This window comes from Acidimangrovimonas sediminis (assembly GCF_002871005.1).
Lineage (GTDB): Bacteria > Pseudomonadota > Alphaproteobacteria > Rhodobacterales > Rhodobacteraceae > Acidimangrovimonas > Acidimangrovimonas sediminis.
The window spans coordinates 167682-396215 of the sequence record NZ_PHSN01000005.1; the positions used below are offsets into that span (position 1 = coordinate 167682).

Sequence of the window (228534 nt, forward strand, 5' to 3'; positions counted from 1 at the left end):
CTGCTCTCAAATATCCCGGGGGGTGCAGGGGGCAGCGCCCCCGCCGGCCCGCCCTTTCCACGCCGACCGCCCCTCCGATCCGAGCCCCCGCCCCGCCACACCCGCCCCGCCACACCCTTCGCGCCACACCTGATCCACCGCACCCGCCTCTCTCCACCTGCCTCTTTCCGACATCCCCGCTCCGGTCTCCTTGCTCTGGCCAAGACATGCGTCCCGCCCTATGTGAGGTGCCACACGAAAGGGACGGTGCATGACCGATACGACAACGAAGGCCGACGCGAAGCACGACGCCGCGCGTGAACGCGCCAGCGGATTGCGCACGATCCGCCGGGTGATCCCCTACCTCTGGCCCGAGGGCGAGGCGTGGGTGAAACGCCGCGTCGTGATGGCGCTTGGCGCGCTGGTACTGGCGAAGCTGTTCTCGCTGATCATCCCGTGGTTCTACAAGGCCGCGGTCGATGCGCTGGCCCCCAGCCAGCCCAGCCCGGCCTGGACGCTGGGGGCGGGCGCCGTCGGCCTGACCGTGGCCTACGGCATAGCGCGGCTCGCCAACGTGGGGTTCGGCGAGCTGCGCGATGCGGTCTTCGTGCGGGTGGGGCAACGGGCATTGCGCAAGCTGGCGCTGGAAACCTTCACCCACATGCATCGGCTCTCGATGCGCTATCACATCACGCGCCGCACCGGTGGCCTGTCGCGCATCATCGAACGCGGGGTGAAGGGGGTCGACTTCCTGTTGCGCTTCACCCTGTTCTCGATCGGGCCGCTGCTTCTGGAACTGATCATGGTGACCGTGGTCTTCCTCGTCGTCTTTAACGTCTGGTACGCCGCGGTCGTGGTGGTGACGATCGTGCTCTACATCGCCTTTACCTTCAAGGTGACCGAGTGGCGGGTCCAGATCCGGCGCGAGATGAACGCGCAGGATACCGATGCCAACCAGAAGGCGATCGACAGCCTGCTGAACTTCGAGACCGTCAAGTATTTCGGCGCCGAGCTGCGCGAGGCAGAGCGCTACGACAGCGCGATGGCGGGGTATGAGCGCGCGGCGGTCAAGACCGGGCAGTCGCTGAGCCTGCTGAACTTCGGCCAGTCGCTGCTGATCACGACGGGCCTCGTCCTCGTCATGGTGATGGCGGCGGTGGGGGTGCAGCAGGGCAAGCTGACAGTGGGCGATTTCGTCATGGTCAACGCCTACATGATGCAGATCACCCAGCCGCTGGGCTTCCTCGGCACGGTCTACCGCGAGATCCGCCAGGCGTTGACCGACATGGCCGAGATGTTCGACCTGCTGGAGCAGCCGGCGGAAGTGAAGGACAAGCCCGGGGCGCCGGCGCTGAAGGTCTCGGGCGGCGAGGTCCGGTTCGAGGGGGTGAAGTTCGGCTACGACCCGGCGCGCCCGATCCTCAAGGGGCTGAGCCTGACCGTGGCGCCGGGGCAGAAGGTGGCGATCGTCGGGCCTTCGGGGGCGGGGAAATCCACCATCGGCCGGATCCTCTTCCGGTTCTACGACGTGACGGGCGGGGCGCTGAAGATCGACGGGCAGGACCTGCGCGACGTGACGCAGGACAGCCTGCACGCCCAGATCGGGGTGGTGCCGCAGGATACCGTGCTGTTCAACGACACGGTGCGCTACAACATCGCCTACGGCCGCCCCGACGCGACAGAGGAGGAAATCGTGGCGGCGGCGAAGTCGGCCCATATCCACGAGTTCATCCTGTCGCTGCCCGAGGGCTACGACACGGCTGTGGGCGAACGCGGGCTGAAGCTCTCGGGCGGAGAGAAGCAGCGCGTGGGGATCGCGCGCACGATCCTCAAGAACCCGCCGATCCTTCTGCTGGACGAGGCGACCTCGGCGCTCGACACCCAGACCGAGCGCGACATCCAGGACGCGCTGCACGAGGTGGGCGCGGGGCGCACGGTGCTGACCATCGCGCACCGCCTGTCCACGATCGCCGACAGCGACCGGATCGTGGTGCTGGAGAAGGGCGAGATCGTGGAGGAAGGCCGGCACGAGGATCTTCTCGCCCAGGGCGGGCGCTACGCCGCGATGTGGGCCCGGCAATCGGCCGAGGAAGAGGACGAGGCCGCCTGAGCTATCCCGGCCGGGGAACGATCCTTCGCCGAAGGATCGCGGCCCTGACCCCTGGGGTCTGGGCCCAAGGGGCGCGCGCATGTCTTCCGCGCCCCACGCCGCGCTCTATGTGTCGCCCCGCCCGATCCCGCGACGGAAGGGTGCAGCCCACCGACGCGGGCGAGGGCCCATGCAGGCGTACGGCCCACCTCGTATTCCACGCAAAGAAAAACGCCCCGGCGCGGCCGGGGCGTTTTCATCTTCCGACATCGGGCCGGTCAGGCGTAGTCGGCCGCTTGTGTCTCGTCCAGCGCTCGGTCGTTGGCGACCGCGTTCAGGATCAGGCTCAGGATCGCGGCCACGATCAGGTTGAGGATCAGCGTCGCGAAGGCGATGTAGCTGGGCACCTCGTAGCCGAACAGGTGGAAGGTCCAGAGCGAGCCGGCAAAGTGGTTCTCGGCCACCATCCAGGTCGCGGTGACGATCCCCACGGCCCAGCCGACAAGCAGCGCCCAGCCGTTGAAGAACCGGGTGAAGACCGACAGCGCCACCGAGGGGAAGATCTGGATCAGCCACATCCCGCCCAAGAGCTGCAGCTGGACGGCGTAGGTGTTGGGGATCACCACGATGAAGAAGATTGCGCCCGCGATCATGATCATCGCGAAGACCTTGGCCACCAGCGTTTCGGCCTTCGTCCCCGTGCCCGCGTTCTGCCCCTTCACGAAGGGTCCCCAGATGTCGCGGGTGAAGATGTTGGCCGCCGCGATCGCCATGATCGCTGCGGGCACCAGCGCGCCCACCGCGATCGCGCCAAAGGCCACGCCCGCGAACCACGACGGGAAGGCGTGCAGGAACAGCGCCGGCACGGCAAAGCTGGTGTGGTACTTGGCAAAGCCCGCTGCGAATTCCGGCATCTTCTGCAGGTCCATCGCATAGGCCATGAAGCCCAGAAGGGCGAGCAGCCCCAGCACGATCGTATAGGCCGGCAGGAGCGCCGCGTTGCGCTTGATGATCCGCGAGCCCGAGGACGACAGGATCGCCGTCGTGGTGTGCGGATAGAGGAACAGCGCCATGGCCGACCCCAGCGCCAGCGTGGCGTAGCCGGTGTAGGACCCGGTCGAACCCGCGGGCGGGGTGGGCAGGGTCAGCATCGCGGCCGGGATCTTGTCGAAGATCTGGCCGAAACCGCCAAGCTCGATCGGCACCACGATCACCGCCACGATGACGGTCAGATAGATCAGCAGATCCTTGACGATGGAGATCATCGCCGGCGCCCGCAGCCCCGATGTCCAGGTGAAGCAGGCCAGCACCACGACAGCCACGGTCAGCGGCATGTACCCCGGCAGCCCCAGCGCCCCGATCACCGTCTGCATGCCGACCAGTTGCAGCGCGATGTAGGGCATGGTGGCGACGATGCCGGTCACGCCGACCGCCAGCGCCAGCCAGCGGTTGCCATAGCGCCCACGCACGAATTCCGGCCCGGTGATGTAGCCGTGCTTCTGCGCGACCTTCCACAGCTTCGGGAAGACGATGAACAGGATCGGATAGCAGACCACGGTATAGGGCACGGCGAAGAAGCCGAGCGCCCCCTTGCCGAACATCAGCGCCGGGATCGCGATGAAGGTGTAGGCGGTATAGATGTCTCCGCCCAGCAGGAACCAGGTGATCACGGTGCCGAAGCGGCGCCCGCCCAGCCCCCATTCCTCGATATTGTCCAGATCCGCGCTCTTCCACCGGCCGGCGGCGAAGCCCATGACCAGCACCAGCGCGACCAGCACGATGAAGACGACGATGGCGACGGTGTTCATTGCTCGTCCTCCGAGGTGTCGAGGCGGAGGGCGATGTACAGGAGCAGCGCCGAGATCGGCACGGCGACCATCTGGTACCAGTAGAAGAAGGGGAACCCGAACAGGGTGGGTGTGGTGTGGTTGTAGAATGGTACCCACAGGTTGATCACGAAGATCAGTATCAAAAGCAACGTCTTCACGCGACTCTCCTCTCGTTTGCGCGCACTACCGGAGGGGATTTCGCGAAGAGACAACGGCAGGTTTCCGCCCGTCGCTGTTCACATGTGCACATATGATGCGCCGCAGGTGCGTAATTTATCGCTGCGGCGCGGCGTCGCCTTTGGGCGGGCGGCCATACGCCAGCGGCGATGTGCGACAATCGCGCGCGGGAACAAACGGTTGATCTGTCTTGATGCCGTGGGAAAGCACGGCCCGGCCATGCTGCGCCGCGGCAAAGTCAGGCAAAGGCAAACCCGCCGGCACCCTCTGCGGCGGCGCCGCCACGGCAGTCACGTTGTCGCGACCCGAGGGTGAAGCGCACCGCGCAGTCGGCTTGCGCCGCCTTGCGCGCAATCCGGCGGCGATGCCGTTGTCCACTTTCTGCTCGAAAATATCCCACGGGGGTGCGGGGGTGTGAAACCCCCGCGGATGGGGCGGGTGCGGGGGTGTGAAACCCCCGCGGATGCGGTGGGTGCAGGGGTGTGAAACGCCCGCAGATGCGGTGGGTGCGGGGGGGCGCCCCCACACAGATGTCTCGCTCTCAGGCAGCCTCAGATCAGAGATCCAGCTCCACCCAGACCGGCACGTGGTCCGACGGCTTGTCGCGGCCGCGCACGCCCTTGTCGATGCCCGCGCCGGTCATCAGGTCGGCGGCCTGTGGTGTCAGCAGCAGGTGATCGATCCGGATCCCGTTGTTCTTCTGCCAGGCCCCGGCCTGGTAATCCCAGAAGGAATAGAGCCCCGGCGCCGGGTCGCGGCTGCGGACCGCCTCGGTGAAGCCAAGGTTCAGTACCCGGCGGAACGCCTCGCGGCTTTCGAGGCGGAAGAGGGCGTCCTCACGCCAGTCGTCGGGGCGGGCGGCATCCTCGGCCTGCGGGATGATGTTGTAATCGCCCGCCATCAGCGCTGGCTCCTCGGCCGCCAGAAGCGCCTCGGCCCGGGCCTTCAGCCGCGCCATCCAGCCAAGCTTGTAGGCATATTTCCCGCCCTCGACCGGGGCGCCGCCAGCGTCGATCTCCACCGGGTTGCCGTTGGGAAGGTAGAGGCCGCAGAGGCGGATCGCCTGTTTCCCGACCACCGTCGCCTCGATCCAGCGGGCCTGGTCGTCGGCCTCGTCGCCCGGCAGGCCGCGCACCACGTCCTCGAGCGGCAGCTTCGACAGGATCGCCACGCCGTTGAACGACTTCTGGCCATGGGTCGCGACGTTGTAGCCGCGGTCCTCGAACGGCTCGAGGGGAAAGCCCTCGTCGACCGACTTGATCTCCTGCAGCAGCACGACGTCGGGGCTGGCCTCGTCGAGCCAGTCGAGGAGCGCCTGCGCCCGTGCCTTGATCCCGTTGATGTTGAAGGTGGCGATCTTCACCCGCGCCTCCCTGGCCCGTTGCTGCGCCACTGGTAGCGCGTCGCCGGGCAGGGGGCAAGCGGCGGGGTCGGGACGAACGGCCCGGGTCGGGCGCCGCGGGCCGGGCGCCGCGGGCCGGATCCCGTGATCACAGAATCGAGTAGAAAAATGAATCCAAATTGCTACCTTTGGTTGAGTTGGCAGTAGGCCGACCGATTCCATTTTCAGAAAGAAACAGGAGCCAGAGATATGGAAGATCGCATCATCAACACCTTCGCCGCCAAAGCTCATGCCTTCCCGGACGCGCGCGCCATCGCGCAGCCGGTCCCGAAGATGGCCCCGCAGCCGGGCGCCAGCCTGCTCTCGGGCGACGACACCGCAGTCTCGACCTCGTCCTTCGCATGCTCCGGGGGCAGCGTGCTCTCCGGCGCGGGTACGTCCTTCGCCACCTCGTCCTTCGTGACGGCCGAGACGGGGCTTTCGATGGGTGATGGGGCACACTTGGCAACCTCGTCGTTCGAGGCGGGCCGGACGGATGTGACGGGCGGTGCGGGCACCTCCTTTGCCACCTCGTCCTTCGTGACCGGCGAGACCGGGCTTTCCTCGGGCGACGGGTCACACCTGGCAACTTCGTCGTTCGAGGCGGGCAGAACCGATGTCGCGGGCGGCGAGGCGACGCAGCTTTCGACCTCGTCCTTCGCCCCCTGGGGAACCACCACGGCGGATGGCGCCGCGACCGAGCTTTCCACCTCGTCCTTCGACATGCGGGGTGGGCGCGGCGCGGCAGCCAGCATGTGCACCTGGGACGAGATCGACACCTTTGGAAACGCCTGAGGGAGGGAGGTCATGCTCCCCCTCCCGCTCTCGGGTGGTCCCGGCGTCCCGCTTCTCGCGGGGCGCCGGTCGACCGCCGGTCTTATGGCGGCCAGCGCTGGTGCGTTTCTCGACCACCGGCGGGGCCGTCACGACGTGATGTTCCTAAAGGAGAATGCCGAGCTTCTGAACATCGCCGAATGCACCGGGCTGGGCCGCGCCGCCGCGCTGGCCCGACCCTACCGCCGCCTGCTGGCGGACCTTCCGGGCTTCTTCGCCCTGTTCCCGCAATATTACCGGTTCCTGCTGTCGATCGCCTCGGATGCCGAGGCGATGGGCCTGCCGCCGGGGGCCGCCCGCGGGATCGCGGTCGAGGTAGCGCGCCGGGGCCTCGCCGAGGGCGAGATCTCGGACCTGCACCGGATGGAGGCGCGGCGTCTCTGCGCCCGCCACGAGGTGGAGGTCCTGGCGCAGGACACCACGCTGGAGGAACGGGTGCTGCGCTTCATGACCCGCCACGCCGCCTTCGCCGTTCCGAACCGCAAGGCGGCCTACGACCTCACGCATTTCGTCTTCTACTTCTCGGAATACGGGCGCCAGCCGCCGGACCTTCCGGCCGCGGTGGAGAAAAGCCTGCTCAACACCGGCCTGATCGCCTTCCTCGAGGAGGATGTCGACCTGATCTCGGAGGTCTGCATCGCGCTGCGCTACATGGGCTGTACGCCGCCGCCCGCGTGGGAGGATTTCGTGACCGCGGAGCTTGCCGATTTCACGATCACCACCGAGGAGGCGGACGAGACCGGCGCGCTGGGGGACGATTACCATCCCTGGCTGGTCGCCAACTGGCACCAGGCGGTCGCGGGGCGCCCGGCCTTCGCCGGCAGGGCCCGGCCCGGACGGCTGGTGTTTCGCAGGCGCGCGGCGCGGCGCGGCGCGCTGGTGGAACTGACCGAACTTCTGATGGCGATGTCGTGCGCCCGGCGGCTGAGCGTCGGCGCGCTGATGGAGGCGGCGCCGGCGCTGCTGACCGACCGGTCGCGCAACGTATTGGCGAGTGCGGCGCGCTCCACTCCACAATTCGATGAATTCATAACGGGTTTCTGCTATAGAGGCCAGGTACAGGAGGGCAAGGCATGACGGATGCGGACCGGCGGCAGATCCTGTGGGGGGTGGCGTTCGCGCTTCTCGCCGTGGGGTTGACCGCGACGACCGACCTGCTGGCCAAGCTGCTGGCGGCGGGCTTTCCGTTCCAGCAGGTGAATTTTCTCGCGGCGCTGGTGGGCATCGCGGGCTCTTGGGTGATGAGCCTGAAACGTGGTGGCGGGGCAGGGCTGCGCACCGCCTATCCCCGCGCGATGGCGCTCAGGGCATTCACCACGGTCGGGGCGGCGGTGGGCTTCTTCCTGGCCTACAAGCACCTCATGCTGACCGAGGTCTTCGTGCTTTCGGCGACGCTGCCGATCTTCGCGGGTCTCATGTCGGGCCCGATCCTGGGCGAACGGGTCGCGCTGCGGCACTGGCTGGCGCTGGCCGCCTCGTTTCTCGGCGTCGCGCTGGTGCTGCCGGCGCCGGGCGGCGGGCAGGCGCTGTGGTACGGGGTGGGTCTGGGGGCAAGCTTCCTCGGCGCGCTGTCGCTGACACTGGCGCGGCGCATCGGGCGGCATGAACGCAATGCCGCGGCGCTGGTCTTCTACCCGCAGATCGCGCTGGCGCTGAGCATGGCCTTCCTGCTGCCGGGACACATGCGGCCGATGTCTCCCGCGGATCTCGGGCTGACGCTGCTCTTCGGGCTGGGGTTCCTCTGGGGCAAGATGGCGCTGGCCGCGGCGTTTTCACGCGCGCCGGCGATGGTGGTGACCCCGGTGGTGAACCTGCAGTTCTTCGCGCTGCTCGGTCTCGGCTGGCTGGCCTTCGGCAATGTGCCGGGCCCGGCAATCTACCTCGGCGCGGCGATCGTCACCGCTGCGGGGCTGTACCTCGGGCTCGCCGCGCGCGCCCCGGCACAGGCCTCCGCCCGGCCCCTGCCGCTCTCCGCCGCCCGCAGATCGCGGAAACCGCGCACCGCGCTGATCCGGGGGCGCCGCAAGGCCGTCGCCTGAGGCGCCGCGCGCCCCGCCGCACCCTTCCGCCGCGCGGACCGCCGCCGCGCGCATGTCCTGCGGTGCCAGTTCTACCTCAGGCCCAAGGGGGGACGCCCCCCTGACCCTTTCATCGTTCTCAAAATACGCAAGCGACACAACCGCCCCCGCCAACGGCCGGGACAGTGCGCCCACCCGCCTTCCCCGCCGTTCTCACATTGGGGCTCACACGGAGGTCCTCCCATGGAGGTCCTCACATGGAGAAGGAGGTTCCGCAGCCGCAGGAGGAGGTGGCGTTCGGGTTCTCGACCACGAAGCGCGCGCCGATCAGGTCATCGGTATAGTCGATCACCGCATCCGACAGGAACGGCAGCGACACGCTGTCGACCAGCACCCGCGACCCGTCCTTCTCGAGCACGAGGTCATCCTCGGATGCCTCGTCAAGCTTGATGTCGTACTGAAAGCCGGAACAGCCGCCGCCTTCGACCGCGACGCGAAGCGCGTGCGGACCCTCCACTTCGGCGGTGATCTCGGCAAGCCGCGCAAAGGCGCGGTCGGTAACTCGGGGGGGCAGGGTAAGGCTCATATCAAGACCCGTATCATTCTGGTCATGCCTATCATATAGAGGCAGGGCATGGACCCGACAAGAACAGGCAGAAATATGCTCGCGCCCTATGCGTGCCTTCCAGAACAAAGCCGCGGCAGGCGGTATCCCGAAAAATATTCCACCTTCCGCTCCGCGTTCCAGCGTGACCGCGACCGGATCATCCATTCCTCGGCCTTCCGACGGCTGAAGCACAAGACCCAGGTCTTCGTCGAGCATGAGGGCGATTACTACCGCACCCGGCTGACCCACACGATCGAGGTGGCGCAGGTCGCGCGTACTATCGCCGGCACGCTTGGCCTCAACACCGATCTGGCCGAGGCGGTGGCGCTGGCGCATGACCTTGGCCACCCGCCCTTCGGCCACACGGGCGAGGATGCGCTGCACGTGCTGATGGCGCCCTACGGCGGGTTCGACCACAACGCCCAGGCGCTGCGCATCGTCACAAGGCTGGAAAAGCACTACGCCGATTTCGACGGGCTGAACCTGACGTGGGAAACGCTCGAGGGGATCGCCAAGCACAACGGCCCGGTCACGGGCCCGCATGCGCAGGGCTCGCATTCCGTGCCCGAGGGGGGCGAGCTGCCCTATGCCCTGGCCGATGTGCAGCGCGACATCGACCTGGAGCTGTCGACCCACGCCAGCGCCGAGGCGCAGGTGGCCGCCGTGGCCGACGACGTCGCCTACAATCACCACGACCTGCATGACGGTCTGCGCTCGGGCCTCTTTACCGAGGACGATCTGATGGAGCTGCCGGTGACGCGCCCCGCCTTCGAGGCGGTGGACGCGATGTACCCGGGGCTGGAGCCGATGCGGCGCCGGCATGAGGCGTTGCGGCGGGTGTTCGGGGTGATGGTCGAGGACGTGATCCAGGTGGCGCAGCAGCGGCTGGAGGCGGCGCAACCCCAGAGCGTGGACGAGATCCGCGACATGGGCACCACGATCATTCGCTTCTCGAAGCCGCTCTATCAGGACCTCAAGGCGGTGAAATCCTTCCTGTTCAAGCGGATGTACCGCGCGCCCACGGTGGTCGAGGAACGCCGCCGGGTGACGGCGGTGGTCAACGACTTGTTTCCGCTCTTCATGTCCGATCCCGCGCTCTTGCCCGCCGAATGGCGCGAGGACGTGGCCGGTGCCACGGACGAGACGCAGCTTGCGCGGATCGTCGTCGATTACGTCTCGGGCATGACCGACCGCTTCGCGCTGGCCGAACACGCCCGCCTCTGCGGGGGGGCGGGTTGAGCGCGGCCGAGACCGCGATGAGCGGGGCGGCCGGGATGGGCCCGGTGGCGGCTTTCGCGCTGGTGGGCGCGCTGGGTGTGGGGTCGCAATGGCTGGCCTGGCGCCTGCATATGCCGGCGATCGTGGTGATGCTGGTCGCGGGGGTTCTCATCGGCCCGGTCGCGGGCCTCTTCGACCCTGCCGCCGAGTTCGGCGACCTGATGGCGCCGATGATCCAGCTCGCCGTCGCGGTGATCCTGTTCGAGGGCGGGCTCTCGCTCGATTTCGCGAGGCTCGGGGATGCGCGGGCAGGCGTGCGGCGGCTGATCTGGATGGGCGCGCCGATCGGCTGGCTGCTGTCGGCACTCGCGCTGCACCTCGTGGCGGGGCTGAGCTGGCAATCCTCGGCCGTGTTCGGCGGCATCCTGATCGTCACCGGCCCCACCGTGATCGCCCCCCTCCTGCGGCAGGCCCGGCTGTCGCGCCGTCCCGCCGCGCTCCTGCAATGGGAGGCGATTGTCGGCGACCCGCTGGGGGCGCTGGCGGGGGTCCTGGCCTACGAGGGCGTGCTGGTCCTGACCACCGCCGCCTCGCCGCTGGGCGCGGTGGGGGAATTCGCGCTTGGCATCGTCTTTTCCGGCGCTCTGGGGGCGGTGTCGGGCCGGGGCCTCGTCTGGGCGTTCCGTGCAGGGCGGGTGCCGGAATACATGAAGGTGCCGGTGCTCTTTGCCACGCTTCTCGCAGTCTTCGCGCTGTCTGACGCGGTGCTGCATGAAAGCGGGCTCCTGACCGTGACCGTGATGGGGGTGGTGATCGCCAATGCCGATCTGCCCTCCTACGATGAGCTGCGCCGGTTCAAGGAGCACGCGACCGTGCTGCTGGTCTCGGGGGTGTTCATCCTGATGGCGGCCTCGCTCGACCTCGGACAGGTCCGGGCGCTGGACTGGCGGGCTTGGGTCTTCGTGGCGGCGGTGATCCTCGTGGTGCGGCCGCTGACCGTGGGGATCGCGCTGGCCGGCGCGCCGGTGCCCTGGCGCGAGCGGTTGCTGATCGGGATGACCGCGCCGCGCGGCATCGTGCTGGTGGCCGTCGCCGGGCTGTTCGGCACGCGGCTTGATCACCTCGGCGTGGCGGACGGGCACCTGCTGGGGCCGATGGCCTTCGTGCTGGTGGCGGTGACGGTGGTGCTGCACGGCTTCGGGTTGAAGCCCCTCGCGCGGGCCCTGGGGCTGGGCGGGGACGGCATGCCCGGGGTGATCGTGATCGGCGCGTCGCGCTGGGGCGTGGCGCTGGCCGAGACCTTGCACAAGCTCGAGGTGCCGGTGCTGGTGACCGACCCCAACCACCTGCGCCTGCGCCGCGCGCGCCGCGCTGGCCTGCCGGTCTTCATGGGCGACATCCTTTCCGAGGCGGCCGAGCACTCGGTGGAGCTGGTGGCATTCGGCACGGCTGTCGCCGCCACCGACAACGATGCCTACAACACGCTGGTCGCCACCGATCTGGGCCCCGAGTTCGGCCGCGACAACGTCTACCAGACCGCGCGCGAGAAAGAGGACAAGATCCGCCACGCGCTGCCCGCGACGCTGGGCGGCCGCGCCTTCGGCGATGGCGAAACCGCCGAGGCGCTGGAGCAGCGCATGATCGACGGCTGGACCCTGGGCACCACCCGGCTGACCGAGGAGTTCGGCTACGCCGACTGGCAGGAGAAGCGCCCGGGCGCGGTGCTGATCGGCTGGGTCGGCCCGGGCGGGCGGCTGCGCTTCGTTCCGGCCGACGCCGAGGTGAAATCGGCCCCCGGTACGCGCCTGATCGCCATGCTGCCGCCGGAGCCCGCGGAGGTGCGGCCGAAGATGGAAGGGGCAAGCGGCCTGCCGGGCTGACGCGACGCATGTCCTGCCTGCCCGGCCGTGGCGCGGGGGGCGGCGAAGGCTGCGTATTTGGGGAACAATGAAATGCAGGGAGGTCTCTCCTTTCATTGTTCTTCAAATACGCAAGGCCGTTTTCCACCCGGGGTGCGGCCGGGCAGGGGGGCGCCCTGCCATTGACGCGGACACGGCGCGTGGTAAACCCCGGGCCAACGAAGGATGGACCCGATGAACCTGTTTTCCCAGATCCGCGCGCAGGTGATTGCCGCGCTCGACGCGCTGGTGGCCGAGGGCGCGCTGCCCGCGGGCCTCGATACCGCCAACGTCACGGTCGAGCCGCCGCGCGATCCGGCGCATGGCGACATGGCGACCAATGCCGCGATGGTGTTGGCGAAACCCGCCGGCATGAAGCCGCGCGACATCGCCGAGGCGCTGGCCGTCCGGCTGACGGCCGATCCGCGGATCGCCTCGGCCGAGGTGGCGGGGCCGGGGTTCCTCAACATGCGGGTGGCGCCCGAGATCTGGCATGACCTGCTGCGCTCGGTCCTGACGCAGGGTACCGATTACGGCCGGTCCGTGCTGGGCGACGGTATCAAGGTGAACGTCGAGTTCGTTTCGGCCAACCCGACCGGCCCGATGCACGTGGGCCATACCCGCGGTGCGGTCTTCGGCGACGCGCTGGCCGCGCTTCTGGATTTCGCGGGCTATGACGTCACGCGGGAGTATTACATCAACGACGGCGGCGCGCAGGTCGACGTTCTCGCCCGGTCCGCGTTCGAGCGGTACCGCGAGGCTTGCGGCCTGTCGCCCGAGATCCGTGAGGGGCTTTATCCCGGCGATTACCTGATCCCCGTCGGTGCCGCCCTGAAGGAGAAATACGGCGAGAGCCTGCTCGACCAGCCGGAATCCGCCTGGCTGGAAGAGGTTCGGGAGTTCTCGACCGAGGCGATGATGGCAATGATCCGCGAGGATCTGGCGCTTCTGGGCGTGAAGATGGACGTCTACTTCTCGGAGAAGTCGCTTTACGGCACCGGCCGGATCGAGGAGGCTCTCAAGAGCCTAGAGGACCGCGGCCTGATCTATACCGGCGTGCTGGAGCCGCCGAAGGGCAAGACCCCCGAGGATTGGGAGCCGCGCGAGCAGACGCTGTTCCGCTCCACCGATTTCGGCGACGATGTCGACCGGCCGGTGAAGAAATCCGACGGGTCGTGGACCTATTTCGCCCCCGACATCGCCTATCACTATGACAAGGTGACCCGCGGCTACGATCAGCTGATCGACATCTTCGGGGCGGACCACGGCGGTTACGTCAAGCGGATGAAGGCGGTGGTGGCGGCGCTGGGGGGCAATTCCGTCTCGCTCGACATCAAGCTGATCCAGCTGGTGAAGCTCTTCAAGAACGGCGAGCCCTTCAAGATGTCGAAGCGCGCGGGCACCTTCGTCACGCTGCGCGACGTGGTCGAGCAGGCGGGCGCCGACGTGACCCGCTTCGTCATGCTGACCCGCAAGAACGACGCGCCCCTCGATTTCGATTTCGACAAGGTGCTGGAGCAGACCAAGGACAACCCGGTCTTCTACGTGCAATATGCGCATGCCCGGGTCTGTTCGGTGTTGCGCCGGGCGGAGGAGCTGGGCCTGGATACTTCGGACGCGGCGCTGTCCGGGGCAGCGCTGGAGCGTCTGGACCATCCGGCGGAGCTTGACCTAGCGCGCAAGGTGGCCGAATGGCCGCGCCTTGTCGAGATCGCGGCGCGGGGGCATGAGCCGCACCGGATCGCCTTCTACCTCTATGACCTCGCGTCGGATCTGCACGGACACTGGGCCAAGGGCAACGACGAGATGGGCCTGCGCTTCATCCAGGAAGACGATCTTGGCGCGACGCAGGCGAAAATCGCGCTGGCGCGGAGCGTCGCGGTTGTCATTTCCGCAGGCCTTGCTATCCTAGGGGTCACGCCGGTCGAGGAGATGCGCTGAAGAACAAGCGCCCCGCCGGAACGTGACGCAGGCAATGGGTCCTCCGGGGCCCCGAGGCAGAGCAGAGCATGGCGGGCATCGAATACGATCACCAGGACGCATCGCGTCCCGGCATCCAGCCGGGGGCGCTGCAGGGTTACATCAACATCGCCGGTGCGGTCACGTCTCTGGCGCTGATTATCGGCGTCGGCATATGGGGCTACAAGCTGGTCCGGCGCGACGCCGCCGGCGTGCCGGTGATCCAGGCGCTGAAGGGGCCGATGCGGATCGCGCCCGAGGATCCGGGCGGCCAGATCGCCCGGAACGAGGGCCTTGCCGTCAACGCCGTCGCCGCCGACCAGCCGCTGCCGCCCGCGCCGAACCGTGTTGTGCTGGCGCCGAAGCCGATCACCCTGTCAACGAACGACACCGCGCCGGTGGACACCAAGACCGACGGTGTTGCCGCCCAGGTGGCGGGGCAGGGTGCGGGGCAGACCGCCGGCCAGGTTGCCGACCAAAGTGCCAGCCAGTCGGCCGACGCGACTGCTTCCGATGGGGCGGACGGGTCTGACGCGGCCGGTGCCGCCGATCAGCAGGACGCGGCCCCCGCAAAGCCCACCGACCCGGTCGAGGCCGCGCTGATGGCCGCCCGCGCCGCGACCGAGCAGGTCACCGGCGAAGGGCCGGGCGCGGCCGACACCTCGGCACCGGTCACCGGGGGCACCGCGCAGGCGGTTCGTATGTCGCCGCGTCCGGCGCTGCGCCCCGCGCAGCTGCATGTCGCGATCGACAAGGTCGCGACCGAGGCGCCGGTGACCAAGATGATCGACCCCGCCACGCTGAAGCCGGGCACCCGCCTTGTGCAGCTTGGCGCCTATCCCGACACCGACACCGCCAAGGCCGCCTGGACCCGCATCGCCGAGCAGTTCGGCGCGCTGATCGACGGCCATGGCGAGGTGATCCAGCAGGCCCAGAGCGGCGGGCGCACCTTCTATCGCTTGCGCGCGGCCGGGTTCGAAAGCGACAGCGACGCGCGGGCCTTCTGCGCCGCTCTGACGGCCCAGAACGCCGGCTGCATTCCGGTGACGCTGCGCTGATGGCGGCCCATGGTGCCACGGTGCTGGGCTGCGAAGGCGCGGCCCTGACAGAGGCGGAGCGCGCCTTCTTTCGCGCGGCCGACCCCTGGGGTTTCATCCTGTTCAAGCGCAACATCGAGGATCCCGCGCAGCTGCGCCGGCTGACGTCGGACCTGCGCGAGGCGGTGGGGCGCGACGCGGTGGTGATGATCGACCAGGAGGGCGGCCGCGTCGCCCGCTTGCGCCCGCCGCACTGGCGCGCCTGGCCCGATCCGCGCGCCCAGATCGACGCGGTGGGGCCGGAGCGGGCGGCGCGGGCCATGTGGCTGCGCTACCGCCTGATGGCGCATGAGATGCGCGCTGTCGGCATCGACTGCGACTGCGCCCCGGTGGCCGATCTGCGCGGGCCCGACACCCATCCGTTCCTCGACTACCGCTGCTACGGCGACACGGTCGAGACGGTGGTCGAGATCGCCGGCGCGGTGGCGCAGGCGCTGCTGTCGGGCGGGGTGCTGCCGGTGATGAAGCATCTTCCCGGCCACGGCCGCGCCAATGCCGACACCCACCATGACCTGCCCGAGGTCACGGCGGCGCCCGAGGTGTTGGAGGCGACCGATTTCGCCACCTTCCGCGCCCTGAACACCCTGCCGATGGCGATGAGCGCCCATGTCATCTTTCCGGCATGGGATCAGACCCGCCCCGCCACCCAGTCACCCGAGATGATCCGGGTGATGCGCGAGGTGATCGGCTTCGGCGGCCTGCTGCTGACCGACGACCTGTCGATGGAGGCGCTGTCCGGAACCATCGCCGACCGTGCCCGGTTCGCGGTCGAGGCGGGCTGCGATATCGCGCTGCATTGCAACGGCGTGCTGGCCGAGATGGAGGCGGTGGCCGAGGTCTCGGGCCGGCTCTCGCCCCAGGGGGCCGTACGGGCCGAGGCGGCGCTGGCCGCGCGCCAGATCCCCGATCCGATTGACATCCGCGCCCTCGAGGCCGAACTTGAAGGCCTGATGACAGGGCCGGGGAATGTCTGACGACCGCTGGGACCAGACTGACACGGAAGAGGACAGCGTCGCCGCCCGGCTTGCCGCCGAGGCGCTGATCGTCGATGTCGACGGCTTCGAGGGGCCGCTGGACCTTCTGTTGACCCTGTCGCGCACCCAGAAGGTGGACCTGCGCAAGATCTCCGTCCTGCAACTGGCCGAGCAGTATCTGTCTTTCGTCAACAAGGCCAAGGCCTTGCGGATCGAACTTGCGGCGGATTACCTGGTGATGGCGGCCTGGCTCGCCTTCCTGAAATCGCGCCTTCTGCTGCCACCTGACCCCGAGGACGAGGGCCCGAGCGCCGAGGATCTGGCGGCCCACCTGGCCTTTCAGCTGGAACGTCTTCAGGCGATGCGCGAGGCTGCGGCACAGCTCATGGCGCGCGACCAGAAGGGGCGCGACTTCTTCGGCCGTGGCGTGACCGAAGACGTGCAGCGCATCCGGGTGGTGAAATACACGGCTTCGCTGCTGGACCTGATGCAGGGCTATGCGCGGATCCGTACCCGCGATGAATTCCGCCCCTTCGTGATGGACCGCGACCACGTCTTCACCATGGAGCAGGCGCTTGACCGGATGCGCGGGTTGATCGGCTATGCGGGCGAGTGGACCGACCTCGTCAGCTATCTGCCCGACGGCTGGCAGTTGGACCCCGGGCGCCGCCGCTCCGCCACGGCCGCGCATTTCGCGGCGATCCTCGAACTCGCCAAGCGGGGCCAGATCGAGGTAAGACAGGGCGAGACCTTCGCCCCCATCGAGATACGGAAGAAGACCGAGTGAGTGACGCCTCAGACAACGCAACCGGCCGGGGCGCGGAACGGGAGGAACCCCTCTTCGACGCCCCACCGATGGCCGAGCAGGAACGCATGGTCGAGGCGATCCTGTTCGCCTCGGCCGAGGCGGTGACCCTGCGCGAGCTGGAGGCGCGGCTGCCTCTGGGCGCCGACCCGGCCGAGGCGCTGGTCAGCCTGCGCACCCGCTACGAGACGCGGGGCGTGCGGCTGGTACGGGTGGGCGATGCCTGGGCCTTTCGCACGGCGCCCGACCTCGGCCACCTGATGCACAAGGAAACGGTCGAGACGCGCAAGCTCAGCCGTGCCGCGATCGAGACGCTGGCGATCATCGCCTATCACCAGCCCTGCACCCGCGCCGAGATCGAGGAGATCCGCGGCGTGGCCGTCAGCCGCGGGACGGTGGACCAGCTGATCGAGCTGGAATGGATCCGCTTCGGCCGCCGCAGGATGACCCCGGGGCGCCCGGTGACCTTCGTGGTGACGGAAAGCTTCCTCGATCACTTCGGTCTGGAAAGCGCCCGCGACCTGCCGGGCCTGAAGGAGCTGCGCGCTGCGGGCCTTCTCGACAACCGGCCGCTGCCCGTGGGCATGGGCGGACCGCAGGTCGAGGAGGAGGAAGAAGACGAGGGCGGCGGTCAGAGCGAGCTCTTCGAGGATTGACCGGCCCCGCCGCCCGCGCGCCTTGGTTTCGCCATCCGCGCGTGCGAGGGTACCCCGGCAAGGACATGGGAGACCCGCGATGGACCGGATCCTCAACATGGTCATGAAGATGGTGATGCGGCGGCTGATCAACACCGGCGTCAACAAGGGCATCGACATGGCTTCACGCCGGGGTTCCGGACCTGCCGGACCGAAGAAGGCCAACCGCGACATGACCCCGGAGGAACGCGCGAAGGCGCGGCAGACCGCCGAGACCACCAAGCGCGCCCGCCAGGCGATGCGGGTTGCGCGGCGGATTGGACGGTTCTGACCGGCGGGGCCGGGGACCCAAGAAAATTCGAATTTTCTTGCAAATTCCTTCGAAGGAATTTGGCCTGCGTGGGCGGGGCGTTCGGCAATCGGTCCTTTGCGGTGTGTGCAGAGCGTGCAAGGGTGCGGGGCCCCGGCCTGGTCGCGGGGCCCGTTCGACAGGCAGGGCCGCGCCCGTGACACCGCGTCTTTTCACTCGCTTTCAGAATTCCGCCCGACAGCGGGTGCGGATCGTCCTGCATCTCAAGGGGATCGACTACGCCTATGTCCCGGTCCTCGATGCGGCGGACCCGGCCTACCACGCGCTGAATCCCCAGGGCCTCATGCCCGCGCTCGAGATCGGGGGCCGGGTGGTCGCCCAGTCATCGGCGATCGTGGAACTGCTCGAGGATCTCTGGCCGGTGCCGAGCGTGTTGCCCGCCGATCCGTTCCTCAGGGCGGAGGTGCGGGCCTTCGCGCAGCACATCACGGCCGACCTTCACCCCGTCAACAACAACCGCGTGCGCCGCTATCTGCGCGATCCGCTGGGGGTCGGCGAGGCGGAGATCCTGGGCTGGTACAGGCATTGGGTCGCGGTGACCTTCGCAAGCCTCGAGGCGCAGCTGGCCCGGCACGGCAGGGACAGCACATATTGCTTCGGCGACCGGCCGGGCCTTGCCGAGGCCTGCCTGGTGCCGCAGATGGACAATGCGCGCCGGTTCGGCTGCGACCTCGGTGCCTATCCGCGGCTCCTGGCGGTCGATGCCGCCTGCCGCGGTCTCGACGCCTTCCGCCGCGCCGCGCCCGAGGCCCAGCCCGACTATCCGGGCGGCTGAGGCGTTACTTCGCCTTCGCGTCGAAGGTGGCGCCGAAGATCTGCCTCTGCACCGCCTCGATCGTCTTGGGCAGGTCGGCCATCTTGTAGGCGGCGATCCCCTCGGCATAGCCGGTATCCTGCGAGAAGTGCCATTCCACGGTGACGTAGGGCATCGCCAGCTTGGGCGCCTGGTCGAGGGTCAGCGCCTTCATCCGGTCGAGGATCGCGGCGTCGACCAGCTTGCTCTCGGCCTCCGTCGTGGCGTGGGTCGCGGTCTTGTAGCCGGCCTTTCCGTCGGTCTCGACCTCGGTCTTGCCCTCGGCGATCGACAGGTATTGCGATTGCGTCGGCGCGCCGTCCTCGCCGTGGGTCCAGAGGTAGATGCCCAGGGTCAGCACCCGCCCGGCCCGGGCCGCGGCGGGCAGGGCCAGGCCGACGGCGAGGGCGGCACAGAACAGGATGGCAGCGGGGGCGGACAGGCGGGTCTGGCGCATGGGTCTCTCCGGGTTCGGGCCGGCGGGTGGCTGAGTGCACCGCCGGGCGCGCGGGCGCTGGCCCCGAGGTCTACCGCGCGCGGAAATGTTTTGAAAGCTTCAGCCCCTGGCCCTGGTAGTTCGAAGCGATTCCCGCACCGTAAAGCGTGGCCGGGCGGGCGGCCATCCGCTCATAGACCAGCCGCCCGACGACCTGGCCGTGCTCCAGCACGAAGGGGGCCTCGTGGCAGCGCACTTCGAGCACTCCGCGCGAACCCGCGCCGCCGGCCTCGGCCCAGCCGAATCCCGGGTCGAAGAAGCCCGCGTAATGCACCCGGAACTCTCCCACCATGGCGAGGTAGGGGGCCATCTCGGCGGCGTGGTCTGGCGGGATCGTCACCGCCTCGCGGCTGACGAGAATGTAGAAGGCGCCGGGGTCGAGGATGATCCGCCCCTCCCGCGTGCGTACCTCTTCCCAGAAGTCGGCGGCGTCGTACTGGCCGATCCGGTCGAGGTCGATCACCCCGGTATGGGGCTTGGCGCGGTACCCCACGAGGTCGCCCTCGGCCGGTTGCAGGTCGACGGAGAAGCCCAGCCCGTCGGAGATCACCGCGCGGCCGGAGACAAGGCCCACGTCGGCGTGCAGGGCGGCAAGTTCGGTGTCGTCGAGCACCGCCTGGCCGCGGCGGAACCGGATCTGGTTCAGCCGCATGCCGGGGCGGACGAGGACGGAAAAGGAGCGCGGGCAGATCTCTGCCCAGAGCGGGCCATCGTAGCCCGGCGCGATACGGTCGAACTCGGTCCCGCCGTCGGTGATGGTGCGGGTCAGGAGGTCGAGGCGCCCGGTGGAGCTTTTCGCATTGGCGACGGCCTGGATCCCTTCGGGCAGTGCCAACCGCTCCATCAGCGGAACGAGGTAGACGCAGCCCTTTTCCAGCACGGCACCGGGACGCAGGTCGATCTCGTGCATGCCGAATTCGGCGATCCGGTCCGCCACGCTCCGCCCCTCGCCAGCGAGGAAGGAAGCGCGCACGCGGTAGGCGCGGGTGCCGAGCCGCAGATCGAGGCTGGCAGGCTGCACCTGCCCCTCGGTGAAGGGGGTGTCGGCCGAGATCGCGCCATCGGCGATCAGGGCCTTGAGGTCCTGCACGGGCAGCACGCCGGTCGTCATCTCGGTCCTCCGGTCATCGCTGGGTCCGGGTGGTGGTTTCGGCCGGCGTGGATGCCGGCGACGTCGGGGTGGCCTGCTGTGGACGCGGGGCCTGCGGCGGATACAAGAACGCCCGCACCCCGAAGGGTGCGGGCGGTTCCTTGTTGGTCGGGCCGGCGAGATTCGAACTCGCGACCTTCCGCCCCCCAGACGGACGCGCTAACCAGGCTGCGCCACGGCCCGACGGGGAGGACACATAACGGATTTGACGGCGGGAGCAAGGGCCAATCCGCACCTTTCCGACCGCTTATTTCTGGCTGCGCCGGGCGTGGCCGGCCATCTTGGACCGGAGCCCGCGCAGGCGGTCGGCAAGTGTCGCCAGATCATCCCGCACGGCCCCTGCCTGAGCAGGGTCGATCGCCCGCAGGCGCGTGGCGAGGGTCGGGTGGCCGTCCTTTTCCTCGTCCGCCTCAGGGGGCATGTCCGCCGGGGCGAGGGGATCCGATGTCGCTTCTGCCGCGGCCTCCGGCGTCGTGTCTGATGGCACGTCCGCCGTCATGTCCTCTGCCGTGTCAGCGGGAGATTCCGGCTCGGGAGATTCTGGCTCGGGAGATTCGGGGACGGGAGATTCGGGGGCAGAGGCGGGGGGCTGCTCTGGCTGGTCCGACCCGGCGCGGGACTCGTCCGCGGTGGCTTCGTCCCGGACTGCCGGCGCCGGCGTGTCATCCAGTGTGCCATCCAATCCCGGGGCGTCCGGAACGGATCCGGCTGCGTCGGACGGCATGGTCGAGGGCGAGTCGAACAGGAATTCGTGCTGCGTGACGGAAGGGCCGGCAGGGGCGCCGGTCAGATCCTGGGCCAGATCTGCGGCCAGATCCTCATCGCGCGCCTCGTCGATCGTCTCTGCGATCTCCTCGTCGGCCACGCCGGGCGCATCAGCCTCAACTTCTGCGGCCCCGGCCTCGGCGGTTACGGAGGTCGTGGGCATACCGGGCGGGGCGGCCCCCGTGTCGGGCTGTACCGCTTTGGTTTCCGCCGACGCATCTTCCTCCGGCTCCGCCTCAGGGGTCGGGCGGGGGCGCTTCATGGGCACCACGTTGTCGACGGGGACCGGTCGGGGAGTAGGGGCGGTCACGGCATCCGCAAGGATCACGTCGCCCGCGCCGTCCTCGGCGGGACTGGTGCCCAGTTCGGCGACGTGACGGATCCCCTTTTCGCGCAGGATCTTCTGCACGCCGCGGATCGTCATGCCCTCGTCATGCAGAAGCTGTTTGATGCCACCCAGCAGCGCAACATCGGCAGGGCGGTAATAGCGCCGCCCGCCGGCGCGCTTCACCGGCTTGATCTGGCTGAAACGGCTTTCCCAGAAGCGCAGCACATGGGGTGGCGTGTCCAGCCACTCGGCGACCTCGCTGATCGTGCGGAAGGCGTCGGGCGACTTCTTTTCCATACGCCTCGGCGCCTCAGCCCCTGTTGCCGGCGGCGACCCGGTCCTTCATCAGATGCGACGGGCGGAACGTCAGCACCCGGCGGGGATGGATCGGAACCTCTTCCCCGGTCTTGGGATTGCGGCCGACGCGGGCCGCCTTGTCGCGCACCGAGAATGTGCCGAAGGACGAGATCTTGACCGTCTCGCCCTGCGCCAGCGCATCCGACATGTACTGCAGCACGCTTTCCACGAGCTGTGCGGATTCATTCCGTGAGAGTCCCACCTCACGAAAGACCGCTTCGCTCAGGTCCATCCGCGTCAACGTCTTGTCGCTCATCCTGTCCCCCCGGGTGACGGGCGCCCTTCACCGTGGCGCGCCCTGCGTTTGGCCAAAGGATGGGCGAGAAGAATTTCCGAGTCAATGTCAATGGCTTGCAAGCGGTGCTTGATACGCGATTACCAGCGCAAAACCACCGAACCCCAGGCCAGGCCGCCACCGATCGCCTCGATCACGATCAGTTCCCCCGGCTTGATCTGACCGCGCGCGCGGCCGACCGAGAGGGCGAGGGGAATCGAGGCCGCCGAGGTGTTGCCATGGTCGGCCACGGTCTGCACCACGCGGTCCATCGGTACACCCATCTTGCGCGCGGTCGCGGTGATGATGCGGATGTTGGCCTGGTGCGGCACGATCCAGTCGATGTCGTCGCCGCTGAGCCCGAGGCTTTCCAGCGCGGCATGCGCGGTCTGGGCGAGCTTTTCCACCGCGTGGCGGAACACTTCCTTGCCGTGCATGCGCAGGTGACCGGCGGTGCCGGTCTTCGACACGCCGCCATCGACGAAGAGGATGTCGCGGAAGCGGCCGTCGGAATGCAGGTCGGTCGCGAGGATGCCGCGGTCGCTGGCATCGCCCTTGCCCTCGCCGGCCTCGAGGATCAGCGCACCCGCGCCGTCACCGAAGAGTACGCAGGTGGAGCGGTCGGTCCAGTCCATGATCCGGCTGAAGGTCTCGGCCCCGATCACCATGACGCGTTTTGCCTGCCCCGCCACGATCAGCGCGTTGGCATTGGCCAGCGCATAGACGAAACCCGCGCAGACCGCCTGGACGTCGAAGGCGAAGCCGTGGGTCATGCCCAGGCGTTCCTGCACCATGGTGGCGACGGAGGGAAAGGTCAGGTCCGGGGTGGAGGTGGCGACGATGATCGCGTCGAGGTCTTCCACCTCAAGGCCGGCGTCGGCCAGGGCCGCCCGCGCGGCATGCGCCGCGAGGTCCGAGGTGGTCTCATCCTCCGCCGCGAAATGGCGCCGCTCGATCCCCGATCTGGTGCGGATCCATTCGTCGGACGTGTCCAGCGTCTCTTCGAATTCGCTGTTCGGCACGATGCGCGCGGGAAGGTAATGCCCGACGCCCTTGACCACGGCGCGTGTTGTCATTCCGTCCCACTCTTGCTGCCGCCCATACCGGTTGACCCGGTGGCTGCGGCGCCCTCATCCTGCCCCTCAGGGGCGGCATCCTGCATCGGCCCGGCGGCGGATGCAACCCGCGCCGCCAGCCGGTCGCGGAAGTTCGACCGCGCCAGCTGCGAGGCCAGATCCAGTGCCGCGGCGATCCCGGTCGCGTCGGCCGAGCCGTGGGATTTCACCACCGTGCCATTGAGCCCGAGGAACACGCCGCCATTGACGCGCCGGGGGTCGATCCGGCGCTGGAACCGCCTGAGCGAGGTCAGCGCCAGAAGGGCCGCGATCCGGCTGAGCGGGGTCGCCCTGAAGGCGTCGCCCAGGAAATCGGCGATCAGCTTGGCCGTGCCCTCGCCGGTCTTGAGCGCGACGTTGCCGGTGAAGCCGTCGGTCACGATGACGTCGACCCGGTCCGAGGGCAGGTCGCCGCCCTCGACGAAACCTACGTAGTCGAAGCTGCCCGCCTCGGTCGCCGCCGAGATCAGCTCCTGCGCTTGCTTGAGCTCGGCGCGGCCCTTGTGTTCCTCGGTGCCGACGTTCAGCAGGCCGACGCGGGGGCGCGAGAGGCCCATCCCGTTGCGGGCGTAGGAGGCGCCCATCAGCGCGTATTGCAGGAGGTCTGGCGCATCGGCCTTGATGTCGGCGCCGACGTCGAGCATCAGGTTGAACCCCTGCGGGTTGCGCGACGGCCACATGCAGGCGATGGCAGGGCGGTTCACCCCCTCGAGCTTGCGCAGGCGGATCATCGACAGCGCCATCAGCGCGCCGGTATTGCCGCAGGACACCGCCGCACCAGCCTGGCCCTCGCGCACGCTTTCGAGCGTGCCGTACATCGAGGTGCCCTTGGCGTTGCGCACGACCTGGCTGGGCTTTTCGTCCATCGTCACGACGCCGGTGGCGGGGCAGATCGTGACCCGCCCCTCAAGGTGGCGCCGCTTGTGCAGCAGCCGCGTCAGCTCGGTCTCGTCGCCATGCAGAAGGATATGGACGTCGCTGGTGCGGGCCGCGAATTTCTCAATCCCGGCCACGACTGCGGCGGGGCCGCGGTCGCCGCCCATCGCGTCGACCGAGATCACGATCGGGTGTCCGGCCGTCTGGCTGGCCTGCCGAGACTCGGTTCCGGTCATGCCGGCCTCCCTACGGGCATGCGGTACGACCCGGGCCGCCGCGCGATGGCGGTGCCGGAGGGTCGAAAAAGGCCGACGGGCCCCGCGGGCCGGCCGGCCATCCATCGCGTGTCGGAGCGGGCGGGCTTACGCCGCGTCGTCGTCCAGGTCGGCTTCGTCCACCGACGCGATGACTTCGCGCGAATCGTAGTGGCCGCAGGACGGGCAGACGTGGTGCGGGCGCTTGAGCTCGCCGCACTCCGCGCATTCGTGCGGGTTCGCTGCGACCAGTGCATCATGGGCGCGGCGCATGTTGCGGCGGGATTTCGTAACGCGGTTCTGCGGGACAGCCATGTGTCAACCTCGGGTCTGTCGTGGGGGCGGGCCCCGGTGTCTTTTTGTGCGGAAATCAGGGTTGCGGCCGCTGCCGCGACATGCCGAGTCCCGCGATGTAAACGAGGCGCGGAACATACTGGGATTCTGATCCGGTGCAAGTCTTTTCTAACCCCTGTCCTTGCGGCCGCCTGGCCGCCGTCGCGCCGCCTGTCGTTCTGGCGGCTGCGCGACCTGGTCGTGCGGCCCCGTGATGCGGTTCCGTGATGCGGGCCTATGCGTTCCCCTCGCCGTCACCCTCCAGTTTCTTGCGCAATGCCGCAAGCCCTGCGAACGGCTTGACCGCGTCGTCGGTCAGCGGCGCCGTTCCCGGCGGGCCGTAGTCGGCGGTGTCCAGCGCGGCGTCGTCCGCGCGGGGGTAGAGGGGCATCGCCAGCGCCAGCGCCTCGATCATCACGGCGGCGGGGTCGATCACCTCGGGCAGCGGCTCGGCGCTGTCGTCCTCCGGCATCTCGACCTCGTCGCCCATATCCGAGGGGGCGGGCATGTCTGCGAGGTAGCGCCGGAACACCTCTTCCTCGATCCGGGTCGTGACCGGGGCGAGGGTGACGACGCAGGGCTGCACCACGGTCGCGCCCAGCCGCCCCTCGAGCACGAAGTCGTGACGGCCCTCGGCACGCAGCTCTCCGGTGAACGACAATTTGCGCACCGCGTCAGCCCCCACCAGCCGCGCGACAAGCTCGAGGTCGGCCCCCTCGGGGCGCAGGTCGAAACGCTTGGGTTTGCGTGCCGGCAGATCGGCCACGCGCAGCGGCAGCGATACGGGAAGCGGTTCTGTCATTGGCGTGTCCTTCCTTCGCGGTCGCCGCGCCGGCCCGCATCGACCCGCCGTCGCGCGCGTTCTGCGCGGCTGCGACGTGGCCGCGGGCGGCATGGGGGTATTCCCCCGGCGGCCGCTTTCCCCGGTGCGGAGCGGGTTTCTCCCGCCTCAATATAGGGCACGCGTTCCTTCCTTGAACCCGCGCCGTTCCTTCTGTAAGCCGGATAAAAGGCTTGAGGCGGCAAGGCAAGAGGTTGGGATGAGAGTGGCGCTTGACCGGATGCGCGGCGGCTTGGTGGGCGTTGCGCTCATCATGCTCGGGGCCTGTACCCCCATCTACACCAACCACGGCTATGCCCCCGACGCCCAGCAGCTTTCGGACATCAAGGTCGGCAAGGATACCCGCGATACGGTGCGCCAGAAGATCGGCGACCCCTCTACCGCCGGGCTGATGAAGCCGGCCGAATGGTTCTATGTCCAGAGCCGGTTCAAGACCGTGGGGGCCGGCGCGCGCAAGGAAATCGACCGCCAGGTCGTGGCGATCAGCTTCGACAAGGCCGGCCGGGTCGAGAACGTCGAGCGATTCGGCCTGGCGCAGGGCAATGTCGTGACGCTGAGCCGTCGCGTGACCACCCAGAACGTCAAGGGCACGACCTTCCTGCGGCAGCTGTTCGGCTCGATCGGCAACTTCTCGGCCCAGCAGTTCCTCGACCAGCAGAAGTGATCCGGTCCCGGGTCGCCGCCCCGCAGGGCGGCGCAGCCCGGCGCGCGGCCTCGGCCCGCACTGCGGGGCGTGGCCTTGTTGCCGGGCCCGGGCGCGTCGCCGGGTTCCTGCTGCCTGGATGCCACCGCCCCCCGACTTGCCACCGCCCCCCGACTTGCCACCGCCTTGCCGCGCCCCTGCCGCGGTGGCGTCTTCGCGACGTCATCATTGCCGTGCTAGACTGTGGCGGAGGGCAGAGGGCCGGGACGGGCCCGCGCCGGACGGGGCTCGCACGGGGAACGCGCCATGTTGCCACTTCGCAAGGGCCGGTTCGAGGCCCGCATCGCCGGGACGCCCGAGGATATCGGCGCGGCGCAGCGGCTGCGCTGGCTGGCCTTTCGCGGCACCGCCGCGGCGGGTGAGGCGGGGCTCGATGCCGACGCCTTCGATCCGCGCTGCACCCATGTGCTGATCGAGGAGCGCGGCACCGGCACGCTGGTGGCCTGTTTCCGCATCCTGCCGCTGGCCGGCGGGCGCGAGATCGGCCAGAGCTATTCGGCGCAGTATTACGAGCTGTCCGCGCTCGAGCGGTTCGAGGGAAAGATGGTGGAGATGGGGCGGTTCTGCCTGCATCCGGCGTGGCACGACCCCGATATCCTGCGCGTCGCCTGGGCGGCGATGACGCGTTACGTCGATCAGCAGGGGGTGGAGATGCTGTTCGGCTGCTCGTCCTTCCATGGCACCGAGGCGGAAGAATACCTGGACGCCTTTGCCATGCTGAAGGAAAGCCACCTTGCGCCGCGGCGCTGGCTGCCGCGGGTCCGCGCGCCCGAGGTGTTCCGCTTCGCGCGCGTACTGCGCCGGCGCAAGCCGGATGCGAAGCGCGCCATGCTGAAGATGCCACCGCTCCTGCGGACCTACCTCGTGATGGGCGGCTGGGTGTCGGATCATGCCGTGGTCGATCGCGACATGGGCACGCTGCACGTCTTCACCGGGCTGGAGATCCGGGCGATCCCGCCGGCGCGGGCGCGGCTCCTCCGGGCGGTCGCGGGCTGAGGCGGCGCGCCTTTTTTCGTCGAAAAAAGGCAGGTTCGGGGGCGCTGCCCCCATCGCCGGTGTCGCGTGCGACACCGGCGATCCCCCCGGGATATTTTCGCTCAGAAGAAGGGGCGGGTGCGCGGCCGGAAGACAGGAGCAGGGGGCCGGGCAAGCCCCTTACCAGATGTGTTGAAAAATGCTTCTGGTCGCCGCAGAACGGCCAATCCTTCCTTTGCAGGCTTGCGTGGCTTAAACTCGGAGTGGGGGGTGTCAGGTGACGCCAATCTCGCAAGAATCTGCGACAGTGGCTAACCTCAGGCTTCCGCAACCGCCTATGAAAGTGACGAGTATGAAAGTCCAGGTTCTTGGGTTGGCGATGATGATCCTGCTGCAAGGCATCGCTTCATCATGGGCCAGCCCTGCGGTCACCGACCAACTGTCCCCAGCAAAGACCGCCCCGGTCGCGCGCGATTCCTGCTGGACATTCGCTGAAACGAAGCAGTTCATCCATGCCAACATGGTCATGAAGCTCGAACGCACCGCTGTTCGGCTGCGCATTCCTCTGGTCGACATTGTGAACCCGTGGGACCGGCGCAACGGGGACTTCCAGGCCCTGTATTTCGAGATGGAATACGGTAGCTTCCGCCCCCTCACCGCGCCGGAAACTGCCGGCAAAGACACCATTGCCTTTCTCATCCACGACACGATTCCGCTGGAACAAACAGCGCAGGTCTTCCTTGAGGTGATGATGCGCCAGTCGTCGTTGCCGTTGTCCAGATACCCGACGCGTCTTGCCCAATTCGGCCTTACAGAGGTTGTCGCCGATCAAACCAAAGGGCTGAAGTGGGACCTCTTTCTGCAAAGGTCCGATGAGGGAACACTGGAGACATATGTCGGATGCAGTCGTCCCGATCCGCTCTGGGGACCATTCCCGCGGTGCCAGCAGTATTTCCGCGCGGCGGGGCTTGATGTCGAAGTTGGCTACGCGCGGGAGCATCTGGCCCAGTGGCGCGAGATGAAGGCCGCAGTGAGCCAGTTTCTGGCTTGCGCGAAATCCGGGGATCAAAGCGGGGAATGAGAAAGGCTCTGCCACCTCGCCGATGACGGGACAGCGCAGACCTGGGGAAAATCAAAACGAAAGCGCGCCGCCTCAGCGACGCGCAATCTGCAACACATCTGGTAAGGAGCAGGGGGCCGGGGAGGCGGTTATATTTCGTGGCGGATGCGGCCGGGGCGTTGACGGCGGCGGGGCGCGCGGTTAGCTCGCCCTCATGGCACGCGCACCTCTTCTTCAGCTCTCCTCGATCCAGCTCACCTTCGGCGGGGATCCGGTCTTCGATGGCATCGACCTTACGGTCCAGGCGGGCGACCGGCTGGCGCTGGTCGGGCGCAACGGTTCGGGCAAGTCGACCTTGATGAAGCTGATGGCCGGGCTGGTCGAGCCCGACGCAGGGGCGCGTGTCGTGCCCGCCGGCGTCTCGGTCGGCTACATGGAGCAAGATCCGGACCTCTCGGCCTTCGCGACGCTCGGCGATTATGCCACCCATGGGCTGGCCCCGGGGGAAGAGTACCGGGTCGCGATGGCGGCCGAGGGGTTGAAGTTCGACCCGGCCACCCCTGTCGAGGCGGCGAGCGGCGGGGAGCGGCGGCGCGCGGCGCTGGCGCGGCTGATGGCCGAGGCGCCGGAGCTCATGCTGCTGGACGAGCCGACCAACCATCTCGACATCGAGGCGATCGACTGGCTGGAGGAGCAACTGCGCGAGACCCGGGCGGCCTTCGTGCTGATCAGCCACGACCGCGCCTTCCTGCGCAATCTCACCCGCTCGACGCTCTGGCTTGACCGGGGCGGTCTGAGGCGGCGCGAGTTGGGGTTCGAAGGGTTCGAGGAGTGGCGCGACAAGGTCTGGGACGAGGAGGATCAGGCGCGCCACAAGCTTGACCGCAAGATCAAGGCCGAGGCCCGCTGGGCGGTGGAGGGCATCTCGGCCCGGCGCAAGCGCAACCAGGGCCGGGTGCGGGCGCTGGCGGCGCTGCGCGAGGAGCGGGCGGGCCAGATCCGGCGCCAGGGTGCTGCCGCGATGGCGCTGGAGGAGGGGCCGAAGTCGGGCAAGCTGGTGGTCGAGGCGGTGGATATCACCAAGGCCTTCGGTGCACGTGTGATCCTTCGCCCGTTCTCGCTCAAGGTGCAGCGCGGCGACCGGGTGGCCTTTGTCGGTCCGAACGGCGCCGGCAAGACCACGCTTCTGAAGATGCTGACTGGCGAGATGGCGCCCGACAGCGGGACGATCCGGCTGGGCACCAACCTGGAGATGGCGGTGTTCGACCAGACAAGGGCGCAGCTGGATCCCGACGCCAGTCTCTGGGACAACCTGACCGGCGATCCGACGATGCGGGTTTCCGGGCGGTCGGACCAGGTCATGGTGCGTGGCCAGCCGCGGCACGTCGTGGGTTACCTCAAGGATTTCCTCTTCGATGAGGCGCAGGCGCGGGCGCCGGTGCGGTCGCTTTCGGGCGGCGAGAAGGCGCGGCTTCTGCTGGCGCGACTGATGGCGCGGGAATCGAACCTGCTGGTGCTCGACGAACCGACGAACGATCTGGATGTCGAGACGCTGGATCTCTTGCAGGACCTGCTGGGGGATTACGACGGTACCGTGCTGCTGGTCAGCCACGACCGGGATTTCATCGACCGGGTGGCCAGCCTGACCATCGCGATGGAGGGGGACGGCCGCGCCACCGCCTATGCCGGCGGCTGGAGCGATTACCGTGCCCAGCGGGCGGGGGGCATGCAGGAGGCGCCGAATGCGGCACCGGGGCCGGGGACGAAGGCTGACGCCAAGGCCGGGGCGAAGCCGCGGGCCGGAGACGGGGGCCGGTCGGAGGCGGCGCAGAAGCCGGCCCCGAAGCCCGCCACGAAGGCGCCCGGCGGTCTCAGCTTCACCGAGAAGCACCGGCTGGAGGCGCTTCCCGGCGTGATCGAGCGGCTCGAGGCCGAAATCGCCAAGCTCGGGGAGTTGCTGGCCGATCCCGAGCTTTTCACCCGGGAGCCGGTGAAGTTCAGGAAGGCCACCGAGATGCTGACCGAGCGTCAGACGACGTTGGCGGCGGCCGAGGAGGAATGGATGACGCTGGAGGAGAAGGCCTCGGGCTGAGGCCCTTTCTCCGCCGGCGCGTTGGGAGGAGGCGCCATGGGCGGACCGCTGACGGGGATCCGGATCGTCGAGATCGCGGGGCTGGGGCCGACGCCCTTCGCCGCGATGACGCTGGCCGACATGGGGGCCGAGGTGATCCGCATCGCGCGGCCTGGGGCGCGGCACCTGCTGGGGCTGGACTATGACATCCTGAACCGGGGCAGGGGTTTCGTGACGCTCGACCTCAAGTCCGACCCGGGCAGGGCGGCCGCGCGGCGGTTGATCGCCGGGGCCGATGGCCTGATCGAGGGGATGCGGCCGGGGGTGATGGAGCGGCTCGGCCTCGGCCCGGACGATTTTCCCGACACCCCGCGGCTCGTCTATGGCCGGATGACCGGCTGGGGGCAGGCGGGGCCGCTGGCCTCCTCTGCCGGGCACGACATAAATTACATCGCCCTGACCGGCGCGCTGCACGCGATCGGCGGGGCCGAGGGGCCGGTGCCGCCCCTGAACCTGCTGGGCGATTTCGGCGGCGGGGGGATGTACCTGGCCTTCGGCATGGTGTGCGCGCTGTTGGAAGCGGCGCGGTCGGGTCGGGGGCAGGTGGTGGATGCGGCGATCACCGACGGCACGGCGCATCTGATGGCGATGATCGGCTCGATGGCGGCGGCCGGGCAGTGGCAGGACCGGCGCGCGGCCAATCTGCTGGACGGGGCCGCGCCCTATTACACCACCTATCGCTGTGCTTGTGGCGGCTTTGTCGCCGTGGGGGCGCTTGAGCCGCAGTTCTATGCCGAGCTGCTGCGGCTGACCGGGCTGGAGGACACGGAGCTGCCGGACCGCGCCGATCGCGGCAACTGGCCCGCGCTGCACGCCCTCTTTGCCGAGGTCTTCGCGACCCGGCCCCGTGACGACTGGGCGGCGGAGATGGAGGGAACGGACGCCTGTGTCGCCCCCGTCCTGACCCTCGCCGAGGCTCCCTCACACCCCCACAATCTGGCCCGTAGCACCCATGCCGAAATTGACGGGATCGTGCAGCCGATGCCCGCCCCGCGTCTCTCGCGCACACCGGGAGAGGTCGCGGCGGCGTCGCAGGCGGAACCGCTGGACCTTGAGGACTTGCTGGGCCGCTGGGGCGCGTGAACGACGCGGCGAAGGCGGCGCCTGACCCGCGTGGGCGCTTCTGCACATGCCTGGTCTGCACTTTATCCTGTCGCGCCCCTCCAGCGCGCCAACGCGCGATGAGCCCGCCATGGGTCCGCCCGTGGGGCGGCCGGGCGCGGCCTGGGCTGATCGCCGGGGCCAGGCATCATCGTTCGCGAAAGTGCTTACCGTTGTCCGCGCGCCATGAAGGCGAGGCGCTCGAACAGGTGCACGTCCTGCTCATTCTTCAGCAGCGCGCCGTGCAGCTTGGGCAGGGCGTTCTGGCCCTCGGCCTTGAGGTCGGCGGGATCCATGTCTTCGGCCAGAAGCAGTTTCAGCCAGTCCAGTACCTCGGAGGTGGACGGCTTCTTCTTCAGTCCCGGCGTCTCGCGGATCTCGTAGAACCGGGTCAGCGCGGCGGTCAGCAGGGCACCCTTGATGCCCGGATGATGCACCTCGACGATCTTTTTCAGCGTCTCGGGATCGGGGAAGCGGATGTAATGGAAGAAGCAGCGGCGCAGGAAGGCGTCGGGGAGCTCCTTCTCGTTGTTCGAGGTGATGATGACGATCGGCCTTTGCCGCGCCTGCACGGTCTGGCCGGTCTCGTAGACGTGGAACTCCATCCGGTCGAGTTCCTGCAAAAGGTCGTTCGGGAACTCGATGTCGGCCTTGTCGATCTCGTCGATCAGCAGGACCACGCGCTCCTCGGCCTCGAATGCCTGCCAGAGCTTGCCGCGGCGGATGTAGTTGGCCACGTCATGCACCCGCTCGTCGCCCAGCTGGCTGTCGCGCAGCCGGCTGACGGCGTCATATTCGTAAAGCCCCTGCTGGGCGCGGGTGGTCGACTTGATGTGCCATTCGATGATCGGCAGGCCGAGGCTGGTGGCGACCTGCCGGGCCAGTTCCGTCTTGCCGGTGCCGGGCTCGCCCTTCACCAGCAGCGGCCGTTCCAGCGTCACCGCAGCATCGACGGCAAGGCTCAGGTCCTCGGTCGCGACATAGCTTTCCGTCGAGGTGAATTTCATAGCGCTTCCCGGGACTTCTAGGCAGGACATTGCCTTGCTGTATCGCAGCGACCATAACACGCGGGGAATTTGCCGCAACCCGCCCCATGCCCTAGTGACATCGCTCCCCCGGGGCGATATAGGGACGCCCGAAGGGGTGCGTGATGCCGATGAACGACGATCCTGACACCGATCTCGCCGCCGGCGATCCCGTTGACATGGAGGGTAGCAAGATGAAGGCCGAGGCCTTTCTTCCCGAGGATTATCGTCCCGCCGAAGACGAGCCGTTCATGAACGACCGGCAGCTCGAGTACTTCCGCCGAAAGCTTACCGCGTGGAAGAACGAGATCATCGGCCTCAGCGCCGAAACCATCGAAGGGCTGCAGGACAGCGCCCGCAACGTTCCCGACATCGCCGACCGCGCGAGCGAGGAAACCGACCGCGCGCTGGAACTGCGCACCCGCGACCGCCAGCGCAAGCTGGTGTCGAAGATCGACGCGGCACTGCGGCGGATCGAGAACGGTGAATACGGCTATTGTGAAGTGACCGGCGAGCCGATCAGCCTCAAGCGCCTCGACGCCCGGCCGATCGCCACGATGACTCTTGAGGCGCAGGAAAAGCATGAGCGCCGTGAGAAGGTGCACCGCGACGACTGAACCGGCGTCCGGTCACTGTGTGAGGAGAGGGGGCGGGCCCGGCCGGGTGGCGCCCCTTTTTTGTTTCCGCCGGGACCGGGGCGTAGGTTGGGGTGCAGGTTGGGACCGGAGCTCCCGTAGGGTGCGTTCGAACGCCCCCGCCGATGCCTGACAACCGGAAGACCGCGTGAAACCTCTCCGGTGTGACCTTGATCCGGGTCAAGACCCGGGGCGCGCGGATGTGCGATGGTCTCGCGGCCGGCGGCGCTCCGGCCGCCGAACGCCGCAAGATCCCTCGAAAGGAGGACCCATGGCTCTCAACGGACGCAAGGTCACCATCGCCGGCGCGGGTGTCGCGGGGCTGTCGGCGGCGATCGCGCTGGCACGGCGCGGTGCCGAGGTCGAGGTGCTGGAGCAGTCCGACGCGATCCGCGAGGCGGGCGCCGGGCTGCAGATCAGCCCGAACGGCGCCGCGGTGTTGCGGGCGCTGGGGCTGAAGGAACGGCTGGCGGCGATCGGCGACCGCTCGTCGGGGGTGGTGCTGCGCAACGGCAACGATGGCGATAGGGTGCTGCGGCTGGATCTGCGCCGTCTTCGCCCCGACCAGCCCTATTACTTCATTCACCGCGCGGACCTGATCGACATGCTGGCCGGCGCCGCGCGGGCGGCGGGCGTGCATGTGACGCTCGGCGCCCGGATCGCGCAGGTCACGCTGGGCGATCACCTGCCGCGGCTCACGCTGGCCGATGGCCGCGGCATCGAGGCCGGCCTGCTGATCGGCGCCGACGGGATTCATTCGCTGGTGCACAGGGCGCTGAACGGCAAGGTGGTGCCGTTCTTCACCCATCAGGTCGCTTGGCGCGCCATCATTCCGGCGGAACCGCACGCCGAGCCGGTGGCGCAGGTCTTCATGGGGCCGGGGCGGCACCTTGTCAGCTATCCCATGCGCGGCGGCACCCTGCGCAACATCGTGGCGGTGGAAGAGCGTCACCGCTGGGCCGACGAGGGCTGGTCGCAGACCGACGACCCGATCGCACCGCGTATCGCCTTTCAGGACTTCATCCCCGAGGTGCGCGGCTGGCTGGACCAGGTCGAGGTGCCGCATCTCTGGGGGCTGTTCCGCCATCCGGTGGCCCTGCGCTGGCATGGCCACGGCGCGGCGATCCTCGGCGATGCGGCGCACCCGACGCTGCCCTTCCTCGCCCAGGGCGCCAACATGGCGCTGGAGGATGCCTGGGTGCTGGCCGATTGCCTTGACCGCGCGGGGGAGAGTGCGGTGGGCCTTGAGGCCGGCCTTGCGTCCTACCAGGAGGCCCGCCTCGGCCGCGTGTCCCGCGCGGTGGCCGCGGCGAACGGCAATGCGAAGGCCTATCACCTGGGTGGGCTGACCCGGGCGGCGGCGCATCTTGGGCTCAAGATCGGTGCCGCGCTTGCGCCCGAGGCACCGCTCAGGCGCTTCGACTGGCTCTACGGACATGACGTGAGCGGCGGGGCGACGGCCTGACGCCCGTGTGCCGCCGGCGTGGCGGTTGCGGCGCGGCGGGTGGCGGGGATCGGGGCAGGAAAGAGGCCGGGGCAGGGCGCGGGGGCCAGGGGTGCCCTGTGGCCCCGAGGGAGCAGGCAAGGAAGCAGGCACGGGACGGATCCGCAGTTCCTCTTTCCTTTCGGGCGATCCGCGCCTATAGCGGACCGCGCGGGACGACCCCGTGGCCACCCTTAGCCCGGACCAGGCATGAAGACGATCACAACCACCGAAGAGCTGGCGCGCTTTTGCGATGCCGCCAAGACCGCCCCTTACGTCACGATCGACACCGAGTTCCTGCGCGAACGCAGCTACTGGTCGAAGCTCTGCCTCGTGCAGATGGCGCTCCCAGAAGCGAAGGGGGGCGAAGCGGTGCTGGTGGATCCGCTGGTCGAGGGCATCTCGATGGAGCCGATCTACGATCTGTTCCGCCACGAGGCCACGGTGAAGGTGTTCCACGCCGCCCGGCAGGACCTTGAGATCTTCTTCGTCGAGGGCGGTGTCTTTCCGGTGCCGCTGTTCGACACGCAGGTGGCCGCGATGGTCTGCGGCTTCGGCGAGCAGGTGGGATACGAGACGCTGGTGCGGAAGATTGCGCGCCAGTCGCTCGACAAGACCTCGCGTTTCACCGACTGGTCGCGCCGTCCGCTGACCGATGCGCAGAAGACCTATGCCATCGCCGACGTGACGCACCTTCGGGTGATCTACGAACACCTCGCGGCGGAAATCGCGAAATCCGGGCGGGACAAGTGGGTGGCCGAGGAGCTGGGCGTGCTCACCGATCCCGACACCTACATCACCGATCCGGCAGAGGCCTGGAAACGGGTCAAGACGCGTACCCACAGCCCCAAGTTCCTGGCGCTGGTGAAGGAGCTGGCGCGGTTCCGCGAGGAATACGCCCAGGGCCGCAACGTGCCCCGTTCGCGCGTCTACAAGGACGACGCGCTGCTTGAGCTGGCCTCGACCAAGCCGCAGTCGATCGAGGATCTGGGCCGTTCGCGCCTGCTGCTGCGCGAGGCCCGCAAGGGCGAGATCGCCGAGGGCATCCTTGCCGCCGTCGCCGCGGGCCTTGCCATGCCGGCCGACCAGGCGCCGCGGGTCGAGAAGCATGACGTCCAGTTGCAGGTGAACCCGGCGCTGGCCGACCTGCTGCGGGTGCTTCTGAAGGCCAAGTCGGATTCGGCGGGGGTGGCGGCGAAGCTGATCGCCTCGGCCTCCGACCTGGACCAGATCGCCGCTGGCCAGCGTGACCTGCCGGCGCTCAGCGGTTGGCGCGCCGAGGTCTTCGGCGACGATGCGCTCCGGCTCTGCCAGGGCGAGATCGCGCTGGGGGCGAAAGGCAACCACGTGCGGGTGGTGAAGCTCTAGCAGCGCCCTGACCCGGCCCGATCATCGACCTTGTGCCCGCCCAGAGGCGGTTCCCGGAGTCGATTCCCTGCGGGCGACTCACCCATACGACGAATCTACCCAGGATATAGCTCCCTGATTGATTGCAATTTGGGGTTGTGATTGCGCACAGCAATTTCCGAATTTGGCCACATTTCAGACCCTCTTTGCGCACAGAAAAGTCAGAATCTCACTTGTTGAGACGTTTGCTCGATCGTATTTTGGTCGGGTTAGAACACAAAAACTTTTCGGGAAGCGCGTAACGGGGATTTATTCCCCGGTTCTTCTAGGGGGATTTATAATGAGACTTTCTACCACGCTTTTGAATGGCGTCGCAGGCGCCACCGTGGCTGTCGTTTTCGGTCTTGGCAGTGCCCCGGTCTGGGGCAAGGAAATCAATCTTTGCAAACTGGGCGGAGTCTCCGCCGGTGAGATTGCCCAGATCCGGGCCCGCAGCGATTTTCCGCAGTTGCTTCAGCAGGTCGCCGCGGTCTGTCCGGTCAGCATCGACCTTCTGACCGCGGGGGCGCCGGCGTCGATCGCGCCGGGCATCACTGGGGATGCCAAGGGCGAGCCGAGAGACCGCTCGCGGTCTTCGGGGCAGCAGACGGCGTCCAACTCGGGCACGCAGGCGGATACGCCCTCGTCCGACACGCCCTCGACCGATACCCCGTCGACGGATACGCCCACGGCCGACACGCCCGCGACCGATACCCCGTCGACGGAGACGCCCACGGCCGACACGCCCTCGACCGATACCCCGTCGACGGATACGCCCACGGCCGACACGCCGCAAAGCGATCCGCCGACCGCGGACGACCCGACCACCGACACGCCAACCACCGACACGCCCAGCGATCCGGGGACCGGGGGGGCGCCTGGTGGCGGGCATGGCGGCCATCGTGGTCACGGCGGGCATCATGCCGGCAAGGGCGGCGACCATGATCACGGCGGCTGGAACGGTGGCCGCGGCGGTCATGATCGCGGCGGACGGCACGGAGACCGCGACCATGGCGGGAAACACGGCGACCGCAGCCACGGTGGCTGGGACGGCGGCCGGGATCACCACGGTGGCAAGGGCGGCGACCGCGACCATGGCGGCTGGGACGGCGGCCGGGATCACCACGGTGGCAAGGGCGGCGACCGCGACCATGGCGGCTGGGACGGCGGTCGGGATCACCACGGCGGCAAGGGCGGTGATCACGACCATGGCGGCAAGCACGGTGACCGTGGCCACCGTGGTGGCTGGGATGGCGGCTGGGATGGCGATCGCCATCACGGCAACCGGGATGCGGGCCGCGGCCAGCGGGGCGACGGTCGTGGACAACACGCCGGGGGCGGTCAGCAGGGCCACCAGTCAGGGAACGGCGACCGGAGCAGTCGTGGCGGCTTTGGCGACAACCGTGGGGGCGGCCAGAACAACGGTGGCAACCAGGGGCAGGGCCAAGGTCAAGATCAGGGACATGGCCAGGGCGGCGGCCGCAACAGGTAGCGTTCTGCCTCTTTGAAAACGGCGCGCCCGGCTGACGGGCGCGTCGGACAGCCAGGCGCTCTGCACCCCGAGGTGGGACGCGCCGGTCTGCCCGAACCGTTACGGATCAGTTCGACGCGACCTGCATCGCCAGCATGCCGCCCTGCAGCAGCCGATCCCAATGGGCCGGTGTGGCAGGGTCCTGCATGGCAAGGAAGGTGTAGCCGGTCTGTGCCCAAGGCAGCAGCGTGTTGTCGAGGTTGTCGAGCACGTAATCGCCCTGCCGGGTGCGCAGCACGAGGACTGCGTGGTTCTCGCGCTGGCGGTCCAGAACCGTGGCAAGCAGCAGGGATTGGGGCGGCACGCCAAGCGCGACCAGTTCCTTCTTCTTCAGCATGGCGAGGTCTTCGCAATCCCCCCCGCGGGCGGTGGGCAGCGCCCAATGGTCGGCCACGCCATACTGCACCGCATCGTCGATCTGCGGGACGCCGCGGTTGACCCGAAGGTTGATGCGCTGCGCCAGCGCGAGGGTCCGGGTATCCGGCGCCGCCGGGCCACGCGTCACGGCGCAGAGCCATGGGTACTGCCCGCAGAGCCCGGCAAAGCCGCGCGGCGTGGGCGCCCGTTCGCGCAGGATCAGGTGACCCGGATCCACGGCATGGGCCGCATCGGGGGCAAGGATCGCGGCAGGGGCCGCAAGCACGAGCGCCAGGCAAAAACTCATCTTGCGCACCATCACAGACAGCCGCATTTCAATCGACGAGAGTCGTATTGCCTTCATCCTGCGAATCTCTCCATTGCGGGACCGGAAAGGCCGGCTGCCGCGACAAGACTTTCACGACAACAGAATTGTCTGTAGCCGCGTCGAATTGAGGGCGGAATAAGGCCGGAATTGTGGCCAACCGTCCGTATATCGTTTAGCCCGTCAATCGACGGGGCGGGTAAATATTGCCCGGCGCCTCGAATGAGGAAATACCACGCCGGTTAATATTCTAATAACGCCTGTCAATTCGGGGCTATTGAGTTCCGGATACCTTTTCCAATTGCCGGCCCGGCCGCCCCTTTTGTAATTGGCGCGATTGTACCCCGGGGGGGCGGGCCGGACAATGTCAAAGGATCGGGGTCGGCAAGGGCTCGCCGGTCAGCCAGGCCCAGCCGTTTGGCGGAAGCGTCAGCGACGTGCCGATCAGCGCGGCCTGCCCGGGGCCCGTCAGCGTGGCCGGACCGGAGAGTGTGACGCTCTGCGCCACGGGAGAGAGATTATAGAGGCACAGCAGCGGCGCGTCCTCCGGACCGGGCGCCGCCCGGACGAACCCCAGCAACGGCGCGGGAAGATCGAGGAAGGTGGTGGCCCCCTGCCGAAGCGTGGCCGACCCCCGCCGATGATCGAGGACCGCCCGGTAATGATCGAGGACCGACCCGGGCCCCTGCGCCGAGACGGCACGCGCGGCCTGTTCCGGCTTCACCGGCAGCCAGGGCGTCCCGGTCGAGAAGCCGGCGTTCGGCGCCTCGGCCTCCCACACCATCGGCGTGCGGCAGCCGTCGCGGCCCTTGTTGTCGGGCCAGAAGGTCAGGCCCACCACGTCGGTCAGTTCGTCATACGCGAGATCGGTCTCGGTCTGGCCCAGTTCCTCCCCCTGGTAGAGGCAGAGTGTGCCCTGGAACCCCGCCAGCAGCGCGATCGCCTGTCTTGCGATGGCGTCTGCGCTGCCGTGCTTCGGCGCCCAGCGGCTGACGTGCCGGTTCACGTCGTGGTTCGAGAACGCCCAGCAGGGCCAGCCGTCGGGCGCGGCCTCGAAGATGTCCTCGATCCGCTGGCGGAAATGTCTTGGTGTGTAGGCCGGCCCCAGCATGTCGAAGCTGTAGGCCATGTGCAGCCGCCCGCCCGAGGTGTATTCCGCCATCAGCCGCTCGGAATGCAGGGCGTCGCCGATCTCGCCCAGCAGGATCCGGTCCTCGTATTCGTCGGTCACCGCGCGCATCCGTTCGAGGAAGGCAAGGTTCTCGGGCCGGTTCTTGTCGTGCAGGTGGTCTTGCATGTTGTAGGGGTTGTCGGGCGGCCAGCCGCCGTCGGCCTCCGGGTCGTTCGGGGCGGGGGCGGGCGGGTTGTCGGTGAAGTCCGGGTCGTGGATGTAGTAGTTCACCGTGTCCAGCCGGAACCCGTCGACGCCCCGGTCCAGCCAGAACCGCATCACGTCCAGAAGCGCGTCCTGCACCTCGGGGTCGCGCACATTCAGGTCGGGCTGCGCGGCCAGGAAGTTGTGCAGGTAATACTGCCGCCGCCGCGGCTCCCACGTCCAGGAGGAGCCGCCGAAGACCGACAGCCAGCGGCTTGGCGGGGCGCCGTCGGGGCGCGGATCGGCCCAGACGTACCAGTCGGCGCGCGGGTTCGCCTTGTCAGCGCGGCTTTCGGCGAACCACGGGTGGACATCCGAGGAATGGTTGAACACGAGGTCGATGATCACCTTGACGTCCAGCTCATGCGCCCGCGCCACCAGCGCGTCGAAATCTGCGAGCGATCCGAACATCGGGTCGATACCGCAGTAATCGGCCACGTCATAGCCCATGTCGGCCATGGGCGAAGGGAAGATGGGCGACAGCCACACCGCCTCGGCCCCCAGGTCCGCCACGTGGTCGAGGCGGTCGAGGATGCCCCTCAGGTCGCCTACGCCGTCGCCGTCGCTGTCCTGGAAAGACCGCGGGTAGATCTGGTAGATCACCGCGCCGCGCCACCATTCGCTCATGCCGTTCTCCCGTCCTGCCGGTTGATCCCCCCGTGCAGGTCAGCCTAGCCGCGCCCATTCCCTGTGCAAGCCCGTCCGGCACTCAACTTCACGCGGGCAGGCGGTGCCTTGCCGGGCCGGCAAGCCGCCGCGGGCTGCCTTGGGCCTTGACGTGGGCGCGCGCTGTGGCGACGAAGAACGGGGGGAGATCAGGCCGGGGCAGACATGGATACGCGCGTGTTCGATGAAGAACTGACGAAGGAGGGCCTGCGCGAGCGCGTTCTCCAGCACCTCACCTACGGCATCGGCAAGGATGCGCCGCATGCCAGCCTGCACGACTGGCGCATGGCGCTCAGCCTGGCGATCCGCGACAAGGTGGTGAACGCCTGGTTCGCCTCGACCCGCCGGACGTGGGCCGAGGGGCGCAAGCGGGTCTATTACCTGTCGATGGAATACCTGATCGGCCGGATCCTCGAGGATGCGGCGATCAACCTCGGGCTCGAGGAGATGGCGCGCGGGGTGGTCGAGGATCTCGGCCTCGACTGGCGCCAGCTGGTGGAGGAGGAGCCGGATGCCGCGTTGGGGAACGGCGGGCTTGGTCGGCTTGCAGCTTGCTACATGGAATCCATGGCGACGCTGGGGTGCCCGGCCTATGGCTATGGCTTGCGCTATGAACACGGCCTCTTCCGCCAGCGGTTCGAGAACGGCCAGCAGGTCGAGACGCCGGAAGACTGGCTGACCTCGCTGAACCCGTGGGAATTCGACCGGCCCGAAAGCGCCTACACAGTGGGCTTCAAGGGGCATGTGGAGACCAAGGGTGGCCGCGACGTCTGGGTGCCGGGGGAGACGGTGATCGCCTCGGCCTTCGATACGCCGGTGGTGGGTTGGCAGGGGCGGTGGGCCAACACCCTGCGCCTCTGGGCCGCCAAGCCCACGACGCTGTTCGATCTGGAGCGTTTCAACCACGGCGATTACGCGGCCGCAGCTGAGCCCGAGGCGCTGGCGCGCACGCTTTGCCGCGTGCTTTACCCCGACGACACGACCTATCAGGGCAAGGAGTTGCGGCTGAAGCAGGAGTTCTTCCTGACCTCCGCCGCGCTGCAGGACATCCTGCGCCGCTATCTGACCGAGCATTCCGACCTGCGCCGCCTGCCCGAGAAGGTGGCGATCCAGATGAACGACACCCACCCGGCGGTGGCGGGGCCGGAACTGGTACGTCTGATGATGGATGACCACGGCGCCGATTTCGCCGACGCGATGGAGGTGGCGCAGAAGGTTCTGGGCTATACCAACCACACGCTCTTGCCCGAGGCGCTGGAACGCTGGTCGACCTACCTGTTCGGCAACGTCCTGCCGCGCCACATGCAGATCGTCGAGAAGATCGACAGCTGGCACCGCCATGCTCACCCCTCGCGCCCGCATTATGTTGGAATTGTGAAGCATCACGAGGTTCGTATGGGCGAATTGGCCTTCGTGATGTCGCATAAGGTCAATGGCGTTTCTGCGCTCCACAGTGATCTCGTGAAGGAGACATTGTTTCCTGAACTGAACGAATTGCATCCCGGGCGGATCGTCAACCAGACCAACGGCGTGACGCCCCGGCGCTGGCTGAACCTGTGCAACCGGCCACTGGCCACGCTGATCGACGCCACCATCGGCACCGGCTGGCAGGCCGATCTGGACCGTCTGGCCGAGCTGGAGCCGCATGTCGAGGATGCGGGGTTCCGCCAGGAATTCATGGCGGCCAAGCGGGCCAACAAGCTGGCGCTGGCGGGCTGGATCAAGGAGCGCTGCGGCGTGACGGTCAGCCCCGACGCCCTGTTCGACGTGCAGGTGAAGCGCATCCACGAATACAAGCGCCAGCACCTGAACATCCTGCAGACCATCGCGCATTGGCACGCGATCCGGCAGACCCCCGATGCCGAGTGGGTGCCGCGGGTCAAGATCTTCGGCGGCAAGTCCGCGCCGGGCTATTGGGTGGCCAAGGAAATCATACACCTTATCAACGACGTGGCGCAGGTTGTTAACAACGACCCGGTGGTCGGCGACCGGCTCAAGATCATCTACCCGGCGAATTACAACGTCTCGATGGCCGAACACCTGATCCCGGCGGCGGACCTCAGCGAACAGATCTCCACCGCGGGCAAGGAGGCCTCGGGCACCGGCAACATGAAGTTCATGCTGAACGGCGCGCCGACCATCGGCACACTCGACGGCGCCAATGTCGAGATCCGCGAGCAGGTGGGGGAGGAGAACTTCTTTCTCTTCGGCATGACCGCGCAGGAGGTGATGAATCGCCGCGAAGATCCCGACCACGCCCGCCACGCGATCGAGGCGAGCCAGCCCTTGCAGGACGTGCTTCAGATGATCGTCGAGGGGCGATTCTCGCCGGGTGATACGTCGCGCTACAACGGGTTTGTCGACCGGATGTGGAATTCCGACTACTTCCTCGCCGCCTCGGATTTCGCGGCCTATGATGCGGCGCAGGCACAGGTGGATGCGGCCTTTGCCGATCCCGACCGTTGGGCGCGAATGGCTGCGCTGAACACCGCGCGGGGCGGGTTCTTTTCCTCCGACAGGGCTATCCGGGGCTACATGAAGGACATATGGTACACCGAGTCCGCCTTGTAACCTGAGGTTTTTCAATGCCCAAGCGCGCGACATCCCAAGGGTCGGCCCCGATCGACCCGCAGGCCGCCCGCGCGATCCTGACCGGCGCCCATGCCGATCCCTTCGCGGTGCTGGGCCCGCATCGGCGGGGCGATGCGGTCGTCGTCACCGCCTTCGTGCCGGGCGCCGAGACGTTGCAGGTGGTGCAGGACGGCACGGCCACGCCGCTCGCTCCGGTCGGACGCGAGGGGCTGTTCGCGGGGCCGATCCCGCAGGATGCCGCCTATCGCCTGCGGGCCGAGGGGGGCGGCGAAAGCTGGGAGTTCGACGATCCTTACCGCTTCGGCCCGGTTCTGGGCGAGATCGACGAATACCTTCTGGGTGAGGGTACGCATCAGCGCCTCTGGCATGCACTTGGCGCGCATCTGATCACCCACGGCGGGGTCGAGGGTGTGCATTTCGCCGTCTGGGCGCCCAATGCCGAGCGTGTCTCGGTCGTGGGGCAGTTCAACTTCTGGGATGGGCGCCGCCACCCGATGCGCCTTCGCGGCGCCAGCGGCGTGTGGGAGATCTTCCTGCCCGGCGTCGAGGAGGGCGCACCCTACAAGTACGAGATCCGCGGCAAGGGCGGGGAGAAGCTGCCGCTCAAGGCCGACCCGGTGGGCTTCGGCGCCGAACACCCGCCCGCCACCGCCTCGGTCGTGCGCCGTATCGACCGGCCGCACTGGTCCGACACGGCGTGGATGGAGGCGCGCGCCGCCCGCAACCACGTCGACGCGCCGATCTCGATCTACGAGGTGCACCTGGGGTCCTGGCGCCGGGCCGATGATGGGCAAAGGCCGCTTTCCTACCACGAATTGGCGACGGAGCTGGTCGATTACGTGGCCGACATGGGCTTCACCCATATCGAATTGCTGCCGGTGACGGAGCATCCCTTTGACGGGTCCTGGGGCTACCAACCACTTGGGATGTTCGCACCCACCATCCGCCACGGCACGCCGGACGAGTTCCGCGCGCTGGTGAACGCGGTGCATGCGAAGGGGCTGGGCCTGATCCTCGACTGGGTGCCGGGGCATTTCCCGACCGATGCCCATGGCCTCGCTCGCTTCGACGGCACCGCGCTTTACGAACACCAGGACCCGCGCGAGGGCTTTCACCGCGACTGGAACACGCTGATCTACAACTATGGCCGTGCCGAGGTGGCCAACTACCTGATTTCAAACGCGCTCTACTGGCTGGAGGAATATCATGCCGACGGCCTGCGGGTCGATGCCGTGGCCTCGATGCTCTACCGCGATTATTCCCGGCCCGAGGGCGAATGGGTGCCGAACGAACATGGCGGGCGCGAGAATTACGAGGCGATCGCCCTGCTACGGCAGATGAACACCATGGCCTATGGCCAGCACCCGGGCATCATGACGGCGGCGGAGGAAAGCACCTCGTTCCCCGGGGTCACGCGGCCGGCGGATCAGGGGGGCCTCGGCTTCGGCTACAAGTGGAACATGGGCTGGATGAACGACACGCTGTCGTACATCCAGAAGGATCCGGTGCACCGCAAGTATCATCACCACCAGATGACCTTCGGCCTGCATTACGCCTTTTCCGAGAACTTCATCCTGCCGATCAGCCATGACGAGGTGGTGCATGGCAAGGGATCCATGATCCAGAAGATGCCGGGCGGCAATGACGGCGGGGTGATGCAGTTCGCCAACCTGCGCGCCTACTACGCCTTCATGTGGGCGCATCCGGGCAAGAAACTGCTCTTCATGGGCTGCGAATTCGCGCAGGGCGGCGAGTGGGCGCATGCGCGCGGCCTCGACTGGGATCTGCTGGACCGGCCGCAACATGCCGGGGTGCAGGCGCTGGTGCGCGACCTGAACCGTCTCTACCGCGAGATCCCGGCCCTGCACGTCAACGATTGCCGGCCCGAGGGATTCGCCTGGCTCGAGTCGAACGACGCCGAAGCCTCGGTCTACGCTTTTGTGCGAAAGGGCGGGCCGGAGGAGGAACCGGTCGCCGCGCTTTTCAATTTCACTCCGGTGGAGCGGGAATATCGCATCGGCCTGCCCAGGGCAGGGCGGTGGGAGGAGATCCTGAACACAGACGCTGCGGCCTACGGAGGGCAAAACCGGGGCAACATGGGCGGGGTGAAGGCCGATGGGCCGGCGCTGCACGGCCAGCCGCAATCGGCGCGGGTCGTGCTGCCGCCGCTATCGGCGGTCTGGCTGCGGCCGGTCCAGGCAATCGGTCTGAGTGGGCCGGTCTGAGCGGCAGGGTTCGGGGCAACGGGAGGAGGAGGAACGGAAGATGCCAAGAGGAGCAAGCGGCCAACGGCTGTCGAACCAGGCGATGGCCTTCGTCCTGGCCGGCGGACGCGGCAGCCGGCTGAAGGAGCTGACCGACCGGCGTGCCAAGCCCGCGGTCTATTTCGGCGGCAAGACCCGGATCATCGACTTCGCGCTGTCGAACGCGCTGAACTCGGGCATCCGCAAAATGGCGATCGCGACCCAGTACAAGGCGCATTCGCTGATCCGTCACCTGCAGCGCGGCTGGGGTTTCTTCCGGGCGGAGCGCAACGAATATCTCGATATCCTGCCCGCCTCGCAGCGGGTGTCGGAAAACAAGTGGTACATGGGCACCGCGGATGCCGTGACCCAGAACATCGACATCGTCGACGATTACGACGTGAAATACGTGGTGATCCTTGCGGGCGACCACGTCTACAAGATGGATTACGAGGTGATGCTGCGTCAGCACGTGGAAACCGGCGCCGACGTCACCATCGGCTGCCTCACCGTCCCGCGCGAGGAGGCCTCGGCCTTCGGCGTGATGGATGTGGATCCCACCGGGCGGATCACTGCCTTCCTCGAGAAGCCCAAGGACCCGCCGGGCATGCCGGGCGACCCCACGCATTCGCTGGCTTCGATGGGGATCTACGTCTTCGACTGGGCCTTCCTGCGCGACCTGCTGATCCGGGATGCGGAGGATCCGAACTCCAGCCACGATTTCGGGCACGACATCATCCCCGACATCGTCAAGAACGGGTCGGCCATCGCGCACCGCTTCTCGGAAAGCTGCATCATGACCGGGCTGGAGACGGAGCCCTACTGGCGCGACGTGGGCACGGTGGATGCCTTCTGGCAGGCCAACATCGACCTCACGGATTTCGTGCCGAAGCTGGATCTCTACGACAATGAATGGCCGATCTGGACCTATGCCGAGATCAAGCCGCCGGCGAAGTTCATCCATGACGAAGACGGCCGGCGCGGCAACGCGGTGTCGTCGCTGATCGCGGGCGACTGCATCGTCTCGGGGTCGGAGATACGCAACTCTCTGTTGTTCACGGGGTGCCGGACCCATTCCTTCTCGTCGATGGAATACGTGGTGGCGCTGCCCTACGTGCGGGTCAACCGCTCGGCACAGCTGAGCCGCTGTGTGATCGACCGCGGGGTGGAGATCCCCGAGGGCCTTGTCGTCGGAGAGGACCCTGAGGAAGATGCGCGCTGGTTCCGGCGGACCGACGACGGGGTGGTGCTGATTACGCAGGACATGCTGGACATGCGGGCGGCGAAGCTCGGCTAGGGCGGGAAGCGGGGGCCAGCCCCCGCGCCCCCGCCGGGGGGGGCAGCGCCCCCCCGGGACCCCCGCCATCTTTTCGAGTATTTGGGCCAAGATGAAGTTGGAAGGATCGAGGCGGGAATGAGCGTGGGGCTGGAATGAGCGTGGGGCGGGTGCTGTCGGTGGCGTCGGAATGCGTGCCGCTGATCAAGACGGGCGGGTTGGCCGACGTGGTCGGCGCCCTGCCGGGGGCGCTTGCGCCGCTGGGGTGGGAGATGCGCGTCCTTCTGCCGGCCTATCCGGGCTTGCTGGCGCGGCTGGGCGAGGGGGCGGCGGAAGTCTGGTCCGACGGCGATCTGTTCGGCGGGCCGGCGCGGGTTATGGCGGGCGAGGTGGCGGGGATCGCCGTCCTGATGCTTGACGCGCCGCATCTCTACGACCGGCCGGGCGGGCCCTATTCGGCCGGTGGTCTGGATCATCCCGACAATGCCGAGCGTTTCGCGGCCCTGGGCTGGGCGGCGGCGCGGATCGCGCTGGAGGGGCTGGCGGATGGCTGGCGTCCCGATGTCGTGCATGCCCATGATTGGCAGGCGGGGCTTGCACCCGCCTACCTGCGTTATGCCGGCGGCGGGGGGTGGGCCGGGGCGCCGCGCTCGGTCATGACGATCCACAACATCGCCTTCCAGGGCTGGGCCGAGGCTGCCAAGCTGGGGGCGTTGCGGTTGCCCTACGAACAGTTTCACAGCGACGGGCTGGAATATTACGGCGGGCTGTCGACGCTGAAGGCGGGGCTGGTGACGGCGGATGCGATCACCACGGTCAGCCCGACCTACGCCGAGGAGCTGATGCGGCCAGCCTTCGGCATGGGCCTGCAGGGCGTGATCGCCGCGCGGGCGGGGCAGATGCATGGCATCCTCAACGGCATCGACGACCAGGTCTGGGACCCCGCGAACGACCCCGCGATCGCCCCGTTCTCTGCCGGGGATCCTGCTGGCAAGATCCCGAACCGCCTTCGGCTGATGGAGGAATTCGCACTGCACGTGCCGGGGCCGCTTGCCATCGTGGTCAGCCGGCTGACCGACCAGAAGGGGATCGACCTGATCCCCGACGCGCTGGAGGATTTCATCGGTGCGGGGGGCGGCCTGGCGGTGCTGGGATCGGGCGATCCGGCGCTGGAGGGCGCGATGCGGGCGCTCGAGACGCGCTACCCGGGGCGGGTCGGCGTCCGGATCGGCTATGACGAGGGGCTGAGCCACCTGATGTTCGCGGGCGCCGACGCGGTGCTGGTGCCGTCGCGGTTCGAACCCTGCGGCCTGACCCAGATGTACGGGCTGCGCTATGGCGCCCTGCCGGTGGTGGCGGCCACCGGGGGCCTTGCCGACACCGTGGTGAACGCAAGCCCGGCCGCTCTCTGGCAGGGGGCGGCGACGGGGGTGGTGTTCCATCCCGCCGATGCGCTTGGCCTGCAGCAGGCGCTGCGCCGGCTGACGGTGCTGCACGCCGATCCCGAGGGGTGGAAGGCGATGGTGCGCCGGGCCATGGAACAACCTCTGGGATGGGGCGCGTCCTCGGCCGCCTATGCCGCGCTTTACGCCCAGTTGAAGGGGTGAGCGCGCGGCCGATCCTTGCGGGGCGAAGCTGGCCCCTGGGGGCGACGCCGGGACCGGAGGGCGTGAATTTCGCCGTCTTCTCCGCGGGGGCGGAAGCGGTGGAGCTTTGCCTTTTCGACCGCGGCGCCGAGACCCGGCTGGCGCTGCCCGAGCGGACCGGGGATGTCTGGCACGGCCTTGTCCCCGGACTTGGGCCGGGGCAGGCCTATGGCTACCGGGTGCACGGCCCGTGGCGGCCCGAGGAGGGGCTGCGCTTCAACCCAGCCAAGCTGCTCATGGACCCTTACGCGAGGGCGCTGGACGGCGACCTGTCCTGGCACGACGCGGTGATGGGCCATGTGGTGCCCGAGCGTCCCGGCGCGAAGGGCGCCGACCTTGCGCGGGACGATCGCGACTCCGCCCCCCATGTGCCGAAATGCCTGGTGGTGGATGACGGCTTCGACTGGCAGGGCGACAGCCCGCCCGACCGGCCGATGGACGAGACGGTGATCTACGAGGCCCATGCCAAGGGCCTGACCATGCGCCACCCTGAGGTGCCGGAGGCGGAGCGCGGCACCTACCTCGGCGTCGCGTCCGAGGCGATGATCGCGCATTACCGCGCGCTGGGGGTGACGGCGGTGGAGCTGTTGCCGATCCATGCCTTCCACGACGACCGCTTCCTCGTGAAGAAGGGGCTGCGCAACTACTGGGGATACCAGACCATCGGCTTCTTCGCCCCGGCCCGGCGCTACGCGCGGCCCGGCCCCGGCGCGGACCCCCGCGCCGAGGTGAAGGAGATGGTCCGCCGCCTGCACGCCGCGGGGATCGAGGTGATCCTCGACGTCGTCTACAACCACTCGGGCGAGGCCGACGAGCTTGGCCCGACGTTGAGCTTTCGCGGCCTCGACAATTGCAGCTACTACCGGCTGGAGGGGGCGGGGCGGCACTACGTCAACGACACCGGCACAGGCAACATGCTGGATCTGACCCATCCCGCGGTCCTGCGCATGGTGATGGACAGCCTGCGCCACTGGGTCGAGGTCTTCCATGTCGACGGCTTCCGCTTCGACCTTGCCACCGTGCTGGCACGCGAAGCGGGCGGGTTCGACCCGCGCGGCGGCTTTCTCGACGCGCTGCGGCAGGACCCGGTGCTGGCGCGGGTCAAGCTGATCGCCGAACCCTGGGACCTCGGCCCCGGCGGCTACCAGCTGGGCGCCTGGCCTCATCCCTTCGCCGAGTGGAACGACCGCTTCCGCGACGGGGTGCGCCGCTTCTGGCGCCGTGACGCAGGCATGGTACCCGACCTTGCCAAGCGGCTTCTGGGGTCCGCCGAACGTTTCGATCACGGCGGGCGGGCGGCGACCTCCTCGGTCAACTTCCTGACCGCGCATGACGGCTACACGCTCGAGGATGTGGTGAGCTACCTGCACCGCCACAACGAGGCCAACGGCGAAGGCAACCGCGACGGCCATGGCGAGAACCATTCCGACAATTTCGGGATCGAGGGGTCGACCGATGACCCGTCGGTGCGCGCGGCGCGCGACGCGCGCAAGCGGGCGCTTCTGGCGACGCTGTTCCTGAGCCAGGGCACGCCCATGCTGCTGGCCGGCGACGAGGTGGGCAACGGGCAGGGCGGCAACAACAACGCCTATGCCCAGGACAACCCGACCGGCTGGGTCGACTGGACCGGAGACCCGGGGCTGACCCGCTGGGTGACGCGGCTGTCTGCCTTTCGCCGGGATCACCCGGTCCTGCGCCAGCGCAGCTTCCTGCATTCCCGCCCGAGGCCCGAGGACGGCAAGCCCGACCTTTCGTGGTATCGCGCCGAGGGGCGTGCCCCCGATGCGGGATTCTGGAACGATCCGTCGAGCGATTGCCTGTGCGTGCTGATCCGCCCGGCGGCGGATGCCCGCGCCCCGTTGCCCCCGGATGCCATCTTTGCCATCTTCAACGCGGGTCCTGCGCGGCCCGTCGCGCTGCCGGCGCCACCGGGTGAGGGCCGCTGGCGCCGCGCGCTCGACAGTGCCGATCCAAGGGCCCCCGAGGCGCCGGTGACCGGCCGCAGGATCGAATGTGCCGTGGGCGCCGTGATGGCGTTCGTGTGCGAACCGAAGGATTGAAGGAGGACGACCGAGCATGGCCGTTGTGACCCACCCGACGCAACCGATCGAGGGCCAGAAGCCCGGCACCTCAGGCCTGCGCAAGAAGACCCCGGTCTTCATGCACCGCCACTATCTGCAGAACTTCGTCCAGTCGATCTTCGACGCGATCGGCGGGGCATCGGGCAAGACCTTCGTGCTTGGCGGCGACGGGCGCTATTTCAACGACAAGGCGGCGCAGGTCATCCTGAAGATGGCCGCGGCGGGGGGCGCCGCGCGGGTCATCGTGGGGCAGGGGGCGATCCTGTCGACCCCCGCCGCCTCGCACCTGATCCGCAAGCGCAAGGCGGATGGCGGCATCATCCTGTCGGCCAGCCACAACCCCGGCGGCCCGAACGCGGATTTCGGGGTGAAGTACAACATCGCCAACGGCGGCCCGGCCCCCGAAGGCGTGACCGAGGCGATCTTTGCCCGCACGCAGGAGATCGCGGAATACCACATCTCCGACGGCCCGCATGTCGACCTTTCCACCCCTGGCGAGACCACGCTGGAAAAGATGGTGGTCGAGGTGGTTGACCCGGTCGCCGATTATGCCACGCTGATGGAGGAGCTGTTCGACTTCGGAGCGATCCGGGCGATGGTGCAGGGCGGCTTCCGCATGCGCTTCGACGCGATGAACGCGGTCACCGGGCCCTATGCGTCCGAGATCCTCGAGGGGCGGCTGGGCATGGCGAAGGGCACCGTCGTCCATGGCGTGCCGGAGCCCGATTTCGGCGGCATGCACCCGGACCCGAACCCCACCTGGGCCAGCGCCCTGATGGAGGAGATGATGGGCGAGGCCGCCCCCGACCTTGGCGCCGCCTCCGACGGCGACGGCGACCGCAACATGATCGTCGGGCGCGGCATCTACGTCTCGCCCTCCGACAGCCTCGCGGTGCTGGCGGCCAACGCCCATCTCGCACCGGGCTACAAGGCCGGGCTGAAGGGGGTCGCGCGGTCGATGCCCACCTCGACCGCTGCCGACCGGGTGGCGAAGGAGCTGGGCATCGGCGCCTACGAGACGCCGACGGGGTGGAAGTTCTTCGGCAACCTGCTGGACGCCGGCCGCGCCACGATCTGCGGCGAGGAAAGCTTTGGCACCGGCTCCGACCACGTGCGCGAGAAGGACGGGCTCTGGGCCGTTCTCCTGTGGCTCAACATCCTCGCGGCCCGCGGCGAGGGGGTGGAGGCGATCCTCCGGGCGCATTGGGCGAAGTACGGCCGCAACTACTATTCCCGCCACGATTTCGAGGCGCTGCCGGTGGACGACGCGAACAAGATGATGAGCGAACTCAAGGCGGACCTGCCGACGCTTCCCGGTACCGAGATCGAGGGCCTGCTGATCCGGGCCGCCGAGGATTTCGCCTATAACGACCCGGTCGACGGCTCGGTCAGCCGGGGGCAGGGCGTGCGGATCCTATTCGAGGACGGATCGCGCATCGTTCTGCGCCTATCGGGCACCGGGACGGAGGGAGCGACCCTGCGGCTCTACCTGGAACGCTACGAGCCGGACAGCACCAGGCACGACCTCGATCCGCAGGAGGCGCTGGCCCCGGTGATCCGCGCGGCGCACGAACTGGCCGCCATCCGCCACCACATCGGGCGCGACCAGCCGAACGTCATCACCTGAGGGGCGGGGCGTTTGAGAGGGCGCGACCCGGGGCGCGCCGCCGCAGGGCGGCGCGATGGCCGGGCGCGCGCCCGGTCACCGTCTTCCGGTCACCGTCTTCCGGGCCACCGTCTTCCCGGCCGCCGTGTCTTCCGGGCCCCGGGAAGCCCCTCAGCCCTGGGAGGCCAGATAGGCGGCGCAGCCCGTCAGCGCGGCGTAATCGTCCTCGATCACCTGGACCGGAAACCCCTTGAGGAACTCCGAGAACCGGCCCTTGTCGGTGAAGGCCTTGAGGAAGCCCAGCGGTTCGAGATGCGGTGCGAAGGCCCGCGCCATGCCGCCGCAGAGCGCGATGCCGCCGAAGGGCAGGTGCTGCAGCGCAAGATCGCCCGCCACCGCGCCGAACAGGCGCACGATCGTCGTCGCGGTCTCGAGCGCGGCGGGGTCCGACCCGTCCTCGAGCGCTTCCATGATCTGGTCCGAGGTCTTGCGCTGCCCGCCCGAGGTGAAGGCGTAGACCGCCTCGACCCCGCGGCCCGAGAGGGCATCCTCGACGCTGGCGAAGCCATGCCTGGCGCCAAGCGCCTCGGCCAGGGCGAGGTCGGCCGCGCTGCGCACCGGAAGGGTGATGTGCCCGGCCTCGGCCGGCGGCACGATCCGCGTGACCGGGGTCACGTGCACCGGCGCCGCGTTGAACCCGGTGCCGACCCCCACGACCAGCCGCGCCGCGTCGGGTTTTGCGGGGGCGCCGGGCAGGATGGTGCGCAGCGCGCCGGGGCCCAGCTGCCCCAGCGCATGGCCCTGCGCCTGCAGGTCGTTCAGGATCGCCACCCGCTCGGCCCTTGTCGCCCGCGCCAGCAGCGCGCCGTCCATCGACCAGTCGAGGTTGGTCAGGCTGGCCGCGCCGTCGCGCACCGGCCCGGCCACCGCGATGCAGGCGCCCGCGCAATCGACGGCGCCCCCACCGGAGCCTCCTCCGGAGCCCGCATCGGCGAGGTAGGTCGTCAGCACCTCTTCCAGCCCGGAATGATCGGCGTTGCGGAAGCGGCGGATCGTCTCCTTGAGGATCGACACCCCCTCGGCCAGGGCGACGCGGGTATTGGTGCCGCCGATGTCGGCGACCAGGACATAGCGGTCGGGCGCGAGGTCGGGCATGCGGGCTCCTCCGGCGGTTTTACCGGGTGATAGGCGGGTTCAGGGAGGAGAGCAAGGCGGGGCCCGGGGTGCCCTTGCCGGGCGTCCGGGGGGTGACTTGCGTCGTGACGCGCGTATTTGGGGAACAATGAAGACAGGGAGGGGGCACCTTGGGCGCTTTCCGGGGTCTCTGTCGGGGCGTTTCCGGGGGCCTGTGGCGGTTGCGTGCGGGGCGGGGGCGGCGTATGGGGGCGCGTTGCCTGCCGGAGGGGTTCATGGACGCGATACAGCCTGCCTTCATCCTCGTGCGCCCGCAGATGGGCGAGAACATCGGCGCCGCGGCGCGCGCGATGCTGAATTTCGGCCAGAACCGGATGCGGATCGTGGCGCCGCGCGACGGCTGGCCGAACCCCAAGGCATCGGCGATGGCCTCGGGTGCGGGGCGGGTTCTGGACGCGGCGGGGCTTTACGACGACGTGCAGGGCGCGATCGGCGATTGCCACTATGTCTTTGCCACCACGGCGCGGGTGCGGGGGCTGACGAAGCCCGTGCTGAGCCCAGAGGAGGCCATGGCCGAGGCCCGCGCCATGATGGCCGAGGGCAAGCGCGTGGGCCTGATGTTCGGCCCCGAGCGCGCCGGGCTGGAGAACGAGGACGTGGCGCTGGCCAACGCGATCATCACGGTGCCCGTGAACCCGGAGTTCCCCTCGCTCAACCTCGGGCAATGCGTGCTGCTGGTGGCCTATGAGCTGGCGCGGCAGGGCATGGCGCCGGACGCGGGGCGCGGGCTGGAGGGCACCGATTTCGCCGAGGCGATCGAGATCGAGAAACTGGGCGACCGCTACGAGGCGGCGCTGGATGACGCGGGGTTCTTCTTCCCCGAGGCCAAGGCCGCCAACATGCGGATGAACCTGCGCAACATGTGGTCGCGGCTGGATCTGACCCGCGCCGATGTGCAGATGCTTCACGGAATGTTGCGCCAGATCCTGCGTCGGGGCCCGGGCGCGGGCGGCTGAGCGGCCGGCCTGCGGCGCCTCGCGCCCTTGCGGACGGGGCGGCGGCGCCCTAGTGTCCGCGCGCCCGTGGAGATGGCCCGTTATGATGGGCCCGTGATCATGGCCCGTGACGGTGGGCCCGTGACGGTGTGTCGACTGGCCCCGACGGGCCGAGAAGGAGGGCTCTGATGGCCGGAAACCGCAGCATCTTCGAGGAGGTCACCACCGAGGGCGCGCCGAAAGCCGCGCCGAAGGGCGGGATGATCGAGGCGGGCCGCCCCAAGGGCGCGCGCCGGGCGATCCGGATCTGGCTGATGGTGATCTTCGCCATGGTGATGGCGATGGTCGCGGTGGGCGGCCTCACCCGGTTGACAGATTCCGGGCTCTCGATCACCCAATGGAACCCGATCATGGGGGCGCTGCCGCCGCTGAACGCGGCCGACTGGCAGCACCAGTTCGACCTGTACAAGCAGTCGCCGCAATATCTGATCCAGAACAAGGGCATGACCCTTGGCCAGTTCAAGTTCATCTACTGGTGGGAATGGTCGCATCGCAACCTCGGCCGTACCATCGGCATGGTCTGGGGCCTTGGCTTCCTGTTCTTCTGGCTGACCCGGCGCATCCCCGCGGGCTATACAAGGCGCCTGTTGTGGCTGGGCGTCCTTGGCGGCCTGCAGGGCGCGATCGGCTGGTGGATGGTGTCCTCGGGCCTGCACGGGCGGATGATCGCCGTGGCCTCCTATCGCCTTGCCACCCACCTTGGCATCGCCTTCATCATCCTGGGCTTCACGGCCTGGTACATCCTGCTTCTGGGCCGCAAGGAGGCCGAGCTGATCCAGGCCCGCCGTGCGCGCTCCGAGACGATGATGACGCTGGGCACGATCCTGATGATCCTCGTCTTCATCCAGCTCATGCTGGGTGCGCTGACCGCGGGGATCGATGCCGGGCGCTACTTCCCCACCTGGCCCGACATGAACGGGCGGTTCTTCCCCGCCGATGCCTTCCAGGTCGCCAACGGCCGCTGGTTCTTTGCCTTCTTCGAGAACGCGGGGCTGGTGCAGTTCAACCACCGCATGATGGGCTACATCCTGGTGATCTTCCTGTGGATCTGCGCCTACGTGGCGCGGAAGTCGCCCCATGCCTCGGTGCGTAGGGCCTTTCTGGTCGCGGCCTGCTGGGGGCTGGTGCAGATGACCCTGGGGATCTTTACCGCGCTCTATGCCGCGCCCCTGCACATCGCCATCGTCCACCAGTTCGGGGCGATCATCCTCTGGGCGCTGGCGATCCGCGCCCGCAACCTTGCACAATACCCCCGGCTGGGGTCGATCCGGAAAGGAACCGCCTGATGTCTGACGCCACCACCGGAAAGAACTCCGCCTCGAATTCGGCGATGAATTCGCTCATGGCCTACCAGCGCGACACCGAGGCCCTGGGCCAGATCGCCGGGCGCCTCGAGTGGGACCAGGAAACCATGATGCCGCGCGGCGCCGCCGAACAGCGGGGCGAGGAGATCGGCGCGCTGGAAGGCGTGCTGCATGCCCGCCGCACCGATCCCCGGATCGGCGACTGGCTGGAGGAGGCGACCCCCTCGGACGAGGAAGAAACCGCCTACCTGCGCCACATCCGCCGCACCTACGAGCGCCAGACCCGGGTGCCCGCCAAGCTTGCGATCGAGCTTGCGCGCACCACCTCGGTCGCGCAGGGCCGCTGGGCCGAGGCGCGGTCGGCCAACGATGTCGCGATGTTCCTGCCGACGCTCCGCCGGGTGGTGGAGCTGCGCCGCGAACAGGCCGCCGCCCTGGCAGATGGCGACGGGCCCGAGGCGCTTTACGATGCGCTGATCGACGATTACGAGGAGGGGGCGAGTGCCGCCTCTCTCGGCGCGATGTTCGACCGGATGCGCCCTCGCCTCGTCGCGCTGCGCGAGGCGGTGATGGGGGCAGATCACCAGCCCCGGGATCTCTCGGGCCACTTCCCGGCGGACGGGCAGATGCGCGTGGCGCGCAAGCTGGCCTCGGCCTTCGGCTACGACTGGAACTGCGGCCGGATGGACCTTTCGGTGCACCCGTTCTCCTCGGGGTCGGGCACCGATACGCGGATCACCACCCGGGTGGTGGAGGCCGAGCCCTTCAACTGTCTCTACGCTGCGATCCACGAGACCGGCCACGCTTGCTATGAACAGGGGGTCGACCCCGACTACCTGCTGACCCCGCTGGGGGCCGGCGTCTCCATGGGGGTGCACGAAAGCCAGAGCCGGATCTACGAGAACCAGCTCGGCCGCTCGCGGCCCTTCACCGGCTGGCTCTACGACCAGATGACCGAGACGTTCGGGCCGCTGTCGGTCGGCGATGCGGATGCCTTCCACGGTGCGGTGAACCGCGTGAACTCGGGCTTCATCCGGACCGAGGCGGACGAGGTACACTACAACCTGCACATCATGCTCCGCTTCGGGCTGGAGCGCGAGATGATCGCGGGCACGCTGGCGGTGGACGACCTCGAGGAAGCCTGGAACACCCGGTTCGAGCGCGATTTCGGCGTCAAGGTCGACCAGCCGGCGCATGGCATGCTGCAGGATGTGCACTGGTCGCTGGGGCTGTTCGGCTACTTCCCGACCTATGCGCTCGGCAATGTCTACGCCGGCTGCCTGAACCGCGCGCTGCGCGAAGAGGTGGAAGGCGTCGACGAGGCGCTGGCACGGGGCGAGGCGACCCACGCAACGGAATGGCTGCGCGAGAACCTGCAGCGCCACGGCGGCCTCTACACGCCCCGCGACACGATCCGCCGCGCCTGCGGCTTCGAGCCGGACGAGGGCCCGCTGCTCGACTACCTCGAGATCAAGTTCGCCGAGATCTACAAGCTGTAGGTGCGTCTGCCCGGCGGCGCCGCGGTTCGGCGCCGTCGGCTGCGTATTTGGAGAACAATGAAAGGGGCAGTGCGCCTCGGCTGACGTGTCGCATGTCGCGGTTGGGGGCGCGATCGGGTAGGGCGCTCAGATCGAGGGTGGGACGGTGGCCAGCAGGTCGCGGATCTTGACCGGCACTTCCGCCGGCTTCTTCAGCCCGCATTCCCGCGCCGCCGCCACGCAGGCGCCCATGTCGCGCGGCAGCCGTTCCAGCACTGCGAAGGTCAGCCGCCGCATCCCCTGGATCCGCCGCCGCGTCAGGAACGAGATCCCGCCAAGGTAATCCGGCAGCCCCCCCAACGCATATTCGAAGAACCCGATCGACACCATCCGTGCCCCGCGCGTGGCGCAATAGAGCGACACGCCGTCGTCGTGCTGAAGGAACACGCCGTGATAGATCGACTGGTGCGGCGAGGGCAGGGCGGCGCGGCTCTGCATCGGGTTCGGCGGTTCGTACCCCTTGAACAGCGTGATCCCCCCCACCGTGTAGATCCGGCACATGTCGGCGATCACCCGGTCGGGGAAATTGTAGGAATTGCGCCAGAACCGGTAGAGCCCGTCCGGCAGCCGCGTCGTGTCGACCCGGAAGTCGTGCGCATCCAGCACCAGCGACCCCAGAGCCCCGCCCAGCAAGGCGCCCGGCCCGGGGCTCTGGTCTTCCAGCGGCTCCAGCAGGATGCGGGCATCGACGCCGAAGTAGCTGCAGATCCGGTGCAGCACGTCGGGGCGGGGGAAGGTCTCGCCCGAAAGGTAGCGGTTGAACTGGGTGCGGTTGATCTCCAGCCGCTGGCACAGCGCGCTCACCGACTCGGCCCGCGCAGCCAGCTGGCGCAGGTTCTGGCCGAAGATCGCCCTTAGCTCAGCCGGGCGCGATTCCAGGGTGGCGCCACCTTCGGCGGTGCCTGTGATGCGCCGATCTCCGCCAGGTTGCACGCTCATCCTCCCGTGACGCTGATTGGCGTCAGTGTGACGCTGTTTGGTGCGAAAATCGAGGGGGAGCGACACAAAAATCCTGCCCGTTAGGGCAAGCTTCCACTTCGGTCCTCTCGCCCCGCGACGTTAGATTCAGAGGGGGCGGGGTTGAGAGGTTACCATGATCGGAATTGTGATCTGGAGATGCGCTGAAAGCCGCAGGCTCCTGCTCTGGTGCGACGACAATGGGCCGCTTGCCTTCACGCGCGGTGGCGAGGACATCGTGATGCCCTCCGGCACCTTTCCCGACGTCGGCGACCTGGTCGCCTTCGCGGTGGGCCACGAGGTGGCGACCTTCGCGGGCGAGGAGGATGCCCCGGCGCGGATCGCCCATACCGTGCGGCTGATCGAGAGGGGCCGCTTCCCCGGTGCCGGTCGTGCCCTGCACGAGGCGGCAGCGGCGGGCGGCGCAGGCGGCGTCGATGCCAGGGCGGCGGTTCCGCCGCCCCGCGTGTCGCTTGGTGCCTTGCCGCCGTCAGGGGGGGCGCGGCAGGGGCCGGGGCTTGGTCAGGGGCGGGCGCCCTATCTCAGGCTGGCCGCAGGAGGCTGACGCACCAAGGTCGGTGCGAGAGGGCGCTGCGGCAGGCCAGGATTTGGCGGGCGGCGGGCGCCCCCGTCATCCGCCGTGCTCAGGCGGCCTGCCTCAGCCTTTCAGCTTCTCGCTGCAGCTGTGCCAGTACTTGGGCCAGGTTTCGCCTGCCTTGATCTTGCCGGCCGCCTTGTCCTTCTGCCACATCGCGCCGCATTCCTTGATGCGCTTGCGGGCGGCGAGCTGCGCAGCCGTCGGCGCCTTCTTCTCGCCCGAAGCTTTCTTCTGGGCGGCTTTTTCGGCTTTCGAGCCCGGTTCCGGCGGGGTGGCGCTTTCGGCCTTCTTCATCGACTTGGCGCAGGAGGAATAATAGCTCTTCCAGGTCTCGCCGGCCTTCAGCTTGCCGGCGGCCTTGTCCGCCTTGTACTGGGTGGAGCATTCCTGCATCACGGTGTTCGCAGCCGCGGCGGGCAGGGCCATCAGGCCAAGACCCAGCGCCGCGCTGGCGCACAGAACGACCTTCGGGAAAACGTTCCGCATTCCGATTACCTTTCATTGGGCGGCGCCGCCCGCGCCGCGGGCCACCGCCAGAAGCCCGCCGCGCCCCGGAAAGTCAGGAATGGAACCGGCGTGATCCAGCGATAGCCGGAAAGCGGGAAATGTCAAAAGCTCCCGCGCCCGCCGTCACACCTATTTGACACGAGGCAACAATTCCCATGGGCATGCCGCGCCTGCCGCTGCCGCTGCCGCTGCCGCTTTTGCTGCCGGCGACTGCGGTGCGGTTCCGCCCCTGGGGCGCGACGCTCAGGCCCCGCGCGCCAGCGCCGCCACCCCGGTCCGCGCCATCTCGCGCAGACCCAGCGGCCGCATCAGGTCGGCGAAGGCATCAATCTTCTCGGCCGTCCCGGTGATCTCGAAGACGAAGCTTTCCAGCGTCGTGTCCACCACGCTGGCACGGAAGATATCCGCCAGCCGCAGCGCCTCGACCCGCGCGTCGCCCTGTCCGGTGACCTTGAAGAGCGCCAGCTCGCGCTGTACCGCCGGTCCCTCGGCGGTCAGGTCGTGCACCTCGTGCACCGGCACCATGCGGCCCAGCTGCGCCTTGATCTGGTCGATCACCTGCGGCGTGCCGGAGGTCACCACGGTGATCCGGCTCAGATGCCCCTCGTGATCGACTTCGGCGACGGTCAGGCTCTCGATGTTGTACCCGCGCCCGGAAAACAACCCGATCACGCGGGCAAGCACGCCCGCCTCGTTGTCCACCAGCACGGCCAGCGTGTGGGTCTCGATCACCTCGGAATAGGAGGCCCGAAGGTCATAGGCCGAATGCGAGGTCGCGCCCTTCTTGATGTTCAGTGCAGACATGATCCGTCTTTCATCTTGGCTGAAATACTCCACGGGGGTGCGGGGGTGTGAAACCCCCGCGGATACGGCGGGTGCGGGGGTGTGAAACCCCCGCGTCCGACCGCTCAGACCAGCGCGCCGCCCTCTCCGGTGATCGCGCCTTCGGTGCTGTCCTCGCCCATCAGCATCTCGTTGTGCGGCTTGCCCGAGGGGATCATCGGGAAGCAGTTCTCGTGCTTCTCGACCAGCACGTCCATCACCACCGGCCCGTCATGGGCGATCATCTCGCGGATCGCATCGTCCAGATCGGCAGGGTCCGACACCTGAATGCCCTTGGCGCCGAAGGCCTCGGCCAGCTTGACGAAATCGGGCAGGCTTTCCGACCAGGATTGCGAATAGCGTCCGCCATGCAGCAGGTCCTGCCATTGCCGGACCATGCCGAGACGCTCGTTGTTGAGGATGAACTGCTTGACCGGGGTGCGGAACTGCATCGCGGTGCCCAGCTCCTGCATGTTCATCAGCCACGAGGCCTCGCCCGCGACGTTGATCACCAGCGCCTCCGGGTGGGCGACCTGCACCCCGATAGAGGCCGGGAAACCGTAGCCCATGGTGCCAAGCCCGCCCGAGGTCATCCAGCGGTTGGGTTCCTCGAAGCCGAGGAACTGTGCCGCCCACATCTGGTGCTGGCCGACTTCGGTGGTGATGTAGCGGTCCATGCCTTCGGTCAGCGCCTGCAGGCGCTGCAGGGCGTACTGCGGCTTGATCACCTTGTCCGAGTTCCGGTAGGCGAGGCAGTTGACCCGCCGCCAGTCCTCGATCTGCGCCCACCAGCGGCGGACGGCCTCGGCGTTGATCCTGGAACCGCGCGCGCGCCACAGCGCCAGCGCCTCCTCCAGCACATGGGCGACGTCGCCGATGACCGGCAGCTCGACATGGATGATCTTGTTGACCGAGGAGGGGTCGATGTCGATATGCGCCTTGCGCGAGCCGGGGCTGAAATCGGCGACCCGTCCGGTGATCCGGTCGTCGAACCGCGCGCCGATGTTGATCATCACGTCGCAGCCGTGCATCGCAAGGTTGGCCTCGTAAAGGCCGTGCATGCCAAGCATCCCGAGCCAGTTCTTGCCGGAGGCCGGGTAGGCGCCCAGCCCCATCAGGGTGGAGGTGATCGGAAAACCGGTGACCTCCACCAGCTCGCGCAGCAGGCGCGTCGCCTCCGGGCCCGAGTTGATCACGCCGCCACCGGTATAGAGCACCGGCCGCTCGGCGGTTTCGATCATCTCGACCAGCGCCTCGACGGCCGTGGGGTCGGCCTTCACGCGGGGGCGGTAATTGTCGGTCCTGGCCTGGCCGGGCGGCATGTAGGGGCCGGTCGCGAATTGCACGTCCTTCGGGATGTCGACCAGCACGGGGCCCGGTCGCCCGGCCGTGGCGACGTGAAAGGCCTGGTGGATGGTTTCGCTCAGCCGAGAGGTGTCCTTCACCAGCCAGTTGTGCTTGGTGCAGGGGCGGGTGATGCCGATGGTGTCGGCCTCCTGAAAGCCGTCGGTACCGATCAGGAATGTGGGCACCTGGCCCGAGATCACGACCAGCGGGATCGAATCCATCAGCGCGTCGGTGATGCCGGTGACCGCGTTGGTCGCTCCGGGGCCGGAGGTCACCAGAACGACGCCGGGTTTGCCGGTCGACCGGGCGTAGCCTTCGGCCATGTGGACCGCGGCCTGCTCGTGCCGGACGAGGATGTGGCGGATGTCGTTCTGCTGGAAGATCTCGTCGTAGATCGGCAGCACCGTGCCGCCCGGATAGCCGAACACCACCTCGACCCCCTGGTCGCGCAGCGCCTGAAGCACCATCTTCGCGCCGCTCATCATGCGCGGCCCGCCCGCCTTGGCCCCTGCCTTGGCTGCCGTCTTCGCGCCTGCCGGCATCGCGCCCGTCATCGCCTTCGTCATCTTTCCATCCTCCGCCGCCCGCGCGGCCGCCTCGTCTCGCTTTCACCGCGTCACGCAAGGGACCCCTGCGCAACAAAAAGCCCCCGAGTTTTGGTCGGGGGCGCATGGGGGTAGATCTGGGGTTCCGTTACCGGCCCATGCACCATGTCCCCAAAATTACCACAAGCTTCGCCACGGATCGGCCCCTTCGCTGTACGGCGGCGACACTAGGCGCGCCCGCCGGATGCGTCAAGCGCAAAACGCGGCGGAAAATGTCGTGAGAAAGTCTATGTCTTACGATTTCTTGCGTCGGCGTGAGGTTTCATGAAATTAACGGAAATATATTCTCCGCCTCGGGATCGTTCGAGGGCGGTTTCGCCCGGACCGAGGCGAAATGGAGGGGCAGTCGGTGACGGGGGCGGTGACGGACGCGACGACAGGGACGGCGACAGGGGCGGCGACGAGGGCGCGGTGGAGGCGCGCGCGCCGTCCCGGAGGCGTTGCGCGTGGCTTGGGCATCTGCTTCAATTTCCGGCGCCAACACATTGCGGTGTTAAGGTTTTGCAACCCTTCCACAGTGACGATTGCGTGATGCTGGACAGGTGAAGATTGGTGTGCAAAAAGCGCCCATGGCCCAGATGTCGGGGAGAACACCCGCACATGGCTTGAGATACATTGTGTATGGGAGGAACCCTATGGATCGTCGTTCATTTCTGACCAAGGCCGCGATCGGTGGCGTGGCATCTGCCGGTGCCACCGCGCTCGCAGCCCCGGCCATCGCGCAGGAAGCACCCAAGCTGAACTGGCGCGTGACCTCGTCGTTTCCGAAATCGCTCGACACGATTTACGGCGGCGCGGAATACATGGCCGAGCAGGTCAGCGCGCTGACCGACGGCAAGTTCAAGATCCAGGTCTTCGCCGCGGGCGAGATCGTCCCGGGCCTTCAGGCGCTGGACGCGACCCAGGCCGGCACGGTCGAGGGCTGCCATACCTGCGCCTATTACTACTGGGGCAAGGATGCCGCCTGGGCGCTGCCGACGGCCGTGCCGTTCGGCCCGAACTTCCGCCAGATGAACGCCTGGTACTACCAGGGCGACGGGCTGAAGCTGACCAACGCCTTCTACAACAAGAACAAGATCCAGGGCTATCCCTGCGGCAACACTGGCGCCCAGATGGGCGGCTGGTTCCGCAAGGAAGTGAACACCCCCGACGACATGAAGGGCCTGAAGTTCCGCATCGCCGGCCTCGCGGGCAAGGTGATGGCCGGTCTCGGCGCCGTGCCGCAGCAGGTCGCCGGTGGCGACATCTACCCTGCGCTGGAAAAGGGCACGATCGACGCGGCGGAATTCGTCGGCCCCTACGATGACGAGAAGCTCGGCTTCTACAAGGTCGCGCCCTACTACTACTACCCGGGCTTCTGGGAAGGCGGTCCGACCGTCTCGTCGATGTTCAACCTCGACAAGTTCAACGCGCTGCCGAAGCAGTACCAGGAAGTGCTCGAGATCGCGAGCGCGGCGGCGAACCAGAACATGATGGCCGCCTACGACATGAAGAACCCGGCGGCACTGAAGCGTCTCGTGGCGCAGGGCACCAAGCTGCGCCCGTTCTCGACCGAGATCATGCAGGCGGCCTTCGAGGTGGCGAACAAGATGTACGCCGACCTGTCGTCGCAGAACGCCGACTTCAAGACGATGTTCGACAGCCAGCGCGCCTTCATGCGCGAGTCGTTCCTCTGGACCCAGCTGTCGGAATACAACTTCGACACGTTCATGATGCAGATGGACAACGCCGGCAAACTCTGAGCCTGTACGGCTGCGGAATGACGAAGGCCCCGGGAAACCCCCGGGGCCTTTGCACATGCCGGGGGCCCGGCGGTGCCGCGGGGAGGGGCCGCGGGAAGGGGCTGCCCCGCGTCGCTCCGGTTGACATGGGGCGCGGCGGGCGATACGCAATCGGGGTCGGGACATCCGGCCGTAAGCGTCTAACGTCAAGCAACGCACCAACGATCCGCTGGGTCGAGGTGCGTTTTTTCGTTCCTTGTGCCGGCGGGAAGAACCGGAGTTCCGAATGCGATCCCGTCCGTTCCGAGACCCTGCCGAGGCGCGCCTGCTGCTTCTGGTCTCGATCCTCTTCCTCTCATACCTCTGTGTCGCGATGGCGCTGTCGACCGTCCCGGTCTTCGTCGCGCAGAGCCTTGGCCTGAACAACGTGCTGGCCGGGCTGGCCGTCGGCGTCGCCTTCCTGTCCACCATCCTCAGCCGCGGGCCGGCCGGAACGCTGGCCGACCGGCGCGGTGCCAAGGCCGCGGTCGTCCGCGGGCTCGTGCTCTATCTGGCGGGCGCGCTGGCGTCGCTTGCGGCCGGGCTGAACCTTGCCGGGACCTGGGGCGCCTTCTCGGCGCTGCTGGCGGGGCGGCTGCTGATCGGGCTGGGCGAGAGCCTCGTCGCGGTCGGCGTGATCGGCTGGGGCCTTGGTCTCGTCGGGCCGCAACGGTCGGGCAGGGTGCTGGCGCTGGTCGGTGCGTCGATCTACGGCGCGCTTGCGGTGGGCGCGCCGCTTGGCCTTGCCGTCATGGCGCGGATCGGCTTCGGCGGGCTGATGGCCGTCGCTGCCGCCCTTCCGGCGCTGGGGCTGCTGGCGATCTGGCCGCTGACCGGCGTGGCGCCGCATCCCGATGCCGAGCGCCCGCCGTTCCGCCGCGTGCTGGGCCGGATCTGGCGCCACGGGCTGGTGATCTGCCTTCAGGGCATCGGCTTCGCAGCGATCGGCGCCTTCTTCACGCTGGCATTCCTGGCCCGCGACTGGCCGCATGCGGGCCTCGGGCTCAGCGCCTTCGGTGGCGGCTTCGTGCTGGTCCGGCTGCTGTTCGGGCACCTGCCGGACCGCATCGGTGGCCTGAAGGTTGCGATCGTCTCGCTGGCAGTCGAAACCGTCGGGCAGGTGCTTGTCTGGGGCGCGGGGGATCCGACGGTGGCGTTGGTCGGGGCCTTCCTCACCGGCACCGGCTGCTCGATGATCTACCCGGCCATGGGGCGCGAGGTGGTGCAGCTGGTGCCCGGGCACCTGCGGGCCACGGCGATCGGCGCCTTTGCCGCATTCCAGGATCTGGCGTATGGCCTGACCGGGCCGCTGGCCGGGGTGCTGGCCGATCGCGCCGGCTATCCCAGCGTCTTCCTGGCCGGGGCGATCGCCGCCGGAGCGGGGTTCGTGGTCGCGCTGCGACTGTGGGCACACCAGGCCGCGCGCGCGGCCTGAGGGAGGCGCCCCATGCGACCGGGGAGGCGCGCGGTCTCCCCCGCCGCGCGACGCAAAACTCTTCGAAAGAGTTTTGCAAATTCCTTCTCAAGGAATTTGACCCGGCCCCGACCGCGCGCTTTCGCAGCCGGGCATGAAAAAGCCCCCACGCGGGGGGCTTTCACGGTATCGGACAGGGTGCGACGGTCAGCGCGGGCCGATCATCATCACCATCTGCCGGCCTTCCAGCTTCGGCATGTTCTCGACCTTGCCGACTTCGGCGACGTCGCTTGCGACGCGGTTGAGCAGATCCATCCCCAGCTCCTGGTGCGCCATCTCGCGACCGCGGAACCGCAGCGTGATCTTCACCTTGTCGCCTTCTTCCAGGAACTTCAGCACCGAGCGCATCTTGACGTCGTAATCGTGGGTATCGGTCCCGGGGCGGAACTTGATCTCCTTGATCTCGATCGTCTTCTGCTTCCTGCGGGCCTCGGCCTCACGCTTCTGCTGCTCGTACTTGAACTTGCCGAAGTCCATGATCTTGCAGACCGGCGGCGTCGCGTTCGGAGAGATCTCGACGAGATCGAGGCCGGCTTCCTCGGCCAGGGCCATGCCGCGCGAGGGGGGCACCACACCGACGTTCTCGCCGTCCGCGCCGATCAGGCGAATCTCCTGAGCGCGGATACGGTCGTTGACGCGCGGTCCGGTGTCGCGGGTCGGCGGGGCGTTGTGCGGTCTGCGGGCTATGGTGGTGCTCCTTTCGGGATATTGCGGTGCGCGAGAAAATAGTCCTGTGACGCGCGGGTTTCAACTGGTTTCGGGCGCAAGCGCTTCGCCATCGCGCGCACGGACATGTCATTGCCTGCGCGGGGGCGTGTTCTTCCCGGTGCCGACCGCGCTGCCTAGATTGCTTGCGCAACCTGGAACGGCGCGGGCCGCCAACGGAGTCGAGCGATGAACCGGAACATCCTTCCCGCCGCGGCGGCGCTTGCCCTGATTCTGGGTCTCGCCGCCTGGCAGGCGTTGCAACCCGCGCCGATCCGCTTTCCGCCCCACGAGACCGCGGCCGACCGGACCGGCCCGTCCGATACCCGCCCGAGCCCGCTCGAATCGGCGGGCGAGGCGGCCGAGCGGGCCGCGGCCGCCGCACGCCGGGCCGCCGGGGCCGCGGCGCAGGCCGCCGCTGAAGCCGCACAGGCGGGGCAGGAGGACAGTGACGGTTCCGGTGGCGGGACTGGCGCGGGCAGCCAAGACGCGGCGCGCAGGGCGACCAGCGCGGCGGACGACGCGGCGCAGGCCGCGACCGGGGCGGCCAAGGCGGCTTCGCAGGCCGCTGCGGGGGCAACCGGCGCCGGAACTGCCGCGGCGCGGGCGGTCGCCGCTGCGGCCAGGACCGCGGCGGATGCCGCCGCGACGGCGGCCCGGGACTCTGCCCTTGCCGCCCGCGCGGCGGCGGCTGCGGTCGTCGCCGCGGCGCAGCCGAAGGCCGCAGCAGCCGCATCATCGCAGGTGGCATCCGCGCCAAAGGCCGCCTCCGGTTCGAAAACTTCGACTGCGGGCACCGACGGCGCCCGGGCAAGGGCCAGCGACGGCACCGGGCAGGGTGGGTCGCGCGCCGCAGGAGCATCGCAATCCACCGATGCCAGTTCCAGTTCGGGAGCCGGTGCCGCAGCCGCATCGGCCCGGGCTGCGGCCGATGCGGCCGATAGCGCGGCACAGGATGCCTCGGCCGCGGCAAAGGATGCCGCGGTGGCCGCAGGCGCGGGGACGGTCCTCGGCGCGGCCGGCAGGACGGCGGAGGGAACGGCGACGGCAGCGGGCGGACTTGCCGGCGATGCCGCCGCCCTTGCCGGTGCCGCGGCCCGGGCCCTGACCGGTGACGCGGACGCGGCTGTTGCCAGCGCGGCCGCCGCCGCGTCGCAGGTCGCGGGCGCAGGGCAGGCGGCCCCGTCGACGGGGGCCGGAAGCAACGCAAGCCCCTGACCTCCTCCCCTGACGCTTCCCCGTGCAGGCCCTCCCGACGGCGGCCCCTCAGGCGCTCTTGTCGTAGCCCACCTTCAGCGCCTCGAGCCCGTGGAAGTGGTAGAGGTTGGCATAGCGCGGGGTGCCCCGCAGGTGCAGCCCCTTCAGCCGCGCGAACAGGATCGGCAGGGCGATGCGCAGCTCAAGCCGGGCAAGCGGCGCGCCAAGGCAGAAGTGCAACCCCGCGCCAAAGCTCAGGTGCGGCCTGACCGGGCGGGACGGGTCGAAGCGGGCGGGGTCTTCCCACGGTCCGGGATCGCGGTTCCCGGCGGCCAGAAGGCAGGCGACGCGCGCGCCGCGCGGCACGGTCCGGCCCATCACCTCGATGTCGTCATAGGCGTAGCGCGTGAAGAGATGCAGCGCCGGGTCGTGGCGCAGGATTTCCTCGACCGTGCCGTCGACGCGGTCGGGGGAAAGCGCGGCCTGCGTGCCGGTCTCCACAAGCGCCTTCACCCCGTTGCCCAGCGTGTGCACCGTGGCCTCGTGCCCGGCGTTCAGCAACAGCACGCAGGTGGCTATCTTCTCGGCCCGCGTCAGCTGCTCCCCCGCGTCGCGTGCCGCGTTGAGATGCGAGATAAGGTCGTCCCGGGGCGCCGCGTGGCGCGCCTCGATCACCGCGTCGATAAAGGAAGCGAACTCCGCCGCGGCGCTTGCGGCGGCATCCTCGAGCGCCCGGTCGCGTCTGGCCTGGTACATCGCGACCATGGCGTTCGACCAGCGCAGCAGGTCGCCCGCGCGCTCCTCCGGCACGCCCAGAAGCCGGGCGATAACGATCACCGGCAATCTTTGCGCGAAGGCGGGGATCAGGTCGCAGCCGCCTTCGGGCAGGGCTTCGATCAGCTGGTGCGACAGCGCCGCGATCTCTGGCTCCAGCGCCGCGATCCGCGCCGTGGTGAAAGCCCGCAGCACCAGCTTGCGTAGCCGGGTGTGCGCCGGCGGCTCCAGCTCCAGAAGCGAGAGGTCATCGAGGGCGTGAAAGGCCGCCAGGTGCGCCGGCGCCGGTACGCGCTCGGGCGGCGGGCGGCCGAAGCGGCGGTCGCGCAGGATCGCGTTCACCGCCGCATGTCCCACCGCACAGGGCATGTCGTACTCGTCCCACCAGACCAGCTTTCCCAGCGCTCGGGCACGGTCGTAGAAAACATAGGGGTCCTGCACGAAGTCAGGCGCCACCGGCGATTGCGAGATGCGGGGAAGCTGGTCCTTCATGGCGGGCATGAAGCCCCGGGGCCGGAGCGGATGCAATCCTTTTCATCTTGGCGAAAATACTCCGGGCGAAGACGCGCCCCCGGCGCGGCGGGGGGGGGAGCGCCCCCCTTTTCGTCCCGCCAGGAACCAGCCCCCGTCCCAGACTTGGTGCGCCACAAAAAAACCGGCGACCCGAAGGCCGCCGGTTCCCATGATCTCCCGCAAGGCTCAGTTCCCGCTTCCGGGCGCCTTGTTCAGGATCCCGAAGTTCGGCGTTCCCACCCCGCCGGATCCGGGCGATCCCGGGGCGCCCAGGCCGCCAAGGCCCGGCATCTTCGGGATCTCGATCTTCACGTCCTTCAGGTCGATCGGCTTTCCCTTGTAATGGGTGACGATGTAGGGGAACGCGATCACGATCGCGACCATCAGAACCTGGATCCCCACGAAGGGCACCGCGCCCCAGTAGATCTGCGAGGTCTTCACCCCGTCCATCCACTGGCCCGTCACGCGGTCCTGGTACTTGCCCCTGGGCGCCACAGACCGCAGGTAGAACAGCGCGAAGCCGAAGGGCGGGTGCATGAACGAGGTCTGCATGTTCACACCCAGGATCACGCCGAACCAGATCAGGTCGATCCCCAGCTTCTCGGCCGCGGGGGCGAGAAGCGGGATGATGATGAAGGCCAGCTCGAAGAAGTCGAGGAAGAAGGCCAGCACGAACACCAGGAGCGACACCACGATCAGGAAGCCCAGCTGTCCGCCCGGAAGCGAGGTCAGCAGATGCTCCACCCAGACCTGCCCGTTCACCCCGTAGAAGGTGAGCGAGAATACCCGCGCGCCGATCAGGATGAACATCACGAAGGCCGAGAGCCGCGTGGTCGAGGCCAGCGCCTGCCGCACCACCGTCAGGTTCAGTCGCCCCTTGGCCGCGGCCAGCGCGAGCGAGCCGACAGCCCCCATCGCGCCGCCCTCGGTCGGCGTCGCCACGCCGAGGAAGATCGTGCCCAGCACCAGGAAGATCAGCGCAAGCGGCGGGATCAGCACCATGATCACCTCCTGCGCGAGGTGGCTCATCAGGTTGATCTTCAGCCTGCGGTCGGCGAGCGCCGCCACGTAGATCACCAGCACCGCGGCACCCGCGCCCAGGATGTCGGCATTGTCGCCATGGGTTGGGGTGAGCCAGTGGATGAAGCCCCAGGCCATCGCCACCGTCAGCACCACCGCCACCAGCAGCGAGGTCACGCCGGATCCCAGCGTACGCGCCTCCTTGGGCAGGGCGGGCACCCACGAGGGTTTCACGATCGACACGACCAGCACGTAGAGCAGGTAGATCCCCGACAGGATCAGCCCCGGGATCAGCGCGCCCTTGTACATGTCGCCGACCGACCGGCCCAGCTGGTCGGCCAGCACGATCAGCACCAGCGACGGCGGGATGATCTGCGCCAGCGTGCCCGAGGCCGCGATCACGCCCGTGGCGACCCGGCGGTCATAACCGTAGCGCATCATGATCGGCAGTGAGATCAGCCCCATCGCGATGACCGAAGCGGCGACGACGCCGGTGGTGGCCGCCAGAAGCGCGCCGACCACGATCACCGCATAGGCAAGACCGCCGCGGATCGGGCCGAACAGCTGGCCGATCGTGTCCAGAAGATCCTCGGCCATGCCCGATCGTTCCAGCACGATCCCCATGAAGGTAAAGAAGGGAATGGCGAGCAATGTCTCGTTCTGCATCACCCCCCAGAAGCGGTAGGGCAGCGAGGCCAGAAGCGGCCAGTCCAGCGTGATGGTCCCCGCCGACATCGGCGCGAGCCAGACACCCAGGGCGAAGAACAGCAGGCCGTTCGCCGCCAGCGAGAACGCCACCGGATAGCCGAACAGCAGAAACAGCACGAGCGAGGCGAACATGATCGGCGCCATGTTCGAGGCGATCAGCTCCATCATTTGCGGATCTCCTCTTGCTGGGCTTCGATGTCGTGGCCCTCAAGGTACGCGGCGCCCTCCATCTCGGCCGCGTCGTGGGACGAGACGAAGGGGGAGGGATCCTCGATCAGGCCGCGCATCACGGCGACCTTCTTGATGATCTCCGAGATCGCCTGAAAGAACAGCTGGACGAAACCGATCAGCAGGAACGACTTGGCCGGCCACAGGATAAGCCCGCCGGCATTGGTCGACATCTCGCCCGACCGCAGGGACAGCATGACCCAGGGCGTGAGGTAGACGATCATCAGCACGGTGAAGGGCAGCAGGAACAGGACGTGGCCGATCAGGTCGATCCAGTGCTGCCGACGGCGCTTCCACAGGCCGTAGACGATGTCGATGCGGATGTGTTCGTTCTGTTGCAGCGTATAGGCCGCGGCGCCCATGAAGGCGGCGCCGAACAGGTACCATTGCAGTTCAAGCCAGGCGTTGGACGAAACGTCGAAGACCTTGCGGACGGTGGCGTTGACGGCGCTGACAAGGATCGCGAGCAGGATCAGCCAGCCCACGAACTTGCCGATCGCCGCGTTCACGCGGTCGATGCCGCGTGAAAACGCGAGGAGTCCCCCCATTGTATTCCCCTTTATTATACTTCTCTTCTCCCCCCGGATGCGCGTGGGTTGGCGCACGCTCCGGGCGGATCACCTATGTCGAAAAGGGGATAATGCGTCAACTCTGCTGGCCACGGCCCCGGGGAACCGGACGCTGCGTCGCGGGTGCAGTGGCAAAAACGCCTGCACCCAAAGGGGGTTCGTGGTCGGAAAACGGGCAGATGCCGCGCCCTTGAGCGGCGCCTTCCGTGGGTCTTCCGGGGGGGGCGTCGGGTGGTCTTGTCTCGCAACGTCCGGGGCTGTCCCGCAGGGCCCGCGCGGCGCGTGGTGAAGGGGGTCAGCCGCGCCGCGGCAGGCTGTCTGGCAGCGAGATCCGCGCCACCTGTTCGGCGATCGGGTCGACCGACAGCGGGTGGAGTTCGGAGGAATGGCTCTCGGGGTCGCCGATCGGCTGCCAGCGGTGATCCTTATAGATCTCCAGCGCCGAGAAGTTCGCCTTGTAGCCCATCTTGCGGCTGCCCGGCACCCAGTAGCCGAGGTAGACGTAGGGCAGCCCCGCCTCGCGCGCCAGCGCCACGTGGTCGAGGATCACGTAGGTGCCGAGGCTGCGCTTTTCCTGTTCCGGGTCGTAGAAGGAATAGACCATGCTCAGCCCGTCATCGAGGACGTCTGTCAGGCAGACCGCAGTCAGCTTGCGCCTGCGCCCACCGTCCTCGGGCGGGGCGCTGTATTCCACCACACGCGACCGCACCGGCGTTTCCTCGATCATCGCGGCGAATTCGAAGATGTCCATGTCGGCCATTCCGCCGTCGGCATGCCGGCTGTCGAGGTAGCGGCGGAACAGCGCGAACTGGTCTTCGGTCGCCCAGGGGCTGGTCGCCTCGCGCCGGAGCGTCCTGTTGCGCTTCAGCGTGCGGGTCTGGCTGCGCGATGGCTCGAAATCCGCGACCCGGATCCGCGCCGAGAGGCAGGCCGAGCATTCCGCGCAGGACGGCCGGTAAAGCACGTTCTGCGAGCGCCGGAAGCCCTGCTTCGACAGTGCGTCGTTCAGCACCTCGGCCCGGTCGCCCTGCAGCGCGGTGAATAGCTTCCGCTCCATCCGCCCGTCGAGATAGGGGCAGGGCTGCGGGGCCGTCACGTAGAACTGGGGCGCAAGGGGCAGGGTATGGCGCATGGCATGGACTGCGAAAAGGGAAATGGGCGCGTCGTGCGAGGGTAACAAGCGCCGGACGTCCCGCCAAGCCCCGAACTGAGCGCACGCGACGTCAGATCCGCCCGCCCGGGCCTCCGGAGGCACCCCGCGACGCCGGGCAATTGTTCCCGGGCCATGAACGCCCCCTCCCTCCGCCGCCCGGATCCGGCCCCACCGCTCCGGCAGCCGATCGCCGGCCCGGCGGTGGCGTGGCTTTGCCGCGGGACTTTCGTTGCGCGCACGTCCATGGTGCGGTCACAAATCATGATTCTCTCAATGGTTGCGTCCGGTCGTTCCGGTGGCCCCCTGCGTCATGCGGCGTACGTGCCGGCGTCTTGGCGGGGGAGAGTTGACGTATGGTCACTTGCCAAAGTCGCGCCAAATGGCCGGCGGAACGGGGATTTTATGTCACAACCTAGGCGGTTACGGGGCGGAATTGAGGTGGATTGTTGCCAGATGGTCAACGGATGTCTACCGTCCATCGCGTTGTTGCTTTCAAAGTGTCGCCGCTTGTGAGTGACGCGGGCAGGGCCCGCAATGTTGTCGGCCAGAAGGGCACGACCTTCCCGCCAGAAGGGCCATCGTTCAGGGGTACGGGTTCCGACCGGGGCTTGTTCCGCATCTGGCCAGTACTGTTTGCGAACCGAAATGGAGGGACTTGTGGGGGTCCTTGAGAACCTGAAACCGACGAAGGGAAGCAGCGTCTTCCCGCAACTCGAGCCGCAACAGGACATCATCGCCGCACACACGTCGCGTGTGAGCGGCGCGTTCGGGGCACCGTCCCGGTCCGGAAACGCGGTGACGCGCCGGATGTCGCGGCTGACCGGTACCGTTGCGCGCGGGCGCGACGCCCGGCCGGACCCGCACGTCAACCGCACCGTGCTGTCGTTCTCGAACATGCACGAGAAGGGTGACCTCTTCATCAACTACCTGCGCGCCCGCAAGGAGGTCTTTATCGACCACAAGGGCTGGCACCTGCCGGAAGAGAACGGCATGGAGTTCGACCAGTACGACACGCCCAAGGCGCGCTGGATCGTTCTGCACGAATACGGCGAGATCCTCGCAGGTGTCCGGATCGCGCCGACCACTGCGCAATGCGGCGCGCACAGCTACATGATCCGCGACGCCCAGCTTGGCCTGCTCGACGGGCTGCCCTATGACGTGCTGTTTTTCGACGCCCCGCAGGACGACAAGATCTGGGAGGCCACGCGTCTCTTCGTCGTGCCCTCGGTGCCGGCGGATCGGCGGATGCGGATCAACGCGCTGCTGCTGCACGCCATGGCGGACGGCGCCCGGGCCGAGGGCGCCGACCACGTGATCGGGATCGTCCCGGCCGTCTTTCGCCGCTGGATGTCGCGGCTGGGGATGAGCGCGACGCCGGTCGGCCCGCCTATGATCATCGACGGCGACAAGGTGCAGGCCGCGCTGATGAAGACCACCTACGAGATGCCGGTGGAAGACCTGCGCGTCGCCTGAGGGCAGGTGTCGCCGGGGTGACAGACGCTGTTCCCTCCGGGGCGATCCGGCCGGTCCCCTGGTTCAGGCCATGCCCCCAAACAGCGCCCCGACCGCCGCGAGCGGCGCGCTCCAGTCGCGGGGCCGTGCCTGGCGGTGAAGGGTGAGGTTGCCGTACCACGGATCGCGGGCGCCCGTGCGGCCCCAATACCACATGCATTCGGCCCCCGCCGGCAACAGGACGTGGGTGTCGCGATGCCCCAATGCGCCCGCGGCATGGGCGGTGGTGTTGTCGATCGTCACGATCCGGTCGAGCGCCGCGATCTGCGTGAGGAACCCGGCGAGATCGGCCATCTGGTCGATGGCTCCGTCCTGCAAGAAGGTGAGGTCGGGGCGCAGGGCCGTCGCAGCGGCGATCTCCTCCGCGCAATCGCCGTATTGCAGGTTGACCACCAGCGCGCCGCGCGGAAGCCGGGCGGTAAGCTCGGGCAGCGGCAGGCTGCGGTGCCAGCCGGTCAGCCGGTCGCCCGAGCGCCAGGCAAGCCCCACCACCGGCGCACCGAGCGCCCGGTCGAGGTAGGATCGCCTGAGCCGCGCCACCCGCGCGGCATCCACCGAAAGATAGCCGCCCAGCGGGGGCGCCGGCGCCTCGGCCGGCAGGTAACGCACGAGGTCGCCGACGAAAAGCGTGGTTCCGCGCGCGCGAACCTCCGGGGCGAAGGCGTCTTCGGGCAGGAAGTCCAGCCCCAGCCGGTTGCCGGCCAGTGCCGGCCCCATCCGCGGATCGCCGACGAAGGTCACTCGGGCGCCCGGGGCCACCGGTGCCCGGGCGATCAGCGGCAGCAGCGCGAACTGATCGCCGATCCCCTGTTCCTGCATCACGAAAAGCTGCCCGGTGGTCGCCAGCGCCTCGGGGGAGGAGGCCCCGTAGGGGATCTTGGCGCGGTTCTCCTCGGGCTGGCGGCGGGCGTAGAAGGCGACGGCCTCGGCATGGCGGCCCTCGGCCAGCAGGAAGGTACCGTAGGCGCGCCCGGACCACATCGCCTCGGCATCGGTCAGGGCGTCGGCGGCGCGGAAGGCATGCCCCGCCGCGCGGCGGTCGCCAAGGTCGAGATGCACATGCGCCGCCACGCCGAGGGCGCGCTTGTAGTAAAGCGGGCTCTGGTACTGCGCGTCGAGCATCGCCAGCGCTTCGGCGTTGCGCCCGAGGTTGCGCAGCGCGGTCATCCGCAGGCTGTGCAACTCGTCCATGTCGGGGCTTTCGGCCCCGAGTTCCGCAGTCAGCGTCTCGGCCCGGGCGAAGTCGTGACGGTAGAGCGCCGCCTTGACCTGCCCGATGCGGGCGTCGGCAGAGCCGGGGTCAAGTGTGAATTCCGCGTCGTAAGCCGCGATTGCCGCAGGAAAATCCTCAATCGCCAGATAGACCTCGGCAAGCATGTGGTAAAGCGCGCCGTCCTGCATCCTCTGCGCCACCGCCTCCAGGGTCGCTGCGGCCTCGGGCAGGCGGTGCATCTCGGCCATCAGGTCCTTGTAGAGGCGGATCATCGGGCGGTCGGTACTGCCATGTTGCAGCGCATCGGTGAACAGCCCGATCGCGCCGAAGGGATCGGCCAGCAGCACTCGCGCCTTGCCGAGCCCCGCCAGCACCTGGGGATCCTTCGGAGCGAAGCGCGCCGCCTCGGTCAGGAAGCGTTCCGCTTTGTCCCCCTCGTGCCGGTCCAGCGCGACGAGACCCAAGAGGACCCAGGCATGGTGGCAATCGGGGTGGCTGCGCGCCACCTCGGCGGCGTGGCGCGTGGCGGTGGCGCCATCGCGGCGGCGCAGCGCAAGATAGGCCGCGTGCAGCGAGAGGGCGGTGGGGCCGTCGATACCGTAGATCCGCGCCGCCTCGGCCGCGAGGTCGGCGGCGGGAAGATCGGGGGCGCGGTGGTCCGAGCCTTGCCCGGCGGTTCCGGAACCGGCACGGTGGGCCGCTTGCATCGTCATGCGGGTTCCTCCGCGCGCAGGGTGTGGGGCGGCCTCGGGCCCTCGAAATCCTCGGGCACGGCAAAGTAATCCATGGTGTGGACGTAGGGCATGCTGTCGGCCAGTCGGTAGCCATTGGCCCGGCACCAGCCCTGGGCGAAGGCCAGGATGTTGGCGCGCTGCACCTCGACCCAGATCACCGGGCGGTCGCGCGCGATCAGGCCCGCCGCACCCTCGAGCACCTCGAGCTCCATCCCCTCGGCGTCGATCTTGAGGAAGTCGACGCGCAGGCCGCCTAGCAGCGTGTCGAGCGTGGCGACATGCAGGTCGCCCCGCGCATCGGGCACCAGCCGCGTGGCGCCCAGGTTGTCGCGGTCGTCGGTCACCGCGCGGAACCGCCCCTCGGCCCGGCCCGCGCCCAGCCCGATCCCGCGCCGGTCGATCACGTGCGCGATGCCGTTGCGGGCGATGTTGGCCTCCAGCAGGTCGATCGCGGCGGGGTTCGGCTCCACCGGCAGAACGGCACGGGGGGCAAGGTGCTGCGCGTACCAGACCACGTGGTTGCCGATATTGGCGCCCACGTCGACCAGCACGCCGCCGGGCCGGATCAGCCCCTTCAGCCGGCGCAGGGACACCGCCTCGAAGAATTGCCCGGCAAGGTGGCGGCGCTGGATCAGGTCCTGAGGATTGGTGACGCGCATCTCGGCGGTCACGCCGTCGTCGCTGATGCGGGCCCAGAGCGGGTGTGCGACCACCGCCTCGGCCCACAGCCGCCCGACCGCCTTGGTCCAGTCCTTCCCCGTCGCGCTCCGCGGGCCCGTGGAATGGGCGCCGCGTCGCACGAGGTAAAGGATCTCGGGCCGCTTCACGCAGCTGAAATCGCGCCAGAGCCGGGTGTAGTAAAAATAATCCTCGCCGGTATCCATCGTCTCGTCGAACGGGATCGCGGCGGCCACCTCGCAGCGCACGAAATGGCCCATCACCACGGCAAGAAACGGGTCGACCGAGAGGAATTCGTCGTAACTGTCGATGGTTGCGGGCTGATCCTCGCGCAGTTCCGGCTCTCCCTCCGGTCCCAGCGTGCAGATCAGGCCGAAGACCGCATCAAGCGCCGGGTTGCCTGCCAGCACCCGCCCGAAGGCCGCGAAGGCGGTGGGCGGCAACACGTCGTCGGCATCGAGGAAGAAGATCCAGTCGATGCCCTGCGCCCGCGCGTCACGGACCGCGGCGTTGCGCCGGTTGGAGCGGCCGTGGCGCCCCTCCGTGTCGTCCATCGGGAACAGGACCACCTCGTCGAAAGGCCCGAGGTCGTGGGCCGCGGCGCGCTGGACCGACGGCAGGCAGCTTTCGGTGAAAAGCGCGCCATGGCCGGGGCCGATCGGGGTGACGATGCCAAGCTTCATGCGCGTCTCACCTTGTCGGCCTCACTTGTCGAGCGTCGCGAAGATCGCGTCGCGCAGGGATTTCCGCGGATGGTCGGTGCCGCTGAATGCGGGCGAGAGCCCGACCTGAAGCGCCAGCAGTAGCGCCGCGGCCAGCGCGCCGCCGCCCAGCCCCCCGCGCAGGATCCGCCGGCGGAGGTTGCGCGGGGCCAGGTTGCGGGGCTGTTGTGCTGCCGGGACAGCAGGCCGTTCGGTCCGTCCGGGCGCGAGGCCCACGAAGAGATGCGCGCCCGAGGCCGTCAGCCGCACCTGCTGCGGCGCCCGCGACAGGGCGGCGACCAGCGCGGCCGGCAGCAGTTCTTCCGCGAGACTGAGCCGGGCGGGCAGAGGCCCCTCCGCCGCAATCACCGCGGTCGGGATGGCAAAGCTTTGCAGGTCGGCCCGGAAATAGACCTCGGTCACCTGCAGCGCCGGGGCGCCGGGGTGGGGTGCGCCGATCGTCAGCCAGACCTCGCCCGAACGACCAAGCGACAACAGCGCATCGGCAAAGATGGAGGCACGCCGCGCCGCGGGGGCGAGCGGGTGGAACCCGGGCGGAAGATCGGCAGGCAGCGGGGCGAGGGCCGGCGCAGGCCGGGGGGCGGGGGCTGGATCCGGGGCGGAGATCGTGGTGAACCGCGGCGGCGCCTCCGGCTCCGGCCGGATCGGGCGGGCCATTGCCGTCATCGCGGGAGAAGAGGCCGGGGCAACGGGCACAGGACGGGCAGGGCCTGCGCGCCGGGCGCGCCCCGCAACGACCGCCTCGACATCCAGCCCCTCCTCGGTCGCGAAGGCATAGTTCAGCGCGTAATCCGCCGCACTCTCGCGCAGCTCAGCGCTTTCGGCGACAAGGCTCATCAGCTTGCGTTCCTCGGAAAACAGCATCCGCCGCGTCGGCAGGCCGGCGCGCGCCGGGACCACGGCAAAGCCGCCCACCGGCCGGTTCAGCGCCTCGCCCACCCGGGCAAGCACGCGGCTGTCCTCGTCGCGGTGGTGCACCAGAAAGGCGCAGCCGCCATCGTCGTCAAGGCAGACCGCCAGGCGAAACCCCTCGGGCCAGCCGTCGAGCATCTGCCCGAGTTCCTCTTCGTCGAGGAATATGGCGACGGCATCGGCGCGGTGGGTCATCGAAAGCGTCCCGTGGAATCGGCCCCTCATGAACCGTCCTGCAACCCTAGAATTACAAGAATTGTCTGTCAACAATCCTTGAAAACCTTCCGTAGATCAATGGATCTTAACGTAACTTAAGAATTGGGACCGGAAATCTTGACTTGGCGGCGCCCAGTTCGGAAGGATTGCACGAAGGTCCCGTCCGCCGGGGCGTGTTGGGAAAGGTGCATGCGATGACGATCCTGATCGGTCTGGTTCTCGTGGGGGGGCTCGTCTTCGGCGGCTTCGTGATGTCGGGCGGCAAGTTCGATGTTCTGATCCATGCGCTGCCCTTCGAAGGCATGATGATCGGCGGCGCCGCGCTGGGATCGTTCATCATCGCCAACTCCTTCGGGCTGATCAAACGTTCGGGCGGGGCGTTCCTCAAGGTCTTCAAGGGCAACAAGTGGAAGACCAAGGATTATTCCGACGTCCTCGCCCTGATGTTCGAACTGAGCCGGCTCTACCGCACCCGGGGGATCCTTGCCCTCGACAGCCATGTCGAAAGCCCCAAGGAGAGCGAGATCTTTCAGCGCTACCCGAAGCTGATGAAGGACCACTTCACGATCGAGCTGATCACCGACAGCTTCCGCATGCTTGCGATGCAGTTCGACGACGCCTACCAGACCGAGGATGTGATCAACCGCAAGCTCAAGAAGCATCATCACGAGGTGCTGGCGCCCGCGAACGCGATCCAGACCGTGGCCGACGCGCTGCCCGCGATCGGGATCATCGTGGCGGTGCTGGGCGTGATCAAGACCATGGGGGCGATCAACGAAAGCCCCGCAGTGCTGGGCGCGATGATCGGCGGCGCGCTGGTCGGCACCTTCCTCGGCGTCTTCGCGGCCTATTGCTTCGTCTCGCCGATCTCGCAGCGCCTCAAGCAGATCGAGGACGAGGATGCCTCGCTCTACGCCGTGATCCGCGACATCTTCGTCGCCATGGTCGCGGGCCACCCGCCGAACATCTGCATCGAGATCGGCCGCGGGTCGATCCCGACCGCGATGCAGCCGAATTTCTACGAGGTCGAGCAGGCCCAGAAGGACCTGACGGCCAAGGCGGCCTGAGCCGGGCGGGGCGGCAGATGGCGGGACGGATCCGGACGCTGGAACTGGTGGCCGACCTGCGCCGCCGCGCGATGGAGGCGCAGGCCGAGACGCTGTCGCGCCTGCGGGCGCGGATCGCGGAACTCGATGCCCGGCGTGCGGCCCTGCTCGCGGCCCTGCGCGGGGGGAGCGGCGCCAGCCTCGAGGCGGCGCCCTATCTTCCCTCCTATCTGCGCGCCATGCGGGCCGAGGAGGCGGCCCTCCTGGAGGAACGCGCGCGGCTGGTGACGGCGCTGGCCGAGGTGGAGGCCGCCCTGCGCCAACGCTTTCGCGAGACCCGTGCGAGCGAGCAGGCCCTCGGGACGGCGCGGCACGCCGAGGTGGCGCGCCTTGCCCGGGCCGAGCGCAAGGAGATGGAAGAGATCGCCCTGCGTCCCTGGACACTTCCGGGCCACGCCTGACCCCTGGTCCTGGCGTCTTCGGTCAAGACCCAGGGGAGGGCGCAAGGCGTCGCCCGGATCAGTCTGCCGCGTGGGAGAGGTCGGTCAGGCTGACCATGGAGTAGGTGCGTTGCAGTGCGCTCTGCTGCGGGGCAGGCGGGGCAGCAAGGCCGAGGTCCGCGGTGCGGCCAGGCGGCGTTGCGGGACGTGCCGCCGGGGAAGGGTGTGCGCCGGCGGTTGCAGCGGCTGCGGGGCGCGGTGAACCGGCCGGTGCGGCGCCAGTGTTCTGCGTGGCAGAGGCCTGCGTGCCTGGGACCAGATCGGCGGGGAGGCTGGACCCGGGCTGATAGCGCAGAAGCACGGTGATCCGGCGGTTGCGCGGGTCGCGCGGGTTGTCGGCGACCAGCGGTTCGGTATCCGCAAGGCCCGAGATGCGCGAGACCCGCGACGGCTCCACGCCCGCCGAAAGGAACACCCGCCGGGTCGCGTTGGCACGTTCCGACGACAGTTCCCAATTGTCGCTGCCGGACCCCGCGGCGTAGGGCACCGCGTCGGTATGGCCCGAGATCCGAAGCTTGTTCGGCAGCCCCGAGATCGCCTTGCCCAGCCGTTCCATCAGCTTCAGCGTCGGCCCGTCGACCGCCGCGCTGCCCGAGGCAAACATCGCGCGCCCCTTCTGGTCGACGATCTGGATCTCAAGCCCGTCGGGCGTCTTGCGGAACATCACGTTGTCGAGGAGCGGTGCCAGGTCGGGTGAGGATTTCATCGCCTGCGTGATCTCCTGCTGCACCGCGTGGAAATGCGCGTCGTCGGCGGCGTGGGGATCGACCTCCTTGATCACCGTGCGCACCGGGCTGTCGGCCCCAGTGGCCTTGGTGGCCGAAGGACCCGCCGCACCAGCCATCTTGTCGGCGCCGGGCGTCACCGTCGGCGCCCTGGCGGGCGAGGCGGAGGCCGCCCTGGTCTCGGCCTCCGTCATCTGCGGCACCGGCTGGTTGTCGGCCACGGCGGACACCGGCACGTCGCGGGTCATGCCGCGGCGCGCGGCGGTGCCGTTCGACTGGCTCAGCACACCCTTCGGCCCGATCGTCGTACCGCCGAGGGCGCCCATCCCGCCCTTGGCCGTCATCGAGACATGCGCCGGGGTGAAATAGTCAGAGATCCCGTTCAGCTGGTCCTTGGTCGCGCTGGAGACGATCCACATCAGCAGGAAAAAGGCCATCATCGCGGTCATGAAATCGGCATAGGCCACCTTCCAGGCGCCGCCGTGATGGCCGTGGTCGTGATCTGCCTCGACCCTGCGGATGATGATCGGCCGGGAGTTGGGACGCGCTGTTGCCATGAGGGCCTCCTTTCCCGCATCGCGGGAGGCTGTCTTCATTCGCGCGAGAGACACCCGATTCTTCGGACAGGACGCCGCACCCGGTCAGCTTCCATGCAAAAGGCGCCCGAAAAGGGGCGCCTCAGGGTCATCTTTGGGGAAATGTGGCGCGGGCCCGCCGGTCAGGCGTCTTCGCGGCTGTATTTGCCGAGGCCCATCTTCTTGGCGTAATCGGCCTTGCGCGCGCTGTAGCTGGGCGCCACCAGCGGCATGTCGGCCGGAAGGTTGTAGAGCGCGCGATACTCGTCCTCGGTCAGGCCATGCTCGGCGCCGAGATGGCGCTTGAGCATCTTGAAACCCTTGCCGCAGCACAGGCAGTAGACCTTGTCCTCGGTCACCGCCTGCTCCGGCGGCATCGCCGGCAGGGCCGAACCTGCACCGGGGGCGCCGGGCGCCCCGGGCGCCATGTTGCCGGTCACGGCAGAGACGCCGCGCGTGGTCTCCAGCTGCCGCGTCAACCGGGCCACCAGCTCGACGATATCGTCGATCGTGGTGTCGGGGCGCGAGGCGAAGGCGGCGGCAATGCTCGCGACCATCTCCGAGCTTTCATTGCTTTTCTGATTGGGCATCGGATCCTTGTCTCCTGCACACTCGCAATGCTTGTGACTTAAGTAATGATCATTACGGACTGTGTCATTTTTCGTCAAGAAACTTGCTCTTTCCTTGATGGATTGCGCGGGAATCCGCGAAGCGCCGCCGCACCTTGAGCCGAACCGAGAGCCGCAAGCGGGCGGGGGCCGCCTCAGCCAAGGGGGATCTCGCCGCTCTCGTCGGGGCCGAGGCCGGCGGCGCCGCGGCCGCGCGCACGGGCCCGGGCACGGGCGTAATCCGGGGCGACCAGCGGGTAATCCGGCGGCAGGTCCCATTTGCGGCGGTATTCTTCGGGGGTCAGCCCAAGCTTCTGCTTCAGATGACGGCCGAGCAGGATCACCTTTGCGCCGGTCTCGAGGCAGACGAGGTGGTCGGGGCGGATGCTGTCCTCGACCGGGACGGAGGGGCGGGGAAGCGGATCCGCCGCCGGGCCCAGCACCGTCGCCTGCAGGCGCAGCGCCAGCCTGATCGCCGCCCCGGCGGCCAGCCCGCCGCGCGCCATCTGCCCTTCGACGAGGGCCGCGATCTCTTCGATCAGGGCGCCGTCGGCGGGCGCCTCCGCGGGCGTCGCCGGGGTCATCCCGCAGCCGTTGCTGATGTTCACCGCTCGTCCTCGTCTCTGCGCGCCGGTCTTCTGCCCGGCAAGACAAGAAATGGATGGAAACGTTAACAAGAGGTCAAAGAAATGAAGAAAACTCTCGTCTTGGATTAATCTTGTTCCCGCCGCGCAGCGCCGGGGCCACCGCAATCTTGCGCGAACGGGGGGCATTTGCTACGCAAGGCGTCTGAGGCGCGAAGGCGGGGGGAGCAGATCGCGCTCCGGGTGTGGTAAGCGGCGTGTCTGCCGCCGGATGTTCATGGTTTTCCCATCAGGTCAACGTTCTCTGTGGGTTGGGGACCCATGCATTCAGAAACTGATTTGGGGCTACGGGGGAGGGACGTGCGGGCTGAGTGCGCGGCACGGCGGGCGATCCTGCACGTCACCGACCCCGAGCTTGGGCGCGACCTCGGCATCTTCCTGCGGCGCAACTGCGGCTTCGACGTGCTGCCCAGCGACGCCGAGACGAGCGCCCCCCCGGTCCGGGGCTTCGCTCCGGGCCTCGTGGTGGTCGAGGGCGGCAGCGCACCGGCCCCCGCGCTCCTGCTGCTGCAGCGCCTGCGGACGGGGTTCCCCGATGCCTTCCTGATGTACATCGCGACCTCCGGCGGGCGCGAGGAGGGCGGCGACGCCTTCGCTGCCGGGGCCGACGACGTGATCCGCGCGCCCTTCACGCTCCGCGAATTCGGGTTGCGGCTGCGGGCACGGCTGGGCAGCGCTCTGGCCGACCCGAACGGGCGCGGCGATGCCGAGGTGCCGCAGGTCCTCCTCGACGGCGACAACCGGCTCTACGCCTCGGGAGAGCGGCAGCCGGTGCACCTTACCCGGGCCGAGGCGGAGGTGATGGCCGTGCTGATCCGGTCCGGCGGCCGGATCGTCAGCCGCAGCGACCTTGCCCGCGAGATCGACGATGCCGAGTGGGAATACGGCGACCGCCGCTTCGACGTCCACGTCGCCAACATCCGCAAGAAGCTGCGCAAGGCCTTCGGTCAGCGCTACGCCGTGCGGTCGATCCGCAACGAAGGCTACGCCTTCCGCGAGGAACGCCAGCCCTGATCCTTCCCCGGGGCGGAATCGGCGCATCGGGCGGCCCGCTCGCAACTCCGGATTGATCGAGAATCCCCCCGGCCCAGGCGCCGGACGCTACGTCAACCCGGTCGAATGTAAAGATCCGGCTGCTGAAGCAAGGCTGTATCTAGGGGCGGCCTTTACAGTTTTCCACAAGGGGAAGTAGTCGAACGCCAGATCGTGACGGCGGAGGCGCCCAAGCAATACAGCCGCTTTCGCCTGACGCGGATGGGGTGCCGGTCACGCTGGCGTGATGCAGCGCCGGGGCCGTTGCCGGTTTGCGGGGGACACAAGAATTAACAAACACAAACTTACCTGTGAACCGCCCCGCGACTAGAGTTCACGCAATGGGGAAGTCTGGGGGTCAAGGGTGACATGACGAAGAAGCTGCTGCTCGAACAGATATGGAATGGATCGGTGAGCGCGTGGCCGACCGGCGAAAAAGGGGACATCGCGAGGGGCATCGCGGCCTTGTTGCCGGTTCAGACGGTCTGTGTCGACAACGCCGCGCCGCATGGCGTGCCGCGGGTTCTACCCGAGGCGACGGAGCTGCTTCCCGGTCTGACGTTGGGGGACGTCCTGGCCGAGGAACTGGGGATAGAGGTGCCCTTTGGGGCCCTCGTGGTGTTCGAGACCGTGGTCAATGCTGCGGTGATCGGGTCAAGCGAGCACGACATCGGGTGTACGTCGGACGAGGTTCTCCGACATATTGTGTCGGGTCTGGACGGCAGGGCCAGCTTGGCCCCCGCGGCGGCACGGTCCGAGGCCAAGCAGCGCAACCTCGGGTTTCGTGACGACGGGCTGAACGCGCGGTTCTTCGGCGCAGGCCGCCGCGCGTCGCCGATGGCCGAGGCGGTGCCCTCCGGTGCCCGCCGACTTGCCCGCGACGACCGAACGGTGTCCTGACGGTCCCGGGCCGCTCTGCACCACTGCGCCGCGATCGCCAGGCGGTCGGACCCGAAGCGGGTTCGGCCGCCTTGTCGTTTGCGAGGGGTGGAATGGCGGCGTCTGCTGGCCGGGGTGTGATCCCGAACTTTCCTTGTTTAATCCTTTCTTAATCAGTTAGTTCTTTGTTATCTGGTTCCCGTTGCTTACTATCCTGCCAAAGGCAAGGATAGGTGTCGGTTTCATGGGGCTGAGTTACAGGGAGGCGGTCGAAGCGCCCCTCCTGAGCGTCGAGGAGGAGCGGGCCGCGCTGCACGACTGGCAGGAACGCGGCGACCAGCGCGCACTGGAGCTTCTTCTGCGCAGCCATGCCCGGCTGGTCCATGCCCAGGCGCAGCGCTGGAGCAAGAACCCGACCGAGCTGGAGGACCTCGTTGCCGAGGGGATGATCGGGCTGATGCGGGCCGCGGATCTCTTCGATCTGGAGCAGCAGGTGCGGTTCTCGACCTATGCGCAATGGTGGGTGAAGACCTGCGTCTCGACGGCGCTGGCGCGGATGAAGTCGATCGTCAACATGCCGTCGCGGGTGTTCATTGACGCGCGGATGGGGCGGCTCGACGGGTCGGACACCGCGGCGCTGCAGGCGGCGCAGGCGCACCTTAGCATCAATGCGGGGATCGGCGAGGCGGGGGGGCTGGGCCTCAACGATCTCCCGGCGACCGGCCTCACCCCCGAGGAACATGCCGAGGCGCAATCGAGCGCGGCCCGGCTGCGCGTGGTTCTGACCGAGGCGCTGATGCAGCTCGACCCGACCGACCGCGAGATCCTGGAGCGGCGCAAGCTGGCACCCGAGCCCGAAAGCGCGGACGACACCGCCATGTGGCTGGGGGTCAGCCCCGACCGGGTGCCGCTGTTCGAGCGGCGGGCCCTGTCGCGGCTGCGTCTGCGGCTGGAACGGATGGGCTGCACGCCCGCGATGCTGGGGTAGGCGATGAACGTGACGACACCCATCGGGACAATCGCGGCGCCGGGAACAGGCGGCGCGGCGGCGCGCGCCGCGAGCGGCGGCGGAGAGGGTTTTGCAGCACTTCTGGGCAGGCCGGGCGCTCGGCAGACAAGCCCCGAGACGGCTTCGGCGGCATCCCCGACCCCCCCTGCGGCGGGAGAGGCGGAGCCGGACGGGGCCGCGCAGGCCCCCCTGGCCGCCCAGGCTGGGCTGTCGCAGGTGGGAGCGAGCGGTGCCGAGCTGCTGACCACGAAGGTGCAGCTGGCGCAGGGCCTCAGGACCTTCGAGGCCGAAACACTGCAGGCCATGCGCAGTGCCGAGGCCGAGGGGGGCGACGCCGCGGCGCATAAGGTGCTGACCGGCGCGGCCCAGGCGCTGGGGGCCTTGCTTGGCGGCGCGGATGCCGCACTGGGAACCGACACCGCCGCGCTGCTGACGACGCTCGCCCAACGGATGGCCGGGGGCGATCAGGGGGCGGCAGGGGCAGGCGGCCCGGGCACGAAGGCCGGTTCGGGGCGCGAAGGCTCCGATACGGACGCGCCGCTTGTCGCCGCGCAGCAGATGTTTTTGCTGGTGGCGCAGGCGCTTGGCCTTGTCGCCCAACCGGCGCAGGGGGCGGTTGGGCCATCGCTTGCCTCGTCGCCTGCCTCGTCGCTTGCCCCCTCGATTTCCTGGGCCTCCGGATCGGATCCGGGCGGCGCGGGGCGGCTGGCCATGCTGGCAGGCGGCACGTCGTCTGACCCGCGCCTTCAGGCGCTGACCGAAGCGGTGGCCGGATCTGCTCAGGCCGCGTTGTCCGATGGCAAGGTCGGCGCCGGCCTCGCCCGGCAGGGGGCGCCTCACGACGGCGCGGCGGGACGGGATGGCGCCGCCGGGCTGACGGCAGCCCTGCCGTCAGACCCGATCGCGCAGCTTCTTTCAGCCGGCGCGGCGCAGGCGCAGACGCCAGTCGCCACCGGCGGAGCAGCGACCGCCGCGCAGGTGCACGTCGGGTCTTCGCCGGGGGCGCAGGCCCCGGCGCCGGCGGCGGCGTTCGCGGGGATGATCGGCCTGCAACTGCGCGCGGCGCAGCCCGACGAGGGGGTGACCCGGATCGCGCTCAGCCCCCGGGGGCTGGGCGAGATCGAGATCGACATGAAGCGCGACGCGGCGGGCAAGCTCAACGTCGTGGTGCGGGCCGAGAACCCGATGGTGCTGACGGCGCTGCGCAACGATCAGGCCCGGCTGGGAGAGATCCTCGGCGGTACCGGGGCGGGCGCGGCACCAACCCTCGATTTCGAATCCTTCGGGCGCGGTGGCGGCAACGCCGGGCGCGATGAGCGTGGCTGCAGCACCCCCGCATCCGCGCTCGAGGCAAGCGACGAGGGCGACGACGTGCCGGTCTGGCAGGACCGGATCGGCCGGGACGCGCTGGATATCAGGACATGAGGCGGCGATGACGACGACAGGTACGACCCCAGCCACGGCGACAGGCACCGCGGCAGCCGCGGCGGCGGCCTCCACGACCGGCAGCGCGGCGAGTTCGGCAGCCGATCAGCTGGGGGTCGATTACAACAATTTCCTGCAGCTCCTGACGGCGCAGATCCAGAACCAGGATCCGCTGCAACCGATGGATTCGACGCAATTCGTCTCGCAGCTGGCGCAGCTTAGCCAGGTGGAGCAATCGGTGCAGACCAACCAGAACCTCGAGACGCTGAACACCACGGTTGGCGGCATCGCCGGGCAATCGTCGATCGGGCTGCTCGGACGCTCGGTCAGCCTTGCCTCGGACCGGCTCGAACTGTCGGGCGGGGTGGCGGCGACGACCTACGAGCTGGCCTCCGCCGCAGCCTCGGTCAGCGCGACGATCACCGACGACAGCGGCAACGTGGTGCGCTCTCTCACCGGGTTGTCGACCGCGGGGGGGAGCAAGGTGGCGCTGGGCTGGGACGGCAAGAACAATTCCGGCGTGACCCAGGCCGACGGCATCTACCACGTGACGATCAACGCGGTGGACGCGTCGGGCGACACGATTTCCTACGACACCTATCCCACGACGACCGTCGAACAGGTGCTGTTCGGCACCGACGGCCAGACCTTGAAACTCCGCAACGGGCAGGAGGTCACCTCGGGCGACATCCTGTCGGCGGGATAGCGCGGCGGGGGGGAGCGCATCCTAAGCGGTGTATGGGGTGCCGTGGGTCACCCACCGGGCGCTTCAATGCGCGGTCGAAGACGCCCCTTGGCCCCTCACTTCCGGGGCGCGGTGGTGCGCACGGCATAGCGGACCTCGACCCCCCTGAGCCCCGGCACGGCCGGGCCGAGGCCCGAGGCCAGCGTGTCTGCGATCGTCGTGGCAAGGGCTGCCGGGGTATCTTCCGCGGCGTCCTGCGGCGTGTGGAAGGCCGGGGTCTCGGCCGCATCGAACAGCACCTGGTAGGCGCGGTCGCGCAGCCGGGCATGGGCGAGGGCCGTCCCCGCCGCTGCCGCGCCGGGGGCGGGAAGGTTCACCGAGACCTCTGTCACCAGCGTGTCGATCCGGCGGGGGCGGTAGACCTGCACCGCGAACTGGCCCGCATCGATGCGGGTTTCGCCCGGCGGTTCGGTCTTCGCCCCCGCCGCCGCCGACAGCGACGACGTCGCCGGGGCGGGCGCGGGGCGTAGCACCCGCCCCCCGGCATAGCCGGCGATCCCGGCCAGCAGGGGCACCAGCACGAGAATGAGGATAGGGACCAGCCGCGCCTTCACCGCGCCACCTCAGTAGGGCAGCACGACGTTCAGGAAATCGTCGCCGTAGCGCGGCTGCTGCACCGAAGAGAGCTGCCCCTTGCCGCCATAGGTGATGCGCGCCTCGGCCATCTTCTCGTAGGGGATGGTGTTGTCCATGCGGATGTCCTGCGGCCGGATGATCCCCGCCACACGCAATTCGCGCAGTTCGTGGTTCACCTTCACCTCCTGCCGGCCGGCCACCACCATCTCGCCGTTGGGCAGCTTCTTGAGGACCATCGCCGCGACCTTGAGGCTGATCGACTCGTTGCGGTCGATCGAGCCCGAGCCGTTCGACGACGACGACGACGACAGATCCGCGATGTTGTCGCCCGTGGGCATGTCGGACTTGTTGACACCTGGCAACACGCTGTGCAGCCGCTTCTCGTAGCCCAGGAACGTTGGGTTGCCGACCGTCTGGCTGCCGTCGCGCGAGCGCTTGGAGGCGTTCGACAGCTTGGCGTTGTCGTCGATGTTGATGTCGACGGTCAGGATGTCGCCCACCTTGGTCGCGCGCTGGTCGCCGAAGAACCCGGTCGACCCGGTGCGCCAGAGCGAGGCCGCCTCGGCCCGCATCGGGGCTGGCTTCACCTCGGGCGGCGGCATCGGCACCTGGATCGAGGCGACCTCGGGCATCGTCTTCGCGCTCAGGTCGATGTCCGAGACCTTGGGGTCGCGGGCGTCCCTGTACTGCTGGCATCCCGCCAGCAGCGCCGTGGCGAGGAGGATGGGAACGGGACGGATGCTCACTTGCTGACCTCCACGATGCCGGCGGCCCTGGCGATGCCGGTGACGGTGCGGTTGGAGACGAGGTTGATCACGCGGACCTCCTGGTCGGCCTCGGCCGAGGTGATGGCGCGGCCCGGGGCCGAGAGCTGCATGTTGCCCTTGCGGTACTCGAGCGAGACCTTGTCGCCCTTGCCGATGACGATGGGTGGGGTCACCGACTGCACCATCACCGGGCGTCCGGCGGCAAGGACCCGGCGCACCTGCATGCCCTGCAACCGGTCGAGGCTGGTGACGGCAAAGCTGCCGAGCTGCCGGTAGGGCAGGGCGACCATCGTGAAATCGGCCTTGGTCAGCAACTCGTCGGGCAGGATCCGGCGCACCGGAACGGGCACCGGGACGGTCAGCGTGGCAAGGCCGGTGACCCGCCAGGTCTCGCCCGCGCCGGTCACCACGTTGGCCGCGAACTGGCCGGTGGAGCGGTCGATCACGAAGGCCGACACGAGCGTTGCCTCGGCCACGTCGCCGGGGGTCAGGGTCACGTCGTAGCGCCCGGCGGGCGGCATCGCCCCGCCGGTGTCGGCCGCGGCCTTCTCGGCGATCAGCTGGGTCACCTGCGCCGCCCGCGCGGGCAGGGCCGCGGGGGCGGCGGCGAGGGCGATCAGGGCGAGGAGAAGGACGCGGCGCATGTCACTTGATCTGGCTGGTGGAGGACATCATCTGATCCGCCGTCTCGATCGCCTTGGAGTTCATCTCGTAGGCGCGCTGGGCGGCGATCAGGTCGGTGATCTGCTGGATGATGTTGACGTTGGAGCTTTCGATATAGCCCTGCCGCAGCACCCCGATGCCGGGATCGCCCGGGTTCGCCGTCACCGCGTCGCCCGAGGCCGTGGTGGCCTTCAGAAGGTTGTTGCCAATCGGCTTCATCCCCGCCTCGTTGATGAAGGTGGCCATGGTCAGCTGGCCCAGCTGCGTGGGAGTGGTGGAGTTGCCCACATAGGCCTGCACGATGCCCTGCTGGCTTATCTCCACCTTCGTGGTGTTGGCGGGGATGGTGATGCCCGGCACCACCTCGTACCCCTCCAGCGTGACGATCTGGCCGGTCGAGGAGACCTGGAAGTTCCCCGCCCGGGTATAGGCGAGAGAGCCGTCGGGCATGGTGATGCCGAAATACCCCTCGCCGTCGATCGCCATGTCCAGCTGATTGTCGGTCTTGGTGAGGCCCCCTTGGGTGTTCAGCCGCACCACGCCCGCGCTTTCGACGCCAAGGCCGATGTCGGTGCCCACGGGGCGCGCCGTCCCGGTGTCCGATGTCAGCGCGCCCTCGCGCCGCTCGGACTGGTAGACGAGGTCCTGGAACGCGGCGCGCGAGGACTTGAACCCCGCCGTGTTCGCGTTCGCTATGTTGTTCGAGATGACGTCGACGTTGGTCTGCTGCGCCATCATGCCGGTCGCGGCGATCCCCAGTGCTCTCATGTGTCCGTCTCCCTGTCGTCTTGGCGGGTCGTCAGCCGATCTGGCCGAGCTGGCTCAGCACCTGCTTGCGCAGGCTGTCCTGGTCATCCATCAGTTTCATCGACCGGTCGTAGGCGCGCTGGATCTCCATCATCCGCGTCATCTCCAGCACCGGCTCGACGTTCGATCCCTCGAGGTAGCCCTGCGCCACCTTCACCCCGTCGTCCTCGGGCGTGGCGGGGGTTGCGCCGGCGGCCGCGCCCTCGGGCGGGATCAGCATGCCGCCGTCCGCGCGCTGGAAGCCCGCGATGTCAGGCACCGTGAAGACGCCGATCCGGCCCAGCGTGGCGCCGGTGCGGTCGGTGATCGTGCCGTCCGCGCCGACCTGAAGCGTGCCGGCCGAGCCCTGCGGAACCGCGATGGCGTTGCCGCTCTGGTCGAGGATCTGCGCGCCGGTCACGGTCACCAGGTTGCCCTGCGCATCGACCGACAGCCGCCCGTCGCGGCCATAGGCCGTGGCGCCCGCCGCGGTGCGGTAGGAAAACCACCCGTCGCCCGAAAGCGCCAGGTCCAGCGGGTTTCCGGTCTTTTGCAAGGGCCCGGGCGTCGGGTCGAGATGCGCCGAGGATTGGTTCACGAAGGAGATGTCGCCGCCTGTCTGCCCATCGGTGCCGCCGCCCGTCTTCTGCACGAGTGAGGCGAAATCGGCCCGCCCGGCCTTGAAGCCCGCGGTGTTGGCGTTGGCGATGTTGTTGGCCGTCACGTCCATCGACCGCTCGAGCGAGAGCGCCAGCGAGAGGGAGACATAGATCGAATTGTCCATCTGGCGCCTCGCGTCCCTCGTCCGGTTTCGCCTGCCTGCCCGCCCGTTCCGCTCACGGATGGACTTGCTTTATTTGCATCTATCCTTATTATTCTTGTTATTCATGATTTGGCAAGAGAATTCATGCGGATCTTGTGGCGGGGTTCAAGGATAGCTGGGGCAATGAGCGGGGGGGCTGCCCCTGCGCTCGTCGCCGTTCTGGCGTCTTTTCCGGCCCCGGCGGCGCCGCCCGGTGCCGCTCCCGCCCCGACCACTTCCACGATCCGTGCGGAGGTGACTGCCCCGGCCTCAGGTGCCAGGCTTGCCCCCTTTGCCTTCGCCCGCCACACCGATGCGCGCTTTCTGGATGAGCGGCGGGCGGGGCAGGAGGCGTTGATCGCCGCCCATACCCCCGAGGGGTTGCAGGAGGCGCGGATGCAGCTGGGGGCGCTCTACCTTGCCCACCTGATGCTGCCCGAGGCGCGCGGGCTGCTGGATGCTGTCGACGCGGGGGCGCTGGATGCCGCGGGGCGGGCGCGGCTTGGGGCGCTGAAGGCCGGGGTCACGATCATGGCGGGGCAGCCGCTTCCTGCGGCGTTCGACCAGAGCCCGCTGGCGCCGGGCAACCTTGGCTGGCCGGATTACCCGTTCTGGGCCGCGCTGAACGCGATCCGCGCGAAGGATGCCGTCACCAGCCGCAACGACCTGGCACAGGCGCTGGCGCGGCTGCCGGCCTACCCGCCGGTCTATGCCCGCGCGTGCCTGCCGCTCTTCTTTTCGGCGGCGCTGGATCTTGGCGACTGGGCGCTTGCGCAGCGCGTTGCCGAGGCCTTCGACGCCCACCCCGGGCTGAAGGAAGACCCGGCCTATTCCTACCTGCTGGGCCGGGCCGCGCTGGGGGTGAATCGCCCCGACCGTGCCGCCGAAGCCTTCGCCCGGGCGGCGGCGGGCCGGGGTCCCTATGCGCGGCGCGCGGTGCTGGCGGCGGTGGACCTCGGGCTTGCGGACAAGAGCTTGAAGCCCCGCGCCGCGCAGGCGCTGCTGCACGACACCCTGGCGCGGTGGCAGGGGGGAGAGATCGGCCTCGGCACCCTCCGTCGGCTGGTGGCGGTCGACCGCAGGCTGGGCGACTGGCCCGACATGCTGCTGACGCTGGGCAGGCTATTGCGCGACCACCCGCAGTCCGAGGATGCGGCCTTGGCGGGCAAGCAGGCGGAGGGGCTGATCGGCGCTTATTACAAGTTTGCCTTGCAGGGAAAGGTGCCGCTGGAGACGCTGTTGTCGCTGCACCGCAGGCTGATCCCGCTCTACCGTTTCGATCCGGCCTTCGAGACGGCGTCCGAGACGCTGGCCGATCACCTGCTGCGCCTTGGGGCGACGGCGATGGCCGCGGATGAATACGGGCGGATCTATGACACGCTGCGGCTGGGCGCCGAGGGAGGGCGCTGGCCGCAGGATCCGGCGCGGCTGGCAGGTCTGAAGCTGGGCGAGGCCGAGGCGCAGGCGGCGGGCGGGCGCTGGGATGCGGCGTCGGCGACGCTTGCGGCGGCGGGGCGGATGCCGGCGCCGCTGGCCGGGCGCGCGGCACTGCTCGGTGCGCGCATCCAGACGGCACTTGGGCAGCCGGGCGCGGCGGCGCACGTCGGGGTAGAGGTCTCCACGCCTGACGACCTGCGGATGCTGGGCCGGGCGGCGATCGACGCGGGCGACTGGTCCGGCGCGGCCCGCCGCTTCGGCGCCCTGCGCCGGGACCATCCCAAGGATTTCACCGAGGCCGACGCGATCAACCTTCTGCTCGCCTCCTGGCGCGACGGCGACCGCGCTACGGCGCGCGACCTGGCGCGGGCCTATCCCGATCTCGGCGGATCGGCGCATTGGGGCCAGATCGCCGCGACCCTGCTGGCCGAGCCGGAGGGACCCGCGCCGCTGCGGCGCGCGCGGGCGCGGGCACAGCTTGACGGCGCGCAGAAGATGATAGACCGCCTGATGCGCGCCGGCGACGGGCCGGACGAGTCCGCCACCGCATCTTCACCGCCGGCGGGCAAGAACAAAACCGGCGGCTGACCGGATAAATCGGCCTTTTCGCCACCCGCGTCCTTGGGATTGGGGCGAAAGCCCGGGAAAAACGTCGCCCGACAAGGATTGGCCGGATTCTTTAACCCTGTCTAAACATCCGCGACACATGTGCTGTCCACGGGCGATCCTGCCCGGTGGGAAAGGAGTTCTTTGATGAGCATCTCGAGCGCGATGGACACCGGGGTCAGCGGCCTCTTGGCGAACTCCACGGCGATCGGGCGGATCTCAGAGAACATCGCCAATGCCAACACCACGGGCTACAAGCGGCGGTTCGACCAGATGGTCACCACCACGTCGAGCGCGACCGCCCCCTCGGGCGTCGCGGCGGTCGAGGACAGCACGGTGGCCGTCGGCGGTGCGCTGACATCGACCAGCTCGGCGACCGACCTCGCGATCACCGGCAACGGCTTCTTCGTCGTCTCGACTTCGCCCAACGATCCGGTGCAATCGCATTACCTGCTGACCCGGGCGGGCAGCTTCACCCCGGATGCCGATGGCAACCTGGTGAACGCGGCTGGCTACTACCTTGCGGGCTATGCCTATGGCGACAGCGGGTCGCTGACCCAGGTCGACCGCAATTCCTTTTCCGGCATGCAGACGGTGAACGTCACCAGCGCCACGATCGCGCCCTCGGCCACCACCGCGATCGGGATCCAGGGCAACCTTCCGTCGCAGGAGAGCGGGGTGGCGACGCCGGGGTCGCCCTTCACCTCGTCGACCGAATATTACGACGCGCTGGGCAACACCGGGCGGATCCTGCTGTCGTGGCAGCCTACGTCGACGCCGAACGAATGGACGGTGTCCATGTCGGACGACACGGGCGCGGATTACGGCTCCGTCACCATGGACTTCTCGGACAGCGGCAGCACGGCGGGCCTGCCCTCGGCCTATTCCAACGCCACCTCGACCGCGGCCTCGCCCTCGGGGTTCGCGTTCGATACGGCAACCGGCACGGCCACGCTGACCATTGCCAACGGCGCCACGCCGCAGACCATCCAGGTCGCCCTCGGCACGCCCGGGCAGTCGGACGGGATGACCCAGTTCTCGGGCGATTTCACCCCGCAGACCTTCGGCAAGGACGGCTCGGCCGCCGGCAAGCTGTCGAGCGTGGAGATCGACAGCAGCGGCAACCTCGTCGGTGTCTTCGACAACGGCACGCGCAAGTCGCTCTACCAGATCCCGCTGGGGCAGGTGACGAACCCCAACGGCCTGACCGCCGTCGACGGCAACGCCTACAGGCTTTCGACCTCGGCGGGGACCTATTCCAATTCGCCCATGGGGTCTGGCGGGACCGGCACGATCAGCGGCAACACGCTGGAATCCTCGAACGTCGATATCGCCGAGGAGCTGAGCGACCTGATCCGCATCCAGCGCGCCTATTCGACCAACGCCAAGATCATCACCACGATGGACGACATGTTGCAGGAAACCACGCAGCTGAAGCGCTGATTTCCCCCGCGCCCTTCCCGCGCCTCCGGAACCGAGAGCCTGAATGAGCAGCCTGAACTCCGCCCTTCTGGTCAGCCGCAGCGGCCTCGACGCGACATCGGTCTGGTCCGACGCCACCTCGCGCAACATCGCCAACGCGAATACCGCGGGCTATGTACGCAAGGACGTCTCCTTCACCTCGCTGTCGCCCTCCTCGGGCGGCGCGGTGACGACCGAGATCCAGCGCGAGGTCGACAGCTCTCTCGACCGGATCTACCGGACCGAGACGGCCAAGATGTCGACCCAGCAGCAGATCTACGAGGGGGTGCAGGCCTATACCGCGATCCTCGGCCAGCCGGACGACGACGCCTCGCCGGTGGCGAAGCTGACGGCGCTTCAGACCAGCTTCGACATGCTGGTGAACGACCCGGGCGACGCATCGGCGCAGCAGGGCGTGCTGGATGCGGCCAGTGCCATGGCGCAATCGCTGAACGACACCTCGGACGCGCTGGCGCAGGTGAAGGGCGAGGTCGAGACCGAGATCAAGTACAACGTCTCGGACCTGAACACCGCGCTTCTGAAGATCGCCGACTTGAACAAGCAGCTCACGGCGACGACCTCGGGCAGCATGGACAGCGCCGAGATGCAGGATGCGATGGGCCGGCAGGTCGAGGCGATCTCGGCCATCATGAACGTGCAGGTGCGCACCGATTCCTCGGGCCGGGTCAGCCTTTACACCGCGGGCGGTACCCAGCTCGTCGACGGGTCGAGCGTGAATGACCTGCGCTACGACCAGTCCGGCGGAAAGCTTTATGCCGGTACGGCCGAGATCACCCCGGGCGCCAGCGGCGTGCGCGGCTTCGACGCGGGCAGCCTGGCCGGGCTCTTCACGCTCAAGGACGACACTTTCCCGACCTTCCAAAGCCAGCTCGACACCATGGCGGCCGCGCTGGTGAACGGGTTCCAGGGCGCGGATACCTCGCTTTCGTCAGGGCAGGCAGGGCTTTTCACCGATGCGGGCGCGGCCTACGACCCGGCCAGTCTTCCGGGGCTGGCGGGGCGGATCTCGGTCAACGCGGCGGTCGATCCGTCGCAGGGCGGCACGCTCAGCCGGATCCGCGACGGGGTGGGGGCCACGAGTGCCGGCGCCGCCTCGGACGCGACGCAGGTACAGGCGTTCCAGGGCGTGTTCTCGCAATCCGTCGCGGTGACTCCGGCCACCGCCCTAGCCGCCGGGATGACGCTTGGGGATTACGCCGCGAACATGGTCAGCTACCAGCAGGCCCAGGGCACGCAGGCGCAGGCGACCTATACCGCGCTCGCCACCTCGGCCCAGACCATCGACGCCTCGCGCCAGAGCATCCAGGGCGTGAACATCGACGATGAGATGCAGAAGCTGATCGTGATCCAGCACAGCTACGCCGCCAATTCCAAGATGATGAGCGCGATCGCCCAGATGATGGACGACCTCATCCAGGCGGTCTGAGGAGAGACAGATGACCAGCATCCTCGCGCCCCTCTCGACGCTGTCGGCCAGCCTCCTGGGCCGCGCCAACGTGGCCCGCACCTCGGCCGCCCTGCAACAGGCGCAAGAGGAGGTCTCGACCGGCCTCAAGGCCGATGTCTACGCCGACCTCGGCCAGACCGCGGCGATCCCGCTGGCGCTTCGGGCGCAGATGGCGCGGACCGAAGGCTTCGTCACCTCGAACGCGCTTCTGGGCAACAGGATGGACGTGATGGCGACATCGCTGACCACGGTGCACGACAGCGCGCAATCGGTGCTTGCCCAGGCGGTGGCGAACCTCACCCAGCCGGGCGCCGACTCGGCGACGCTGCAACAGGCGGCGCAGGCGGCGCTCGACCAGGTCACCACCGCCCTGAACGCGACCTACGCCGGCAGCTACCTGTTCTCGGGGACCGCCAGCGATCAGGCCCCGCTGCAGGCGCAGGAGACGGCGAACCCCGCAACCGGGTTCTCGCCCGACGACGTGGTCACAGGCATCGTGGGGGCGGGCCCGACCGACGCGGCCTCGGCCGCGGTGATGGCGCAACAGCTCGACGCCATCTTCGGCTCCGCCACCGGAACCGGGCAGGATTTCGAGGCCACGTTCTACAATGGCACCCCCGCCACGGACGCGAGCGGCACCCCCGGCGCCCGCGTCACCGGCCAGATCTCCGAGACCAAGACCATCAGCTACGGGGTGCAGGCAAACGACCCGGCGATCCGCAGCCTGTTCAAGGGGCTGACCATGCTCGCCGCGACCGATCCGTCAAAGATCACCGACACCGGCGCCTACCAGAGCTGGATGCAATCCGCGGTCTCGGCGCTTTCCGACGGTGTCGACGGCGTCACCTCGGCTCAGGCGACACTGGGCAGCCAGCAGGCGCTGGTGTCCGACACGGCGACCCGGCAGGGCGATCTCAAGACCGTCTACACCAGCCGCATCGCCAGCTTCGAAGCGGTCGATCCCTACGAGGCCGCAAGCCGCCTGACCGCGCTCCAGACCCAGCTGCAGGCGACCTATGCCGCCACCGCCACGATCGGCAAGCTCTCGATCCTCGACTACCTCTGACGCGCAGGTGTCCGGCTGCGCCGGAGCCTCCGGCGGGGATATTTCACCTCAGAAGAAACGAGGGCGCGCGCTCTTCTTCTGAGCGAAAATATCCTCGGGGGGGCAGGGGGGCAGAAGGCCCCCCGCCTGCGACCGGCCGGGCTTATTCCGCCGCGATGGGTTCGGGCGCCTTCACCTCGGCGGCGCTGAACTTGTAGCCGCGGCCATAGACCGTCTCGATATACTGGTGGCCGCTTGCAGCGGCGGTCGAGATCTTCTTGCGCAGTTTGCAGATGTAGACGTCGATCACCTTGTCGAAGGGCTGGTCGTCGTCCATGCCGTAGACCGCGTCGTAGATCGCCGCGCGGCTGACCACGCGGTTCGCGCTGAGCACGAGGTGCTGGAAGATGGCGTGCTCGCGCCGCGAGAGTTTCACCCGTTCGCCCGAGACCTCGGGGTCGCGGCCGTCGAAGAAGGCGCGCACCTCGCCCACGGTCACGCTCTCGGCGCTGTGGCCATGGGCGCGGCGGTTGATGGCATTGATCCGGCTGACCACCTCGACCCCCTTGATCGGCGCGATCATCACGTCGTCCGCGCCTGCATCGAGCACCTGCGCCGCGTCGCGCGCGTTCTTGAAATCGCGCAGGAGGATCACCGGGTTGCGGCAGCCCTGGGCCCGGATCGCGCGCAGGAAGTCGATGCCGCGCCCTTCGGAGCCGATCAGGATCGCCCGGGTGTCGGCGCCCTTGCGGTTGAGCTGGGTCAGGTCCGAGGTGAAGAATCGTTCCTCCACCGGGATCGGCTGAAGCCGGGCGGCGCGAAGCTCTTCCATGAGCGCGCCGCGGCGGCCCTCGCGGGCCTCGTAGACATAGACATACATGTCTCGCGGGCCTCCCTGCTGCCTGCAACGGTTGAGAGAGACCTTATGAAAGGCAAGAACAGTGGTCAATGATAAAACGCCAATACATGATGGACACAAAGAATAGATATTAGTAATACTTGCTTGAACCGCTGTCCGTTTCTTGCGGACGGCCCCCATGCCGGAGGCTTGCCATGGCGCCCAGTTCCGCCGCCCTGCCGCGTCGTGCCCTGGTGGCGCTTACGCTGGGCCTTGCGCTCATGGTCCCGGGAACGGCGGGGGCCGATGTGCGGATCAAGGATATCGCGCAGTTCGAGGGGGTGCGGGAGAACCAGCTGGTGGGCTATGGCCTCGTGGTCGGCCTCGACGGGACCGGTGACACGCTGCGCAACTCTCCCTTCACCCGCAAGTCGATCGAGGGGATGCTGGAGCGGCTAGGCGTCGGCAACCTCAGCCAGGACGATCTGAAGACGCGCAACACCGCGGCGGTGATGGTGACGGCCAAGCTGCCGGCGTTCTCGCGCCGGGGGTCGACCATCGACGTCACCGTGTCGTCGCTGGGCGATGCCACCAGCCTGCGCGGGGGCACGCTGATCGTGACGCCGCTGACCGGTGCGGACGGCGAGATCTATGCGGTCGGGCAGGGGCCTGTCGCGGTTGCGGGCTACAAGGCGCAGGGCAATGCGGCCAGCGTGACCGAGGGGGTGCCCACCGTCGCGCGCGTGCCGAACGGGGCGATCGTGGAGCGCGAGGTGAAATTCGCGCTCTCGTCGCTGAATTCGGTGCGGCTTGCGCTGCGCACGCCCGATTTCACCACAGCCGAGCGGGTGCGCGACGTGATCGACGACAAGTTGGGCGGCGGCACGGCGCGGGTTCTGGACAGCGGCACGGTCGAGGTCCTGCGTCGCGGCAAGGAGGACGTGCCCGGCATGCTTGCCGCGATCGAGAACCTCAAGGTCAAGTCGGACAGTCCCGCCAAGGTGGTGATCGACGAGAAGACCGGAACCATCGTCATCGGCGAGAATGTCAGGATCGACCGGGTGGCGATCTCGGAAGGGGGGCTCACCGTGAAGGTGAAGGAACATTACAAGGTCAGCCAGCCGGAACCGCTGTCGATCGGCAACACCGTGGTGGTGCCCGAGACCAGCCTGAAGGTCGAGGAGAAGGACACCAAGTTCACCGTGCTGGACGGCGATGTCAGCCTTCAGGACCTTGTCGACGGGCTCAACGCCATCGGGGTGACGGCGCGGCAGACGATTTCCATTTTGCAGGCGATCAAGGCGGCCGGGGCGCTGCATGCGGAGCTGGAGGTGATCTGATGGCGGGGATGTCACCGGGCCCGGTGGGCCCCCGGGCTGCCGCCGCTCAGGTGGGCGGGGCGGCCGATGCCAAAGCTGATGCGAAGGCGGTTTCGGCGGCGCGGGATTTCGAAAGCGTGTTCCTGACCCAGATGGTGGAGCAGATGATGAAGACGGTGAAGCTTGGCAACATGGACGGCGGGCATGCGCAGGAGATCTGGCGCTCCTTCCTGTCGAAGGCGATCGCTGACCAGATTGCCGACACGGGCACCACCGGCATCGCGCAAAGCGTGAACGGCGCGATGCAGGCCTATGACGCGGCCCGGAAGGGCGCGACGGCGGAGGGTGGGGCATGACGCCCGTACCGGGGCGCCTGTCGCGCCGCATCGCCGCCCGCCGCGCGGGGGGCGGGGAGGCCGGCCCCGACGCGCTGATGACCGATGAGGATGCGGCGAACCTCGCCCGGTTCGAGGAGGACATGGAGGCGGTGACCGCCGTCCTTTCCACCGAGATCGCGGCGATCGAGGCCGGACGGATCGAGGAGGTGACGGCGCTCTATCCCGAGAAGGCCGCGCTTCTGAAGCGGATCGAGGTGCTGATGCCGGTGGTAGAGCCCTTCCTGCGCGCCCGGATCGAGACCGACCCGGGGCTGCGCGCGCGGCTTGTCGCGCTCAAGCAGGCGGTGGGGCAGGACGGCGCGCTGCTTGCACGGATGTCCGAGGCGACCAGCCAGATCGTGCGCGAGATCGACAAGATCCGCGATCGCCACAGTCTCAACGGCCTTTACGGCAAGCGCGGGGAACGCCGCGGCGATCCGGCGCGCCCGGCCGCCGGCATCGACAAGACGCTGTAATCGACAAGACGCAGTAATCGGCAAGATTCTGTGACCGCCAACACGCCGTGATCAGGCCCGTGCGCGGAGCCAAGGCCCCTGTCTCGACACGTTCCCGGGGGCTTGCCGAGGGAACTGTGACCCGTTCGACACGCGAACGTTAATCCCGGCTTAATCATCGGAGCAACGTTGTTCTGCATGGCAAAAGCCGGTTCCCGACAGAAGGCGGGAGTATGCGTTCAAGAAATCAAACGGAGAGCAGAAGATGTCTTCGATTCTGACCAACACTTCCGCGATGACCGCGCTTCAGACCCTGAAGCAGGTCAACCAGGGCCTGAACCAGACCCAGGATCGCATCTCGACCGGTCTCAAGATCCAGTCGGCCAAGGACAACGCCTCGTACTTCTCCATCTCGCAGCAGATGAAGGGCGACAGCGGGATGTACAAGTCGATCAACGAGTCGCTGACGATGACCGCCAACTCGGTCTCGACGGCGTCGCTCGGAGCGTCGACCGTTAACGATCTTGCCCAGCAATTCGTTGAGCAGATGTCGTTTGCGCAAGGTACCGCGGTGGACAAATCCAAGATCCAGGACACGCTCGACAGCCTCGTCTCGCAGATGAAGACCACCATCAGCCAGGCGACGTTCAACGGCAACAACCTGGTGAACGGGACCTCGGCGGTGACCGTCGTGACGGGGATCTCGCGGTCGAGCGGCACGTTCTCGACCACGACCATGTCCTTCAACAAGGTCGACCTGTCGGCCATTGCCTCGGCGCTGGGCCAGATCAACATCGCGACGTCGACCGCCACCTCTTCGGTGCTGGCGGCCGGCCTTGCGACGGCGCAGAGCCAGCTGACGGCTGCGATCAACGCGGCGACCACGATGGGCGTTGCGGAAACGTCGCTGTCGACGCAGCAGGACTTCCTGTCGAACCTCACGGACAAGCTCGACACCGGCGTGGGCGACATGGTCGACGCCAACATGGAAGAGGAAGCGGCCAAGCTGCAATCCTACCAGGTGCAGCAGCAGCTGGCGACGCAATCGCTGTCGATTGCCAACCAGCAGCCGCAGAACATCCTGTCGCTGTTCCGCTGACGCGACCCGGACGGGAAACGGACGGGGCGGGGCCTTCGGGCCCCGTCCCACCGGGCCCAGAACGGACCCGGCCGGCCCCCCGCCCGGATCGTGCCGACAGAAGTCCACGTATCCCGTCGCAGATCCCGGAGCATCCTGAATGAGCTACGCCGCCGCCTACCAGCGTACCGTCGCCGATACCGAAACCCCGCGCCAGATCGAACGCCGCCTGATGTCGCGGGTCACCGGCGCCCTCGAACATTTCCAGCCGCGCTTTGACGCCACCGGCGATGCCAACCTCCGCCTTGCCGTGCTGGCCGACGGGCTGGGTGATGCCGTGTGGGAGAACCAGCGGCTTTGGCAGAATTTCCTGGCCGACCTGTCCGATCCCGCGAACGCGCTGCCCGCTCCGCTGCGCGCGGGGCTGATCTCGATCGGGCTGTGGGTCGAGCGGCACTCGCAGCAGGTGCTGCGCGGCAAGGCGGGGGTCGCGGCCCTTGTCGAGGTCAACAACAACATCATCCGCGGGCTCTCGGGGCAGGGGGCGCAGCCCGCGCCCACTGCCGCGGCCGCCGCACCGCGTCTGGCCGAGGGGGTCTGACGATGGCGCTGAAGATCACGCTCAAGGCGAACGAGAGGATGGTGGTCAACGGTTGCGTCATCCGCAACACCGACCGCCGCCACGTGCTGATCATCGAGAACCGCGCCGATGTCGTGCGCGGCGAGGACCTGCTGGAGGAGACGACCGAGGCGACGCCGGTCAGGCAGGCCTATTTCCTGATCCAGACCGCGCTGATCCAGCCTGACCTGCGCGACCGCCTGATCCCGGCGATCCAGGAAAAGCTGGTGGATATCGCGATGATCTACACCGTCCGGCTGGCCGATGGCGTGTTCGAGGCCGCCAACCATGTCGCGGTGCGCGATTTCTACAAGGCGATGGCCGCGCTGCGCCCGCTGCTCAAGCACGAGCGCGAGGTGCTTGACTACATGGCCGATCAGCAGAGGCTGGGCGCGCGCGTTGCCGCCGAAGACGCGGCCGCGGCGATCGAGGCCGCGGCTTCCGTCCCCGCTGTTGCGGAGGGCGATTCCCCCACCGACGCCCCCGCCTTCACCTCCGCCTTCACCCCCGCGCCGCGCGCGGCGGAATAGGCCGCGAGGAGGGGCGCGCGCCATGACCCTCTCGATTACGGGGATGAGCAGCCTGCTTGCGCTCAAGTTGCTCGATTCCACCGAAAGCACCGAAAAGACGCTGATCCGGAGCACGCCCTCGACCGCCAAGGCGATCGAGAAGTTCAAGGACGCGGCCTCGTCGATCACCTCGGCCAAGGATTTCGTCTCGAACTACGATGTCTACAGCTTCGTCATGCAGGCCTTCGACCTGAAGGATCAGATGTTCGGCAAGGCGATGGTGCAGAAGATCCTTGAAAGCGACAGCTCGCAATCCGGCGCGCTGGTGAACCAGATGACCGACCCGCGCTTCACCGAGCTCTACAAGTCGCTGGGCTTTACCGATGGCGGCACGGCGAACACCACCTTCTCAAACAGCGACTGGCAGGACCAGATCGTCCAGCGATTCGTCGATCAGAGCTACATCAACGACGAGGCGGACCAGAATGCCACCGTCGGCGCGGCGCTGGAATTCCGCCAGAAGGCGCCGGAAGTCTCGTCGTGGTACGACATCCTGAAGGATGCGGACATGGGAAAGTTCATGCGTACCGTGCTGAACATCCCCGACGGCGTGGTGAACCAGGACCTCGACAGCCAGGTCGCGCTGTTCGAGAAGAAGTACGATATCACGAAGCTGCAAGACCCTGCCGAAGTCGAGAAACTGGTGCAGAAATACGTCATCATTTCCGATGCACAGGACAGTTCGACCACGCTGGCCAACAATGCGGCGGTGACCCTCATGACGGGGGTTGTGAACGGCTCGTCGGGCAGCTACGTCCCTGCGACACTCGACATCACGTCGATCGACATGAGCGCATTTTCAGCGAGCAGGATATACGGGTAGGGCCCTCTGCCCCGCCCGTCCCGTGGCCATCTGCCAGTGGCCCGGTTCGCGCCCGTCCTCCCCTCGGGGGCGGGCGCGGTCTTTTTCGGGGTGCCGTCAGGCGTCGGCGCTCCCGGGGCTCACCGTGCGGAAGCTGCAGGCAAGGCGCGCGCCCCAGGTCCTTGCCAGCGCCTCCGCCTGGGCCCGGATCAGCCGGGCGATCCCGGGGGAGAGCGGGGCGTCGGAGGTGACCAGCAAGGTGATCACCCCATGCGCGCGCCGCGCATCCAGCCGCAGCTTTCCCCCATCCGGCAACCGCCCGCTCAGCCGGGCGACCTGATCGGCGCCGCCTTCCTTCGGCGGGCAGTCTTCGGTCACGGCGGGCAGCGCCGATGGCACATCTTCCGTGGTGCCGGGTGCGGTATCGGCGGCCTGACCGGCGGCTGAAGAATCGCTCTCTTCAGACGTCTCGACCGGCGCCCATTCGACCACGTCGAGCGGGTCGCGGCGGGCCGGCTCCGGAGGATCGGGTGCGGCGGGAGGGGGCGCGGCCTCGGCATCCTCCGCGAATGCCTCCCACCAGGCCGGGGCGGCGTCGCGTCGTGTCCGCCCGGTCTCCCGGCGCGCGCGCTGGTCGGGTGGAAAGAGCGCGGCAATGAGCCCGTAGAGAGGTGAGCCGGGCGGAGGCAGCGCCGCCCCGAGGGCCCCTGCCGCACCGCCCGGAACCGGCGCGAGGCCGGCGAAGGCCACGGAATTCAGATGTGGGCCCTGTGCCTCCTCGCTGGCGGCGAGCAGCAGGGCGGCCATCGGTGTCGGGGGCAATGGAGTCGAGCTTGCCGCACTCGGGCTCCCAGCGCTTTGAGCTCCTGCAGTTTGAGCCCCCGCAATCGGGGCCGGAGCGGCGGTGCCGGGCTGGCCGAAACCGGATCCGCCCGCGGGCGCCGCGGTGCCGGGGCGCAGTGCTTCGGCCTCGACCTGCCCGGTCTGGGGGTTCATCCGCAGGCGCACCCGGTCGCCCGGCATCAGCCCGGCGCCGGCTTCGGGCGCCACGATCAGGCCCAGCACGGTGGCGATCCGCGCCCCGCCGCCCGGGAGAAGCTGCGAGATCCGCCCCTCGACCCAGCCCGCCTGCGCCAGTTGCCGGAGCGCCGCCGCGCCCGCCCCGGGCAATGGCGGCAGGGCGCCGCCGCCGCCGGTGCCCGTGGGTCCGCCCAGGCTCATGTCGCGCCGCCCGTCATTCGATCAGCTGATCCTCCTCGTCGTCCACCGGCAGGCGGATCGCCTCTTCCGAGGCCAGCCCAAGCGCGCCGTCGATGAGCTGGGCCTGAGCCGCCTGAACGTCGCGCGCACGCACCGGGCCCATGGCATTCATCTCCTCGATCAGCATGTCGCGAGAGCGTTGCGGCAGGGCGGCAAGGAAGTAGTCGCGCACCTCCTTCTTGGCGCCGCGCAGCGCCAGCGGCAGGGTCTGGCCATCGACCGTGCGCATCACTTTCGCCAGACTGCCGGGGTCGAGCCGCATGAGATCCTCGAAGGTGAACATCTTTGCCTTGATCGCGCCGAACGCCTCGGGCTGGCGACGGTCGAGCTCGTGGCTCAGCTCCTCGAACAGGGTGGCGTCGAGCTTGTTGAACAGGTCCGCCATGCGCTGTTGGCTGGAGGTCACGGTGCTGCGGGTGGCGGAGACGAGGAATTCTTGGCTCAGCGTCTCCTCGATCTGGGCCATCGCGTGGCGCGGCACCTGGTCGATCGCGATCATCCGCTCCGTCACCTCGACCATCCGGTCCTGGCCCAGCAGCGGCAGCACCTTGGCGGCGGTGTCGGGTTTCACCTTGGTCAGGATCGCGGCGACGGTCTGGTCATGTTCGCCCTTGATGTAGCCCGCGATCACCTGCGGATCGAGCGCCGAGAAATGCTCCCAGATCGAGCGGCCCATGAGCGGGCCCTGGATTTCCCCCATGATCTCGCCCACCCGGCCCTCGGGCAGGAACGACCGCAGCATCTGTTCGGCCATGTCCATGGAGCCGACCACGGTGGAGCCGGAGGAGGCCGAGGAGAGGAATTCGTTGATCACCTCCTCGACCTGGCCCTGCGGGATGGTGCCAAGGCCGGAAATGGCGCGGGTGATCGCGTGGATGTCGAACTCGTCAAGCCGCTTCATCAGTTCCGAGCCGTGCTCCTCCCCGAGGCAGAGGAACAGGATCGCGGCCTTCTCGGCGCCCGAAAGCTTGCGCGGGCGGCCGGTGTCGGCGCGGTTCAGCGTGGCGACGGCGTTCATCTTCATCTCGTTCACCGGTCTCTTTTCGGGGTCTGTCAGCCCCCGCCGGAATAGGCGAGGTAGGAATGCATCAGGCTGCCCGCCAGCATGTACCAGCCGTCGATCAGCACGAAGAAGATCACCTTGAAGGGTAGCGAAATCATGACCGGCGGCAGCATCATCATGCCCGCGCTCATCAGCACCGAGGCGACGATCAGGTCGATCGCGATGAAGGGCAGATAGATCAGGAAGCCGATGGTGAAGGCGCGGCGCAATTCCGAGATCATGAAGGCGGGCACGAGGACACGCCAGCTGGCCTGATCCGGCGTCGCGGGTGGAGGCGGGGCGGGCTGGGCCTCTGCGCTGCCGGCGGGCTGCGGACGGGTCAGGTCCTCGAACAGCGCGATGTCCTTGGGCCGGGTGTTGACGAACATGAAGGCCTTGAACGGCGCGCCGATCAGGGGAAATGCCTGTTCCTCGGTGATCCGGTTCTGCATCAGGGGCTGGACGCCCCTCGTCCAGGAATCGTTGAACACCGGCTGCATGACGAAGAAGGTCATGAAGAGGGCCATCGCCGACAGCACCATGTTCGGTGGCGTCTGGTTCAGCCCGAGGGCCGAGCGCAGCATGGAAAACACGATGACGAAGCGGGTGAAGGAGGTCATCACGACCAAAAGACCCGGCGCGATGGAAAGCACCGTCATCAGCGCGACGAGCTGAAGGATCCGCCCCGAAAGCGAGGCGGTGGAGGCCGGGTCCGCCTGCGTGCCCCCCAGCGATTGCGACAGCCCGTTCAGAAGCTGCCCGGCGCCGGCGGCGAAACTCCCGTCCGGGCCCGCCGCCGCGGCCTGTGCCCATGCGGCCCCGGCCGCCAGCGAAAGCGGCAGGGCAAGGGAAAGCAGAAGAAGGGGGCGGGCGGGGCGCATGTCAGCCGGCGCGGTTCGAGACGTAATCCTTGACGATCTCGGTCAGGGTCACGCCGATCCGGTTCTCGCCCACCTTCACCAGATCGCCACGCGCGACGAGACGGTCGTTGATCATCACGTCCACTGGCTGGCCGATCTTCTTGTCGAGCTCGATCACCGAGCCGCGCGACAAGGACAGGAGCTGCGAGATCGGCATCCGGGCATGGCCCAGCACGATCTGGACATTCAGCCCCACGTTCAGCATGGCATTGATGTTGTGCCCGCCGTCCTCGGCCGCCTGCGCGCCGACCATCGACTCGATCACCGTGCCGGGAACAGTGTCGGCCACTGTTCCAGCCACTGTGCCGGGTTGGGGGGCGGCCGGCACCTCGAGCGGGGCTGCGGCTTCGGTCTGCTGGGCTGTCTCGGGGGTGTCGGACATCACCTTGTCCTCCTGGTCGACGCGTCGGTGGGTTCGGGCGTTGCGGGGGCGGTCGCGTCGGCGGTCGCCTGCTTCAGCGCGGCGAGGATCGCGTCGCAGACATCGGCATAGCTGTATTCGGCATAGCCGTCGTCCCAGGCGACATGCGCCGCACCGGGGGCGAGCGAGGCGTCGGCGACCACCTCGACCTGCTGGGTGCCCAGCCGTTCGGCGGTCATCGCCTTCAGCTCCGGTTCCATCAGGTCGCGGGTCGTGGGCGCAAGGCGGACGCGCAGGCGCGGGCTGCCCAGCGTGAGCTTCATCAGCCGGCGCACCTCGTCCGCCGCGGCCTCGGCCGAGCGGCGGGCGACGAAATCAGGCAGCACCTTCTCGGCGACCGAGAGCACGAAATCCACCAGCTGCGCCTCGAGCGCGGCGCGGTGGGTCAGGCGCTCGGCCAGGAGCCGGTCGATCCGGGGAGCGAGGGCCTCGTAGGCGTCGGCCCGCCGCGCCTCGATCCGGGCCATGGCGGCGGCCTCGCCTTCGGCGCGCCCGGTCTCCAGCCCCCGTTCATGCGCCAGCTTCGCCGCGGCCTCGGCGGCGGCCGACAGATCTTCGGGGGTGTAGATCGCGGCGCGGACGCGGGCGGCCTCGCGCGCCTCGGCCTCGATCTCGGCGTCGAAATCGCGGTGGAACACGGATGTCATTTCGCCGGAGCCTCCTCTGCCAGCCAGCTGCGCAGGATCTTCATCGCCTCGTTCGGGTCGTCGTCGACGAAGCGGCGGATCGCGTCGACGCGGCGCTTGAGCTTGCCGCCGTGGATCGTCAGGGCGCCCATGAACTCGTCTTCCTCGGGGTCGTAGGCATCCAGTGCGGGCGGTGCGGGCGCGGGCCGGGTGCGGGCCGCAGCCACCGTCGCCGAGGGTTGCACGGGCTCGGGCCGGGGCGCGGCGGGCAGGCCGCCGGGCCGGGCCGGAGCAGCCGGCAATTGCGCGGGAGGCGCACCCGGTTCCAGCGTGGCGGGCGCCTCCTCGGCCGCGGCCTCCTCGGCCTTGCCCAGCCGCGCCAGCATCGGTCGCACGCCGAAGATCAGCGCCAGCGCCACCACCGCCAGCCCCACCAGCCAGCGCAGGATCGCCACCGCGTTGTTCGACAGCCGCTGCATCAGTGTGGGGCCCACGGGTTCGCCCACGTCCATCGAGTAATCCATGAACCTCAGACTATCCACCGACACCGTATCGCCCCGCTTGGCGTCATAGCCGATCGCCGATTCCACAAGGCTTTGCAGGCGCTTGACCTCTTCGGGCGGGCGTTCCTTGTAGGTCACGGCGCCGTCCTTGCCGACGTCGTAGATGCCGTTCACCAGCACCGCGACCGAGATCCGCTTGATCGCGCCCGCCTCGGTCGTGGTCTGGGACCGGGTCGAGCCGATCTCGTAGGTGGTTTGCTCGTTGGTCTTCGACGAGGCGTTCGAATTCGCCGGTTGCTGCCCCTGCGGGCCCTGCAGGGCGGGGGGCAGGTTGGCGCCGACGCCGACTTGCCCGTCGGCCTTGCTGTCCTGCGCCTTCGACTGGCTGGTCGAGGTCGAGCGCACCACCTGCTGGTCGGGGTTGTAGCTTTGGCTCACCGTCACGTTGCGCGAATGGTCGAGGCTGACGGAGACCTGCACCCGCGCATTCCCTGCGCCGACCCGGGCCGAGAGGATCTGTTCGATGTTGCGCGCCATCCGGTCTTCGAGCGCGGATTTCGACCCGTCGAGCGATACGCCATCCTCGCCCGTGCCGTCCTCGGCCAGGATCGTGTCGCCGCGGGCCGAAAGCACCGTGACCCGCCCGGGCGACATGTTCGCCACCGCCGTGGCGATCAGGTTGCGGATCGCCAGCGCCTGCCGACGGCTGACCGTGTGGTTCGCCGCCGCCCGCACGATAACCGAGGCCGACGGGTCCGGCGCGCTGCGCGAGAAGGCCTCGCGCTCGGGCAGGACAAGGTGCACCCGCGCGCTCTGGATGCCATCCAGCGTCTGGATGGAGCGCGACAGTTCCCCCTCCATCGCGCGCAGCCGGTTGATATGCTGCATGAAGGAATTCATGCCGAGGCCGGTGGAATTGTCGAACAGCTCCCACCCCGGTTCGCCGTCCGAGGGCAGGCCCTTCTCGGCCAGCGCCATGCGCGCGCGGGCGACATCGGGGCGCGGCACGGAAACGCTGGCGCCGTCGGTGCTCACCTTGCTTTCGATCCCCGCCTTGTCGAGGGCGTCGACCATCGAGGCCGCCGAGGCGGGCGAGAGCTGGGAATAGAGCACGGTGTAATCGGGCGCGGTCAGAAGCGACAGGCCGAAGACCAGCGCCGCGACGATGCCGAGGCCCGCGCCGCCCAACATCGCAAGCCGTCGTGTGCCCAGGGACCGGAGATTGTCGAGGATCTGATTCACGTTGCCGCTTCCGTCGGGGCCCGGCACCGGCGCGGGCTGCATGGATTTAGGCTAATCTATTCTTGTTTAGAAAGTAAAGATTAAGTTTATACTTGATTTACGGCGCGATTCCAGCGAGATGTGTCCAAGAACAGAAAGGATCCGGGGCTATCATGCCGCTTGCCGCGACAGACGAGGAGTTCCAGCCGCCGCAGCGGGGCGGGCTGCTTGGCGGCCGGCGCGGCATGATGCTGGCGGCGATCGGCGCCGGCGCGATCGCGCTGGGTCTGGGCGGCTGGCTCGGGTTCGCGGGGCGCGGCGGCGCGGGCGCTTCGGGGGATGTGGCCAGCGCCCAGACGGCGGCGCAACATGGCACGGCCACGGCACCCGCGGCGGGTGATCCGCTGATGCTGGCTTTCGACGACATCGTCGTGAACGTCGCGGGGGAGACGGCGCGGGGCCAGCAGACCCAGCGCATCCTGAAGATCGGTTTCGACCTCGTCTATGGTGGCACCGCGCCCGAGGCGATGGCGGTGAACCAGCGCAAGGCCTTCCTGCGTGATGCCTTCATCTCGTACCTGCGCCAGCTGCACGAGTCCGACCTGCGCGGCTCGGATGGGCTGTTCCTGCTCAAGGCCGAGCTTCTCAAGCGTGCCCGGGCCGTGGTCGGCAACGACGCGCCGAAGGAGCTGCTGATCACCGACCTGGTGATGCAATGAGCGGGGTGACGGAAAGCCATGTGGCGGGGAGCGGGGAGGGCGCTGCGGCGGCGCCGCTGGAAGAGGAGATTATCCGGCGCGCCACCCTGAACTATGAGCCGATGCCCATGCTCGAGGTCATCGCGGGGCGCCTTGCGCTGTCCCTCGCGGGATCTCTGAAGACGCTGACGGCGGCCTTGGCAGAAGCGAAACTGGAACGGTTCCAGTATCTTGCATACCGCGATGCGATGGCGGCGCTTCCCGGGCACGGGCTGATCGCGGTCTGTCACGCCACGCCATGGGACGACAGCCTGCTGATCTCGATGGATGCGGGTTTCCTGTTCACTGCGCTGGAACTGATGCTGGGCGGACGCGCCGACCGGGTCACGCCGCGGCCCGCGGGCAGCGGTTTTACCTCGATCGAGCGACGGATGGGGCAGCGGCTGGCGGAGTTGGTGTTGAAAGACCTTGCCGAGGGGATCCGGCAGGTGTCGGAGGTCGCGCTCTCGGTCGAGCGGATGGAGGCGAACCCCGCCTTCGCCATGGTCGCCCAACCGGGCAGCCCGGCGGTGCTGATCAGCCTCGACATCGGGTTCGAGGGCAGCCGCGGGCGCATCGACATTGTCATCCCCTACGACACGATCGACCCGATCCGCCCGCTGCTGACCAAGGTGTTTTACGGTGAGCGGCTGGGCGGCGACGACGCCTGGCGCCGGCACCTGTCGGACCGGATCGAGGATTCGACGGTGACGCTGACCGCGCTGTTGCACGAGCGCGCCTTTCCGATGGCCGATGTGCTGGGCTGGCGCGTCGGCGACACGGTCGACCTTCTCTTGTCCGATGATCAGCCCGTGACGATGCTCTGCGCCGGGCAGCCGATGTTCCTCGGGGCGATGGGCAAGCGGCAGAACGGATCGGCGGCGGTACGGGTGACTGAAGACCTGAACGGACGTAAAGGATTGAAGAATGATCTCGACGGTGATTAACCTGCTGATCCTTGTTTTGCTTGTGGGCGTGATGGGGTATGCGGTGCTTCTGTCGCGCCGCGTGTCGCGCCTGATGGCTGCGCTCGACGCGCTGGGGCCGATGGTGTCTGCCTTCTCGGATGCGGTCGACAAGTCGGAGCGGTCGGTCGCCGACCTGCGTGGCGCCGCCGACGAGGCGACGGCGCGTGCGGCGGGCGAGGGGGGCCATCCGGCGGCGGACCAGGCGGCGGCGCGTGATCTTGCGGCGCGGGCCGCGGTCGAGGCGACCGCCCTGCAGGAGGCAGCCGCGCCGGTCTCGTTCCATTCGGTCCGCCGGCGCCCGGTCGCGGGGATGACCCGGCTGGGCGGCAAGTCCGAGCTGGTGAAAAGCTTCTTCGACCGTGGCCGCGGCCTGGACCGCGCGCCCGACCGTGCGCCCGACCGCGCTCTGGACCGAGGGGAGGAGCGCCGCAGGGACCGCGCCCCCGACTGGGCCCCCGACTGGCCCTCCGACTGGGCGGCCGAACGCCGACCGGCCGGCGCGGTCTGATAAGGGGGGCTGGGTCTTACGATGCTGCGCCTCACGCCGTTGAAGCTGATGATCGGGCTCCTTGCCGCCGCAGGCGCCGCCAAGGCGGCGACCAGCTTGCCCTTGCCCGCCGTCGGACAGGGACCGGAGCGGCTGTTCCTCGCCTCGGCCGCGGCCCCGGCGGAGGCAGCGCCCGCAGGCGCCCCGAATGGCCAGGCGGCGGCCAGTGCCGCGGCCCCCGCCGATCCCGCGACCTGCGCCACGCCGGAGGCGCTGTTGCAGTCGATCCGGCAGGAGCGGGCGCTGATCGCCAGGCAGAAGGCCGCGCTCGACGATCGCGAATCCAAGCTTGCGCTGGCCCGGCAGGGGATCTCGGCCGAGACGGCGCGGCTCACCCGGCTCAAGACCCAGGTCGAGGGCCTTCTGAAGAAGGTGACCGACGCCCATGATGCCGACCTCGACCGGCTGGTGAAGCTCTACCAGGCGATGAAGCCGCAGCAGGCGGCGCAGATCCTCAACACCATGGATCTGGAGGTGACGGTGATGGTGCTGTCGACCATGAACGAGCGTGCGGCGGCCCCGATCATGGCGCAGATGACGCCGGATCGGGTGCAGGCCGTGTCGAAGATCATCCTCGAGCGATCCAAGCTGCCCGGCGACCAGAACGTGGTGCGCGTCAAGCTGGGGAACTGAGCGGCGCCCCGCCGCGGCGCCAGCCGGAGGGGGCTTGCCACCCCCCGCCATGTGGGGGAGAACTTGCCCAGTCGCCGCGCGTCCGCCCGCGGGCCGGCGCGTCGGAGGAGGAAGTTCACGTGGCTCGGGCGCTGCCGGGGCCTCAGACCCTGAGGAGGGAGAGGATGGCGAACGAGTTCAAGGCACTGGTGGTCCGCAAGGATGACGAGGGAAAGACCCGCGCAGGCGTCGAGACCATCACCGAGGATCAGCTGCCCGAGGGCGACGTGCTTGTCCAGGTCGGCTATTCGACGCTGAACTACAAGGACGGCCTTTGCATTGGCCCCGGCGGCGGCCTTGTCCGGACCTATCCGCATGTTCCCGGCATTGATTTCGCGGGCACGGTCGAGGCTTCGACCGACGACCGCTACAAGCCCGGCGACGCGGTGGTGCTGACCGGCTGGCGCGTGGGCGAGAACCGCTGGGGCGGGTATGCGCAGAAGGCGCGGGTGCCCGCCGACATGCTGGTGCCGCTGCCGGACGGGCTTACGACGCGCGATGCGATGGCGGTGGGCACCGCCGGCCTGACGGCGATGCTGGCTGTCATGGCGCTCGAGGATCACGGGCTTACCCCCGAGAAGGGCACGGTGCTGGTGACCGGCGCCGCTGGGGGCGTCGGCTCGGTCGCGGTGGCAATCCTTGCCCGGCTCGGCTACCAGGTTGCCGCGGTCACCGGACGGCCCGAGCAGGCGGATTACCTCAAGGGGCTTGGCGCGGCGGAGATCGTGCCGCGCGACGAACTGACCGAGGTGACCCGCAAGCCGCTGGAAGGCGAACGCTGGGCCGGGTGCATCGACGCGGTGGCGGGCGCCATGCTTGGCCGGGTGCTCAAGCAGATCAGCTATGGCGGGTCGGTCGCTGCGATCGGCCTTGCCGGGGGGGCTGCGATCGAGGGCGCGCTGATCACGCCCTTCATCCTGCGCGGGGTGAACCTTCTGGGCATCGACAGCGTGATGCAGCCCTACGACGCCCGTGTCCGCGCCTGGGGCCGTATCGCCGCCGACCTGCCGATGGACAAGCTGCACGAGATGATCCAGCCGGCCACCCTGGCCGATCTGCCCGACCTCGGCGCCGCCATCCTCAAGGGGCAGGTCAAGGGCCGGGTCGTCGTCGACGTCAACGCCTGACCGCCCTTCGCACTGGGGCGGCCGCCGCGGCAGATGCGGTGGCCGCCCGACGAGTTTCTCAGACCAGCCGGAACCCCTCATGTCCCTTGATATCGACCACGTCCGCAGCCTCTTCCCGGCCTTCGAGGAACCTCTCCTCCAGGACCAGGCATTCTTTGAAAATGCCGGTGGTTCCTATACTTGCGCGCCGGTCCTGAACCGGCTCTTCCGGTTTTACCACGAACGCAAGGTGCAACCCTATGCGCCCTACGCGGCGTCCCAGCTCGGCGGTGCCGAAATGGACGAGGCGCGCGCCCGTCTTGCCGCCCTCATGGGGGTCGAGACCGACGAGGTAAGCTTTGGCCCCTCGACCTCGGCCAACACCTTCACGCTGGCGCAGGCGGTGCGCAAATGGCTTCCCGCTGATGCCGCGATCGTCGTCACCAACCAGGACCACGAGGCGAATTCCGGCCCCTGGCGCCGGCTGGCCGAGGACGGCGTCGAGATCCGCGAATGGCGCATGGATCCCGAGACCGGGCACCTCGACCCGGCTGCGCTGCGGGCGCTCTTGTCCGACGGCAAGGTGAAGCTGGTCTGCTTCCCCCATTGCTCGAACGTGGTGGGAGAGATCAACCCGGTGGCCGAGATCGTGGCGATCGCCCATGACGCCGGCGCCTATACCTGCGTCGACGGCGTCAGCTATGCGCCGCACGGCCTGCCGAACGTGGCGGAGCTGGGCGCCGACATCTACCTGTTCTCGGCCTACAAGGTGTACGGGCCGCACCAGGGCATCGCCGTGATCCGCCGCAAGATCGGCTTCGATCTGCCGAACCAGGCGCATTATTTCAACGGCGACGTGCTTTACAAGCGGTTCACGCCCGCCGGCCCGGACCATGCCCAGGTCGCGGCCTGCGCAGGGATCGCGGATTACATCGACGGCCTGGCCGCCCATCATGGCGCGGGGCACGAGGCGCCGGCCGCGCGGGCGCGCATCGCCCACGACCTGATGCGCGGCCACGAGGTGGCATTGCTCCAGCCCTTGCTCGACTATCTCGCCGCGCGCAACGATGTCCGCCTGCTGGGGCCGCGCAAGGCGGCAGACCGGGCGCCGACCGTCGCGATCGCATGTCAGCGGCCGGGGGCGGCGCTTGCGGCCGACCTTGCGCCGCATGGCATCATGGCGGGCGGTGGCGATTTCTATGCCGTGCGCGCGCTCGAAGGCCTTGCGATTGAACCGGCCCACGGTGTGCTGCGTTTATCATTCGTGCACTACACGAGCGCGGCCGAGGTGGATAAGCTTATTGCGGCGCTTGACGAGGTTCTTTGAAAGGAAACCATGTCCGCCCCGATCCTGTGCTGGTTGCGCCGCGACTTGCGGCTTCATGACCACCCGATGTTGAGGCAGGCCGCCGACAGCGGTCGCCCGGTGATACCGGTCTTCATCCTCGACCCCGAGACCGAGGCGATCGGCGCCGCCGCGAAGTGGCGCCTGGGTGAGGGCGTCGCCTCTTTCGCCAACACCCTTGACGGGATCGGAAGCCGGCTGATCCTGCGGCGCGGCAAGGCGCTGGATGTCCTTCGCGATCTCGTGCAGGAGACCGGCACCGACACCGTATGGTGGGGGCGACTTTACGATCCGGACGCGATCGTGCGCGACACCGCGGTGAAGGAGGGGCTGCGCGCCGACGGCTGCGAGGCCAGGAGTTTCCCCGGACATGTGTTGTTCGAGCCCTGGACGGTCGAGACGACGACGGGCGGGCCCTACCGCGTCTATTCGCCGTTCTGGCGCTCGGTGCGCAACCGCGAGGTGGGCGAGGCCTGCGCCGGCCTGCGCAAGCTGTCCACGCCGGCCAACTGGCCCGGCAGCGACGCGCTGGACGACTGGGCGCTTGGCGCCGCGATGAACCGCGGCGCGGCCGTGGTCGCGAAATACGCCTGCATCGGCGAGGCCGCGGCGCGCCGGAGGCTCGACGATTTCCTCGACGGTCCGGTCGACGATTATGCCGAGGACCGCAACCTGCCGGGGATAGAGGCGACCTCGCGCCTGTCCGAGAACCTGACCTACGGCGAGATCTCGCCGCGTGCCGTCTGGCTCGCCGCGATGGCGCAGCGCGCCGAGGGGCGGGGGGGCAAGGCGCGCGACAAGGGCCTGGAAACCTTCCTGAAGGAGGTGGTCTGGCGCGAGTTCGCCTATCACCTGATCTTCCACTTCCCGCATATCGTGACCGGCAACTGGCGCGAGGAATGGGACGACTTCCCCTGGCGGGGCGACAGCGGCGATGCAGAGGCCTGGCGCCGCGGCCTGACCGGAGAACCCTTCGTCGACGCCGCCATGCGCGAGATGTTCGTCACCGGGACGATGCACAACCGCGCGCGGATGATCGCGGCCTCCTACCTGACGAAGCACCTGATGACGCATTGGCAGGTGGGGATGGCGTGGTTCGCCGACTGCCTGACCGACTGGGACCCGGCGTCGAACGCCATGGGCTGGCAATGGGTTGCCGGTTCGGGGCCGGATGCGGCGCCCTATTTTCGTGTCTTCAACCCCGAGACGCAGGCGGAAAAGTTCGACCGCAAAGGCACTTACCGCCGGACCTTCCTGTACGAGGGGCAGGACGAACCGCCCGAACAGGCGCTGGATTACCTCGCCGCCGCGCCACGATCCTGGCGGCTCGGGCGCGACGACCGCCGGCCGGAAAAGCTCATCGACCTGTCGGAGGGGCGCAGTCGGGCACTTGAGGCCTACGAGTCACGCAAGGGATAGTTCGCGCGCCGCCCCCTTGCGCCGGCGCGGCACGGCGCCAAGACTGCGCGGCGTCACCCTGTCCGGACCTGTGCCATGCCCACCGCCGCCAAGCTTGTCTCTGCCGTGCTGTTCGCCCTGATCGGCTATGGTGCGGCGCGTCAGGTCGAGATCCTGACAGCCGCCGGGGCGTTCGAGCCGATCCTCCCGCACGAGACGCTGTTCGGCAGCTTCGCGCTGATCGTGTCGGCGATCGGCCTCGTCTCCGGCTGGTTGGTGATGGGTGACCTGGTGGGCAAGGGGATGGGCGTCGCCCTCGGTTCGGGGATCCAGACGGTGGTCACGCTGGTTTTCTTCGCGATCGTGCTGTTCTCGATCCGCGAGATGATCCTCCGGGCGATGAAGATGCGCTATCACGGGACGTTCGAGGCGATCCAGGGGATGTTGGGCCTCTCCTATGATTACGCGCATGTCCTGTTGAACCCCGCCGTGTCGGGGCTCCTTGTCGTTGCGGGGGCGGTGGCGGGCCTCGTGGTCGAAGCCACCGCGCGGCGGTGGCGCTGATGGCCGATTACTTCTTCTACGGCACTCTGTGCCATGGCCCGCTCCTTGCCGCGGTGGCCGGGCGCCCCATCGCGACGGAGCCCGCGACACTGGCCGATCACGCCGTCTACTGGGCCGAGGGGCAGAGCTTTCCGGTGATCGTGCCGGAGGCTGGGGGGCGGGCGCAGGGCCGCCTTGCACTGGGGCTGACAGAGGCGGAGGCGGCGCGCCTCGACTATTACGAGGGCGGCTTTGCCTATGCCCACCGGGAGGTGACGCTTGCGACCGGCGCGGGCGCGGAAGAGGGGCGGACGAGGGCCAGGGTCTACCTGCCCGAACCGGGCCGCTGGGCCCCCGGTGCGCCCTGGTCGCTTGACGATTGGGCGGCGCAATGGGGGGCGCTGGTAACTGGTGCCGCATCGGAATTCCTTGCCGGCATGGGGCATCTGCCGGCCGAGCGGATGATGGCGCGCTACGGCAAGCTGATGTCGCGCGCCGCCGACCGTCAACGCGCCGAAGCCGCGCCCAGGCCTGCCGCGCTGCGCCGTCTTCCGGTGCCGGAGGATGTGCAGATCTCGGCCGTCGACAGGCCCTGGGCGGGGTTCTTCGCGGTCGAGGCCTGGCGGTTGCGCCATCGCCGCTTCGACGGCGGGCTGACGCCCGAGATCGAGCGCGAGGTTTTCATCTCGCCCGACGCCGTGACGGTGCTGCCCTACGATCCGGTCCGCGACCGGGTGATGCTCGTCGAACAGTTCCGGGCCGGTCCGATCGCCCGCGGCGATCCCGCGGCCTGGCAGATCGAGGCGATCGCCGGGCTGATCGACCCGGGCGAAACCCCCGAACAGGCAGCCCGGCGCGAGGCCGCGGAGGAGGCCGGGATCGCGCTGCAGGAGTTGCTCCACGCCGCGGGCTATTACTCCGCGACCGGGGCGCGAACGGAATTCGTGCATTCCTACATCGCCATTGCCGACCTGCCGGAGGATGCGGCGGGCCTTGGCGGTCTGGCCTCGGAGGTGGAGGATATCCGCAGCCACGTGGTGTCCTTCGCCATGCTGATGGACCTTGTCGCCAGCGGCGAGGCCGGCAACGCGCCGCTTCTGGTCTCGGCGCTCTGGCTCGCCCGGGAACGCGACCGGCTGCGCGCCGTCTGATCCCGGCCTTTCCGGGGCCACGGGCCAAATTCCTTCGAAGGGATTTGTCTGGTCTCCGGCTGAGCGCGTCGCCCTTACCTCGCGAGGGTGCCGTCCCGATCTGCCGAGCACGGACCACCGGGCATGGGGCTGGTGTGCCCCGCCGGCCCGGTGCGCGGCTTGTTTACCGCGGGCGGCTGGTCATCGCCGCCGCAAGCTGGCATTGAAAGCGCAATCCGCCGCGCCATTTCCTCCGGCGGACCCATTCCGGGACGCATTCATGCCGACAGCCGCCTTTCGCGCCCTGCTGCGGTCGCGGGCCATGCCCCTGATCGTCGCCGTGGCGCTGTTCATGGAGAATCTCGACGCCAGCGTCATCTCCACCTCGCTGCCCGAGATCGCCCGCGATTTCGGCACCAGCCCGATCCACTTGAAGCTTGCGCTGACCTCCTACCTGCTGGCGCTCGCCATCTTCATCCCGGCCTCGGGCTGGATGGCGGATCACTTCGGCGCGCGCCGGGTGTTCCGCTGGGCGATCGTGGTCTTTGCCGCGGGATCCATCGGCTGCGGCGCGTCGAATTCGATGGCCACGCTGATCGCGGCGCGGATCCTGCAGGGGATCGGTGGGTCGATGATGGTGCCGGTGGGGCGGCTGATCGTGCTGCGCACCTTGCCGAAATCGGAACTGGTCACCGGTCTGGCCTGGCTGACCGTGCCGGCACTGGTCGGCCCGGTGATCGGGCCGCTGGTGGGCGGGGCGATCACGACCTGGTGGACCTGGCGCTGGATCTTCTGGATCAACATCCCGATCGCCGCCGTGGGCCTCGTGCTGGTTACCCTGTTCATTCCGCAGATCCGCACCGACCAGGTCCGGGCCTTCGACTTCAAGGGGTTCGTGTTGCTGGGGCCGGGGCTTGCGGCGTTCCTCACCGGGGTGACGCTGGCCGGGCTGCATCTGTCGTCGCCGCTGTGGATGGCGGGGTTCACCCTGGGCGGCCTTGCGCTGGTCTGGGCCTATGCCGGCCACGCGCGGCGCGTGGAGGCGCCGCTTGTCGACCTGCGCCTTCTGCAGATCCCTACCTTCCGGCTGGCCGCGGTGGGGGGCACCTTCTTCCGGGTCGGCGGCGGGGCGCTGCCGTTCCTCCTGCCGCTGATGTTCCAGCTGGGGTTCGGCCTGTCGCCGTTCCAGTCCGGGGCGCTGACCTTCGCCACCGGGGCAGGGGCGATCTTCATGAAGTTCCTCGCCAAGCCGATCCTTGATCGCTGGGGGTTCCGCCGGGTGCTGATCGCCAATGCGCTGCTTTCCTCGGTGGTGCTGATGCTGCCCGGCACCTTCACGCCGGTCACGCCCTGGCTCTGGATGGTGGCGATCCTGTTCCTCGGCGGGATCGGGCGGTCGCTGCAATTCACCTCGATCAACGCGATGGCCTATTCCGAGGTGCCCGATCAGCGGATGTCGTCGGCGACCTCGTTCAACTCGGTGCTGCAGCAGCTGTCGCGGTCGGTGGGGATCACGGTGGCGGCGTTCTCGATCACCGGGGTGCAGGCGGCGCAGGGCGGGCAGATCACCGCCGCCACCTTCCCGCCGGTCTTCGTCATCGTCGGCGGGGTGTCGATGATCTCGGTCCTGTTCTTCCTGCGGCTCGCGCGGGACGCGGGCGGCGCATTGCTGGCGAAATAACCGGGCTGGCGAGACAGCCGGGCGGCACGATCGGCGCGCTCGCCCGGCGCCCTGGCCGACCGGGAAGAGAGCGCGCAGGGGCCTGATGACACAGCCTGTGACCCGTCGGTGCCCCGCCCGAGAGCAAGGCACTTCCTGCCTCCTCGGTGCATTGTCCCGCCCGTCGTGCCTCGCCCCGGCGCTGGCACCGCTGGAACCCCTGCCCAGGGGAGGGGTTGTCAGGGCATCCGGCAACGAGATATGCACACAAGCGCATATAAGGAGGATTTCATGGAGGTTACCGCGACACCCGCCGCGACACCCGTCGTCAAGGGGTTCTGGGACGAGGCGACCGGCAGTTGGCAATACGTGTTCCACGACCCGGCCACGATGAGGGGGGCCATCGTCGACCCGGTCCTCGATTTCGACCCGGCGGCCGCGGCCATCGCGACCACCAATGCCGAGGCGCTGCTGGACTATGTCCGGACGCAGGGCATCACCCTCGACTGGATCCTCGACACGCACCCCCATGCCGATCACTTCTCGGCCGCGGTGTGGCTCTCGGAGCAGACCGGCGCGCCGCGCGCGATCGGCGAGAAGGTGGTGGGGGTCCAGAAGCTCTGGAAGAAGATCTACCACCTTGCCGACGACTTCCCCACCGACGGAAGCCAGTGGGACCGGCTGTTGGCCGATGGCGACAGCTTCATGGTGGGCAATGTGCCGGTCAGCGTGATCTTCTCGCCCGGGCATACGCTTGCCTCGATCACCTATGTCGCGGGGGATGCGGCTTTCGTGCACGATACGCTGATGATGCCCGACAGCGGCACCAGCCGGGCGGATTTTCCGGGCGGATCCTCGGCGGATCTTTACGAGACATTGCAGAAGATCCTGGCGCTGCCCGACAGCACGCGGATCTTCGTCGGCCACGATTACGGCAAGGACGGCCGCACCGCGGCGGGCGAGACGACGGTCGCCGAGACGAAGGCGGAGAACATCCACCTCGGTGACGCACCGGACGAGGCCACCTACCGCAAGCGCCGCGACGACCGCGACGCGACCCTGCCGCTGCCCAAGCTGATGCTCTACGCGCTGCAGGTGAACATCCGCGGCGGGCGGCTGCCCGCGCCGGAGGAGGACGGCCGGTCCTACCTGAAGATCCCGGTGGGGTATTTCACGCCGCCGGCCGGGTAGGGGGCGGTCGGGGCGCCGCCGTGATCCTGCCGTGATCCCGCCGCGCTCTGCGCCGCCACGCACATATTGCCTGCGTGGCGCCCTCCTGACGCGGGGGCGGGGGGGCGCTATCCTGCCCGCGACCCCGAACAGGAGAGCGCCATGAGCTGGAACCCCGCCCTCGATCCCGACATTCCCCTCGGCGATGCCGTCGATGCGATCGAGACCGTCATCGTCCCCCGGGCCCGCGACCTCGGTGGGTTCGAGGTGATGCGCGCGCTGCCCTCGGCGCAGCGCCAGATGGTCGGCCCCTTCATCTTCTTCGATCAGGTGGGCCCGGCCGAGTTTCTCACCGGGCAGGGCATCGACGTCCGCCCGCACCCGCATATCGGCCTCGGCACCGTCACCTACCTTTACCAGGGGCGGCTGCATCATCGCGATTCGCTGGGCACCGACCAGTGGATCGAGCCCGGCGCCGTGAACTGGATGGTCGCCGGCCACGGCATCACCCATTCCGAACGTACCGACGAGGGAGAGCGCGACCACGCCCGTCAGATGATGGGCGTGCAGACCTGGCTGGCGCTACCGGAATCGCAGGAAGAGGGGGCGGCGGGCTTCTTTCACGTGCCCCGGGCCGATCTTCCCATGCTGGAGGCCGAGGGCAAGACGCTGCGGCTCATCCTCGGCACCGGCTGGGGCGAACGCGCGCCGATCGAGATGCCTTCGGAAACCTTCTACGCCGATGCGGAACTGGCACCGGGGGCCGCGCTGCCCTTGCCCGACGATCACGAGGATCGCGGCGTCTACGTGCTGCAAGGCTTGGTTTCCGTGGGCGGCGAAAGCTATGAAAAGGGCCGCATGCTGGTGTTTCGCCCCGGCGACCGGATCGCGGTGAAGGCCGGCGCTCAGGGCGCGCGGATCCTGCTTCTGGGCGGCGCCACGATGGGCGGGCACCGGTACATCTGGTGGAATTTCGTGGCCTCGTCGAAGGAAAAGATCGAGGCGGCCAAGGAGGCCTGGCGTGCCGGCGACTGGGCGCACGGCCGCTTTCGTCTGCCGCCCGGGGACGATGCCGAATTCATCCCCGCGCCGGACCGCTAGGGGGCGCGCGGTGCCGCGGGCGGAGCGCGCGGGGGTCTGCGCGCGGGCCCGCGGGCCGCACCGGAGACGGATCGTGCAGGCAGGTGCGATTTTCCCCGGATCGGTGCTTGACGGCGCCTTCGGCCATGCGTAATACCCCCCTCACGCTTGGACGATCCGGGCGGGGCGAGCGGTTGTAGCTCAGTTGGTTAGAGTACCGGCCTGTCACGCCGGGGGTCGCGGGTTCGAGCCCCGTCAACCGCGCCACCGCCCCGGATCGTCCGCGTGTTTTGCCTGAAAAGGCCCTGCGCGGTTGTAGCTCAGTTGGTTAGAGTACCGGCCTGTCACGCCGGGGGTCGCGGGTTCGAGCCCCGTCAACCGCGCCACCGCCCCGGATCGTCCGAGTGTTTTGCCTGAAAAGGCCCTGCGCGGTTGTAGCTCAGTTGGTTAGAGTACCGGCCTGTCACGCCGGGGGTCGCGGGTTCGAGCCCCGTCAACCGCGCCACGTCTTCCCCTTCTTCACTCCGGTCCGGAGCCGGGCATCCGCAGCGATGGATGGCCTGATGTATCTGGGCCAGGCGCCTCTTTTGCCATGGGCTGGACGTTCCGGCCACTGTGGATGGGGCGCACCGCGAAAGGAGGAGGATGTGAAGATTGCCTCCCGCGGATCTCCTTCGATTATCCGAACCGCGAACTCGACCGAGCGCGCCAAGCTGACGCCTGAAATTTCGTGAGCGTCAGTGCTCCACACCGCGGCTGGAGAAGGAGGCGTACAGTTGTCGCATCGCGCACTCTTCTCTTCGCATTTCACAAGTTCAGGTCTTGTGGGAAATGGTCCGGAATTTATCTTTTGAAATCAAAGGCGAAAAGGGTGTATGGTAGGCCCGGAGGGACTTGAACCCCCAACCAAGGCGTTATGAGCGCCCTGCTCTGACCAATTGAGCTACAGGCCCGGCACAGGTTCTGTGTCAGACGGGCGCGTCAGGGTCAAGCGCCGCCGCGCCGGAGGGGGCACGGCCGTCACTTTCCTGCCCCGTGCCGCCCTCGGCCCGGCGCAGGCGGACCGCGGCCGGGAGGCCGTCGTGGGGGCCGAGATCGCGCGCCGGCGCGTCCTCCCACCAATCGGGGCGGAGCGGCCGGCGCTCGGGGTTCAGCGGGTAGAGGATCCGCGCCCCGGGGACCTCCCGTTCGCCCACCACCAGCAGGCGCACCTCGTCGTCGGTGTCGTTGATGAAGCAATGCGAGAGGCCCGTGCCCGGCGCGAACCCCACGGCATCGCCCGGGGCCAGCCTGTGCAGATGCCCGTCGAGCCAGACATCGGGGGTGCCCTCCAGCACGTAGACGAACTCCTCCTCCGCGCTTTCGGCATGGGGGTAGGATGTTCGCCGTCCGGGGGCGAGGCGCACGTGGTGGATGCCCAGCCTTTCCAAGCCGAGACGCGGGGAATAGGCCGCGTCGAGCTCCATCGCCTCGTCGTCGTTGGAATAGTGGCGGGGCTCCGATGTCTCGATCTCGGACCAGTGGAGGATGCAGTCGGGCCGGTGGGTCATGGCGGGTCTCCCTTTCGGGGGCAGAGTGCGTGGCCGGGCCGGGCGTGGCAAGGGAGGGTGGCGCCGCTGGTCATGGGACCCGGAGGGTGCCCCGTCGGCGGCGCGCACGCGCGTCGTTCTGCACGGCCCGCGTTGCGCGGCGGGCGGCGATCGTCTATGCGGACGTCACTTCGGCGCGAAACCATTGCGAGGCGGCCATGACGGACGAGCAAAAGGGCATCACCTACGCACAGGCGGGGGTGGACATCGACGCAGGGAACGCACTGGTCGAGCGGATCAAGCCCGCCGCCAAGCGCACGGCGCGGCCGGGCACGATGGCGGGGCTGGGCGGCTTCGGCGCGCTCTTCGACCTGAAGGCCGCGGGCTATGCCGATCCGGTGCTGGTGGCCGCGACCGACGGCGTGGGCACCAAGCTGCGCATCGCGATCGACACCGGCCATGTCGGGCAGGTGGGGATCGACCTTGTCGCGATGTGCGTGAATGACCTGATCTGCCAGGGCGCGGAGCCGTTGTTCTTCCTCGATTACTTCGCCACCGGCAAGCTGCAGGTCGAAGAGGCCGCGCAGGTGATCGAGGGGATCGCCGAAGGCTGCGCCACCTCGGGCTGTGCACTGATCGGCGGCGAGACGGCCGAGATGCCGGGCATGTACCATTCGGGCGATTTCGACCTTGCGGGCTTTGCGGTCGGCGCGATGGAGCGCGGCGGCGACCTGCCCGCAGGGGTGGAGGAGGGAGACGTTCTCCTCGGCCTCGCCTCTTCGGGGGTGCATTCCAACGGTTTCTCGCTGGTGCGCAAGGTGGTGGAGCGTGCTGGCCTCGGCTGGGCCGATCCGGCGCCCTTTGCGCAGGGGTCGCTGGGCGAGGTTCTGCTGACGCCGACCAGGCTTTACGTCACCTCCGTCCTTGGCGCGCTGCGGGCCGGCGGGGTGCATGCGCTGGCCCATATCACCGGAGGCGGGCTGACCGAGAACCTGCCGCGGGTGCTGCCCGAGGGGCTGGGTGCAGCGGTCGACCTCGGCGCCTGGGATCTGCCGCCGGTCTTCCGCTGGCTGGCCGAGGGCGCGTCGCTGGACGAGGCCGAACTTCTCAAGACCTTCAACGCGGGGATCGGCATGGTCGTCGTGGTGGCCGAGGACCGGGCCGAGACGATCGCCGCGCATCTTCAGGCAGAAGGTGAGACGGTGCACCGGCTGGGCCGGATCGAGAAGGGGCAGGGGGTGCGCTACAGCGGGTCGCTGCTGTGAAACGCGTCGCCATCCTGGTTTCGGGCGGCGGGTCCAACATGCTGGCGCTGGTCCGCTCGATGACCGGCGATCATCCGGCGCGGGCCGTGCTTGTCGCCTCGAACGACCCGGCCGCAGCGGGGCTTGCGAAAGCGCGCGACATGGGGGTTGCGACGGCGGCGGTCGATCACCGCCCCTTCGGGCGCGACCGTGCCGCCTTCGAGGCCGAGCTGATCAAGCCGATCCTCGCGGCGGAACCCGATATCCTGTGCCTTGCGGGCTTCATGCGGGTGCTGACGCCCGGCTTCGTCGAGCGGTTCGAGGGCCGGATGCTGAACATCCATCCATCGCTTCTGCCGAAATATCCGGGTCTGCACACCCACGAACGGGCGCTGAAGGCAGGCGAGAGCGAGGCCGGCTGCACCGTGCATGAGGTGATCCCCGAGCTTGATGCCGGTCCGATCCTGGGCCAGGCCCGGGTGCCGGTCGAACGCGGCGACACGCCCGAGGCGCTTGCCGCACGGGTGCTGGTGCAGGAGCACCGGCTCTATCCCGCGGTCCTGCGCCGTTTTGCCGGGGGCGACCGCTCCCCGCTCTACCTGGACTGAGGCGCCGCCCGGCGCGGTCTCCGGTGCTTCTGGCGCGCTCCCTGGGCGCAGTTCATCCGTTTCCACCGCTGTCCCCCCTGGCGAGGCCCCGCGCCACGACCCGACGTCGGTGTCGCGGGGGCCTCTCCGGTGCCGCCATGGGACCGGATCGCGGGGCTGCGTCTCAGCCGCGGGCGCTGTCGACGGCCCGTTGCAGGGCCTCGGCATCCATCAGCCCTGGGTAGATCACCGTTCCGATGGCGAAGGCGGGGGTGCCGTTGAACCCGAAGGCCCGCGCCTGGGCGGCGTTCCGTACGAGGAGGGCATCCCACTTCGCCCGTGTCCTGCGGTAGGCGGCGTCGGCCTTGTCGACGTCGATCCCGGCGCCGCGCAGCACACGCGCGACGTCGGTTTCGTTGAGCGCGCCGCGGATCCGCATCAGGGCGTCGAAGGCGGTTTCGTACTGCCCCAGTTCCCGCGCGCCGAAGACGAGGTGGCTGGCCCGGACCGAGGGCGGGCCGAAGATCGGCCAGTCCTTCATCACCAGCCGCACCCCGCCATCGGCTTTCACGAAGCGCGAAACGACCGGGTAGTCCTTCTTGCAGAACGGGCATTGGTAGTCGAAGAACTCGGCGATGGTGACGTCGCCCCGCGCATTGCCCAGCACCGGCGCGTCGGGGTCGCGGTAGACATCCTCCGGCGTCAGCCCGTCGGCCCGCGCTGCCCCCGGCAACACCAGAAGGGCGCCCGCACCAAGGCCCATCCCCAGACCTGCGCCCCCCAGGCCTGCGCTTCCCAGATTTGCGGCCCCCAGACCCGCGGCCCCGAGGAAGCTGCGGCGCGTCATGTCGTTCGGGCGCATCAGTAGAGGTCTCCCCTGGCAGTGATCTGCATCGCGCCGTGCTGCGAAGGCAGCGGGTGGCCGGGCGGAACCGTGCCCTCGCCACTCTGCGCCTGGGTCAGCACGACCACCCGCGTTCCGCTTCGAACCTTCTTCGCGAGGTTGATGACGTCCTGGTTGAAGAGCCGGATGCACCCGGCCGATGTGGCCTCGCCGATCGACCAGGGCTCCATCGTGCCGTGGATGCGGTAGAAGGTGTCGCGGTTGCCCTTGTGAAGGTAGAGCGCGCGGGCCCCCAAGGGGTTGTCGAGCCCGCCGCCGAGGCCGTCCTTGTAGGGGCCGTACAGCTTCGGGTCGTCCTCGATCATGCTCTGGGTGGGTTTCCAGCTGGGCCAGTCGCGCTGATAGGGGATATGGGCGGTGCCGTGGAACGCCTTGCCGGCGCGTCCGACGGCCACGGTGTATTGCATCGCCTTGTTGTCCTTCATGACGTAGTAGAGCTTGCGCGCCCAGGGATCGACGATGATCGTGCCCGGCGGCTCCTTCGTCCAGTAATCGACGATGTGGCGCGCCTTCTCGTCCGACAGGTATGCCGGGTCGATCGCCGGGACGTCGTGACCGTCGTCCTCGGTCGCGCCATACATCGACAGGGTCCTGGTGCTCAGCATCGCCTGCGAGGGGGCGATCGGACGGCCATCGGGCGTCATGTCCGAGCGGGTGACCTGCGGTGCGCAGGCGCCGAGGGCGCCGGCGAGTGCGAGCGCCAGCAGCGGGGTGCGGGTGGGGATCATGTCCTGCCTCCTTGTTCATGTCGCATCGGGCGGCCCCGGCGTCCGGTGCGTGGTCTCTGTCGGTCCAGCGGTCGGGATCTTGGCGGTGCACTCACGCGCCGTCCCCGGGGGCGGGGGCCTGAGCGGGGGCCCGAGTGGGGGTCCGAGCGGGGATCGGCGGCGTGGGGGCGAGGCGGCGGGCGGCCAACATAGGGGCTGCCAGAGTCGCGGCGGCAAGGATCTTGGCGGCCAGAATCTGGGCGGGCAGGCGCCGGAGCGGGCGAAGGGAAAGCGGGGACAGCGGGCACGACGTCATCATGCTTGCGCTTTCGCCCGCGATTCTTAAGTCAGTCTTAAGCTTGGCCGGCAAGTTGGAGGCCGACCGGCAAGCAGCCAGCCCGTGAAGCAGCCATCACGGCAACCATCACGCCAAGGGGGGAGAATGCGCATTCTGGTGGTCGAGGACGACGCGGTGCTGGCCGACGGCCTGCGCGTCGGGCTGCGCCTTGCGGGGTTCACGCCCGACCACGTGGCCACGCTGGCCGATGCTCGGGCCGCGCTCGACACCACGCCGTTCGCGGCCCTCGTCCTCGATCTCATGCTGCCGGACGGCTGGGGCCTCGACCTCCTGCGCGAGATCCGCGCAAGGGGGCGCGACCTGCCGGTCCTCGTGCTGACCGCGCGCGACCGCACGCGCGAGCGGATCGACGGGTTGGACGCCGGGGCCGACGATTACCTCGGCAAGCCCTTCGACCTTGACGAGCTGGCCGCCCGGTTGCGCGCGCTGATCCGCCGCGGGGCGGGGCGCAGCGCCGGCTGGATCGAGCATGGCGCGCTTCGCCTCGATCCGGTGGCACGGCAGGCGATCCATGCGGGCACCGCGCTGAAGCTGTCGCGGCGCGAGTTCGCGGTGCTTCAGGCGCTGGTCGAACGCCCCGGGCGGATCCTGTCGAAACGCGATCTCGAGGACCGGCTCTACGGTTGGGACGACGAGATCGAATCGAACGCGGTCGAGGTGCACATCCACCACCTGCGGGCCAAGCTGGGCCGCGGCTTCATCGAGACCCTGCGCGGCATCGGCTACCGCGCGGCCGAACCGGAGGGGCCGCCATCGCCTTCCCGTCCCCGCGCCTGATCCGCGGGCCGGTGTCGATCCGGCTGCGCCTTTTCCTTGTCCTGGTGGCCGCGACCGCGGCGGTCTGGGTCTCGGCTGTGGTCTGGATCGACCGCTCCTCGCGCACCGAGGTCGAGCGGGTGCTCGACGCGCGCCTGGTCGAGGCGGCCCGGATGGTGTCGTCGCTGCTTTCGGATCACCGGGTCGCCCTTGCGGCCTCGGGGCAGCCGGTCACGGTTGCGGTGCCGCCGACTGCCAGCTATCGGCACGAGTTGTCATGCCAGATCTGGACACTGGACGGCACGCTTGTCGGCCGGTCGCAGGGCGCGCCCGACACCGCCATGGCCGAGCCGCGCCAGACCGGGTTTTCCGACGCGGTGATCAAGGGCGAGCACTGGCGCGTCTACACCGCGGTGAACGCCGCGCTGGGGGTGCGGGTCAGCGTCGGTGATTCCGTGGCGGTGCGCGACAATCTGGTGGGCGGGGTGATCCGGGCGGTGCTGTTGCCGGCGGCGGTGGTGCTGCCGGTGCTGGCGCTGCTGATCTGGTTCGCGGCGGCCGGCGGGCTGGCGCCGCTCGACCGGCTTGCCGCGCAGCTCAGCGCGCGCGGCCCCGCCGACCTCAGCCCTCTGCCCGAGGGCGAGACACCCCCCGAGATCCGCCCCGTGCGCGGGGCGCTCGACGCGCTGCTGGCCCGGGTCCGGGCACACCGCGATCACGAGCGCGACTTCATCGCCTACGCGGCGCACGAGCTGAAGACACCGCTGGCGGGGTTGAAGATGCAGGCCCAGATCGCGCTGCGGGCCGAGGATGCGCAGACCCGGCGCCACGCGCTGGAGACCCTGGACCGATCGGTGACGCGGACCGACCGGCTGGTGCGGCAACTGCTTGACCTCGCCCGGGTCGAGCAATCCGAGGAGGAGGCACACCCGGCCGAGGCGGTGGAGGTCGCGCGCTCCGTCCTCGCCGAACTGCATCCCTTCGCCGCCCGTCGGGGCGTCGCGCTGGAACTGGCCGGAGAGACGGGCGAGGAACGGGCCGGGCACAGGGCCGGTGGGCCGGGCGAGGATCCGCGCGGCGGGGTGGGGCTGCGCGTGGCCGATGGGGGGCTGTTGGCGGTGATCCTGCGCAACCTCGTCGAGAACGCGCTGCAGGCGACGCCCGGGGGTGGACGGGTGGTGGTAACGCCCCGGCCCTGGGGCCTCGACATCCGCGACGGCGGGTCGGGCATCCCCGAGGCCCTTAGCGCACGGGTGTTCGACAGATTCGTGAAGGGCCCGCAGGCCGATGCCGGGGAAGCTGCGGACGCGTCGGGGGGCAGCGGGTTGGGCCTGGCCATCGTCCGGCAGGCGCTTGACCGGTTGGGCGGCCGGCTGGAATTCGTCCGGGAAGAGGACGGCCACCACGCCCGGCTCGTGCTGGACGCGGTGGCCTGAGGGACCGCCCGGCCTCCGGCAGCGGGGGCCGCGGAGCGCGGGGCGGAAAGGGCGGCCCGCTGCCTGGGGGACGAACGGCCTTGCCCGGTGAGGGCCTTGACCGGCCCTTCTGCTGTGTCTTTCCGGCGCCTCCGGCGCTGGACGTGGGCGCCTGCGGCGCCGTCAGTGCGCGGGCGCGCTGCCGCCGCCGCCGGGTTTCTTGAGGAACAGCATGCACAATGCCCCGGCCCCGATCGCCACGCCAAGCACGCCGAAGGCATCGCCATAGCCCATGATGACGGCCTGCTTCTTGATCGTCATCCCGAGCATCGCCTGCGCCTTGGACATCGCGACCGACGGATCGCTGATGCCGTTCGCCATCAGGTTATGCTGCAGGTCCTGCAACCGCTCGCGCGCCAGCGGGTTCAGCTGGCTGACGTTGGAGTTGACGACGAAGGAGTGGAACTGCTCGCGCTTGGAATAGAAGGTCTCGATCATCGCGACGCCGATCGCGCCGCCGAGGTTGCGCAGCATGTTGAACATCCCCGAGGCGTCGCCCGCCTGCTGCGGCGACAGGCTGGCGGTCGCGACCACCATCATCGGGGTCATCGCCAGCGCCTGGCCCACGGCGCGGATCACGTCGGGCCAGAAGAACTGCGGTCCGGCGAAGTTCGGATCGAGGTACATGTTCATGAAGCAGCTCAGCGCGAACAGCCCGAGGCCCAGGCCGACCAGCACCCGCGGGTCGAACTTTTTCATCAGGAGCGGCGAGAACGGGATGATCAGGAGCTGCGGCAGCCCGGTCCAGGCCATCACCTTGCCGCTCTGCTCGGCGTTCAGGCCCTGGCCGACGGCAAGGTATTGTGGCAGCAGGTAGGACGCGCCGTAGAGGGTGAACCCCAGCGCCACGTTGGCCAGCGTCCCCAGCCCGAAGTTGCGATCCAGCAAAAGCCCCAGCGGCAGCAGCGGCTTTTCCACTGTCAGCTCGACCCAGAGGAAGGCATAGAGCGACACCACCGACACCACCGCCAGCGTGATGATCCAGGTCGAGCCGAACCAGTCATAGGTGTTGCCGTCGTTGAGCATGGTCTGGAACGCGGCAAGGCCCACGGCGATCAGGAAGATCCCCAGCCAGTCGCCCTCGGCCAGCAGCTTGTAGTTCGGCTTGGAGGCGGGCAGGGCATAGACCAGCGCGGCCAGCATCACCGCCCCGGGCACGAGGTTCATGTAGAAGATCGTGGGCCAGCCGTAATGGTCGGTCAGCCAGCCGCCGATCGTCGGCCCGATCGAGGGCGCGAAGGTCGCTGTCACCGCGAAGGCGGCGAAGCCCACCGGGCGCTTGGCCGGCGGCAGCATCATCACCACGATGGTGAAGGCCAGCGGGATCAGCACGCCGCCGGTGAACCCCTGGATCGCCCGCAGCATCACCATCTCGCCCAGGCTGGTGGCCTGGCCACAGGCGGCCGAGAAGATCAGAAACAGCACCGTGTTGGCGATCAGGTAGCGGCGCAGGCTGAACACCCGGCTGAGGAAGCCGGTCAGCGGGATCACGATGATCTCGCCGATCAGGTAGGCGGTGGAGATCCACGCGCCGTTGACGCCGCCGGTGCCGATGCCGCCCTCGATATCGGGGAGGGAGGAGTTCGTGACCTGGATGTTGAGCACCGCCATGAAGGCGCCGATCATGGCGCCGCCGACGGCGATCCAGGTCTTCAGCGGCACATGGTCGGGCGCCTGGGCCGGCGCGGCGGGAGCGGTGGCCATGGCTCAGCCCTTCCCGCCCGCAGTGTCCGCGTTGCCTCCGGTGCGGGTGTCGATCACCGGCTCGACCGACATGCCGGGGCGAAGCTTGCCCGCCAGCGGGTCGTTCTGGTCGATCTCGATCCTGACGGGAATGCGCTGCACCACCTTGGTGAAGTTGCCCGTGGCGTTGTCGGCCGGCAGCAGCGAGAATTTCTGCCCGCTCGCCGGAGAGATGCTTTCCACCGTGCCGCGGACGCTCTGGCCCGGGAAGGTGTCGACCGAGATCTTCACCGATTGCCCGGGGTGCACGTCGCCCAGCTGCGTCTCCTTGTAGTTCGCGGTCACGTAGGTGCGCGACATCGGCACCAGCACGAGGATCGGCGTGCTGGAGGTCACGTTCTGGCCGACGCGCCCGGTCAGGTTGCCGACCGTCCCGTCGAACGGCGCCCGGATCGTCGCGTAGCCGAGGTTGAGCCGCGCCTGATCCGCGTCCGAGGCAAGCTGGGTGACCTGCGCCTTCTCGGCGGCAAGCTGGCTTTGCAGGATCGCCACCTGCTGCTTGGCCGCCTCGACCGCAGCGGTGTCGTGGTCGAGCGTCGCCTGCTTGGCGGCAAGGTCGGTGCGCGCCTGCTGCGCGTTCTGGATGGAGCCCGCGCCCTTCTGCGACAGCTGGTCATAGCGCCGGTTCTCGAGTTTGGCATAGTCGAGCTGGGCGCGGTCGACGCTCACCGTCGCCTGCGCCTCGGTGACCGAGGTCTTCTGCTGGGCGATCTGGGCGACCAGTGCCGAAGCGTCGGCGCGGGCCGCCGCCAGCTTGGCCTGGGCCGAGGCGAGGGCGTTCTTCAGGTCGCTGTCGTCGATCCGGGCCAGTATCTGGCCCTTGGTCACGGACTGGTTGTTGCGCACCGCGATCTGTTCGATCTGTCCGCCGACCCGGGGGCTGACCATGACGCTGTCGGCATCGACATAGGCGTCGTCGGTCGAGACCATGAAACGGCCCACGGTCCAGTAATTGTAGCCGTAGACCGCGGCGCCCACGACAAGGACGATCCCGATCCCGCCAAGCACCAGCTTGCGCCCGCGCCCCTTGCGGGCGGGCGGCGTGTCGGCCTCTGCGCCGGGTTGGCTGCCCGCGGCTGCGGGGCGGGCATCGGACGGGGCGTCCGAGGGGGCGGCGGGCGACTTCGCCGGAGCCCTGTCCGGTGCGGTTCCGGGCTTGCCGTCGGGGCCGCGGGCATCCGCGCTCTCCGCCCGGTCTTCGGCCGCGTCCGCCGCCTCGGTTTCCGGGGCGCGGTCGTCCGCGAAGGAGGAGTTCATCTTGTTCATCGCGTCGTTTCCCGATCCGGCGGGGCCTTCGGGACCCCGCTCACGTTTTCTGGCGGCTGTACCGCTTCGTACAGCGGCTCATGTACTGCGAAGTACGAAAGAGTCAAGGCCGGGAACCGCCGCAAGGCGTGTCAAGTGCCGCGGGCGGTCGGAAGTTGTGGGATTTGAGCGGCGGCGTGGCGCCGACAGGGGCGGGAAATTGTCGCGGGCGCATGTCAGCGGCGCTTGATGCACCTATATCTGTACCGTAATGTACAGCGTGCCTTCTGGCAGCAGGCAGGAGCAGACCATGACCGAAGCGAACGAAATTGTCGAAGCGCAGGAAGATGTTGCGCGAAGTCCGCGGCTTGAGCAGCGGCGCAGTGCCTTTCTCGGCGCAGCGGCCGACGTCTTTCTGAAGAAGGGGTTCGCCCGGGCGACGCTGGACGACATCATTCGCCAGTCGGGCGGCTCACGCCAGACGCTTTACGAGTTGTTCGGTGGCAAACAAGGGTTGTTCGAGGCGCTTCTCGAGGAACGCTCCTGCTCGGTCTTCAAGTCGTTTCTCTTCCGCGATCGGATGGACGACCCGCCCGAGGCGTTTCTGGCAAGCCTCGGCGAGACGCTGATCGAGATGCTGACGATGCCTCAGGCGCTTGCGATGTTCCGGCTGATGGTCTCGGAAAGCATGGATGACGACCGGCTGGCGCAGCAATTCTGGGAATCCGGCCCGGGCCGGTCGCGCGAGGCGCTGGCGATCTACCTGCGGCGGCAGCACGACAAGGGCGCGCTCCGGGTCGACGATCCGCAGGCGGCGGCGCAGCAGTTCCTCGGCTCGGTGGTCGCCCACTTCCAGCTTCTGTGCCTTCTGCGGATCCAGGATCCGCCGACCCCCGAACAGCGCCGCGTCTATGTGGCGGGCGCTGTGTCGCGTTTCCTCGACGGCTGCCGCGCGCAGTAGCGGGGCAGGGGCCGCGACCGGCCCCCGCCCAAGGATGGCAAGGGCGTCAGTACTCGACGACCGCGCGGATCGACTTGCCCGCGTGCATCAGCTCGAACCCCTCGTTGATGTCGTCGAGCGCCAGCTTGTGCGTGATCATCGGGTCGATCTCGATCTTGCCGCTCATGTACCAGTCGACGAATTTCGGCACGTCGGTGCGGCCCTTGGCGCCTCCGAAGGCCGTGCCCTTCCACACCCGGCCGGTGACCAACTGGAATGGACGGGTCGAGATCTCGGCCCCCGCCGGCGCCACGCCGATGATCACTGACACGCCCCAGCCGCGGTGCGAACATTCCAGCGCGTCGCGCATCACCTTGACGTTGCCGGTCGCGTCGAAGGAGTAATCCACCCCGCCGATCTGGTCGTCGCCCTTCTTGGTCAGGTTGACGATCTCCTGCACGACCGAGCCCTCGATCTTCGACGGATTGACGAAGTGGGTCATGCCGAATTTCCTGGCCATCTCGGCCTTGTCGTCGTTCAGGTCGACGCCGATGATCATGTCGGCGCCCGCCATCCGCAGGCCCTGGATCACGTTCAGGCCGATCCCGCCGAGACCGAAGACGGCGGCGGTCGAGCCGATCTCGACCCCCGCGGTGTTGATCACCGCGCCGATGCCGGTGGTGACGCCGCAGCCGATGTAGCAAATCTTGTCGAAGGGCGCGTCCTCGCGCACCTTGGCCAGCGCGATCTCGGGCATCACCGTGTGGTTGGCGAAGGTCGAGCAGCCCATGTAGTGGTAGATCGGCGTACCATCGAGCATCGAGAACCGCGTCGTGCCGTCGGGCATCAGGCCCTGGCCCTGCGTGTTGCGGATCGCGGTGCAGAGGTTGGTCTTGCCCGACCGGCACGAGGCGCATTCGCGGCATTCCGGCGTGTAGAGCGGGATCACGTGATCGCCGGGCTTCAGCGTGGTCACGCCTTCGCCCACCTCGATCACGACGCCCGCGCCCTCATGCCCCAGGATGCAGGGAAAGAGCCCCTCGGGGTCTGCGCCGGAGCGGGTGAATTCGTCGGTGTGGCAGATACCGGTTGCCTTGATCTCGATCAGCACCTCGCCCGCCTTCGGGCCGTCGAGGTTCACTTCCATGATTTCCAAGGGTTTTCCGGCCTCAACGGCGACGGCGGCACGGGTGCGCATGTCAGTCTCCCTGATTTGGTCGGGGCGCAGTATCGGGGGGATCGTCGGCAGGGGCAAGGCGGAGGCACGGCACATCGGAACGCATTCGCGACCGGCGCGTCTTTGTCGCGGGGGCGGATGGCCACCAATGCCGCCGGCCGGGGGGGGGGGGCGTACTGGTCGCGTACGGGGAGCGCGTAGCGGGCCACCAGGGAATGCCCGTTTTTTCGGCAAAGGCCCGCGAATTTGTTTGCACACTGCCGGTTCTCCCCTTGACCCGGGACCACAATAGTCTGACCATTCGATCAACTTGCCGTGGAGCAAGGGACTGGAGCCGGGCTTCGAAGGAAGAAAACCGATCTCCGGCAACAGGTTGGGAAGTAAAGTTAATACGAGTTCTCAGGTCCGCGAAAGAGGGCCGCGCAGTGGGGCAGCGATGTCCTGCCGGTGACGGCCCGCAGGCCGGTCGCCCCATCATTCTGCGTAAAGAGACCGCAACAGAGAGGAAGAAGATGAACGCCTTCACACGTTACATGTCCACCGCCGCGATCGGCCTTGCGCTGGCGCTGCCGGGGGCGGCGACCTATGCCAAGACGCCCGCGAACATGCTGGTCATCGCGCAGCGCATCGACGACATGATCACCCTCGATCCGGCCGAAAGCTACGAGCTCTCGTCGGGCGACCTGACGCGCAACGTCTATGACAAGCTGGTGGCCTTCGATCCGGCCGACCTCAAGGCCGGCTACAAGCCCTCGCTCGCGACCAAGTGGGACGTGTCGAAGGACGGCAAGACCATCACCTTCACCATCCGCAAGGACGTGAAATTCCATTCCGGCAACGCGGTGACCCCCGAGGCGGTGGCGTGGTCGTTGCAGCGCGCGGTGATCCTGAACAAGACGCCGTCCTTCATCCTGACGCAGTTCGGCTTCACCAAGGACAACGTGAAGGACATGATCAAGGTGGTCGGCGACGACCAGGTCTCGATCACGACCGACAAGCAATACGCCACCTCGTTCGTCCTCAACTGCCTGACCGCCACCGTCGCCTCGATCGTCGACGAGAAGCTGCTCATGAGCCACGACAAGGACGGCGACATGGGCAACGCCTGGCTCAAGACCAACGACGCGGGGTCGGGGCCTTACAAGCTGGTGACGTGGAAGCCGAACGACAGCTACGTGCTGCAGGCGGCCGATGGCTACTGGGGCAAGGCGCCGGCGATGAAGCGCGTGGTCGTGCGCCATGTGCAGGAAAGCTCCACCCAGCGGCTGATGCTGGAAAAGGGTGACATCGACATCGCGCGCAACCTCAACCCCGAGGATGTGGCGGGCATCAAGGACGACAAGGGCCTGAAGGTGCATACCGAGCTCAAGGGCACGCTGATGTACCTGTCCTTCGGTCAGCAGAACGAGACGCTGGCCAAGCCGGGCGTCACCGAGGCGCTGAAATACCTCGTCGATTACAAGGGAATGGTGAACAGCTTCCTGAAAGGGCAGTGGCAGATCCACCAATCGTTCCTGCCGGCGACCTTCCTTGGCGCGATCGACGACAACCCCTATCACCTGGACGAGGCCAAGGCGAAGAAGATGCTGGCCGACGCGGGCGTCAAGGACGTGACCCTGCATATCGGCGTGCGCGACCAACAGGACCGGCTGGAGATCGCCCAGTCGCTGCAGAACACCTTCGGCAAGGCCGGGATCACGGTGAAGCTGGACGTGGGCACCGGCAAGCAGGTGCTGACCAAGTACCGCGCGCGGTCGCTCGACATGTATCTGGGCACCTGGGGGCCGGACTATCCCGACCCGCAGACCAACGCCGGCACCTATGCCTGGAACCCGACCAACACGATGGAGGCCAAGCTGACCGGGTCGCTTGCGTGGCGCAACTCGTGGGATGCCGGCAAGTTCAACAAGATGGTGGACGAGGCCGTGGTGGAGCCCGACCGCGCCAAGCGCGCCAAGATGTACGAGGACATGCAGCGGGAATGGATGAAGGTCGCCCCCTTCGCCATCCTTTTCCAGAAGATCGAACAGGACGGTGTGGCCAAGGACGTGCAGCATTTCAACGTCGGCGGCGCGATCACCGCGGCCTCCTACTACCAAGTCACCAAGTAAATGACCTCTGTTCCCGACACCAAGGGCCCGGGCCGGCAAACGCCGGCCCTGGTCGCTTTTCTGAAGAAAATGGCGTTCTCGCTGGGGTCGATCCTGGTGACGATGCTGGGCCTTCTGTTCGTGACCTTCGTCATCGGCCGGGTCATGCCCCTCGACCCGGTGTTGGCGGTCATCGGCGAGCAGGCCAGCAAGGCCACCTATGACGCGACCTACCACGCGATGGGTCTCGACAAGCCGATCCTCGTGCAGTTCCTCTATTACCTGAACGACGTGATCCACGGCAATTTCGGGGTTTCCACGCTGACCTCGCATCCGGTGATCGACGACATCCGCCGGGTGTTTCCCGCGACGCTGGAGCTTGCGACGCTGGGCACGATCATCGGCATCGTCGTGGGCGTGCCGCTCGGCGTTCTGGCCGCGGTGAAGCGCGGCAGCTGGATCGACCAGCTGGCCCGCGTCGTGGCACTTGTGGGCTATTCGATGCCGATCTTCTGGCTGGGCCTCGTGGGGCTTCTGGTCTTCTACGGCATCCTCGGCTGGGTCGGCGGCCCGGGGCGCGTCAGCGTGTTCTACGACGGCATGGTGCCGAACGTGACCGGGATGATCCTGATCGACGCAAGCCTTGCGGGCGACTGGGACGTATTCTGGGACGCGATGAGCCACATCATCCTGCCGGCCTCGATCCTGGGCTATTACTCGCTGGCCTATATAAGCCGCATGACCCGCAGCTTCATGCTCGAACAGCTGAGCGCGGAATACATCACCACCGCGCGGGTCAAGGGCATGTCGGAACGCGCCGTCATCTGGCGCCATGCCTTTGGCAACATCGGTGTGCAACTGATTACCGTCATTGCACTTTCCTACGCAAACCTCCTGGAGGGATCGGTTCTGACCGAGATCATCTTTTCCTGGCCGGGGATCGGGCAGTACATCACCAACGCGCTGCTCAGCGCCGACATGAACGCGGTGATGGGGGGCACGATCGTCGTTGGCCTCGTCTTCGTGCTGCTCAATGTCTTCTCCGACCTTCTCTACCGCTTCCTGGATCCGAGGGCGTCATGAGCGTGACCGGAGAAACCCCGCAAATGTCGTGGCGCGACTGGCTTCTGACCGACACGCCCGCGTCGCGCCGCCATGCGCGCGCGGCCTCGTTCTACAAGGGCTGGCTGAGGTTCCGCACCAACAGCCTTGCGATGGTGGGGCTGGGCATCCTCGTCCTGCTTTTGCTGATCGCGGCCTTCGCGCCGTGGCTGGCGCCGCATGACCCGATCGCGCAGGACCTTGGCAAGCGGCTGCTGCCGCTGGGCACCCCCGGGCACCTGCTGGGAACCGACAGCCTTGGGCGCGATATCCTTTCGCGCCTTATCTTCGGGGCGCGCGTGACGCTTTACATCGTCGTGCTCGTGGCCCTCGTGGCGCCCATCGTGGGCCTTCTGATGGGGACGATCGCCGGTTATGCGGGCGGCTGGACCGATACCGTGCTGATGCGGATCACGGACATCTTCCTCGCCTTCCCGCGGCTTGTGCTGGCGCTGGCCTTCGTGGCGGCGCTGGGGGCGGGGATCGAGAACGCGGTGCTCGCGATCTCTCTTACCGCCTGGCCGCCCTATGCGCGGATCGCCCGGGCCGAGACTCTGACCATCCGCAACTCCGACTACATCAGCGCGGTGCGCCTGCAGGGCGCGCGCCCGATGCGGATCATCACGCGGCACATCTGGCCGCTCTGCATCTCGTCGCTGATCGTGCGGGTCACGCTGGACATGGCGGGGATCATCCTCGCCGCCGCGGGGCTTGGCTTCCTCGGCCTCGGCGCGCAGCCGCCGATGCCGGAATGGGGCGCGATGATCTCCGACGGGCGGCGCTTCATTCTCGATCACTGGTGGGTCGCCACCATGCCGGGCCTGGCGATCTTCGTCGTCTCGCTCGGCTTCAACCTGCTGGGCGACGGCTTGCGCGACGTCCTTGATCCGAAGGCCGAGAAATGACCGAACTGCTCGACGTCCAGAACCTTCGGGTGACATTCCCGACCAACCAGGGCCTGTTCGAGGCGGTGCGCGGTGTGTCGTTTAAGCTCGGCCGCGAACGCCTTGGAATCGTGGGTGAAAGTGGCTCCGGCAAGTCGATGACCGGGCGCGCCATCCTGCGGCTGATCCGCAAGCCCGGCGCGGTCGCGGCCGATCACATCAAGCTCGACGGCGAAGACCTTCTTCCCATGACGGAAAAACAGATGCGGGCCGTGCGGGGCAAGCGCATTTCCATGGTGATGCAGGACCCCAAGTTCAGCCTCAACCCGGTGATGCGCGTGGGCGAGCAGATCATGGAGGCCTATCGCCTGCATTCCCGCGCCACGAAATCCGAGGCGCGACGCCGCGCGCTGGAGATGCTGGAGGCCGTCTCGATCCGCGATCCGGAACGGGTGTTCCGCGCCTATCCGCACGAATTGTCGGGTGGCATGGGGCAGCGTATCATGATCGCCATGATGCTGATCCCGAACCCCGAGCTTCTGATCGCGGATGAGCCGACTTCGGCCCTCGACGTGTCGGTGCAGGGGCAGGTGCTGAACATCATGGACAAGCTGGTGCGAGAGCGCGGGATGGGCCTCATCTTCATCTCGCATGACCTTAATCTCGTTGCGCAATTCTGCGATCGGGTGCTGATCATGTATGCCGGTCGCGTGGTCGAGACCTGCGAGGCCGGTCGCCTGCACGAAGCCAGGCACCCCTATACGCGGGGCCTTCTGAACTCCATGCCCCGGATCGACACGCCGAAGGACCGGCTCGAGGTGCTCAAGCGCGATCCGGCCTGGCGCGAGGCGCCCAGCGTCGGCCCCGACGAGAGCCGGGAGGTGACCGCATGAGTGCTGCACTTTCCTTCCGCGACCTCAAGGTCTGGTTCGGCGAGGGGCGCGACCACGTGATGGCCGTCAAGGGCGCGACCTTCGAGGTGGCGCGGGGCGAGAGCTTCGGCCTTGTAGGCGAGAGCGGCTCCGGCAAGTCCACGATCATGCGGGCGCTGACGGGACTTGCGCCGGACTGGTCGGGCGAGATGGCGGTGGACAGCCGGCCCGTACCGCAGGGGCCAAAGCGTGACGCGGCCTTCTACAAGAAGGTGCAGATGGTGTTCCAGGACCCCTACGCCTCGCTTCACCCGCGCCATTCCATCGACCAGGTACTGAGCGAGACGCTGAAGCTGCACGGCTATACCGATATCGAGCGGCGGATCGAAAAGCTTTTGTCCGACGTGGGCCTCGGCCCGGCGTTCCGCTTTCGCTATCCGCACCAGCTTTCCGGCGGCCAACGCCAGCGCGTGGCGATCGCACGGGCACTGGCGCCCGAGCCGGAGATCCTGTTGCTGGACGAGCCGACGTCGGCGCTCGACGTTTCGGTTCAGGCGGAAATTCTCAACCTTCTCAGTGATCTGCGGTCCGAACATGACCTGACTTTCCTGATGGTCAGCCACAACCTGTCGGTTGTGGCCCACATGTGCAGCCAGAGCGCGGTGATGCAGCAGGGCGAGATCGTCGAACTGCTGACGACCGAGGATCTGCGCCGCCATGCCGCGCGCCATCCCTACACCCAGCGCCTGTTGCGCGCGGCCGAGGGCTACGTGCGCGACGAGGATGCCGCGGGAGGCGCGGAGGCGGTGGCATGAGCGCACCCGCACTTCTTGTCGCCCACGGCTCGCCGTCGGATCCCGCGCCACAAGAGGCGGCGATGGCCGCGCTTGCGGCCCGGGTTGCGGCGCTGTCGCCGGGCCGGGTGGTGCGAGCCGCAACGCTTGCCGCGCCGGGGGCGCTGGAGCAGGCGCTGGAGGGGCTGGAGGCGCCGCTGGTCTATCCGTTCTTCATGGCCGAGGGCTGGTTCACCCGGACCGAGCTTCCCCGCCGCCTTGCCGCCGCGGGGGCGGAAGGGGCGACCTGCCTCGCACCCTTCGGCGCGGATCCGGGGTTGCCCGATCTTGTCCTGCATGCGGCGGAGGAGGGGGCAGGCGCCGCCGGTCTCGATCCTGCCGGAACGATCGTCCTGCTGGCGGCGCACGGCTCGGGCCGCACCGGCCCCGGCGCCCGCGCCTCGGCCGAGGGCGCGCGGGCCATGGCCCGAAGGCTGGCGGCGGGACCGTTCGAGGGGATCGAGGTCGGCCTGATCGAGGAGCCGCCCTTCGTGGGCGAAGCCGCCCGCCGGGCCGGGGCCGAGGGCAGGGCGCTTTGCCTGCCGCTCTTCGCGCTGGCGGCGGGGCATGTCACGGGCGACCTTCCGGCGGCCCTCGCCGAGGCCGGTTTTCCCGGCCCGCTGCTCGCCCCGATCGGCGCGCATTGGGCCGTTCCGGGTCTTATCGCGGCTGCCCTGAAGCGCGCCGGATGAAATGCGCCCCGCCGTGACTTTTTGCGCTTGACGCCCCGCCGGGCCTTAAGTATCTCCGCGCCAGTCCGGTGGCGGAGTAGCTCAGTTGGTTAGAGCAGCGGAATCATAATCCGCGTGTCGGGGGTTCAAGTCCCTCCTCCGCTACCAAATTTCCCACGTACTTAGATGACCTTGCGCCGGACACGTTTCAGCGGTCGGGCGAGTGGTCGGGACGTCGTGCTTCCGTTTTATGTGTTTCGAGCTTGCGGATGGCAGATACGCCCAAGGCGGAATCGCGACTGAGATAGTTTGCCTCGAGGATCTACGGGACCTGCAGCCAACTGTGGCCCGAAATGGCGACGATCTCCGGTACGAGCAACCTGCGATCACGAGGCGTGTCACCGCTGTTCCCCGCAGGTCGTGGCAGGTCAGACAGCCTGCGCCACGTCTGGGATCTGATCGCGGCCTGGCGCGTCGACTACAACCATCACCGCCCCTTGACGAGCCTCGACGTGCTCACCCAGTGGAAATATCACCAACGGTCAGGGGAGGATCGAGACCTGAACAGGGCGAACGAACCTGGACTCCATTGGGGCAGGTCAATCTTCCGGTCGGGGTCGGCTGCGCCCCTGCAGGAGGGATGACAGGCCGAGGTGCCGTCAGGTCAGTTGGAAGGGTGGGAGAGGGTGGCGATCCCCGCGCCCCGGAAAGTCATGCCCCGGTGGCCTGACCCGCCAGGTGAGCGGGTCAGGAGGCAGGATCAGGGATGGATCGGCGGCACGTAGGTGAAGGTCTGCATCAGCACCGCGCCGAGGATCATCATGATCGGCAGGTGCACGAAGAACTGCACCGAGGTATAGCCGATCAGGTCGCGCGACTTCAGCCCGAGCAGCCCCAGAAGCGGCAGCATCCAGAACGGGTTGATGAAGTTCGGCAGCGATTCCGCGATGTTGTAGACCATTACGGTCCAACCCAGGTGGGCATGTACCTCGTTCGCGGCGTGCATGACATAGGGGGCCTCGATCACCCATTTGCCACCGGCAGAAGGGATGAAGAACCCCATGAAAGCGGAATAGAGGCTGACCACGAAGGAAAAGCTGGTCTGGCCGATCGACAGGCCCACGAACCAGTGCGAGATCCGGTCGGCCAGCGTCGCGCCATGGCCGTTGGTGACGGTGGTCAGGATCTGCGCGATCCCGGCGTAGAACGGGAATTGCAGCAGCACGCCGGCGGCACTCGGCATGGCGCGGGCGAAGGTGTCGATCAGGTTTCGCGGCCGCCAGTGCAGCAGGATCCCCAGCATGAGGAAGACGAAGTTGTAGGTGTTCAGCCCCGACATGACGATCAGCGGGTTGCCTGAGGAAAAGGTCTCGATGGCCCACCCCGAGGCAAGGACGACGATCAGGATCGTCAGGATCGGGCTGTATTCGAGGAACTCGCCCGGCCGGGTCGGCTTGCGGCTGACCGGCTCGTCCATCTCCAGCGAGACGCCGAGGTCCTCAGCGGTCCGCACGCCCGCGCCCTCGGGAGTGGAGAAATAGCACACCAGCGCCGAGATCAGGGTGATGACCAGGACGATCACCAGGTTCTGCCAGGTCAGGATGGTCTGGCCGAAACCGATCACGCCGGTAATCGGCAGCAGGCTGGAGGGGATGCTGGTGGCGTTGGCCTGAAGCTGTGCGGCCGAGGAGGAGATCCCCAGCGTGAAGCCGCAGCCAAGGCACAGGTAGGCCGCCGCGCCCGCCGCGCGGTAATCGAGGCGGATGTCACTGCGACGGGCGATCTGCTTCACCAGGAGGCCGCAGAAGATCATGGCGATACCCCAGTTGATCAGCGACAGCCCGATGCTGAGAAGGCCGATCATCACCACCGCGCCGCGACCGGTGCGCGGCCAGGTCGCGACCTTGCGCATTACCGTCGCCACAGGGGGCGACATCGCCACGACGTAGCCGCCGATCGCCACCAGCGCCATCTGCAGGGTGAAGGGGATCAGCTTCCAGAAGCCTTCGCCGAAGGCCATCGAGACCTGCGCGGGCGTGCCGCCGTGCAGCACCGCGCCGGCGGCGACGATCACCACGGCCAGCAGCACGAAGACATAGGCGTCAGGGAACCATTTCTCGGCGAAGGCCACCATGAAGGTGGAGAACCGGGTCAGTATGTTGCGCTGGGGCTCATGGTCGGTCCGGCCGGGGCCGTCTTTCGGCAGCGTTCGGCCCGGTTCGGCCAGGGGCGGGGGGGACATTTTCGACATTTCGCGTTCCTCGCTGTTGGGTTTTGTTTTTGAAGTCAGATCGCCAGGGTCACGTCGCTCAGCGGCACGGCCTGACAGGTGACGCACAGGTCTTCGCCCATGTCGTTCGGGGTAAGATGCGCGACCCGGCCCGCAAGGATCCGGCAGACGCAGCTTTCGCATTGGCCCACCCGGCAGCCGGCGGGCAGGGCGACGCCCTGTGCCCGCGCCGCGTCGAGGAGCGAACCCATCTCCGGGCTCCAGTCGAAACTTGCGTCGCTGCCCGCGATCCGCACCGTCTGCGGCGCCAGCGTGGCGGGCACTTCGGGGGGCGAGACGAAGGCTTCGGAAAGGATGTCGAAGGCGGGGACGCCCTGCGCGCGCATGGCGGCGCGGGCATCCTCGGTAAAGCCGGGCCCGCCGCAGATGTAGACCAGCGGGTGCCGATCATGGAGATGCGCCACGGCGGCAATGTCGATCCGGCCCGGCAGGTCGAAGTCGCGGCCCGCGCGGTCGGTCGCAAGCGGGGCGGAGTAATGCGTGATCCGGGTCAGACCGGGCAGGGCGGCGCCAAGTTCGGCCAGGCGCGCGGCAAAGGGATGTTCCGCCCCGCTGCGGCAGCCGTGCAGCAAGAGCACCTCCGTATCGCGCGCCTCCGCGGCCATCCGCTCCAGCACCCCCAGGAAGGGCGTGATGCCGATGCCGGCGGCCAGGAAAACCAGCGGCCGGGGGCTGTCGGCGGGTGGCGTGAAATGCCCCGCGGGGGCCTCCAGCCGCAAAAGATCGCCCGCTGCCATGCGGTGGATCGCGGCCGAGAGCGAGCGTCCGGCCCGGGCGTCTTCCTCGGTGCCCTGCCGCCGTACCGCGATCGACAGGTGGGGCGCGGGCATGCCCGGACCGGTCAGCGAATAGGATCGGGCGGGGCCGCCCTCAGCCGCCGTGACCGTGACGTGCTGTCCGGGCAGGAACTCGGGCAGCGGCCCGCCGTCCATGGGGACGAGATCCAGCGCGACGGTCTCGGCGGTCTCGGCGCGCATCGCTGCGATTCGGAAGTCGCGGGTGCCGGCCCATCGCCCGATATTTGCCGTCGGATGCGGCCGCAGTTCGCACATCACGGCGCGGAGCGGGACCGAGCCGCTGACCGGGTCGCGGCTGGCGTCCGAAAGGATCGCGTTGACATTGGCGGTGCCGGGGCCCGCCACCGGTGTCGCCGCACGGTTGAGCTGCACCGACCCCTGCCACCAGCCGAATTCCGCGACGGCGATCCGCGGGTCGAGCGCTTCGTTCAGCCGGACCCGCAGCGTGGCCTCGCCGCCAGGAGTTGCCACCACCGCCCAGTCGCCGTCGCGCAGGCCACGCACGCGGGCCAGCGCGGAACAGATCTCGACCGCCGGATCGGGGGACTTGCGGCGCAGAGACCCCACCTGCCGGTGCGAGCTGTGGACGTACCAGCCGGACTTCGCGGTGGTCAGCACCAGCGGAAACGCGCGGGACGCGTTCCCGTTCGTGCCCCGGTTCGAGGCCGCATCCGTGCCCCCGTGCGGGCCATCCTCTCCGCTCCGATACGGGCTCTGCTCGGGTTCGACATGCTCGGGCAAAGGGGGCTGTCCGATCGCGTGAAGCTGTTCGGAATAGATCTCGACCAGTCCCGAGCCGGTCGGGAACCCGCGCAAGCGCCCGTCCTCGGTCGGCGCAAGGTACTTGCGGTGCGAGAAGGGCTGACGCAGGCGCAGCCCCTCGGGGTGGGTCCGCAGGTCGTCCACGGTCAGGCCCAGGGGGGCAAGCTGCCAGTTCCAGCCGTCGTGCAGGCTGCCGTCGAAGAACTGCGCGCCATGGCCCAGCCGCCGGGCCAGGTCAAAGGCGATCCGGTAGTCGGGGCGCGCCCCGGGCGGGCCGTCGATCATCTGCGGGCGATAGTGCAGGGTCTCCGCGGCGGCCTGGTCGATCTCGAACCCGATCTTCAGCGCCTCGCGCTCGGGCGGCATGTTCACCGGCAGGACGATGTCGGCGCAATCTGCTGTGGGGTTCAGCACCATGTCGGCATGGACGTGGAAGTCCAGCGCCCGGAGCGCGGCGAGGGTGCGCGCGCCGTCCGCCTGCGACGCCACCATATTGGTGCCGAAGCTCACCAGCGCCCGCACCGGGTAGGGCTGGCCCTCGGTCACCGCGCGGGCGAAGTCGCGCAGCGTGATCCACCCGCGCGCTGGCGGGCCAAGGGGCAGAGTGTCGAGGCCGAGCGCCTTCTCGCGCTGCCCTTCGGGCAGAAGCGAGAGCGCATTCACCGCCCGGGTCGGCGGTGGCACCGGCCAGACATTGCCGCCGGGCGCATCGCAGGCCCCGGTCAGCGCGTAGAGCGTGGCGATGGCGCGTTCGATCGCGGTCGCGTTGGTATGTTGCCCGACTCCGGTCCAGGAATGGTAGGCCAGCCGCGGCGCGTCCTCGAGGAGCGTATAGAAGGCGCGAAGCTCCGGCGCGGGGATCCAGCTCAGCTCGGCCACGTGCTCCGGCGTGTAGGCCGCGCTTGACTTGCGCAAGAGGTGCAGCACGGTCGCCACAGCGATCGGCCCGCGCGGGGTGGCGATCTCGGCGGTGGCGTCGATCTGCCAGCCTGCGGCGGCACGGGCCGTTTCGGTCGCAGGATCGCGGGGATCCACAGCTACGGGCCGGCCGTCGGCGTCAAGCGCAACCAGCGATCCGGCAGATCCTCCGGGCGCCGCAAGGCCCGCGTCGGTCGCGGTCAGCAACCGGCCCGTGGCGATGTCGACCAGCAGCGGCGCATTGGTCCAGCGCCGCACGAAGCCCGCATCATAGGTGCCGGTCTCGATCAGGTGTCGGATCGCGCCCATGGCGACCGCGCCGTCGGCCCCGGGACGCACCCGCAGCCAGTGGTCGGCCTGCTGGCCCGACCCGTCGGGCTTGGGGTCTATCACCACGACCTTCGCGCCACGCGCCCGGGCCTCGGCGATCCTGCTTGCCTGTGCCAGCCAGGTGCGGGCCGGGTTGTGTCCCCAGAGCACGATCACCTCGGCCCGGGCATAATCCGGGAAGCCCACGCCACGGCCGAAGGTCAGCTCGTGCGCGTAATCCTTGTGCCAGCCGCAGACCTCGACCGCGTAGATCAGGTTGGGCGAGCCGAAGCAGCGCACCAGACGCTCTACCCATTCCGAGCTGTCGACCATCGGCGTCCCGCTGGGGGTGGTCATCGCGAAGGCCACCGCCTCGGCGCCGTCGGCCTCGCGGATCGCGCCCAGCCGTGCGGCGATCTCGTCCAGCGCTGCGTCCCAGTGGATCGGCTCCCACTCCACCGGTGTCACGCCCTTGGGCGATCGCCGCCGCAGCGGCGTGGTCAGCCGTCCGGGGGCATGGATCATCTCGGGCAGCGCCCGCCCCTTGGCGCAGAGCGCGCCGCCGGTGGGGTGGCCGGGCAGCGGCTGTACCGCGACGACGCGATTGCCCGCGACCTCCGTGATCGCACCGCAGCGCGACCGGCAGAGCGTGCAGTATCCCGCGATGCGGCGTGTCTCGGTCATGGGTCTGCCTATCTGAATGCGCCTAGGTAACGCACTACATAAATGCGCTACTGTAGTGCGGTGTTCTGCGTGGCCCTGTCAACGGCTTTGTAGTAGGCTCCGGGTGAGCGGTTAAAAATTGAGCAGATACCCATGACGGAAAGCTTGCGCGAACGCGTGCTGAAGCAGCTGAGGGCCGAGATCATCGCGGGGGAATGTCCGCCGGGCATGATCTATTCGGTGCCCAGCCTTGCGGCGGAGCTGGAGATCTCGACGACACCGGTGCGTGAAGCGCTGCTGGAGTTGTCGAATTCGGGGCTGGTGGAGCCGGTCCGTAACAAGGGCTTCCGGGTGACGCGCCCGACGCTGCAGGACCTGCGCGACATCTTCCACCTGCGCGATCTGCTGGAGATCGATGCCGCGCGCCTGATGTTGGCGACGGGGCAGGCGGATCTTGAGCTGCTGCATCACCATGCCGAGGAGATCGAGCGCGCGGTGGAGGCGGGCGACGTCAATGCCTACCTGCTGCACGACCGGGCATTTCATGGCGCGATGTTCACGGCGTCGGGCAATGCCCTGATGGCGCAGATGGCGATGTCGCTGCGCGACCGGATGCGGCTGTTCGGGATCCGCTCGGCCAGCGGGTTGCAGCGGCAGCGCGACTCGGTGCCGGAGCATTACCGGCTGGTCGAGCTGATCGCGGCTGGGGATGCCGAAGCGCTGGTGGTTCTCCTGCGGCACCATATCCTCAGCTGGGAGCCGGTGTTCACCGAGGCCTGGGTCGAGGAAAGCCCGCGCCGCAAGCGGCTGCACGCGGAGAGCGACGCCTCCTGAGCGCGAATTTCAAGGCGCGGCTCGGCGGGCCTGGGCTTATGAGCCAGCGCTTTCTGGCCGCGACCTGCTGACAACGGCGATGTACCGGGGCCTTCTGACCACGGTGTCGCGTTGGGCGGAGGTTCAGCGGGAAAGGGGATCTGTCGGCGCGGGCCCGTTACATGGGGCCCGTTACATGGGGCAGGTGGTCTGGGTAGGTGGGTGCCGCCCGCCCCCGATGGGGCAGGCGGCAAGATCAGAAAGCTCAGAACCGGATGCTGAACAGCGCCGAGACGCTCTGGCTGCGGGCACCCTCGGCGAAGGCGCCGTTGTAGGCGATGCCGATCCGGGCCCGGTCCGAGAGGGCGCTGGACAGGCCCAGCTCCACCAGGGCGGAGTTCCGGGCGATCGGTGCCCCCGTGATCGAGAAGGCCGAGGAGCCGGCGAGGCTGTAGCCGATCTGCGGATCGGTGTCTCCGAAGGCGTGGCGCCAGCCCAGCGACATCGTCGCCGTCATCGCCGCTCCGTCCAGCCGCAGCCCCCGCGCGGTGCTGACGCCGAGCGTGGTGAAGGTCACGTTGCTTTTGCCGCCCTGCGTGGTCAGCGCCGCGGCGCCGCCGGTCTCGGTGAAGGCATCGCCGCGCAGCGCGACATGGGCCAGATCCGCGAAGGGCGTGATCGACGTGCCGTTGCCGGTGTCGATGCGATAGCTCGCATTGCCGAATACCTGCAACGTCCGCGTCGCGTAATGCGCGGTCAGGTTGTCGCTGAAGGTTGGTAGCGACACGTCGCGACGGCTGTCTACCGAGCTGCGAGTGAAGGCCGCGCCCACCCGGATCCCCAGCGGGCCCTGCTGCGTGCCGGCATAGGCCGCGATCGTGCTGTCATCCGAGGTCGCACGCGAGTTGCGACCTTCGAGCGTGTAGGTGCCGTGGCCGTAGCCCGCCATGACCCCCGCGTGCCAATCGTCGCCCAGCCGGGTATCGGCGCCGAGGAACATCCCGCCGGTGCCGTTGGTCAGCCGCGCTGTGCCAGACTTGCCGTTGGTCGTCGTCCAGCCGCCATAGGCGGTGCCCCAGGCGGCGCCGCCGTCGCAGCTGAGCGTCTTGCCGACGCTGACGGTTGTGCCGATGCAGCTGCTGTGATCCAGCCCGCCGCCGGTCGGGCCTGCCCCGCCGGTCAGCACCTCGTTCAGCCGCCGGTTCACCGCGGTCCGGGTGTACTGGCTGTTGTCGATCAGCGCGGTCTCGACCGAGGCCCCGATCTCGCCCGAGAGCTGGTCATAGGCGGTCCGGGTCTCGGCGGTGGTCAGCCCCAGGATCGCGGTGGTCAGTGTCCCCGATCCGATCGTGCCAAGCGCCGTGGCCACGCTTTTCTGGTTTTGTGTGATGGCGACATCGGTCAGCGTGGTGGTGTTGCGGGTGAAGGTCAGGGTGACGTCGTTGCCGGTGCCGCCGGTGTAGCTCACGGCCGCGTTGTAGAAGGCCAGTTCGTTGTCGACCGTGCCGAAGGTGCCCTGCACCGCGCTGGTGCCCTGGTTGTCGATGATCACGCTGGCGGTGCCCGCGTTGGCTATGGTGATCGAATTGTCCGGCAGGCCGGTGATCAGCAGCTCCGAGGCGCTCCCCAGTGTCACCGTGCCGGTGACGGCAAGCTGGTCGGTCGCGCCGGTGGCATCGACCTCGATCGCCAGCGTGCCCTGCTGATCATAGTTGCCGTTCACCGTCAGCGTGCCGATCGAGTTGCCGGGCGAGGCGGTGCCACCGGCATTGACCAGAACGTTGCCGACGATCGTGCCGTAGCCGCCAAGCGTGCCGCCCGACTGCACCGTTACCGGACCGGTGATCACGGTGTCCTTGTGATCGGCATCGCCGACGATCAGCTTGCCGCCGCCGACCAGCCAGTTCTCGGGCGTGGTGTCGATCCCGCTCAGGACCCATTTGCCGGTGCCGACCTTGGAGATCGTGGTGAAGCCGTAGTATTCCACCGACCCGGTGTAGCTGGTGGGCTCAACCGCGACGATCTGCGAGAGGTCGAAGTCGCCGTTCAGGCTGCCGCCGATGACCAGCGTGTCGCCGCCGTTGGTGGTGCCGCTTGTCGAGACGACGTTGCCCGTGAAGCTGTAGCCTGCCTCCAGCACCAGTGTGTTGCCGCCACCCGAGAAGTCGACCGCATCGGCCTGCACGCCGCCGCCGGTTCCGTCGCTGCTGGCGCCCGAGACGCCGCCCGCGATCAGCCCGGCGTTGACCAGCGTGGTGTTGCCGGTGGCGATCACGCCGACGCCGCCGGCGCCGCCCGTGGCAGAGGTGGTGCCAGTACCGGCATCGCCGCCGTTGCCGCCCTGGATGGTGCCGGTGTTGACGATCTGCATCGCCTGGCCGGTGATGCCGGCGCCACCGGCGCCGCCGCTGCCAGCGGTCACGGTGCTCGAAGAGCTGTAAGCGAATTCGACCCCGCCGGCGGCGCCCGCGCCGCCGGTCACGGTGCCGCTGTTGGTCAGGGTCAGGCCGTTCGCCGTGATCCCGGCACCGCCTGCACCGCCCGATACACCCACGTCGGCAAGGCTGCTGTAGAAGAGGCCCGTGCAATCGGCGTCACAGACCGTGCCGCCGGCGCCGCCGGAGATGGTGCCGCTGTTGACCACCGTGAGGCCGGTGCTGGAGATGCCAGTGCCGCCCGCACCGCCGGTTCCGACACCCGCGGCGGTGCGGTAGGCGCGGGAGACGCCCGAGGCGCCGCCGGTTCCGCCGAGGATCTCGCCGCTGTTGTAGACCGTCCCGTCGCTGCCGCTGACCCCGGCACCGCCGGTGCCCGAGGTGCCGATGTAAAAGCTGCCCTCGGTGGCCGCGCCGCCGGTGCCGCCCTGGACGGTGCCTGCGTTGGTCAGCACGAAGCCCGTGCCACTGACACCCGCGCCGCCGGTGCCGCCGGCCCCGCCATGGCCCGACAGGCCGCCAAGGCCGCCGGCGCCACCGGTCACGGTACCGGTGTTGGTCAGGCTCGATCCGGTCAGATAGGCGCCTTCGCCGCCCGCGCCGCCGTCGCCGGCCTGGTTGCCGATGATGTGGTGCGCGAAGCCACCGGTGCCGCCCGCGCCGCCGGTGATGCTGCCGCCGTTGCTGAAGGTCGTGCCGGAAAGGACAAGGCCCTGACCGCCTGCACCGCCTGCACCGCCGGGGACTCCGGTGCCGCCGGTGCCGCCCGCGCCGCCGGTAAGGCTGCCCTGGTTGCTGCTTGCGTAGGCGCCATTCATCTCGACGGCAGTTCCGCCGTCCGCACCGCTGGTGCCGGTGTGGTAGCCGCTGTAAGCGCCGCTGCTGCCTGCGCTGCCGGTGACCGAGCTGCCGGTCGCGACGCTCAGCACGGTTCCGGTCGCGGCGTAGATCGCGGCATCGCTGAGGCCCAGGACACCCTCGGTCGAACCGACAATGGTTGCCGTCGCCGCGTCGGTGCCGACCTGCAGCCCGCCACCGACGACGACCCAGCTGGTGGCCGCGTCGCTCGCGCCGGTCAGCGTCAGGGTTCCCGGCCCGAAGGCGACATAGCCGTTGAAGCCGCTGAATTCTGTGGTGCCGTCATAGGTGGTGGGGGCGGTGGCCACGATGGCGGAAAGATCGAAGCTCTGGTCCGTGTCGCCGCCGAGGGCGAGGATATCGCCGCCATCGGTGGTGCCGCTGGTCGAGACGACGTTGCCCACTAAGCTGTAGCCCGCTTCGAGCGCGAGCACGTTGCCGCCGCCCGAGAGGTCGACCGCATCGGCCTGCACGCCGCCGCCGCTGCCATCGCCATAGCTGCCCGAGACACCGCCCGCGATCAGGCCCGAGGTGAAGATGACAGAGCCGCCGTTCGACACGACGCCGACGCCACCGGCGCCACCAACGGACTGATCGGTATGTCCGCCGGCTGCGCCGCCGTTACCGCCGGTTACCGAACCGGTATTTTTGAGGTAGAAGCCGCTGCCCGAGATGCCGGCACCGCCGGCACCGCCATTGCCGCCAAGCGGGTTGGCAGGCGATCCGCCCGCGAGATAGGGGAAACCCTGGGCCGTGCTGCCCAGTCCGCCAGCGCCACCTGCGACGCTGCCCGCGTTGATGATCGTGCTGGAGCCCGTAGCCAGGATGCCCGCGCCGCCCGCACCGCCCGCGCCGGTGCCGCTTGAATTGGTGGAGTAGGTCGCAATGGACAGCCCGCCGCTGCCGCCGGCAATGTGGCCAGAGGCGGCGTTGTCGATCTTCAGGTCGGCCCCGGCGATACCCGCACCACCGGCGCCGCCATTGCCCGAATCCCTGTAAAAGCCATAGCCGCCGGCGCCTCCGATCCCGCCAGTGATCGCGCCGGTGTTGTCCACCGTGGTGCCAAGGCCATAGACGCCCGCTCCGGCCGCGCCGCCTGCGCCTCCGGAATAGGCGGTCCCGCCTTCGCCGCCGGAGCCGCCGGAGATCGTCCCGGCGTTGGTAACGAGTGCCACGCCGGCCGAGATCCCCGCGCCGCCGCTGCCGCCGTTGCCACCGATTGCGTTGGGGTCTTGATAGGTCGCGCCCGCGCCCCGGCGGCCCGCGGCGCCCGTGACACTGCCCGTGGCGCTGATCGTGCCCCCGGTCCCGTCAGCCAGCGTCAGGCCCACACCGCCCAGGGTCGATGCCGTGAGTTGCACCGTCGCCGTGCCGTCGCCCAGAACCACAGTGCCGCCGTTCACCAGCAGCCCATCCTGCAGGACCGTGCCGTCGCCCGCCAGCACCAGCGAGCCGGTGGCGTCAAGCACCAGCGTTCCCGTGGCGTCGAGCGGGGCCGCGATCGTGACCGTGGCCTGGGTCTGGAGTTCGGTGTACTGGGTGAGCGAGGGCAGCGTCGCGGTCGAGGTGATGGTGCTGCCATCGGGGACGGCAAACTGGATCGTCGAATTCGGTGCCTGGTTCGCCTGGTCGATCGCCCAGCTGAGCGAGCCGACCTCGTTGACGTCGCCGGTATCGACCGTTGAGGTGACGGGCAGCACGGTTCCGGGCACCGGGGCCGCGACGGCCGTGGTCACGGCCACTGTCGCGCCCATCAGCGCACCCGCCGCACAGGCGCGCATCAGGCGCCCGCGTGTCGAACCCTGCGGCGTGCTCCGGGGCAGGGGGAGAAGCGGGGTCATTTCATCTTCACGCATGAGAAACCTGTATGTGTTTTTGTTTGTGGACTGCGCGACGCGCGTGCGGATCAGATGACCGCCACGCGGTGGGGATTGAGATCGGGGTTGCGCCAGAAGGCATCGTTCTCGAACCGCTGGAAGACGTCGGGCGGCAGGACGGTGCGGCGCGGCTCTGCCGCGACCTTGCGGCGGACGTGATGCAGGCCCGGGGTGCCCAGCTTGCGGTCGAATTCGTCGGCGTCGTAGCTGACGTTGTCGAAATCGTGGGTGAAGGGCTCCGTCCCGGTAAAATCGTAGATCGCCTGCAGGACCCGCGCCGGATCGGTGACCAGCGTCTCGTATTGGACCAGCATGAGCTTGTGCGCGAAGGGGCCGAAGAACGCCTCCTTCAGGGCATTGTAGCCAAAGCCCACCATGCCCTCGCCCTTGGCGATGGCCTCGGCACGGCTGTAGACGGTGCCGGTGGTGGTGTAGCCGAAGATCCCCGAGGGCTGGAACACGTTGCGCAGGACCAGCCGCTCGACGCTGTCGATCACCCAGGGCATGTGGCGCACGCAGGCGATCACCTTTGCCTCGGGGAACAGGGCGTCGATCAGGTTCATCCGCGCGCACCAGGCCCGGCTGGTGTCGAAGATCACCGAGGCCTCGCAATCCGCGTAGTAATTCGTGAAGATTCCCTTGAGGATCTTCTGGCGCCGCGCATCGTCAAGAAACACCGAATGCTCGCGGCTGCCTCCCATTTCCGTCAGAAGGCTGCCGATCAGGGCGGCGACCGGGCTGCTCATACCGGCCTCGGTCTTGCTGTTCTGGCGTAGCAGGGCGGCCAGCAAGGTGGAGCCCGATCGTGGAAGACCGGAGATAAAATGTACTCGCTGCATCACATTCGTTTCATAAGACCGTTGCGACGAGTGATAGCCGGGTGTCTTGGCGTCTGTCTATTGACGGTGTGCAACACTTCTTCGGAAGTGGCTGAAACGCTTCACGATATGGTGTTTAGGAGTGAGTGGTCGCCGATGGGCCGGCTGTATGGCACTGCTTCTCAGCGGATCATCGGGGGAACAGGGCGCGACGCCGTCACCTTCACGCCGCGCCGGAGGCCGCGACGCGGAAGCCTTTGACCTGCCCCCCTTGGGTCCCTCGTTCATAACGAGAGTCTGCGGGTTTGAGATTGGTAGGAGTTGGAGCATCCAGCAAGCCTGACCCGGTTCAGCAGGCCTTGTCTTTGTCGATCATCCTTAGAGCTTTGGGGGTTCTCATCTCAGTCTATCTTGCAGCCCCGATCGAGCCGAGATTGGCAGGTGCCAGAGCCGGTGCGTCGTCTGCTTGGGTGCTCTCCAGGATGCTGTGGAGCGTTCCCATCAGGTGCTCCAGGTCGCTTCGTCCCAGTTCCTGCTCGAGATGAGACTGCAACTCTGTCTCGATGGATGAGAGGCTCTTGAAGACCTGGGCGCCTTTCTGTGCCTTGTAGATGAGCACCTTCCTGCGGTCGGTGCTGTCTGGCGCCCGATAGACCAGGGATGAGGTAACCATTCGGTCGACGATCTTGGTCATGGTCGGGGAGTCGACGAACACGGTGGTTGCAAGACTGCTCATCGAGCGCCCGTCGCTGTCGTGCAGCGCCGCGAGGATGCGGTATTGTTCGACCGAAAGGCCGGAGGCCTTCACGCGCTGCGCGATAAAGTCCTCGACGCAGCGATGGGCGCCGCGGATCAGATTCGAAAGGTGCATCACTGGCCTCCAATCACATCGCTTTTCTTTTCAATAATTGAAATATCGACAATTGCCAATTGGCGCTGGAACAAGCGAAGCTGCTCAATAAGTGAGCAACTGGGGCGGGGATCGCGTCCTGCATGCACTCCGGCTCAGTTGGGCTTTCCTTTTCCAGCGCGCCTCGCTGACCTTTACGTAAGTGGTGTCGCGCGCAGGAGATGCCTGCCTTCCATGGCCCACCTCGGAGCTGGATGCCGGGGAAAGCATGAGGATGAGGGGGGAGAAGCTTGAACACGGTGCAGATCGGCCTTCTTATCCAGCAAACCGGGCCGGCCGGCATCTGGTCGCCATCTGCGGAAGCCTGCGCGCGCTTGGCCGTGAGCGAGATCAATCGCCAGAGCGGTATCCTCAAACAGCATGTCGAACTGGTGGTCGAGGATGCGGGCAGGACCGTGGCCGATGCCCGTGCAGCGGCCCGGCGCGTCGTTCGAAGCGGGGCGCAGGGAATCGTGGGCATGCTGCCAAGCTATGCCCGCCGCGCGATCGCCGACTCCACCTTCAATTTGGTCCCCTTCATCTACACGCCTCAGTATGAGGGAATTGCCCCGGAAGCGCAGACGATAACCACCGGGGAAACCGCCGCCGAACTGCTGGCGCCGGGGCTGCGCTGGCTTGCGGACCATCGCGATGCCCGCCGCTATTTCCTGTGCGGCAGCGATTACATCTGGCCTCGGTCCAGCCTTTCACTCGCGCGTTCGATGATCCCGCGGGTCGGCGGCGAGGTCGTGGGCGAGGCCTACATGCCCGTCGATGCCGACAATTACGATTCCCTGATCGAGCGGATCAAACGGGCCAGGCCCGATGTCGTCCTGCCCTACTTTCTGGGCGGGGACGGGATCGCCTTCAACCGTGCCTTCCACGAGGCCGGGCTTTGCCCACATGTTCTGCGCTTCACCTCGGCGATCGACGAGACGATTGTCTACGGCCTGCCGCCCGAGGCGACCGAGAACCTCTTCGTCAGCTCAGGCTATTTCGCCTCGGTGCGGTCACACAACAACGGCGCATTCCTCGAACGCTACCACACCGCCTACGGAGAGGCGCCGCCGCCGGTCAATTCCTTCGGCCAGTCCTGCTATGAGGGGATCTACTGCCTGGCATCGCTCGTCGAGCATGCCGAGGTCTTTGATACGCGGGCGATTCACCGACTCGCCGGACACACCCCGCAGTTGCGTACAGCCCGGGGTTCAAGGGAGTCGGCGGTAGTCGGTGGGCGCCACCCGATCTTTCTGGCGGAGCTGGATGGCTATGATTTCAACATGTTGGCCACCTGATATAGAATTATTGACAATTCAATAATTGCGTATTCAAGTATTGCGGAACCCTCTTGCAGGAGACCATGCAATGAACTTGTCCCGCCGTCGTTTCATCACCCGTTCCACGATCCTTTCCGCCACGGCGCTGGCCGCGCCCGTCGTGTTCCGGCAATCGGCTTTCGCCTCTGACAAGCCCATCCTGCTTGGCAGCCTGCTGGACCTGTCGGGCGGGCTCGCGGCATCCGGTGTGCCGATGAAGTACGCCCTCGAGCTGGCGGTGTCCGAAATCAACGACGCCGGCGGCCTGCTGGGCCGGCCGGTCAAGATCGTGGGCTACGATACCCAGTCCAACATCCAGCTCTATTCGCAATACGCCCAGCAGCTGGCGCTGAAGGACCGCGTCGACGTCGTCCACGGCGGCATCACCTCTGCCTCGCGCGAGGCAATCCGCCCGACCTTCGACCGCTACCGCGTGCTCTATTTCTACAACGTGCTTTACGAGGGCGGCGTCTGCGACCGGAACACCTTCTGCACCGGCACCACCCCGGCCCAGACCGTGCAGAAGCTGGTGCCCTATGCGATGGACCACGCCAAGGGAAAGACGGCCTACATCATCGCTGCCGACTACAACTATGGCCAGATCACCGCAAAGTGGATGACCAAGTACGTACAGGACAACGGCGGCAAGGTGCTGGAGACCGACTTCTTCCCGCTGGACGTGACGAACTTCGGCTCGGCGATCTCCAAGATCCAGGCGGCGAAGCCCGACCTTCTGCTTTCGGCGCTGGTCGGCGGCAACCACACGGCGTTCTACCGCCAGTGGGAATCCGCGGGCATGAAGGGACAGATCCCGATCGCCTCGACCACATTCGGCCTGGTGAATGAGCCCGAGACGCTGGCGCCCGCGGTCAGCAACGACATCGTCGGCGCTTACGGCTACTTCCAGGAACTCGATACGCCGGCAAGCAAGAAGTTCGTTGCGGCGATCAAGAAGGCGCATCCCGACAGCCCCTACATCTCGGAGATGGCCTCGGCGACCTACGAGGGCGTCCATCTCTGGGCCGAAGGCGTGAAGAAGGCCGGCGCCATCGACCGCATCAAGGTGATCGAGGCGCTGGAATCGGGGATTTCCTTCGAAGGGCCGAGCGGCACCGTCACGCTGAACCAGGCGACGCATCATACGACCCGCAATGCGTATCTCGCCAAGGTCGAGGACAAGAAGTGGGATGTCCTGCAAACCTACAAGGACGTCGAACCGTCGGATACCGCGAGCGTGTGCAACCTCGTCAAGAACCCCAAGGACAACAAGCAATACGTCATCAAGCTCTGACGGGCTGATGGCCCCGGCGGACCTGCGCCGGCGGGGCCGCCGCTTTCTTTCGGTCTGAAGTGCGCGAACAAGGGGCATTCCGCGATGGACATCTACCTCATACTGGGTCTCAACGTCCTCAACGGCGTGGCCTCTCTCTTCCTGCTCTGCGTCGGGCTGGCGATCATTTTCGGGATGATGAAGATCGTCAATCTCGCGCATGGCGAGTTCATCATGCTGGGCGCCTACGCCACCGTGGTCGCCACAAATGCCGGCGTGAATATCTGGATCTCGATGCTGGTGATCTCGCCGCTTTTCGTGGGCTTGGTCGGCCTGGTGATCGAACGCTTCCTGATCCGGTATCTCTATGGCCGGCTTGTCGATTCCATGCTGGCGACCTGGGGGCTGAGCTTGCTGATCACCGGGATCGTCACGACGATCTTCGGCAACACGATCAAGGGCGTGCAGACGCCGCTGGGCGGGTTCCAGGTCGGCGGCTACAGCTCCAGCTACTACAACCTCTTCATCTTCGCGATGGCGCTGGTGGTGATCGCAATCGTCCTGGTGGTGATGCGCTACACGCGGCTCGGCCTGATCGCCCGTGCGACGATGCAGAACCCGGGCATGTCGGCGGCCCTGGGGATCAACCCCGACCGGGTGTACATGCTGACCTTCGCCGCGGGCGCCGCGCTGACCGGGCTTGCGGGTGGGCTTATCGCGCCGGTCTCGGGGATCACCCCGGGCATGGGCGCGGCCTATGTCGCCAAGGCCTTCATCACCGTGGTGGGCGGTGGCACGGCGATCCTCTCGGGCTCGCTCGCGGCCTCGTCGCTGTTCGGCTCCATCGACCAGATCGGTTCCTACCTGACGACGCCGGTCTATGGGCAGGTCATCGTATTCACGACGGCGATCATCCTCATTCGACTGTTGCCCCAAGGCATTTCGGGCCGCTTTTTCAAGGGGCAACTCTGATGACCAAGAACACCGCCCTTCTGGCGCAACTGGCCGCTCTGGTGGTCGTGATCGTCCTGATCGCCCTGGTGCCCGGCTATTTCGAGATCTTCACCGTCATGCAGCTCACGCTTTTCGCGTCGATGGCGGTGCTGGCGCTGTCGCTGGCGTTCATCTGGGGCTTCGGCGGGATCCTGTCTTTCGGTCAGACGGCGTTTTTCGGCCTCGGCGCCTATGCCTATGCGGTCGCCGCGATCAACTTCCAGGATTCGACCCCGGCCATCGCCTGCGCGATCCTCGTGCCCGCGCTCTTTGCCGTGGCACTGGGGTATTTCACCTTCTACGGAAGAATCTCGGACGTCTACTTCGGCGTGATCACCCTGACCGTGACGCTGATCCTCTTCAACGTCGCGAACTCCACCTCGGGGCAGGAATACCACATCGGCGACGCGCAGCTGGGCGGTTTCAACGGCATGCCCGCCGTGCCCACCTTCAACGCGCCCTTCGACCCTTCCACGCCGCTCTATCCCGAGCAGGGCTGGTACGTCACCGCGGGTGCCCTCGTCGCGGTCTACATCCTGCTCCGGGTGCTGCTGGCCGGGCGCTTCGGGCGGATTGTCGTCGCCGTGAAGGAGAACGAGACGCGGGCCTCGCTGCTGGGCTACGACCCGCGGCTGATCAAGCTGGTGGCCTTCACCATCGGCGGCGCCATCGCGGGCCTCGCCGGTGCTCTTTACGTCAACTGGGGTGCCTTCATCAGCCCGAACGCCTTCAGCCTGTCGCTGTCGGCCGAGATCATCATCTGGGTCACGGTGGGCGGTCTCGGCACCCTCATCGGGCCGGTGATCGGGGCGGTGCTGATCGAATACATCGTGTCCTCCATCGGCTCGCAGCAGGTGGTGAACGCGAACCTCGTGCTGGGCGCCGTGCTTCTGTTCTTCGTGCTGCTGCTGCGCCGGGGGCTGGTGCCGAGCCTGCAGCTGGTGGTGGTCGAGCTCTGGCATCGCGCCCGCCGCGCGCCGCGCCCGAAGGCAGAGCCCTCCGCCGCCGCAACCCCCGCAGGGAGCAAGTGAGATGAACGAGACGATCCCCCTGATCCGGACCGAGAACCTGACGATGCGCTTTGGCGGCGTGGTCGCGAACGACAACATCACCTTCAGCCTGCGCGAGATGGAGCTGCGCTGCCTGATCGGGCCGAACGGCGCGGGCAAGAGCACCTTCTTCAAGTCGCTTACCGGGCAGCAGATCCCGACCTCCGGCTCGATCTCATTCCGCGGTCAACCGATCGCGGGAAAGCTGCCGCACCAGATCGCGCGGATGGGCATCGGCATCAAGACGCAGGTGCCCAACGTCTTCAACGGTCTCAGCGTCCGCGAACATTTCTGGCTTGCCGCCCGGCGCAAGTCGATGCCGAAGGAGCTGATCCGCACGGTGGACGAGATCCTCGACCTCACCCGCCTGGGCGACGTGGCCGACCGGATCGTCGGCACCCTCTCGCACGGGCAGCGTCAATGGGTGGAGATCGGAACGGTGCTGGCCGCCAAGCCCGAGCTGATCCTCCTGGACGAGCCCGCGGCCGGCATGACCGACGAGGAGACGTTCCGGACCGCCGACATCATCCGCGACATCAACCGCACCCGGGCAATCGTGGTGGTCGAACACGACATGGCCTTCATCCGGCAGATCGCCAAGACCGTCACCGTTTTCCATCAAGGCCGCGTCCTGATGGAGGACACGGTCGACGCCGTCCTGGCCGACCAGCGGGTGCGCGACATCTACCTCGGCAAGAAGGTGGCGGCATGAGCATGCTTCTCGAGGTTTCCGACCTGCGCGCGGGATACGGCCGGATCCCGATCCTCGCGGGCGTCACCATGGCGATGGAGACCGGCGAATACCTCGGCATCCTCGGCCACAACGGCATGGGCAAGACCACGCTATTGCGCAGCTTGATGGGCCAGCTGCCGGCGACCGGCGGCAAGGTCACCTTCGCCGGTACGGACCTCACCAGACGGCGCACCCATGAACGGTCGCGCCTCGGCCTCGGCCTCGTGCCGCAGGGGCGTGAGATCTTTCCCGAGTTGTCGGTGATGGACAACCTGCGCATGGGCCTCGCCGCGGCGCCGAAGGAGGACGCCGCGATGATCGACACGGTGCTGCAGGACTTTCCCCGTCTCAAACCGCTGCTTGAGCGTCGCGGCGGCGCGCTGTCGGGGGGCGAGCAACAGCTTCTGGCGCTGGCGCGCTGCCTTTGCACGAAACCGAAGCTGATCCTGCTCGACGAGCCGACCGAGGGGATCCAGCCCTCGATCATCGAAGAGATGATCGACACCCTGCTCGCGTTGAAGGCCCGCTGGGCTTTGTCGCTGGTCGTGGTCGAGCAGAACCTCGAGTTTCTGACCTCGCTTTCGGACAGGATCCTGAAGATCCAGAAGGGGCGGATCACCGGCGAGACGAGCCGGGAAGAGATCCTTTCCGGGAAGGTCAGCATGGACGCGATCTGAGCCAGGGGCCCGCGCGGCCCCGCCACCAACAGAACATTTCGAACCGAACGCAATCTTGGCTTTTCAGGAAAGGATATCCTATGGCCGTCACTCGCCCCACCGTCGACGATATCGTGGAACTCGCGAAATCGCTTCACATGACCATGTCGCCCGAGCAGGCCGCCGAGTACCAGGCGCTCATGGGCGGCATGTTCGACATGTACGACGTGATCGACGCATTGCCGAACCCGACACCCCCCGTTGCCTATCCCCGCACCCCGGGGGCGAAACCCGCCCCGGCAGACAACAAGTACAATGCCTGGGCCTGCAAGAGCGAGGTCGCGGGCGCGGCGGACGGCAAGCTCAAGGGCAAGACCGTGGTGCTGAAGGACAACGTTGCACTGGCGGGCGTGCCGATGATGAACGGCTCGTCCACGCTCGAGGGGTTCGTGCCGACGGCGGATGCGACCATCGTGACCCGCATGCTGGACGCCGGTGCCACCATCCTCGGCAAGGCGACATGCGAGCATTTCTGCCTGTCGGGCGGCAGCCATACGTCGGACCCCGCGCCGGTGCACAACCCGCGCAAGATGGGTTATTCGGCGGGCGGCTCGTCCTCCGGCAGCGCCGCGCTGGTCGCGGCTGGCGAGGCCGACATGGCGATCGGCGGCGATCAGGGCGGATCTATCCGCATCCCTGCGTCCTATTGCGGGATCTACGGGATGAAGCCGACGCATGGCCTTGTGCCCTACACCGGTGTCATGCCGATCGAGAACACCATCGACCATACCGGCCCGATGACCGCGACCGTGGCCGATAATGCGCTGCTGCTCGAGGTGATCGCGGGCGCCGACGGCCTTGACCCCCGGCAGTACGCGCCCAAGACCGCCGCCTATACCGAGGCGCTCGACAAGGGTGTGAAGGGCTTGAAGATCGGCCTTCTGAAGGAGGGTTTCGAGCTTCCGAACATGCAGCCCGCGGTGGCCGAGAAGGTCAGGGCAGGGGCGGAGAAGTTGGCCGCCCTCGGTGCCGATGTCTCCGATGTCTCGTTGCCCGAGCATTTGACCGCGATCGCCGCGTGGAATCCGGTCACGCTCGAGGGGTTCACCGCGCAGATGATGCACGGCAACGGCATGGGCTTCAACTGGAAGGGGCAGTACGACGTGGGCCTGCTGGACGCTCATGCCACCTGGCGCCAGAAGGCCGACGACCTGTCGGAAACGCTGAAAATCTGCATGTTGGTGGGCGAATGGGGCCTCAGCCATTACCGCGGCCGCTACTATGCCAAGGCGCGCAACGTGGCGATCCAGGTCAAGGCCGCCTATGATGCGCTGTTCGGCGCGTATGACCTCCTGCTGATGCCGACCCTGCCTTGCGTCGCGACCCCGCTGCCCGGCCCCGACGCGCCGCTGGCCGAAATCGTTGGCCGTGCTTTCGAGATGACGAATGCCACCAGCCCGTTCGACGTGACCGGACACCCGGCGATGTCGATCCCCTGCGGTCTGGCTGAGGGCCTTCCGGTGGGCCTGATGCTGGTCGCCCAGGACTATGGCGAGGCCACGATCTATCAGGCCGCGAGCGCCTTCGAGAAGCTCGGCGACTGGACGACCTTCTAGGGTGCTACCCGGCAGGCGGCCCGGCCATTGCGCCGGGCTGCCACCGTTCTGAACTGGCACCGTTTCGATCTGACAGCACAGGAGCGATTGATGCTGACGATAACCGCGGTGATCCGTGCCAAGCCCGGGGCCGAGCAGACCATGCGCGACGCGCTGCTGGAGGTCGCCGACCACGTCCGCGTGAATGAGCCCGACACAATCGGTTTCCACGTTTCGCAAGATCTGGCAGACCCCTGCACCTTCACGACCTACGAGCGGTTCGCGGATGAGGCGGCAATGAACCTGCACAATTCCTCAGATGTCGTGGCCCGCTTCTTCAAGATCGCCCAGCCGATCCTGGATGGCGAGGTCGTGCTTGTGACGAGTTTCGAGATCTCAGCCAAGGATTGAGCGGAAGCGCAACCGCCAGCCCCCCTTTGATAGCCGAGTTTCCGCCGTCGCGCAGATGCACCCGCTGAACGGCACCTACAACGCCATCTTTTCGAAAACGACGCCGCGATCGAAACCGCACGCGACATCGACCGGCGCCGCGCAGCGGGCGCGCCGGTTGGGCCGCTCGCCGGGGTGCCGGTGGTGATCAAGGATCCGATGGATATGAAGGGGTGCCCCACGACGGCGGGCTGGCGCCCGCTCTCCTCGGGGGCCGGAGGCGTCGACCTGATGCCAACGATGACGAGCAAGACCCATTTCGGCGGCAAGCGAAAGGTCTGCCGCGCTGAGAGGCGTGACTTGTCCGAAATCAAGGGGGGATGGCGCGCGCTCGGCTAGGATTCAGAAACGGGAGCAGGCAAGCGACTGGAGCTGGGGTGAAGCGCGAGCGTTCAGATGCCCATCCGTACCATGCACGAACCGTGGGGGAGAGCCTCGACGGATTGCGGGTGCAGCGCGACCGCGGCCTGTCGGAGACGGAGGCCACGACGCGGTGTGAGGAATTCGGGCCGAACGTCATCGCCGCGCGCGAGAGGGCCGGGCTTGTCCGGCTGGTCGTCAACCAGCTCATGAGCCCCGTCGTCGCGCTGCTGGCGGGGGCGGCGGTGCTGGCCGGGTGGTTTGGCGAGTACGAGCAGGCCATCGCGATCGGCATCGTGCTCCTGCTGAATACGCTGATCGGCTTCTTCACCGAATACCGCGCTGTCCGGTCGATCGAGGCCCTCAGGGCGCTGGAGACGCCGATGGCGCGGGTCCGCCGCGAAGGGCACGAGCGCAAGATCCCCGCCGAGCGGCTGGTGCCGGGCGATATCGTGCTGCTCGACGCGGGGGATGCGGTGCCTGCGGACCTTCGGATCGTGGAATGCGCGAACCTGCGGGCCGACGAATCCGTCCTGACCGGGGAGTCGGTCCCGGCCGGAAAGACGGTCGAGCCCGTGTCCGCGCAGGCGCGCCTTGGCGACCGGCGATCCATGCTGTTCAAAGGGACCGCCCTGGTCGCCGGATCGGCGACAGGCGTCGTCGTGCGGACCGGAACCGAGACCGAGCTTGGCCAGATCTCCCGCCTCGTGGCGGAGGCAGGAACCGGCACCTCGCCGATCGAGAAGAAGCTCACGCGGCTTTCTGCCCAGCTGATCTGGGCCACGCTCGCGCTGGCTGCCGGGATCGTTGGCCTCGGGCTGCTGACCGGCAAGGACCCGGTTCTGATGGTGGAATCGGGGATCGCCCTCGCGGTCGCGACCATTCCCGAGGGGCTGCCGATCGTCGCGACCCTTGCGCTGGCGCGCGGCATGGCGCGGATGGCGCGCCAGAATGCGCTGGTCGAGCGGCTCTCGGCGGTGGAGACGCTGGGCGCGACAACGATCATCCTGACCGACAAGACCGGGACGCTGACCGAGAACAGGATGGCCGTTCGCCGGGTCTGGCTGCCGTCGGGCGAGGTCGACTTCGGCCCCGAGGCACCCGCCCCGTTGCCCCCGGGCGACACGCAGCTCTCCGCGCTGATGGAGGTCGCGGTCCTGTGCAACGACGCGGCGCTCGACACGGCGCTCGACACGGCAGGCGGGCAGGGCGTCGGCGACCCGATGGAGATCGCGCTTCTGCGCGCGGGGCTCCGGGCGGGATACGCCCGGGAAGACCTTCTGTCGGCAAGCCCGCTGGTGCTGAAGCACGCGTTTGACGGCCATGCCCGGATGATGGCAACGGTGCACGATCACGCGCCGGGATACCTGTTCGCGGTCAAGGGTGCGCCGGAAATGGTTCTTCCCTGCTGCGATGCCATCTCCCCCGATGGCGCGCCGCGCCCGATGATGGGCAGGGACCGGCAGGCGTGGCTTGATCGCGTGACGGAGCTTGCCCATCACGGGCTCAGGGTGCTGGCCTGTGCGGCGAAGACGGAGGCCACGCCGGACGCCGCCCCCTATGAGAACCTGACCTTCCTGGGGCTGATCGCGCTGGAGGATCCGGCCCGGCTGGACGTGCCCGAGGCCATCGCCGCCTGCCAGGAGGCCGGCATCCGGGTGGTGATGGTCACTGGCGACCACGCGGTGACTGCCCGCAGCATCGGCCGGGCGGTGGGTCTTCGCCACGCGGCGGGGGAGATAGCCGAGGGCGCGGAGGTTGCGGCCCTTTCGGCAGACGGCAGCTTTGATCGCATCGGCATCTTTGCCCGCGTCAGCCCCAAGGACAAGCAGGACCTCGTGCGTGCCTATCAGGCCGCCGGCGAGGTCGTGGCGATGACAGGCGACGGCGTGAACGACGCGCCGGCGCTGCGGCAGGCCGACATCGGCGTGGCGATGGGGATGCGCGGCACAGACGTGGCACGCGAGGCTGCGGCGATCGTCCTGCTTGACGACGCATTCCCCACCATCGTCGCGGCGATCCGCGAGGGGCGGATCATCTTCGGCAACATCCGCCGCTTCGCCTCCTACCTGCTCGCCTGCAACCTGGCCGAGGTGCTCGTGATCGGGCTTGCGGTGCTGTCGTCGTTGCCGCTGCCACTCCTGCCGCTGCAGATCCTCTACCTCAATCTTGTGACCGACGTGTTTCCGGCCTTTGCCCTCGCGCTCGGCGAGGGGGAGGGCGACGTGCTGAAGCGGCCGCCGCGCGATCCTCGGCAGCCCATCCTCGGCCGGCCGCAATGGACACGGATCACGGTGCAAAGCCTGCTTATGACCGGCGGCACCTTCGGCGCGCTCTACCTCGCCGAGACGTGGCTTGGCCTTGAGGCCGGCGCCACGGTTACCGTGACATTCCTGACGCTGGCCTTCGCCCAGCTCTGGCAGGTGTTCAACATGCGCGCCGACCGGTCGGGCGCCCTGGTGAACGAGGTCACCCGAAACCCTTGGATCTGGGCGTCGCTCGCGCTTTGCGCGGCGCTTCTGGCCGTGCCGCCCTACGTCCCGCCGCTGGCGGGGGTTCTGGGGCTCACGCCGCCCGACCCGGCGATGTGGACCACCGTTCTGGGCCTCAGCGCCGCGCCGGCCGCGATCTGGCAGCTTGTGGCGCTGCTGCGCCGCAACCCGGGGGGCTGAGCGATGCAACCCCTCGTTCTTCCCTGGCTCGAACTCGGCCTTTGCGGGGCGGTCATCGCGATCGCGGGCTCGGTGCTGGTGCGCCATGGCGAGATGCTGGCGCAGCTGACCGGACTGTCACGGTCGTGGATCGGTCTGATCCTGCTGGCGACCGCCACCTCCCTGCCGGAACTTTTCACGGGGGTCAGCGCCGTCACCCTTGCCGACGTCCCGAACCTTGCCGTGGGCGACGCGCTTGGAAGCTGCGTCTTCAACCTGCTGCTGCTGGTGCTGCTGGACGAACTCAGCCGCTCCGAGCCGATGTATCGGCGCGTCGATCAGGGCCACGTCCTGACGGCGGGTTTCGGCGTCATCATGATCGGTGCGGTGGGCGCGCTGATCCTGCTGAGTCGCGAGCAGCTGGATCTGAGGCTTTTCCACATCAGCGCCTACACGCCGCTTATCATCGTCGTCTACCTCGTCGCGATGCGCGCCGCCTTCGATTACGAACGGCGGAGCAGGGGCCCCGTGGCGCAGCCCCGGGCCGAAGAGCGGCCGACGGTGCGGACCGCCGTCCTGCGTTACCTGACGGCGGCCGTCTTCGTCGTCGCGGCCGGAACGTGGCTGCCCTTCATCGGCCGTGACATCGCCGACGCGATGGGCTGGAGACCAACCTTCGTCGGCACGCTGCTGGTCGCTGGCGCGACCTCGCTGCCGGAACTGGCCGTCACCATCTCGGCGCTGAGGATCGGGGCGGTGGACATGGCGATCGGCAACCTGCTGGGCAGCAACCTCTTCGACATTCTGATCATCGCCCTCGACGATGTCGCCTATGCGAAGGGGCCGCTGCTGTCGGCCGTCTCGCCCGCCCATGCCATCACGGCCTTCGCCGCGGTGATCATGTCGGGGATCTTCATCGTGGCGATGCTGTTCAAGCCGAAGACCCGCCTGCGCGGCACCGTCGGTTGGGTCAGCCTGGCGATGCTGGTGGTCTACCTGTTCACTTCCTACGCCGTCTATCTGCACGATCTCTGACGCCGTTGCCGAGGAAGAGCGCGGCCAGGCAGCAGGTTCTTGCACGCGAAGCAATGGCCGCAGTTTCTTGCCTTCTGAAGAAGGCATTTGTCGAGCCGACGCATGCCGTGCTCCCGCGTCCGAACACCCATCACTCAGGCAGAGCGCCGAGGTGTCGGCAACTGAAGAAACGGAGGCCGGCTATCCTGGTCCAGGATGGGGCAGGGCGCGCAGCCCGGGGGCATCAAGGCGCAGAAGACCTGACACCCTCGGGGGCAACCTATTCAGGAAGCTCTCCCCCTTCATAAAGCCATCGCACCGCGTCCGCGTCAGGACAGATCCGGCTGCCAACCTCCCGCAGATGTTGCGAAATTTCATCCGTCATCCCGTCGACCTTTGCCTTCCCGATCTCGCCCTGCCGCATCATCGCCCCGGATTTGAGGATCGGAACCTTGCCGGCGGTATTCGCCTCGAACTTGCTCTCGTTCTGCTTCATCCACCGGAACGAGGTGTATTCAAGGATGTCCGCCCACTGATCGTCTGTCGGGTTTTCGCCAAGGAACTCGGCTATCTTGCGGACCGATCCTTCGTGGTCTTTCTTCATGTCTGCGTAGTGAAGGAAGATGACGTTCCGTTCATGGCGGAGCGGCCACCACGCGGCCAGAAAGCCGAAGACCGCCCCCTGCATGCCATTCCTGTCTATGACCTCGTGATAGAAGGACGGGAAGTCCGGGCGGCACATGGCCTCGCGCGGGATGCCCCACAGGCGGAACCACTCGTCCGAATGCTTGTCGAGGAATGGCCGGAAGGACACGAACGCTTCTTCCGGGTTGCGGAACACGACGACATACTTCACGTCCGTGCCCGACCCGACCGCCTGAAACGGCACGGCGGGAGGTGGCGAATGCGTCTTGAAGGCGCGGCGCGCATCGGCAGGCATGGCGCCCACGCGGTCGACGACGTCCTGATGCGATTGTCCGGGGAAGCCCAGAAACTCGATCCAAGGGACTTCCTCGTAGATATCGCGAAAGCCGGGCGTCCCGCCGGTCATCACCTGGTGGACGATATTCATCGTCCAGGTCGTGCCGCTCTTCAGGGGGACCGACACCACGACGTCGCCATCGCGCCAGGCGATCTTGTGCTGGATCTCGGGCTGGATCCACGGAGGGCCCCCGGGCGGTGCGTCGCTTTCAACGGAAACTTCCATCTTCTCCTCCCTGCTGCTGAAATTCGGCATTGATGCCTGATCGTTCAAATGTCGGCCGCGCCCTGCGGCTGGTGCCCAATGGCCTGGCCATGCGCCATTATGCGCTTTGCAGAACGGGAATCTCGTTCAAAAGCACGCCTGGAGGTCGGCTTTTGCCCTTCGGCGCAGGCCGCTGGCATTTGCAGAGAAGGCCGTCTCCCCGCCCGCCCTGGCTCTGCTGGCCGTATCGAACCGCAGCTTTCCGCGGCTGCGCCCGAGGGGCCGGACGCCGGTTTTGGGGCCTCTTTCTGCCCGGGTAGATCGTGGCTTCCATTGGATCATCGGCTTCGGGGCTGACAGGTGGCGCAGGTCATCGCCCGTGATCAAGGCGGGGCTTCCTGTGAGCGTGTCAGCAAACGCTTGATTTCGGGAGCGCTCCGCACAATCCTGTCCGTAGCGAACTCTCAGGCGGCAAGCGCCGAGACGGTTGCCAATCTGCGCGACACCCGTCTTCGACAAGCCGCTCTTCAGGCCCGCTCCTGGCATACCCTGGTCTTGCGATCCATCAGACGGAAGTGACAGGCGATGTTGAAGACGGACACGATGTTCTCGGGCTCGATCCCGGAAACCTACGACCGCCACATGGTGCCGCTGATCTTCGCGCCATACGCCGAAGATATCGCGGCGCGGGTGGCGGCCCTATCGCCCGGCGCCGTGCTGGAAATCGCGGCGGGCACCGGTGTTGTCACCCGCGCCTTGGCGCCGAGGCTGCCACCGGATGCGAGCTATGTCGTGACGGACCTCAACCCGTCGATGCTCGACTACGCCGCCGCGCGGCAGGGCCCTGACACCCGCATCACCTGGCGCCAGGCGGACGCCATGGCGCTCCCATTCGAGGATGAGAGTTTCGACGTCGTAAGTTGCCAGTTCGGCGCGATGTTCTTTCCCGACCGCCCGTCCGCCTACCGGGAGGCCAGGCGCGTGCTGAAGCCCGGAGGACATTTTCTTTTCAGCACCTGGGATCGGATCGAGGACAACGATTTCGCGCACGATGTGACGAATGCGCTTGCCGGGATGTTTCCGAACGATCCTCCGCGGTTCATGGCGCGGATACCCCATGGCTACCACGATACGGCGGCGATCCGATACGACCTTGAGGCTGCAGGTTTCGCACGCGTCGAGATCGAGACAATCCCGGCGCTGAGCCGGGCGGCATCGGCCCGTATGGCGGCGGTCGCCTATTGCCAGGGTACGCCTCTGCGCACCGAGATCGAGGCCAGAGACGCGACGAGGCTGGAAGAAGCGACCGGCCTGGCGGAAGCCGCAATTGCCGGACGACATGGCCGCGGCGAGATCGCCGGCAAGATCCAGGCGCATGTCATCCTGGCGATTGCCTAGGTGGCATTCGTCGGGGCGGTGCCGAGGTTTGGAGTCGCACGAACGATCACAGTCCGCGGGGGCAACGACTTTCTATAATCTGCGCAGACGCGGCTGCGAACATGCGCTTGCGAGCTGTGCCAGTCCATGAGAGCCGCCATTCGGTTTCCGTAACGCCTGCCACGAACCGTGAGCAAGCGGCATGGGGGCGCTATGTTGCCCCATGCGCAGGTCGCGGCGAAGGGCAAATGCCAGGCCCGAGCCGCCGATCCCGAGAGGCGCGGCGATGGGACGTTGCGCCCACGAAAAGGGAGCGCGGGTTTTCAGAGAGAGGGCGTTCGGCGGGGCTGTCTTCGTCGTTGTCGGGCTGCACCTCCTCGGTCACCGGCCTTCAGGCCGCGAGCTGCTCCTCCAACCGCGGGCCGGGGCAGTCGATGAAGCCCGACCCCTCGGCCGAGATGACGGTGCCCTCGGTCACGATCACACCGGCCCAGGTACGCCGGGGTGTAATAACGCGTGGTCTCGGCCGTCGGCACGTTGCGGGCGCTGCGCGCGCGGGTCATCGGGGCCATCGCGGCATGGTTTTTGAGACTGAGCCCGCCAAGGTGCACCGTGTCGAACAGGTCTGTGAAGGGAAACCTCAGCTATAGGCGCCGGCCGAATAGGTCAGTTCGTAGCTATGGGAATAAAGCTCGAAGACGATGCCGAAGGGGTCCTCGACGTAGACCATGCGGTAGGGCTTCTCGCTGGGGAAATATTCGCGCACCGGCATCCGCTGCTTGCCGCCGGCGGCGACGATCCTCTCCAGCAACCCCTCGAGATCGGGATCCTGGATCGCGAAGTGGAACAGGCCCACCTGGCGGTAGGGCAGATTGTTCCCGGGTCTGTAGTTCTCGGGAAATTCGAACAGCTCGAAACCGATACGGTCGGCCGAGGACAGGTGGGCGATGCGGAACTTGCCCCAGCCGGGGCCGAAGACGTCGTCGCACATCACGCCGATATCGCTGTCGTCCTGGGCAATCCCGGTCGGTTCCATGATGACGTAAAAGCCCATGACATCGCGGTAGAAGGCGACAGCGGCGTCGAGGTCGGGCACCGAAAGCCCGATGTGCGAGAAGGTGCGCGGGGTGGTCATGGTCATGGAAGTCTCCTGTGGCGTTGCCGTCGGGCGGGGGCATCCACCCCATCAATTATCATTCGCGCTCATGATGATAACGAAATGAGCGACGAGATGCTGAATGCGACCTGGCTCGAAACCTTTGCCACGCTCTGCGATGTCGGGCATTTCACCCGCGCCGCCGCTGCGCTGAACATGACCCAGCCCGGCGTCAGCCAGCATGTGAAGAAGCTCGAGGCACAGTTGGGGCAACCCCTTCTGTCGCGCGACGGCAAGAGCTTCATCCTGACTCCGGCGGGCGAGGCGGTCTTGGCCATCGCCCGGCGGCGACGGGCGGAAGAAGGCACCCTGCAAGGCGAGTTGCAGCATGACGATCCGGACCGGGGGCAGGTTTCGATCGCATGCTCGGGTTCGCTTGCGCTGCTACTCTATCCGCGCTTCATGGATCTGATTTCAAAGGCCCCCCGACCTGTCCATCCTTCTCTAAGCGATGCCGCAGCCGCGCGTTCTGGAAGAGGTCGTAGCGGGGCGTTTCGATCTTGGGATCGCCGACCATTCGCCCTCGCACCCCCGACTTGAGGGGGAGCGTGTGGGTCAGGATGAGCTCTGCCTTCTCCTGCCTCCGGATAGCGCGGCACCTCAAAGTTTTGCGGCACTTGACGCGCTCGGCTTCATCGCTCATCCCGATGGGTTCGCCCATGCCGACGAACTGCTCGGAGCGAATTTTCCCGAAGCGCATCCCGGAGCGGACCGCCTCCGGCAGCGCAGCTTCGTAAACCAGATCGGCCAGATCCCCGAGCCGGTGCTGCGCGGCATAGGCTATACCATCCTGCCCCGCAGCGGCGTCGATGCCCACCCCGGGCGTAGCCGCCTGCAGGTCATGCCCCTGCCGGTATCGGTCAGGCACGAGCTCTGGTTGATCCAGCGGCGCAACCGCAGCCTCCCGGCGCGAACCCGTCGGATCCGGGCCGAGATCGCAGAGGTGCTTGCCGCATTGCGACGTGGACAAAGAGGACCGGCGCCTTCAGCCTTTCGCCGCCCGAGCGGTTGCGGGAAGCCCAAGATGCGGAAAGAGAAGCTGTCGCCAAGCGCGGGCTCGGGGGCCTGACCGTCATGGATCTCCACGTTTCCCGCGCTCGGATAACAGCCCGGCCAGCGCATCAGGATCGCGAGAATGGGCCAGATGCCGGCGCTGCTCTCCGCGTCCCCGCCATCCGTTCATGCAGGTCGTCATACCGCGCTTGGCGCCACCAAAGGGCGGCAAGCTGTCATTTCTGCACACCGGATAATCTCGGGGCCGGGGCTGGAATACGTAACCTCAAGATCGCGACAACGCCGACCGAAGGGCGTCAGTCGCGCAGCGCTGCGACAGCGCGAATTTCGATCTTGAGTTCGGGCCTGCTCAGCCCGGATATCCCGATGATCGACCAGGCCGGGAACGGCTTCTTTATGAACTTGTGCTTGGCCTCCATGAATTCCGGAAGCGTCGTCTCGATGTCAACGTGGTAGCTGGTGACCTCAACCAGGTCCTGGAGGTCAAGGCCCGCGATCCTCAGAAGCTCCTCGATACGCTTCAGGGACCACTCGGTCTGATCCGCAACACTTTCGGGGGCGCTTCCATCCGGGCGGGCACCCACCTGGCCGGAGATGAAGAGGAAGCCCTTCGATTTCACAGCCGGCGAGAAACCGTAGCGCTCAAACGCCGCGCGGTAGCCCTCAAACATCTCGTTCCCGGGCGGTATCTCAAGCACTTCTGTCGTCATGCACGTCTCCTCGCGTCTGAACCTGATCCGCTAGGCCGAAGCGCAGGCGACGCCGGGAAGCTATCGTTCGGCGGACCATTGGGCAACCAATCCCGTCTGCGGCAACCGGCGGCCCCGGGCAGCATGCGGATCACCTCTACCGGGCCGGATCGGCACCGTGTCACCATCGGTCCCATTCCGGCCCCTGACCAGTCTTTTGCGTAGACGAAGCAATCCCGCAATTCGTCTGAAACATTCGGATGCCTGAGATACCTGCGCAGCATACCTTGCCGTGTCATGCCTGACGTTTCCATCAATCGAAAGCCAACAAGGGCTGCGCCTGCCGATGGGCATGGCAGGCGCAGGTGGGCCCTTCATGCAGCCCGGCGGTGACGTACGGCCTCGGCCAGTCGTTCAAGCTCGGTCAGCGAACCGGGCCAGTCGAGGCAGCCGTCGGTAATGCTCTGGCCATAGACCAGGGGCGCGCCGGGCTTTGCCGATTGCTTGCCGGCCCGCAGATTGCTTTCGATCATGATCCCCTGGATTCGCCGGTCACCCGCCGCGAGCTGGGCGCAGACATCGGCCACGACCTCTGGCTGACGGGCAGGGTCCTTGCGGCTGTTCGCGTGGCTCGCGTCGATCACGATCCGCTGCGGAAGGCCCCGCGCCTCTGCCGCCCGTGCCGTTGCCTCGACATCGGCCGCCGAATGGTTCGGCTCACGCCCGCCGCGCAGGATGACATGGCAGTCGGCGTTCCCCTGCGTCGTGGCGATCGCCGCAAGGCCCTGCTTCGTCACCGCCGGGAAGCGATGCGGCTGCGCGGCCGACAGCATGGCGTCGAGCGCGATGTCGATATTGCCATCCGTCCCGTTCTTGAACCCGACCGGGCAGGAGAGGCCGGAAGCGAGCTGGCGGTGGATCTGGCTTTCCGTCGTGCGCGCGCCGATCGCGCCCCAGCTTACCAGATCGGTCAGGTACTGGGGCGTGATCGGATCAAGGAATTCGCAGCCGGCCGGCAGATGCATCGCATTGATGTCCAGAAGCAGGCGGCGCGCGAGGCGCAACCCTTCCTCGATCCGGCAACTTCCGTCGAGGCGGGGATCGTTGATCAGCCCTTTCCAGCCGACGGTGGTGCGCGGCTTCTCGAAATAGACCCGCATGACGATTTCGAGGTCCCTCGCGTGGCGCTGCCGCGCCTCGGCAAGCCGGGTGGCATAGTCACGCGCCGCGGCGGGATCGTGGATCGAGCAGGGGCCGATCACGACGAGGAGGCGGTCGTCCTCGCCCTGCAGGATGTCGCGCACCGCCTGGCGGCCCTGCATGACTGTGGCGGTCGCGGCGGCTTCGCGCGGCAATTCGGCAAGAATGGCAGCGGGCGAGGTAAGAGGGGTGATCTCGGCAATGCGGAGATCGTCGGTAGTGGTCAGCACGGCTTTCTTCTCCTTCGGGGTCCAGCCGCGCAAATGAAAACGCCGCTGGATGGACCAGCGGCTTTCGGGGTTTTCAGTCGTTTCGGAAAGTCGACTAGGCAGCACCCGGCATCCGCTGGAGACAGCGGAACCAATAAAACGATGCGGCATAGGCGTTCAGGTACGACATGGGCGGAACATAGGCGCGCATGCGCCGGCTGTCACGCGAAATCCGCGCGGCTGGTCAATAGTGCCCGGGTTGTATCCTGCGGGCGAAATGGGACGGGCGCGACCAGACGGGCGGGGCGCGCGGCCATCGACCTGCGTGGCGTGGCGGTACGATTGCGGTGCACGGCCGCTTCTACAAGTCATGCCGCAATCACCGAAGCCGGCAAAACCCGTGACGAGCTTCACTCACGGACCACATAGGTGAACAGGCGCACCCGGCCGTCCTCGCCGGTTTCCCTGTAGACGCCCTGTATTTCGTTCTCGAAGCCCGGGAAAAGGTTCGCGGCCTCTTCGAACATCTTGAGGTAGTCGATCATCGGCTGACTGCGGCGCCCGTAACGTTCCCCCGGAACAACCACCCCGATCCCCGGCGGGTAGACGAGCGAGAGGGTGGCTGCGACGCGCCCCTCCACCTGCGAAATGGGAAGATAGTCGACATCGTTGCGGGTGAGGTGCTGGTTGGCGTCCCGTGGGCTCATCACGATTTCGGGCAGATGCTCCGGCCGGAACTGGGCCCGTTGAAGGCGCGACGTGTCCTTCGCGCGGTAGTACGCGTGCATCTCGCCGCAGAGATCGCGCAAGCGGGTGCCGCAATAGCGCGCGGCGCGGCCTCTGGTGAACGCGGGAAGCACATCTTCCAGCGGGGCATTGGCGTCGTGCAGCCGCTTGAAGGCCACCAGCGCCGAGAGCAGCGTCCCCGCCTTGCTGGCCTCCAGCCCGGGCGTCAGCAGGAAGAGGATCGAATTGAGATCGTTCTTCTCCGGCACGATCCGGTTCTCGCGCAGGAATTGCGCCAGAACGGGTGCGGGCACTCCGTGGTCGGCATAGGCCCCGGCATCGCGGTCGAACCCGGGGGTCAGCAGCGTAAGCTTGTTGGGATCCGTGATCGCGTAGCCGGGCGCGATGTCGGGAAAGCCATGCCACGCGGCGCCGGGCGTCAGTTGCCAGAATTCCTGTCTGCTTGCCAGAAGGTCGGTCGGCACATCCTCCCATCTTGTTTCCTCGGACACGCCGGACCCCTCGTCCAGCCTCACGACATCGGGTACGAAAGGATCGAAGAACCATTGGTCTTCGGGACGCTCCGCCTTTGCCTCGAACTCCCGGGAAAGCTGGCGGATCCGCTTTCGTAGCTCGATCCCCATTCGCACGGTATCGTCCCAGAGGACCTGCCCCGAGCGGCCCTTCATCATCTGTGCCCCCACGTCGAGCGAGGCGAACAGGGGATAGAAGGGGGAGGTGGAGGCGTGCAGCATGAAGGCTTCGTTGAAGCGGCGGTGTTCGACCCTCTGGGGCCGGCCGGCGATATGGGCATCCTTCACATGGACCTGCGAGGCCTGGGAGAACCCGGCAAGCTGCTTGTGCGTGGACTGGGTGGCGATGATGCCCGGGTCATCCTCGGATAGCCCCTCCAGTCCCATCGCATAGTGGCCGCGAAACAGCGGATGGAACTTCATGAAACCGGCCCAGGCCTCATCGAAGAGGATGTATTCGCAAAGCGGGCGCAGCTTCTCCAGCATCATTTCCGCATTGTAGATTGATCCGTCATAGCTGCACTGCTCGATGATCGCGATCCGGAACGGACGCTTGCGGTCCGCCACGCCGGGGTCGGTCACGAGGGGGTGCGCACGGATGGCATCCCGGATGCCGGCTTCGTCCAGCGCGGTCCAGTCGATCGGGCCGATCAGCCCGTGCAGGTTGCGGTTGGTCGGCAGATAGACCGGGATGCCCCCGGCCAGGACCAGCGCGCCGTGATGTGCCGACTTGTGGTTGTTGCGATCGAAAAGCACGAGATCATCCTGGCTGACCAGGGCCCCCAGCGTCAGCTTGTTGGAGGTGGAGGTGCCGTTGAGGACGAAGTAGGTGCGGTCAGCGCCGAAGATCCTGGCGGCCTCTTGCTGGGCCTTGAGTGCCGGCCCCTCGTGAGTCAGCAGATCCCCCATCTCGACCACCGAATTGTCGATGTCGTCGCGAAAGACCGCTTCGCCCAGATGCTCGACGAACAGGCGCCCCACCGGACTTTTCCAATAGAAGATGCCGCCGTTGTGGCCCGGGCAGGTCCAGAGCTGATTGCCGGCATCGGCATAATCGACCATCGCTCCGAAGAACGGGGTCTTCAGCGTGGCAGCGTATTGCTTGAGGTGACTGATCAGGTTCTTGGCGATGAAATCGGGCATGTCTTCCGCCACGAAGAGATAGCCGGTGACCAGTTCCACGGTCTCGGCCGACATGTCCTCGAGATGTTCGTGGTGACCCTGCACGAACAACGGCATGTCGAGCCCGCGCGCGCGGATTGTGCGCAGCAGCGCCCGCGCACCCTCGCGCCAGGTATCGTCTCCCCATTCAAGAATGACACAGCCGATCGTGGCATCGCCGCGCACGGCCGTCTCGGCATCCTCGAGCGTCGTCGTCTCGATGACGTCGAACCCTTCTTCCTCGATGGCGCGAAGGGTGTCGCGCAGATGCTTTCCACCGGTTGTATCGGTCCGCAACAGGCGGCTGCAGACGAGAATCTGGAACAGTTTTTCGAACGCCATGAAGGAGCCTCGATTGCGGCAGGGAGAAAAGAATGTCGGCGCCCCCCCAGGGGGGCGCTCTGCAAGGTCAACTCGCGCTCACGATGCCCATCGCGAAGAGGACGATGGCAAGGACCGCCACCAGAACCAGCACGACGCTTGCCACGGCCTCGGCCCCGGTGAAGGCCGTCTTGCGGCCTTGGGGATTGGAGTGTTCGGCGTACCAGTAGACCGGCAGGCCGATCGCGAACATGATCACTGAAAGCAGGATGAATTCCGGGCCCGCCGCGTACAGCATCCAGACGGCGTAGACCGAGCCGAGGATGCCCGTCCAGATCATGGCCGCGCGCCCCTCGCTGCCCGAGCCGGCGTTCGGATGACCTGCGCCGTATTTCCACAGGTAGGCAGTGCTGGCGAGATAGGCGGGCAGGATCATCACACCGGTCACGCCCACGAGGAAGAGCCATGCGTCATGCGCGTAGAGAACCACGAACATGGTCGCCTGCATCACGATCGTTGACAGCCACAGCGCGGGCGCCGGGGCGTGGTTGGCGTTCTCGTGCGACAGGAAGCGCGGGAAGACACCGTCCTTGGCCGCCTCGAACGGAAGCTCGGCCACCAGGATCGTCCAGGCGAGCCAGCAGCTGAGGATCGAGACGAGCACGGCAAGCATCACCACCGTCGCGCCCCACGATCCGACCAGCGCCTCTATCACGTAGGCCAGCGACGGCCCCTTGAGGCCCGCAAGCTGCTGCTGGGTCATCACGCCGAACGGCAGGATCGACAGGAGCACATAGGCGACAAGGCAGATCGCGAGTCCGATGAAGGTGGCCGCGCCCACGGCCTTCGCGCTTGACGCCCGGCCCGAGACGACGACGGCTCCCTCGATCCCGATGAAGACCCACAGCGTCACGAGCATCGTGCTTTTGACCTGCGAGAGAACGCTGCCCAGATGTGCCTTGGCCCCCCAGATGTCGGCGGTGAAGGGCCCGGCCTTGAAAAGCGCCAGAAGCACCACGATCGCGGCGGCAAGTGCCGCGAGCTTGGTGACCGTCGCAAGCGCGTTGAGCAGGGCCGCGCGTTTCACCCCGGACAAGACCATGAAATGCATCGCCCAGATCAGGACGGACCCGCCGATCAGCGACGCCCAGTTCTGGCCGTTGCCGAGGACGGGAAAGAAATAGCTGAGCGTCTGCATGATGAGCACGGCGAAGGCGACGTTGCCGAAGGCGGAGCTGAGCCAGTAGCCCCAGGCCATCTGGAACCCGGTCAGCCGGCCGAAGCCCTCGCGGGCATAGGAATAGATGCCCGCGTCCAGATCGGGGCGCTTGTCGGCCAGTGTGCGGAATGTGTTGGCCAGAAAGAACATGCCGACGCCGGTGATGATCCAGGCGATCACCTCGGCGCCGAGTGCGGCGCCCTGCGCCATGTTCGAGGGCAGGTTGAAGGCCCCGCCACCCACCATCGAGCCGACCACCATCCCGACCAGCGCGAACAGGCCAAGGCGCCGGGTGACCGGCTGGGATGAGGTAGTGCCGGATGCGGCCCCCGATGTCGGGGAAAAGGTATTGTCGGTCATCTGCGGTTCTCCCTGGGGGCGATCGGTTTTGATGCCGTGACCCTGTCCAGCAGCCGGTTTCCTTTCCTTGACCTTGCTCAAGTTTGCCCGGGCGGTTCGGGCCTTCGGACCGTGGAATACCGGCGCCGAAGACGTGGTCCCGTTGGCCGTTATCTATCATGGAAATTCCGTTGTTATTTGTTTCCAAAAGGCTTTTCGCCTCGCGACCCCGACGCGTGCCAACGTTCGGAAGGCACGCCTCCTGCGCCATCACAACTATTCGTGAGAGCTGATGCCATTCGCGTGAAGCGCCGCGGTGACTTGATCCGGGTCAAGGTTTGTTCGCGCCGGACTGACAGATTGGCCGGGCTCTTCGACGAAACGGAAGGAGGACCGAGTGTCTGACGGATCAGAACGCCCGCTGCGTGTGTTGCTTGCAGACGACGAGGTGGGGCAGCCGACTGCCGCGGGCCGCGCGTTGGCGCAACTCGTGACCGAGCTTCGGGCGCAGGATGTCGAGGTGGTCGCCTCCGCCTCGCGTGAGGATGCCTGCGCCATCGTCGCCTCGGATGCGGCCATCCAATGCGCCATCGTCGATTGGGACCTGGGTCGCAACGATCATGCCGAAGCAGAGGAGATCCTGTCCCGGATCCGTGACCGCAACTTGCACCTTCCCGTCTTCCTGCTGGCCGATCGCAGCAGCCTGTCCACGCTGCCTACCGTCGTCATGCAGCAGACCGATGATTTCATCTGGCTGCTGGAGGACACCGCGGAATTCATCACGGGCCGGATCGTGGCCGCTGCGAAACGCTACCAGACCGAGATCCTTCCGCCGATGTTCGGCGCGCTGATGACCTTTTCGGACGTGCATGAATATTCGTGGCACACCCCCGGTCACACCGGCGGCACGGCCTTTCTGAAATCGCCGGTCGGGCGTGCGTTCCATTCTTATTTCGGCGAACACATGCTGCGCTCCGATCTTTCGATCTCGGTCGGGGAACTGGGGTCGCTCCTCGACCATTCCGGCCCGATCGGCGCGGGCGAGCGCAATGCCGCGCGGGTGTTCGGGGCGGATCGCACCTATTACGTGACCAACGGAACCTCGACCTCGAACCGTGTCGTCGTGATGGCGAGCGTGACGCGCGGCGATATCGCGCTTTGCGACCGCAATTGTCACAAGTCGATCGAGCATGCCATGACCATGGCCGGGGCCGTGCCGACGTATCTTGTGCCCAGCCGCAATCACCTTGGCATCATCGGCCCGGTCCGGCCCGATCGGCTGAGTGCCGAGGGCATTGCCGGTGCGATCGCCGCGAACCCGCTGGTGGACCATGGCACGACGTCGGCACCCCGCCTCAGCATCCTCACGAACTCCACCTATGACGGGCTGTGTTACAACATCGCCCGGGTCGAGGAGCTTCTCGGCCAATCTGTCGACAGGATGCTGTTCGACGAGGCCTGGTACGGCTACGCGCGCTTCAATCCGCTCTACGCCCACCGCTTCGCGATGCATGAGAAAACGTCTGCCGAGCAGGCCGGGGGTCCGACCGTGTTCGCGACGCAATCGACGCACAAGCTGCTGGCGGCACTGTCGCAGGCGTCGATGATCCACGTTCGGGACGGCAAGCGCCCGATCCCGCACAACCGATTCAACGAAGCGTTCATGATGCACGCCTCGACCTCGCCGCAATACGCGATCATCGCCTCCAACGACGTGAGCGCGGCGATGATGGATGGTCCCGGCGGCACGGCCCTGACCACCGAGTCGATCCGCGAGGCCGTGGGGTTCCGCCAGATGATCGCGCGGATACGGGACGAGTTCGCGGAACGGGGTGACTGGTTCTTCGACCTCTGGCAGCCCGCAATGGTGCCGGACGGGGCAGGGGGGCGTGTCGCCTTCCACGCTGCCGACCCCGAGCACCTTGTGGCCGAATCCGCCTGCTGGGAGCTGGCCCCGGGTGCCGATTGGCATGGGTTCGGCGATCTGGAAGCCGGGTACTGCATGCTCGACCCGATCAAGGTGACGGTCGTCACCCCCGGCGCTACGGCGCAGAAAGGGCCCGCGGCGCCGGCCATTCCCGCGCCCGTCCTGTCGGCCTATCTCGATGATCGGGGGATCGTGCCCGAGAAGACGGGAAGCCATACCGTCCTCTTTCTTTTCTCGCTGGGGATCACGCGCGGCAAATGGGGCACGCTCGTCAACGCGCTGCTCGAGTTCAAGCGCGATTACGATGCCAATCTTCCGCTGTCCCGCGCACTGCCCGCGCTGGTGGCGGCGCATCCCGATCGCTACGCGGAAATGGGCCTGCGCGACCTGTGCGCGCAGATGCATGGCACCATGGATGAACTGGCGATGGCAGAGTGCCTGGAGAAGGCCTTTTCAACCCTGCCCGAACCCGCCTGCACCCCGGTCGAGGCCTACGAGCATCTCGTCCGCGACGAGATCGAGCAGGTCGCCCTGTCCGACCTGGCGGATCGCGTCGTCGCGACGGGCATCGTGCCCTATCCGCCGGGCATCCCGCTTCTCATGCCGGGCGAGCGTACCGGTGGGGCTGGTGGACCCGCGCTGGCCTATCTCGCGACACTCGAGGCCTTCGACGGCCGCTTTCCGGGCTTCGAGCATGACACCCACGGAATCGAGGTGATCGAGGGCCGGTACCACGCGCTGTGCCTTCGCACGGACACGGCCGCTGCATCGGCACGAAAAGAGGGAGAGCCCCTATGACCGCGTCTGCCTCCGCATCCAGAGTGCTTGGCGTGCATTCCGAAGTGGGGCGCCTGCACGAGGTCATGGTGCACCGCCCCGACCTCAGCCTGCGGCGGCTGACGCCTGCCAATTGCCATGACCTGCTGTTCGACGACGTGCTCTGGGTCAAGAAGGCGCGCGAAGAACATGACGCCTTCGTCGACACCCTGCGGGATCGCGGCGCCATCGTGCATGTCTTCAGCGCGCTTCTTGCCGACACCCTGGCGCAGGCCGAGGCACGGGACTGGCTGCTCGACCAACGCCTTGCGCCTGCCTTCGTCGCATCGGATCTGGCAGATGAACTGCGCGGCTGGTTGAATGAACTGCCCTCTGACGAGCTTGCGGGCAAGCTCACCGGGGGTGTTGCCCGCGCCGAATTGCCGTTCACTTCGCGCAGCCTGGCCGCGCAGGCGATGCTGCCGGGCGATTTCGTGCTGCCGCCTTTGCCCAATCAGCTCTTTACCCGAGACAGTTCGGCCTGGATCTACGGGACGGCCAACGTGAGTAGCATGTTCTGGCCCGCGCGACGTCCGGAGACAGCGAATATCGAGGCTGTCTATCGCTTTCACCCCCGCTTCATTGGGGCGGGCTTTCCACTGCTGACCGAGGCCGGCGCCGGCACGCTGGAGGGGGGCGACATCATGCCGATCGGGCAGGGCACCGTGCTGGTCGGGATGGGGGAGCGGACCACACCGCAGGCGGTCAGTGACCTTGCGCGCCAGCTTTTCTCCACCGGAACGGCCGAGCGGGTCATCGCCGCACTGATGCCGCGCGACCGCAGCTTCATGCATCTCGATACCGTCTTCACCTTCTGCGACCATGATCTGGTCACGCTCTTTCCGCCGGTGGTGGATCGCATCCGCTCCTTCTCGCTCCGGCCGGGCGATGTCGATGGCCGGCTTCACGTCACTGAGGAGACGCGGCCCTTCACGCAGGTGGTCGCGGAGGCGCTCGGCCTCGATCACCTTCGGCAGGTGGTGACGGGCGGCGACAATTACGAGGCCGAGCGGGAGCAATGGGACGACGGGAACAATGTCGTCGCGGTCGAGCCCGGCGTCGTCATCGCCTATGACCGCAACACCTACACCAACACCCAGCTTCGCCGCGCGGGGATCGAGGTCATCACCATCGAGGGCGCCGAACTCAGCCGCGGACGCGGCGGGGGGCATTGCATGACCTGCCCGCTGGTTCGCGACCCAATCCAAATCTGAGGAGACTACCGATGCCGCTCAATCTGCACGGCCGTTCCGTCCTGGCGCTGGACGATTTCAGCCCCGACGAAATCCGCTACCTTCTCCGCCTCGGTGCCGAGCTCAAGGCCGCCAAGGTGGGGGGGTATGAACGCCAGCGCCTGCGGGGCAAGAACATCGCCCTGATATTCGAGAAGGAATCGACCCGCACCCGTACCGGTTTCGAGGTCGCCGCCTACGATCAGGGCGCGCATGTCACCTTTCTGGGGCCGACCGGCAGCCACATCGGCCACAAGGAGTCGATGAAGGATACCGCGCGGGTGCTGGGCCGGATGTACGACGGGATTGAATACCGCGGCTTCGGCCAGGGCCAGGCCGAGGTGCTGGCCTCTCATGCCGGCGTGCCGGTCTACAACGGCCTGACGGATCAGTCGCACCCGACCCAGATCCTCGCCGATTTCATGACGATGCGGGAATACACCCACAAGCATTTCTCGGACATGACCGTGGCCTTCCTCGGCGAAGGCCGAGACAACGTCGCCCTGTCGCTGGCGCAGGGGGCGATGCTGCTGGGGATGGACATGCGTATCGCGTCGCCTCGCGCCCTCTGGCCGGAGGACGGCTTCGTGGCGCATCTGCACAGCATCGGTGCCCGGACCGGTGGGAAGCTGACCATCACGGAGACGGTGGACGCCGCGGTGAAGGGGGCAGATTTCATCTATACCGACGTCTGGGTGTCGATGGGCGAGAGCGAGGAAGTCTGGGCCCAACGGATCGAGCTTCTGACACCCTATCGCGTCACCGCCGCGACGATGGAGGCGGCGCAGAACCCTTTCGTCAAGTTCATGCACTGCCTTCCCGCGTTCCACAACACCGAGACCACGGTGGGTGCCGACATCGCGAAACGCTTTGGAATCGACTGCATGGAGGTGACCGAGGAGGTCTTCGAATCCGAGGCTTCGATCGTCTTCGACGAAGCCGAGAACCGCATGCATTCCATCAAGGCGATCCTGGTCGCGACGCTGGGGGGCTGAGCATGCGCATCCTGGTCGCTCTCGGCGGCAACGCCCTGCTGAAGCGGGGCGAGCCCATGACGCATGCCCGTCAGCGTGCCAACGTAGCAAAGGCGGCGGCGGTCATGGCGCGTGTCATCGAAGCCGGGCACGACCTGGTCATCACCCACGGCAACGGGCCGCAGGTCGGCCTTTTGGCGCTGCAATCCGCGGCAGGTCCGAAGGCAAGCGCGCAGCCCCTCGACGTCCTGGATGCCGAGAGCGAGGGGATGATCGGTTACCTGATCGAGAGGGAGCTGCGCAGCCGCCTGCCGGGGCGCGAGATCGCGACCTTGCTGACCCAGGTTCGCGTCGATGGCGCAGATCCCTCCTTCGCCGCGCCGACCAAGCCGATCGGTCCGACATATTCGGAAAGCGCCGCGCGCGAACTGGCAGCGGCAAACGACTGGACCATCGCACCGGACGGACATGGCTGGCGCCGCGTGGTTGCCTCGCCCGAACCTGTCGAGGTGCTGGAGGCACGTGCGATCGGGCTTCTCCTCGCCGAGGGCGTCATCGCGATCTGCGCCGGCGGTGGCGGCATCCCGGTCGTCCGGCAGGTGAACGGCTGGTTGACCGGCATCGAGGGCGTGATCGACAAGGACGCGTCGAGCGCGCTTCTGGCGCAGCACGTCGGGGCGGATCTGCTGATCCTCGCGACCGATGTGGAGGGCCTGTTCGAGGCATTCGGCACGCCCCGGCAGCGCCTGATCCCGACGGTCAGGGCGCATGACCTGACCCTCGACGACCTTCCCGCCGGGTCGATGCGACCGAAGGCGAAGGCGGCGGCGGATTTCGTTCGCGCGACGGGACGGTCCGCCGTGATCGGAGCGCTGGACGATGTCGAGGCGCTTGCCGAGGGGGCCCGGGGCACCAGGTTCCTGCCGTGACGGCCGGGCAAACGCCTTGCAAGCATGCGGAGGAGCCGTGCGTCACGCCATCGGCCGCGCCCGAAAGGCCGGAAACGCGCGTGTTCCCGACCTGAAGGGGTATGATTAGGAAACCTGGCAACCCAGCGGAGCACACCGATGAAGCCGTTACACCTCTCGCGCGCCTTCACGCTGATCGAACCCGGGCCGGTGGTCCTGGTGACGACCCATGACGGTAGCAGACCCAACATCATGACCATCACATGGACGATGGTTCGCGGCTTCGACGCCGAGTTCGCCCTTACCACCGGGCCATGGAACCACTCCTGGGAGGCGCTGAGGGGCACGCGCGAGTGCGTTCTCGCCATCCCGACCGCCGACATGATCGACACTGTCGTCGGAATAGGGATGTGTTCGGGCGCCGACACCGACAAGTTTGCGCGGTTCGGCCTCACGCCACTGGCAGCAAGTCACGTCAGGGCACCGTTGATCAAGGAATGCCTGGCGAATATCGAATGCCGCGTCGAGGAGATCGTCGAACGGTTGAACCTCCTGATCCTGAAGGGGGTTGCCGCGCATATGGATGGTCACCGGGCGGATCAGAGGCTGATTCACGCCGTCGGCGATGGAACGTTCACCGCCGATGGCGAGCGCTTCGACCGAAGCGAAGCGATGCGCGCCAAGCTGCCCGTTGGGCTTTAGGGGAGGTCGGGCCCGGCGGCATCTTTCGGCGGTGTCCCGCCCCGAGGCGGGTGGATCGCGCCAGGAGAGAAAAGTGGCCCGTTGCCGCGTTTGTCCTCCAGTGTGGCGCATTTTCGGTGCCGGCCCTTCCTGGCGGTCTCCGCGGACCACATTGAAAGGCGTTATGGGCACCGCTCTGCAGGGGCCGAGCAACCGGACTGAAGGCGTCCACCGGCCGGTCGCGCCCGGTGTGGCGAACAAGGGGGGGCGCGAAACGGTCAGCCATGCGCCGCGCAGCAGGGGGCCGCGTTGTCGAGGAGAGGGACCGAACCGGACCTTCGCCAACCTTGTCACGAATGGTTGCTGTCCGATGCCGCAGACGCTCGGCACCGCGACCGACGTCCGGGTCCAGGCTGCTGCGATGGCGGGAGAAATGGCGTCACCTGCCCCTCCGCTCCGTCCTGAACCGCACGAGCCGCAGCGCGTTCATCGTGACCAGCACGGTCGCGCCGGTGTCGGCCATGACTGCGATCCAGAGGCCCGTGAGACCGATCAGGGTGGTCACGAGGAACACCCCCTTGAGCCCCAGCGCGATCGCCACGTTCTGGCGGATGTTGGCCATCGTCGCCCTCGCAAGCCGGATCTGGCCGGCAACATCCATGACCCGGTCGCGCAGCAAGGCGCCATCCGCAGTCTCCAGCGCGACATGGGTGCCCGATCCCATGGCGATGCCCAGATGCGCGGTGGCCAGCGCCGGGGCGTCGTTGATGCCGTCACCCACCATCATGACATGAGCTTCTCGGGCAAGCGCGCGCACTTCCGCCACCTTGTCTTCGGGCGGCAGGCCCGCGCGGGCTTCGATGCCCAGACCCTCGGCGATCGCATGGGCCGTGACCGGGTTGTCACCCGTCAGCATCACCGAGGTGATCCCCATGCGTTTCAACGCCGCGACTGCCTCGGCGGCATCCGCGCGCGGCTCGTCGCGCAGTGCGATGAGGCCCAGCAGGCGATCCGCCGTGAAGGTGGCGACGACGGTCTTGCCCGTAGTCTCCAGTGCCCCGACGGTCGCACGGTCCACCTCGCCCAGCACACCGGCCTCCGCGGCCATGTGCGGGGCGCCGACGTGCCAGGTTTCCCCTGCGATGTCGGCCCGCGCACCCCGGCCCGGGATCGCTGTGGCCGTGGTGGCCTGCGGAACCGTGACGCCCTCTGCTTCGGCCCGCGCAAGGATCGCCTGCGCCAGCGGGTGGCTGCTTCCGATCTCAACTGCCGCGGCGGTGGCGAGGAGCGTGGCGGCGTCGCCGTGGAGCGGCACGATATCGGTGATCTGTGGCCGCCCCTCGGTCAGCGTGCCGGTCTTGTCGAAGGCGACGAGGGTGGTCTTCGCGGCACTCTCCATCGCCGCACCCCCCCTTCATCAGCAGCCCGTGCCGCGCACCGGAAGACAGCCCGGCGGCGACCGCTGCGGGGACCGAGATCACCAGCGCGCAAGGGCAGCCGATCAGCAGGAGCGCGAGGCCGCGGTAGATCCACGTCTCCCATGCCGCGCCGAAGAGGAGCGGCGGGACGATGGCGGCGAGCAGCGCCACGCCCCCCACCGCCGGCATGTAGGCCCGGCTGAACCGGTCGATGAAGCGCTCGACCGGGGCACGGGCGCTCTCGGCCTCTTCCACGAGCTGAAGGATGCGAGAGATCGTGTTGTCCTCGGCGGTCTTGCCGACGCGGATGCGCAGCTCACCCTCGGTGTTGATCGTGCCGGCGAAGACCTCGTCTCCCGGCTCCTTCAGCACCGGCACGCTTTCCCCCGTGACCGGGCTCTCGTCGATACCCGAGGTGCCGCTGACGATAGTGCCGTCCGCAGGGATGCGGTCCCCGGGGCGGGCCTGCACTATCTGCCCGATGGCAAGGCCTTCGGCCGGAACCTCGCGGATGCGCTCGCCGATGACAAGCCGCGCGGTCCCGGGCACCAGATCGGCCAGCGCCCGGATCGAACCCCGCGCGCGAGACGCCGCAAGGCCTTCCAGCATCTCGCCGACGGCGAAGAGGAAGACGACGAGCGCGGCCTCTTCCGCCGCCCCCACGAAGAGGGCGCCGGTGGCGGCGATGCTCATCAGCATCTCGATGGTGAACGGCATCCGCGCCATGGCCATCAGGGCGGCCCGCTTCGCCACGGGGGCGACGGCGATCAGGGTGGCCAGCACGAAGACCCAATGCGCGACGGGGCCGCCAATGAGCAGCCTGACGATCCAGGCCAGGACGAGCAGTGCCCCGGTGCCGATCAGGTAGCGCCCCTTGGGCGTCGCATACCAGGCCGGATCGGGATCCGGGGCGGCACTGGACCGAGGAGGGACATCAGCCTCTTCCACGGGCGCGCCCGCTCCGGGAAAGGCGCCGTCCGGCAGCACGAAACCGCCCTTGGGCCTTTCCGGAGCGGCGCCGATGGCCGACATGCCGTAGCCAAGGCGCCGCACGGTCTTTTCCACGGCCTCGCGTGATGTCTTGCCGGTGTCCAGCTGCAGCCGCAGCCGCTCGTTCATTAGCGTCACCTCGACCGCGTTGACCCCCGGCAGCACCTCGACGGCGCCGCGCACCTTCGCCGCGCAGGCACCGCAATCCATGCCGGTCACCCGCCATTCCTGAAGCTCCGCCACATCCGTCATCCGCTGCCTTCCATCTCTTCCGTTTCTCGACAGCATACAGGATAGGAGCTGCAGCCAGTGTAGCTTGAAGGGGTGAATTAGGCGGAAGGAAGCGCGCCATGCACACGATCGGAACCCTGGCCCGTGGCACCGGCACCAAGGTGCAGACCATCCGATATTACGAACAGATCGGCCTGATGCCCGAACCCGGGCGCACCGAGGGTGGCCAGCGGCGCTATGGCGATGCCTATCTCGACCGGCTTGCCTTCATTCGCCATTCGCGCCAGCTCGGTTTCAGGAGATCGGCCCCGAACATGATGAAGTCGGTCGCCGTGAGCATTCGCCAGTCACGCTTCGCGATGTCGAAGCGCTTGAGCATCTTGAGTGTCTGGAGTTTGGTTTGTCCGGACGTCTTGTGCAGGCGCTCAAGGTAGGCGTCGATGATGCTCTCGCCGGTTGCGGATTGTGCCGCATCGCTCTTGCGGCGCAGCGAGAAGGCCAAGGCGCCACCAGCTTCGTCCACGAGGATTTCCTGCCGCCTCAACCAGGCGACGGCGAAGCGGCACTGGGCGAAGGTCTTGGCTTCGTTGACGACAATTGCGCCCTGGTGCTTCATCCGGATCTGGGCTGTGTAGCGCTTGCCCCCGGTCTTGCTTTTGCGTTCGGTGATCGTGCCCATCTGGGGTCCTTTCTGTGATCTCTATTCGAGTTGCGTGGTTCTGATCGTTCGCCGCCGGTTTGCCCCGGGTAGACGACGCGATCGGTCGAACGGGAAGAGACAGGAGGGCCGCGAGCCCGTGCAGGAGGATCAAGCCAGAAAGATCGTGTCTGGCCTTGGCGTGCTGGCGCTGGGGGTGCTACACGAGCCGTTTGAGTGCTACACCGTGTAGCACTTTTCGTCGAAATCGCGCCGAACGGGGCCAAATCGGGAAAAATCGGGAAGATGGCCGAATCGAAAATGCCCGAAAAACAAGGGGTTTCGGCTCTCCACGACGCCGCCCGCCTCAGCGTTGCACCGATGATGGATTGGACCGACCGGCATTGCCGGGTGTTTCATCGTATGCTGTCGCGTCAAGCGTTGCTCTATACCGAGATGGTCACGGCGCCTGCGGTTATCCATGGGGATCGCGACCGACTGCTGGGATATGACGCGCTCGAACATCCGGTTGCGCTGCAGCTCGGGGGATCGGATCCGGCGGAGCTGGCGCAGGCGACGCGGATCGCGGCGGCCTATGGCTATGACGAGATCAACCTCAATGTCGGCTGTCCCTCGGATCGCGTGCAGTCGGGATGTTTCGGCGCCGTGCTGATGCAGCGGCCGCAGTTGGTGGCCGAGTGTGTCGCCGCCATGATCGCCGAGAGCCCGGTCGAAGTGACCGTCAAGTGCCGGATCGGCGTCGACGAGCAGGTGCCGGAGGAGGTGCTTCCGGCGTTTCTCGAGACCGTGCGTGCGGCCGGCGTGACGCGCTTCACCATCCATGCGCGCAAGGCCTGGCTGCAGGGGCTCAGCCCCAAGGAGAACCGCGATATTCCGCCGCTGGATTACGATCTCGTGCTGCAGATGAAGCAGGCGTTCCCCGACCTGAACCTCTCGATCAACGGCGGCATTACCTCGCTCGACGCGGTGGAGGGCTTTCTTGAGCAGGGGATGGACGGGGTGATGCTGGGGCGCGCGGCCTACCATGATCCGGGATCGGTGCTGATCGGTGCCGACCGGCGGATCTGGGGGGACGCGCGCGAGGTGTCGCGCGGCGAGGCGGTCGGGCTGATGCGGCCCTACATCGCGGATCATGTCGGCGGCGGCGGGCGGCTGCACCAGGTCACGCGGCATATGCTGGGGCTGTTCCATGGCCAGCCCGGGGCGCGTGGCTGGCGCCGGGTGCTGTCGGAGCGGGCACACGGGATCGCGGCGGGCGATGTGGCTGGCGCGCTCGGGGTGCTCGACGCGGCGCTGGGGCAGGTGGCCGGGGCCCCGGCGCAGGCCGCAGGATGAGGCCGCCCGGCGGGGCGGGTCTGCAGGGCGTGGAGAGGCCTCAGGCCCCCGTCGCGGCCGCCGGGCGCAGCACCGCCGCCGACAGGGTCAGCGCGATCAGGCCGCATAGTGCGATCGCCGCGACCATCGGCAGGGCGGTGGAATCGAAGAATGGCCCCGTTGCTGCGATCATCACGCCGCCGGCCAGCATCTGAAGCGTGCCCCCCAGCGACGAGGCGAGGCCCGCAATGTCGCCATGTTCGTCGAGCGCCATCACCATCGTCGTCGGGATCACGAGGCCGAGGCAGGCGTTGGCGCAGAAGAGGCCGGCCATGATCACGGGCAGGGCGCCTCCGCCCATCGCCACCACGACGAGCAGGCCGATGGTGAAGGTCGCGAACCCCAGCGTCGCACGGCGGATCACGGTGGGGGCGCCGTAACGCTCGCCCAGGCGGGCGGCGAATTGCGACGAGGTGAAGAAGCCGATCGCGTTCAGCGCGAAGGCCAGAGAGAAGCCGGTGGGCGAGAGGCCGAAGCTTTCGGTGTAGACGAAGGAAGCCGAGGCGAGGAAGACGAAGAAGCTTGCCATGCCGAAACCGCCCAGCAGGGTGAGGCCCATGAACGTCCGGTCCATCAGAAGGCGCGCGGTGCCGCGGGTCAGCGCACCGAGGTCGACCGGGCGGCGTTCGGCATGCGAAAGGGTCTCGGGCAGGGCGAAACCGGTGATCGCAAGGCTGACGATGCCCACCGCCACCAGCGCCCAGAAGATTTCGCGCCAGCCGAACAGGGCCATGAGGCCGGACCCGGCCAGCGGCGCCAGCATCGGCGAGACCGAGATCACCAGCATCACGGTGGCCATCAGCCGGGTCGCGGCGGGGCCGGTGTGCATGTCACGGATGATTGCGCGCGGGATCACCATCACCGCGGCGCCGCCCAGCCCCTGGACGAAGCGGCCGATCACCAGCGCGCCGATGTCGGGGGCCATCGCGCAGGCCGCGGAACCGGCGAGGAACACGGCAAGCCCTAGGTAGAGCGGCGCCTTGCGCCCGACGCTGTCGGACCAGGGGCCATAGACCAGCTGCGCCACCCCGAAGGCGATGAAATAGGCGGTCACCGTCATCTGGGTCTCGGCCACGCCGGCCCCCAGCGCGTGGCCAATCAGCGGCATCGCAGGCAGGTAGAGGTCGATCGAGAACGGGCCCACGCAGGACAGTAGCCCGAGGATCAACGCGGCGCGCAGGGTGCCGGTGGCCATGGTCGTCTCCAACTCGCAGGAATGGGCGTCATCGCTGTGACGTGGCGCGGTAAGTGGGGCGGTGACGTCGGGGCCGCGCGTCGCGCCGCCCGTCGGGCGCGATGGTAGCCCGGATCGGCGAAGGCTGCCATGCGAAAGTCGCATAGCCGATACCAGTTTCGCCGCGCTGCGGCATAAGACCACTGGTCCCGGCGCCGCTGTCGGGCTAAGCGTCGGCAAACTTTGGCTGAGTCGGAGAGACACTTGCCCGATACGATGCAACTTGTCGAGATGGCGATCCTGCTCCTCGTGCTGGGCGCCTTTGCCGGGCTGATGGCTGGACTGCTGGGCGTGGGAGGGGGCATCATCCTCGTCCCGGGATATTACTATGCCTTCAGCTATCTCGGCTACGGCGGCGCGGATCTCATGCAGATCTGCCTTGCGACGTCACTGGCCACGATCATCGTGACCTCGATACGTTCGCTCATGGCGCACAACCGCAAGGGGGCGGTGGACTGGACGATCCTGCGGGGCTGGGCGCCGGGGATCGTGGCGGGGGCGATCGTCGGCGTGCTGGTCGTCGACCACCTCCAGACCTGGACGCTGCAGCTCATCTTCGGTGTCGTGGCGCTGGTGGTGTCGGCCTATCTCGGGCTGGGGCGAGACGATTGGCGGCTGGGCGAAGAGATGCCGGGCCGCCGCCCGCGCAACGCATTCGCCACGCTGGTGGGCTTTCTGTCGGTGCTGATGGGGATCGGCGGCGGCAGCTTCGGCGTACCTCTGATGACGCTTTATGGCACGCCGATCCACCGCGCGGTGGCGACGGCGGCGGGCTTTGGCGTGACCATCGCGGTGCCGGCGGTGCTGGGCTTTCTGCTGACGCAGGTGCAGGGCGCGCCGCCCTGGACGATCGGGGCGCTGAACGTGCCGGCCTTCGTGGTGACCATCGCGATGACGCTGCTGACCGCACCCGTGGGGGCACGGATCGCCCATGGCATGGACCCCAAGCCGCTGAAGCGGGTCTTCGCGGTGTTCCTGTGCATCGTCGCGCTGAACATGCTGCGCAAGGTGCTTCTGGGCTAGGAAGCTTCTGGGCGAGGCTGCGCGGGATATGAAAAGGGCCCGCCTGTAAGGGCGGGCCCAACCCGTGCGCAAGCGGTGCGGCGCGTCGCGCGCGGGGTCGTCCTGATCTTCGCCGCGCGCCTCAGTGGCTGTTGAGCAGCACGCTCAGCAGGCCGACCGTCGCCACGATCGCCAGGGTGTCGTTGTTCACGCGCACCACGTGGTTGTTGTACAGCGCGTAGCGCTGGCCGCGGGGCGGCGGCGGCAGGTGGTAGCGGTGGTAATCGCTGATGTAACGGTAATCCCGGTGGCGATGGTGACGCTCGCGGTGGGCATCGCGGCGCGGCGCGTAGCAGCGCCCGTGCGAGGCGATCAGTCCGGGCGGGCAACCGCGGTGATGCCCGTGCCAGCTGTCATGCCGGGGGTTGTCGAAGTGCTTGTCGCCGCGCTCGGCCTGCGCGGGGGCCGCCAGCGTGACGGCCACCAGCGCAGCCGCTGCGCCCGAGGCGAGCATGCTGAATGTCTTGTTCATGCGTTTCATCTCATATTCCTCCGTGGAAGCGTCGGTCGATCGCGCCGGACGGCGGCAAAACGTGACCTAGCCAATGATTGCGCTGATATCGCCAACCGAGGCGACGACCACCCAATCGCGGGCATTCACCGTCAGGATCTGGCGTCCGAGCGCCACATAAACCTGACCCTGCGGCAGGCTGGGAAGGTCGTAGCGCTTCCAAGCTGTCAGCAGGCGAAAGTTATACTGCCCGATCTTGTCACCCGTGCGCCATACCCTCTCGTAGCGCTTGGCACCCCAGGGGTTGAGAACCGGCATTTTCTCGCTGTCGGTCGTGAGGGTTGCTGGCTGCGCCACGGGTTGACTGTCTTGCCCGGCCGCGGGCCGAAGCTCGGGGCGAGGCGTGTTGTCGGGGGCTCCCGCCATGGCGAGCGACCCCAGCGACAGGCACAGCGCGACTGTCACCGGCAGCAAGGTCGGGCGTTTCATCGTATCCTCCAGGTGATGTGGCTGAAGAACCCGCGACCAAGGTCCCGGGTTCCCGCTGTTTTCACGCCGAGGATCGGGAACCACCCCTGTGTGTGACATTTGCCACGTCGGGGGGATTCTGGAAGATCTTTGTTTTACAGTATGTTGAAGGGCGTTCTTTGGGTGGTCAGCCGCGGTGCCGCTTTTCGAACCGTGGCAGCATGGCGGAAAAGTCCATCCCGTGGCCGTCCTCCCGTTCGACGAATTGCTCGTAGAGCGCGGCGGCAAGCTGGCCCATCGGCGTGTCCGCATCGGCCGTTTCGGCGGCCTGCTGGGAAAGCCGCAGATCCTTGAGCATGAGATCGGCGGAGAACCCGGGCTTGTAGCCATTGTCGGCAGGGCTTTGCGGTCCGACACCCGGCGCCGGGCAATAGGCGTTCATCGACCAGCTGTAGCCCGAGGACGTCGAGACCACGTCGAACATTCGCGCGCGGTCGAGGCCCAGCTTGTCGGCCAGTGCGAAGGCCTCGCAGGTGGCGATCATGGTGACCCCGAGGATCATGTTGTTGCAGATCTTGGCCGATTGCCCGGCGCCCGCGCCGCCGCAATGGACCGCCTTCTGACCCATGATGTCGAAGAGCGGCTTGACCGTGGCAAAGGCCGCGTCGCCGCCGCCCACCATGAAGGTCAGCGTGCCGCCCGCCGCGCCGCCGATCCCGCCCGAGACCGGCGCGTCCAGCACGCCCAGGCCGGCCGCCTCGGCCTCGGCAGCGACTGCGCGGGCGCTGTCGACGTCGACGGTGGAACAGTCGCAGAGCACCGCGCCCTTCGCCATCGCCGGAATCACCTCGGCCGCGACCGCACGCAGGATCTGACCGTTCGGCAGCATGGTGATGACCACCTCGGCGCCGTCGCAGGCGGCGGCCGCGCTTGCCGCGGCAGTCACGCCTTCGGGGCAGGGGGCGGCGGTGTCGAACCCCGTTACCTGATGCCCGGCGGCCGCCAGGTTGGCGGCCATCGGCGCGCCCATGTTGCCAAGTCCGATGAACCCGATCCTCATCTCGTCTCCTCCTCGAAAGTCAGCTCGTCCTCCCCCAGCGGGGCGAGGATCGCATCGACCTCCTCCGCCGGCACGTCGTAACCGGTATGCCGCCAGTGCGGCGTTCGGTCCTTGTCGATGATCTGGGCGCGGATCCCCTCGAGGAAATCGCCCTGCGCCATCGCCCGCGCCGTGAAGCGGTATTCCGCAGCCAGCGCCTCGCGCAGCGCGGGCTTGCGCCGCAGCCGGCCGAGAAGCTCCAGCGTTGCCGTCATCGACAGCGGCGAGCCCCGCTTCAGCGTCTCCAGCGTGGCGGTGCCGAAGGCGCCGTCGATCGTGGCAAGCGCCGCAGCGATCTGGGGCAGGGTGCCCGCGCCGAACGCCACGTCGATCTCCATCCGCGCGGGTTCCAGCGCGCCCTCGGGCGGCGGCGTCATGTCGTAGATGATCGCGCCGGGATCGCCGCTCTCGACCAGCCGGGCGCGCAGCTGCGCCCACCGGTCGCCGGGCACGAAGCTGTCGGCAAAGCCCGCGGCGATGGCATCGGCGGGCCCCATGCGCGCCCCGGTCAGCCCGAGGTATTCCCCCAGTCGCCCAGGCGCCAGCGCCAGCAGAAAGGTTCCGCCCACGTCGGGCACCAGCCCGATGCCACATTCGGGCATCGCGATGCGGGTGTCCTCGCGCACCAGCCTGTGCGACCCGTGGCACCCCACGCCGACCCCGCCGCCCATGACGAAGCCGTTGAGAAAGCTGATGATCGGCTTGGGATATTCGAAGATCCGCGCGTTCATGCGGTATTCATCGCGCCAGAAGCGGCGCGCGTAATCATGATCGCCGGCGATGCCGCGGCGATACATCGCCGCGATGTCCCCCCCGGCCGAGAAGGCGCGGTCGCCCTCGGCCTCCAGCAGCACCAGCGCGATGGCGGGATCGTCGCGCCAGCGGATCAGCGCGGCGTCGATTTCAAGGCACATGTCGTAGTTCAGCGCGTTCAGCGCCCCGGGCCGGTTCAGCCGGATCACCCCGGCGCGCCCCTCGGTGCCGATGATGACATCGGGCCCGGTCTTGCCGGATGTTTCTGTCCGTCCCTTGCCGTCATCCGCCATCAGCCGCGCTCCGCCAGAAGGGCGCGGCTGACGATCAGCCGCATTATCTCGTTCGTGCCCTCGAGGATCTGGTGCACGCGCAGGTCGCGCACGATCTTCTCGATTCCGTAATCGGCAAGGTAGCCATAGCCGCCATGCAATTGAAGGCACTGGTTGGCCACGTCGAAGGCCGCGTCGGTGACGTACATCTTGGCCATGGCGCAGAACTTGGTCGCGTCCGGCGCGCCCTGGTCCAGCTTCCACGCCGCCTGGCGCAGGAAGATCCGCGCCGATTGCAGCTTCACCTCCAGCTCGGCCAGCCGGAATTGCAGCGCCTGGAACTGGTCGAGCGTGCGGCCGAAGGCCTGCCGTTCCCCCATGTAGCCCAGCGTGGCGTCCAGTGCGGCCTGCGCGCCCCCAAGCGCCGAGGCCGCGATGTTGAGCCGCCCGCCGTCGAGCCCCGCCATGGCGTAGGAAAACCCGCGCCCTTCCTCGCCGATCAGGTTGGAGGCGGGGATGGGGCAGGCGTCGAACTGCAGTTGCGCGGTGGGTTGCGCCCGCCAGCCCATCTTGTCCTCCAGCCCGCCGAAGCTCAGGCCCCGCGTCCCGTCCTCCACGATCAGCGCGGAAACGCCCTTCGGCCCGTCCTCGCCCGTGCGGCACATCACGACGTAGACGTCGGAATAGCCGCCGCCCGAGATGAAGGCCTTTGTCCCGGTGAGGACATAGCCCTCGTTCGTCTTCTCGGCCCGGCTGCGGAGTGCCGCGGCGTCGGAGCCCGACCCCGGCTCGGTCAGGGCGTAGGAGAAGACCTTGGTCATGCTGCACAGATCCGGCAGCCAGGCGGCCTTGACCTCGGGCGAGGCGAACTTGTCGATCATCCCGCCGCACATGTTGTGGATCGACAGGAAGGCGCCGACCGCGGGGCAGGCCATCGCCAGCGCCTCGAACACCAGCGTCGCGTCAAGCCGCCCCAGGCCCGACCCGCCGTGCGCCTCGTCGACGTAGATCCCGCCAAGCCCCAGCGCCGCGACCTTGGGCCAAAGCTCTCTCGGGATCGTGCCCTGCCGCTCCCATGCCCGCGCGTTGGGGGCGATTTCGGCCTGGCCGAAGTCCCGTGCCATGTCAAAGATGGCCTGCTGTTCCTCGCTCAGTTCGAAATCCATCGTCTCCTCCGGTCGGCTGGATCGCTCGCTTTAATTGAACATGTGTTTAATTCGGGCCCCCGGGTCAATACCCAAGGGAAAGGGTGAGCCATGACGTTTGTGAAGGCAAGGGGCGTCCCCGCTGCCGCGCGGCGCCGGCAGGCCCTGTGCCGCGGCCCCGCTCGGCCCGATCCCGCCGCGTGCAAGACCCCTTCCGCGGCGCGCGGCGCGGGTGTATGAGGGCCGGGCGCAACACCGTCGGTCCCGTAGCCGCCGGTCGGCGCCGGGACCCTTTCGAAATTGACCTCCTCCGCCCTCGATTGCCTTTCGTGCGGTGCCTGCTGCTTCGGCGGCCACGACCGCTATATCCAGCTTTTCGCCGAAGACGAGGCCCGCGCCCTCCCGGCCGACGCCGTGGCCGAGATCGACGGCCGGCGCTATATGCGCATGGCCGGCGGCCATTGCGCGCAGCTCACGCCCTGCGCCGCCGGCCTCGCCTGTGGTGTCTACGAGATGCGCCCGACCGCCTGCCGGGCCTTCCGCGCGGGCAGCTTCGAATGCCTGAAGTCGCGCCAGCATCGTGGCGCCGATGCCGCCCGGCTGCTCATGCTGGCCGGGGTGGGGGGGCCCGACCCCTCCGGTCCGGTGCCGCCGCAACGCCCGCCACGGCCGCGCGCGGCCTGATCCCCGCCCGACCCCCTGTCTGATCGTCCGACCTGACACCGACCTGTCCCGCGCCAGACCTGCGCCTACCCTGCGCTGGCCATCAGCGCGGCGATGCTGTCCTCGGGCTGGCCCAGCAGGTGCAGCGCCTCGGCCTCGGAATGCACGGCACGCACGATGACACCGTCCAGCCCCTCCCACGAGCGGCGGGCCATCTCGGCCATGGCATAGGTGGCGGGGGTCGGGGCGCAATAGACCAGCAGAACTTCTGTCGCCCCGCGCAGGAAGACATCGGCCTTCTGCGCCTGGATCTTGAGAAGCTCGGCATAATCCGGGTCGAACCCGGTGACGCCCGACAGATCCACCAGCTGCCGCTGCCCGGGGCGCCAGTCGGGATGGCGGGCATATTCGGCGAACACGGCGCCTGTTTCTTGCAGCTTCACCTGCCCCTCGTATCGGACGTAGACGAGTCCCCGCCGGGGGAAGATGGTGAAACTGACGGACATGCGTACTCCCTCGAAACTGTCGACCGCTTAAATGCAAGAGGGCGCCGGAAACATCCCGGCGCCCCCGCAGTATCGGAACCGAAGCGGTGTCAGTCCATCTCTTTGAAGTGGAACTCGCCGCCTTCCTTGATGCCCGAGAACCAGCGCTGGGTGACGGTCTTGGTCCGGGTGTAGAACTTGAACGCGTCCGGGCCGTACTGGTTGAGGTCGCCGAAGGCCGACTTCTTCCAGCCGCCGAAGGTGTGGTAGCTCAGCGGCACGGGCACCGGGAAGTTGACGCCGACCATGCCGACGTTGACCTTGGTGGCAAAGTCGCGCGCGGTGTCGCCGTCCGCGGTGTAGATCGCCGTGCCGTTGCCATAGGGGTTGTCCTTCACCAGCTTCAGCGCGTCGTCATAGGTCTTGGCGCGCACCTGGCTCAGCACCGGGCCGAAGATCTCTTCCTTGTAGATGTCCATCTCGGCGGTGACGTTGTCGAAAAGCGAGGGCCCCACGAAGAACCCGTCCTCGTAACCCTGGAGCGAGAAGTCGCGCCCGTCGACCACCAGCGTGGCCCCCTGCTCGACGCCCGAGGAGACGAGGCCGTTGATCCGCGCCTTGGCCTGGGCGGTGATGACCGGGCCGTAATCCACGTCGTTGCCGGCGGTATAGGGGCCGACCTTCAGCTTCTCGATCCGCGGCACGAGGCGCTCGATCAGCGCATCGGCGGTCTTGTCGCCCACCGGCACCGCCACCGAGATCGCCATGCAGCGTTCGCCCGCCGCGCCGAAGCCCGCACCCACCAGCGCGTCCGCCGCCTTGTCGAGATCGGCATCGGGCATGATGATCATGTGGTTCTTGGCGCCGCCGAAGCACTGGGCGCGCTTGCCGTTGGTGGCGGCGCGGCCGTAGATGTACTGCGCGATCGGGGTGGAGCCGACGAAGCCCACGGCCTGGACCGTCTCGTTGTCGAGGATGCCGTCGACCACTTCCTTGTCGCCGTTCACCACCTGCAGCACGCCGTCAGGCAGGCCCGCCTCCTGCAGCAGTTCCGCCAGGCGGAGCGAGGTCATCGGGCAGCGCTCGGACGGCTTGAGGATCATCGCGTTGCCGCAGGCCAGCGCCGGGCCCATCTTCCACAGAGGGATCATGGCGGGGAAGTTGAACGGCGTGATGCCGGCCACCACACCCAGCGGCTGGCGCATCGAATAGAGGTCGATCCCGGGGCCGCCGTCGGTGGTGAATTCACCCTTCAGAAGATGCGGCGCGCCCATGCAGACCTCGATCACCTCGAGGCCGCGCTGCACGTCGCCGCGCCCGTCGGGCAGGGTCTTGCCATGCTCGCGGCTGACGATTTCGGCCAGCTCGTCCATGTGCTTGTTGATCAGGTCACCGAAGGCCATCATCACGCGCGCCCGGCGCTGCGGATTGGTCGCGGCCCAGCCTTCCTGCGCTTTCGCGGCGCTGGCGATCGCGGCCTCGAGCTCGGCCACGGTGGCCAGAGGCACCCGGCCCTGAACCTCGCCGGTCGCGGGATTCATGACATCGGTGAAGCGCCCGGACGTGCCCTTGACGTGCTTGCCGTCGATCCAGTGGGAAAGTTCCTGCATCTTCTCCTCCTCGGAAAGGTCGTTTCAGATTGCGGGCACCATAGGCTTGCGTTTTTGCCGGATAAAGCGCCAAGTTCTCAAAAAGGGTTTTGCAAAAATGCAGGGAGCGACGGCGACGAGGGCCGGGCCGGCGGGGGCGCTGCCCCCTGCACCCCCGGATATTTTCGAGCAGAAAGGGAAGAGAGGCTGTCTTCTTCTGAGCGGAAATATCCCACGGGGGGGCGGGGGTGTGAAACCCCCGCGAATGCGGTGGGTGCGGGGGTGTGAACCCCCCGCGGCGCGACCTCGGTGCCGCGCAAGGTTTGGTGAGGGAGGGCGTATGGCCGACTGGGACGATCTGAAGGTGTTCCTTGCAGTGGCCCGCGCGGAAAGTCTGAGCCGCGCGGGCAAGGCGTTGCGCATCGATCCGGCGACTGCGGGGCGACGGGTGGCGCGGCTTGAGGAGGCGCTCGGGGCGCGGCTGTTCGTGAAATCGCCGCAGGGCTATGCGCTGTCGCCCGCGGGGGAACAGTTGCTGGAGCACGCGATACGGACCGAGCAGGCGGTGCAGGGGGCGGTCGGTGCGTTGCAGGGCGATGCCGGGCGGTTGACGGGGCAGATACGGATCGGCGCACCAGATGGCTGCGCCGCCTACATCCTGCCGCAGGTGGTGGCGCGGATCGCGGCCCAGCATCCCGGGCTTGAGGTGCAGATCGTGGCGCTGCCGCGGGTCTTCAGCCTGTCGAAGCGCGAGGCGGATCTTGCGATCGGGGTCAGCCCGCCGGCGGCGGGACGGCTGAGCGTGCAGAAGATCACCGAGTATCACCTGCATCTCGCTGCCAGCCGCGACTATCTTGCCGCGCATCCGCCGATCCGTTCGCGGGCCGATCTCGGGGCGCACCGCTTCGTCGGCTACATCCCCGACATGATCTTCGACAAGGAACTCGACTATTTCGAGGAGGCGGGCGGCGGGCAGCTGGCGATGGCGTCGAACTCGATCTCGGTGCAGCTGGCCTGGGCGCGGCAGGGGGTGGGCGTGGCGGTGATCCACGACTTCATGCTGCCCGGCGCGCCGGAGCTGATGAAGGTGCTGCCGCGCGAGGTGGGGCTGACGCGCGCCTACTGGCTGATCCGCCATCCCGGCGACCAGCGGGTCGAGCGTCTGAACCGCTTTGCCGAGCTGGTCGTGCAGGGGGTGCGCCGCGAGGTGGCGCGGCTCGAGACATTGGGCGACGGCACAGCGGGCGACGGCACAGCGGGGGACGAAGCAGCGGGGGCGGCACGATTCTAGACGGTGCGGCGGATGGACCTCAGCGGGCGGTGCAACCGGGGTAGGGCGGGCCCTCGCCGGGCGTGATGTCGCAGATCCGCACACCGGAGGCGAGCGTCGCCAGCCGTTCCGCCCAGAGCGCGCGGTCGAAGGGCGGCGGCGCGTCGGAGGGGGCGCCGCGCGCGGCCCATTGCAGCGTGTAGATGTCGCGCGTGCCGATCATCACCACGAAAGTCATCTGTTCCGAGAGGTCCGGCCGTCCTGCGGTGCCGCAGGCCAGCCACCCGGCGAAGACCGCGCGCGCGCCGGAAACCGTGGGCGGTGCCAGCCGCGCGCCGGCAAAGCTGGCCGGGCAGGCGCGCCAGTATCCGTCGCCGATCTGCGCCGCGAAGCGCGCGGCGAGGTCGTCGGGCGTACCGTTTGCGGCCGCGTTGGCGGTGCCGGTCAGGGTGATCATCTGCGACCAGTGCTCGACGTCCTGGTCGCCGGGCACCAGTTCGTGGATGTAGTTCGCGCCCTGCGTCGCCTCGTAGGCCGAGGCGAAGCCCTCTGGTGCCGGGATGGCGACGATCTGCGAGAAGACGGGCTGGACGAGGGTGGCCCCCGTCATCTCTCCGGCCAGGGCGGGGGCCGCAGGGGCGCCGAAGAGGAGCGCGAGAAGCGCCACCATCGCGGCCCGTGCCCCGTGTCGATCCGTGCGGCGGGCGCTGGCACGGGGAGTCGCGCCGGGGGTGGCTGAGCGGGGGAGGGAAGGCCCGCCGGAGGGCGCCGGAACCCGGACGGCGGCGGTGCGGACAGGCGGACGGGCGGGCCGTTCCGCGTGTCTTGCCGGGCGCTGGGGAATCGCGGGCATGGCCCCTCCTTTCGCGGACATTTCGACGCGATCCTGCGCCGGAAGTGGCCCCTCTGCCAGCGTTTTCCTTGACAGGTCGGCGGCCCGGGACGATCTTTTCAGGACTGCAGTTCGGGGTGCGCAGAGGTGACCCAGCCGAAGGAGAAGGCGATGCAAGTCCAGCACATGCTTCAGAACAAGGGCAACGCGCCGGTCGAGACGGTGCCCCCCGATTGCACGGTGGCCAGGGCCGCCGAGATCCTCTCGGCGCGGCGGATCGGGGCGCTTGTGGTCTCGACCGACGGCAAGCACGTGCTGGGCATCCTGTCCGAGCGCGACGTCGTGCGCGAGTTGGGGCGCCGTGGTCCTGCGTGCCTGTCGGACCGGGTCGACCAGCTCATGACCGCCAAGATCATCAGCTGCTCGCGCGATCAGACGGCGCGGGCGGTGCTCGAGGTGATGACTGAAAAGCGGTTCCGCCACATGCCGGTGATGGAGGGCGACGAGATGATCGGCCTCGTGTCGATCGGCGACGCCGTCAAGGCGCGGCTGGAGGAGCTGGCGATGGAGAACGAGGCGCTTGAAGGCATGATCAAGGGCTTCTGAGGCCGGGTGCCCGGTTACGGCCCGGTTGCGGCCGCTCCCCCCGTTCTGATCGACGCAGGTCCGCGGGCCGCGACGCTGCGGTGCGCGGTCTTCGTGCCGCGCCGCAGCGTAAATCGCGTGTTCGGGGCGATCTGCCCTTGCAAAGCCGGGGGCAATATTGTTGCGTGCGGCGTGTGAGCAAGGGGAGGCACACCATGCGTATCGGCCTGTATCCGGGGACTTTCGACCCGATCCACATGGGGCATCTGGATATCATCAAGCGGGCGGCGAAGCTGGTCGACCGGCTGGTGATCGGGGTGGCGATCAACCGCGACAAGGGGCCGATGTTCACGCTCGAGGAGCGGGTCGCGATGGTCGAGGCCGAATGCGCCTCTCTCGGCGCCGTGGATTGCGAATTCGTGGTCCATCCCTTCGAGAATCTGCTGATCGACTGCGCCCGTGACGTCGGCGCTGCGGTCATCGTGCGCGGGCTGCGGGCGGTCGCCGATTTCGAATACGAATTCCAGATGGTGGGGATGAACCGCGCGCTCGACGATCGGGTCGAGACGGTCTTCCTCATGGCCGATGCGCGCAGCCAGGCGATCGCGTCGAAGCTGGTGAAGGAAATCGCGCGGCTGCGCGGCGACGTCTCGAAATTCGTTCCCGCCCGGGTCAACGACGCGCTGTGCGAAAAGCTGCACCCCGGCGGATAAGCGGGAGGCTGGCGCAGGGGGCGTTTCCACGCGCCCCGCAAGCCGCGAATGGAAACGGGCGCCCGAGGGCGCCCGCTTGCGTTTCACGATCTGCGATCGGTTCAGATCAGCTTGCCCATGGCCACGGCGGTATCGCTCATCCGGTTGGAGAAGCCCCACTCATTGTCGTACCAGGTCAGGATCCGCACCATGTTGCCTTCCATGACCTTGGTCTGGTCCATGTGGAAGGTCGAGGAATGCGGGTCGTGGTTGAAGTCGATCGAGACGTTCGGCTCGTCGGTATAGCCCAGGATCCCCTTCAGCGGGCCGTCGGCGGCGGCGCGGATCGCGCTGTTCACCTCGTCCACCGTGGTCGGGCGCGTGCTTTCGAACACCAGATCCACGACCGAGACGTTCGGCGTCGGCACCCGGATCGACACGCCGTCGAGCTTGCCGTTGAGTTCCGGCAGCACGAGGCCCACGGCCTTGGCGGCCCCGGTCGAGGTCGGGATCATCGACATCGCCGCGGCGCGGGCGCGATACAGGTCCTTATGCATCGTGTCCAGCGTCGGCTGGTCGCCGGTGTAGCTGTGGATCGTGGTCATGAAGCCCTTGGCGATGCCGATCGAGTCGTTCAGCACCTTCGCCACCGGCGACAGGCAGTTCGTCGTGCAGGACGCGTTCGACACGACCAGGTCGTCCTTGGTCAGCGTCTCGTGGTTCACGCCGAAGACGATGGTCTTGTCGGCGCCGGCGCCGGGGGCCGAGATCAGGACGCGCTTCGAGCCGTTCTCGAGGTGCACCGCGGCCTTGTCGCGCGCGGTGAAGAGACCGGTGCATTCCAGCGCGATGTCGACGTCGCCCCAGGGCAGTTCCTTCGGGTCGCGGATCGCGGTGACCTTGATCGGCCCGCGGCCGACGTCGATCGTGTCGCCGTCCACCGTGACGGTACCCGGGAACTTGCCGTGCACGCTGTCGTAGCGGATGAGGTGGGCGTTGGTCTCGACCGGGCCGAGATCGTTGATCGCGATCACCTCGATGTCGGTGCGACCCGATTCCACGATGGCCCGCAGCACGTTGCGGCCGATCCGCCCAAAGCCGTTGATGGCAACCTTAACTGTCATTCCTGTCCTCCCTTCGGGGATAGCGGCGATGATGTCGCGCCCCGCCGGGTCGCGGGTCAGATCGCGGGATCCATGCGGGCGCACACCCGCCGTGACCCAGGTGGTTCGGACGGGCTCGTCCCGCACAGGCCAGATTTTCGCGCAAAGATCAACCGGGGGATCAGGCTGTTAGCGCCAGAACTCGAGATAATCGACAAGCTCGGTCAACTTCCTGGCAAGGAACAACGTGGCGTCGCCATGGTTGAAGAGAAAGTCTGCACCGAACATCAGAACCAGGAGAAGGCCGAGAATGAGGGCGAGGCGGTCAGTCATGTCAGGTCCGATGGGCAGCTCGGCGCGCGGTGCGCGTCTTGAACGGGCGCTCCCGCCGGTCGGCGGGCGCGGGCCAGACTAGCCGCGCGGTGCGGCGAAAAGAAGCCATCGTCATGTCGCCGCGTGCGGATCACGCCGGGGTGTGGCACGACGGTGTCCGACCGCGGGCCGGGCGGCCCGATCCGGGACCCCGCCCGCCGCGGGGATAAGCCGGCAGGCAACGGCTATGGCAGGCGGGTGAAAAGGGCAGGGCATGAGCGGACTTCTGGCACTTCTGGACGACGTGGCGGCGATCGCCAAGCTGACGGCGACATCGCTTGATGATGTCGCGGGGCAGGCGGCCAAGGCCGGATCCAAGGCGGCGGGCGCGGTGATCGACGACGCGGCAATGACGCCGCGCTTCGTCGACGGCATCCCGGCTGCGCGCGAATTGCCGATGGTGGCCAAGATCGCCGGCGGGTCGATATTCAACAAGCTGGTGATCCTGTTGCCGGTCGCCCTCATCCTGTCGAGCTTCGCGCCCTGGGCGATCCAGCCGCTTCTGACGCTCGGTGGCCTGTACCTGGGGTACGAGGGGGCCGAGAAGGTGATGCACTGGATCCGCCCGGGACATGGCGAAGAGGCCGCCCCCCGCGCCCGCGACGCGGCAGAGCTGGAGGAACGCCGGGTCTCGGGGGCGATCAAGACCGATTTCATCCTCTCGGCCGAGATCATGACGATCATCCTGTCGGCGCTGACGATTTCCGAGATCTGGATGAAAGGCGCGGCGCTGGGGCTGGCCGGGGTCGGGATCACGCTGGTGGTCTACGGCGGCGTCGCGTTGATCGTGAAGGCCGACGATGTCGGGCTGCACCTGGCGCGGGTCGGGCGGCTGGGCATCACGCGGGCCGCGGGCCGCGCGCTGGTGCGGGGGATGCCGGGGTTCCTGACGCTTCTTGCGACGGTGGGGACGCTGGCGATGCTGTGGGTCGGCGGGTCGATCATCACCCACGGTCTGCACAGCTTTGGCCTGGACCAGCCGGGGCAGTCGATCGAGGCGCTGGCCGAAACGGCTGCCCATGCGGTGCCCGGGGCGGTTCAGGGCGCGGTCAAATGGCTGGTGACGGCGCTCTGCGACGGCGTGTTCGGGTTGGCCGTGGGCTTCGTCGTGCTGGGCGTGGTGACGGGCGTGATGCGGCTTTTCGGCAAGGGCGGTCACTGAGGGCGGCGCCCCACCCTTGGTGGGCGCTGGTGCCGTCGTCGAGGTCCTTGCTTCATCGTGCCACACCCCTCCGACGACTGAGCGTGCGGTGACGATGCAACGCGCCCTCTCATGAGGAGGGGCGGGCGCCGCCCGGACTGGTCGCCTGAGTGCCGCGGGTCTTGGTTGCAGGCTGGCATCGCGCGGGAGAGACGACTTTCACGCAGCCCCCGATGGGGCGGTGTAGCCCACGCAGTGGCTTCCGGGCAGGGTGGGCGCGCTTGCTCGGCGAGCCGATCAAAAGAAAACCGCCCGAGGCTTGCGCCCGGGCGGTTTCCATCAGTCACGTGATCCAGGCCTCAGAGGCCCAGCAGTTCCTTGACCTTGGCGACGGTCGCCTCGGCGGTGATGCCGAAGTGTTCGTACAGCTCGGGTGCCGGGGCCGAGGCGCCGAAGCCCTCCATCCCGATGAAGGCGGCCTTCTGCTCGCGCCCGCGTTCGCCGAGAAGCCAGCGGTCCCAGCCGATGCGTCCCGCGGCCTCGATCGCCACGCGCACGGGGCCCGCGGGCAGCACGCGCTTGCGGTAGGCCTCGTCCTGCTCGGCGAACAGCTCCATTGACGGCATCGACACCACGCGGGTGCCGATGCCGGCCTCTTCCAGCTTCGCCTTGGCGGCCATCGCGATCTCGACCTCGGAGCCGGTTGCCATCAGGATCGCCTGACGCTTGCCGGTCGCCTCGGCCAGGACATAGGCGCCCTGGGCCGTGAGGTTCTTGGTCGTGTGCTTCTCGCGCTGAAGCGGCAGGTTCTGGCGGCTGAGCGCCATGACCGACGGCCGGGTCTTCTCGGTCAGCGCGATCTCCCAGGCCTCGGCGGTCTCGACCGTGTCGGCGGGGCGGAAGACCAGCGTGTTCGGCGTTGCGCGGCTGATCGCGAGGTGTTCCACCGGCTGGTGCGTCGGGCCGTCCTCGCCCAGGCCGATCGAGTCATGCGTCATGACATAGACCACCGGCACGCCCATCAGCGCCGACAGGCGCATCGCGCCGCGGGCATAGTCGGTGAAGCACATGAAGGTGCCGCCGTAGGGACGCACGCCGCCATGCAGCACGAGGCCGTTCATCGCCGCCGCCATGCCGTGCTCACGGATGCCGTAATGCACGTAGCGGCCCTTGCGGTCCTCGGGGCCGAAGATGCCCAGATCGGCCGTCAGCGTGTTGTTCGAGCCGGTCAGGTCGGCCGAGCCGCCGATCGTTTCGGGCATCGCCGGGTTCACGACCTCAAGCACCATCTCGGACGACTTGCGCGTCGCGACCTTGGGCTTGGCCTCGCTCACCTGCTTCTTCAGCGCGCGGATCGTGGCGGCCAGTTTCTTCGGCGCGTCCAGCGCGAAGACGCGGGCGAATTCCGCCTGACGGCTGTCCGACAGCTCTGCCAGACGGCCTTCCCACGCGGTGCGCGCCTCGGCGCCCTGCGACCCGATCTTTTCCCAGGCGGACTTGATGTCGGCCGGGATCTCGAAGGCGGGGGCGGTCCAGCCGTAGATCTCGCGCACCTTGGCGATCTCGTCGGGGCCCAGAGGCGAGCCATGCGCGCCCTTGGTGTCCTGCTTGGCGGGGCTGCCGAAACCGATGTGGGTCTTGCAGTCGATCATCACCGGGCGGTCGGATTTCTTCGCCTCGGTCAGCGCGCGGTCGATGTCCTCGGGGTCGTGGCCGTCACAGGCCAGAACCTTCCAGCCCGCGGCTTCGAACCGGCCGTGCTGATCGGTGATGTCCGAGAGCGAGACCTTACCGTCGATCGAGATGCCGTTGTTGTCCCACATCACGATCAGCTTCGACAGCTTCTGCATGCCGGCAAGGCCGATGGCCTCCTGACTGATGCCTTCCATCAGGCAGCCGTCGCCCGCGATGACGTAGGTGTGATGGTCCTGCACCTTCTTGCCGAAGCGCGCGCGCAGCGATTCCTCGGCCATGGCGAAGCCGACCGAGGTGGCGATGCCTTGGCCCAGCGGGCCGGTCGTCGTCTCGATTCCCTTGGCGTGGCCGTATTCCGGGTGGCCCGCGGTCTTGGCGCCCCACTGGCGGAAATTCTTGATCTCGTCGATCGTCATCCCCTCATACCCGGTCAGGTAGAGCAGGCCGTAGAGCAGCATCGAGCCATGGCCCGCGGACAGGATGAACCGGTCGCGGTCGGCCCAATCCGGGGCGGATGCGTCGAATTTCAGGTGTTTTTCGAACAGCACGGTCGCGACGTCGGCCATGCCCATCGGCATGCCGGGGTGACCGGAATTGGCGGCTTGCACCGCATCCATCGCCAGCACGCGGAGAGCCGCGGCTTTCATCCAGTGGTCGGGGTGCGTCTTGCGCAGCGTCTCGATATCCAAGGGGCTCCTCCACAGCGTTTCGCGCAACTTTCGCGCCTGAAAGGGCGGTGATACCAGTCTTTCGGCACGATTCAAGCGCAGCCGGTGCCGCAGGGCGGGGTTTTCCGCGGGATCGGGGCGTCGGGGCGGGGCATTCCGCATGCCTGCTCGGCGGTCTCTCGCGTCGCGGGCGGGGCAGGGCGAAGGTTGGGGGGCGCATTCGCCGGGCGCTTTGGTCTATCATCGGGCAAGCCCCGGAGAAGGCAGCGATTCGCCCCTTTCGGCCGGGCCCCGCGCGGCCCGGCCCAAGGCAAGGAGAGAGACGAGATGAACGAGATCGCCGAGCTGGAGCGCCGCATCGCCGCCGCGCTGGACCGCATCGGCCGGGGCCTCGAGCAGGGATCCGCGGCTGCCGCGGCGCCCGCGCCCGGCACCGCCATTCCCAACCCCGAGGCCGAGGCGGAGCGCGCTGCCGTGCTGACGGCCAAGGATGACGAGATCGCCCGCCTGTCCGAGGAACTGGCCGCTGAGCGCGACACCAACGCCCAGCTTTCCGAACGCGTGCGCGCCGTGAAGGAGAAGCAGGAGACCGGGGTCAACACGCTGGAGCGCAAGCTGGCCGAAATGACGCGCCAGCTCGACACCCAGGGGCTGGAACTCCAGCGCATGAAGAAGACCAACATCCAGCTGCGCGAGACGATCCGTACCCTGCGCGAGGCGATGCAGGACGGGTTGACCGAACCGCACCTGGTGAACAAGTCGATGCTGGCCGAGCTCGAGGCGCTGCGCGCCAGCCGCGCGGCCGAGATCGCCGAGATGGACGAGATCCTTGCCGGGATCGAACCGCTGCTTGGCCGGATCCCGGCCAGGGCCGCAAGCATGGAGACGCCCGATGCCTGATATCGAGATCATGATCGGCGGCCGTGGCTTCATGGTCGGCTGCCAGGAAGGGGAGGAGCATTTCCTGCGCACCGCGGCGCAGATGCTCGACACCGAGGCGCAGGCGCTGCTGGTGCAGACCGGGCGCATCCCCGAGGTGCGGATGCTTCTGATGGCGGGGCTGATGCTGGCCGACAAGACCGCCGGCGCCGAGGATCAGCTGCGCGACGCCGAGGCCCGGCTGGCCGAGGTCGAGGCCGAGCTGGCCGAGCTGAAATCCCGCCCCGGTCCGCCGCCCGAGAAGATCGAGGTGCCGGTGATCCCGCAGGTGATGACCGACACGCTGGCCGAGATCGCCGCCCGCACCGAGGCGCTGGCCGACCGCATCGAGGAACGGGCCGCCTCGTAGGGTGCGTTTCGACGCACCCTCTGCCGTCTCGTAGCGCGCGTTTCAGGCGAATTCCGTCTCGCGGGCGCGGAGGGCACCGACCACCTGCTCGGCAAAGCGCGACGAGGCCACCGGCAGCGACCGCCCCTTCATCTGACCGAGGAACAGGTTCCCCGCCGGCAGGTCGCGCTCCGGGATGCGGCGCAGGGTCAGCCCCGGCGACGCCTCGAGTCCGACCGGGATGTGAAACCCGACCGCCCCCTCGTGCAGCACGTAATGCCTTATCAGCTCGAACGAATCCGTTTCCAGCACCGGGGAGAGCCGGCGCGAGGTGGGCTTCAGCGCCGCGTCCAGAAGGCTTCGCACCCCCAACTCGGCCCGGGGCACGACATGGGGGAAGTCGACGCAGTCGCGCAGCCGAAGGCCGGGGCGGCGGGCCAGCGGATGATCCTCGGCGAAGATCGCGCAGACCGGCTGTTTCAGCGCGTAGAGGATCTGGAAATCCACCATGTGCACCGGCTCGAACACCAGCGCGAGGTCGGAGTTGAAGCTGGCAAGGTCCTTCTCCGCCTGCGACCGGTCGCGGACGTTCACCTCGAAGGTCACGGCGGGGTGGGCGCGGCGGTAGGCCGCGATCTCGTGCGGCAGGAAATACGGGATCAGCGCCTGCGAGGCGGCGATGGTCACCTTGCCGCGCCGCACCCCTGACAGGTCGGCGGCCTGCGACCGGATCCGCTGCAGGTCCGAGTTCTGGCCGCGGTAATGTTGCAGGACCAGCTCTCCCGCAGGGTTCAGCCGCATCCCCGTCGTCAGCCGCTCGAAGATCTCGTAGCCGAATTCCTGCTCGAACCGCTGGATCCGCCGGTTCAGCGCCGAGGCCGTGATCGCCGTGTCCTCCGCCGCCTTGCGGATAGACCCCGCCCGGGCCACCGCCTCGATCAGGCGGAAGGTTTCCATGTGACGCATCGGGTGCCTCGTGCAAGGTGGTGCAAAAAATGCAACGGGTTGACGAAATATTAGCATTTCCCCGACGCACGGCAATCCGTCATCCTTTCCGGCAAGGCCATTTCAACCGTGCTCCCCGCGACAGGGGGAGGCATTCGCAGGGACCCAGACATGACGCGCTCCTCCTCCTCGCCCATCGCCCTTACCCGCCGGTCGTTGCTGACCGCCACCGGTGCCGCCGCGGCGTCGCTTGCCATGCCGGCGGTGCTTCGCGCAGCGGGGCCCACGCTGCGCATCGGCTATTGGCCGATCTCGGCGGGGCTGCCGTTCTATGCCGCGGTCGAGGAGGGGTATTTCAAGGCTGCGGGGGTGACCGTCGAGGTGCAGCGCTACGCCGGTGCCCAGCAGATCACCGAGGCGATGCTGGCCGGCCGGGCCGACGGCTGCGCCAACGGCACCGGCAGCGCCAACCAGGCGATCGCCGAGCTGGCCCAGCCCGGGCTGATCAAGTTCATCTGCTCGAACCCGACGAACGAGAAATACGTCCTCGACGAGATCATCGTGGCCAAGGACAGCCCCTACAAGACCATCGCCGATCTTGCCGGCAAGCGCGTGGCGGGCGGCCCGGGGATCCAGAACATGACGCTGGCGCGCACGGTGTTCGAAAAGGCCGGCGCCAAGGGCGCGCAGGTGGTCGAACTGCCCTTCGGCCAGCACGTCGCCGCCATCGCCTCGGGCCAGATCGACGCGGCCTACACCCTGGAGCCGCAGGGCACGATCGGCCGCATGAACGGCACCACCCGCACGCTCGAGGCCGGGGTGATCGCGCGCTACATCCTGGGCGACCCGATGGCGCCGTGGCACGGCGGGGCGGCCTCGCTGACGGGTGCCTTCCTCAAGGACCACCCCGATGAGGCCAAGGCCTATATCGCCGCCTACCGAAAGGGCGTGGCCTATGTCCGCGACAACCCCGAGGAAAGCCGCAAGTACTTTGCCAACTACACCTCGATCTCGGGCGACCTGGTGCAGGAAGTGCCGCTGTCGGGCTACACGATGTACGACGAGTTCACGCCGGAATCCGTCGCCTATTTCCAGAAGTTCTTCGACCTCTTCTCCGACGCCGGCATCTTCTCGGCTCCGCTCGACGTGTCGGGCATGATCTACAAGGCCTGACGATGAGCGCGGACATGACCGATCCCGCCCCGCTGGCCGCCCCGCCTGACGCGGGCAGCATCCGGGCGCTGCCGTCCCGGGCGCAGGCCCGCCGCCGCGCCGCGCGCGAACGGGCGGTGGGGCTTCTCCTGCCGGTCGTGGGGGCGGTGGCGCTTTTCGTGATCTGGGCGCTGGTCGCGCAGATGAAGCTCATCACGCCGATCCTGCTGCCGGGGCCGATCCCGGTGCTGGCGACGCTGGTGCAGGGCCTCGCGGGCGGCAAGCTGATGATGGATTTCGCCGTCACGGTGCTTCGCACGCTGGAGGCCTTCGCGATCTCGGCGGTGATCGGCATGCCGCTGGGGGTCCTGCTGGGCAGCAACGAGAAGGCCTATCGCAGCGTCGAGTTCCTGATCGACTTCTTCCGCTCCACCCCGGCCTCGGCAATGATCCCGCTGTTCCTGCTGATCTTCGGCGTGTCGGATTTCAACAAGGTGGCGATCGCGGCCTTCGGCGCGGTGCTGATCGTGATTTTCAACTCGGCCTACGGCGTGATGAACGCCCGCAAGCAGCGCATCATGGCGGCCCGCGTGATGGGCGCCTCCGGCTGGCGGGTGTTCCGAGACGTGCTGATCTGGGAAAGCCTGCAGCCCAGCTTCGTCGGCCTGCGCACCGCCGTTTCGATGGCCCTCGTCGTCGTGGTGGTAGCCGAGATGTTCATCGGCTCCACCAACGGCCTCGGCCATGCCATCCTCGACGCGCAACAGGTGCTAAACGTGAAACTGATGTACGCGGCGATCCTTGCCACCGGCATCCTCGGCTATCTGCTGAACATCCTCTTCCTCTACGCCGAGCGTCGCATCGTCCACTGGAGCGGGAGGTGAGCATGACCATCCTCGACACCCCGACCACCGGCCAGAGCGTGGACAGCCCGCTGATCACCATCCGCGGCCTCGTGAAATACTTCGGCGACGCGCCGCTCTACGACGGGTTCGACCTCGACATCGCGCGGGGGCGGATCATCTCGGTCTTCGGGCCGAACGGCTGTGGCAAGAGCACGCTGATCAACATGATGGCGGGCCTCATCCCGATCGACGGCGGCGAGATCCTGTTCGGCGGCAAGACCCGGCGCGAGACCCGCATCGGCTATGTCTTCCAGAACTACCGCGAGGCGCTGTTTCCCTGGATGCGCACGCGCGACAACATCGCCTATCCGCTGAAGCTGATGGGTTGGTCGAAGGCCCGGGTCGAGGCGCGGGTCGAAGAACTGGTTGCCTCCTTCGGCATCGGCTTCGACCTGAACCGCTACCCCTATGAGCTGTCGGGCGGGCAGCAGCAGACCGCCTCGATCATGCGGGCGCTGGCGCCGGGGCCGGAGGTCGTGCTGCTGGACGAGCCCTTCTCGGCGCTGGATTTCGAGATGACGCTGTTCATCCGCGAGAAACTGCAACAGGTGTTCATGGAGACGGGAACGACGATGATGCTGGTGTCGCACGATCTTGAGGAGGCGGTCTACCTTGCGGACGAGGTGCTTCTCCTGACCAAGCGCCCGACGCAGGTGGCCGAGGTGGTGCGCTTCGATGCCGCCCGCCCGCGCGACCTGGACACGCTGAGCGCGCCGGCGTTCATCGAGGCCAAGCGCCACAGCCTTGAGGTTTTCCAGCGCGAGGTGCGTAAATGATGACGGTGGAGACAGAGGTGACGGCGCCCGAGATCAACCGCCCCGAGGTCGTGGCGGAACTCACCGACCTTTTCCACCGCTATGAGGCAGCGCTTCTGGCAAGCGACACCGTGGTGCTGGACGCGATGTTCCTCGAAGGGCCGGAGACGCTTCGCTATGGCGTGGCCGATACGCAATACGGCAGCGACGCGCTCCGTGCCTACCGCGCGGGGCAGGCGCCCTTCACCCGGACGTTGATGGAAACCCGCATCACCACATACGGCACGGATTACGGCATCGCCTCGACCCTCTTCATCCGCGACGATCTGCCCGACGAGATCGGCCGCCAGATGCAGACCTGGCTGCGCACGCCCGAGGGCTGGCGTATCGTCGCGGCACATGTAAGCTCCGTCCCGGCGGCGCGCATGACGGACAGGTAGCCCCGTGGCGCAGGGTCAGACCGAAACGCTCTGCCGCAGCGTGTCGCGGTCCAGCTCGGCCCTGGTGCCGTGGAGCGTGACCTGGCCGCGCTTGAGTACGCAGAACGCATCCGCAAGGCCGTAGGCAAAGTCGAAATACTGCTCGACCAGCACCACCGCCATGTCGCCGCGGGCCTTCAGAAGCTCGATCACCCGGCCGATCTGCTGGATGATGTTGGGCTGGATCCCCTCGGTCGGCTCGTCCAGCAGCAGGACCTTGGGCCGCGTGATCATCGCGCGGGCGATGGCAAGCTGCTGCTGCTGCCCGCCCGAGAGGTCGCCGCCGCGGCGGTGGCCCATGTCCTTGAGCACCGGGAAAAGGTCGTAGATCTCGTCCGGCACCCGGCGCTCGGCCCGGGGGAGAAGGGCGAAGCCGGTTTCCAGGTTCTCGCGCACCGTCAGCAGGGGAAAGATCATCCGGCCCTGCGGCACATAGGCAAGTCCCTTCTTCGCCATGCCCTGCGCCGGCAGCTTCCCCAGCTCCTCGCCGTCCAGCCTCACCGTGCCGGCGGTACGCGGATGCGTTCCCGCCAGCGCCTTCATCAACGAGGTCTTGCCGACGCCGTTGGTGCCCATGATGCAGGTGACCTGGCCCGCCCGCGCCACGAGGTCGATGCCGTAGAGGATCTGCGACCCCCCATAATGCAGTGTAAGTCCTTGGCATTCCAACATGATCAGCGCCCCAGATACACTTCGATGACCTGCGGGTCGGCGGTGACGTGGTCAAGCGATCCCTCGGCCAGCACCGATCCTTCGTGCAGCACCGTCACCTTGCAGTTCAGACGCCGCACGAATTCCATGTCATGTTCCACCACCACCACCGCCCGGGTTTTTGCCAGCTGTACCAGCAGGGCGGTGGTATGTTCGCGCTCGGCCAGCGTCATGCCCGCCGCCGGTTCGTCGACCAGCAGAAGGCGCGGCTCCTGCGCCAGCAGCATGCCGATCTCCAGCCATTGCTTCTGGCCGTGCGACAGCTCCCCCGATTTGCGCGCCAGCTGGTCGGCAAGACCCACCTCGGCGGCCAGCGCCTCGACCTTTTCATGATCGGCGGGGCCGGGGCGCCAGAAGAGCACGCGGAACGGCCCGCGCGCGGATTTCAGCGCCATCATCAGGTTGTCGGCGACGGACTGATCCTCGAACACCGTGGGGCGCTGGAACTTGCGGCCGACGCCGATGCGGGCGATCTCGGCCTCCGAACGTTTCAGCAGCGAGATGGATTTCTCGCCGAAGAGCACCCGGCCCGCGTCGGGGCGGGTCTTGCCGGTGACGATGTCCATGAAGGTGGTCTTGCCTGCGCCGTTCGGGCCGATCACCGCGCGCAGTTCTGCCGGGCCGATGCTGAAGGACAGGTTGTTGATCGCGCGGAAGCCGTCGAAGCTGACGGAAACGCCGGAAACCTCGAGGAGCGAGCTCATTCCTGCGCCTCCTTCTCCTGAAGCGAGCCTTGGTCGGGGCCCAGCGGTGCACCGTGGCGGCCGGGGTGGCGCAGGCCGGTGACCAGATCGACAAGGCCGCCAAGGCCCTGCGGCGCGAACAGGGTGACCAGCACGAAGGCCAGGCCCAGCAGCACCTGCCACCAGTCAACCCAGTGGATCGTGCCGAAGCCCAAGGGCACGTCGGGCGCCCGTCCGCCGGTGAACCACGACGACAGGAGCGAGACGAACACCGCGCCCATGACCGCACCGTACAATCGCCCGCGTCCGCCGATCGCCACCCAGACCGCAAGGTAGATCGAGGCGATGGGCGCCAGCTCCGCCGGGTTGATGATGCCCGCCTGCGGGTAGTAGAGCGCGCCGGCGATACCGCAGATCACGGCGGTCAGCGCGAAGACGAAGAGTTTAAATCCTTCAACGGGGTAGCCGAGGAACCTCACCCTCTGCTCGTCGTCGCGGATGGCGCGGATCACCGATCCGAACTTGCCCGACACCACCCAGGCCAGCAGGATATAGGCCAGCGCCAGCGCGGCCGCCGAGGCCCAGAAGAACCAGATCGACAGCCAGTCCTGCGACACGCCGCCGAGGCCCGGTATGTTCTGCAGGCCGGAAAGCCCGTTGTTGCCGCGCAATCCGCTGTCGTTCTGGAACAGCCACAGCGACAGGGCCAAGGTCATGGCCTGCGTGAGGATCGACAGGTAAACCCCTGCTACTCTTGAGCGAAATGCCAGCCAGCCGAAGACGAAGGCCAGCACTGCGGGCACGATCACCACCAGCGCCAGCTGCGCCGGCAGCGATCCCGCGAAGGTCCATATCAGCGGCATCTTGGACGACCCGACCACGCCGAAGATCTGCGTGCCGATGCCGTGGAAGATCTCGTCCGGGGTCGGCGGGATCGGGCTTTGCGACAGCGCCTTGACCACGATCTCTTCGGTCCGGGCGTACATCAGCCACATGCCGATCATGTAGCCGCCGATGGCAAAGAACGCCATGTGCCCGAGCGAGAGGATCCCGGTGTAGCCCCAGACCAGATCCATCGCCAGTGCCACCATGGCAAGGCACAGCGTCTTGCCCAGCGTCTTGACGAAGGAGGTGGAGATCATCCCCGATCCGGTGCCGGGCGACATCAGCGTCACGGCCACCACGAACAGGGCGAGGATGGCCAGGAACCACAGGACCGAGGGGTTTTTCCGCAGGTACGCGCTCATGTCAGTCCCCCGCCGCCCGGCCCTTGAGCGCGATGATGCCGCGCGGCCGGACCTGGATGAAGAGGATGATGAACAGGATCATGTAGGTCTGCGCAGCCAGCGTGTTCGAGGGATTCAGCCACTCGATCCCCTTTTGCAGCGTGCCGATCAGCGCGGCGCCTGCAAGTGTGCCGAAGATGTTGCCCACGCCGCCGACCACGACGGTCATGAAGCTTTGCACGATGTAATCCTGCCCCAGCTCGGACGTCACCTTGGCGAACAGGCCAAGCGCGATCCCCGCGATCCCCGCGATGCCGGAGCCAAGGCCGAAGGCCAGCATGTTGATCCGGTCCGGGTTGATCCCCATCGAGGCCGCCATCGCCGGGTTCTGCGTCACCGCGCGCAGTTCCAGCCCCAACCGCGTGCGATTCATCACGAAGAGGAACAGCAGCAGGAACACGAGGCCGAGAACGAAGATCGCGATCCGGATATAGCTGATCGACACCACGTCGTTCAGCACCCAGGCCCCGTCCAGCCAGGCGGGAGAGGTGAGGGGGCGGGCCTGCGTGCCGAAGATGTTCTTGGCGATCTGCTGGAGCGCGATCGACACGCCGAAGGTCGCCAGCAGCGTCTCCAGCGGCCGCTTGTAGAGGTGGCGCACGACAAGGCGCTCCATCGCCACGCCGGCCGCGAAGGTCACGGCAAAGGCCAACGGCAGGGCGACCAGCAGCGACACGGTGTAGTTCGGGATCCACTGCTGGACGACGTAGCCGGTATAGGCGCCCATCATGATGAATTCGCCATGCGCCATGTTGATCACGCCCATCACGCCGAAGGTCAGCGCCAGCCCGATCGCCGCGAGGAAGTAGATCGAGGCCAGCGACAGCGCCTCGAGCAGCAGGTCGAACGCCTCCATTCCGTCGACCTTGAGCGCGATCTTCGACAGCGCGGCCCTCGCCGCATCGGTGACCTCCTTCGAAGGCTCGGCATAGACATCCCAATAGGCATGGGCGGCGACGGCGGCGGCGACCTCTGCCGCGGTGGCGGCCTGCGGCACCTTTCCGGCCTGTTCCAGTGCGCTGTAGGCGCGGTCGCGGGCCTCGGGGTCGGACAGGTCCGGGACGGGCACGCCGCCCACCTTTCCGCCTTCGATGTTCGCCTCCAGCGCCTGCTTGCGCGCGACGGGGGTCAGGCGGGCAGGGGCATCGCCGGCCTTCACCAGCAGGTCATAGGCCGCGGCATCTCCGATCCCCTTGCCGGGGATCAGCTGCCGCGCCACGTTGCCCGGCGGTGTCTCGCCTGCCCTGGTCACCACCCGCTTCGTATCCAGTAGCGGGTTCAGCGCGCCGCGCAGGTCAAGGCCGGTATCGGCGCCGAAACTCTCGATCGCCTTGATGCGTGCGGCTCCATCGTCGCCGAAGCGGATCGTCAGAAGGCGCAACATCCGCTCCTTGCGCGATCTCAGGCCCGGGTCGAACTCGCCCGGGATCGAGGCCTCCAGCGGTTTCAGCTGCCCCGCCTCGGGGTGCCGGTCGATGATGTCGAGGGCGGCGGCGCGGGTGGCGCGCTTCGGTGCGTTCAACTGGAACTGCACCAGCGCCCCGTCGATCAGGCGGCGCACCCCCGCATTGGGGCGCAACGCGTCGATATCGCTGCGCTTTGCCGTGCCCGCCGCCTTGCCGTCCGGTGCAGTCAGCACATAGTCGCCGCCCTTGCGCGTGATCAGGACGAAGGCGCCGTCGGACTTGCGGATCCCGAGATGCTTGTCGCCCCAGGCCTGCAAGACGGCTTCCGCCCGGTCGTCGCCCGAGGTGGCCAGCGCGTCGATCACCGGTCCGATCGTCAGGCGCGAGGATTTCTGGATCAGCGCACGGTTGGTGTCGAGGATCTGGCCGACCGGTTCGGCCCGCAGGCCCCCCGTAGCCAGCAGCAGGGCCGCGAGCACCGCAAGGAAAAGGCGCAACATGTAAATCCCCCGGCAAGATGGAGGCGGGCCCCGGCAAGGGCCCGCCGGCACGCTCAGGTCAGTAGTTCGACTTGATCTGCACGCAGGTGTTGGTCGCGGTGTTGTACATGCCGCACTTCTTGTCGGCCCAGTCCGAGATCAGGTCCTTCGATTCCGGCAGGAAGTCGGACCACGCGTCGCCTGGCACCGGGTCGGTCTTCTTGACCACGTCGAACTGGCCATCCTCGCGGATCTCGCCGATCAGCACGGGCTTGGTCAGGTGGTGGTTCGGCAGCATCTTCGCCGTGGTACCGGTGAGGTTGGGGAATTCCTGCCCGATCATCGCGGCCTGGATCGCGTCGCTGTCCACCGATTTCGCCTGTTCGGCGGCCTGCACCCACATGTTGAAGCCGATGTAATGGGCCTCCATCGGGTCGTTGGTGACGCGCTTGGGATCCTTGGTGAAGGCGTGCCATTCCTCGATGAACTTCTTGTTCTCGGGGGTGTCGACGCTTTCGAAGTAGTTCCAGGCGGCAAGTTGGCCCACCAGGTTCGACAGATCCCCCTTGCCCAGGCCCGACAGCTCCTCCTCCCCGACCGAGAAGGCCACGACGGGGATGTCGTCCGCCGTGATCCCGCTTGCTGCCAGCTCCTTGTAGAAACCGATGTTGGCGTCGCCGTTGATGGTGGAGATCACGCCCACCTGCTTGCCGTCGGCCGTCAGCGCCTTCACGTCCGACACGATCTTGGACCAGTCCGACTGGCCGAAGGGTGTGTAGTTGACGAAGATGTCCTCTTTCTTGATGCCCTTTTGCTGAAGATAGGCCTCGAGGATCTTGTTCGTCGTGCGCGGATAGACGTAATCGGTGCCCAGAAGCGCGAACTTCTCCACTCCCAGCTCGCCCAGGAAGTAATCCACCGCCGGGATCGCCTGCTGGTTCGGCGCGGCCCCGGTGTAGAACACGTTCTTGGAACTTTCCTGCCCCTCGTACTGGACCGGATAGAACAAGAGACCGTTCAGCTCCTCCACCACCGGCAGCACCGACTTGCGGCTCACGGAGGTCCAGCAGCCGAAGATCGCGGCCACCTTGTCGACGGTGATCAGCTCGCGCGCCTTCTCGGCAAAGAGCGGCCAGTCCGAGGCCGGGTCGACCACCACCGCCTCCAGCTTCTTGCCCAGAACGCCGCCCTTGGCGTTCTGCTGCTCGATCAGCATCAGCATGGTGTCCTTCAGCGTGGTCTCCGAGATCGCCATCGTGCCCGAGAGCGAATGCAGGATGCCCAGCTTGATCGTGTCGCCGTCGGCGGCGCGCGCGATGCGGGGCGCGGCCAGAGGGGCTGCCACGGCGGCGGCACCGGTCAGCAAAAGCGTGCGGCGGTTCATCTTGGTCATCGGAAATATGTCCCCTGTCGGGGCCGCCAGGTCCTTCCCCCGGAGCCATTACCCTCGGCCCGGGGTTCGTGTAGGATCGAACGGCAACCCTGTTGCACCCTGCGCGGCGGCCACCCGGTTTCCTAGGCCCGCGGTTGCCGCGCCTCCTTTTCACGACCGTCAAACCGGTCAGTCGAAGGATCGCGGCCCCTCGTGCGCCGCTCAACGCAATTATGGCAGGCAGATGATGGCCCCCCGCGGTTGCCGCTTTCCTGTGCAGATCTCCGCGCGCGCGCTCAATTCACGGACTGTCACGAATCCGTGACACAGGTCGTGGATCCCGCACCCCCAGTCTTTCTTGTGAAAATACTCCGGGGTCCGGGGCAGAGCCCCGGCCGGCGCAGCCGTCAGAGCGGCCCGGTTCTCCAAAGCGTGACCTTCAGGCCGCCATGCGCCACCGGCGGCCCCGGCGGCAGGAACGGCAGCCCCGTTGCCTGCGCCAGCGCACGTTCCGAGGTGACGATGCCCACGCGCCAGCCCCCGAACCGCTCGCGCAGGACCTCCCCCATCCGGGCGTGCAGACCGAAGAGCATGCCCTTGTTGCCGATCCGCGCGCCATAGGGCGGGTTGATGATCACCAGGCCCGGCGGCCCCTCGGGGCGCTGAAGGTCCGAGATCGCGGCATTGGTGAAGCGCGTCACCCCCGCGACGCCTGCGCGCCCGGCATTGGCGGTGCTCATGCGGATGGCGCCCGCGTCGCGGTCCGAACCGTGGAAGGTCAGCGCGGTGTCGCGTGGGGCGTGTGCGGCCTTCAACGCGGCAAAGGCCGCGGCCTCGAAGCCGGGAAAATGCTCAAAGGCAAAGCTGCGTGCCCGGCCCGGCATCAGTCCCATGGCGATCTCGGCTGCCTCGATCGGGAAGGTGCCGGAGCCGCACATCGGGTCGAGCACCGGCTCGGACCCGTCATAGCCGCATTGGCGCAGGAAGAGGGCGGCCATCGTCTCGCGCATCGGCGCCTTGCCGACCGCCTCCTTGAACCCCCGGCGGTGAAGGGCCGCGCCCGAGGTGTCTAGGCTCAGGGTGACAAGATCGTCCTCGATCCGGACCATGAGGCGCAGGAGGTCCTCATCTGGCGCGTCCTCCGGATCCTCGGGCCGTTTCTCGTTCGCCTTGGGGAAGGTCGCGCCGATGGTCTTTTCCAGCGCCTTTTCGACCCGCTGGATCGCGGCGCCCGCATGGTAGATCTTGGACCGGCGGCAGGTCGCCTCGACCTTCATCGCGGCGCCTTGCGGCAGGAAATCGGCAAAGGGAAATTTCGTCGCCCGCTTGTCGAGCTGGGCCAGGTGAAAGGCGCGAAACGCGCCGATCCGCGCCAGCACCCTTCCTGCGCCGCGCAATTCCAGATTGGCGCGCCAGACCTCGGGCCAGCCGCCCCGCGTGGTCACCCCGCCCGGGGTGGCCACGGGCTCCGCAAAGCCCGCCGCGGCGGCCTCGTCCCGCAGGGTGTCTTCGAGCCCCGGGGGGGCGGCGAGGAAGATCTCGAAATCCGTGTCCATGCGCCTCCATACCGTGGCGGCGGGGCAGGGGCGACGGGAATCTGCGGGCGGAGGCGCCGGCGGTCACTGCGTCTTCGCGGGGGTGTAGCCATCCGTCAGCGTCTTGAGGAAGGCCACGATGTCGTCTTCCTCGGCCGGTGTCAGCGCGGGCTTCTGCCCCAGCGTGGCCAGACCGAAAGGCGCATCGAGATAGTCGATATTGCCCCGATAGCGCTTCGGCAGGTCGTCATATCGGTTCAGCTTGCCGTTCCGCATGGGATAGATCGCCGCCGGGTCGGTGTCACGCTTGACGTAGAAATCCACCACCTGCTTCAGGTCGTGGTAGACGCCGTTGTGAAAGAACACCTTCCGGCTTGCCACGTTGCGCAAGCTGGGCGTCTTGAACAGCCCGCAATTGGCCGGGTTCCGCGCGATTGCGTCGTCGCGCAGCGGCCCGCACAGGCCAAGGTCGTGATAGCCCGGATCGGCATTCGCCGGGATCGCCGGGTTGCGCGGCACGCCAAGCGCCTCGTATTCGAAATCGGTGAAGAGGGGCGGCACGCCCGGGGTCTCGGAACTGTCTAGGTGGCAGGCCGCGCAATTCCCCTTCTTCGGGTCGTCGAAGAGCTTCTTTCCCGCCGCTTCGGCCGGGGTGAAGGTCGCCTTTCCCGCCAGCACCGCGTCGAACTTGGAACTGAACGGGTGGAAGGCCGGGTCCTCCCGCTGGTAGCGGCCAAGCGCGAAACCTGCCTCGGAAATGATCAGGTCGTCATCGGTCATCACGCCCTTGCCGAAGAGCATGGCCAGCCTCTTGCCGTACCTGGCGCGGATCGTGGCGGCCAGGGCGGCGCGCGAGGTGTTGGCCATCTCGAAGGGCGACATCAGGACGCCGAAGGTCTGATCCTCCAGCGTGTCGGCGCGCCCGTCCCAGAACAGGCCGCCGCGCGGCACCGGGGCGGCAAGTGTCGTCGTGCCTGCGGTCTTGAGCGGTTTCGCCGTGGTGGCAGGGCCTGCGACGGTGGTCACCCCCTTGGCCGCCGCGCCCTGCTGTGAAACCGCCATGGGCGAGGCCTCGTTCAGCTCTTCCGACGGGTTCGGCGGGCCGAAGGTGAAGGCGGGGGTGAAGATGCGGTAGGTCAGCGAAGGAACGGCGCGGATGCCGGGGCTGGCCAGATGCGCCCCGCCGATCTGCACGGCCCGGGCATTGTCGGGCGCGAAATGGTTCGCTGGATCGTGGCACGAGGCGCAGGACATCCGGCCCGAACCCGACAGCGCCGGGTCGTAGAACATCTTGCGGCCCAGCATGGCGACCACGCTGAGGGAATGGGCCAGCGGGTCGGGCGCGGGGAGGGCGATCCCCCGGGGCGCGGGCTGATCGGCCCGCGCCGGGACCTGGGAAAGGACGCCGGCCAGGGCGAACCCGGCCGGCGCAAGGAAGAGGAGGCGCTTCAATCTGAGCATGTCACGCCTCCCGCGGGTCTTCTGTCGGGTCACGAGTGGGTCGCTTCGCCGGTTTTCGGGTCGAGGATCAGCGCCTTCGCAGCGGGCTTGGCCCAGTCGAACATCGCGTTGATCGGGCCCGAGACCGCGTCGAAGGAACCGCCACCCAGACGGGCGCCGCCCATCCAGTTGTCTTCGATGAAGCGCATCACCGAGGATTGGTCGGTCAGCGTGTGGTCGACGTAGTTGGTCTTGGCGTAGGGCGAGATCACGACGAAGGGCTGGCGGGTGCCGTAGCCGCAGCGGCCCTGCGCGGGCTTGCCGTCGATGCCGGGCAGCGCCACGCCGGTCGAGCCGCACTTGTCGCCGTTCAGCACGTCATAGCCTTTGACCGGGATGTTCGACGGGTTGATGACCGCATGGGCGTGGTCGTACCAGCCGTCCGAGTCGTCGTAGAGGACGATGATCGCGGTATCCTTCCAGAACTTCGATGTCTCCACCGCGTTCACGGCCTTGACGATGAAGTGCTGGCCGTCCAGCGGATCGGAGTATCCTGCGTGGCCGTCCTCGTAGCCCGAGGCCTTGAGGAAGCTGACGGCGGGCATGTTGCCGGCCTTCAGCGCGTCGTACCAGTCGTGGATGTCGTACTGGTGGTTGGCGCCGCCGTCATCCGAGGTGCCGATCGCCGCGACCGATGCGGGGCGCACGTGCTTGGGGTTGGCGGTCGAGGTGTAGTACTGGAACGGCTCGTGGTGCGGGATGTAATCGACCTGGTCCACCTTGGTGATGTCCGAGGTGTGCGAGCGGGCGCAGCCGGTGGTGCCGTTCGCATTGGTCTGGCTCAGGTCAAAGCCGCCCTCGAACCAGCCCCAGGTGATGTCGCGGGCGTTCAGCATGTCGCCGATGTTCTTGCCGCCCATCAGCGCGGTCGGATATTTCGGGTTCGAGCATACGTCATCCGTCGGGTCGAGGTCCGAGATCATCGTCCAGCCGCCGTTGCCGTCGGGCACAACGCGGCCGCGGTCATAGGTGCCGTCCTTCTCCAGCTTGTAGCCCATCGGCAGCACGACGCCGTTGGTCTGGCCCGAGATCAGGTTGATCGCGCCGGGGGTCGAGGGGCCGAAGGTCGACGAAAACGAATTGTCGCTCATCGCGAAGTTCTGGGCGTAGTTCCATAGCGCGGTGACGGTGTTGCCGTCGTAATAGCCCATCACCTGGCCCTTGGTGCCGAAGGATCCGGCGCCGCCCTTCGATCCCTTGCCGGTGTTGGCCGGGAACAGATCCATCTTGTCGCCGTCATAGGCGGCCTGTTCTGCCGTGTAGCCGTGGTTCTGGTCGGCGCTGGCGGACTGGGTGCGGTCCATGCGGAACGGGGCCGCGGCGTTCTCGCCGTTGGCGGTGTTGGTCTTGTTGGGGTTCTGGTCCAGCAGGCCAGCGGCCGCCAGCGTGTTGACCTTGGGCGTGCCGTCCTTGGCGTGGAAGGCGGGTTCGCCCTCGGGGTTGGCGGCCTTCGGGTAGGTGCCGAAGTAATGGTCGAACGACACGTTTTCCTGGAAGATCACCACCAGGTGCTTGATCGGCGTGGCGGTGCTGGGCCGCGCGGTCTCCTGCGCGTGGAGCGGCAGCGCGGCGGCACAGGCCAGCACGAGGGCGCTGACGGCGGTGCGGGGTTGGAAGTGGCTCATGATCTGTCCCTCATGATGAAGCTGGCACGATGTAGCTGGCTATCGCCGCCGGCCCTCGTCCGGACCGGTTGAGGGCTGCGTAGAAAGCTTGTCTGACAGATCGGTGACAGCGCACCTCACGCCGCGTAACCGATGCGTGAGAGTGGCGTGATGAAGGCGCGGTTGCCATTCCCATGGCATGGGCGTCCCGGGGGGAGGGGAGGGCGCTGCCCGGGCCCCGCGCTGGTCTGCGCAGGGGGCCGGGCTGCTGTATCTTCGGAAGGGGGGCTGTTCAGCCGACCGCAGCGGCGCGGGCGGGGGCGGCTTCGACGCGTTCGGCGTCGGCCTCCCAATCGGCATGGATCGCCCGGGCGGCCTTGACTACCGGCGCGGGGGCCATGTCGGCCGGGGTGAGGAACAACGACCCGGTCAGCCGGCGCGAGGACCACGCGATCAGCACCGGGGCCAGCACCATCGGCGCGAAGACCGGGGTCATCCACAGCGTCAGTTCCGGCAGGAAGAAATAGAGCGCGACCAGCCCGACCGCTCCGGTGACCGAGATCCAGCCGCTCGCGGCCCAGCCCTCGACCATCGACAGCCGGCCCTCGCCGCGCTGGTTGGCAGGCCAGCCGCCATCGCGGCCCGACAGCACCTGAAGCACCGCCTTGCCCTGGAACATCAGCATGACCGGCGCCAGAAGTGACGACAGGAGCAGCTCCGAGAAGAACGAGGCGAAGGCCCAGAACGCGCCGCCGAAGCCGCGCGCCCGCCCGTCTAGCGTTGCTTTCACCCAGATCAGCAGCTTCGGCAGGACCAGAAGGCCCACCACCCCGATTGCCAGCCCCACGATCTTCTTGGTCTGGTCGTCGGGGAATACCGGGAACAGCTGGTGCGCCAGCGGGAAGTAGTTCGGCCGGCCGACATACAGCACCGAGAGCGCCGAGACGATCAGGAATGCGCCCCAGATCAGTGACGACAGATAGGCGAGGATCCCCTGGATGAAGACGAACCGGTGCCAGAACCGCAGCCCCGGCGCGTTCACGAGGCGCGAGTGCTGCAGGTTGCCCTGCGCCCAGCGGCGGTCGCGGCGCGCGTAGGAGATGATGTTCTCCGGCCCTTCCTCGAACGATCCCTGAAGGTCGTCGTCCAGCCGCACGATCCAGCCGTTGCGCGCCAGCAGGGCGGCTTCGACGTAGTCGTGGCTCAGCACCGGGCCGCCGAAGGGCGGGGGGCCCGACAGTTCCGGCAGGCCGCAGCTTTCGGCGAAGGCGCGGACGCGGACGATCGCGTTGTGGCCCCAGAACGGCCCCGTGGCGCCCTGCATCTGTGCAAGGCCGCGCGCGAAGACCGGCGCGTAGAACGCGGCCGAGAATTGTTGCGACCTGCCAAAGGCCGACCGCGCCTCGATGATCTTGGGCAGGGTCTGGAGCAGCCCGAGGTTCGGTTCCGCCTCCATCCGCCGGATCATTTCGGCGATGGTGGCGCCCTCCATCAGGCTGTCGGCGTCGAGGATCACCGCGAATTCGTAGGCGCCCCCGTAGCGGCGCACGAATTCCTCGATGTTGCCGGCCTTGCGCCCCTCGTTCGAGGTGCGGCGGCGGTAGAAGATGCGCCCCTCGCCGGAGCCGGCAGCGCGGCACTCGGCCAGAAGACGCGCGAACCAGAAACGCTCGCGCTGGCCCACGGCCTCGTCTCGGCTGTCGGAGAGGATGGCGAAGTGCACCTGCTCCTCAAGTCCCGCCGCGATGATCGAGGCATCCATCGCCGCCACGCGCGAAAAGGTGGCGACCGGGTCCTCGTTGCAGATCGGAACCATCACCACGGTGCGTGACGGCTGCGCCGGCCGCGGACCCTCCGGCGGTGGCGCCGCCGGGCGGCTGACCAGCCCGAGAAGCGCCTGCGCGGCGCCCCAGGCCAGCCAGGACGTGGTGATCAGGATCAGGAAGGCGCGCAGGAGATCGAGCATGTCGATCCCGTCGGTCTCCGACGCCTGCAGGATGAGCCCGCATGCGCCCACACCCATGACCGCGGAAAACGCCAGCGCGACCGTCCGCGCCAGCCGCGACGAGCCGTCGGCGGGCAGGCGTGCGGGCATCAGGGCTGGCCTTGCATCCGGCCGCCGAAGAACGGCAGGCGCAGGCGCTGCGAAGCACCGCGCGCGACCGAACGTTCGATGATCTGTTTAGGCATTGCCATCGGGGCCGCGGGCGGTGCGAAATCCGCCGCGAGGTCCAGATCGCTTGTCATGTTCGTGGAGGTGGCCCCTTGCGCATCGGCCGGGGCAGAAGTGACAGCAGCAGCAGCAATCATTCCTTGATCCATTGATAGAGCCAGGTTTCAGTCAACGTGCGCCCATATCCTTCGATCACCGCGCTAAGCTCGATGATCGTGCCTTTGGACGCTGATACATCAACGACCAAACGCCATGTATTGGTTCCCTCGATTTTTGAGAGGGTCTGCTCTTCTACCTTCCCCTTGGCGACTGCCAGGTTGGTCTTCAGTTGTGCATCGGCCGGCAGATTTCCAAGCAGCCCGCCTTCGAAGTCCACAACAAATTTTCTTGTGTCAGCCTTGGGTTTAGACCCCGCCACGCCACCGTGACCGGTGCGCGTCCGCTTGACATAGGCAAGCGTGTGATCGGACGGCAGGGGCAGCATGCCCCAGTTCAGCCGATAGGCGAAAGTCAGCGCATCGCCGGCCTTCGCCGGCGCGGCCGGGATCCAGAAGGCGACGATGTTGTCGTTGGTCTCGTATTGCGAGGGGATCTCGACCAGCCGGACCATGCCCTTGCCCCAGTCGCCCAGCGGTTCGACCTTGAGCGAGGGGCGCTTCTGGTACTGGGCCTGGGCGTCCAGGTAATCCGGCCAGGCGCGATCGCGCTGCATCAGCCCGAACGCCTTGGGGTTCTCGGACGACAGGTAGGAGCTTGCGAGCTGCGCCGGGTTGTTGAGCGGGCGCCAGTAGCGCTCGTCCCCGCCATCGTCGAGCAGGAGCCCGTCGCTGTCATGAACTTCGGGGCGGTAGTCGTTGAAATCGCCCGGATCATTGCCGCCGAACAGGTACATCGACGTCAGCGGCGCGATCCCCAGCTGCTGGATATCGGCACGCAGGAAAAGCTGCGCGGTCACGTCCATCGTGGTATCGGCGCCGGGCGTCATCACGAAGCGGTAGGCGCCTGTCAGCGACGGGCTTTCCAGCGCGGCGTAGATGGTAACGCTTTCCTGCCCCGGTGCCGGCTTCTCGAGGTAGAAATCGGTGAAGACGGGGAATTCCTCGGAGCCCGAGATCGCCGTGTTCACGGCAACGCCGCGCGCCGAAAGCCCGTAGACGTTGCCGCGCCCGAGGCCGCGGAAATAACTCGCCCCCAGGAACGATACCATCTCGTCGAACTTGTCGGGCCGGTTCATCGGCGTGTTGATGCGAAAGCCCGCCACGCCGGGCAGGGTGCCGGTCTTTGGAAGGTCCGCCTTCAGGCCGGGATAATACTGGAAATCCTGCGCTTCGAAGACGATCGGCCGCGCCTTGCCGGCGTCAACCTCGTAGAGCTCGACCGGGGTCTGGTAGAGCCAGCCGAGGTAATACGCCTCGACCCGGAACAGCTCATCCTTGTCCTGCCAGCGCGCCTTGTCGCGGCGGAACTGGATGTGCTGGTAATCGTCGTAGCTGAGCTTGGTCAGCGTCGTGTCGGTAAGCTTGCGCTCCTGATAGGGCTTGGCGGCGCGCGCCTTCATCTCCTGGGTCAGGATGTCGTAGGAGAACGGCCGCACGCCCGCCACCTGATCGGGCGGCGTCGCGGGTTCGGCCGGCGTCGTGGCGGGCGGATTGGCCGTCGCCGCCGGGGCCGGGGCGGTCTGCGCACGCAGCGCGCGCGGCACGGCCCCCGCCATCACGGTGGTGGCGGCGAGAAATCCCAGAACGCGACGGCGCCCCGGTACGAATTGGCGATCGGGAAGGAACGAATCAGGCAGCGTCTTCAAGGTGTCTATCTTTTCGGCAGCAGGCATTCGCGCCACATTGCGCCAAAGCACGAAAAGGTCAAATGCCGCCGTGCGGCATGGCCGATTTATGCCGAAAGAACGGGGGTTTCCTGCCACACTGCCCGTTTCTTGTGCGTCGGCGCGCCGAACCCGACGGAAGGGGGCCGCCGCGCACAATCGCGTCATCGTCGCGCGATCTACCCTGGGGCGACTCCGCCCTTATGTACCCCGCATCGAGTGCGCCGATGGGCGTTCGGATCTTGCTGCCCTCGTGCAGTGCGGCGCGGGGCTGGCTTCGGGGGGCGGGGTTCCGGCGCCGTCGACCCCGGGCTTGAGGCTGCCCCGCGTGGCTTCTATCGTCCCGGCCGAGAAGGAGGGGCGGTCATGGACGAGGCGAGCAAGGGGAGCGGGGCGGGGATCGACCTGGTGATCTTCGATTGCGACGGGGTGCTGATCGACAGCGAGGTGATCAGCGCGCGAATGCTGATCGCCGAACTGGCGGCGCATGGCGTGACGATCGACATGGCCCATGTCGCGCGGCATTTCCTCGGGCGGTCCTACCCGGTGGTCCTCCAGAACGTGCGCGAGACCTTCGGCATTGATCTTCCTGCCAGTTTCGAGGCCGATTACCGTGCCCGGCTTCTGGCGGCTTTCGACCGCGATCTCAAGGTGATGCCGGGTGTTTCTGAAGTGATCGACGGGCTGCGAGTGCCCTATTGCGCGGCGACGTCCTCCAGCCCGCCACGGGCCCGGCACTCGCTCATGCTGACCGGCCTCGCGGCGCGGTTCGAGGGGCGGATCTTCACGGCGTCCGAGGTGGCGCGGGGCAAGCCGGCGCCGGATCTCTTCCTTCACGCGGCGGCGCGGATGGGGGTGGCGCCCGCGCGGTGCCTGGTGATCGAGGACAGTCTGATGGGCCTGCGCGCGGCCCGCGCGGCGGCGATGCCGGTGGTCCATTTCACCGGTGGCAGCCACATGGCGGGCGTCACGCTGCCGGAAGACGAACCTGACCCGGACGTCACCCTGACTGGATTTGCGGGCTTTTTCGTGCAATTCCCGGAACTGGCCAATCCCGACCTGTCCCGAACGGAGTCCGTCACGTGAACAAGAAACCCGCCCTCGACCCGGAGGACCGTGCGACCGATGCGGCGGCGCGGGCGGGGTGGCTCTATTACGTTGGCGGGCTGACACAGGACCAGATCGCGGCAGAGCTGGGCGTGTCGCGCCAACGGGCGCAGCGGCTGGTGTCGAAGGCGATGTCCGAGGGGCTGATCCATGTCCGGCTGGAACACCGCATTGCCCGTTGCCTTGCGCTCGAGGCCGCGCTGAAGGCGCAGTTCGGGCTGCAGACGGTGCGCGTGGCGCCCTCGCTCGGGCCCGGGGTCGACCCGGTGCGCGGCCTCGCCCCGGTGGCGGCAAGCGTGATGGAACGGTTCCTGCGCCAGCCCGACCCGCTGATCATCGCGCTTGGGACCGGCCGGGCCCTGCGCGCCATGGTCGAAGAACTGCCCAAGATGTCGTGCGAACAGCACAAGCTGATCTCGCTGATCGGGAACATCGCGCCGGACGGCTCGGCCTCGAACTACGACGTGATCATGCGCACGGCCGACACGGTGCGGGCGCCGCATTACCCGATGCCGCTGCCGGTGATCATCGACGACCCCGAGATCCGGCGGATGTTCTATCAGCTGCCGCAGCTCAAGATCGTGGCGCGGCTGGCGGCGCAGGCCGACGTGACCTTCGTCGGGGTCGGCCACATGACCGACAGCGCGCCGCTCTATGTCGACGGGTTCATCTCGGCCCGCGACCTGGCCGAGCAGCGCGCGCTCGGCGCGGTGGGCGAGATCGCCACCTGGTGCTTCGACGACCGAGGCCGCTACATCGAGGAGGGCCTCGCCCAGCGGGTGGGGGGGCTCAAGGCCCAGTGCAAGGCCGGCGGGCAGGTGATCGGAATCGCTGCGGGACAAGACAAGGTTGTTCCGCTGGCGGCTGCACTCGCCGGTAAGTTGCTCGATGGCCTGCTGACCAGCGAAGAGACGGCAGAAGCCCTGCTCGGCTGAGATTTTCCTAACTGATTGATCCTGAAAAGGATTGTTGCGCTCGCCGCAGCGCGGCGGATTTTTGCGTTGACACAGTACCACAGTTTGGTGAGCATATGCCCGCGACCTGGGCATATGCTCAGGACACAAAGTAAATGGGAGGATTCCGATGACCGTACGATTCCGCGCCCTCATGGGGGCGTGCGCCGTCGGCATGTTCGCGACCGGGGCTGCGACCGGGGCGATGGCCGAAACGACGATCACCGTCGCGACCGTGAACAACGGCGACATGATCCGGATGCAGGGGCTGACCAGCGAATTCGAGAAGGCGCACCCCGACATCAAGGTCAAATGGGTGACGATGGAAGAGAACGTCCTGCGCCAGAAGGTGACGACGGACGTGGCCACGCACGCCGGCAACTACGACGTCATGACCATCGGCAACTACGAGGTTCCGATCTGGGCCAAGCAGGGCTGGCTGCTGCCGCTGAACTTCCCCGACAGCTATGACACCAAGGACATCCTGCCGGCGATCCGGGGCGCGCTGACGCTCAAGGACAAGCTTTACGCCGCGCCGTTCTACGGCGAAAGCTCGATGACCATGTACCGCACCGACCTGATGAAGAAGGCCGGTCTGGAGATGCCCGAGAAACCCACCTGGGCCTTCATCGCGAAGGCCGCCAAGGCGATGACCGACAAGTCGGCCGGCGTCTATGGCATCTGCCTGCGCGGCAAGGCCGGCTGGGGCGAGAACATGGCGATCCTGACCGCGATGTCGAACTCGTTCGGCGCGCGCTGGTTCAACGAGAAGTGGCAGCCGCAATTCGACAGCGCCGCGTGGAAGGACACCATGTCCTCCTACCTCGACCTGATGAAGAACTACGGCCCGCCCGGCGCCTCGTCCAACGGCTTCAACGAGAACCTCGCGCTGTTCCAGCAGGGCAAATGCGGGATCTGGATCGACGCCACCGTCGCCGCCTCGTTCGTGACCGACCCGAAGAACTCCAAGGTCGCCAAGGACGTGGGCTTTGCCATGGCGCCGCACAAGGACGGCGTGAGCAAGGACGCCAACTGGCTGTG

At 67.8% G+C, this 228534-nt stretch carries 198 protein-coding genes, 6 tRNA genes and 4 pseudogenes (1 of these 208 cut by a window edge); 119 read left to right on the plus strand and 89 right to left on the minus strand.

Annotation, left to right across the window (positions count from 1 at the left end):
• The first annotated feature begins 250 nt into the window (after window positions 1-250).
• A complete protein-coding gene (locus tag CVV76_RS05230; RefSeq protein ID WP_102223582.1) occupies window positions 251-2089 on the plus strand; it encodes an ABCB family ABC transporter ATP-binding protein/permease in 1839 nt (612 codons plus the stop codon).
• A 257-nt stretch (window positions 2090-2346) separates the two neighbouring features.
• On the opposite strand, the gene mctP is transcribed toward CVV76_RS05230, so the two are convergent.
• From mctP to xth, 3 genes are all read right to left on the minus strand, one after another.
• Entirely contained in the window at window positions 2347-3876 is a 1530-nt protein-coding gene (gene mctP, locus CVV76_RS05235; RefSeq protein WP_102223583.1) for a monocarboxylate uptake permease MctP, read from the minus strand.
• On the minus strand, window positions 3873-4055 hold the full coding sequence (locus CVV76_RS05240; protein WP_233192724.1) for a DUF3311 domain-containing protein: 183 nt from the start codon (window positions 4053-4055) through the stop codon (window positions 3873-3875). The genes mctP and CVV76_RS05240 overlap by 4 nt, the downstream gene beginning before the upstream one ends.
• Window positions 4056-4630: 575 nt before the next feature.
• Window positions 4631-5437 (minus strand): exodeoxyribonuclease III, encoded by an 807-nt coding sequence (gene xth, locus CVV76_RS05245; protein WP_102223584.1) that lies wholly within the window; start codon window positions 5435-5437, stop codon window positions 4631-4633.
• Window positions 5438-5665: 228 nt separating this feature from the next.
• On the opposite strand from xth, the gene CVV76_RS05250 reads away from it, so the two are divergent.
• The 3 genes from CVV76_RS05250 to CVV76_RS05260 are packed head-to-tail and all read left to right on the plus strand — an operon-like array spanning window position 5666 to window position 8328.
• Window positions 5666-6250, plus strand: a complete 585-nt coding sequence (locus CVV76_RS05250; RefSeq protein WP_102223585.1) for a hypothetical protein — start codon at window positions 5666-5668, stop codon at window positions 6248-6250.
• A gap of 12 nt (window positions 6251-6262) precedes the next feature.
• Window positions 6263-7366 (plus strand): DUF6902 family protein, encoded by a 1104-nt coding sequence (locus CVV76_RS05255; RefSeq protein ID WP_102223586.1) that lies wholly within the window; start codon window positions 6263-6265, stop codon window positions 7364-7366.
• The gene (locus tag CVV76_RS05260) at window positions 7363-8328 is read left to right on the plus strand and encodes a DMT family transporter (RefSeq protein ID WP_102223587.1); all 966 of its coding nucleotides are present in this window, start codon (window positions 7363-7365) and stop codon (window positions 8326-8328) included. Before CVV76_RS05255 ends, CVV76_RS05260 begins: the two co-directional genes overlap by 4 nt.
• Window positions 8329-8560: 232 nt before the next feature.
• On the opposite strand, the gene erpA is transcribed toward CVV76_RS05260, so the two are convergent.
• A complete protein-coding gene (gene erpA / locus CVV76_RS05265; protein WP_102223588.1) occupies window positions 8561-8893 on the minus strand; it encodes an iron-sulfur cluster insertion protein ErpA in 333 nt (110 codons plus the stop codon).
• A gap of 75 nt (window positions 8894-8968) precedes the next feature.
• Between erpA and CVV76_RS05270 the strand changes: the two genes are divergently transcribed.
• From CVV76_RS05270 to maiA, 9 genes are all read left to right on the plus strand, one after another.
• Window positions 8969-10153: a deoxyguanosinetriphosphate triphosphohydrolase gene (locus CVV76_RS05270; protein ID WP_102223589.1), complete on the plus strand. Its 1185-nt coding sequence runs from the start codon at window positions 8969-8971 to the stop codon at window positions 10151-10153.
• 17 nt (window positions 10154-10170) lie between these two features.
• The gene (locus CVV76_RS05275; RefSeq protein ID WP_102223784.1) at window positions 10171-12012 is read left to right on the plus strand and encodes a cation:proton antiporter; all 1842 of its coding nucleotides are present in this window, start codon (window positions 10171-10173) and stop codon (window positions 12010-12012) included.
• A 213-nt stretch (window positions 12013-12225) separates the two neighbouring features.
• The gene (gene argS / locus CVV76_RS05280) at window positions 12226-13971 is read left to right on the plus strand and encodes an arginine--tRNA ligase (protein ID WP_102223590.1); all 1746 of its coding nucleotides are present in this window, start codon (window positions 12226-12228) and stop codon (window positions 13969-13971) included.
• Between the two features lie 68 nt (window positions 13972-14039).
• Window positions 14040-15047, plus strand: a complete 1008-nt coding sequence (locus tag CVV76_RS05285; protein WP_102223591.1) for an SPOR domain-containing protein — start codon at window positions 14040-14042, stop codon at window positions 15045-15047.
• A complete protein-coding gene (nagZ, locus tag CVV76_RS05290; protein ID WP_102223592.1) occupies window positions 15047-16060 on the plus strand; it encodes a beta-N-acetylhexosaminidase in 1014 nt (337 codons plus the stop codon). The genes CVV76_RS05285 and nagZ overlap by 1 nt, the downstream gene beginning before the upstream one ends.
• Window positions 16053-16847 (plus strand): segregation and condensation protein A, encoded by a 795-nt coding sequence (locus CVV76_RS05295; RefSeq protein ID WP_102223593.1) that lies wholly within the window; start codon window positions 16053-16055, stop codon window positions 16845-16847. The genes nagZ and CVV76_RS05295 overlap by 8 nt, the downstream gene beginning before the upstream one ends.
• A 68-nt stretch (window positions 16848-16915) precedes the next feature.
• A complete protein-coding gene (scpB, locus tag CVV76_RS05300) occupies window positions 16916-17521 on the plus strand; it encodes an SMC-Scp complex subunit ScpB (protein WP_102223594.1) in 606 nt (201 codons plus the stop codon).
• 79 nt (window positions 17522-17600) lie between these two features.
• Entirely contained in the window at window positions 17601-17831 is a 231-nt protein-coding gene (locus CVV76_RS05305; protein ID WP_102223595.1) for a hypothetical protein, read from the plus strand.
• A 175-nt stretch (window positions 17832-18006) separates the two neighbouring features.
• Window positions 18007-18645 (plus strand): maleylacetoacetate isomerase, encoded by a 639-nt coding sequence (maiA, locus tag CVV76_RS05310; protein WP_102223596.1) that lies wholly within the window; start codon window positions 18007-18009, stop codon window positions 18643-18645.
• A gap of 4 nt (window positions 18646-18649) precedes the next feature.
• On the opposite strand, the gene CVV76_RS05315 is transcribed toward maiA, so the two are convergent.
• From CVV76_RS05315 to CVV76_RS05355, 9 genes are all read right to left on the minus strand, one after another.
• Window positions 18650-19120, minus strand: a complete 471-nt coding sequence (locus CVV76_RS05315) for a hypothetical protein (protein WP_102223597.1) — start codon at window positions 19118-19120, stop codon at window positions 18650-18652.
• 70 nt (window positions 19121-19190) lie between these two features.
• On the minus strand, window positions 19191-20270 hold the full coding sequence (locus tag CVV76_RS05320) for a 2'-deoxycytidine 5'-triphosphate deaminase (RefSeq protein WP_102223598.1): 1080 nt from the start codon (window positions 20268-20270) through the stop codon (window positions 19191-19193).
• A 144-nt stretch (window positions 20271-20414) separates the two neighbouring features.
• Window positions 20415-20492 (minus strand) — tRNA-Pro (locus CVV76_RS05325).
• A gap of 64 nt (window positions 20493-20556) precedes the next feature.
• Entirely contained in the window at window positions 20557-21699 is a 1143-nt protein-coding gene (locus tag CVV76_RS25355) for a MerR family transcriptional regulator (protein ID WP_233192725.1), read from the minus strand.
• Between the two features lie 13 nt (window positions 21700-21712).
• Window positions 21713-22015, minus strand: a complete 303-nt coding sequence (gene ihfA, locus CVV76_RS05335; RefSeq protein WP_102223599.1) for an integration host factor subunit alpha — start codon at window positions 22013-22015, stop codon at window positions 21713-21715.
• 119 nt (window positions 22016-22134) lie between these two features.
• Entirely contained in the window at window positions 22135-23109 is a 975-nt protein-coding gene (locus tag CVV76_RS05340; RefSeq protein WP_102223600.1) for a beta-ketoacyl-ACP synthase III, read from the minus strand.
• Complete coding sequence (gene plsX, locus CVV76_RS05345) at window positions 23106-24260, minus strand: phosphate acyltransferase PlsX (RefSeq protein ID WP_102223601.1); 1155 nt, start codon at window positions 24258-24260, stop codon at window positions 23106-23108. Before plsX ends, CVV76_RS05340 begins: the two co-directional genes overlap by 4 nt.
• Before the next feature lie 126 nt (window positions 24261-24386).
• The gene (rpmF, locus tag CVV76_RS05350) at window positions 24387-24593 is read right to left on the minus strand and encodes a 50S ribosomal protein L32 (protein WP_102223602.1); all 207 of its coding nucleotides are present in this window, start codon (window positions 24591-24593) and stop codon (window positions 24387-24389) included.
• 253 nt (window positions 24594-24846) lie between these two features.
• Entirely contained in the window at window positions 24847-25413 is a 567-nt protein-coding gene (locus CVV76_RS05355; protein ID WP_102223603.1) for a YceD family protein, read from the minus strand.
• Window positions 25414-25651: 238 nt separating this feature from the next.
• Here CVV76_RS05355 and CVV76_RS05360 point away from each other — a divergent pair, with 238 nt between their 5' ends.
• The 5 genes from CVV76_RS05360 to CVV76_RS05380 all read left to right on the plus strand — a co-directional run bounded on the left by CVV76_RS05360 (window position 25652) and on the right by CVV76_RS05380 (window position 31404).
• Window positions 25652-26116 carry an outer membrane protein assembly factor BamE gene (locus tag CVV76_RS05360; RefSeq protein WP_102223604.1) on the plus strand — a complete coding sequence of 155 codons (465 nt, stop codon included), beginning with the start codon at window positions 25652-25654 and terminating at the stop codon, window positions 26114-26116.
• A gap of 285 nt (window positions 26117-26401) precedes the next feature.
• A complete protein-coding gene (locus CVV76_RS05365) occupies window positions 26402-27151 on the plus strand; it encodes a GNAT family N-acetyltransferase (RefSeq protein WP_102223605.1) in 750 nt (249 codons plus the stop codon).
• 331 nt (window positions 27152-27482) lie between these two features.
• Entirely contained in the window at window positions 27483-28211 is a 729-nt protein-coding gene (locus tag CVV76_RS05370; RefSeq protein WP_102223606.1) for a hypothetical protein, read from the plus strand.
• 193 nt (window positions 28212-28404) lie between these two features.
• Window positions 28405-30282 (plus strand): ABC-F family ATP-binding cassette domain-containing protein, encoded by a 1878-nt coding sequence (locus CVV76_RS05375; protein WP_102223607.1) that lies wholly within the window; start codon window positions 28405-28407, stop codon window positions 30280-30282.
• A gap of 36 nt (window positions 30283-30318) precedes the next feature.
• A complete protein-coding gene (locus CVV76_RS05380) occupies window positions 30319-31404 on the plus strand; it encodes a CaiB/BaiF CoA transferase family protein (RefSeq protein ID WP_102223608.1) in 1086 nt (361 codons plus the stop codon).
• 185 nt (window positions 31405-31589) lie between these two features.
• On the opposite strand, the gene CVV76_RS05385 is transcribed toward CVV76_RS05380, so the two are convergent.
• The gene (locus CVV76_RS05385) at window positions 31590-32429 is read right to left on the minus strand and encodes an AAA family ATPase (RefSeq protein WP_102223609.1); all 840 of its coding nucleotides are present in this window, start codon (window positions 32427-32429) and stop codon (window positions 31590-31592) included.
• 212 nt (window positions 32430-32641) lie between these two features.
• Here CVV76_RS05385 and dksA point away from each other — a divergent pair, with 212 nt between their 5' ends.
• The 3 genes from dksA to rnd all read left to right on the plus strand — a co-directional run bounded on the left by dksA (window position 32642) and on the right by rnd (window position 35933).
• A complete protein-coding gene (gene dksA / locus CVV76_RS05390; protein WP_102223785.1) occupies window positions 32642-33064 on the plus strand; it encodes an RNA polymerase-binding protein DksA in 423 nt (140 codons plus the stop codon).
• Window positions 33065-33353: 289 nt separating this feature from the next.
• Window positions 33354-34547, plus strand: coding sequence for an FAD-dependent monooxygenase (locus tag CVV76_RS05395; RefSeq protein WP_102223610.1), 1194 nt, complete (start codon window positions 33354-33356; stop codon window positions 34545-34547).
• 228 nt (window positions 34548-34775) lie between these two features.
• Window positions 34776-35933: a ribonuclease D gene (gene rnd / locus CVV76_RS05400; RefSeq protein ID WP_102223611.1), complete on the plus strand. Its 1158-nt coding sequence runs from the start codon at window positions 34776-34778 to the stop codon at window positions 35931-35933.
• A gap of 492 nt (window positions 35934-36425) precedes the next feature.
• Here rnd and CVV76_RS05405 read toward each other — a convergent pair whose 3' ends face one another.
• Window positions 36426-36800, minus strand: coding sequence for a hypothetical protein (locus tag CVV76_RS05405; protein WP_102223612.1), 375 nt, complete (start codon window positions 36798-36800; stop codon window positions 36426-36428).
• A 41-nt stretch (window positions 36801-36841) separates the two neighbouring features.
• Here CVV76_RS05405 and CVV76_RS05410 point away from each other — a divergent pair, with 41 nt between their 5' ends.
• Window positions 36842-37459, plus strand: coding sequence for a hypothetical protein (locus CVV76_RS05410; RefSeq protein WP_102223613.1), 618 nt, complete (start codon window positions 36842-36844; stop codon window positions 37457-37459).
• 90 nt (window positions 37460-37549) lie between these two features.
• Here the strand turns inward: CVV76_RS05410 and CVV76_RS05415 are convergent, their stop codons facing one another.
• On the minus strand, window positions 37550-38203 hold the full coding sequence (locus tag CVV76_RS05415) for a transglutaminase-like cysteine peptidase (RefSeq protein ID WP_102223614.1): 654 nt from the start codon (window positions 38201-38203) through the stop codon (window positions 37550-37552).
• Between the two features lie 328 nt (window positions 38204-38531).
• Complete coding sequence (locus tag CVV76_RS05420; protein ID WP_102223615.1) at window positions 38532-40166, minus strand: alpha-amylase family glycosyl hydrolase; 1635 nt, start codon at window positions 40164-40166, stop codon at window positions 38532-38534.
• Between the two features lie 204 nt (window positions 40167-40370).
• Here CVV76_RS05420 and CVV76_RS05425 point away from each other — a divergent pair, with 204 nt between their 5' ends.
• The 6 genes from CVV76_RS05425 to CVV76_RS05450 all read left to right on the plus strand — a co-directional run bounded on the left by CVV76_RS05425 (window position 40371) and on the right by CVV76_RS05450 (window position 51670).
• Complete coding sequence (locus CVV76_RS05425) at window positions 40371-42776, plus strand: glycogen/starch/alpha-glucan phosphorylase (RefSeq protein ID WP_102223616.1); 2406 nt, start codon at window positions 40371-40373, stop codon at window positions 42774-42776.
• A gap of 14 nt (window positions 42777-42790) precedes the next feature.
• Window positions 42791-45022, plus strand: a complete 2232-nt coding sequence (gene glgB, locus CVV76_RS05430; RefSeq protein WP_102223617.1) for a 1,4-alpha-glucan branching protein GlgB — start codon at window positions 42791-42793, stop codon at window positions 45020-45022.
• Window positions 45023-45062: 40 nt separating this feature from the next.
• On the plus strand, window positions 45063-46337 hold the full coding sequence (gene glgC, locus CVV76_RS05435; RefSeq protein ID WP_102223618.1) for a glucose-1-phosphate adenylyltransferase: 1275 nt from the start codon (window positions 45063-45065) through the stop codon (window positions 46335-46337).
• Between the two features lie 134 nt (window positions 46338-46471).
• Window positions 46472-47923: a glycogen synthase GlgA gene (glgA, locus tag CVV76_RS05440; protein WP_102223619.1), complete on the plus strand. Its 1452-nt coding sequence runs from the start codon at window positions 46472-46474 to the stop codon at window positions 47921-47923.
• The gene (gene glgX / locus CVV76_RS05445; RefSeq protein WP_102223620.1) at window positions 47869-50022 is read left to right on the plus strand and encodes a glycogen debranching protein GlgX; all 2154 of its coding nucleotides are present in this window, start codon (window positions 47869-47871) and stop codon (window positions 50020-50022) included. Before glgA ends, glgX begins: the two co-directional genes overlap by 55 nt.
• A 16-nt stretch (window positions 50023-50038) precedes the next feature.
• Window positions 50039-51670: an alpha-D-glucose phosphate-specific phosphoglucomutase gene (locus tag CVV76_RS05450; RefSeq protein WP_102223621.1), complete on the plus strand. Its 1632-nt coding sequence runs from the start codon at window positions 50039-50041 to the stop codon at window positions 51668-51670.
• A 150-nt stretch (window positions 51671-51820) separates the two neighbouring features.
• Here CVV76_RS05450 and CVV76_RS05455 read toward each other — a convergent pair whose 3' ends face one another.
• A complete protein-coding gene (locus tag CVV76_RS05455; RefSeq protein ID WP_102223622.1) occupies window positions 51821-52804 on the minus strand; it encodes a glucokinase in 984 nt (327 codons plus the stop codon).
• A 254-nt stretch (window positions 52805-53058) separates the two neighbouring features.
• Between CVV76_RS05455 and CVV76_RS05460 the strand changes: the two genes are divergently transcribed.
• From CVV76_RS05460 to CVV76_RS05470, 3 genes are all read left to right on the plus strand, one after another.
• Window positions 53059-53799: an RNA methyltransferase gene (locus tag CVV76_RS05460; RefSeq protein ID WP_102223623.1), complete on the plus strand. Its 741-nt coding sequence runs from the start codon at window positions 53059-53061 to the stop codon at window positions 53797-53799.
• A 167-nt stretch (window positions 53800-53966) separates the two neighbouring features.
• Window positions 53967-55124 carry a heme A synthase gene (gene ctaA, locus CVV76_RS05465; RefSeq protein WP_102223624.1) on the plus strand — a complete coding sequence of 386 codons (1158 nt, stop codon included), beginning with the start codon at window positions 53967-53969 and terminating at the stop codon, window positions 55122-55124.
• Window positions 55124-56641 (plus strand): carboxypeptidase M32, encoded by a 1518-nt coding sequence (locus tag CVV76_RS05470; protein ID WP_102223625.1) that lies wholly within the window; start codon window positions 55124-55126, stop codon window positions 56639-56641. The genes ctaA and CVV76_RS05470 overlap by 1 nt, the downstream gene beginning before the upstream one ends.
• Before the next feature lie 126 nt (window positions 56642-56767).
• Here CVV76_RS05470 and CVV76_RS05475 read toward each other — a convergent pair whose 3' ends face one another.
• The gene (locus CVV76_RS05475) at window positions 56768-57613 is read right to left on the minus strand and encodes a helix-turn-helix domain-containing protein (RefSeq protein ID WP_332888529.1); all 846 of its coding nucleotides are present in this window, start codon (window positions 57611-57613) and stop codon (window positions 56768-56770) included.
• Window positions 57614-57773: 160 nt separating this feature from the next.
• On the opposite strand from CVV76_RS05475, the gene CVV76_RS05480 reads away from it, so the two are divergent.
• On the plus strand, window positions 57774-58202 hold the full coding sequence (locus tag CVV76_RS05480; RefSeq protein ID WP_102223626.1) for a hypothetical protein: 429 nt from the start codon (window positions 57774-57776) through the stop codon (window positions 58200-58202).
• A 93-nt stretch (window positions 58203-58295) separates the two neighbouring features.
• Here the strand turns inward: CVV76_RS05480 and CVV76_RS05485 are convergent, their stop codons facing one another.
• The 3 genes from CVV76_RS05485 to CVV76_RS05495 all read right to left on the minus strand — a co-directional run bounded on the left by CVV76_RS05485 (window position 58296) and on the right by CVV76_RS05495 (window position 61378).
• A complete protein-coding gene (locus CVV76_RS05485) occupies window positions 58296-58721 on the minus strand; it encodes a hypothetical protein (RefSeq protein WP_102223627.1) in 426 nt (141 codons plus the stop codon).
• A 264-nt stretch (window positions 58722-58985) separates the two neighbouring features.
• Entirely contained in the window at window positions 58986-59546 is a 561-nt protein-coding gene (gene ilvN, locus CVV76_RS05490; RefSeq protein WP_102223628.1) for an acetolactate synthase small subunit, read from the minus strand.
• Between the two features lie 104 nt (window positions 59547-59650).
• Window positions 59651-61378, minus strand: a complete 1728-nt coding sequence (locus CVV76_RS05495; protein ID WP_233192745.1) for an acetolactate synthase 3 large subunit — start codon at window positions 61376-61378, stop codon at window positions 59651-59653.
• Window positions 61379-62151: 773 nt separating this feature from the next.
• Here CVV76_RS05495 and CVV76_RS05500 point away from each other — a divergent pair.
• Both CVV76_RS05500 and CVV76_RS05505 read left to right on the plus strand, forming a co-directional pair.
• Window positions 62152-63258, plus strand: coding sequence for a TRAP transporter substrate-binding protein (locus tag CVV76_RS05500; RefSeq protein WP_102223629.1), 1107 nt, complete (start codon window positions 62152-62154; stop codon window positions 63256-63258).
• Window positions 63259-63523: 265 nt separating this feature from the next.
• Window positions 63524-64711: an MFS transporter gene (locus tag CVV76_RS05505; RefSeq protein ID WP_102223630.1), complete on the plus strand. Its 1188-nt coding sequence runs from the start codon at window positions 63524-63526 to the stop codon at window positions 64709-64711.
• Between the two features lie 186 nt (window positions 64712-64897).
• Here CVV76_RS05505 and infC read toward each other — a convergent pair whose 3' ends face one another.
• Window positions 64898-65437, minus strand: coding sequence for a translation initiation factor IF-3 (infC, locus tag CVV76_RS05510; RefSeq protein ID WP_102223631.1), 540 nt, complete (start codon window positions 65435-65437; stop codon window positions 64898-64900).
• Between the two features lie 207 nt (window positions 65438-65644).
• Here infC and CVV76_RS05515 point away from each other — a divergent pair, with 207 nt between their 5' ends.
• Window positions 65645-66673, plus strand: coding sequence for a hypothetical protein (locus CVV76_RS05515; RefSeq protein ID WP_102223632.1), 1029 nt, complete (start codon window positions 65645-65647; stop codon window positions 66671-66673).
• A gap of 48 nt (window positions 66674-66721) precedes the next feature.
• Here the strand turns inward: CVV76_RS05515 and CVV76_RS05520 are convergent, their stop codons facing one another.
• The 4 genes from CVV76_RS05520 to CVV76_RS05535 all read right to left on the minus strand — a co-directional run bounded on the left by CVV76_RS05520 (window position 66722) and on the right by CVV76_RS05535 (window position 71596).
• Entirely contained in the window at window positions 66722-67927 is a 1206-nt protein-coding gene (locus tag CVV76_RS05520; protein WP_408607875.1) for a cytochrome P450, read from the minus strand.
• 198 nt (window positions 67928-68125) lie between these two features.
• Window positions 68126-69835: a TRAP transporter large permease gene (locus tag CVV76_RS05525; RefSeq protein WP_102223633.1), complete on the minus strand. Its 1710-nt coding sequence runs from the start codon at window positions 69833-69835 to the stop codon at window positions 68126-68128.
• Complete coding sequence (locus CVV76_RS05530) at window positions 69832-70443, minus strand: TRAP transporter small permease subunit (RefSeq protein ID WP_102223634.1); 612 nt, start codon at window positions 70441-70443, stop codon at window positions 69832-69834. The genes CVV76_RS05525 and CVV76_RS05530 overlap by 4 nt, the downstream gene beginning before the upstream one ends.
• Before the next feature lie 316 nt (window positions 70444-70759).
• A complete protein-coding gene (locus tag CVV76_RS05535) occupies window positions 70760-71596 on the minus strand; it encodes an arginyltransferase (protein ID WP_102223635.1) in 837 nt (278 codons plus the stop codon).
• Between the two features lie 816 nt (window positions 71597-72412).
• Between CVV76_RS05535 and CVV76_RS05540 the strand changes: the two genes are divergently transcribed.
• Window positions 72413-73090, plus strand: a complete 678-nt coding sequence (locus CVV76_RS05540; RefSeq protein WP_233192727.1) for an acyl-homoserine-lactone synthase — start codon at window positions 72413-72415, stop codon at window positions 73088-73090.
• Window positions 73091-73153: 63 nt separating this feature from the next.
• Here CVV76_RS05540 and CVV76_RS05545 read toward each other — a convergent pair whose 3' ends face one another.
• The 3 genes from CVV76_RS05545 to CVV76_RS05555 are packed head-to-tail and all read right to left on the minus strand — an operon-like array spanning window position 73154 to window position 77613.
• The gene (locus CVV76_RS05545; protein WP_102223636.1) at window positions 73154-75055 is read right to left on the minus strand and encodes a tetratricopeptide repeat protein; all 1902 of its coding nucleotides are present in this window, start codon (window positions 75053-75055) and stop codon (window positions 73154-73156) included.
• Window positions 75052-76437, minus strand: a complete 1386-nt coding sequence (locus CVV76_RS05550) for an FkbM family methyltransferase (RefSeq protein ID WP_102223637.1) — start codon at window positions 76435-76437, stop codon at window positions 75052-75054. Before CVV76_RS05550 ends, CVV76_RS05545 begins: the two co-directional genes overlap by 4 nt.
• Window positions 76438-76458: 21 nt before the next feature.
• Complete coding sequence (locus tag CVV76_RS05555) at window positions 76459-77613, minus strand: hypothetical protein (RefSeq protein ID WP_102223638.1); 1155 nt, start codon at window positions 77611-77613, stop codon at window positions 76459-76461.
• Window positions 77614-77798: 185 nt separating this feature from the next.
• Here CVV76_RS05555 and motA point away from each other — a divergent pair, with 185 nt between their 5' ends.
• Window positions 77799-78671: a flagellar motor stator protein MotA gene (gene motA / locus CVV76_RS05560; RefSeq protein ID WP_102223790.1), complete on the plus strand. Its 873-nt coding sequence runs from the start codon at window positions 77799-77801 to the stop codon at window positions 78669-78671.
• A 17-nt stretch (window positions 78672-78688) separates the two neighbouring features.
• Window positions 78689-79111, plus strand: coding sequence for a hypothetical protein (locus CVV76_RS05565; protein WP_102223639.1), 423 nt, complete (start codon window positions 78689-78691; stop codon window positions 79109-79111).
• Window positions 79112-79169: 58 nt separating this feature from the next.
• On the opposite strand, the gene CVV76_RS05570 is transcribed toward CVV76_RS05565, so the two are convergent.
• The 3 genes from CVV76_RS05570 to CVV76_RS05580 form a co-directional block, all read right to left on the minus strand.
• Entirely contained in the window at window positions 79170-80432 is a 1263-nt protein-coding gene (locus CVV76_RS05570; RefSeq protein ID WP_102223640.1) for a flagellar motor protein MotB, read from the minus strand.
• Between the two features lie 161 nt (window positions 80433-80593).
• A complete protein-coding gene (locus CVV76_RS05575; RefSeq protein ID WP_102223641.1) occupies window positions 80594-81040 on the minus strand; it encodes a MucR family transcriptional regulator in 447 nt (148 codons plus the stop codon).
• Window positions 81041-81213: 173 nt separating this feature from the next.
• Window positions 81214-81666, minus strand: coding sequence for a MucR family transcriptional regulator (locus tag CVV76_RS05580; protein ID WP_199178496.1), 453 nt, complete (start codon window positions 81664-81666; stop codon window positions 81214-81216).
• A gap of 336 nt (window positions 81667-82002) precedes the next feature.
• On the opposite strand from CVV76_RS05580, the gene CVV76_RS05585 reads away from it, so the two are divergent.
• The 5 genes from CVV76_RS05585 (at window position 82003) to CVV76_RS05605 (ending at window position 86753) form a co-directional block, all read left to right on the plus strand.
• The gene (locus CVV76_RS05585) at window positions 82003-82716 is read left to right on the plus strand and encodes a response regulator transcription factor (RefSeq protein ID WP_158243101.1); all 714 of its coding nucleotides are present in this window, start codon (window positions 82003-82005) and stop codon (window positions 82714-82716) included.
• A 387-nt stretch (window positions 82717-83103) separates the two neighbouring features.
• On the plus strand, window positions 83104-83634 hold the full coding sequence (locus CVV76_RS05590; RefSeq protein ID WP_102223643.1) for a hypothetical protein: 531 nt from the start codon (window positions 83104-83106) through the stop codon (window positions 83632-83634).
• Window positions 83635-83857: 223 nt separating this feature from the next.
• The gene (locus CVV76_RS05595; protein ID WP_102223644.1) at window positions 83858-84601 is read left to right on the plus strand and encodes a sigma-70 family RNA polymerase sigma factor; all 744 of its coding nucleotides are present in this window, start codon (window positions 83858-83860) and stop codon (window positions 84599-84601) included.
• A gap of 9 nt (window positions 84602-84610) precedes the next feature.
• The gene (gene fliK / locus CVV76_RS05600) at window positions 84611-86047 is read left to right on the plus strand and encodes a flagellar hook-length control protein FliK (RefSeq protein WP_146010247.1); all 1437 of its coding nucleotides are present in this window, start codon (window positions 84611-84613) and stop codon (window positions 86045-86047) included.
• Window positions 86048-86054: 7 nt separating this feature from the next.
• Window positions 86055-86753, plus strand: a complete 699-nt coding sequence (locus tag CVV76_RS05605; RefSeq protein WP_158243102.1) for a flagellar hook assembly protein FlgD — start codon at window positions 86055-86057, stop codon at window positions 86751-86753.
• A 95-nt stretch (window positions 86754-86848) separates the two neighbouring features.
• Here the strand turns inward: CVV76_RS05605 and CVV76_RS05610 are convergent, their stop codons facing one another.
• From CVV76_RS05610 to flgF, 5 genes are read right to left on the minus strand one after another with little or no spacing between them, the layout of a single operon-like run.
• On the minus strand, window positions 86849-87346 hold the full coding sequence (locus tag CVV76_RS05610; RefSeq protein ID WP_102223647.1) for a hypothetical protein: 498 nt from the start codon (window positions 87344-87346) through the stop codon (window positions 86849-86851).
• A 9-nt stretch (window positions 87347-87355) separates the two neighbouring features.
• Window positions 87356-88114, minus strand: a complete 759-nt coding sequence (gene flgH, locus CVV76_RS05615; RefSeq protein ID WP_102223648.1) for a flagellar basal body L-ring protein FlgH — start codon at window positions 88112-88114, stop codon at window positions 87356-87358.
• Window positions 88111-88779 (minus strand): flagellar basal body P-ring formation chaperone FlgA, encoded by a 669-nt coding sequence (gene flgA / locus CVV76_RS05620; protein WP_102223649.1) that lies wholly within the window; start codon window positions 88777-88779, stop codon window positions 88111-88113. Before flgA ends, flgH begins: the two co-directional genes overlap by 4 nt.
• Window position 88780: 1 nt before the next feature.
• On the minus strand, window positions 88781-89566 hold the full coding sequence (gene flgG / locus CVV76_RS05625; protein WP_102223650.1) for a flagellar basal-body rod protein FlgG: 786 nt from the start codon (window positions 89564-89566) through the stop codon (window positions 88781-88783).
• A gap of 31 nt (window positions 89567-89597) precedes the next feature.
• Window positions 89598-90368, minus strand: a complete 771-nt coding sequence (gene flgF, locus CVV76_RS05630; RefSeq protein WP_102223651.1) for a flagellar basal-body rod protein FlgF — start codon at window positions 90366-90368, stop codon at window positions 89598-89600.
• A 273-nt stretch (window positions 90369-90641) separates the two neighbouring features.
• Between flgF and CVV76_RS05635 the strand changes: the two genes are divergently transcribed.
• The 4 genes from CVV76_RS05635 to CVV76_RS05650 all read left to right on the plus strand — a co-directional run bounded on the left by CVV76_RS05635 (window position 90642) and on the right by CVV76_RS05650 (window position 96424).
• The gene (locus CVV76_RS05635) at window positions 90642-92411 is read left to right on the plus strand and encodes a hypothetical protein (RefSeq protein WP_146010248.1); all 1770 of its coding nucleotides are present in this window, start codon (window positions 90642-90644) and stop codon (window positions 92409-92411) included.
• Window positions 92412-92576: 165 nt separating this feature from the next.
• On the plus strand, window positions 92577-93872 hold the full coding sequence (locus CVV76_RS05640; RefSeq protein WP_102223653.1) for a flagellar hook protein FlgE: 1296 nt from the start codon (window positions 92577-92579) through the stop codon (window positions 93870-93872).
• Window positions 93873-93915: 43 nt separating this feature from the next.
• A complete protein-coding gene (gene flgK, locus CVV76_RS05645) occupies window positions 93916-95337 on the plus strand; it encodes a flagellar hook-associated protein FlgK (protein WP_102223654.1) in 1422 nt (473 codons plus the stop codon).
• Between the two features lie 10 nt (window positions 95338-95347).
• Complete coding sequence (locus tag CVV76_RS05650; protein ID WP_102223655.1) at window positions 95348-96424, plus strand: flagellin N-terminal helical domain-containing protein; 1077 nt, start codon at window positions 95348-95350, stop codon at window positions 96422-96424.
• 142 nt (window positions 96425-96566) lie between these two features.
• Here the strand turns inward: CVV76_RS05650 and CVV76_RS05655 are convergent, their stop codons facing one another.
• Complete coding sequence (locus CVV76_RS05655) at window positions 96567-97283, minus strand: response regulator transcription factor (protein ID WP_102223656.1); 717 nt, start codon at window positions 97281-97283, stop codon at window positions 96567-96569.
• Between the two features lie 173 nt (window positions 97284-97456).
• Here CVV76_RS05655 and CVV76_RS05660 point away from each other — a divergent pair, with 173 nt between their 5' ends.
• The 7 genes from CVV76_RS05660 to CVV76_RS05690 all read left to right on the plus strand — a co-directional run bounded on the left by CVV76_RS05660 (window position 97457) and on the right by CVV76_RS05690 (window position 102481).
• Complete coding sequence (locus CVV76_RS05660; RefSeq protein WP_102223657.1) at window positions 97457-98581, plus strand: flagellar basal body P-ring protein FlgI; 1125 nt, start codon at window positions 97457-97459, stop codon at window positions 98579-98581.
• Window positions 98581-98916, plus strand: coding sequence for a rod-binding protein (locus CVV76_RS05665; protein WP_102223658.1), 336 nt, complete (start codon window positions 98581-98583; stop codon window positions 98914-98916). Before CVV76_RS05660 ends, CVV76_RS05665 begins: the two co-directional genes overlap by 1 nt.
• Complete coding sequence (locus CVV76_RS05670; RefSeq protein ID WP_102223659.1) at window positions 98913-99413, plus strand: hypothetical protein; 501 nt, start codon at window positions 98913-98915, stop codon at window positions 99411-99413. The genes CVV76_RS05665 and CVV76_RS05670 overlap by 4 nt, the downstream gene beginning before the upstream one ends.
• 244 nt (window positions 99414-99657) lie before the next feature.
• On the plus strand, window positions 99658-100491 hold the full coding sequence (locus CVV76_RS05675; RefSeq protein WP_102223660.1) for a flagellin N-terminal helical domain-containing protein: 834 nt from the start codon (window positions 99658-99660) through the stop codon (window positions 100489-100491).
• Window positions 100492-100630: 139 nt separating this feature from the next.
• A complete protein-coding gene (gene flaF / locus CVV76_RS05680; RefSeq protein ID WP_102223661.1) occupies window positions 100631-101071 on the plus strand; it encodes a flagellar biosynthesis regulator FlaF in 441 nt (146 codons plus the stop codon).
• Between the two features lie 2 nt (window positions 101072-101073).
• On the plus strand, window positions 101074-101619 hold the full coding sequence (locus CVV76_RS05685) for a flagellar biosynthesis repressor FlbT (RefSeq protein ID WP_102223662.1): 546 nt from the start codon (window positions 101074-101076) through the stop codon (window positions 101617-101619).
• Window positions 101620-101641: 22 nt separating this feature from the next.
• Complete coding sequence (locus CVV76_RS05690) at window positions 101642-102481, plus strand: DUF1217 domain-containing protein (RefSeq protein WP_102223663.1); 840 nt, start codon at window positions 101642-101644, stop codon at window positions 102479-102481.
• A 96-nt stretch (window positions 102482-102577) separates the two neighbouring features.
• Here the strand turns inward: CVV76_RS05690 and CVV76_RS05695 are convergent, their stop codons facing one another.
• The 6 genes from CVV76_RS05695 to fliF form a co-directional block, all read right to left on the minus strand.
• Window positions 102578-103681 carry a hypothetical protein gene (locus tag CVV76_RS05695; RefSeq protein ID WP_102223664.1) on the minus strand — a complete coding sequence of 368 codons (1104 nt, stop codon included), beginning with the start codon at window positions 103679-103681 and terminating at the stop codon, window positions 102578-102580.
• A 13-nt stretch (window positions 103682-103694) separates the two neighbouring features.
• A complete protein-coding gene (locus CVV76_RS05700) occupies window positions 103695-104744 on the minus strand; it encodes a flagellar motor switch protein FliG (protein ID WP_102223792.1) in 1050 nt (349 codons plus the stop codon).
• A 29-nt stretch (window positions 104745-104773) separates the two neighbouring features.
• The gene (gene fliP / locus CVV76_RS05705) at window positions 104774-105643 is read right to left on the minus strand and encodes a flagellar type III secretion system pore protein FliP (protein ID WP_233192730.1); all 870 of its coding nucleotides are present in this window, start codon (window positions 105641-105643) and stop codon (window positions 104774-104776) included.
• 1 nt (window position 105644) lies between these two features.
• Complete coding sequence (fliN, locus tag CVV76_RS05710; protein ID WP_102223794.1) at window positions 105645-105935, minus strand: flagellar motor switch protein FliN; 291 nt, start codon at window positions 105933-105935, stop codon at window positions 105645-105647.
• Between the two features lie 128 nt (window positions 105936-106063).
• Window positions 106064-106750 (minus strand): FliH/SctL family protein, encoded by a 687-nt coding sequence (locus CVV76_RS05715; protein ID WP_102223665.1) that lies wholly within the window; start codon window positions 106748-106750, stop codon window positions 106064-106066.
• Entirely contained in the window at window positions 106747-108474 is a 1728-nt protein-coding gene (gene fliF, locus CVV76_RS05720; RefSeq protein WP_102223795.1) for a flagellar basal-body MS-ring/collar protein FliF, read from the minus strand. Before fliF ends, CVV76_RS05715 begins: the two co-directional genes overlap by 4 nt.
• A 152-nt stretch (window positions 108475-108626) precedes the next feature.
• Between fliF and CVV76_RS05725 the strand changes: the two genes are divergently transcribed.
• The 15 genes from CVV76_RS05725 (at window position 108627) to CVV76_RS05795 (ending at window position 121314) form a co-directional block, all read left to right on the plus strand.
• A complete protein-coding gene (locus tag CVV76_RS05725) occupies window positions 108627-109172 on the plus strand; it encodes a flagellar basal body-associated FliL family protein (protein ID WP_102223666.1) in 546 nt (181 codons plus the stop codon).
• On the plus strand, window positions 109169-110137 hold the full coding sequence (locus CVV76_RS05730; protein WP_102223667.1) for a FliM/FliN family flagellar motor switch protein: 969 nt from the start codon (window positions 109169-109171) through the stop codon (window positions 110135-110137). Before CVV76_RS05725 ends, CVV76_RS05730 begins: the two co-directional genes overlap by 4 nt.
• Window positions 110118-110666 carry a hypothetical protein gene (locus CVV76_RS24910; RefSeq protein ID WP_102223668.1) on the plus strand — a complete coding sequence of 183 codons (549 nt, stop codon included), beginning with the start codon at window positions 110118-110120 and terminating at the stop codon, window positions 110664-110666. The genes CVV76_RS05730 and CVV76_RS24910 overlap by 20 nt, the downstream gene beginning before the upstream one ends.
• Window positions 110667-110687: 21 nt before the next feature.
• Window positions 110688-111338 carry a MotE family protein gene (locus CVV76_RS05740; RefSeq protein ID WP_233192731.1) on the plus strand — a complete coding sequence of 217 codons (651 nt, stop codon included), beginning with the start codon at window positions 110688-110690 and terminating at the stop codon, window positions 111336-111338.
• A 164-nt stretch (window positions 111339-111502) separates the two neighbouring features.
• Complete coding sequence (locus CVV76_RS05745) at window positions 111503-112504, plus strand: MDR family oxidoreductase (RefSeq protein WP_102223669.1); 1002 nt, start codon at window positions 111503-111505, stop codon at window positions 112502-112504.
• Window positions 112505-112583: 79 nt separating this feature from the next.
• On the plus strand, window positions 112584-113810 hold the full coding sequence (locus CVV76_RS05750) for an aminotransferase class V-fold PLP-dependent enzyme (protein ID WP_102223670.1): 1227 nt from the start codon (window positions 112584-112586) through the stop codon (window positions 113808-113810).
• A gap of 9 nt (window positions 113811-113819) precedes the next feature.
• Window positions 113820-115247 carry a cryptochrome/photolyase family protein gene (locus CVV76_RS05755; protein ID WP_102223671.1) on the plus strand — a complete coding sequence of 476 codons (1428 nt, stop codon included), beginning with the start codon at window positions 113820-113822 and terminating at the stop codon, window positions 115245-115247.
• A 75-nt stretch (window positions 115248-115322) separates the two neighbouring features.
• Window positions 115323-115790 (plus strand): TrgA family protein, encoded by a 468-nt coding sequence (locus CVV76_RS05760; protein WP_102223672.1) that lies wholly within the window; start codon window positions 115323-115325, stop codon window positions 115788-115790.
• Entirely contained in the window at window positions 115790-116920 is a 1131-nt protein-coding gene (locus CVV76_RS05765) for a gamma-glutamylcyclotransferase (RefSeq protein ID WP_146010249.1), read from the plus strand. Before CVV76_RS05760 ends, CVV76_RS05765 begins: the two co-directional genes overlap by 1 nt.
• 259 nt (window positions 116921-117179) lie before the next feature.
• Window positions 117180-118580, plus strand: a complete 1401-nt coding sequence (locus CVV76_RS05770) for an MFS transporter (protein WP_102223674.1) — start codon at window positions 117180-117182, stop codon at window positions 118578-118580.
• A 270-nt stretch (window positions 118581-118850) separates the two neighbouring features.
• A complete protein-coding gene (locus CVV76_RS05775; protein WP_102223675.1) occupies window positions 118851-119750 on the plus strand; it encodes an MBL fold metallo-hydrolase in 900 nt (299 codons plus the stop codon).
• A 141-nt stretch (window positions 119751-119891) separates the two neighbouring features.
• Window positions 119892-120830, plus strand: coding sequence for a pirin family protein (locus CVV76_RS05780; RefSeq protein WP_102223676.1), 939 nt, complete (start codon window positions 119892-119894; stop codon window positions 120828-120830).
• Window positions 120831-120999: 169 nt separating this feature from the next.
• Window positions 121000-121076: transfer RNA gene (locus CVV76_RS05785), tRNA-Asp, on the plus strand.
• 42 nt (window positions 121077-121118) lie between these two features.
• A tRNA-Asp gene (locus CVV76_RS05790) sits at window positions 121119-121195 on the plus strand.
• A 42-nt stretch (window positions 121196-121237) separates the two neighbouring features.
• Window positions 121238-121314, plus strand: a tRNA-Asp gene (locus CVV76_RS05795).
• 371 nt (window positions 121315-121685) lie between these two features.
• Here the strand turns inward: CVV76_RS05795 and CVV76_RS05800 are convergent.
• A tRNA-Ile gene (locus CVV76_RS05800) sits at window positions 121686-121762 on the minus strand.
• A 15-nt stretch (window positions 121763-121777) separates the two neighbouring features.
• Complete coding sequence (locus tag CVV76_RS05805; protein ID WP_102223677.1) at window positions 121778-122359, minus strand: cupin domain-containing protein; 582 nt, start codon at window positions 122357-122359, stop codon at window positions 121778-121780.
• Window positions 122360-122556: 197 nt separating this feature from the next.
• Between CVV76_RS05805 and purM the strand changes: the two genes are divergently transcribed.
• Window positions 122557-123603 (plus strand): phosphoribosylformylglycinamidine cyclo-ligase, encoded by a 1047-nt coding sequence (purM, locus tag CVV76_RS05810; RefSeq protein ID WP_102223797.1) that lies wholly within the window; start codon window positions 122557-122559, stop codon window positions 123601-123603.
• Window positions 123600-124190 (plus strand): phosphoribosylglycinamide formyltransferase, encoded by a 591-nt coding sequence (gene purN, locus CVV76_RS05815; protein ID WP_102223678.1) that lies wholly within the window; start codon window positions 123600-123602, stop codon window positions 124188-124190. Before purM ends, purN begins: the two co-directional genes overlap by 4 nt.
• A gap of 163 nt (window positions 124191-124353) precedes the next feature.
• Here purN and CVV76_RS05820 read toward each other — a convergent pair whose 3' ends face one another.
• A complete protein-coding gene (locus CVV76_RS05820) occupies window positions 124354-125031 on the minus strand; it encodes a DsbA family protein (RefSeq protein WP_233192732.1) in 678 nt (225 codons plus the stop codon).
• A complete protein-coding gene (locus CVV76_RS05825) occupies window positions 125031-125801 on the minus strand; it encodes a L,D-transpeptidase (RefSeq protein WP_233192733.1) in 771 nt (256 codons plus the stop codon). The genes CVV76_RS05820 and CVV76_RS05825 overlap by 1 nt, the downstream gene beginning before the upstream one ends.
• Before the next feature lie 421 nt (window positions 125802-126222).
• Here CVV76_RS05825 and CVV76_RS05835 point away from each other — a divergent pair, with 421 nt between their 5' ends.
• Together CVV76_RS05835 and CVV76_RS05840 are read left to right on the plus strand one after the other, a co-directional pair.
• On the plus strand, window positions 126223-126915 hold the full coding sequence (locus CVV76_RS05835; RefSeq protein ID WP_102223680.1) for a response regulator: 693 nt from the start codon (window positions 126223-126225) through the stop codon (window positions 126913-126915).
• An 11-nt stretch (window positions 126916-126926) separates the two neighbouring features.
• Window positions 126927-128330: an ATP-binding protein gene (locus CVV76_RS05840; RefSeq protein WP_158243103.1), complete on the plus strand. Its 1404-nt coding sequence runs from the start codon at window positions 126927-126929 to the stop codon at window positions 128328-128330.
• Window positions 128331-128492: 162 nt separating this feature from the next.
• Here CVV76_RS05840 and CVV76_RS05845 read toward each other — a convergent pair whose 3' ends face one another.
• Window positions 128493-130073: an MDR family MFS transporter gene (locus tag CVV76_RS05845; RefSeq protein ID WP_102223682.1), complete on the minus strand. Its 1581-nt coding sequence runs from the start codon at window positions 130071-130073 to the stop codon at window positions 128493-128495.
• 3 nt (window positions 130074-130076) lie between these two features.
• A complete protein-coding gene (locus tag CVV76_RS05850) occupies window positions 130077-131378 on the minus strand; it encodes an HlyD family secretion protein (RefSeq protein WP_199178497.1) in 1302 nt (433 codons plus the stop codon).
• Between the two features lie 289 nt (window positions 131379-131667).
• Here CVV76_RS05850 and CVV76_RS05855 point away from each other — a divergent pair, with 289 nt between their 5' ends.
• Window positions 131668-132318 (plus strand): TetR/AcrR family transcriptional regulator, encoded by a 651-nt coding sequence (locus CVV76_RS05855; protein ID WP_158243104.1) that lies wholly within the window; start codon window positions 131668-131670, stop codon window positions 132316-132318.
• 46 nt (window positions 132319-132364) lie between these two features.
• Here CVV76_RS05855 and CVV76_RS05860 read toward each other — a convergent pair whose 3' ends face one another.
• Entirely contained in the window at window positions 132365-133495 is a 1131-nt protein-coding gene (locus tag CVV76_RS05860; RefSeq protein WP_102223684.1) for an S-(hydroxymethyl)glutathione dehydrogenase/class III alcohol dehydrogenase, read from the minus strand.
• Window positions 133496-133986: 491 nt separating this feature from the next.
• On the opposite strand from CVV76_RS05860, the gene CVV76_RS05865 reads away from it, so the two are divergent.
• From CVV76_RS05865 to CVV76_RS05905, 8 genes and pseudogenes are all read left to right on the plus strand, one after another.
• Window positions 133987-135585, plus strand: a complete 1599-nt coding sequence (locus CVV76_RS05865; RefSeq protein ID WP_102223685.1) for an ABC transporter substrate-binding protein — start codon at window positions 133987-133989, stop codon at window positions 135583-135585.
• Between the two features lie 69 nt (window positions 135586-135654).
• Window positions 135655-136647, plus strand: coding sequence for an ABC transporter permease (locus tag CVV76_RS05870; protein WP_102223801.1), 993 nt, complete (start codon window positions 135655-135657; stop codon window positions 136645-136647).
• The gene (locus CVV76_RS05875; protein WP_102223686.1) at window positions 136644-137570 is read left to right on the plus strand and encodes an ABC transporter permease; all 927 of its coding nucleotides are present in this window, start codon (window positions 136644-136646) and stop codon (window positions 137568-137570) included. The genes CVV76_RS05870 and CVV76_RS05875 overlap by 4 nt, the downstream gene beginning before the upstream one ends.
• Window positions 137567-138442, plus strand: a complete 876-nt coding sequence (locus CVV76_RS05880) for an ABC transporter ATP-binding protein (RefSeq protein ID WP_102223687.1) — start codon at window positions 137567-137569, stop codon at window positions 138440-138442. Before CVV76_RS05875 ends, CVV76_RS05880 begins: the two co-directional genes overlap by 4 nt.
• Window positions 138439-139236, plus strand: a complete 798-nt coding sequence (locus tag CVV76_RS05885) for an ABC transporter ATP-binding protein (protein WP_102223688.1) — start codon at window positions 138439-138441, stop codon at window positions 139234-139236. Before CVV76_RS05880 ends, CVV76_RS05885 begins: the two co-directional genes overlap by 4 nt.
• Window positions 139233-139946 carry a sirohydrochlorin chelatase gene (locus tag CVV76_RS05890; protein ID WP_102223689.1) on the plus strand — a complete coding sequence of 238 codons (714 nt, stop codon included), beginning with the start codon at window positions 139233-139235 and terminating at the stop codon, window positions 139944-139946. Before CVV76_RS05885 ends, CVV76_RS05890 begins: the two co-directional genes overlap by 4 nt.
• Before the next feature lie 70 nt (window positions 139947-140016).
• Window positions 140017-140093: transfer RNA gene (locus CVV76_RS05895), tRNA-Met, on the plus strand.
• 266 nt (window positions 140094-140359) lie between these two features.
• Window positions 140360-140500: pseudogene (locus tag CVV76_RS05905) on the plus strand (IS3 family transposase); the annotation flags it as partial.
• A 185-nt stretch (window positions 140501-140685) separates the two neighbouring features.
• Here CVV76_RS05905 and CVV76_RS05910 read toward each other — a convergent pair.
• Both CVV76_RS05910 and CVV76_RS05915 read right to left on the minus strand, forming a co-directional pair.
• The gene (locus tag CVV76_RS05910; protein WP_102223690.1) at window positions 140686-142176 is read right to left on the minus strand and encodes a short-chain fatty acid transporter; all 1491 of its coding nucleotides are present in this window, start codon (window positions 142174-142176) and stop codon (window positions 140686-140688) included.
• 35 nt (window positions 142177-142211) lie between these two features.
• A complete protein-coding gene (locus CVV76_RS05915; RefSeq protein WP_102223691.1) occupies window positions 142212-145685 on the minus strand; it encodes a molybdopterin-dependent oxidoreductase in 3474 nt (1157 codons plus the stop codon).
• A 132-nt stretch (window positions 145686-145817) separates the two neighbouring features.
• On the opposite strand from CVV76_RS05915, the gene CVV76_RS05920 reads away from it, so the two are divergent.
• Window positions 145818-146498: a GntR family transcriptional regulator gene (locus tag CVV76_RS05920; RefSeq protein WP_102223692.1), complete on the plus strand. Its 681-nt coding sequence runs from the start codon at window positions 145818-145820 to the stop codon at window positions 146496-146498.
• A 244-nt stretch (window positions 146499-146742) separates the two neighbouring features.
• On the opposite strand, the gene CVV76_RS25590 is transcribed toward CVV76_RS05920, so the two are convergent.
• The 3 genes from CVV76_RS25590 to CVV76_RS05935 form a co-directional block, all read right to left on the minus strand.
• Window positions 146743-151611, minus strand: a complete 4869-nt coding sequence (locus CVV76_RS25590) for an autotransporter domain-containing protein (RefSeq protein WP_102223693.1) — start codon at window positions 151609-151611, stop codon at window positions 146743-146745.
• 65 nt (window positions 151612-151676) lie between these two features.
• The gene (locus tag CVV76_RS05930; protein ID WP_102223694.1) at window positions 151677-152486 is read right to left on the minus strand and encodes a sulfotransferase family protein; all 810 of its coding nucleotides are present in this window, start codon (window positions 152484-152486) and stop codon (window positions 151677-151679) included.
• Between the two features lie 385 nt (window positions 152487-152871).
• Window positions 152872-153336 carry a MarR family winged helix-turn-helix transcriptional regulator gene (locus CVV76_RS05935; RefSeq protein WP_102223695.1) on the minus strand — a complete coding sequence of 155 codons (465 nt, stop codon included), beginning with the start codon at window positions 153334-153336 and terminating at the stop codon, window positions 152872-152874.
• A 278-nt stretch (window positions 153337-153614) separates the two neighbouring features.
• On the opposite strand from CVV76_RS05935, the gene CVV76_RS05940 reads away from it, so the two are divergent.
• The 11 genes and pseudogenes from CVV76_RS05940 (at window position 153615) to CVV76_RS05990 (ending at window position 165462) form a co-directional block, all read left to right on the plus strand.
• Entirely contained in the window at window positions 153615-154649 is a 1035-nt protein-coding gene (locus CVV76_RS05940; RefSeq protein WP_233192748.1) for a substrate-binding domain-containing protein, read from the plus strand.
• Between the two features lie 70 nt (window positions 154650-154719).
• On the plus strand, window positions 154720-155961 hold the full coding sequence (locus CVV76_RS05945; RefSeq protein WP_102223697.1) for an urea ABC transporter substrate-binding protein: 1242 nt from the start codon (window positions 154720-154722) through the stop codon (window positions 155959-155961).
• Between the two features lie 84 nt (window positions 155962-156045).
• Entirely contained in the window at window positions 156046-156912 is an 867-nt protein-coding gene (locus tag CVV76_RS05950; protein ID WP_102223698.1) for a branched-chain amino acid ABC transporter permease, read from the plus strand.
• Window positions 156912-157964: an ABC transporter permease subunit gene (locus CVV76_RS05955; protein ID WP_102223699.1), complete on the plus strand. Its 1053-nt coding sequence runs from the start codon at window positions 156912-156914 to the stop codon at window positions 157962-157964. The genes CVV76_RS05950 and CVV76_RS05955 overlap by 1 nt, the downstream gene beginning before the upstream one ends.
• A gap of 1 nt (window position 157965) precedes the next feature.
• Window positions 157966-158694 (plus strand): ABC transporter ATP-binding protein, encoded by a 729-nt coding sequence (locus CVV76_RS05960; RefSeq protein WP_102223700.1) that lies wholly within the window; start codon window positions 157966-157968, stop codon window positions 158692-158694.
• Window positions 158691-159392 carry an ABC transporter ATP-binding protein gene (locus tag CVV76_RS25365; protein ID WP_102223701.1) on the plus strand — a complete coding sequence of 234 codons (702 nt, stop codon included), beginning with the start codon at window positions 158691-158693 and terminating at the stop codon, window positions 159390-159392. The genes CVV76_RS05960 and CVV76_RS25365 overlap by 4 nt, the downstream gene beginning before the upstream one ends.
• A gap of 80 nt (window positions 159393-159472) precedes the next feature.
• Window positions 159473-160987, plus strand: a complete 1515-nt coding sequence (locus tag CVV76_RS05970) for an amidase (RefSeq protein WP_102223702.1) — start codon at window positions 159473-159475, stop codon at window positions 160985-160987.
• A 90-nt stretch (window positions 160988-161077) separates the two neighbouring features.
• Window positions 161078-161377 carry a putative quinol monooxygenase gene (locus tag CVV76_RS05975; RefSeq protein ID WP_102223703.1) on the plus strand — a complete coding sequence of 100 codons (300 nt, stop codon included), beginning with the start codon at window positions 161078-161080 and terminating at the stop codon, window positions 161375-161377.
• A gap of 105 nt (window positions 161378-161482) precedes the next feature.
• Window positions 161483-161755: pseudogene (locus CVV76_RS05980) on the plus strand (amidase family protein); the annotation flags it as partial.
• A gap of 38 nt (window positions 161756-161793) precedes the next feature.
• Window positions 161794-164448: a cation-translocating P-type ATPase gene (locus tag CVV76_RS05985; RefSeq protein ID WP_199178499.1), complete on the plus strand. Its 2655-nt coding sequence runs from the start codon at window positions 161794-161796 to the stop codon at window positions 164446-164448.
• 3 nt (window positions 164449-164451) lie between these two features.
• Window positions 164452-165462, plus strand: a complete 1011-nt coding sequence (locus tag CVV76_RS05990) for a sodium:calcium antiporter (RefSeq protein ID WP_102223705.1) — start codon at window positions 164452-164454, stop codon at window positions 165460-165462.
• 259 nt (window positions 165463-165721) lie between these two features.
• Here CVV76_RS05990 and CVV76_RS05995 read toward each other — a convergent pair whose 3' ends face one another.
• Entirely contained in the window at window positions 165722-166678 is a 957-nt protein-coding gene (locus CVV76_RS05995; protein ID WP_102223706.1) for a sulfotransferase domain-containing protein, read from the minus strand.
• Between the two features lie 534 nt (window positions 166679-167212).
• Between CVV76_RS05995 and CVV76_RS06000 the strand changes: the two genes are divergently transcribed.
• Window positions 167213-168025, plus strand: a complete 813-nt coding sequence (locus CVV76_RS06000; protein ID WP_102223707.1) for a class I SAM-dependent methyltransferase — start codon at window positions 167213-167215, stop codon at window positions 168023-168025.
• Window positions 168026-168644: 619 nt separating this feature from the next.
• Here CVV76_RS06000 and CVV76_RS06005 read toward each other — a convergent pair.
• Window positions 168645-169145 (minus strand): lactoylglutathione lyase family protein, encoded by a 501-nt coding sequence (locus CVV76_RS06005; RefSeq protein WP_408607876.1) that lies wholly within the window; start codon window positions 169143-169145, stop codon window positions 168645-168647.
• 78 nt (window positions 169146-169223) lie between these two features.
• Here CVV76_RS06005 and CVV76_RS25635 point away from each other — a divergent pair, with 78 nt between their 5' ends.
• Window positions 169224-169700 carry a LysR family transcriptional regulator gene (locus CVV76_RS25635; RefSeq protein WP_332888530.1) on the plus strand — a complete coding sequence of 159 codons (477 nt, stop codon included), beginning with the start codon at window positions 169224-169226 and terminating at the stop codon, window positions 169698-169700.
• Window positions 169612-170229: a substrate-binding domain-containing protein gene (locus CVV76_RS25640; protein WP_332888531.1), complete on the plus strand. Its 618-nt coding sequence runs from the start codon at window positions 169612-169614 to the stop codon at window positions 170227-170229. The genes CVV76_RS25635 and CVV76_RS25640 overlap by 89 nt, the downstream gene beginning before the upstream one ends.
• 241 nt (window positions 170230-170470) lie before the next feature.
• Here the strand turns inward: CVV76_RS25640 and CVV76_RS06015 are convergent, their stop codons facing one another.
• The 4 genes from CVV76_RS06015 to CVV76_RS06030 all read right to left on the minus strand — a co-directional run bounded on the left by CVV76_RS06015 (window position 170471) and on the right by CVV76_RS06030 (window position 176592).
• Window positions 170471-170884, minus strand: a complete 414-nt coding sequence (locus CVV76_RS06015; protein ID WP_199178500.1) for a Rid family hydrolase — start codon at window positions 170882-170884, stop codon at window positions 170471-170473.
• A gap of 353 nt (window positions 170885-171237) precedes the next feature.
• Complete coding sequence (locus CVV76_RS06020; RefSeq protein WP_102223708.1) at window positions 171238-172293, minus strand: 3-deoxy-7-phosphoheptulonate synthase; 1056 nt, start codon at window positions 172291-172293, stop codon at window positions 171238-171240.
• 389 nt (window positions 172294-172682) lie between these two features.
• Window positions 172683-175034: an Orn/Lys/Arg family decarboxylase gene (locus tag CVV76_RS06025; RefSeq protein ID WP_102223709.1), complete on the minus strand. Its 2352-nt coding sequence runs from the start codon at window positions 175032-175034 to the stop codon at window positions 172683-172685.
• Between the two features lie 67 nt (window positions 175035-175101).
• Window positions 175102-176592: a basic amino acid/polyamine antiporter gene (locus CVV76_RS06030; RefSeq protein ID WP_102223710.1), complete on the minus strand. Its 1491-nt coding sequence runs from the start codon at window positions 176590-176592 to the stop codon at window positions 175102-175104.
• 376 nt (window positions 176593-176968) lie between these two features.
• On the opposite strand from CVV76_RS06030, the gene CVV76_RS06035 reads away from it, so the two are divergent.
• The 5 genes from CVV76_RS06035 to CVV76_RS06055 all read left to right on the plus strand — a co-directional run bounded on the left by CVV76_RS06035 (window position 176969) and on the right by CVV76_RS06055 (window position 183130).
• Window positions 176969-179296, plus strand: a complete 2328-nt coding sequence (locus CVV76_RS06035; RefSeq protein ID WP_199178501.1) for an Orn/Lys/Arg family decarboxylase — start codon at window positions 176969-176971, stop codon at window positions 179294-179296.
• Window positions 179293-180528 carry an arginine deiminase gene (locus tag CVV76_RS06040; RefSeq protein WP_102223711.1) on the plus strand — a complete coding sequence of 412 codons (1236 nt, stop codon included), beginning with the start codon at window positions 179293-179295 and terminating at the stop codon, window positions 180526-180528. Before CVV76_RS06035 ends, CVV76_RS06040 begins: the two co-directional genes overlap by 4 nt.
• Window positions 180529-180539: 11 nt before the next feature.
• The gene (argF, locus tag CVV76_RS06045; protein ID WP_102223712.1) at window positions 180540-181541 is read left to right on the plus strand and encodes an ornithine carbamoyltransferase; all 1002 of its coding nucleotides are present in this window, start codon (window positions 180540-180542) and stop codon (window positions 181539-181541) included.
• 2 nt (window positions 181542-181543) lie between these two features.
• Complete coding sequence (locus tag CVV76_RS06050; protein WP_102223713.1) at window positions 181544-182449, plus strand: carbamate kinase; 906 nt, start codon at window positions 181544-181546, stop codon at window positions 182447-182449.
• Between the two features lie 138 nt (window positions 182450-182587).
• Window positions 182588-183130: a flavin reductase family protein gene (locus tag CVV76_RS06055; RefSeq protein WP_102223714.1), complete on the plus strand. Its 543-nt coding sequence runs from the start codon at window positions 182588-182590 to the stop codon at window positions 183128-183130.
• Between the two features lie 418 nt (window positions 183131-183548).
• Here CVV76_RS06055 and CVV76_RS06060 read toward each other — a convergent pair.
• Window positions 183549-185769 (minus strand): annotated as a pseudogene (locus tag CVV76_RS06060) (heavy metal translocating P-type ATPase).
• A gap of 98 nt (window positions 185770-185867) precedes the next feature.
• Between CVV76_RS06060 and CVV76_RS25370 the strand changes: the two are divergent.
• Window positions 185868-186044: pseudogene (locus CVV76_RS25370) on the plus strand (MerR family DNA-binding transcriptional regulator); the annotation flags it as partial.
• Here the strand turns inward: CVV76_RS25370 and CVV76_RS25375 are convergent.
• The gene (locus tag CVV76_RS25375; protein ID WP_233192751.1) at window positions 185996-186427 is read right to left on the minus strand and encodes a hypothetical protein; all 432 of its coding nucleotides are present in this window, start codon (window positions 186425-186427) and stop codon (window positions 185996-185998) included. The pseudogene CVV76_RS25370 and the gene CVV76_RS25375 sit on opposite strands and share 49 nt — an antisense overlap.
• Window positions 186428-186691: 264 nt before the next feature.
• Here CVV76_RS25375 and dusA point away from each other — a divergent pair, with 264 nt between their 5' ends.
• Window positions 186692-187741: a tRNA dihydrouridine(20/20a) synthase DusA gene (gene dusA / locus CVV76_RS06070; RefSeq protein WP_102223716.1), complete on the plus strand. Its 1050-nt coding sequence runs from the start codon at window positions 186692-186694 to the stop codon at window positions 187739-187741.
• Between the two features lie 40 nt (window positions 187742-187781).
• Here dusA and CVV76_RS06075 read toward each other — a convergent pair whose 3' ends face one another.
• The gene (locus CVV76_RS06075; protein ID WP_102223717.1) at window positions 187782-188975 is read right to left on the minus strand and encodes a multidrug effflux MFS transporter; all 1194 of its coding nucleotides are present in this window, start codon (window positions 188973-188975) and stop codon (window positions 187782-187784) included.
• Between the two features lie 243 nt (window positions 188976-189218).
• On the opposite strand from CVV76_RS06075, the gene CVV76_RS06080 reads away from it, so the two are divergent.
• Window positions 189219-190037 (plus strand): sulfite exporter TauE/SafE family protein, encoded by an 819-nt coding sequence (locus CVV76_RS06080; protein WP_102223718.1) that lies wholly within the window; start codon window positions 189219-189221, stop codon window positions 190035-190037.
• Window positions 190038-190158: 121 nt separating this feature from the next.
• Here CVV76_RS06080 and CVV76_RS06085 read toward each other — a convergent pair whose 3' ends face one another.
• The 5 genes from CVV76_RS06085 to CVV76_RS06105 all read right to left on the minus strand — a co-directional run bounded on the left by CVV76_RS06085 (window position 190159) and on the right by CVV76_RS06105 (window position 194285).
• Entirely contained in the window at window positions 190159-190548 is a 390-nt protein-coding gene (locus CVV76_RS06085; protein WP_158243105.1) for an RcnB family protein, read from the minus strand.
• A 66-nt stretch (window positions 190549-190614) separates the two neighbouring features.
• Entirely contained in the window at window positions 190615-191016 is a 402-nt protein-coding gene (locus CVV76_RS06090) for a hypothetical protein (protein ID WP_102223720.1), read from the minus strand.
• Window positions 191017-191182: 166 nt separating this feature from the next.
• Window positions 191183-192055 carry a 3-hydroxyisobutyrate dehydrogenase gene (mmsB, locus tag CVV76_RS06095; RefSeq protein ID WP_102223721.1) on the minus strand — a complete coding sequence of 291 codons (873 nt, stop codon included), beginning with the start codon at window positions 192053-192055 and terminating at the stop codon, window positions 191183-191185.
• Window positions 192052-193140 (minus strand): enoyl-CoA hydratase/isomerase family protein, encoded by a 1089-nt coding sequence (locus CVV76_RS06100; RefSeq protein WP_102223722.1) that lies wholly within the window; start codon window positions 193138-193140, stop codon window positions 192052-192054. Before CVV76_RS06100 ends, mmsB begins: the two co-directional genes overlap by 4 nt.
• Complete coding sequence (locus CVV76_RS06105) at window positions 193140-194285, minus strand: acyl-CoA dehydrogenase family protein (RefSeq protein ID WP_102223723.1); 1146 nt, start codon at window positions 194283-194285, stop codon at window positions 193140-193142. The genes CVV76_RS06100 and CVV76_RS06105 overlap by 1 nt, the downstream gene beginning before the upstream one ends.
• A gap of 279 nt (window positions 194286-194564) precedes the next feature.
• Between CVV76_RS06105 and CVV76_RS06110 the strand changes: the two genes are divergently transcribed.
• Complete coding sequence (locus CVV76_RS06110) at window positions 194565-194948, plus strand: YkgJ family cysteine cluster protein (protein ID WP_102223724.1); 384 nt, start codon at window positions 194565-194567, stop codon at window positions 194946-194948.
• Between the two features lie 65 nt (window positions 194949-195013).
• Here the strand turns inward: CVV76_RS06110 and CVV76_RS06115 are convergent, their stop codons facing one another.
• Together CVV76_RS06115 and CVV76_RS06120 are read right to left on the minus strand one after the other, a co-directional pair.
• Window positions 195014-195433 carry a hypothetical protein gene (locus CVV76_RS06115; protein ID WP_102223725.1) on the minus strand — a complete coding sequence of 140 codons (420 nt, stop codon included), beginning with the start codon at window positions 195431-195433 and terminating at the stop codon, window positions 195014-195016.
• Window positions 195434-195522: 89 nt separating this feature from the next.
• The gene (locus tag CVV76_RS06120) at window positions 195523-197022 is read right to left on the minus strand and encodes a CoA-acylating methylmalonate-semialdehyde dehydrogenase (RefSeq protein WP_102223726.1); all 1500 of its coding nucleotides are present in this window, start codon (window positions 197020-197022) and stop codon (window positions 195523-195525) included.
• 319 nt (window positions 197023-197341) lie between these two features.
• Here CVV76_RS06120 and CVV76_RS06125 point away from each other — a divergent pair, with 319 nt between their 5' ends.
• Complete coding sequence (locus CVV76_RS06125; protein ID WP_102223727.1) at window positions 197342-198292, plus strand: LysR family transcriptional regulator; 951 nt, start codon at window positions 197342-197344, stop codon at window positions 198290-198292.
• A 19-nt stretch (window positions 198293-198311) separates the two neighbouring features.
• Here CVV76_RS06125 and CVV76_RS06130 read toward each other — a convergent pair whose 3' ends face one another.
• Window positions 198312-198941 carry a hypothetical protein gene (locus CVV76_RS06130; protein WP_102223728.1) on the minus strand — a complete coding sequence of 210 codons (630 nt, stop codon included), beginning with the start codon at window positions 198939-198941 and terminating at the stop codon, window positions 198312-198314.
• Window positions 198942-199274: 333 nt separating this feature from the next.
• On the opposite strand from CVV76_RS06130, the gene CVV76_RS06135 reads away from it, so the two are divergent.
• Both CVV76_RS06135 and coaD read left to right on the plus strand, forming a co-directional pair.
• Window positions 199275-199709 carry a CBS domain-containing protein gene (locus CVV76_RS06135; protein WP_102223729.1) on the plus strand — a complete coding sequence of 145 codons (435 nt, stop codon included), beginning with the start codon at window positions 199275-199277 and terminating at the stop codon, window positions 199707-199709.
• A gap of 194 nt (window positions 199710-199903) precedes the next feature.
• Window positions 199904-200401 carry a pantetheine-phosphate adenylyltransferase gene (gene coaD, locus CVV76_RS06140; protein ID WP_102223730.1) on the plus strand — a complete coding sequence of 166 codons (498 nt, stop codon included), beginning with the start codon at window positions 199904-199906 and terminating at the stop codon, window positions 200399-200401.
• Window positions 200402-200502: 101 nt separating this feature from the next.
• On the opposite strand, the gene gap is transcribed toward coaD, so the two are convergent.
• Together gap and CVV76_RS25165 are read right to left on the minus strand one after the other, a co-directional pair.
• Complete coding sequence (gene gap / locus CVV76_RS06145; RefSeq protein WP_102223731.1) at window positions 200503-201504, minus strand: type I glyceraldehyde-3-phosphate dehydrogenase; 1002 nt, start codon at window positions 201502-201504, stop codon at window positions 200503-200505.
• A gap of 168 nt (window positions 201505-201672) precedes the next feature.
• Window positions 201673-201816, minus strand: a complete 144-nt coding sequence (locus CVV76_RS25165) for a hypothetical protein (protein WP_199178502.1) — start codon at window positions 201814-201816, stop codon at window positions 201673-201675.
• Between the two features lie 253 nt (window positions 201817-202069).
• Between CVV76_RS25165 and CVV76_RS06150 the strand changes: the two genes are divergently transcribed.
• The gene (locus CVV76_RS06150) at window positions 202070-203017 is read left to right on the plus strand and encodes a DUF808 domain-containing protein (protein WP_102223732.1); all 948 of its coding nucleotides are present in this window, start codon (window positions 202070-202072) and stop codon (window positions 203015-203017) included.
• 338 nt (window positions 203018-203355) lie between these two features.
• Here the strand turns inward: CVV76_RS06150 and tkt are convergent, their stop codons facing one another.
• Window positions 203356-205380 (minus strand): transketolase, encoded by a 2025-nt coding sequence (tkt, locus tag CVV76_RS06155; RefSeq protein WP_102223733.1) that lies wholly within the window; start codon window positions 205378-205380, stop codon window positions 203356-203358.
• Window positions 205381-205686: 306 nt separating this feature from the next.
• Between tkt and CVV76_RS06160 the strand changes: the two genes are divergently transcribed.
• The gene (locus CVV76_RS06160) at window positions 205687-206259 is read left to right on the plus strand and encodes a hypothetical protein (protein WP_102223734.1); all 573 of its coding nucleotides are present in this window, start codon (window positions 205687-205689) and stop codon (window positions 206257-206259) included.
• On the plus strand, window positions 206252-206647 hold the full coding sequence (locus CVV76_RS06165) for a cell division protein ZapA (RefSeq protein ID WP_102223735.1): 396 nt from the start codon (window positions 206252-206254) through the stop codon (window positions 206645-206647). Before CVV76_RS06160 ends, CVV76_RS06165 begins: the two co-directional genes overlap by 8 nt.
• A 42-nt stretch (window positions 206648-206689) precedes the next feature.
• Here the strand turns inward: CVV76_RS06165 and CVV76_RS06170 are convergent, their stop codons facing one another.
• On the minus strand, window positions 206690-207592 hold the full coding sequence (locus CVV76_RS06170; RefSeq protein WP_102223736.1) for a LysR family transcriptional regulator: 903 nt from the start codon (window positions 207590-207592) through the stop codon (window positions 206690-206692).
• 150 nt (window positions 207593-207742) lie between these two features.
• On the opposite strand from CVV76_RS06170, the gene CVV76_RS06175 reads away from it, so the two are divergent.
• Genes CVV76_RS06175 through hpxZ form a run of 4 tightly spaced genes read left to right on the plus strand, consistent with a single transcriptional unit; the run spans window position 207743 to window position 210823 of the window.
• On the plus strand, window positions 207743-208744 hold the full coding sequence (locus CVV76_RS06175) for an ABC transporter substrate-binding protein (RefSeq protein WP_102223737.1): 1002 nt from the start codon (window positions 207743-207745) through the stop codon (window positions 208742-208744).
• A 14-nt stretch (window positions 208745-208758) separates the two neighbouring features.
• Window positions 208759-209607: an ABC transporter permease gene (locus CVV76_RS06180; protein WP_102223805.1), complete on the plus strand. Its 849-nt coding sequence runs from the start codon at window positions 208759-208761 to the stop codon at window positions 209605-209607.
• Window positions 209608-209609: 2 nt separating this feature from the next.
• Window positions 209610-210404, plus strand: coding sequence for an ABC transporter ATP-binding protein (locus CVV76_RS06185; RefSeq protein WP_102223738.1), 795 nt, complete (start codon window positions 209610-209612; stop codon window positions 210402-210404).
• Complete coding sequence (gene hpxZ, locus CVV76_RS06190) at window positions 210404-210823, plus strand: oxalurate catabolism protein HpxZ (RefSeq protein ID WP_102223806.1); 420 nt, start codon at window positions 210404-210406, stop codon at window positions 210821-210823. The genes CVV76_RS06185 and hpxZ overlap by 1 nt, the downstream gene beginning before the upstream one ends.
• A gap of 15 nt (window positions 210824-210838) precedes the next feature.
• On the opposite strand, the gene urtE is transcribed toward hpxZ, so the two are convergent.
• The 11 genes from urtE to CVV76_RS06240 form a co-directional block, all read right to left on the minus strand.
• Window positions 210839-211534, minus strand: a complete 696-nt coding sequence (gene urtE / locus CVV76_RS06195) for an urea ABC transporter ATP-binding subunit UrtE (RefSeq protein WP_199178503.1) — start codon at window positions 211532-211534, stop codon at window positions 210839-210841.
• Between the two features lie 2 nt (window positions 211535-211536).
• Window positions 211537-212277: an urea ABC transporter ATP-binding protein UrtD gene (gene urtD / locus CVV76_RS06200; RefSeq protein ID WP_102223740.1), complete on the minus strand. Its 741-nt coding sequence runs from the start codon at window positions 212275-212277 to the stop codon at window positions 211537-211539.
• Window positions 212274-213503 (minus strand): urea ABC transporter permease subunit UrtC, encoded by a 1230-nt coding sequence (gene urtC / locus CVV76_RS06205; protein WP_102223741.1) that lies wholly within the window; start codon window positions 213501-213503, stop codon window positions 212274-212276. Before urtC ends, urtD begins: the two co-directional genes overlap by 4 nt.
• Window position 213504: 1 nt before the next feature.
• Entirely contained in the window at window positions 213505-215448 is a 1944-nt protein-coding gene (gene urtB, locus CVV76_RS06210) for an urea ABC transporter permease subunit UrtB (protein ID WP_102223742.1), read from the minus strand.
• Window positions 215449-215506: 58 nt separating this feature from the next.
• Window positions 215507-216811, minus strand: coding sequence for an urea ABC transporter substrate-binding protein (urtA, locus tag CVV76_RS06215; protein WP_102223807.1), 1305 nt, complete (start codon window positions 216809-216811; stop codon window positions 215507-215509).
• Window positions 216812-217206: 395 nt separating this feature from the next.
• Window positions 217207-218355, minus strand: a complete 1149-nt coding sequence (locus CVV76_RS06220) for a THUMP domain-containing class I SAM-dependent RNA methyltransferase (protein WP_102223743.1) — start codon at window positions 218353-218355, stop codon at window positions 217207-217209.
• Between the two features lie 63 nt (window positions 218356-218418).
• Window positions 218419-219795 carry a cytochrome-c peroxidase gene (locus tag CVV76_RS06225; RefSeq protein ID WP_102223744.1) on the minus strand — a complete coding sequence of 459 codons (1377 nt, stop codon included), beginning with the start codon at window positions 219793-219795 and terminating at the stop codon, window positions 218419-218421.
• A gap of 29 nt (window positions 219796-219824) precedes the next feature.
• Window positions 219825-221459, minus strand: coding sequence for a phospholipase C (locus tag CVV76_RS06230; protein ID WP_102223745.1), 1635 nt, complete (start codon window positions 221457-221459; stop codon window positions 219825-219827).
• 271 nt (window positions 221460-221730) lie between these two features.
• Complete coding sequence (mdoH, locus tag CVV76_RS06235) at window positions 221731-223533, minus strand: glucans biosynthesis glucosyltransferase MdoH (RefSeq protein WP_102223746.1); 1803 nt, start codon at window positions 223531-223533, stop codon at window positions 221731-221733.
• Window positions 223533-223748 carry a hypothetical protein gene (locus CVV76_RS24620; protein ID WP_146010252.1) on the minus strand — a complete coding sequence of 72 codons (216 nt, stop codon included), beginning with the start codon at window positions 223746-223748 and terminating at the stop codon, window positions 223533-223535. The genes mdoH and CVV76_RS24620 overlap by 1 nt, the downstream gene beginning before the upstream one ends.
• The gene (locus CVV76_RS06240; protein WP_102223808.1) at window positions 223745-225325 is read right to left on the minus strand and encodes a glucan biosynthesis protein; all 1581 of its coding nucleotides are present in this window, start codon (window positions 225323-225325) and stop codon (window positions 223745-223747) included. The genes CVV76_RS24620 and CVV76_RS06240 overlap by 4 nt, the downstream gene beginning before the upstream one ends.
• A 474-nt stretch (window positions 225326-225799) precedes the next feature.
• Between CVV76_RS06240 and CVV76_RS06245 the strand changes: the two genes are divergently transcribed.
• The 3 genes from CVV76_RS06245 to CVV76_RS06255 all read left to right on the plus strand — a co-directional run.
• On the plus strand, window positions 225800-226519 hold the full coding sequence (locus CVV76_RS06245; RefSeq protein WP_102223747.1) for an HAD family hydrolase: 720 nt from the start codon (window positions 225800-225802) through the stop codon (window positions 226517-226519).
• Entirely contained in the window at window positions 226516-227475 is a 960-nt protein-coding gene (locus CVV76_RS06250; protein ID WP_102223748.1) for a sugar-binding transcriptional regulator, read from the plus strand. Before CVV76_RS06245 ends, CVV76_RS06250 begins: the two co-directional genes overlap by 4 nt.
• A 148-nt stretch (window positions 227476-227623) precedes the next feature.
• Window positions 227624-228534: the 5' portion of an ABC transporter substrate-binding protein gene (locus CVV76_RS06255; RefSeq protein WP_102223749.1), read on the plus strand. Its footprint extends 415 nt past the window's final position; the window shows 911 of its 1326 coding nt (coding positions 1-911); its start codon is at window positions 227624-227626; the stop codon falls past the right edge of the window.

Bases quoted from the DNA above. Each gene is read 5' to 3' on its own strand.
- CVV76_RS05950 (WP_102223698.1), top strand. From the start codon at position 156,046: ATGGACATCTACCTCATACTGGGTCTCAACGTCCTCAACGGCGTGGCC.
- coaD (WP_102223730.1), top strand. From the start codon at position 199,904: ATGCGTATCGGCCTGTATCCGGGGACTTTCGACCCGATCCACATGGGG.
- glgB (WP_102223617.1), top strand. From the start codon at position 42,791: ATGCCCAAGCGCGCGACATCCCAAGGGTCGGCCCCGATCGACCCGCAG.
- CVV76_RS05930 (WP_102223694.1), bottom strand. From the start codon at position 152,486: ATGCAGCGAGTACATTTTATCTCCGGTCTTCCACGATCGGGCTCCACC.
- CVV76_RS05230 (WP_102223582.1), top strand. From the start codon at position 251: ATGACCGATACGACAACGAAGGCCGACGCGAAGCACGACGCCGCGCGT.
- CVV76_RS05780 (WP_102223676.1), top strand. From the start codon at position 119,892: ATGAGCTGGAACCCCGCCCTCGATCCCGACATTCCCCTCGGCGATGCC.
- rpmF (WP_102223602.1), bottom strand. From the start codon at position 24,593: ATGGCTGTCCCGCAGAACCGCGTTACGAAATCCCGCCGCAACATGCGC.
- CVV76_RS05535 (WP_102223635.1), bottom strand. From the start codon at position 71,596: ATGCGCCATACCCTGCCCCTTGCGCCCCAGTTCTACGTGACGGCCCCG.
- CVV76_RS05675 (WP_102223660.1), top strand. From the start codon at position 99,658: ATGTCTTCGATTCTGACCAACACTTCCGCGATGACCGCGCTTCAGACC.
- glgC (WP_102223618.1), top strand. From the start codon at position 45,063: ATGCCAAGAGGAGCAAGCGGCCAACGGCTGTCGAACCAGGCGATGGCC.
- CVV76_RS25640 (WP_332888531.1), top strand. From the start codon at position 169,612: ATGCCGCAGCCGCGCGTTCTGGAAGAGGTCGTAGCGGGGCGTTTCGAT.
- scpB (WP_102223594.1), top strand. From the start codon at position 16,916: ATGGCCGAGCAGGAACGCATGGTCGAGGCGATCCTGTTCGCCTCGGCC.
- CVV76_RS06245 (WP_102223747.1), top strand. From the start codon at position 225,800: ATGGACGAGGCGAGCAAGGGGAGCGGGGCGGGGATCGACCTGGTGATC.
- CVV76_RS06150 (WP_102223732.1), top strand. From the start codon at position 202,070: ATGAGCGGACTTCTGGCACTTCTGGACGACGTGGCGGCGATCGCCAAG.
- CVV76_RS05860 (WP_102223684.1), bottom strand. From the start codon at position 133,495: ATGCGCACCCGTGCCGCCGTCGCCGTTGAGGCCGGAAAACCCTTGGAA.
- CVV76_RS05870 (WP_102223801.1), top strand. From the start codon at position 135,655: ATGGCGTTCTCGCTGGGGTCGATCCTGGTGACGATGCTGGGCCTTCTG.
- CVV76_RS06000 (WP_102223707.1), top strand. From the start codon at position 167,213: ATGTTGAAGACGGACACGATGTTCTCGGGCTCGATCCCGGAAACCTAC.
- CVV76_RS05255 (WP_102223586.1), top strand. From the start codon at position 6,263: ATGCTCCCCCTCCCGCTCTCGGGTGGTCCCGGCGTCCCGCTTCTCGCG.
- CVV76_RS05700 (WP_102223792.1), bottom strand. From the start codon at position 104,744: ATGAAGATGAACGCCGTCGCCACGCTGAACCGCGCCGACACCGGCCGC.
- ctaA (WP_102223624.1), top strand. From the start codon at position 53,967: ATGGCCGGAAACCGCAGCATCTTCGAGGAGGTCACCACCGAGGGCGCG.
- CVV76_RS05960 (WP_102223700.1), top strand. From the start codon at position 157,966: ATGAACGAGACGATCCCCCTGATCCGGACCGAGAACCTGACGATGCGC.
- CVV76_RS05695 (WP_102223664.1), bottom strand. From the start codon at position 103,681: ATGAGCCTGGGCGGACCCACGGGCACCGGCGGCGGCGGCGCCCTGCCG.
- CVV76_RS05970 (WP_102223702.1), top strand. From the start codon at position 159,473: ATGGCCGTCACTCGCCCCACCGTCGACGATATCGTGGAACTCGCGAAA.
- CVV76_RS05275 (WP_102223784.1), top strand. From the start codon at position 10,171: ATGAGCGGGGCGGCCGGGATGGGCCCGGTGGCGGCTTTCGCGCTGGTG.
- CVV76_RS05690 (WP_102223663.1), top strand. From the start codon at position 101,642: ATGACCCTCTCGATTACGGGGATGAGCAGCCTGCTTGCGCTCAAGTTG.
- CVV76_RS05500 (WP_102223629.1), top strand. From the start codon at position 62,152: ATGGATCGTCGTTCATTTCTGACCAAGGCCGCGATCGGTGGCGTGGCA.
- CVV76_RS05650 (WP_102223655.1), top strand. From the start codon at position 95,348: ATGACCAGCATCCTCGCGCCCCTCTCGACGCTGTCGGCCAGCCTCCTG.
- CVV76_RS05945 (WP_102223697.1), top strand. From the start codon at position 154,720: ATGAACTTGTCCCGCCGTCGTTTCATCACCCGTTCCACGATCCTTTCC.
- CVV76_RS05570 (WP_102223640.1), bottom strand. From the start codon at position 80,432: ATGGCAACAGCGCGTCCCAACTCCCGGCCGATCATCATCCGCAGGGTC.
- urtD (WP_102223740.1), bottom strand. From the start codon at position 212,277: ATGAGCTCGCTCCTCGAGGTTTCCGGCGTTTCCGTCAGCTTCGACGGC.
- CVV76_RS05595 (WP_102223644.1), top strand. From the start codon at position 83,858: ATGGGGCTGAGTTACAGGGAGGCGGTCGAAGCGCCCCTCCTGAGCGTC.
- CVV76_RS05455 (WP_102223622.1), bottom strand. From the start codon at position 52,804: ATGCCCGACCTCGCGCCCGACCGCTATGTCCTGGTCGCCGACATCGGC.
- CVV76_RS06030 (WP_102223710.1), bottom strand. From the start codon at position 176,592: ATGACCGACAATACCTTTTCCCCGACATCGGGGGCCGCATCCGGCACT.
- urtA (WP_102223807.1), bottom strand. From the start codon at position 216,811: ATGAACCGCCGCACGCTTTTGCTGACCGGTGCCGCCGCCGTGGCAGCC.
- CVV76_RS05470 (WP_102223625.1), top strand. From the start codon at position 55,124: ATGTCTGACGCCACCACCGGAAAGAACTCCGCCTCGAATTCGGCGATG.
- CVV76_RS05730 (WP_102223667.1), top strand. From the start codon at position 109,169: ATGAGCGGGGTGACGGAAAGCCATGTGGCGGGGAGCGGGGAGGGCGCT.
- CVV76_RS05520 (WP_408607875.1), bottom strand. From the start codon at position 67,927: ATGCCCGCCATGAAGGACCAGCTTCCCCGCATCTCGCAATCGCCGGTG.
- rnd (WP_102223611.1), top strand. From the start codon at position 34,776: ATGAAGACGATCACAACCACCGAAGAGCTGGCGCGCTTTTGCGATGCC.
- CVV76_RS06240 (WP_102223808.1), bottom strand. From the start codon at position 225,325: ATGGCGGGGGCCGTGCCGCGCGCGCTGCGTGCGCAGACCGCCCCGGCC.
- fliP (WP_233192730.1), bottom strand. From the start codon at position 105,643: ATGCGCCCCGCCCGCCCCCTTCTTCTGCTTTCCCTTGCCCTGCCGCTT.
- CVV76_RS05670 (WP_102223659.1), top strand. From the start codon at position 98,913: ATGACGCCCGTACCGGGGCGCCTGTCGCGCCGCATCGCCGCCCGCCGC.
- urtB (WP_102223742.1), bottom strand. From the start codon at position 215,448: ATGTTGCGCCTTTTCCTTGCGGTGCTCGCGGCCCTGCTGCTGGCTACG.
- ihfA (WP_102223599.1), bottom strand. From the start codon at position 22,015: ATGAGCGACAAGACGTTGACGCGGATGGACCTGAGCGAAGCGGTCTTT.
- CVV76_RS05845 (WP_102223682.1), bottom strand. From the start codon at position 130,073: ATGGCCACCGCTCCCGCCGCGCCGGCCCAGGCGCCCGACCATGTGCCG.
- CVV76_RS05395 (WP_102223610.1), top strand. From the start codon at position 33,354: ATGGCTCTCAACGGACGCAAGGTCACCATCGCCGGCGCGGGTGTCGCG.
- CVV76_RS06120 (WP_102223726.1), bottom strand. From the start codon at position 197,022: ATGCAGGAACTTTCCCACTGGATCGACGGCAAGCACGTCAAGGGCACG.
- plsX (WP_102223601.1), bottom strand. From the start codon at position 24,260: ATGACCGGAACCGAGTCTCGGCAGGCCAGCCAGACGGCCGGACACCCG.
- CVV76_RS05450 (WP_102223621.1), top strand. From the start codon at position 50,039: ATGGCCGTTGTGACCCACCCGACGCAACCGATCGAGGGCCAGAAGCCC.
- flgF (WP_102223651.1), bottom strand. From the start codon at position 90,368: ATGGACAATTCGATCTATGTCTCCCTCTCGCTGGCGCTCTCGCTCGAG.
- CVV76_RS25375 (WP_233192751.1), bottom strand. From the start codon at position 186,427: ATGGGCACGATCACCGAACGCAAAAGCAAGACCGGGGGCAAGCGCTAC.
- CVV76_RS05875 (WP_102223686.1), top strand. From the start codon at position 136,644: ATGAGCGTGACCGGAGAAACCCCGCAAATGTCGTGGCGCGACTGGCTT.
- mctP (WP_102223583.1), bottom strand. From the start codon at position 3,876: ATGAACACCGTCGCCATCGTCGTCTTCATCGTGCTGGTCGCGCTGGTG.
- CVV76_RS05995 (WP_102223706.1), bottom strand. From the start codon at position 166,678: ATGCCGAATTTCAGCAGCAGGGAGGAGAAGATGGAAGTTTCCGTTGAA.
- CVV76_RS06085 (WP_158243105.1), bottom strand. From the start codon at position 190,548: ATGAACAAGACATTCAGCATGCTCGCCTCGGGCGCAGCGGCTGCGCTG.
- CVV76_RS05315 (WP_102223597.1), bottom strand. From the start codon at position 19,120: ATGCGCCAGACCCGCCTGTCCGCCCCCGCTGCCATCCTGTTCTGTGCC.
- CVV76_RS06090 (WP_102223720.1), bottom strand. From the start codon at position 191,016: ATGAAACGCCCGACCTTGCTGCCGGTGACAGTCGCGCTGTGCCTGTCG.
- CVV76_RS05660 (WP_102223657.1), top strand. From the start codon at position 97,457: ATGGCGCCCAGTTCCGCCGCCCTGCCGCGTCGTGCCCTGGTGGCGCTT.
- CVV76_RS06220 (WP_102223743.1), bottom strand. From the start codon at position 218,355: ATGGACACGGATTTCGAGATCTTCCTCGCCGCCCCCCCGGGGCTCGAA.
- CVV76_RS05725 (WP_102223666.1), top strand. From the start codon at position 108,627: ATGCCGCTTGCCGCGACAGACGAGGAGTTCCAGCCGCCGCAGCGGGGC.
- CVV76_RS06050 (WP_102223713.1), top strand. From the start codon at position 181,544: ATGCGCATCCTGGTCGCTCTCGGCGGCAACGCCCTGCTGAAGCGGGGC.
- CVV76_RS05665 (WP_102223658.1), top strand. From the start codon at position 98,581: ATGGCGGGGATGTCACCGGGCCCGGTGGGCCCCCGGGCTGCCGCCGCT.
- CVV76_RS05270 (WP_102223589.1), top strand. From the start codon at position 8,969: ATGCTCGCGCCCTATGCGTGCCTTCCAGAACAAAGCCGCGGCAGGCGG.
- dksA (WP_102223785.1), top strand. From the start codon at position 32,642: ATGAAGGCCGAGGCCTTTCTTCCCGAGGATTATCGTCCCGCCGAAGAC.
- CVV76_RS05750 (WP_102223670.1), top strand. From the start codon at position 112,584: ATGTCCCTTGATATCGACCACGTCCGCAGCCTCTTCCCGGCCTTCGAG.
- CVV76_RS05605 (WP_158243102.1), top strand. From the start codon at position 86,055: ATGACGACGACAGGTACGACCCCAGCCACGGCGACAGGCACCGCGGCA.
- CVV76_RS05410 (WP_102223613.1), top strand. From the start codon at position 36,842: ATGGCGGCCATCGTGGTCACGGCGGGCATCATGCCGGCAAGGGCGGCG.
- ilvN (WP_102223628.1), bottom strand. From the start codon at position 59,546: ATGTCTGCACTGAACATCAAGAAGGGCGCGACCTCGCATTCGGCCTAT.
- CVV76_RS05320 (WP_102223598.1), bottom strand. From the start codon at position 20,270: ATGACGACCGGCGTGCTGCCCGTGCAGGACCTCAAGGCCCTGATCGCC.
- glgX (WP_102223620.1), top strand. From the start codon at position 47,869: ATGGGGCGCGTCCTCGGCCGCCTATGCCGCGCTTTACGCCCAGTTGAA.
- CVV76_RS06115 (WP_102223725.1), bottom strand. From the start codon at position 195,433: ATGTCCGTCAGTTTCACCATCTTCCCCCGGCGGGGACTCGTCTACGTC.
- CVV76_RS06005 (WP_408607876.1), bottom strand. From the start codon at position 169,145: ATGACCATGACCACCCCGCGCACCTTCTCGCACATCGGGCTTTCGGTG.
- CVV76_RS05575 (WP_102223641.1), bottom strand. From the start codon at position 81,040: ATGCCCAATCAGAAAAGCAATGAAAGCTCGGAGATGGTCGCGAGCATT.
- CVV76_RS06225 (WP_102223744.1), bottom strand. From the start codon at position 219,795: ATGCTCAGATTGAAGCGCCTCCTCTTCCTTGCGCCGGCCGGGTTCGCC.
- CVV76_RS05550 (WP_102223637.1), bottom strand. From the start codon at position 76,437: ATGAAGCTTGGCATCGTCACCCCGATCGGCCCCGGCCATGGCGCGCTT.
- CVV76_RS05425 (WP_102223616.1), top strand. From the start codon at position 40,371: ATGGATACGCGCGTGTTCGATGAAGAACTGACGAAGGAGGGCCTGCGC.
- hpxZ (WP_102223806.1), top strand. From the start codon at position 210,404: ATGACGGTGGAGACAGAGGTGACGGCGCCCGAGATCAACCGCCCCGAG.
- CVV76_RS05755 (WP_102223671.1), top strand. From the start codon at position 113,820: ATGTCCGCCCCGATCCTGTGCTGGTTGCGCCGCGACTTGCGGCTTCAT.
- CVV76_RS05515 (WP_102223632.1), top strand. From the start codon at position 65,645: ATGAACCGGAACATCCTTCCCGCCGCGGCGGCGCTTGCCCTGATTCTG.
- CVV76_RS05460 (WP_102223623.1), top strand. From the start codon at position 53,059: ATGGACGCGATACAGCCTGCCTTCATCCTCGTGCGCCCGCAGATGGGC.
- CVV76_RS05385 (WP_102223609.1), bottom strand. From the start codon at position 32,429: ATGAAATTCACCTCGACGGAAAGCTATGTCGCGACCGAGGACCTGAGC.
- CVV76_RS05775 (WP_102223675.1), top strand. From the start codon at position 118,851: ATGGAGGTTACCGCGACACCCGCCGCGACACCCGTCGTCAAGGGGTTC.
- CVV76_RS06230 (WP_102223745.1), bottom strand. From the start codon at position 221,459: ATGAGCCACTTCCAACCCCGCACCGCCGTCAGCGCCCTCGTGCTGGCC.
- CVV76_RS05915 (WP_102223691.1), bottom strand. From the start codon at position 145,685: ATGACCGAGACACGCCGCATCGCGGGATACTGCACGCTCTGCCGGTCG.
- CVV76_RS05910 (WP_102223690.1), bottom strand. From the start codon at position 142,176: ATGTCGAAAATGTCCCCCCCGCCCCTGGCCGAACCGGGCCGAACGCTG.
- CVV76_RS05565 (WP_102223639.1), top strand. From the start codon at position 78,689: ATGGCGGGACGGATCCGGACGCTGGAACTGGTGGCCGACCTGCGCCGC.
- CVV76_RS05865 (WP_102223685.1), top strand. From the start codon at position 133,987: ATGAACGCCTTCACACGTTACATGTCCACCGCCGCGATCGGCCTTGCG.
- CVV76_RS05530 (WP_102223634.1), bottom strand. From the start codon at position 70,443: ATGGGGGGACTCCTCGCGTTTTCACGCGGCATCGACCGCGTGAACGCG.
- CVV76_RS05305 (WP_102223595.1), top strand. From the start codon at position 17,601: ATGGACCGGATCCTCAACATGGTCATGAAGATGGTGATGCGGCGGCTG.
- CVV76_RS05285 (WP_102223591.1), top strand. From the start codon at position 14,040: ATGGCGGGCATCGAATACGATCACCAGGACGCATCGCGTCCCGGCATC.
- CVV76_RS06160 (WP_102223734.1), top strand. From the start codon at position 205,687: ATGAACGAGATCGCCGAGCTGGAGCGCCGCATCGCCGCCGCGCTGGAC.
- CVV76_RS05495 (WP_233192745.1), bottom strand. From the start codon at position 61,378: ATGGTGCTTCAGGCGCTGCGCGACCAGGGGGTCGAGGTGGTGTTCGGC.
- erpA (WP_102223588.1), bottom strand. From the start codon at position 8,893: ATGAGCCTTACCCTGCCCCCCCGAGTTACCGACCGCGCCTTTGCGCGG.
- CVV76_RS06040 (WP_102223711.1), top strand. From the start codon at position 179,293: ATGACCGCGTCTGCCTCCGCATCCAGAGTGCTTGGCGTGCATTCCGAA.
- flaF (WP_102223661.1), top strand. From the start codon at position 100,631: ATGAGCTACGCCGCCGCCTACCAGCGTACCGTCGCCGATACCGAAACC.
- argF (WP_102223712.1), top strand. From the start codon at position 180,540: ATGCCGCTCAATCTGCACGGCCGTTCCGTCCTGGCGCTGGACGATTTC.
- CVV76_RS05760 (WP_102223672.1), top strand. From the start codon at position 115,323: ATGCCCACCGCCGCCAAGCTTGTCTCTGCCGTGCTGTTCGCCCTGATC.
- urtC (WP_102223741.1), bottom strand. From the start codon at position 213,503: ATGAGCGCGTACCTGCGGAAAAACCCCTCGGTCCTGTGGTTCCTGGCC.
- motA (WP_102223790.1), top strand. From the start codon at position 77,799: ATGACGATCCTGATCGGTCTGGTTCTCGTGGGGGGGCTCGTCTTCGGC.
- CVV76_RS05525 (WP_102223633.1), bottom strand. From the start codon at position 69,835: ATGATGGAGCTGATCGCCTCGAACATGGCGCCGATCATGTTCGCCTCG.
- CVV76_RS05715 (WP_102223665.1), bottom strand. From the start codon at position 106,750: ATGACATCCGTGTTCCACCGCGATTTCGACGCCGAGATCGAGGCCGAG.
- CVV76_RS05975 (WP_102223703.1), top strand. From the start codon at position 161,078: ATGCTGACGATAACCGCGGTGATCCGTGCCAAGCCCGGGGCCGAGCAG.
- gap (WP_102223731.1), bottom strand. From the start codon at position 201,504: ATGACAGTTAAGGTTGCCATCAACGGCTTTGGGCGGATCGGCCGCAAC.
- dusA (WP_102223716.1), top strand. From the start codon at position 186,692: ATGGCCGAATCGAAAATGCCCGAAAAACAAGGGGTTTCGGCTCTCCAC.
- CVV76_RS05770 (WP_102223674.1), top strand. From the start codon at position 117,180: ATGCCGACAGCCGCCTTTCGCGCCCTGCTGCGGTCGCGGGCCATGCCC.
- CVV76_RS05825 (WP_233192733.1), bottom strand. From the start codon at position 125,801: ATGATCCCCACCCGCACCCCGCTGCTGGCGCTCGCACTCGCCGGCGCC.
- CVV76_RS05355 (WP_102223603.1), bottom strand. From the start codon at position 25,413: ATGACAGAACCGCTTCCCGTATCGCTGCCGCTGCGCGTGGCCGATCTG.
- CVV76_RS05655 (WP_102223656.1), bottom strand. From the start codon at position 97,283: ATGTATGTCTATGTCTACGAGGCCCGCGAGGGCCGCCGCGGCGCGCTC.
- CVV76_RS06125 (WP_102223727.1), top strand. From the start codon at position 197,342: ATGGCCGACTGGGACGATCTGAAGGTGTTCCTTGCAGTGGCCCGCGCG.
- CVV76_RS05740 (WP_233192731.1), top strand. From the start codon at position 110,688: ATGCTGCGCCTCACGCCGTTGAAGCTGATGATCGGGCTCCTTGCCGCC.
- CVV76_RS05640 (WP_102223653.1), top strand. From the start codon at position 92,577: ATGAGCATCTCGAGCGCGATGGACACCGGGGTCAGCGGCCTCTTGGCG.
- CVV76_RS05360 (WP_102223604.1), top strand. From the start codon at position 25,652: ATGAGAGTGGCGCTTGACCGGATGCGCGGCGGCTTGGTGGGCGTTGCG.
- CVV76_RS06175 (WP_102223737.1), top strand. From the start codon at position 207,743: ATGACGCGCTCCTCCTCCTCGCCCATCGCCCTTACCCGCCGGTCGTTG.
- mmsB (WP_102223721.1), bottom strand. From the start codon at position 192,055: ATGAGGATCGGGTTCATCGGACTTGGCAACATGGGCGCGCCGATGGCC.
- CVV76_RS05480 (WP_102223626.1), top strand. From the start codon at position 57,774: ATGATCGGAATTGTGATCTGGAGATGCGCTGAAAGCCGCAGGCTCCTG.
- CVV76_RS05340 (WP_102223600.1), bottom strand. From the start codon at position 23,109: ATGACAACACGCGCCGTGGTCAAGGGCGTCGGGCATTACCTTCCCGCG.
- CVV76_RS05420 (WP_102223615.1), bottom strand. From the start codon at position 40,166: ATGAGCGAATGGTGGCGCGGCGCGGTGATCTACCAGATCTACCCGCGG.
- flgG (WP_102223650.1), bottom strand. From the start codon at position 89,566: ATGAGAGCACTGGGGATCGCCGCGACCGGCATGATGGCGCAGCAGACC.
- CVV76_RS05590 (WP_102223643.1), top strand. From the start codon at position 83,104: ATGACGAAGAAGCTGCTGCTCGAACAGATATGGAATGGATCGGTGAGC.
- flgA (WP_102223649.1), bottom strand. From the start codon at position 88,779: ATGCGCCGCGTCCTTCTCCTCGCCCTGATCGCCCTCGCCGCCGCCCCC.
- CVV76_RS06170 (WP_102223736.1), bottom strand. From the start codon at position 207,592: ATGCGTCACATGGAAACCTTCCGCCTGATCGAGGCGGTGGCCCGGGCG.
- CVV76_RS05745 (WP_102223669.1), top strand. From the start codon at position 111,503: ATGGCGAACGAGTTCAAGGCACTGGTGGTCCGCAAGGATGACGAGGGA.
- CVV76_RS06025 (WP_102223709.1), bottom strand. From the start codon at position 175,034: ATGGCGTTCGAAAAACTGTTCCAGATTCTCGTCTGCAGCCGCCTGTTG.
- purM (WP_102223797.1), top strand. From the start codon at position 122,557: ATGACGGACGAGCAAAAGGGCATCACCTACGCACAGGCGGGGGTGGAC.
- CVV76_RS06185 (WP_102223738.1), top strand. From the start codon at position 209,610: ATGACCATCCTCGACACCCCGACCACCGGCCAGAGCGTGGACAGCCCG.
- CVV76_RS05935 (WP_102223695.1), bottom strand. From the start codon at position 153,336: ATGCACCTTTCGAATCTGATCCGCGGCGCCCATCGCTGCGTCGAGGAC.
- CVV76_RS05890 (WP_102223689.1), top strand. From the start codon at position 139,233: ATGAGCGCACCCGCACTTCTTGTCGCCCACGGCTCGCCGTCGGATCCC.
- CVV76_RS05880 (WP_102223687.1), top strand. From the start codon at position 137,567: ATGACCGAACTGCTCGACGTCCAGAACCTTCGGGTGACATTCCCGACC.
- glgA (WP_102223619.1), top strand. From the start codon at position 46,472: ATGAGCGTGGGGCGGGTGCTGTCGGTGGCGTCGGAATGCGTGCCGCTG.
- CVV76_RS05375 (WP_102223607.1), top strand. From the start codon at position 28,405: ATGGCACGCGCACCTCTTCTTCAGCTCTCCTCGATCCAGCTCACCTTC.
- CVV76_RS05545 (WP_102223636.1), bottom strand. From the start codon at position 75,055: ATGACGATGCAAGCGGCCCACCGTGCCGGTTCCGGAACCGCCGGGCAA.
- CVV76_RS06015 (WP_199178500.1), bottom strand. From the start codon at position 170,884: ATGACGACAGAAGTGCTTGAGATACCGCCCGGGAACGAGATGTTTGAG.
- CVV76_RS05370 (WP_102223606.1), top strand. From the start codon at position 27,483: ATGAAAGTCCAGGTTCTTGGGTTGGCGATGATGATCCTGCTGCAAGGC.
- urtE (WP_199178503.1), bottom strand. From the start codon at position 211,534: ATGTTGGAATGCCAAGGACTTACACTGCATTATGGGGGGTCGCAGATC.
- CVV76_RS06135 (WP_102223729.1), top strand. From the start codon at position 199,275: ATGCAAGTCCAGCACATGCTTCAGAACAAGGGCAACGCGCCGGTCGAG.
- CVV76_RS06105 (WP_102223723.1), bottom strand. From the start codon at position 194,285: ATGGATTTCGAACTGAGCGAGGAACAGCAGGCCATCTTTGACATGGCA.
- CVV76_RS25635 (WP_332888530.1), top strand. From the start codon at position 169,224: ATGAGCGACGAGATGCTGAATGCGACCTGGCTCGAAACCTTTGCCACG.
- CVV76_RS05885 (WP_102223688.1), top strand. From the start codon at position 138,439: ATGAGTGCTGCACTTTCCTTCCGCGACCTCAAGGTCTGGTTCGGCGAG.
- CVV76_RS24620 (WP_146010252.1), bottom strand. From the start codon at position 223,748: ATGATTGCTGCTGCTGCTGTCACTTCTGCCCCGGCCGATGCGCAAGGG.
- CVV76_RS05505 (WP_102223630.1), top strand. From the start codon at position 63,524: ATGCGATCCCGTCCGTTCCGAGACCCTGCCGAGGCGCGCCTGCTGCTT.
- CVV76_RS05765 (WP_146010249.1), top strand. From the start codon at position 115,790: ATGGCCGATTACTTCTTCTACGGCACTCTGTGCCATGGCCCGCTCCTT.
- fliN (WP_102223794.1), bottom strand. From the start codon at position 105,935: ATGGTCGGCGCGCAGGCGGCCGAGGACGGCGGGCACAACATCAATGCC.
- CVV76_RS25365 (WP_102223701.1), top strand. From the start codon at position 158,691: ATGAGCATGCTTCTCGAGGTTTCCGACCTGCGCGCGGGATACGGCCGG.
- CVV76_RS05805 (WP_102223677.1), bottom strand. From the start codon at position 122,359: ATGACCCACCGGCCCGACTGCATCCTCCACTGGTCCGAGATCGAGACA.
- CVV76_RS05555 (WP_102223638.1), bottom strand. From the start codon at position 77,613: ATGAGGGGCCGATTCCACGGGACGCTTTCGATGACCCACCGCGCCGAT.
- CVV76_RS25165 (WP_199178502.1), bottom strand. From the start codon at position 201,816: ATGACTGACCGCCTCGCCCTCATTCTCGGCCTTCTCCTGGTTCTGATG.
- CVV76_RS05685 (WP_102223662.1), top strand. From the start codon at position 101,074: ATGGCGCTGAAGATCACGCTCAAGGCGAACGAGAGGATGGTGGTCAAC.
- CVV76_RS06130 (WP_102223728.1), bottom strand. From the start codon at position 198,941: ATGGTGGCGCTTCTCGCGCTCCTCTTCGGCGCCCCTGCGGCCCCCGCC.
- CVV76_RS05365 (WP_102223605.1), top strand. From the start codon at position 26,402: ATGTTGCCACTTCGCAAGGGCCGGTTCGAGGCCCGCATCGCCGGGACG.
- nagZ (WP_102223592.1), top strand. From the start codon at position 15,047: ATGGCGGCCCATGGTGCCACGGTGCTGGGCTGCGAAGGCGCGGCCCTG.
- CVV76_RS05990 (WP_102223705.1), top strand. From the start codon at position 164,452: ATGCAACCCCTCGTTCTTCCCTGGCTCGAACTCGGCCTTTGCGGGGCG.
- CVV76_RS05380 (WP_102223608.1), top strand. From the start codon at position 30,319: ATGGGCGGACCGCTGACGGGGATCCGGATCGTCGAGATCGCGGGGCTG.
- argS (WP_102223590.1), top strand. From the start codon at position 12,226: ATGAACCTGTTTTCCCAGATCCGCGCGCAGGTGATTGCCGCGCTCGAC.
- CVV76_RS06180 (WP_102223805.1), top strand. From the start codon at position 208,759: ATGACCGATCCCGCCCCGCTGGCCGCCCCGCCTGACGCGGGCAGCATC.
- CVV76_RS05820 (WP_233192732.1), bottom strand. From the start codon at position 125,031: ATGCGCCCGAACGACATGACGCGCCGCAGCTTCCTCGGGGCCGCGGGT.
- CVV76_RS05295 (WP_102223593.1), top strand. From the start codon at position 16,053: ATGTCTGACGACCGCTGGGACCAGACTGACACGGAAGAGGACAGCGTC.
- mdoH (WP_102223746.1), bottom strand. From the start codon at position 223,533: ATGCCCGCACGCCTGCCCGCCGACGGCTCGTCGCGGCTGGCGCGGACG.
- flgK (WP_102223654.1), top strand. From the start codon at position 93,916: ATGAGCAGCCTGAACTCCGCCCTTCTGGTCAGCCGCAGCGGCCTCGAC.
- CVV76_RS06165 (WP_102223735.1), top strand. From the start codon at position 206,252: ATGCCTGATATCGAGATCATGATCGGCGGCCGTGGCTTCATGGTCGGC.
- CVV76_RS06100 (WP_102223722.1), bottom strand. From the start codon at position 193,140: ATGGCGGATGACGGCAAGGGACGGACAGAAACATCCGGCAAGACCGGG.
- CVV76_RS05835 (WP_102223680.1), top strand. From the start codon at position 126,223: ATGCGCATTCTGGTGGTCGAGGACGACGCGGTGCTGGCCGACGGCCTG.
- CVV76_RS06075 (WP_102223717.1), bottom strand. From the start codon at position 188,975: ATGGCCACCGGCACCCTGCGCGCCGCGTTGATCCTCGGGCTACTGTCC.
- CVV76_RS06055 (WP_102223714.1), top strand. From the start codon at position 182,588: ATGAAGCCGTTACACCTCTCGCGCGCCTTCACGCTGATCGAACCCGGG.
- CVV76_RS05415 (WP_102223614.1), bottom strand. From the start codon at position 38,203: ATGAAGGCAATACGACTCTCGTCGATTGAAATGCGGCTGTCTGTGATG.
- CVV76_RS05850 (WP_199178497.1), bottom strand. From the start codon at position 131,378: ATGAACAAGATGAACTCCTCCTTCGCGGACGACCGCGCCCCGGAAACC.
- CVV76_RS25590 (WP_102223693.1), bottom strand. From the start codon at position 151,611: ATGACCCCGCTTCTCCCCCTGCCCCGGAGCACGCCGCAGGGTTCGACA.
- CVV76_RS05250 (WP_102223585.1), top strand. From the start codon at position 5,666: ATGGAAGATCGCATCATCAACACCTTCGCCGCCAAAGCTCATGCCTTC.
- CVV76_RS05485 (WP_102223627.1), bottom strand. From the start codon at position 58,721: ATGCGGAACGTTTTCCCGAAGGTCGTTCTGTGCGCCAGCGCGGCGCTG.
- CVV76_RS05260 (WP_102223587.1), top strand. From the start codon at position 7,363: ATGACGGATGCGGACCGGCGGCAGATCCTGTGGGGGGTGGCGTTCGCG.
- CVV76_RS05920 (WP_102223692.1), top strand. From the start codon at position 145,818: ATGACGGAAAGCTTGCGCGAACGCGTGCTGAAGCAGCTGAGGGCCGAG.
- CVV76_RS25355 (WP_233192725.1), bottom strand. From the start codon at position 21,699: ATGGAAAAGAAGTCGCCCGACGCCTTCCGCACGATCAGCGAGGTCGCC.
- CVV76_RS05855 (WP_158243104.1), top strand. From the start codon at position 131,668: ATGACCGAAGCGAACGAAATTGTCGAAGCGCAGGAAGATGTTGCGCGA.
- CVV76_RS05955 (WP_102223699.1), top strand. From the start codon at position 156,912: ATGACCAAGAACACCGCCCTTCTGGCGCAACTGGCCGCTCTGGTGGTC.
- CVV76_RS24910 (WP_102223668.1), top strand. From the start codon at position 110,118: ATGATCTCGACGGTGATTAACCTGCTGATCCTTGTTTTGCTTGTGGGC.